Genomic DNA, 230,686 nt, shown 5'->3' with positions numbered 1-230,686 from the left:
GTTAAATTATTAAAGACGATCGTTGCACCAGCTGCTGCCAAAGATTGGGCGATCGTAAAGCCAATCCCATAAACTGCGCCGGTAACTAATGCAATCTTGCCATCTAAACGAAAGTGATCCATTGAAAAATCCATCTTCATCCTTCTTTCTTTTATTATTTCAACTCATCCATGGGAACCATGTCCATATCTGTGTATGTGATGTTCTCCCCGCACATTGCCCAAATAAAGGAATAGTTGCTTGTTCCGACTCCAGAATGGATCGACCAACTTGGGGAAATGACTGCTTGCTCTTCTGCGACTACTAAATGTTTGGTTTCATCTGGTTTACCCATCATATGGAAAACTTTTGTGTCCTCATTGGCAAAATCAAAATAAACATAGGCTTCCATACGGCGTTCATGGGTATGACAAGGCATCGTATTCCAAGCGCTACCTGGTTCTAAAATCGTATACCCCATTTGCAACTGGCAACTTTCACACACATTCGGATGAATATACTGATAAATCTTCCGTTCATTCAGCGTTAAGCCTTCACCTGTTTCCATTGGTTTGACCTGATCGATACTGATTTTTACATTCGGGTATTTATGATGTGCCGGTACACTGGATACATAGAATTTCGCCGGATCATTTGGATCTTTTGAAGAAAAGACTACATGTTTCGTTTCTTTTCCGATATAGTATCCGTCTTGCTTTTTCATGTCTTCTTTGGTGCCGTCAATTTCAATGGTTCCCGCACCGCCAATATTGATCACACCTAGTTCACGGCGTTCCAAAAAGTATTCTACGCCTAACTCTTTGCTCAATTGAAACTCTAATGGTTGATCCGTAGGCGTTACTCCGCCAAAGATCATGCGATCATTATGGGTATAAGTCAACTGGATCGTTCCGGGTACAAAAATTTTCTCTACCAAAAATTCATTGCGTAATTGTTCGGTACTATAGTGTCGAATATCTTCTGGGCTGTGTGTATAACGGGTTTCCATTTCTTGCATGCTGGTTCCTCCTAGCGAATGATTTTTCCAGATCCGGCTGCTAAAAATTCAGCTACTTCCGCTTCTGTAAATTGATTACAATCTCCATGAATCGTGTGCTTTAATGCAGATGCTGCGGTAGCAAAGTCAATGGTTTCCTGAGAGGAATACCCACTTAGAATGCCATGCAGGACGCCTGCACAAAAAGCATCCCCTCCGCCTACTCGATCAACAATAGGATCGATGCGGTGTTCTTGAGAAGCTGCATATTGGCCGTTATGCCAAAGAGTACCCATCAATGTATTAGCACTGGCGGAAAGCACTTCTCGTTTTGTCGAATAAAACAGTTCAATATTCGGATAACGCTGGTTCATTTGTTGGTAATAATACAGCAACTCATTTCCTTGCCCTGTATAGGCTGGAATCTCCATAAAAACTTGTGCATCCAACTTGCCCGCCGAACAATAATCGACCAAAGGAAGGATTTCCTTTAGAAAGGCGGCGGCTTCATTTGTCGTCCACAGTTTGCCACGATAATTGATATCGAAACTGATTTTGCAACCTGCTTTTTTCGCACGCTTAACAAGTGAAAGGGTCAAATCCCGCCACGTCTCGGATAACGCTGGTGTAATGCCGGATACATGGAAAAGTGCGACATCTTTAAAGATCGCTTCTGACCATTCATTGGTCTTGATTTCCGCAAAACTTGACCCTGCACGGTCATAAATGACTTTTGCTGCACGTTCTCCTACTCCAGATTCCATATAGTAAGTTCCCAGCCGGGGACCACCGCTTAGAAGCAGACTGCAATCCACTCCGTAATTGCGTAAATGATGGGTAACAGCTTTTCCGAGATCATTTGCCGGGACTTTACTTGCAAAAGAGACGTCGTGCCCATAGTTAGCTAAAGAGATAGCAACATTTGCTTCACCACCGCCATAGTGTGCAGCAAAACGTCCGCTTTGCTCCAAGCGTACACCAGAACTAGTCGATAAGCGCAACATAATCTCGCCTAAGGTAATAATTCTAGTCATCTCAGTTACCTCGAATGTCATTTAACTTGGCCACATATTGTGAAGCAACCGCTGTCACTTTCTCGAAATCACCACTAGCAGCTGGCGCTAACAAATTACCACCGACACCAACAGCGACCACTCCGGCATTGAACCACTCAGACATATTTTCCAAGCTGACTCCGCCAGTAGGCATAATATTCAATTGGGGCAATGGTGCTTTGAAAGCGGAAATGATACTAGGACCATAGGCACTTCCTGGAAACAGCTTGATGATGTCTGCGCCTGATTTCAAGGCTTCTTTCATTTCAGTGATCGTCATACAGCCTGGCAAATAAGGTACTTGATACAAATTACAAATCTCAGCTGTATCGCGATCAAATGTCGGACTGACGATATATTCTGCGCCAGCCATAATCGCTAAGCGGGCAGTCACTGCGTCAAGTACCGTGCCAGCTCCTATGATCACTTCTTGGTCCTCTTGATAGTCATTGACTAACTCTGCAATCACTTCAGCAGCTTGCGGAACCGTGAAGGTCAATTCAATTCCTTTAATACCGCCTCGGACGATGGCATGACTAGCTTCCAGCGCTTCTTGCCTTGTGGTGCCTCGAACGACTGCAACGATTCCACAGGCTTTTAACTTTGATAATCGCTCTACTTTTTTCATAAACCCCTCCGTTCTTAATTTCCTATTTGGAAATTAAGTTTTATTATAAAGAAATCTTATCTTTATTATACCTGGTCTTTTTTCTTTTGCAAGGGGTTTCCAAAAGTATTTCAAATGGCTGCTTCGATTTTATCTTTTGTGGCACGTATTTCTTGAAGCAATGTTTGTTTATAGCTCTCGGTCAATCGGTATTTTGGCAGACTGACTGAGAAAGCACCGACAATTTCCTCATCTTTCAAAAGAGCCGCGCCGATACAAAAAATCTCTTTCTCCATTTCTTCATCATCAAAAGCGATCTTCAGCTGACGCACTTCTCTTAACTCTTGATTTAATTTAAGAACATTCGTGATGGTGTTCTCAGTATAAGGTTGTAAAGGTGTTTCATCTAAATAAGCTTCATAGCTTGTCTCATCGAATTCTGCTAATACAGCTTTCCCCATCGCTGAGCTATATAAAGGTCTTGAAATTCCCACCTTCGACGACATGCGAATGGTTTGATTTTGAGGTTCCAGTTTATTGACATACAAGATTTCATTCGCTGTCAAAACCCCCAAATGGATCGTCTCATCGGCTTTTTCCTGCAATTCTTCCAAAAATGGCAGGCTGATCTCTACCAAGTCAAGTTCTTGAATATTTTTATTGGCATATTTGACGAGTTTAGATCCTAAGCGGTATTCTTTTTGCTTGTCCTTTGCAACATAGCCGATCAGCTGTAATGTTTCGAGAATCTTTAACGCGGTTGAATTGGTTAAGTCTGTAGCAGCTGCAATCTCTTGCAACGATTTGTTGGGTTCTTCCGCAAGATAATCCATGATTTTCGCGGCTTTAATCAAAACAGTCCCATAGGGTTTCGTCATTTGTATTCCACCTTTGTTTTTTCTATATAAGAAATTATAATCTCTTATAATGAAATAAACAACCAAACTTATCCATCTTCTCTTGCGAAGACGGTGTAAGAAGGTTGTTTAAAAAAAGGATAAAGAAAAAAGTTTTACTTTCTGTTTCTCTTCATTGTATGATGATATTACCACGAAAAGGAGCAATAGCATGGACTTAAATGTATTGACCAAAGGAAAAAAAATTTCCGAAAGCGAGCAGCACATCCTCACTTATTTGGTGTCTCATACGGACAAAATCGAAGGCGTCCCTTTGCGAAAAATCGCGCAAGAGCTTTATACTTCTCCAGCAACACTGGTGCGATTAGCACAAAAATTAGGTTTTTCCGGCTATTTGGAATTACTTTATTTCTTAAAAAATCGGCTGAATCGTCAAATGACCACTGAAGCAGCCATTAACTATCAGATCAACACAGAAGGCATTGCAGCCTCTATTGATGCGATCAAAGAAATTTATGCTCAAAACAATGATAAATTCATTACCATTTATGCCACTGGCTTTTCTGGTATCATAGCAGAATACCTTCATAAAAAAATGTTGGTTAATGGTATTAAAACTTTACTGGTGAGTGCTTCTGATTCCGGCGGTATCATTAGTAATAATATCGACAACATCAGTATGCTGATCACGATTTCTAAATCGGGGGAGACACAGAAAGTGCTAGAAAAAATGCAACTAGCGAATGATCATCAAATCCCCACTGTCCTTTTCTGCGGCAATGGTGAACACCGAGCCCATCAACTAGCAAATTTTTCTTTTGGTGTCACTGATGAACGACCATATGATACGCAGAACATCCAATATACGAGTTTTTACGGAAAGCTTTTACTGCTAATGGAGTACCTCGTAGAGGCATTTACTGCCGAAATCAACTAAAAGAGTCCGGGGCTTCAACATATGGAATAGCCAAAAAAATCTAGGATCACCCCTGCTATCTGGCTGGCTCGCTTCGCATCTACTCGATAAATGAAGCCATTCAGTTGCTTTCAGGTCGTTCAATCTTGTTGTTCAATCTTGTTGTTCAATCTCGCTGATACTTCAGCCGCAACCCTTTCTGCTAGTCAAAATAATGTTCAGCGAGCGACGCGTAGGCTGCGCTCGTTTTTTGATTCGGCGTAATGGTCTGCAAGTGGTCTCTTGCTGCCAAACGATGACCAAAATAAAGATCATAAAGACCAAAAATTGGTTCGTTTGCCGGTGACAAATAACATGTCACGCCCAAGATATCAGCTGTTAATTGTGCAATGGCTTTCGATTGGAAAACGCCACCGCTGATCGTCACTTCATCGGTAATTGCTGCCATTTCTTTTAAAACACCAATATTCAACAACATCCCCTCAATTGCTCCACGAATCATATCTGCCCGAGTATGTTGAATCGTCAAACCATGATAAGACGCCTTGATATCAGATGTCCAATAAGGAGCCCGTTCCCCATTGATAAACGGAAAAAAGCGCAGACCATGGCTGCCGATTATGGTTTCTTCAATGATTCTTGGGAGGCTTTCATAGAAAGTGTCAGGATCTTGTGCCAATGTTTCTTTGATCCAAGCAAGGACGCACCCCCCATTATTCGACGGAGCACCAATGACATATTGACCTTCTTTAAGGTAATAACAAAAATTTTGCCGCTGATCGAACACCGGTTGATCCGTCACCTTTCGAACAGCAGCACTAGTGCCGATCGTCAAACTATTTTTGATTCCAGTCGATACATACCCTGCATAAGCCGCCAAACAGCCATCACTGGCGCCGCACATGATCTCTACTGTTTCATTCAATCCATAGCGAGCGGCAGCGGACGCAGCAATAGGAAACCGATCGGTCGTGTCACAGATTGGCGCAAACTGTTCAATGGAAAGGTCCAAATAGTGAAGAATCTCTTGACTCCAATTTTTTTCTTCAAGGGAGTAGAGGCCTGTTGCCGATGCAGTACTTCGGTCGATCCAAGGAGCTCCGGTAAATAAAAGCATCACCAATTCTTTCAGCCCATACCATTTTGTCTTGCCATCAAAACCGCCAGCGGATTTGAAGTGAAGCAACTTAGAAAATGGCGACATCGCATGGATCGGTGTCCCAGTCTGCCGATAAAACGATTCTGACAATGAGGATTGACGAAACTCTGCAATCACTTGGCTAGCCTGATTATCTGACCAAATATAGATTTCTTCAAATTTCTCATTTATCACTGGCATTAGACTATGCATCGCTGTACTGAACCCAATCACTGTTATTTGCTCTCGTAAAGAGGAGGGAATCGCCGTGATCCCTTTCAAAAGTACAGCTATGATTTCTGACGCAGACTGTGTGCGACCTTTTTCTGTTTTGGTATAAATAGGAAAAGAACGTTGATAAATGATTTTCCGTTCTTCCAACAAACCGATTTTTATTGCCGTCGTTCCAATATCAATCCCTAAAAACATTCCTCTCGCTCCCTTATCTCTGCTAATTCATTTCTATTTTAGCATACTTAAAAAAGATCCCCACAAAAAGACCATTGCTCATCTCCCTTTGAATTCTTGATAAACATTTAGAATGTCAGTGATTCCAGCAAAAAAATCCGAATGATTGACAAGAGGGTTGGCAAACATCCAGCTTGCAGCCATCAACTACTGCACCACAGATGCACTCCCTCTCGTTTATCATTCAGATCCTCTATCTCCTCTGTCATCCTCAGACTTTTTAGCGAACACTAATTGTTGTAAGGTTTTTCAAAGTGACATCTTTTGATCAGAAATGTTTCTCAGCATGTGAAACATTTTAGTGGAGTCCCGGCCAATAATCACCATTTTCTGAGACCAGATCATCTAAGAGATCTTTGGCTACTTTTGCGCTAGGAATGGTTTTGGAAAGGGTTAACGCCTGCCACATTTTTTGGTAACTCTTTTCCACATATGCCTCCACCACTAATTTTTCCACAGTGACTTGTTGGAACATCAAGGCTTGTTGGAAAGATGGTATCTTGCCTTGTGCCAAAGCTTCTGGTCCATCAGAGCCAACGATACAAGGAACTTCCACCATGGCATCATCAGGAAAGTTAGCGATTGCCCCGTTATTCTCAACAATCATGACCATTCGTTCATGCGTATTGAACGCAATTGCTCGTGCCAGATCCACAATAAAGGTTGCATGAGCATCGATTTCAAATGCGATACCCTCTGCCGATCCTTGTTCGATGATTTTTTTCGCATGGTCGAAGACTCGCTTTTCTCTTCCTTCCATGACCTCATTCGAACGCGTATATTCGGGATGCTCTTTCATATGATCATAAACGTAATCTGGGTATAAGTAATATTTTAAATACGTATTTGGCAAATACTCTGGTGTCAGAGCCAAAAGATCTTTGGCTTTTTTGTGGGTTTCTTGCCAACTAGGATCTGTATGTTGGGTGTCCACTTCAACTTGAGTGAGATAGCCATTCTGTGCAACATATTCCCTGATTTGTTGGATGTATTCGTTGCCTTCTTTGTCCTTGATGCTGGTCCACCAGCCAAAATGATTCAAGCCAAAATAACGAACTTCTAAGTCTGCTGGATTTTTATCAATAATTTGCGACATCCGTCGCAAGGTGCCCACTGGCATATCGCAAATATTCAACACTTTTGCGTCAGGTCGCAACACACGACAGGCTTCTGCTACAATCGCTGCCGGATTCGAATAATTTAACATCCAGCAATCTGGCGAATACGTTTCCATATAATCAATGATTTCCAACATTCCGGTGATACTGCGCATACCATAAGCGATACCGCCAGGTCCGCAAGTCTCTTGACCGAACACACCATGGCGTAGAGGAACCTTCTCGTCTTTTTCCCGCATGTCATATTTGCCTACTCGAATATGAGCCATACAAAAATCAGCACCAGTAAAAGCTGCTTGCGGATCCGTCGTATAAGAAAATTCGATCTGTGGTGCCTGTTCTTTTAATAAGATCGTCAATGCTTCACCTAAAGTTCTTTGTCGCGCTTCATCATTATCATAAAGTGTCAGCTTTCTCAATGGGAAGCGGTTTTGATTATCTAACAGCATCATCACGATCCCTGGTGTGAAGGTACTTCCTCCACCGGCAATCACTACTGAAAAATTCTTCATCATTCAATCTCTCCTTCTCGTCCAAGAAACTTTTCTAATTCTTCTCGTACTTTTGGTACAGTCAATCCATAAACAACATGGACATTCTCACCATTCTTGATAACGCCTTTGGCTTGGGTTTCTTCTTTTAGCAATGTCTCATCCACTAGTTCTGGATTTTTTAGTTTCAAACGCAATCGTGTGTAACAGTTGTCAATCGTTTTAATATTACTGTCTCCACCTAAACCTTTCGTGATCAATGCTGAAATCGAGTCCGTTGGTACAGATGAAGGGATTACTTCTGCCGTCACTCCAACACCAGCTCCTGCTAACCGTTTCTCTTTGTACTCTTTTTTTGAATACAATTTTGTTTCATTCCCTTCATCTTCCCGACCGACTGTTTTCAAATTCATTTTGGTAATCAAAAAGCGGAAAAGAGCATAATAGAGAAAGAAAAATACTATGCCAACGGCGATATAGATGGGCCAGCGAGTCTTTTCAATCCCTAACGGCAAGTTATACAAAAGGAAATCAATAAAGCCATTCGGACCAATCGCTCTTGAGCCAAAAATATTCAATGCAACCATACTCAGTCCACTTAATGCGGAATGGATCACGAACAAAACTGGTGCAACGAACATAAACGAAAATTCGATCGGTTCCGTTACCCCAGCAATAAAGGAAGTCACCACTGCTGGGATCAAAATAGCTTTGACCTTGACTCTATTCTCTGGTTTTGCGGTCTGATACATAGCTAGACAGGCACCAAGTAAGCCAAACATTTTTGAAATTCCTCGTGCATCCCAGATGACACTTTGCGAGAGAACCTTTACTGCCGGATCCGCAATTTCTGCAAAGTAAATGTTCCGAGCCCCTTCGAAGACTTGGCCCCCAACTTCAGCGACGCCTCCAAGGGAAGTATATAGAAATGGTGTATAGATCAAATGATGGAGTCCAGTTGGAATCAATAATCTTTCTAGCGTCCCGTATAAGAAGATACCGAAGTTTCCTGTTTCTTGAATAATGCCGCCTAATCCATCAATCCCCGTTTGAATCACCGGCCATACGATCGAAGAAAGGATGGCGAACAATACAACAACTGCAATCAAAACAATGAAGACAAAGCGAGCCCCGCCATAGACTTGAAAAGCATTATTGAAGGTAGTGTCGATGAAACGGTTGTGGATCAATGCAACGATGATCCCTAAGATGATCCCTAAAAATACCCCCATATCTAAGACTTGAACCCCTAAAACCAGTGCTTGTCCTGATCCTTGGAGTGCATCGGCGGCTACAAGCATCCCTCGAAGTTCCATAAATTTGTTCATGGCATATAAAAACACCAGATAGCCTAGTAATGCAGTAAACGCCGCTTCCGCCTTTTTCTTTTTGGCCAGACCAAGAGCGATCCCTACACAAAATATGATGCCGAGATTCGTTAAGATCGGTAAAAGTGAGGCAGAGAGAATGCTGCCAAAACCTGTGGTGATTGGGTTATCCAAAAATGGAAAACGTTCGATCAAACGAACATTGGTAAAAACATTGCCAATGGCAATCAAGATCCCAGCAATTGGCAAAATCAGAACCGGTACAAACATGGCTTTTGAAAACTTCTGCATCGCATCCATCATTTTTTCTTTCATTGATGATACTCCTTTGCTTTTTTATCGGTAGGTTTATTATAGGTAAGTTTGAAGGACATTCCTATAGAAATCGCTTTCAAATCAACCTGTTACATAGATTGGAACGTGTTTCATAAAAAGAAGCATCGAATGGTCATTTCTTACCATCCGATGCTTCTTTATTCACCTTTCGTACTAAATCCACATGTTGATATATCAAAGGGAAAATTTTTCTATATGCAGCTTCTGTTAAATGTATGCCATCTTTGGTATTCAAAGCATCAAGCTGTTTAGTTTCATCTATAAGCAAATTATTGACTTCAATCGTCTCATATCCATTTGAATCGGCAAGCTTGCTGATTTTCTCACTTGCTTCAATCACACGGCTATTGATTCTATACTTTGAAGCCTGCAGTAGCCATTGCTCGCCTTGTTTTTTTGAAACGTCTTGCATTATTCCGGTATTTACTGGATAAAACTTAATAAAAGTAACTGCACATTGTGGTAGACTTTTCTTCAATTTACTGAAAATTTGGCGGTAGCTATCTAATAAGTGACTATCCTCAAAACACTCGTCTGCTAGATCATTTGACCCAATATTGATCAATAGATGTACAGGTTGTATAGAGAGTATCAATCGATCAAAAATTTCAAGATAGTCTTTAGAAGTTGCTCCACTAATTCCGCGGTTATAAACAATTATTTCTTTATCGAGAAACAATTGTTCCAAAGGAAATTCTTCCATTAAAGAAGAACCAGCAAAGACGATTTTCCCATTTTCCGCATCATGATTTTTAGAAACATAACGATTCAAACAGATCATTTTCCGCCTACTCCTCGTTATTAGATATTTCTCTAATCGTCATCGCAGTTTTCGCTGACAAATAGATTGTATCCATTGAATAAGTATCTATCGTTATCTTAACAGATGCATCCTTTTCACTATCGTTAAACAAAATAACAACAATGGATTTATTATTATTCTGAAAGGCAACACTTTGGATATGCCGATCATTCGAGCTTTCAATTCGAACAGATTCAGGGCGGACAAATTTACTGAAATGAGCCAGACCAAAATAATCAAGTGTCAATTCATAGTTTTTCGTTTGTTGATCCACTTTTACAAGGCCACGACAAGTACTTTTTCCAAATCCCGGAACAGTAGGTCCATTATTTTCGTCTAGCGCTAAATTCCAAAGCGTCATAGATTTTGCACCATTTCTAAAAATGTTGATCCCTGTTCTCATTAGATTACTGAAAGCTGGTTCAAAGGCTGGTATCCAATCTCCTCCAGATCCCTCAGTAAAATGGATTTCTTTATCTGGATAAAATAGAGCAACTCTTGATTGATTAATTACATTACCACCATACCAGTGCCAAGCTATGCCATCAAAGGCCGCTTCTGCCTTATCCAAAATTTCTAATGGATAATCAATTCTATCCCAGTTATGATCATAGCCTAATATTTTTGTCCGAATGTTATTATCATTAAACAAAGGTTTTAAGTATTTAGCAACAAAAGTTGCTTGTTCATCCGCCAGCATCTCCATTCCTGGGTAATTCGGTGGCACAAACAACGGTTCATTTTGTGGTGTAATCGCATATATATCTAATCCATGCATATGATAACTGTCAATCACTTTTTTGAAGTAATGAGCATATGTATCATAATACTTCAACAACAATTTTCCACCAATCATTTGTTGAGAATCTTTCATCCATCCAGGAGCACTCCAAGGAGACATAAATAATTTTAGTTCAGGATTCATTTTCTTAGCATATTTTGTTAGGGGAATGATACTTTCTTCATCTTGTGCGATAGAAAAATGAATCAGATTCTCATCTGTTTGATCTTTTTCCATATCATCATAACTATAAATATGCCTCGCATAGTCAGATGCACCCATTGGGTTTCGTAGAATTGAAAGACCGATTCCTTTTTTTGAATCAAATAACGCTTCCATGACTGCGATTTGTTGCTCTTCAGATAAGCATTTATCAACTAAATATGCAGAAGAATCTGTCAAAGAAGTTCCCCATCCATCAATTTTCTGAAAAGTTTGATGGCTATTGACATTGATTTCAAACTCATTTTTATTTTGTGTAAACGGAGATTGTTCAAGCTGAAACATATTCATTTCATCTGTTGTCGTGTAATATTCAAAACTCAATGGATCACTCCTGTTCTATTTGATTTGTAGTTACATGCTTCATAATTTGCTTATGGATCATAACTTGAAAAACCATAGGAATACTTATTCCAAATAACGCCCATACTAATGCTAATCTAGGTAAAAACACAGGTAAAACAAAACTACTAAGCATTATCGCTAAGCCAATAATATTACAACCTACGTATTTTAACGTTATCCCTAATGAAAACTCCACTATGGACCGAATGGACATTTGGCTGGTACAAACAATGAATACATTCGAAAGAAACACAATAAAAAATGCAATAAAAAGTAATATCAAAAATTGAAATATAGTTCTTCTAGTGAATGCTAGTAAAAGAAACAGTAAGAAAAAGATCACCCAGAAAGCGATGATTAACCTGAATGAAAGAATCAGATTTTTTCTAAACAGCATGAAGTATTTTGTTAGGGTAACTTCTTGCTGATTGTATTCTTTTAAAAGCTGGTAGCCAGTAATCAATGCACAAGGCACTGTGATGATTGGCAAACTAGAAAAGATGATTAATAGATTTAATAGCATCATTTGATATATTTTTTGTAGGAAACTGTATACTTCACCATCAATATTAAATATTTGTTTCATTACTGACTACCACCTTTTTATTCGATGCCTAATTTCTCTTTATTCTCAGCAATTTTCTCGTTTCTAATTGCCTCAATATCTGACCAACCATTTTGATCTAAAAATGTTGAATATGAAGAGATTACTTGATCAAATTCTTCTTCTGAAGAAGAGCGAATCAAACAGACTAATGTTGTATACCAATTTGTATTGATTGCAGAGAGATTACGTGCTTCTTGAGTCCCTGAACTAGGATCAATATTTTCTAGAATAAAATGAGGGTATAATTTTCCTTCTCCCCATTCTCTTGGCTGTATCAAGGCAGGTGTCTGAGTACTTTCACTAGCCATTGATTGATATTTATCATGACCAAAGAAAATAAACTCACTTAGTCGATACTCTTTTTTGAATCGATCTGAATCATTATCTTTCATCACTGCTGCACGCTGATTCAAAGACATCGCCTCTATGTCAACGCTTTCATTAATTTCCTTAATAACCATCCAGCCAAATTCGCCTGCCATGCCATGGGCACCTTTGATCAATTCATTTTGATAAATAATACCGCCACCTATGCCTGTTCCTAGAACCATACATATGTAATTGGGAATCCCTTGAGCATGGCCAATCCATTGTTCTGCGATAGCAGCAGCATTGGCATCATTTTCGATAACAATTGGTACTTTCGTTATCTTCTGTAATTCTTGCTTTAGACGAACACCATAGATGGACTTGATTGCTCCTGCTGTAATCATTGTGCCGTGTTGATCAATAATTCCTGGTGCGCTGATTCCAATCCCTTCAATTGGTTCTTGCCTCTGACTCTCTTCAATAATTGTTTGTAGGTTTACCAAGAATTGATGTCTATTATCGATCGTTTTGATACTCTGCTTACAATAAACTTGTCCTTTATCATCAATAAATCCATATTTGATTGTAGTTCCACCAATATCTATTCCCAAATACATTTATATCACTCATTTCTATTAAACTGATATACTGATTCGCCCTCAACCAATCTTCCATTTAATACAAAGGATTTTCCTGAAACATCCCCATTGATCAGCTTTACTAAATGTTGCGTTGCAAGCTCCCCTTGTTCTTTGATTGGGTTCACAATTGTTGTTAAAGACGGTCGAAAATATTTCAACAGCTCGATTCCATCAAACCCAACAACACTAAAATCATTCGGCACATGATAGCCTGCATGTTCAATCGCTTTGGTTACGCCGATAGCACTAAGATCATTTCCCGCTAGAAATGCTGTCGGTAAATCTTTTTGCTTATGCAAAAATTTTTCTGTCGATTGATATGCGAAATTTTCTTCAAATCTTCCTTCTATTAGATAATGCGGCTTTAGAGGAATGTGTGCTTTTCTTAGTGCTTGCTGATATCCCTTGAATCGTTCATCGCTATCATAAACACCATCAAAGCCTTTGACGAATGCAATATTACGATGGCCTTACGCTATCAGATAAGATGTTGCATATTCAGCGCTTTCATTGGAATTGAAAACAATACTACCAAATGTATGATCTTGAATATTACGATCAATAAAAACGGCATTGACGGATTCATTTCTGATTATCTCAAGATCTTCTTCATCAAGCATATCTTCAAATCCAATAAATCCATCTACAGCACCTCCCAGAATACTCGTCAAGACAACTTCTTTTTCCATTGAAATAAACACATTTAAAGCGTAACCATGTTTTTCAACTTCTCTTGCTATGGATTCAATCAGAACACTAAAATACGGACCAGTGATACTTGTGGTATAAAATCCGATTCTTTTCGTCCTACTTTTCTTTAATTCCTTTCCCATAAGATTAGGCACATAATGAAGGTTCTTCGCAGCTGCTATGACCTTTGCTTTCGTCGATGCTTTAACAACATCAACGCCATTTAACGCTTTTGAAACTGTTGCGATTGACACATTTGCTTCTTTTGCAACGTCTCGGATTGTTGTTCGTGTATTCATTATCATCACCACATAAAAACGTTTTTTTTTATCAACATTATAAACAAACTATAAATAAAAACGTTTTCACATTCAATGGGTTTCATCAAGGTTGGTTGCTGTACCAGCTTAATGGCTTCTGTACCTTAATGAAACCCCTTGTACCAATCATCAGATGTCTGCTCCATTTGATGCGATAAATTTTGGTACCATTTAAATGAATCTTTTTTTAACCGCTTTAGTGTACCTTTTCCGTCATTGTTTTTATCTACATAAATCATGCCATAACGCTTCTCCATTTCACCTGAACCAAAACTCACTATATCTATGATTCCCCAAGGTGTGTAACCTAACAAATTAACTCCATCCTCTAAGACAGCTTTTTTCATTTCTGCTATATGTGCATGGATATAATCAATACGATATTGATCATGAATTTCATCATTTTCGACTGTATCACAGGCCCCAAACCCATTTTCAACACTAAACAAAGGTATCTGATACCGTTGGTCAAGGATATTCAAAGTGTATCTCATCCCAACAGGATCAATTTGCCAACCCCAATCACTTGCTTTCACATGTGGATTGCTTAACCATTTGGCTTTTGAAAAATCATTGATCAACTCGCCATTCTCATCCAGAGTAGTGGCAGTGCCTGACATATAATAACTAAAGCCGATATAATCAACTTTACCTTCTTTTAATATCTTCTTTTCTTCATCTGAGATATCAATAGAATAGTTTTTCCGATCCCATTTCTTTAGGACATATTGGGGTATCTCTCCTCTAGCATGGACATCACTATAAAAAAAACGTCTATTCATTTCTTTCTGTGCCGACATCTGATCTTCAGGTTTACTAGAATATGGATACACTGGAACGTTTGCCACCATACATCCAATTTGAAATTTGGGGTTAATTTTGTGTCCTAACTTAACAACTTGTGCACTCGCAATCAATTCATTTATAGCACCTTGATAAATTATCTCTTCCTTATTCGCTTGGGTCTTATTTTGATCAAATAAAAAAGCAGAATTAGTCCAGGTGTGTAAATTATGTTATCCATCAGCTTGGTTATTGATTTCATTGAAAGTCATCCAATATTTGACTTTGTTTTTGTATCTCGTCATAACACTTTCCGCATAACGAGTAAAAAAAGGAATTAATTGTTTATTCTTAAATCCACCATAAGCTTTATATAGGTGAAAGGAAATTTCGAAATGCGATAAGGTGATGACTGGCTCAATACCATTTGCAAGTAATTCATCAAATAGATCATCTTAGAATTTAAGCCCTTTTTCGTTTGGTTCTTTGTCATCGCCAGTTGGAAAAATTCTTGTCCAATTGATAGATGTGCGCAATACTTTAAGACCCAATTCCTTAAACAATTGAATATCCTCTTTGTAAAGATGATAAAAATCAATAGCTTCATGATTTGGATAATACCTATTTTCTATAACACCATCTGTAATTTCTCTGGAAATACCATTTCCTCATGCGGTCATCACATCTGCAATACTTACACCTTTACCCTCAACATTCCACACAACTTCAACCTGATGTGCGGCAACAGCTCCACCCCATAAAAAATTTTCTGGAAATGTATTCATGATTCTTCATCCTCTCTTTATTCTCCTTGAGTATACAAAAAGTCCGATATTCATCGTGCATTTACTAATAAATCGGTACACGAGAAGCAAATTAGAAAAAAAAGCACCTTGGTACACGAAGTACCAAGGTCATGAATAATTTCAATCTCTATCAAATGTAATGAGTTGGCGCACAGCCTCTGATAAGGCTTCAATCAAAAACATACAGGGAATTTGACTTGTTAAATCCTCGTGCTTATTAATTCTCTTCACATCAACCGAATAATCTAATACAAAATCGCTCATTCTACCCAGTGTGCTTGCAGAATCGCTTGTGATTACGACCGTTGTAAAGTCCGGGTTGTTTTTAAATCCGTTAAACAACTCTATGATTTCAGTTGTCCCTCCTGTAATAGATAACGCAAATACCATATTATCAGATGTATTTTTTAGTTTTGCAAAAATCGGATATGTATGATCGACTAATGCAAAACTATTACAGCCTAAAGTTGAAAATCGACGCGCAGCATACTCGCACATTGATGCAGAAGCACCAATACCATAAAAAATAATATTCTCACACTCAATCAGTTTCTCAGCCACTCGTCTCAATTTACTCTCAATGTTTTTAGGAAAATGATCAGCGCTTAATAACGTGCTTCCGCTAAGTATATCAGCATTTTCAACCTGAGGCATCTTAGCATGCGACCGAAACTCCGTAAAACTTTCATAGCCTAATTTACGAATAAAGCGCATCACAGAAGAGGCCGATGTATGGGATTCGATGGCGATTTCTCTCACCCGCATATAAGGAATCTTGTCACTTTGACTGGACATATAATGATAAATTGCTCGATCCGTCTCTGATAAATCGTTGAAATCTATTTTTCCAAAAAAAGACATGCCTATCGCTCCTATTTTTTCATTCTTCTGATTCTACAGACTGAGGCTGTATCGACAACGGCTTCACAAAAAACAATTCCAACGGCTGTTCAAAACCTGGTACGTCCATAAGCAACCCACCGGCATCTTTGTAGCCACATTTTCGATAGAAATGCTGACTGCTCTCATCAGACTGAGTAGAGGCCATACACATCCCATACCTTTGTTTCCGCATTTCTGCTTCCCAAAGGCGGAGGAAGTGCCTTCCTCTCCCTTTTCTCTGCTGGGATTCGTTGACCACCAGCATGGTACAAAAGGGAATGGTATCCCAAAACAATTGGTAGCGAAGAATCCCCACAGGTTCTTCCTCATCGGTCAAGATCAACGCCTGTTGATCTTGGAACTTTTTTGCTAATCCTGCTTTTGACAAATGATTATCTAGTTCTAACCAGAATGTCATATCCCTTTTTTGCGCATAACGAATCTTCAGCATCTTGGTTTCTCCTTGTTTTTTCCTGAATCGTAAAGCAGCACTATTTTTCTGTTGTTTCTCGGTATTCTTTCAACACAGCCAGAAACGCATCACCGTATTTATCTAACTTGTTTTGACCAACACCTTTGATCTGTAGAAATTCGATAGGAGTTTTAGGCTGCTGCTCCGCAAGTTCCCGCAATGTCTTGTCCGAAAAGACGACATACGGCGGCAAGTTTTGTTCTTGTGCGAGCGTCAATCGCAGGGAACGTAATTGGTCAAACAATTCGTCATCGACGACCAATTGACGTACTTTGGCTTGTTTCCGGTAAACCTTTGCCTTGCCTAAAAGAACCTCTACACCGGCAGCTGACACACTGAGCAGGGGGTATTGTCCTTCCGAAGGGACTAAATAGCCTGATGCGGTTAAGTAGTCAATGAGTTGATTGACTTCTTTTTGTGACCAATCTTTCAACAAACCATAGGTTGGCAATTTTTCAAATCCCCATTGGGTGACTTTCTGATCTGCTGATCCGGTCAACACTTTCCCCACTAACGCTTTGCCAAAACGTTCACCCATTCGTTTCACACAGGACAACACTTTTTGCGTCTCAACGGTGATATCTACCTGTTCTCGTTCATCTAAGCAATTGCTGCAGCGGCCACAATCGGGACCGTCTTCCCCAAAATACCGCAATATGTAACGTTGAAGACACATTTGTGTATGCCCATATTGACTCATTTCTCTCAACTTGAGGTATTCATTTTGACGATACTGAATATCGGACTCAGATTGATCGATAAAAAACTGCTGAATCTGCAAATCCTGCGGAGCGTATAATAAAATGGCTTCGCTAGGTTCACCATCTCGTCCGGCACGTCCGGCTTCTTGATAATAAGATTCTAAATTACCGGGGATTTGGGCGTGGATCACAAAGCGCACATTGCTTTTGTTGATTCCCATACCAAAAGCATTGGTTGCTACCATCACTTGAAGACGATCAAAAAGAAAATCTTCTTGGTTTTGCGTACGTTCTTCTTCAGTTAATCCGCCATGATAGCGTCCAGCATTGATAGATTGTTGTTTCAATAAACGATAGATTCGTTCGACTTCTTTGCGTGTGCTGGCATAAATAATCCCTGATTGTCCTTTGTTCATCTTTAAATAGGTCAGCAAATAAGTATCTTTCTGCTCTTTGATAACTTCAAAAGATAGATTTTCGCGAGCAAAGCCCGTTTTCACTTGGTTCTCTGGTGGAATCAGCAACAGTCGTTCAATATCTTGGGCAACTTTTGGCGTTGCTGTAGCTGTCAATGCCACCACCGTTGGCCGCTGATCAAAACTATGGATCGTTTCCGCTAAGCGTAAATAGCTAGGACGAAAATCATGTCCCCATTGTGAAATACAGTGGGCTTCATCAACAGCGAGTAGGGATATAGGAACATAGCGCAGCAATTCGCGAAAATGATCTGATTCCAAACGCTCTGGAGCGACATACAGGAGTTTGATTTCTCCTTTCGATGCTTGCCTTAACCGTTGGTTGATTTCCGGAGCTGATAAGGTACTATTGATATAAGCGGCCGGGATACCCATGTCATTCAATGCATCTACTTGATCTTTCATCAATGAAATCAATGGTGAAATAACTAATGTCAGACCGTCTAACAATAAAGCTGGGAGCTGATAACATACAGATTTTCCTCCGCCAGTCGGCATGATGCCTAAAACATTTTGATGAGAAAGAATGGCATTGATGATTGATTCTTGACCTTCCCGAAAGCTGGTATAACCGAATTTATCTCTTAAAACTTGATTGATTGATTGCATAATATCCTCTTTTCCATGTCCATTATACGAGAAAATCCAGTCATTTGAAATGGGAACAGTTTGGGAATCACTTTCGACAGAAACTTTCAGTCTTTGATTTTTTGAGAAGAATATGGAACAATGATTGAAACAAAAAAGGAGTTTGCAGTTTTATGGAAAAAATCGTAATTATCGGTGGCGGCATCATTGGGATGACCTTAGCAAATTATCTAGATACGACGAAGTACCAAGTGACCGTGGTTGACGACCCTACGGGACAAGCTACTAAAGCGAGTGCCGGGATCATTTCCCCCTGGCTTTCGAAACGGCGAAACAAACGATGGTATCAATTAGCTAAAGATGGGGCTGCTTTTTTCGAAAAATTGGCACAAGATTTCTCACTGACCACAGATATTTATCAACGCTCAGGTACATTGATCATTCGCCCAGAAAATCAGTTGGCAGCATTAGCGGAACTGGCGGAGGAACGGCGCAAAGAGGCACCGGAAATCGGTCAAATCACCTGTCTTTCTCCTGCTGAAACGCAGCAAGCTTTACCTTTGCTCAAACCACTACCGGCTTTGAAAATTTCCGGAGGAGGTCGACTAGATGGCGCTGCTTATCTAGCGTTCCTAGAAGAACGGGCCCGTACCAATGGGGTCGTTTTCGTCCAAGGGAAGGCTAGACTTTATAAAGAAAAAAATTGGGTCGTTTCTACTACATACGCAGAAATCCCAGCGGATCATGTTTGTTTAACCGCCGGACCAGGATTAGGCCAACTGTTAGAACACTTGAACTACCACGTCGATGTTCGTCCCCAAAAAGGACAGCTGCTCTCCTTCGAAACGACAGCGTCAGCAAAAGATTGGCCAGTGGCGATGTTAGAAGGCGAAGGCGATTTGATTCCTTTTGCGAATGGGAAGATCCTTTTAGGAGCGACTCACGAAAATGATGGCGGTTGGGATCTGACTCCCACTGAAGCAGCAAAGCAACAATTGCTGACTGGCATCGGTTCATTTTTGGCAGCCCCCGAGAAATTGTTTGCTGCGCCAATGACAGTTCGCGTAGGAACACGGGCCTATACTTCTGACTTTGCGCCATTTTTTGGACTGCTTCCCAGTGAGCCAGGATTAGTGGTCGCCAGCGGACTGGGGTCTTCTGGATTAACCACAGGTCCCTATATCGGTTATTTACTGGCTGAATATTTTAATCAAGGTCAGAACCCTTCTGAAAAGCAAAAACTTTTTGAGAAATATAGTAAACCTATAGCTGCCTATATTACTCAACGTCACTGATGGTAAAAAAAAGGAGCTGTAACAAAAGTCTTGTCGCAGCTCTTTCTTTCGAACAATTGGACAGAATATGCCGCAGCTGTTTTTGCCAGGTGCATCTCCCCTCTTGTTAAACCTCTTTTTTTCTTGAATTTAAGCGTTTAAAATTACCTTTTCTAATAGGGCACCGGCTTGATGATTTCCTTCAAGACCGATCGTTCCTGAAAATTGTTGGACACGTTCCATGTTCGTGATTAGGACGATGACCATCGTTTCTTTGCCTTGTTGTTCGATATAAGGCAAGTCCATCGCTGCTAGTTTCGATTGTGGGGTTACTTGCTCTCCTACTTTTACGAATACTTCAAAGCCTTTGCCATCAAGAGAAACTGTATCGATTCCCATATGGACTAGAACTTCCACACCATTCGATGTGGTGATTCCCACCGCATGTTTGGAAGGGAAAACCGAAGTGACTTCACCACTGACTGGCGAATAGATTTGGCCGTCTTTAGAGTGAATGGCATACCCTTCACCCATCATTTTTGTTGAAAACACTTCGTCGGGTACATCTTCCAATGGAATGTATTCTCCTTGCGTTACAACATGCAAATCAAGTTCGTTGGTGAAGGTTTCTGTTTCTGCTTGATTAGGGACTAGGAAATAAGTCAGAGCAAAAGAGGAACCGATCGCCAAGACAATGCCTAGGACCGCATAGATAAAGTATTCACCAATATAAGCCGGCAAACTAAAGATACTGGATAAAATATAGCCATAGATCCTTACGCCAAAAAAGCTGATGAACGCTGATGCAATCGAACTACCGATGGTAGCTGCTAAAAATGCTTTTTTATATTTTGATAAAATCCCAAACAATGCTGGCTCAGTGATGCCCAGCAATCCTGACACAGCTGAGGACAAAATGATTGATTTTTCTTCTTTTGATCTTACTTTAAAGTAGATCGCTGCGGTTGCGCCGGTGATCGCCATATTTGCCATGAACATCATTGGCATCAACATATCATACCCTTGATTGGCAAAGTTTTGTAATGCGATTGGCGTCATTGCATGGTGTAATCCGGTAAAGATCGCAATTGGACGAATAGCACCTACAACAATTCCTGCCAATACAGGAGAAATCGTAAACAAGCCAGCTACACCATCTGCAAGCAAATTGCCTAAATGAATACTGATTGGACCAATAACTGTCAGTGTAATCAGTCCAGCCACAAACAAGGAAATCGTCGGTGTAAAGACGGTCCGCAGAACTTGCGGCAATACCTTGTCTACCCAGCGATAAATGTAGCTTAATGCTAAAACAGCAAAAATGATTGGAATAACGGTACCCGCATAATTGAAAACGGGAACTGGTAAAACCCCAAACAGTCGAAAGGCCGAAATATTGCCTTCAGCAACTGCATTCGTCATCGTTGGAAATTGTAATGTTGCAGCAATGGCGATCGCCAAGTATTGATTCGTTTTAAAGATGCGCGCAGCAGAAGCAGCAACAAAAAATGGCAAGAAGGTAAATACGCCGCTGGCGATCATATCAATGACTAAATACGTATCTGTTTGATTGGAAATCACATTTAAGGCAACCAATCCTGCCATCAACCCTTTAATCATTCCTGCCCCAGCGATTGCTGGAACAATTGGTCCGAATACACCGGAGACTGTATCCATAAACAACGAGACAGCGCCTTTTTTCTCTGAAGACTCTTGACTCTTTTCATCCAAACCAAGTTCTTTGGCTAATGGAGCATAATAATCCGCTACATCTGTACCGATCACCACTTGGAGCTGATTGCTTTGATATTTCGTTCCCACCACTTTAGGTATTTTTTCTAAAGCAGTATAGTCAACTTTCTTTTCATCCTTCAAATCAAAACGAAGCCGCGTCATACAATGCCAAGCATTATTGATATTCTCGGATCCACCAACATCTTTTATGATCTGTTTTACGATGTCTTCTTTCATCATCATTTTTTCCTCCTGTTGTTTGCTAACGGACTTGAATCTTGAGGCGCCTTTTCAAGTGGGTCCGTTTTCACACACATAGTAGCATGGCTGCACCCGCTTGTAAAACCAGTCCTTTTATTAAAAAAACAGACAAAAAAGGCTATGTATCAACAAATAAATAAGAATCCATCTAAAATTGGACTGGTTTTATGAGCCATAGCCATCTTTTTTTGGACCAAATTGACAGCGGTTGCTCTGCGTGTTTCAATGGCTATATCAACTAGATACAAAAATTGGAGTGAATAAAATGACACCAACGATCATCACCGACGTCAAATCCTTTGCGATCAAACCTGATCGCCATAACCTTGTTGTCGTTAAAGTAGAAACCAATAAAGGAATTTCCGGACTAGGCTGTAGTACGTTTCAATTTCGTCCTTTAGCAGTCAAAACAGTCGTTGACGAATATTTACGTCCCCTTCTGATGGGTAGAGACGCGAATGAAATCGAAGACATCTGGCAAGTCATGAATGTCAATTCCTATTGGCGCAACGGTCCGATCACAAACAATGCCATCTCTGGTATTGATATGGCATTATGGGATATCAAGGGACAGTTAGCTGATATGCCTCTGTATCAACTGCTGGGGGGAAAAGCAAGAACCGCGATCCCTGCTTATACTCATGCGGTAGCAGATAATTTAGACGATCTCTATCACGAAATCGATCGCTTTTTGGCAGCCGGTTATCGCTATATTCGTTGCCAGCTCGGGTTCTATGGCGGGAATCCAAGCCAGCTGCAAACACCCGAAGAACCAATCTCCGGCTCTTACTTTGATCAGACAGATTATATGGAAACGACTTTGAAGATGTTCGCAGCGATCAAAGAAAAATATGGCAACCAATTTCAAATGCTGCATGATGTTCATGAACGCCTCCATCCGAATCAAGCCATTCAGTTCGCCAAAGCAGCAGAACCTTATCAGCTCTTTTTCTTGGAAGATATTCTGCCGCCTGACCAAAGTCACTGGCTGACACAATTACGCAGTCAGTCAGCAACCCCCATTGCAACAGGTGAATTGTTCAATAATCCAATGGAATGGCAAGAACTAGTCAAAAATCGGCAGATCGATTTCATGCGGGCCCATGTATCACAGATTGGCGGCATTACGCCAGCATTGAAGCTAGCTCATTTTTGCGATGCGATGGGGGTTCGAATTGCCTGGCATACGCCTTCTGATATCAGTCCAGTCGGCTTGGCAGTCAATACGCATTTGAATATCCATCTGCACAATGCCGCGATCCAAGAAACAATCGAGTTGCCGGCAAATACCCAATCCGTGTTTGTTGGCAGTCCCCAACCCAAAGGCGGCTTCTTCTATCCAATGGAAAAAAGCGGGATCGGTATTACATTTGATGAAGAAGCTGCGGCTGATTTTCCGGTCGTTTACCGCCCCCATGAGTGGACACAAAGCAGAACGCCGGATGGTACACTAATCACACCTTAAATAATAATCCTAAAAAACTCAGCAGCCTGACTCAAATTGTTGAATCAGAGCTCTGAGTTTTTTTGATTTATCGTCTAGGAAATTTGTGGCTCTTCCTCTGCCGATCAATCGATGCGTGAACGATGGATTTCTCGATCGAAAGGTCGAATATAGGTGACTGCATAGTCGATGGCGACGATGTTGCTGAATTCATAGACCCGCCCATCTTCCAAAATTGCCCGATTCGTGATTTGCATCGCTGGGGTCCCCCGTTTGCACAGCAAGATTGCCGACTGGGCCATTGAAGTCGCAATCGGGGTATAACTGCTGATGTAGTGGGAAATCCGATATCCGCAACTCTCAACATAGCGCTGAATTGAATGTTCTACTACCTCTTGAGTGACATTAGGAAATAATCCTACCGGTAGCTTCGACGTTTCTAGCTGTTCAATCTTATAATTGACGATTCGCACCCGTTCAAAAGTCCAAACTTCTTCATTGTCTGCTAACTGAAAGATTTTTTGTTCATCTGGGGTAGCGGGTGCTTTACTCAAAGAAATCATTTTGGAGTGGATCCGATCGTAAGGAGTCCGTGTCAAGGAATTAAAGATCATGGGATTTTTGACCCACTTCTCATGGATAAAGATTCCCGATCCTTGGACCACACGAACGATGCCGATTTCTTCTAAATTTTTGATTGCTTGTTGAATCGTAAAGCGGGAAACGCCATAATTTCTGGCAAGTTCTCTTTGATTCGGTAATTTTCCTTCAATAAATTCTTCCTGATAAATTTTACTAAGCAAATCTTGAACGATAAATTCTCGTTTTTTCATAAAAACTCCCCTCACTTGCTCTCAGCTGTCGCCAGAACAGATAGTCCATCTTCTAGAGCGATTGAAAGATGCACCTCACAGCAGATAGAGCATCGTCGCTTGTCCAGTATCATTACGAACTATTGTACTCGAATGTACTCGAAAATCAATCTGCTGAATCATTGGCTCTAGAGTTAAAAAGTTAGAATCTGTATCAAACCAGGCGTGTCGCCACAGAAATGAGTATTTCTATATCAGCTAACTTGATGTAGTTCATGAATGGTCAACACCTTAATCAAACAAGGACCGATCAAAAAAGATGTCACGAACTGTTAAACAGATTCGTCACACCATCGTATGAATCGATTATTGCACTTATTCCGAGAAAAAAATTAGTCGGACGGATCAGATTCCCAGTAATCCCGGAGTTCTTCATTGATTGTTTCAACATTCACTGATTCTCTTTGTTCCTCTGGTTGCTCTTCGTTTGGCACATCACCAACCGCTTTTAGACAATCAGGCGTGACTGTTTCACCTGCTTCAGCAGCCGTCAGTATTTTCTCGATTTTTATTTTGTGGGTCCAGTCAGCACCCATGTCATAAATGTAGGTCAGAGTTTGGCAGGTTTGGAAATCATGGTCGATCACTAATGCATTTGTAGGTTCCGTGTTCGGCACATCGATTGAATTATTGCCGGCAAGAAAAAGGTAGAGCTGTGAATCCTGCCATTGAAAAGCAATTTGGATCATATTATGGAGTTGTTCATAACTAATGCCTGCAGGAATGAGCATCCTTCGCCAAATCGGCGGCTTGAAACCTTCCAAATCAATACGGATTTGATATGCAGCGATTCTTTCTTCGCTAGCTTCAGGAACTTTTTTTATTGGAAAAGGGACGATTTTTGGCGATCGTTGATTTTCATAGGGATGTTCGATCGGAACCAAATCATGATCTTCCGGTTCGACATCATGAAGCATCTCTAGCATTGCCGCTTTCTTCTCTGAAGACCAGAAATGCGGTTTTGACATGCGAGAGTAAAACACAGGCTGTTTTTCTGCAAGAACAAAGATAATCTCTTGGTATTGTTCTTTTGTGATGTGCTGTTCTTTATACATGCAATAATAAAAATCTTCAATAGCTAATTTAGCAAAGGGGAGGAAATTCAAATCATAAGGAATCTCTTGAGGCATCATTTCCGTATAGACCCATTCGACAAACTCTTTGTCTGTCAGCATTCTTTTATTCGTCTTTTGTTCTGCACAAAAAATCAAATAAAAAACCGGATCTAAGTAATGATCTAAATCATCATTACTGACAACACTCGGACCACCGAACAACGCGACATGATCCATCATGTGATCGATTACTTTTGCTAATTTTTTCAATGTTTTTTCCAAAAAAATACCGCTCCTTTCTATCAGTTTAACTTTGACGAAAAGAGCAGTAATTGTCAATCTTTTTTTTAATGAGCAAGCATTTCCTGTGCAATTTCTAATCCAGACAGATCAGTCGGATAGAACGTTGGCCAATGATCCATTTCCGACAATAATGCTTCTTGACTTTCATTGCCAAAATAAAGGTGAAAATGATGGGAATCAGTTGGTGCAATCGAGTGATCGCTAAATTGGATATATTTGAAGGCTGCATCGTTATCTTTTGATTCAAACAAATAACGGACGCCGCGATTCCCTGCTTGGTAATTCAAGATCTTTTTGCCTACATATTGATAGGTTGCTTTCTTGGTTGTGCCATCTTCAAAGGTAAATGCCATCGTATCTCCTGTGATCGTAATTTCTGCAACATCTGTTTGGTAGCCAGTTGTATAATAGTCTTTGTATTCCTCGGCCGTCATGCTTTTATTCTGTTTTGCTTTGTAGTCAAAAACTTGATCCAGCGTGCCGTCTTTCAAATAAGGATAGACCGATTGCCACTGTCCCTTCCAGTCCGTGAGTGAGCGGTCTTGAACATCTGCGTCGTCGAAATACCCATTATAAACGGTTTTTTCTTTCTCTGCTTCTTTCACTTCTTTCTCATTGGCTTGTGAAGTAGTCAGCATCAATGCGTCTCGGTTTTGTTCCATGATGGAAATGTAATCTTCCCCACGATCCATTTGTTCCTGTGTCAATCCTTCCAGCGGATTCAAAACGGATAAATCGACACCAGCTTCTGTTGCCAGTGTTTTGGCAATACTGTCTTTGGCATTTTCTTCAAAGTAAATCGTCTTGATCCCGGTATCTTCTACAAAATGCTTCAACTCAGCAATACGTGCCGCTGAAGGCTCTTCATTGGGAGACAGTCCGGCAATCGGAACTTGTGTCAGTCCGTATTCCAAAGCGAGGTAGCCAAAAGCAGCATGCTGGGTGACAAAATGCGTTTGCTTGGCATTCTTAAATGCTGACTGATAAGAATCATCCAATGACTGCAATTTTTCTAAATAGGCCGCAGCATTCCTTTCAAAAGCAGCTTTCTTTTCTGGATAAGCCCTGCTTAGCTGATCACGAATGCTTGCTACTTGTTTGATTGCAAGGCTTGGTGCTAGCCAGACATGAGGATCTAATTCATGAGAGTGCCCTTCTTCATGATCGTGGTCATGCTCTTCATCACCCGGCAGCAACACCATCCCCTCCGTAGCTTTCACAACGGTGACATCTCCTTCTTTCAATGTAGATTCAATGGCAGGAACCCACATTTCCATGTTCTCATTATTGTAAACAAAGACATCCGCTTCTTGGATTTTTGCCATATCTTTAGCCGATGGTTCATAGTCATGTGAGTCTGTTCCTGCCGGCATCAACAATTCGATATTGCCTTCATTTCCCACCACATTGCGAGTAAAATCATACATAGGATAAAAACTAGCGAGGACTTGAATCGTTGGATCACTTGATTGTTCTGTCTGTTCATTCGCTGATTCCTTTGTCACACTGCAAGCAGCCAACCCTATGGTTAAAAGCGAAATACCTGTTATTTTTAAAAATTTCTTCATCTCTTTACCAGCACCCCTTTTTGATTTAGCAAAACGATCATTTCCCCCCAAAAAAACACCAGAGAGCCTGTTACGATTTGATTTTCACAAATCGTAACACTTACGTTTTACTTTCGATTATTTACTTTACACAAGGGAAAACAATCTGTCAACACCTAAAAAGATGTTTTTTATATGTCTATTCTTTCATATCTGCAGTGATTCATTTGTCTTTTTGCTCGCGCTGTCTGACTTGTTCTTTCAAATCGTCTGTGCTACACTCAGAAAGTAATTGAATCGAATTATCCACTAGGGGCGCTTTATGCTGAGATAGACAGTTTGTCTGGTCCCTTTGAACCTGATTTGGTTAATACCAACGTAGGGAAGTGGTTGCGCAGCTTATTTCGCGTTCCCATTTTTCTGTCTACCCGTGGATAGAAAAGGAGGAACGCTTTTTTTGTAGACAGAAAATCATTCGAAAGGAAGAATACTATGGAAAATTGTTCAATGAATCAAATCGATATCACAGGATGCCGCATCAGTCTTTATCCAATGAAAGATGATTTTGCCTCTCACATTCTTCGAAGCATCAAAGAGACCGATACCACAGCCGTTTGGCAGCAGACAGATCTTTTCAGTACACTCTACCGTGGTGAAGCTGCCAGTGTGATTGATGCGGCAGCAGCTCTTTTTGTCAATGCCTATGACCCAAAAACACATTTGGTCGGTGAGTTCACTTTTTCGAAAGGCTGTCCAGGAGATCTGGCTGGTGATGCCTTTCTCAGCGGCAAGCATGAACGGCCAAATCATCAGCAAATTACTGCAAAAGGTACGTTCATCGTTCAGTGCAAATATTCTTTTTATGTCTTTGGACGTGAAGATTATATGGAAGAAATTGCGCATATCGTCTCGTTGGCGGATGCCATGGGCTTACGACCGCAATCGGCCCATTACGTGACGCTGCTATCTGGCACAGCCGCTCAATTATTCGCCTATTTTGAACAAGCACTGGCCTATGCACACGAAAAGCTGCCTCATTATGTTCTTGAAGGAACCGTTTCAGTCAATAGTCCCTCGTTGAAGGAGGCCTCTTTGCATGAGTAAGTGGCAATTAAAGGATGTGATCATGGTAGGCATCGTTTCTCTCGTATTCGGTGTCGTTTATTTAGGGGCCGTTCACTTGGGGGTTTTACTCAGCACCTTGTTAACTCCATTTGGCCTCGCCATTCTAGCGAATGAATTTCTCTTTGGGATTTGGTTTATGGCGTCTGCATTTGCCGGTTACGTACTAAGAAAACCAGGTGCAGCCACGATTACTGAAATGATCGCCGCTTTGTTGGAGGTTTTCATGGGTAACTTTTATGGTCCAATTATCTTTGTCAGCGGCTTTCTTCAAGGAATCGGCACAGAGGCTGGCTTTGCCGCTTTTCGCTATCGAAAATTCGGCTGGTCTTCTTTGATCCTGGGAGCTTTGGGAGCGACTGTCACCAGTTTTATTTGGGGCATGATCCGTTCCAGCTTTCTTGATTTAAAGTGGCAATTACTGCTGACTATTTTCGTGATCCGTCTGCTTTCCGCGCTCCTTTTTTCAGCTGTCCTTGTTAAAGTGGTTTGTGATCACTTAGCAAAAATGGGGGTTTTGAATAGCTATCCGATTGCTCAACATACTTGCTTCAAACGAAGCCGTGTGAAAGAATGAGTTTAGCACTAGACTCCTGTGTCTTTACGATTGATGAGCAAAAACTTACCGCTACCTTTGAATTAGCTCCTGGGGAAATCAAAGGGATCTATGGTCCTTCTGGTTCAGGAAAAAGTACGTTTTTTCGCTTATTAGCCGGTTTGTCGGATCAAGGGTTCGAATCTGGACACTATGTGATCGATGAGAAAGATTTTACTGATTTATCCCCTGTACAACGGATTGCGTCCGTTAGTTTGATGTTTCAAAATCCCGATACGCAGTTTTGTATGCGAACTCCCCGAGAAGAGCTGTTATTTTGTTTGGAAAACAGAGCCATTCCATTAAACGAAATGACTCGTCGTATTGAGACGGCACTCGATTTTTGCGAGATTCGTCATTTAGAAGATCGAGTGCTGACAACCCTCTCAGGTGGGGAGAAACAACTAGTAGCGTTAGCATGCTGTCTTGTTTTAGAAAGCCGCTATCTTCTATTAGATGAACCTTTCGCTAATCTCGATTCGCTGACCGCCCAATCATTGCTTGAAAAATTAACAGAAATTCAACAAAAAAAGAAAATCGGAATTCTTTTAATCGACCATCAAGTCGCACCGGTCGCTGACTGGGTGCAGGAATGGCTCCTATTAACAGATGCTTTTCAGTCGGTTCCTTCTCAGTTGCTTTTAGAGCAAGAAGAGCAGCTAAGACAAACTATGATTAAACCGTCCCTCATTCCTATTGAGCCGCAGCCCCTCTTGCGGTTTGAAAATTTTCGTTTGCCAATTGGCAGACATTCTCTGCTGATCAAAGACGAAGTCTTTTCGACCGGAGAACGAATAGGCATCACAGGAAAAAGCGGGATAGGAAAATCAACCTTTTTTAAAGCCCTGTTGCAGCAAGTTCCCTATGATGGAACGATCTATTACCAAGAGCAATGCTTGACCTCTCGCAGTCGTCCTTTCGATCGGATGAGCTGGGTCATGCAAAACCCGCAGGATCAGTTTCTAGCTTCCTCCGTGGCACAAGAATTAGCCAATGGTCAAGAAAGAGAGGATCTCTCTGAAAAGCTGAACCAATTGGGACTATGGGAGAAACAGGAAGATTCTCCTTTCCTATTAAGCCAAGGACAACAACGGCGATTAGCTGTTGCCTGTTTGATCGATCGTGAGATCCCGATTTTGCTTGTTGATGAGCCAACCTATGGACAAGATTTGCGGCAGTCTTGGCAATTGATGTCGTTATTGGCAGACAAAGCGGCCAGCGGTACACTGGTCTTCATCATTAGCCATGATTTGCGTCTTCTGTCAGATTTTTGTGACCGAACATTCGATTTCAATCATTTTGTAAAGGAGTCTTCCAATGAAGTACCGAAACCCAACAGTCAAGCTGCTGACTTTATCCGCGCTGGCTTTGCTCGTCTCTTTTCAAGATAATTTGTTGCTAAATAGCAGTTTGACTTTATTTTTCTTGTTGCTGCTCTTGGTTTATCTGCCTCTGAAAAAATTGCTCAAGTTACTTTTTCTCTTGTCTTTAAGTGCAGTCGGGATCTTTTTTACCGGGCTATTATTTTTCCAAGAAGGTCAAAACGGCAGCACAACAGCGGCATATGCCTATGGCATTCGTCTCGCCAGTCGCGTTTATTGTTTTGGGACATTAGGAAGTGTCTTTGCCGCTACGACCTCACTAACAGAGCTGATCTATTCTTTACAACAGCAACTTCGCTTGCCTCCTGTTTTTGCTTATGGCTTAATGGCAGCCTTTCATATGGCACCTATGATTCCTAAAGAGTACCGCAACATCCAGTTTAGTCTGAAATCTCGAGGAATCACTTATTCCAAACTATCCTTAAAACCACTGATTCCACTGATGGTCAAATCGATCCGCTGGTCAGAACTTCTAGCTGCAGCCATGGAATCTCGCGGATTTGTCGGTGATGCACCTCGAACCTATGCAGTGAATTATTCAGTCACCCTTAAGGATTGGTTGTTTGGACTTGGACTTCTTGGCGCTGGATTGATCCTTACTTTGCTTCCAGTATGAAGCTAAAAAAAGGGATAGAATAAACAACAAATCTGATTCTAAACAAAAAGATACCGCAAACAGGACAGCACTTGCTGAACTTGTTTGCGGTATTTGTTATTGATTAGTGGAACTTACATTACCATTCGTTTCCCTTGTTTGATCTGAGAAATCATCACCAAAAAAGTGGTTGCTGTAATATAAATGGTGAAAACCAAATAAAGCTTTTTTACAATAGAAACAGTTTCGCTCGTGACTAGATGACCGATTCGAGGCAAATGAAACAAAGGTTGGCCAAGTAATTGACTTTTTCTGATTTTGGTCGTTTCCATGTGGTCTTGAATGTCTCCGATCGTATACATCACTTGCTCATTTTGATCAATTGCAGCAATTCGCCGCGTGTATATTTGTTCCCCTTGATTCACAAAATAAGTGATTGCCTCGCCGACAATCAAATTTTCTGCATCCACACTTTTAACAAATAATAAACTTCCAGAGGAATATGTTGGTTCCATTGCGTCACTCTTCACAATAGCGATGGGTAACCCTAACATTTTTGGAATAACAATCATGAGTAAAGGAAGAAGCATAATAATTAATGTTGTAAAAGAAAGAAGGATACTTGTTTTAGAAATTTTTTTTCATCACAGTTCTCCTTTATTTTTGATATTTTTGTATATTACGTTTATATTATAACGATTAATGATTTTTTCAAATAATATGAGTCCGCTTTTTTAAATGATTTTTTTTATTAGTTATTTTATTATTTCTGGTATAACACCCATTATCATTTGACTTAATCAATTGTTTTGTTTTATTCTAGACGTGGATAAAAAACAGGAGAATTCATATATGTTTAAAAAAATAACAAACTAAACTTGAAGAATGCAATTCCCTTCTTAACGATTTCTGCTTTTTCTCTGGGAATTATCTTGTTCTATATTTCTGCTCTGATTAATCCAGTGATCAGTCTTCCTTCTATTGAAAAACAGGAAGATTGGCTGTATTATTCTGCAGCAGAACCAGAAACAACTTTCGACAGTAACTATGTGAATTTTTTGCCTAATATTCCTACCAATGAAAATTTGGTAATGGAACGTAAAATCACCAATGAGCACTACTACCCGACATTGCTGTTGGTGGGCGATCATCAGAAAATGACGGTTTATTTAAATGATAAACTTTTATATACCAATAAAAAAGAAGTAGCAGATGGTCTTGTGAATCCTGGGAAAACCCTCTCTTTTGTCACCTTGCCAGAAAATTACCAAGGCCAAACACTACGTATCTATGTATCTAGTCCTTTCAAAAATTATTCAGGATATCCCGCTGAGGTCTTTCTTGGTTCTTCAAACGCTTTAGTCAGTTATGTCTTTCGTCATTCGATTCCCAATATTTTCATGCTTCTTCTGACAGGTTTTATCAGCTTGCTTAATTTGATTTATGTAGGGATTAAATTAGTTAAGAAACGAAAATTACTCGTTTCGAAATTATTATTCAGTGCTTTTGCACTGTCAGCTGGACTAGAAGCCGGTTTTGGCGATATTCTTGGAGGGTTGCTCTTTAACCCCACCATAAATTCAGTGATGTTGAATGTCTTATCGATCATTACCCCAATGTTCTTGATCGGCTTTTATTTATCGAAAATGGAAGTTCTTCAACAGAAGTACAAGATTTAGGTGATCTTCCATGGCATTTGTGGTGCAGCAGCCATTTTATCTGTCTTTTCCCATCAACTCCACTTGCCGGAAATTATGGATTATATCCATTTACTGAATATTTTTAGCACTCTTGTGACATCCTTTGCTGCCATCTATGAAGCGGTTAAAAAGAATCAATTTTTTGTTCTTTGTTCTCCCTGGATCGTTTTATCCGCGATTGGTCACTGCTTTATCTACATTCAAGATGTCCTAAACAGCGATCAATCAAAAATCAATTGGAATACGATTTTCTTCGTACTCTTGATTATTGTCTGCTGGTGCTATGATTTGCTGCGTTTGTTTTTCTATAATGAGGGGAAAACAAAAAAACAGGATATCGCAGGACTCAAGATTCGCTTGTATGAAGAACAACAACCGATAATTCAACAACAAATCAATCAATGGCAACAAGCTTTTCTCGGTTTTCGCAAACAGTTGAATACTGCAAAAGTCATGCTGGAAGACAACAGTTTGCTGGGAGCTTTTGATCAAATCAACCTAATCGAGCAAACGCTAGAAGAATCCTGTCCAATCAAAAGTGAAGATCATTCTCTAACAACCCTGCTATTGACAAGTTATCAGCAATTGACTCAGCAAAAAAGCATTGAATTCTCTTATGATGTGGATATTCCCGCAATCAAAGAACTAGCTGAAGAAGATTTTCTACAATTATTTGCTCATTTAATGGACTATGCAATTCGGGAAACGTATCTACTCAAAGATCGCGCCCTGCGGAAGATTCATCTAAGTGCTATCAAACAGCAGAATCAATTGTTCGTCAGCTGTCAGTTTCCAACTTTGGCTACTTCGGAAAAAGAAGCCATGCCGAATATTGAAACCTTTGAAGAAGAAAACTATTTTGATCTTCAGATTATTGAAAAACTGACCCAGCAAAATTTTGGGTCTTGCTCGGTCTTACATGAGGAACAAGCCACTCGTTTTTCTCTGACATTTTCTTCAGATGGGTTGCCAGATTACCTAGAGCTAGTCAGTAATGAATAACAAAATGACAAAAAAAGCTTGCTTTTTTCCGAGTTTCGATTTAGCATGAATGTAAGATTTGGATCAGTATTCTTATGATGGTTAAAGAGAGTTGGAGCAAGCTGGAAATCCAATACCCGCTAATAAGAAGAACCTGCCAATGGTAGTGACCGCAAAACGGTCGGTGTGAAGACCTTATCCTTCATGAGTTGGACTAGCAATAGTCAACAAAGGTGGTACCGCGAAATCCAAGCATTTCGTCCTTTTTATAGGACGGAATGCTTTTTTATTTTTTAAGGAGGAAAAACAATGACACAAAAAAATGATTTTACAGAATGGTACATTCAGACCATTCAAAAAGCCGAATTGATGGCTTATTCGCCAGTTAAAGGATCAATCATCTTCCGTCCTGATGGCTTTGAGCTATGGGAACATATTCAAGAAGAATTTAATCGCTTTTTAAAAGCAGAAGGCATTCGCAATGCGTATTTCCCAATGCTGATCCCCCAAAGTTTTTTCACGAAAGAAGCGGATCACATTGAAGGATTTGCTCCTGAATTGCCTTGGGTGACAGAAGTCGGTAATGAAAAATTAGAAGAACCATTAGCATTGCGTCCTACTTCTGAAACTATGATCGGTTCAGCCTTTTCTGATTGGATCAATTCTTACCGTGATCTACCATATGAAATCAATCAATGGGCCAATGTTTTTCGTTGGGAAAAGAAAACACTGCCTTTTCTCCGCACTTCTGAATTCTTATGGCAAGAAGGACATACCGCCCATGAAGATGAAGCAGGTGCAAGAAAGCGGACGTTAGGAATTTTGGATGAATATGCACGTCTTTGCGAAGAATTTTTAGCCATTCCAGTGTACAAAGGACAAAAAACACCTTCTGAACGTTTTGCTGGCGCGGTGGATACCTACTCCATCGAAGCCATGATGAAAGATGGAAAAGCTGTCCAAGCCGGTACGAGCCATTATATGGGGACGAAATTTGCGGAAGCTTTCGATATTACATATTTATCGAAAGAAAACAAACATACCTATGCACATACAACTTCTTGGGGTGTTTCTACACGTTTGTTAGGCGCATTGATCATGACTCACGGTGATGAAAACGGATTGGTTTTCCCACCAACGATCGCCCCTACGCAAATCGTCTTGATGCCAGTCGGACCTTGGAAGAAAAATCCTGCCATTTTAGAAAAATTGGAAGAGTTGTTTGCATCTTTCAAAGCCAAAGGTATTCGTGTTCGCTTAGATGATTCTGACAATTCGCCAGGTTACAAATTTAACGAGTGGGAATTAAAGGGCGCTTGCTTACGAATCGAATGTGGTCCAAGAGATTTAGAAAATGGGCATGTAATGGTCAAAGTCCGTGATCTTGCCGAAAAACAAACCGTAGCATTTGATGACCTTGCTGATTTCGTGGATCAGCAATTGGCTGCGATGACACCACGTTTGCTTGAAGCAGCTCGTAACAGAAATAAAGAGAACGAGTATTACGATATCGAAACACTGGAAGAGTTAAAAGCACATATCGAAACCTGCAAAAAAGAAGATAAAGTCACTGGTTTTGTCTTAATTGGTTGGGACGGGACAGAAGAAACTGAAGCCAAGATCAAAGAAGAAACTGGCTTTACTACCAGAAATATCCCATTTGAAGCTCCTATGGAAAAAACAGTTGACATCGTCAGCGGGAAACCTGCTAAACACACCGTTTGGATTGCCCGAGCTTACTAAGCAAAGAGCAAAAAGAAAAAAGCGCAACCCGTAAAAAAACGGCATGTTCACTAAAAGAAAAAGCAGCCACAGATCGTAGGATCTGTGGCTGCTTTTTCTTAGTGCATTTCAGTTATTCTATAGATTTTCGTTATATCCACATCTTTTTTTGATTTGCTGGAAAATCAATAAACTAATTCCAACAAATCCTCAGGGGTAATATTGCCAAAATATTTTTTGACATCAATTTGATCAATCACATCTTTCAATGCAGATTTATCATAGCGGGTGCCGATAAAAGCTTGTTCAACGTCAGCAATATCTCCTAATCCAAAGAAATCTCCATAAATCTTTGCTTCTGTAATCTTGCCTTCTTGAACGTTAAAGCGAACTTCGATCGATCCAATTGGAAATCGTTTGCGGCGTTCAATATCAAACGCAGGAGATTTCCCGTAATTCCAATCCCAGTTTCGATAATACTTGTCGGAAATTTCGTTGATTTTGACCCAATCTTCCTCAGTCAATGTATAGGTCTTGACTTGGTCGACTGAATCCACACCAAAAATCTTCAAAAGAATCTCTTCACGAAACGCTTCGGTCGTCATATCTTGTTTGTCTTTTGGTAAGAAAGGTTTGATATTCGTCACGCGAGAACGAATCGATTTGATCCCTTTTGATTCGATTTTATCTTTGCGCACTTTCAACGCATTGACCACTTCATTAATGTCACTGTCAAACATGATGGTCCCATGAGCAAACATTCGACCATTGGTGGCGTACATTGCATTCCCAGAGAACTTCATATCATCAATGACTAGGTCGTTGCGGCCTTTTAATTGTGCCCCTTCGACGCCCATTTCATGAAGCGCCTGAACAATTGGTTTCGTCAATTTTTCGAAATCACGGAATGAATTACCGTCATCCGGCATGATAAAGCTAAAATTCAAGTTTCCAAAATCATGATAGACAGCCCCACCGCCACTAAAACGGCGAACCACATGGATTCCATGAGCATCGACATAGTCTTTATTGATTTCTTCGATCGTATTTTGATTTCGTCCAATAATAATCGACGGCTCATTGATATAAAACAGCAGGATCGGTTCATCCACCTTCATTTCCTGCAGCAAAAAGATCTCAATGGCTAGGTTGATTCTTGGGTCGTTGTTTTCATTTGGTACAAAAAGCATCTGCTACTCCTCCTCGGGTTTAAATCTCAAAGATTTTTTGAACTGCTGCCAATTCAACCGGTATCCCGTTGGCCGCCGCTGCTGCCTCTTCTTTCAGTTGCTCCAGATCACCATGCTGTGGGAGATGAGTCAAAACCAGTTTTTTGACCTTCGCTGCGGCAGCAATTTCTCCAGACTCTTGAGAAGTAAAATGAGCTTTGTGGCGCTCATTCCCTGCAAAGAGGTAGGTATCTGCTAAAAATAAGTCGGCATCTTTGGCAAAATCGACAAAACTTTCTAAGTAGCCGGAATCGCCTGTGAATACAAATATTTTACCTGTACTATTCTCCACAAAGCGCATGGCATAACAAGTTACAGGATGAATCGTCTTCATAAATGTAACAGAAAACGGTCCCAATTCCAACTGTTTTGTTTGTAAATAATCATGCCCTTCTGTAACTCCCGCCATGGTCAACTCATTGAAATGAATACTGTCTTCTCCATGCCCATAAATGGGCAATACGTTCCGCTCTGCTTGCTTAGGAAATAGCTGCCAATAATACTGTAAGACACCCAGATCTGCGATATGATCGTGATGGTAATGACTCAAAATCACAGCATCCAATGCTAACGGATCCAAGATTTTTTCCAATTGAATCAGTGTCGTGCTGCCAGCATCCAGCAACAAATGATATCCCTCAGACTCTAATAAATAGCCAGTAGTTCCCTCACCCTTATAGGGATATGCGCCTAAACATCCTAAAACTGTTAGTTTCATACTTCCGCCTCCTTATCCCTATGCTATCACAAAAGCATTGGATTACTCAAAAATAAACAGCAAAAACGGCTGCGACAGCTGGAGCTCATTAGCAAAAGAAATCGATGATTTTCTCTCTCATTGCTGCATTGAGTCACCCAACGTCACAACCGTGGATCATATCTTTACAAGAGGTGTTCTTTAGCTAAGAACGCGATCATTTTCTTTTTCGATCAACGCTTGATAAAAGGCGGCATTCGCAGTGTTTGCGTAGGCCAGCGCCCAAAATAGACCGATAACAAAAGCAAACAAACCTAAAACCATCCATCCTAATAAAGAAATCTGCAGCAAAATATACTGACCGATATGATTCTTCATTAAATGCCAAGCTCCTTTTATCGCTTGTAGCGTCGTCATTTCTGGATGGTCGTATCGTACATAGATCGCAAACTGAAATAATCCGCTTATGATCTGGGAGACAAATAAGAAAAGGACCACAGAAATAAGAAAACTGATGATGAAGGAAATCGACGAACGGAAGAGACTCCAGTCTACAGTGATCCGACTGTTGACATTCAAGACTAAATCAAGGTACTGATTCATTCCGCCAACAACTAAATGGGGTAAAAACGTCACAAAACTAATCAGATAATTTACGAGAGCATTCACCAAATTCAGCAATAGAAAAGGTACGTAATAACGCTTGTCATAAACAAGAAAAATATCCGACACATGGATCTCCCGCTGACGAATCAAGAACAGTGCCATGATATTTAAACTTATCGTCAATGCGAAAAAAACAAAGTATTCCAAAATATAATCAATGATTGTTTCTCGTGTCTGTTGAAAGGTATGGTTTGTCAATGACAGCACCAAACTGCTAACCATGCTTTGAATGGCTATCGTAGCAATAAAGGCTAAAATATACCGCCCCCACATGCCCTTTAATGCACGTGATGCCATGGAGCGGATCTCACTATTTTTTCTCATCCTCTACTCCTTCTAATAGCTTCGTAATTCTTTCACGGTTTTGTCATCTAAGCGACGAACAACTTCTGTTACTAATTTTACTGTATTTAAGTAGTCATCTTCATGAATGACAGAAGTATGGGAATGCAAGTAGCGCACTGGAACTGTAATCGCGATCGATGGTACACCATCACGGGTCAGATGCATTTGACCGGCATCTGTTCCCCCACCGGTGATCACCGTATATTGGAAAGGAATCTCTAATTCTTCCGCAACATTGATCACAAAATTCAAGAGTTTCTTATGAGGGATCATCGATGCATCAAAAATCAAAACTTGCGGCCCCTTGCCCAAGACAGAATCTGCTTCTTTTGGAGTCATTCCTGGCGTATCACCAGCTGTCCCCGTATCAAGAGCAATCGCGATGTCTGGATTCACTAGGTGCGTACTTGTTCGTGCGCCACGCAATCCTACTTCTTCCATGACATCACTGCCAGCAAACAAGCAATTTGGATGCCCTTCAGCAGCCAACGTTTCCAACACACGCAAAGAAACTGCTGTTCCAATACGATTATCCCACGCTTTAGCTAGCAAAAACTTACTGTCATTCATCCGTTTGTATTGGATATACGGCGTAATCATATCTCCAGGACGTACGCCCCAATCTTTTGCTTCTTCCTCACTAGAAGCACCGATATCAATGAACATGTCTTTGATATCATAAGGCTTGTTGCGAACTTCCGGCGTCAACACATGAGGTGGTTTAGAACCGATTACACCATGAACCAATTTGCCAGCTTGCGTTTTGATTTCTACTTCTTGTGCCAGCATCACTTGGCCCCACCAGCCGCCTAATGTTTGAAACTCGATGAAACCTTTATCGGTGATCTTTGTCACCATAAAGCCAACTTCATCCATATGTCCGGAAATAAAAACTTTAGGTCCGCCGCCATCCCCTACATGTTTGGCAATCACGCTTCCTAACCCATCGTAAAAGATATCTTCGGCAAAGTCTTTCGCATATGCTTTGAAGACTTCCCGTACTTCTTCTTCATTCCCCGGAACACCACGGGCAGTTGTCAGATCAATCAGTAATTGCTCTTCTTTTTTATCCATCCTATCTACTCCTCTACTCATTTATCCCTTAAATTATACCATTCCTCGTGTCTTGTACCAGCTCAAAATTGAAAAAAATCTGACAGCTTACTCTTCAATGATCCGTAAGCATAACTTAACTGTAATCAAATAAGCAATAAAGAATACGACGGCTGCAACACCTGCAAACAGATGTGCCACCCAATACCCTGGACTCACGATGATTTGCGTCAGCGTGTTGATTGCGAATGCGGCATGTAAAATCGCGAGTAATGTACCTGGCATGAAAACCCAAAAATTCTGCCAGTAGACGATCGAACGAATTTCTTTTTTGCTATAACCGAGTGTACGCAATAAACGATAATTTCTTTTTTCCCGCTCTGTATTAGAAAATTGCCGTACAATCAAACTGCTAGACGTAGTGATCAAAACGATCACCCCGACAAATAAAGAAACGAACAAAATAATACCGCCTTGCCGTCTAATGGCCCGCATATTCGGATAGCGATTGGCGAAGTTCAAGCGATAACCAGTAATAAACTCCTTCGATGATTGTTGCTTCTCTGAGATCTCCGTTTGCAGCTGATACTTGACTTGGCCTTTGTCCTGTGTTCGCTTGTAATAAAACGGATAGGTCCATTCGACTGAAAGTCGATCATCTAACGTCCGAGTTAATTGCTCTTGATTCTCCGTTTGAACATTGAAATAAGTCAATCGATAGTCAAATCCCGACATGTCCTGAAAATCCTTGTCATTGACGACTAATACATTGGGTAAGGTGTAACGCAACGCAATATCACCAAAATAATCTTGATACGTGTTGTCTAAGAGGAGTTTTTTACCATTTTCCAGCGCAATATTTTTTTGGTAAGTTCTCAAGTTGTATGCAATATCATAATCATCATCAAACAAAACAGCAGTATTTTCTCCTAAAGAAACCGCAGGTGCATCCGGCACCAATCGACGAAATGCTCGGTAATCGGATAAAGAAAGCGCATTGACCAATACGGTTTCTTGTCCTGTATTTATCGGATTGGCCAAGTATTTCGCGTTGATGTTTAACGGCACGATACGAAAAGTGAGCGTCTGCTCCGCGACGACCTGACTCTGATTTTCCAGAATCACTTGCTTTAACTCTTCCGCATTTTCTGCTGCGACTTGAAAATCGACGGGATAATCACGATTGGTCGCCTGATAATTCAAGGAAATCACCCCCATCGTGCCACCAATCAAAGAAATCGCGATCGCAGTAATGATCGTCAGTAATGAAAAACTTTTCCATGTCCGCTGCAAATAAGCCCGGATATTGTTGAATGCAATCAAGCGTGTGCCTTTGCTGATTTTTTTGCGGGGGAGCGTTAAGACATGCAACAACATTGGCAATGTGCAGTCAAAGAACAAATACGTCGCTGTGATACAGCAAAATAAAATCAGCAATGGAATCCATAAAACAGCAGTATAATCTTCTGTATAATTAATATAGCGCTCCAGTGTCGTTCGTAGCGTCAGAGCTAAGTAATAGCCGATCCCTAACAGAAGCAAACCGATGATCCCCATTGCCATCCGAAATGGGCGACACTTCATTTTGCTCACTGGCAGTGTATAGTTGTTCTTCATTAGATCGATCAAAGGATTCTGCCAGACAAACAAAACCACTTGACCACTCAAAACTACCATGGCAAGCGAAAATACCAACACGGTAGTCAAAATCGAACGAGGCGAATTAAAAAAATGACTAGTGATGGATAGTCCCATCACTCGAATCAAGATCATTGAGAAAAATTTCGAGAATATAATCCCCATGAAAATGCCCACAACAAGGGAAAAAAGATTTAGGAGGAACGTTTCTCTCAGCAGTAGCCAGCTTAACCTTGCTCTGCGCAAACCCAGGAGCTGATAAACACTGATCTCTTTTTGCCGTTGATTCAAGAAGAAATGATTGGCACTTAGCATAAAAAAAAGCACCACAACAGCAACGATCGTACTACCAAAACCTAATACGCCATCGATGCGAATGTCTTGCTGCACTCGTTGAGTCAGCAAACGGTCATTCATCATAGCACTAAATGAATAAAAAATCATGACTGCCGTCATCATGCACACAAAGTAAACGACATAATTGCGAAACTGCTGCAAAAAACTGCGCCAGCCAATTTTATAGAGCATGGCGATCCCCGCCTCCAATCGTCGCTTGCATATCGATGATTTTTTCGAAAAATTCTTTGCGGGACCCTTTTTTGACTACCTCTGCAAAAAAGACACCATCTCTAATAAACAAAATCCGATTGCAATAACTTGCAGTGAAAGGATCGTGGGTCACCATGAGAATCGTCATATCTTCTTGCAGATTGATTTCAGCTAAATAACGCAACAGCTCTGTCGCCGATTTTGAGTCTAAGGATCCCGTGGGTTCATCTGCAAACAACACGGAAGGACGGCTGATGATTGCTCTGGCGGCGGCCACCCGTTGCTTTTGACCGACCGACAGTTCTTCTGGGTAGCGGTCTAACAAATGAGCGATTCCCAATAAGTTCGCCAGATGTGCCAATCGCCGGTCAACTTCATTGACCGAAAGACGGTCGATCGCCAGTGGTAAGATAATGTTGTCTTTGGCAGTCAACGTGTCTAGTAAATTAAAATCTTGAAAAATAAAGCCGATTTCTTTTCGGCGAAAATCGCTTAGCTCATTTTCTGACAAGCGGGTGATTTCTTGTCCTCCGATTGCAACAGAACCTAGACTCGGACGTAAGATGGAGGAGAGGATATTCATCAGTGTCGTCTTTCCGGCACCACTTGGTCCCATGATCCCCACAAATTCCCCTTGATCAACGGAAAAAGAAAGATTGTCCAGGACTTTGGTTTGATTGAAGCGGGTTCCATAGGTTTTTGTAAGGTGCTTCACATCGATCATTTTTTTCATGCAAATTCTCCTTGATCTATTTCTACTTTTCTTCATATTTTCTTTATGGTAGCATATTTTCTTCTCTATCGCCCCTGCTTCGTTTTTACACATAAAAATTTTTTACAATTTTTATTCATTTTGTGAAACGTGAAACATGCAAGTCCTTGTTATCATCAAGTTTTTATTGAAAACCGCTTTTGAATATACACTACATATTGTGCATACTGAATTATTTAGCGAATAAAAGCCACTATATATAGTTGCCGAAAACCATATTTTGTTTTATGATATTGGAGAAGATAAGGAGTGATAGTAATGATGGACTTAAAGAGAAATACTGAACAAAGCGGGGGTAGCCATCCTCAATTAACCCAATTGAAGATCGTGAAACGTGATGGTCGCTTAGTAGATTTCGATGACCAAAAAATTTACGATGCATTAGTAAAAGCCCAAAGAAAAGTTAAAGGAGAACTATCTCCCCTCGATCATGAACGGATTTTAGAAATCGTAGAAGGAATCGATCATGAGATCGCCGAACGGTTTACCAAAAACGTTAAAATTTATGAAATCCAAAACATCGTTGAGCATATTTTATTAGCAAAAAATGAATATGCATTGGCCGAAGAGTATATCAACTATCGGACACGTCGCGATTTTGAACGCAGCAAAGCGACGGATATCAACTTTACGATCAATAAATTAATGAATAAAGATCAAGCAGTGGTCAACGAAAATGCCAATAAAGACAGCAATGTCTTCAATACTCAAAGAGACTTGACTGCAGGGATCGTAGGGAAATCCATCGGCTTGAAAATGCTGCCCCCTCATGTGGCGAACGCCCATCAAAAAGGTGATATCCATTATCATGATTTAGATTATCATCCTTATACTCCGATGACTAACTGCTGTCTAATCGATTTCAAAGGCATGCTGAACAATGGTTTCAAAATCGGAAACGCAGAAGTCGAATCACCAAAATCGATTCAAACGGCGACAGCTCAGATCTCTCAAATCATTGCCAATGTGGCATCTAGTCAATATGGCGGTTGTTCTGCAGACCGGACGGATGAATTACTTGCACCTTTTGCTGAATTGAACTATCAAAAACACTTGCAAGATGCGCGTGAATGGATCGACGGCGAGGATCGCCAAGAAGCTTACGCGAAGAACAAGACAAAAAAAGACATTTACGATGCGATGCAAAGTTTGGAATATGAGATCAATACTTTGTTTACTTCAAATGGACAGACACCTTTCACTTCCTTAGGCTTTGGTCTGGGAACAAACTGGTTTGAGCGAGAAATCCAACGTGCAATCTTACAGATCCGGATCAACGGACTTGGCAGCGAAAAACGGACAGCAATCTTTCCGAAGTTGATTTTCAGTATCAAACGCGGCGTAAATCTGGAACCCACAGATCCAAACTACGACATCAAAGAATTGGCTCTGGAATGTGCAACGAAACGGATGTATCCAGATGTCTTGAATTATGACAAGTTGATTGAATTGACGGGTAGTTTCAAAGTACCGATGGGCTGCCGTTCTTTCTTGCAAGGCTGGAAAGATGAACATGGCGAAGAAGTCAATGTAGGACGGATGAACCTTGGGGTCGTAACATTGAATATTCCCCGCATTGCCCTAGAAGCTAACGGAGATCGCGACAAATTCTGGTCTCTTCTGGAGCAGCGTCTGCAAATCGTCAAAGATGCGCTTGTTTACCGAGTAGAACGTTGCAAAGAAGCGAGTCCGGCAAATGCACCAATCCTATACATGTATGGCGCATTCGGCAAACGCCTCGATCGCAAAGACAGTGTCAACGAGTTGTTCAAAAATAAACGTGCTACTGTTTCCTTAGGGTATATTGGATTGTATGAAGCAGCTGCTGCTTTCTTTGGTGGTGAGTGGGAAAATGATCCTGAAGCAAAAGAATTCACGTTAGCCATCGTGAAAGAGTTAAAAGCCCATGCAGATGCTTGGGGCGATGAATACGGCTATCATTTTAGCGTCTATTCCACACCAAGCGAAAGCTTGACCGATCGCTTTTGTCGTTTAGATACAGAAAAATTCGGCATCGTTGAAGACATCACAGATAAAGAATATTACACAAATAGCTTCCACTATGATGTCCGCAAAAATCCAACGCCATTTGAAAAGTTGGATTTTGAAAAAGACTATCCAAAGTATTGTTCTGGCGGCTTTATTCATTATTGTGAATACCCAGTTCTGCAACAAAATCCCAAAGCTCTTGAAGCAGTTTGGAATTATGCGTATGATCGTGTCGCTTATCTAGGAACCAACACTCCGATCGATCATTGTTATGAATGCGGATATGAAGGTGATTTCAATCCAACTGAACGCGGCTTCGAATGTCCACAATGTGGCAATCACGATCCAAAGAGTTGTGACGTCGTCAAACGAACATGCGGTTACCTAGGAAATCCTCAAGCTCGACCAATGGTTCACGGTCGTCACAAAGAAATTTCCGCTCGTGTCAAACATATGAAACATAATGACTGAAACAAGTGTCCCCTACGCGACTAAAGCGTAAGCAAATTCTGCTTCTTTCTAACTGACAACTGTTGGTCAGGAGTCCGCAGAAAACGAGTGCTGGAATTGCTCGCGCATTTGTGCTTTCTAATGGTTTTTGCTACAGTCGCGAAGGACATTTTTATCGAATAATCGAATAGTTAGAAAGAAGTTTTGCACATGAGAAATCCTCGCCCCAAAGAATGGCAAGCAAAAGAGTATAGTCAAAATCATATTGCAGATTATAAAGCCTTCAACTTTGTTGACGGCGAAGGTATCCGCAATAGCCTGTATGTCAGTGGTTGTTTATTTGCTTGCGAAGGCTGTTTCAATAAAGCAGTCCAAAATTTCCGCTATGGCACCCCATTCACAGCAGAACTCGAAGAACAGATCATTGAAGATTTGCGGCACGATTATGTTCAGGGACTAACACTATTGGGCGGCGAACCTTTTTTGAATACTGAAGTATGTCTGCAAGTGGTAAACAGAGTCCGTTCCGAGTTCGGTCATGGCAAAGATATTTGGAGCTGGTCTGGTTACACATTCGAGGAACTACTGTTGGAAACAGAAGATAAGCTTGAGTTGCTGTCTCGCATCGATATCCTAGTTGATGGCCGTTTCGAATTGAGCAAACGCAATTTGAATCTGCAATTTCGCGGTAGCAGCAATCAACGAATCATTGATGTTCCTAAATCCCTAGCACTAGGCGAAGCGGTGATTTGGGACAAATGCAAAGACGCAGAAAAAAGCTATGAACAAATCAAAAAGAGTATTTGACGACTTGAATAAACTTCAGTTTTCAAACTGATACAAAAGATAAAAGGGACTGTGACATAAGTCATCATCCAACAAGTTAAACCGAATAATAGTCTGTTGCTAGGATAGATTCCTCTGACTTTTGCGACGAGGAGTCCCTGCACCGCAGGAGCAATAATAATTAATGTTCGGATAGTGTTACTTGTAGGAGATTTATGGCACATTCCCTTTTATTTTGATCATAAAACACACCATCATTACAAATGTTTGCTTGCTTCTTTGATACTTAACGGAGCTAACTGATCTTTGTGCGTTAACAGAAAAGCTTGCACCCACTCAGGGTTTGTTTTAGCATAATCGCGCAAACTCCAGCCAATCGCTTTATTGATAAAGAATTCATCGCTACCTAAATTATTTAAAAGGATCGTCTCTAAAAGCTCGCGATCGGTTTTTTCTTTTCTAAGCAGTTGGTGGTCAATGGCGATGCGCCGGAGCCATAAATTTTCTGCTTTGCTCCAAGCAAGCATCTTTTGGCTCAACTCCGGGTAGGTCATAGTCAGCCCACCAACAACTTTATTCAAGCCATCAACAGTATCCCACCAAGACTTTTGAAGGACTAATTCACTTATTTTCTCCAGTTCGTCTGGTTGGAGGACCGACTGCATCGTTACCAGATAGTCGATAGCTACATATTGCATTTCACGATAAGGTAGTTGCCAACAGGTTTCAACAAATGCCCAATCGATGGCGGCCTTTTTCATTGCAGCAAAATAAGGTCTTTGTATTTGTTTGCGTACAGGTGACGGAATCCCTAAAAAGTCAAATTGGTTCCGCATGTACGCCCGCATTTGAACTTTTCGTGCTGGATTTTCTTGTGCCATGAATTCCTCTAGTAACGCTTTCCATTGACTGTTTGTCGTCATTATGCGCCTCCATATATTTTATTCTGTTTCCCACAAAGGCAATACGATATTTTCATAAGCTAATGGATCAAGATTCGTAACTGTGATCCCCAATAAGCGGATCCCTTTTTCGATTCCTAGAATCTCCTCCCAAATCAAACTAGCTTGTGAAAAAATAGCTTCTTTCTTGTGCATATACTCTGGCAACGTGACCCGTTTTGTGATGGTGGAGTAATCGGCATAACGCACTTTCAACACCACAGTCTTTCCGTGTTTTTGCGTACGTTTCAATGATCTTTCTACTTCTTCTGCCAGGTTTCTTAGCTGACTGATGACTTGATCTTCTGTGGTTAACGCATTGCCATACGTATGTTCTTTTCCGACTGATTTGCGTTCTCTCGTCACACTGACCGGAGAATCATGGATTCCTCGAACTTTCCGGTATAACGAGTAGCCCATTTTTCCAAATTCTTGGATCAATGCCATTTCGCTCCATTCATAAAGGTCAGATCCTTTATAAATCCCTAATTCGTGCATTCTCGGCACTGTCTTCTTACCGATACCATGAAATTTGTCAATCGGTAATTTTTTTAAAAAGACCACGGCATCTTCCGGCATCACTACCGTCAACCCCCGGGGTTTGTGAAAATCCGAAGATAATTTGGCTAAAAACTTATTGTAGCTGACGCCTGCTGAACAAGTAAGCTGGGTCGTCTGCCAAATGTCTTGCTGGATCATGCGAGCAATTTTGATCGCTGAAGGACAGTTGATCTTGTTGACGGTCACATCCAGATAAGCCTCATCGATAGAAACCGGTTCAATCACATCGGTATAGCGCCCAAAGATCTCTCGGACTTGCTGAGAAATTTCGCGGTATTTCTGATGGTTGCCAGGTATAAAGACGGCATGAGGACACAATTCAAAGGCTTTTTGCGCACTCATTGCAGAATGGATCCCATACTGACGTGCTTTATAATTGGCAGTCGTGACGACACCTCTACCCCCAGTATCACTTGGGTGGCGGGCAATCACTAAGGGATGCTTAGCCAATTCAGGATTGTCTCTTTCTTCTACTGATGCAAAAAAGGCATCCATATCGATATGGATGATTTTCCGAGACGTATCGTTTTTTAACGGAAAACGCAACTCAGCCATCTTCACCACTCCATTCTCCTCTATTATAAACGAACAGAAGTTCCCTATCAAGAGGCTCATTCTAAGCATCGGCGATTGTTGCAAACAAAAAGAATCCCTGTAAAAAAGACAGAAATTCTTTTTGCTTCCCGTTATGATTTAAGACTTCAAATTTGGTTCGATTCGTTAAAAACGTCTAGACTTACAGCGCCGATGGGCCTCGTTCATTGGTTCGGATTCGTACTGCTTCTTCGATTGGGTAAATAAAAATTTTACCATCACCTACTTCACCTGTATGGCAGATAGACAAAATCAGTTCAATGATTGCTTCAACCTCTTCATCTTCTACAACAAAACTCGCCTTTACTTTAGGCAAAAGTGTCGTAATCACTGCTTGTCCCCGAACAAATTCTTTGACCCCTTTTTGATTACCACAGCCCAATACTTGACTCACCGTCATTCCAGCCATATCTATTTGATCAAGAGCTGCCTTTAATTCTTCTAATTTTTCTTGTCGAATGATCGCTTCTACTTTTTTCATCTGCATTCCTGCATCTATGAATCCAGCCCCATGAACGTTGGATAAGCTGTTTCATCATGTTCACTGCGATCCATTCCAATAGCTTCTTCTTGTTCTGTGACCCGGATCGGTAGCACGCGTTTGATCACATGGATCAATAGAAAAGATATGCCCCCCGCAAAAAGAATCGTAAATACGATACTAATGATCTGCGCAATGAACAATTCTGTTCCACCATAGAGCAACCCAGTTTGATGATTGACAGCAGGATCAGCGAAAATCCCCGTCATGATTCCACCAAAGATTCCGCCAATCCCATGACAACCAAAAGCATCCAAAGCGTCATCCAGACCTAAGCGATGCTTGATGACCGAAATAAAGTAATAACAAAACGGACTCACTAATGCCCCGATCACAAAGGATGACCAAAGGGAAACAAAACCTGCGCCAGGAGTAATTGCTACCAGACCCACGACAGCTCCGGTACAAGCTCCGACAATGGTTGGCTTCCCTAATAGAACTTTTTCAATCAACATCCAGGAGAGCATCGCAGCTGCGGCTGCCGTATTGGTCGTTAACAACGCTTGAATGGCGATCCCGTCAGCAGCTAATGCTGATCCAGCATTGAAGCCAAACCAGCCAAACCATAGCAACCCTGCACCTAGTACGACAAATGGAATATTATGGGGACGATACTCCGTTTGATGAAACTCGCGTCTCTTACCCACGACTAATGCTAGCACGAGACCGCTGATTCCTGAACTAATATGGACAACGTTGCCTCCTGCAAAATCAATCGAACCGATAGCATCTAAGAAGCCGCCACCCCAAACCATATGGGCCATCGGAAAGTAAACCAAAAACAGCCAGCAGCCAATAAATAAGAAAATAGCTGAAAAACGCATTCGTCCTACGACTGATCCGGTAATGATCGCTGTTGTGATTAGTGCAAACATCATTTGAAAAGCCGCAAACAATCCTTCAGGAATCCCTTCTCCGTCCGTCATGGAAACTTGCTGGAAAAATAACTTATCGATGTTGCCGATAAACGCACCGGTACCACTGAAAGAAAGCGAATACCCAGCCGCCACCCACAGAACTGAAGCTAGTCCCATGGTGCAAATCACCATCATCATTGTATTCAAGATATTTTTTCGCCTTTCCAATCCACCATAAAAAAAAGCTAGCGCAGGAGTCATTAAAAAAACCATCCCACTGCAAACCAAAATAAACCCACTATTTCCTGTTCCCATTCCAATCACTCCCTTTTATGTTAGATATCCTACCATCTTATCCAGGAGATCGCTAGTGTTTTTTTAAATTTTTGCAATTATTCTGAAAAAAGCTCACTTTATATGTTATGAAATCTAACATTCGCAATTCGACTGATGGCTTTCTTGGGTAATGGCGATCAAAACGACGCATAAAAAGTCACATTATCCGTCAAAGGCTTAAAGCCATTCTTTTTATAAAAATCGGCAGCTGGCATCTTTTCTTCTGTATCTAATAGTATCGTGGGAATGCCTTTTTTGACCAACTCTTCTTTGATCCTTTCTAAAAAAGCAGAGCCGAAACCTTTCCCTTGATGCTTGCCAGCAATTAAAAAGGTATCGATGACATATTCTTTTCCTTGGTACCACGGCTTAATAAAGCCTAACGAGTACCCTATCTTTTCATTGGTCAATGAGTCCGTTAGAAAATAGCCAATATAAGTATTCATCGCCATCATGGATGACACATATTCTGTAATTTGAGGAACGGTCAGTTGATCATTCCATGGCTCCGCTGAAAAGACTGCAATATACATTTCAACAGCTTCCTTTAAATCTTTTTCTGTTAGCTCACGTATGCTTAAGTTGGTTGTCATTTCGTTTCCCACTTCCTTTAACAATTCATTGTCAGTTCAATCGAATGACGAACCATCATTCATCGATTCGTTTTGCATACCCATTGCCATAACTGGTATAGCGGCGGGCTTGGTTGATTTTCATTTTTTTCTGAATCTCTCCGTCTAGATCAATCGATAAGATCTCCGCTAAACCGAGAAGGTAGATGGCTACATCTGCCAATTCTTCCCCCACATTTTGTTTTTTGCGATAAGCATCAAAAGCTTCAGCCACTTCACCATATAATGACAAAAATTCCTTTTCAATATTGGTGACATTAAATTGATGATCAATTTTGTTTTGATAGATCGCTTTTTGCATGTCTCGTATGTTCATCTTTTTCTCCTTTTTAAACTAGTATATCATGTCCTTTTGTGACGGTTTCACCCAATCATCCATGCCACTAAAAATGAAACTCATTATTCAAAAAAACCGATGCACAGGCATCGGTTAAGCGTCTAAGTGATAGGCATGATAGACCGTTTGTTTTTTTACTTGATTGCGTTTCGCCACTTCCTTGATAGCCTCCTTAGAAGACATCCCGGTCTCCATCAGAGCTGTTACTTGCTCTTTAAGGCTTCCATCATAAACGATTTCGACAGAGTCCGTCGATCCCTCAACCAAAAGGCAGCACTCTCCTTTGACTGTATTTTCCCCTAGATAGTCCAACAGTTCCTTTAAAGAACCTCGCAAGTATTCCTCGTGGATTTTTGTCAACTCTCGACAGATGACTGCAGAACGTTCTGCACCAAAAACAGTAATCATATTTTCGATCGTCGCTGCCAAGCGGTAAGGTGATTCATAAAAGATCATCGTAGCCGGCTGGTTCGCCAGCTCAGCCAATGCTTCTTTTTGCTCCTTCTTTTTTCGAGGTAAGAAGCCATAAAAAAGATTGGGCTGCGGAGACAAACCAGAAGCGATCAAAGCAGTCAATCCTGCTGTAGGACCAGGCAAGGCAATCACTGGAATATCAGCTGCAATGCACGCTTTGACTAATTCATGACCAGGATCACTGATCGATGGCATCCCTGCGTCACTACATTGTGCAATTATTTTTCCAGCTAGCAATTGATCGATGAGTTGCGGCACACGTTCCTTGAAATTGTGTTCATGCAAACTTCGTTGCGGTGTCGTTATTTCAAAATGGTTCAATAATTTCTGGGTATTCCTAGTATCTTCGCTGGCAATCAAATCGGATTCCCCTAAAATTTTGACACAACGAACGGTCATGTCTTCCAAATTTCCGATTGGTGTCGGCACTAAATAAAGCGTTCCATTCGATTGTTTATAGCTTTGTTGTTTCTGCATACTTTCCCTACTTTCAAAAAAAGACCAGCCACCTGCGCTGGTCATTTCCTATTATCGTCCGCTTTCTCGATAGATCACTTCAAGACAAAAAGCACACGGTTCATCATGTTCTCTTCTAGATCCATATAAGTCATAACAAACATGGAATCCTTCTTCGTATATCTTTTCCAAATTCATTCGCGATTTGGACAATTCTTGTTTGACCGATTCTGCGGGCGCTTCGGCCACTTGATTCAATTCACGGATATGTTCCCGTAAACGTTGATTTTCTAATTCTAGCGTCGCATTTTTTTCAACGATTTCTTGCAAAGACTGTTTCATCTCTGCTAAGTTATTCAACGAATTTTGCAGTTCATTTTCTAACTGATTCAATCCATCATAAATCGATCGCTTGTCCATGCTCATTATGGTCACCTACTTATTTTGTCACTAGTTCTTCATATTCATAGTCTATGGGCGTTTGTCGATCGTACAAACGGACTTTGATAATGCGCTGCAATAAATCCAGACCGACTACTTTTCCTTTTCCATCCGGAGTCTCAACTTCTTTGCCGCGATCCGGTAATTCTCGTTTTGCTTGTTCATATTCATCATTCTCATACTTCAAACAGCACATCAAACGACCACACAACCCGGAAATTTTCGTCGGATTCAAAGACAGCCCTTGATCTTTGGCCATTTTGATCGAGACAGGGATAAAATCGCCTAAGAACGTCGAACAGCAGAGCTTGCGGCCGCATGGACCAATTCCGCCGATCGCCTTTGCTTCATCTCGTACACCGATTTGTCGCAACTCGATCCTTGTATGAAAATGACTCGCCAAATCTTTGACTAGTTCGCGGAAATCAACTCGACCATCCGCTGTAAAATAATACAGCATCTTTGACCGCTCAAATGTATATTCTGCCCTAACAAGTTTCATAGGTAAATTGTGCGCTCGAATCTTCTGCTTGCCAATGATCAGCGCTTCTTCAGCATCTTGACGATTTTTCTTTTCTTTCTCGATATCTTTAGGCGTGGCCTGTCTAATGATTGGCTTTATGTCATAAGGCAAATCTTGCGAATCGATCAACTGCTTAGGAATCGCGACGGTCGCCATAAACTTTGCTTCTTGTGATTCAACGATCACTCGTTCCCCCGACGTGTAATCTCGCTTCTCAGGCGCATAAAAATAGATTTGTCCCGCAGCGCGAAAGCGTACACCGACTACTTCTATCATAACATTGCTCCCCCTTTAGGGTACTGTTATGCCATAGATGATCTTCACTGAAAATTGTTCAGCAACGCCTTGAAAAGCTACATTCGCTTGCAGTTTCTTTTGGGCTTGCAAGGCAGCTTCGATGGCAAGATTGATCTCTTTTCCCCATAAGCCTTGTGCCAATAACTGGTCTCGTTCTTCCTGCAAATAAAATAACAGAATCGAAAAAATAACTCTCTGCTGTTCTTTTTCTTTTGCTAAAGCGAGCAGCTTTTTTTGAACGAAAATAAACGCTTGCGGATCTTTCTTCAAGAGATACTTCACCCATTGTGCAACAGCATCCTTAGTTTCATTAAACCATTCCTCTTGGGAGATTTCAACTGCTTTATGATAACTATTTGTCAAGTAACTCAAAAGACGGCTACTCTCTTGAGAAAGTCCTTCTTTTTGCAGCTTTGTCTGCAATTTTTCTTTCGCCAATGGTGAAAAATGAATGATTTGACAACGGGACTGGATCGTCGGCAAGATCCGTCCAACACTTTCCGTTTCTAAAATCGCTAAGAAATTCCCTACAGGTTCTTCCAAAAATTTCAGTAAACTATTTGCTGCACTTGTATTCATTTTTTCTGATTGAGAAAGAAGAAAGATTTTCAAGCGACTTTCGAAGCCGCTCTTAGAAAATTCTTCTTGCAATTGACGAATTTGATCTACTTTGATCGTCTGTCCATCTGGTTCCACCATGAGTACGTCCGGGTGCTCCCCTTGAGCGATCCGCAAACAATTACTGCAAGATCCGCAAGGTTCATCTGATTGAACATTCGTACAAAAGAGACGTTTCGCCAGCCACAAACTCATCTCATGTTTGCCCGTTCCTGCATCGCCTTCAAAAAGATAAGCATGGGCAATCCGCCCATGCTCGACACTTTTCTTCAGTTGGGCAAAAACCAGAGGTTGATATTCTTGTAAAAAAAGTTCCTCCATGGTCTGCTCCTTTTTAGTATTGATGGAAGCCATCGACTGGTAGAACAAAAACCGTTGCACCGCCAACTTCTACTTCCACTGGATAAGGTACTTGCCCATCAAGTGAGATGTCTAACGACATTGGTGTGGAAACATATTGTTTTCTAGACTGACAGGTTTTCTTGATCAGTTCCAATGCGTCTTGGACCCGCTCATCCTCAAGACCAATAATAAATGTACTGTTGCCGGCTTTTAAGAATCCGCCGGTAGATGAAAGTTTCGTAGCGCGAATGTTGGCATCAATGAATTCATTTGCTAATCGGTTGCTGTCTTTGTCTTGCACGATTGCCATAATCAATTTCATGAGATCATCTCCTTATTATTGTCGTCAGCGATCACATTGTTTTGAAGTAGGAAGGATATGCTTCAACGATTGCTGAAAAACTTGTCTCAACGACATCTTGTAATCCCATTCTAGCATCAACCTTATGGATGCGTACAGGATTTTCTTCTGCCAGCTTCAAATAAGCATGACGAACTCGTTGGTGAAATTCTAATCCTTCCGCGTCCAAGCGATCCAACTGATGAGCCCGATGCTCTTGAATCCTTCTTAAACCTGTATCCGAATCGACATCTAAATACAAGGTGAAGTCAGGCTCCGTGCCTTCGGTGGCAAATTCATTGATACGTGCAATCTCAGGAATACCGATCCGGCGCCCTGCCCCTTGATAAGCTAAAGAACTATCTACAAATCGATCACAGATCACGATTTTGCCTTCATTCAATGCTGGTAAAATCACTTGGATCAAATGTTGGCGTCTTGCAGCAGCATACAGCAATGCTTCAGTCCGTTCATCCATCTCAGAATTTTTGGGATCCAGTATGATCCGCCGAATTTTTTCTGCGATTTTTACACCGCCTGGTTCTCTCGTTTTAACAATGTCTCGTTTGGCTTCTAGCTGCAAACGAGGATATAATTCTTCTAAAACACTGGTTTTGCCAGCGCCATCTGGTCCTTCAATGGTTATGAACAGTCCACTCACCCTTGTTGCCTCCAATTTCTTATAATTCACGTCTTCCTTCCACTGCTTTAAGCAATGTCACTTCGTCCGCATATTCAATATCGCTGCCGACAGATAAACCGTGAGCCAACCGCGTCACTTTGATCCCCGCTGGTTTGATCAGTCGGGAAAGATAGATCGCGGTAGCTTCACCTTCTGTCGTGGCGTTCGTAGCAATGATCACTTCTTTCACTTGGTCATCATGCAGACGCTGAATCAAAGGAGCAATATTGATATCTTCTGGTCCAGTACCTTCCATTGGAGACAGAACACCATGCAAAACATGATAGAGCCCATGGTACTCACGGACTTTTTCTAACGCCATGACATCCTTTGGTTCTTCTACTACTAAGATCGTGCCTTTATCTCGTGAAGGGTCACTGCAGATCTCACAGGGATCTCCTTCTGTAATGTTTCCGCAAATACTGCAAAAATGCAGATCACGTTTGACGCTCAACAGTGATTTAGCAAACTCATTGACGACTTCATCTTTCATATCGATCGTATAAAAAGCCAATCTAGTTGCTGTTTTTTGTCCGATACCTGGCAGCTTCATGTAGCTGTCGATTAATCGTGCGATCGGTTCTGGATACTGCACGCCACATTTCTCCTTTTATAAACCGGGGATTCCTTTAGTGTATTTACCCATAGTCCGTTCGGTTTCTTTTTCAATTTTAGTTAATCCATCATTTACTGCCAAGATCAGCATATCTTGTAACATGTCAACATCTTCCGGATCGACGATTGCTTGATCGATCGAAAGATCGCGTAATTTTTTATCACCTGTAAAAGTTGCCTTCACATAGCCATTTGTTGACTCGCCGATAAATTCTTTACTGTTTAGGGCTTCTTGTTCTTTTACCATCTCTTTTTGCATTTTTTGTACTTGCTTCATCATGCCTTGCATATTTCCCATGCCTCGCATCATTGTTCTTCACTCCAATTCTCTCAATTTTCTTCGATGCTCGCCAATTCACCAAAAAGCTCTTGGGCTTTGGTAACGACGACTTCATTTTCAGGTTCTTCCGTAGTTGGTTCTGGTTCAGCTTCCCCTTCATCTAATTCGCCTGTATTGAAGGTTTGTCCGCCAGCAATAAATTCTTGTCGTAAGATTGGCCAGCTTTCTTTCGTGATAAACACGGCTTGCGGTGCATAATCAGATATCATTCGTGAAATTTGATTATGCAATGTCAGCTGCAAGTCTTGGTCATTGGCTGCTCGTTGACAGACAATCTCATAATCAAAGGCAATCACTACACCAGATGCACTGGCTGCTTTTGCTTCGCTCGCGTGGAGCATTGCTCGTTGTGTCACCGACAATGACATCAACAGATCATCCCAAATGTTCCGCACATTTGCGAGATCTTTTTTTGTGGCTTCTTTCAAGACTTGAAAGACCCGTTCTTTCGGCACTCGGAAAGTGCTGCTATTTTTGGTCTTCTTGGCAGGTGGATTGACCGGTTCACTGCTGGCCGCCGATGGGTTTTCTTGTAGTTTTCGTACTTCTGACTGCAGCTTCTGAATTTCTTGACGAAGCTGCTGAACTTCTTGATTCGACACCGAAACTTCTCCTGAAGCTGGCAATCTCCTCTGATTTGCTAGTTTAACAACTGCTACTTCCAAATAAATGGTCGGATTATTGGTAAATCGCACCTCGTTTTGCGTCTCATTCAAAACAGTGATCCAATGGTAGATTTGATCTGCAGTAGCTGCCTGAGCTAAAGTTTTGAAGCCTGGTGTGATCTGCAGTGATTTTTCTTCTAATAATTGTGGTGCCTGCTGATATAAGAGCAAGTCACGACAATAGACCAGCAAGTTCTCCAACAACCGCCGTGCTTCTTTGCCCGAAGACAGCAGCTGGCGCAATGTCTCTAATGCATCTGGTACTGCTTGGTCTTCGCAAAATTGCATCAAACGGTCCATCATCTCATAAGACAAACTGCCGGTTACTTCTAATGCGTCTTGAGTCGTGACTTTGCCATCACTAAAGGCAATAGCTTGGTCAGCGATACTTAACGCATCCCGCATCCCACCTTCTGCGGCTCGTGCGATCACTTGCAAGGCTTCTTCTTCATAGGCAATTTGACTGCCGTCTAAAACTGTCTTTAGATGATCAACGATATCTTGCGTATTGATTCGCTTAAAATCAAATCGTTGCGTTCGAGAAATGATCGTTGCAGGAATCTTGTGCGGCTCTGTCGTCGCCAAAATAAACACTACATTTTTTCGTGGTTCTTCTAACGTCTTCAGTAACGCGTTGAAGGCGCCGGTCGACAACATATGAACTTCATCCACGATATATACTTTATATTCAGCTTGTGTTGGTGCATAATTTGCACGGTCTCGGATAAAGCGGATCTCTTCGACCCCATTGTTGCTGGCTGCGTCGATTTCGATAACGTCTTCTTGCGTACCAGCTGTGATCGAACGGCACATCTCGCATTCATTGCAGGGCTCTCCATTGACTTGGTTTGGACAATTGATTGCTTTTGCAAAGATTTTGGCAGCACTCGTTTTTCCTGTTCCCCGAGGACCGGTAAATAAATAAGCATGCGAAATTTGATTTTGCTCGATCGCATTTTTCAAGGTTTGCGTAATTGCTTTTTGTCCAACGACATCCTCGAACCGTTGGGATCGCCATACACGGTACAATGCTTGATAGGCCATATTTTTCCTCACTCTTTTCAAAATTCGCTATTATCTATTATACGTAATATTTACAAAAAAAACTACCTTGAGTTGCCTATCTGCTGAAAAAGAAATGATTTTTTAAGGGAGCAATCTTTTAATAAAAATCCGCACATCCTAGAGAACGATACTTTGAAAAAAGTATTGTTTTATAGACGATTTTTTATTCAACTTTTGCCTACACTTCTACAACTTTGGTCTAATACATAGAAAATACGGAGCTATGGTATAATGAATGTACATTCATCCATTGGATGATGAAAATTTGTAAGGAGGACTGAAAATGGGTATTATCAAAGCTGCAACAAGCACGATTGGCGGAGGTCTTGCCGACCAATGGCTAGAGGTCTTCGAACCTGACAATATGGGCGATACGACAGTGATGACTAAAGGTGTGAAGGTACGGCGCAATGACAAACGCGGTTCGAACCGAAAAGGAACGGAGGATGTCATAACAGATGGATCTGTAATCCACGTCTACCCTAATATGATGATGCTGCTGGTCGATGGTGGAAAAATCATTGATTATACAGCAGAGGAAGGCTACTATACTGTCAAAAATGACTTGGCTCCTTCCATGTTCAACGGTTCCTTAAAGGATGCCATCTCTGAAACGTTTAATCGCTTCAAATTTGGTGGCGTAACACCTCAAAAACAACAAGTTTTCTATATCAATTTGCAAGAAATCAAAGGAATCCGCTTCGGGACTTCTTCTCCATTAAATTATTTTGACAACTTTTATAATGCAGAATTATTCCTAAGAGCCCATGGAAATTACTCATTGCGAATTACTGATCCGATCTTATTCTACACCAACGCGATTCCAAAAAATAAAACACAAGTTGACATCAATGACATTAACGAACAATATTTAGCAGAGTTTCTGACTGCTTTACAGACAGCCATCAACAAAATGTCAGCGGATGGCGAGCGCATCTCCTATGTTCCATCAAAAAGTATGGAATTAAGCAAATACATGGGTGAGGTTTTAGACGACAGTTGGCGCGAACTGCGAGGAATGGAAATCGTTTCAGTCGCTGTTGCAAGCATCTCTTATACGGATGATTCAGTGAAACTGATCAACATGCGTAATCAAGGTGCCATGTTGGGTGACCCAAATGTTCGTGAAGGGTATGTTCAAGGTTCGATCGCACGTGGGATGGAATCCGCAGGTAGTAATGCTGCCGGTGCAACAACCGGATTTGTTGGTATGGGCATGGGGATGAACACAACTGGCGGTTACTTGAATCAAGCAGCTCAAAACAATCAGCAACAAATCCAGCAAAACCAAGAAAATCAGCAGAAACAAAACAATGGCGATAGTTGGGACTGCCCTCAGTGTGGAACAAGCAATACGGGTAAGTTCTGCAGCAATTGCGGTACAGCAAAACCTACAGGAACCCCAAGTTTACAAATGAAATGTTCAGAATGTAGTGAAATAATTGATTTAGCAAATGGAATCCCGAAATTCTGTCCCAACTGCGGCAAGCCATTTAAGGGAGTTCCTTTAGACTAAATGAAGGAGGAACTTAAATGGATGTCATTACGCATAAATGCCCCAACTGCGGCGGTGCGCTAACCTTTGATCCTGGTGATCAAAAATTCCACTGCCCCTTCTGTTTGAGTATTTTTACAGAAGCAGAAGTAACAGCCTTTGAACAAAAACAAAAAGAAGCCCAACTTGCAGATGGGACTGCGCCGGAAAATCAGCCGATCACTGATGATACGGAACCGGCGCTAAAAGAAGCTATCACAGAAAAAACCGAAGAAAAGGCGGCCCAAATGGACTTGTTCCTTTGTCCTAACTGCGGCGCAGAGATCGTCACTGATGCTACGACAGCAGCTACTTACTGTTATTTCTGCCACAATCCAGTCGTCCTTTCCGGCCGTCTTTCTGGAGAATTCTTACCTAACAAAGTTTTACCTTTTGCAATCGAAAAAGAAGAAGCAACCGCTAAATTTCTGGAATGGGCACAAAAAAAATGGTTCGTACCAAGAGACTTCTTCGATCAAGCGCAAGTTGAAAAATTGACCGGTGTTTATTTCCCCTACTGGAGGATCGATGCCGAACTAGATGGCCAACTATCTGGAACTGGAACTTCTTTAAGAATTTGGCGTGTCGGCGAGATCGAATATACAGAACACAAACAATTTGCTGTTTCCAGACGCGGAAAAATGCGTATCAATGAACTGATCAAAAACGCTTTATCCAAGAATGTCCAACAAAAAATGGTTACCGGGGTCCAGCCTTTCCCATTGGATAAGGCCGTTGACTTTCGCAGCCAGTATCTGGCAGGATTTCAAGCAGAAAAACGCGACATTGAGTATCAAGCACTTAAGAATGAAGTACAACAGGAACTTTCCGGTTATGCTGAAAATCTCCTAAGCAGTACCGTTAATGGTTATACAAGCTTCAATCGGACCCAGCGGGACATTGAGATCACGAAAGAAACCAATCATTACGTCCTACTACCAGTCTGGCTGGTCACTTATCGGGCAGATGATCCGAATAAGAATGCTTTTTATTATGCGATGAATGGCCAAACCGGTAAAGTCAGCGGTGTCTTGCCCATCAGTTACAAACGCTTAGGATTTACGAGTGCAGCGATTTTTGCTGTGATTGCGATTCTAGGGATGATTGGAGGATATTTCCTATGAGAAAATTTTCCTGTTTTTTCCTAATGGTTGCCGGATTTCTACTGACGATGGTCACTGGCGTGGCAGCAGAAAATACCGTTACTGATAACGCTGGTCTTTTTACTCCCTCCGAAATCCAGAGTTTGAGCGAACAAGCCGATCAGTTGAATGAGAAAATCAAAGGTGAAGTTTTTATCGCAACGACAAATAACAAAATTGACGATATTGAATATACCACCGACCGTTTTCTCGCCGATCGCATCGGAAATGATCAGAATGGCTCGGCATTGATGATCGATATGGGCAACCGTAATCTTCATGTGTCCACCTCAGGAAATATGCTCGATTATATCAACGACGCTCGTCTTGATGATATGTTGGATAATATTTATGATCAGATGACGGCGGGTAATTACTATCAAGCCGCCCGGGTCTACTTGGAGAATGCAGCCAGCTATGTAGAAGCGGGGGTTCCCGGTGGTCACTATCATGTGGATCGTGAGACAGGCAAGATCACTTATTATAAAGTGCTGACCCCTTTAGAAATCGGCATTAGCTTATTGGTAGCTGCAGTGATCAGTATTGCTTTTTTCATCATTGTCAAATCAAGATACCAATTAAAAATGGGTGGATACAAATACCCTTACCAAGAAAAATCCAGCATCAAATTGACTCAAAAAGAAGATCGTCTGGTCAACTCCTTCGTAACGACTCGCCGAATCCCACGTCCACCTAAAAATAATGGCGGCGGCGGTTTTGGCGGTGGCACCACTACTCATTCTTCCGGCGGCGGAACATTTGGCGGCGGCGGTCGCAGTTTTTAGTAAACGTTTCTTCTCCTCTGAAAACTGGATCGAAAACGGACTAAAAAAGATGATCTTCAGACGACTAGTTGGTCTGAGATCATCTTTTTTTAAATGATTTCTTTAAAAACAGAGAAATCGATATTCCCGCCTGAAACGATTGCGACTGTTCGTTTGCCTTTCAGCAAATGATCGATTTGTCCGCTTAGGATAGCAGCCGTACTCAGAGCACCTGCCCCTTCAGCAATCACTTTTTCTTTTAAAGCCAAATAATGGATGGCAGTTTCGATATCTTTCTCTTCAACTAAAACGGTTTCATCTATGCGCGAGCGCAACGTTTCATAAGTCAATTCTCCAGCCAAAGCCACATCGCACCCATCTGCCAATGTCTTACTGCTGCGATTGGCTATCAGTTCTTGTCGCCATATAGAGGAAATCATCCCATGTACTTGATAAGATTGAACACCAATAATATTAGTTTCCGAGCGTAATTGTTTGATTGCTAACGCAATGCCTGCGATCAAGCCGCCTCCACCGATCGGTACGATGACATTATCCACATTAGGCAAATCTTGTAAAATCTCTAACCCAATCGTTCCTTGCCCTTCCATTACCGCTCGATCATCAAAGGGGGAGACAAAGACCTCACCGCTACGTGACATCGCTTCCAAAGTAATTTGTTTTGTATCGTCGAATGTCTCTCCTGCTAAGATCACTTCAGCGCCATAATTTCTCGTTGCTTCTATTTTTGTCTTCGCTGCTTGAAGCGGCATAAAGATCCGTACATGTATCCCTAGCAGGGCGCCTGCTAGTGCAACACCTTGCGCATGATTACCTGCTGAACAAGCAATTACCCCTCTTTTTTTCTCTTCCTCTGTCAATGTTGCTAATTTGTTGTAGGCCCCTCGCGCCTTAAAGGATCCTGTACGCTGCAGATTCTCTAGTTTCAGATAAATTTCTCCTGCCTTTTCTGCGCTAAGAATATTGCTTGGTGCGGCAGGTGTATGGATCATGATTGGTGCCAGTCGCTGATAAGCATCCAGGACACCTTGGATTTCAGAAACCGCTTCTTTGATCACCGAAAGTCCTCCTAATCGATTTTTTTCTACCCTTATTGAAGCATATCTGTTCCGTAAATACAATCTAAAGTGCTCGACGTTCTGCCAAAATCCTTCCCCCTTTTTATCAACAACTGCAGAGCTCCAGATAGGCTTGAAAAAAAATTCTGTGAATATAAAGTCTCTAGTAATAAGCTTTCATCATGATGTTAGAAATGAAAATCATTGCGATGAATTTTCAGAAAATAATGACTTGATGGGCGTTCCATGCTATACTAGGAAAAATTAAAAAAGGAAGTGACTCTATGCAAATCGATTGGGAAAATTTAGGGTTTTCGTATATTAAAACCCCTTGGCGCTTTGTCGCAAAATGGAAAAATGGCTCTTGGGAACAAGGAGCATTGACTGAAGATAATATTCTGCATATTCATGAAGGTTCTCCAGCATTGCATTACGGTCAACAATGCTTTGAAGGCTTGAAGGCGTATCGACGACCAGATGGCGGGATCAACTTGTTTCGTCCAGATGAGAATAGTAAACGATTGAATCGAAGCGCTCGTCGCTTGCGTATGCCGTTCGTTCCCGAAGAGATGTTCCTCGATGCGGTCAATCAAGTGGTCAAAGCAAACCAAGAATTTGTACCGCCTTACGGTACCGGGGCTACTCTATATTTACGGCCGCTATTGATTGGTGTAGGCGAGAATATCGGCGTTGCACCTGCGCCAGAATACTTGTTTATTATTTTTTGCATGCCGGTCGGATCATATTTCAAAGGCGAGCTGGCCCCAACGAACTTTATTGTTTCAGATTATGACCGTGCAGCACCAAATGGTACCGGCGCTGCAAAAGTAGGCGGAAATTATGCTGCCAGCTTATTACCAGGATACGAAGCCCATGAACGGAATTTTTCAGATTGCATTTATTTAGACCCTGAAACACATACAAAAATTGAGGAAGTGGGGTCCGCTAACTTCTTTGGGATCACGGCCGAAAATGAATTCGTGACACCAAAATCGCCATCAATTTTGCCTAGTATCACCAAATATTCTCTCCTTTATCTTGCAGATCATGCTTTAGGATTAACACCTGTCGAAGGAGATGTGTATGTGGATCAACTGGATCGCTTTGTTGAAGCAGGCGCTTGTGGAACCGCTGCGGTTATTTCACCTATTGGCGGAATCCAAAATGGAGAGTCTTTCCATGTGTTTTACAGTGAAACGGAGGTCGGTCCTAAAACTCGTGCGCTATACGATGAATTGACGGGTATCCAATTTGGTGAGCGCAAGGCTCCAGCTGGCTGGATTTTTGATGTTCCTCTTGATTAATCAATGAACTGATTGGGAAAATCAAAAAAATTTATAGAGCTCCCCTCTTTGCTCTCACGCCTGAAAGCACCCAAAACAATTAAAGAATGGCGCATCTTTTTTTCGTTTTGACAGGAGCCTTTTCTTAAAATAATTGCTCTCTCGTCAGTCAATTGTTACAATCAAAGGCAAGGGGGAATTATGATGGCAAAACGCTTAATTTTTTCATTGATTGCTACGGTCATCTATTTGGTCGTATCCAATATTGGGAATCTTTTTTTTGGGATCAGTCGTACCTTTAGTTGGACAACTACTTTATGGGAAGCATTATTCTTTTTTATCTTCATTTTTCTTGTTCAGCAATTTCGCAAAAAATAAACAAGCCTAAGTCAGCGGCGCTCAGCGCTAGTCTTAGGCTTGTTTTTTTATAAAAAGTCCTCGACGCCTCAACAAAAATACGGATCACTAATAGTAAGACAGCGTCATTTTCTCAAACTGAAATTAGAATCATAAACAAAAAAAGAGCTAGAACCCTTACTTAAAAGGAATTCTAGCTCAAAAAAATCAAAAATGATTATTTAACTGTTACTGAAGCGCCAACTTCTTCTAAAGCAGCTTTCAATGCTTCAGCTTCGTCTTTAGAGATGCCTTCTTTAACTGCTGAAGGAGCTCCGTCAACTACAGCTTTAGCTTCTTTCAAGCCTAAACCAGTTGCTTCACGAACTGCTTTGATAACTTTAACTTTTTGGTCGCCAGCTGCAGTCAATTCTACAGTGAATTCAGTTTGTTCTTCAGCAGCACCAGCGTCGCCAGCTCCACCAGCTACAGCTACAGGAGCAGCAGCAGATACGCCAAATTCTTCTTCGATAGCTTTAATTAAGTCGTTTAATTCTAAGATTGTCGCGCCTTTTAGCTCTTCGACAATGTTTTCAATGTTCAATGCCATTTTGTTTTCCTCCATTTAATTAGATAGTTTAGTTTATAGTGTGATTATGCGGCAATTAAGCTGCATCTTCTTCTTTTTCGGCCACTGCTTTGACAGCGTAAGCCACGTTGCGGATAGGTGCTTGTAGCACAGACAGCAACATTGAAAGAAGTCCTTCGCGGTTTGGCAATTTTGCCAATGCTGTGATTTCTTCCAAAGAAGAAACTTTGCCTTCGATGATACCGCCTTTGATTTCTAATGCTTTAGCCTCTTTAGCAAAATCGTTCATGATTTTTGCAGGTGCGACAACGTCTTCGTTACTGAACGCTACAGCAGTCGGGCCAGTGAATACTTCACCAAGACCTTCTAGACCAGCTTGTTCAGCAGCACGTGAAAGGATAGAATTTTTGATAACTTTCATTTCAACGTTTGCGTCGCGTAATTGTTTACGTAGACGAGTTACTTCGTCAACAGTCAATCCACGGTAGTCAACGACTACTACAGATGCGGCTGCTTTGAATTTTTCACTCACTTCATCCACAATTGCGGCTTTTTTAGCGATAGCTGCTTCACTCATTTTAAATTTCACCTCCTGATTTTGATGGAAGAGTTTCAAGAAAACATTTCTGTCTTCATTTGTCTTTATCAAGAGATAAAAACAAAAAAACTCTATGCCACCGTAGACATAGAGGGACTATTGAAGTTTCTCAATAAACGTCCTCGGTAGGAAATTAAGACTGACGTCACCTACTGTCTTCGGTACAGTTAAACTTTTAACCTTGACTACCTTACCATAGATAAGGCAGCCAAGTCAACAAAAGTTTTGTTTTTTATTCAAATTAGAAAGAAGCTTGATCTACATGGATACCAGGTCCGAAAGTTGTCGTTACAGAAATGTTTTTCATGTATTGACCTTTCGCTGCAGATGGTTTAGCTTTTACTAAAGTTTCGTGGATTGTTTTGAAGTTTTCAACTAATTTGTCATCTTCAAATGAAACTTTACCGATTGGTACATGAACGTTACCAGCTTTGTCAACACGGTAAGTCACTTTACCAGCTTTTACTTCGTTAACAGCTTTTGTTACGTCCATTGTAACTGTACCAGTTTTAGGGTTTGGCATTAAACCTTTAGGACCTAAAACACGACCAAGTTTACCGACAGTTGCCATCATATCTGGTGTTGCAACAACAACATCAAAATCGAACCATCCGCCTTGGATTTTTTGAACCATGTCATCGTCTCCAACGAAATCAGCACCAGCTGCTTCTGCTTCTTTGGCTTTTTCACCTTTCGCAAAAACTAACACTGTTTGTGTTTTACCAGTACCGTTTGGTAGTACGACCGCACCACGGATTTGTTGGTCCGCTTTTTTAGGATCGACATTTAGTTTGTAAGCAACTTCAACCGTTGCGTCGAATTTTGCAATATTTGTTTCTTTTGCCAAAGCTACTGCTTCTTCAACTGAATAAGCTTTTGCAGCGTCAACTTTTTTCAATGCTTCTTGCATTTTTTTGCTTTTTTTAGCCATTTTGTTTCCTCCTTGATGTGGTTATAACGGTAGAACCTCCCACGTGTCCCATATTTTTCAATATAGAGCCGACTGAGAAGCTACTTCCTTAGGGTCTGTAAAAATTATTCTACAGTGATCCCCATGCTTCGTGCAGTTCCTTCAACCATGCGCATAGCTGCTTCAACGTCAGCTGCGTTTAGGTCTTCCATTTTCAATTCAGCGATTTCTTTTACTTGATCGCGTGAAACTTTTGCAACTTTGTTTTTGTTTGGTTCGCCTGAACCTTTTTCAACGTTTGCTGCTTTTTTCAACAATACTGCTGCTGGTGGTGTTTTTGTAACGAATGTGAATGAACGGTCTTCGTATACAGAGATCACTACTGGAATGATCAAGCCTGCTTGATCAGCTGTACGTGCATTGAATTCTTTTGTGAATCCCATGATATTGATACCCGCTTGACCTAGTGCAGGACCTACTGGCGGAGCTGGTGTTGCTTTACCTGCAGGAATTTGCAATTTAACGATTTTTTCTACTTTTTTTGCCACGAGACATACCTCCTTGAGTCCGTGATGTGGTTAATTGGAGATCCATATTTCTCCTCCCACTTTAGTGAATCATGTGCGCACACAAAAAACGTGTGAATAATGCACACTGAGATATTATAGCATCTCAAAAGAAATTTGCAAGAACTCTTAGCGAATTTTTTTGCTTTTTATGGAGAAAATCGGTAAAACAAAAAAAAGATTAAAAAAATCCCATACAGTTCCACTCATTGCTCTATTTCTCCATATTTTATGCTAAACTACATCTGGATTTCTCCCATCAATTAAATGAGGTGAATAGAATGGAACCTTTAAAATACCGAAGTGTCTTTGATATTATTGGACCAATTATGGTTGGACCCAGCAGTTCCCATACCGCAGGTGCTGCTCGAATTGGCAAAATCGTGCGCCACATCTTTGGCGAACAGCCTGACAGTGTCGATATCCTTTTGTATGAGTCCTTCGCGAAAACTTATCGCGGCCACGGAACAGATATTGCACTTGTCGGCGGTTTGTTAGGAATGGAGCCCGATGATCAGCGCCTTGCTGACTCATTAAAGTTAGCCTATGAGCAAGGTCTAGAAGTACTCTTTGTTCCGAAAAACGAAAAAGCCGAACATCCGAATATGGTCAAAATGATTTTAAAAAAAGGTGACCGCAAAATGTCCGTTACCGGCATTTCAATCGGCGGTGGGAATATACAAATTTCTGAATTGAATGGTTTTAAAATCTCATTGACTTTAGGTACCCCTACCTATGTCATCGTTCATCAAGATGTTCCCGGAATGATCGCACGTGTCACGAATCTACTTTCTGAGGCACAAATCAATATTGGTACGATGACTGTTACCCGAGAGTCCAAAGGAGAAAAAGCCATTATGATCATTGAAGTGGATGAACGAAATGATCAATTGGCACAACAAATCAAAGCACTGCCCCACGTTTATAGTGCGGCTTATTTCGATTAAAGGAGGATTCGTCATGTTTTATACGATTGAAGATCTTGTTCTTCAAAGCAAAAATTATGCATCGATTGCAGAGATGATGATTGCGGTCGAATGCGAAAACTCAGGGCGCACTCGCGAGCAAGTCATTGCACTAATGGACAAAAACCTGACGGTCATGGAACAATCCGTTGCCGAGGGCGTTGCTGGAGTGACCTCTGTGACGGGATTAACCGGTGGCGATGCCACACGAATGAATGATTATATACAGGCTGGTGATTTTCTAAGTGGTGAGACGATCTTGCAAGCCGTTCAAAATGCCATTGCTGTCAATGAAGTCAATGCCAAAATGGGATTGATTTGTGCCACTCCTACGGCTGGGAGTGCCGGTGTTGTCTCTGGTGTGCTGATGGCTGTTCGCGATCGTTTGCAGCTGTCTCGTTCTCAACAAATCGATTTCCTCTTTACTGCCGGAGCCTTCGGACTAGTCATTGCGAACAATGCTTCGATATCCGGAGCAGAAGGCGGTTGTCAAGCAGAGGTTGGTTCTGCCAGTGCCATGGCAGCAGCAGCCCTCGTCTGTGCTAAGGGTGGGAGCGGACATCAAGCTGCTCAAGCAGTAGCCATTACACTAAAGAATATGATGGGATTGATTTGTGATCCTGTCGCTGGGTTAGTCGAAGTTCCTTGCGTGAAGCGAAATGCTCTCGGTTCCTCACAAGCATTTATTTCTGCTGATATGGCTTTAGCAGGAATCGAAAGTGTGATTCCTCCGGATGAGGTCGTCCACGCGATGTACCAAGTAGGACGGCAAATGCCAAGTATTTTTAAAGAAACAGCCGAGGGCGGGTTGGCCACAACGCCTACAGCACAACGTCTACAAGCGCAAATTTTAGATGCCGCTGAACACTAAAAGATGTAAGAGTCTCAAAAAATAACATATCCGAATGATCATTAGATAGCTCCCGCGGCTCTGCAGGTCCTCGTTACCTATGCACGAGAAGAATAAGCGATCTCCGATCATTCGGATATTTTTGTCTATTTGCTACTACTAAAAAAAACAGATAGAACTTATATCATAGTTATTCTTACAGCTTTTTGACGACTATCAGTTATTTCTCCCATAAAAAAGCAGCAATGTCTTCATCTACTTCTTGATTTTCATGCAGCTGACTATGCTGTGCCTGTGATCCTTTAATGATTTTTTCAGTCACAGAATAGCCATTCGCTGCCAATAAGTGGTTGATCGCCAAGGCACTTGTGGTCGGCACAGTGCCGTCCGATAGCTCTTCATCAGATAATTGCCCAGCAATCAGCTCAATCGGGAGTCGATGCCCCCCTTGCTTCAATAGTCCTTGAAATTCCTGGTAGCGTGGAGAAGCCTCCGTTGGTCCGTTTGTCACTAAATCAGTGATAGTCTGCCGTGAACTCGTATCAATAAATTCATTGAAAGGCGCCCCGATCGCTATAAATTTAGCTACTTTTGGCAATGCGGGATCCAGTGCTTCAGCCCCAGCTGCACTCAGCTCTCCAAATGTTGTGAGATAGCGAAAACCACTAACTCCCCCCATGGAATGTCCGACTAAATTTACTTGCTCTATTCCTTCCTTTTTCAGATAAAGCAACGCTTGTCGGATCCATTCTGCTTGATTCCATTCATTATTTTGATTGTCAGCGAACAAGACCTGAATGGTTGGATTTACAGCTTTTTTAGAAAGCACTCCTTCCGTTGAAACTGTCCCATCTGGTGAAATTGTTAGAACCATTTCATTGCTCACCCAATCTTTTTGGGCAAAACGCTGTATCATCCCTCCAAATGATGCGGGACCTCCTTGATAACCATGAATAAAAAGTGTTGGCGTGGTCGTTTTCTGAACGGGTTCGGTGGTTGATGTTTCTGCCGAAACAGTCGTTGTCTCCGTTGGCTTCTGTGTACTTTTTTGTGCTGAAACATTTGAGTGAGTTGCTGCTTGACAGCCGCTAAGCAAAACAACCAGACATAGAAATAGCCATTTTTTCATTTACAGTCCCTCCAAATCGGGTCTAGTATAATCCCTTTTGAAACAAGAAACAAGCAATAGCTAATGTTTACTCTTTATTCAAGAACACTTCATTCTTTACTCGTTGCTTGATAGGTTACCTTTTCTTTGCCTCCGGACTGTTTCTTCCGTTTAAAAATCGAGGTGTCCGCGATTTGTGAAAAAAATCGAGCAATGGAATGATCATCATCGCAACGAGCCCTCCGGAAAAACCATTATTGTACAGATTCAATCCACCATGAAGCACATCGATATTCAAAACCATCGACGTATGAATGAATCCCACGATCATCCCCCCTTTCCACCCGTAAGCATTAGTCACCGCACAGAGCATCATTGCAAAAATAGCCGCTGTAACGGTTACTGTTTCAGTCATTGCGTAGATATTCATTGTATTTGCTAATAGCACACCGGCAAATAAGGGCAGCGCGTTAAAGACATGGGCACCACAAGCAGAAAAACCAATGACACAAAACATCGCACCTGCAATGGGACCATTGAGGTTGACACCTAGTATACTCACATAACTCATTAACAGCAATCCCATTAACCCCATATTAATCATCGTATTATAAACGCCACTTTCACGTAAAATATCGTATTCGATTTTGCCGCTATGAGACCATATTGCCCGCATGTTCAACCGCTTGCGTTTAACAGCCATTGCTAACCCATAGCCAATCATTAATAAAGACAGCGACACCATCATAATAATCAGTGGAAGATTGGAGCCTTTAGAAACGATTGCTCGCAATTCGATATCAAAACCAAACATTCGGCAAATTCCTGCAACCATCGTACACAACATGCCAGAAGTAAAGCCGGCACTATAGATACTGACTTTTTTAAATAATGCTTGAAAATGCAGTGCTAAAGGAACCATGATCAATCCAGTCAAAACACCGATCAAATAACCGATGAAGCTACCGAAATAAGCTGGAAGTGAGTCATTGAATGCAAAAAAACTAACGATGGGTGAAACGGAGGAACTGTACAAAGCAATGAGAAGATATTTTTTGAGGGGTTGATTCATTAAATAGGAATAGAGACGAACACCTAAGAAGATTGGAATAAAATTGAACAGATTTTTGCCAAACAAACCATACCCCGTAACCATGAAGACGGCTGATATCATTCCTCCAGTAACCGGAACTCGGTAATGGTAACAGACCGCGATCGCAACAAAAGTCATGATCGACGCATTGAACAGTGCGCCACCTACAGAAGTCAGCGCAACGTAATCCGTTACTAAATGGCTTTCCGAGAACATGATTGTAAGCATTTCACGAAACACTTTTTGAGGTTCCATAAAGATCACGGCAGAAAGCAGCAAAAACAAATTAAAAGCAAACAACAAACTATAACCATTATGTACGGAAATCACACCTCTTTTTTCCAAATGTTGGTCAAAAAAATGGCGTTGACAAATCGATGCGAGAATTTTCTTCATAGGACCCCCTTTTTTATAAAACGCTTTCTTTTCGTGAGATAAAAACAGCGGGCCAATAACGGTCCGCTATCACCAATTTTCAATTTTATTTTACCTTATTTTGACAAAAAACACTACAGTTTTATACTTAGATTTTATCTACTTGTTCAAAATCCAATTCTGTACTTGTTTCTCGACCAAACATATCAATATTGACTTTTAATTTTTGTTTTTCTTCGTCGATCTCAGCGACTTGTCCTTCTAATCCAGAGAATGCACCTTCGATGATTTTAACTGTTTCACCAATCTCCACTTCCAATTCAACTGTTCGAGTGCTCATACCGATTGAACGTAAGATAGAGTTGATTTCTTCTTGTAAAAGCGGAGCTGGTTTGCTTCCTGCTCCATGAGAGCCGACAAACCCAGTCACTCCTGGTGTATTACGAACAACATACCATGATTGATCCGTCATGACCATTTCGACGAGGACATAACCTGGAAAAGTTTTGTGAACGATCTCTTTCTTTTTCCCATTCTTTTCTTCCGTTTCGACTTCTTCTGGTACGACAACACGAAAGATGTAATCGCCCATCCCCATGCTTTGCGCCCGTGATTCCAAGTTCGCTTTCACCTTGTTTTCATAGCCGGAGTAAGTATGCAAGACATACCAATTTTTTTCAAAAGATTCCATTGTATTCGGTCTCCCTATCTTTTTGTAAAATAAAAAAACCTCAGTTGCACCGAAGTTTTTCCTCGAATCAATTATACCACGATTTGTTTTACTTGACTAGTTGCTGATAATCCAGCAGCATTTATTTCAAAATCAAATCAAAAACAGTTTGAATCAGCGTATCCATCACAAAAAACATCACTGCAAAAATAATTGTCGTTTGGATCACAACAAAAGTATCTCTGCGTAATTGCTTTCTTGATGGCCAAGAAACATTTTTCATTTCAGCAAAAACATTTTTCATAAAGTTCATCAAGATTCCTCCTTACTTCGTTTCACGATGTAGCGTGTATTGATTGCAGTATTTGCAAAATTTGTTAATTTCAAGGCGATCGCCTTTTTTTCCTTCACTGACTGATTTCGAATAGTTGCGGGATCCGCAGACAGAACAAGCCAAAGCTGCTTTTTTTGTTGCCATTTCTGATGTCCTCCCCCTTTATACAAAGTTTTCCAAAGTTAAAAATACCATTTTTCAGTGAAAGTGTCAATTTTAGATTTTGACACGCAAAAATATAGTTTCCGCTGATTTTATGGTATTATAGAGATGTGAATTGGGTATTTGGGAGGGAATTGTTATGTTACTAAAAACAATGGTTTACAAAAAACGCGACTTAACTACGATTAAAGAAACAGCTACTTTAGAAGAAGCCTTGGAAATTTTAGAAGATTCTGGCTATCGCTGTGTACCGATCTTAGATGAATCCGGCAAAATCTTCCGGGGAAACATCTATAAAATGCACATCTATCGTCACAAATCGAATGGTGGAGATATGACATTACCAGTGACACACCTGCTTAAAAACGCGACAAAATTTATTTATGTCAATTCTTCATTTTTTAAAGTCTTTTTCACGATCAAAGAGTTGCCATACATTGCCGTATTAGATGAAAACAATGAGTTCTATGGGATTTTGACCCACAGTTCATTATTGAATATGCTGTCTCAATCTTGGAATGTCGAACAAGGAAGCTACGTGCTGACTATCGCATCAACTGGCACACAAGGCGATTTAGCGATCATTTCAAAAATCATCGCGAAATACAGCAGTATTGCCAGCTGTATCACATTGGACATCGGCAAGGATGAATTTATTCGTCGGACATTGATTACTTTACCAGCGAATACGTCAAAAGAGCTGTGCGATAAGATCATTTATCAGTTAGAGGCAAAAAACTTCAAAGTTGTTGAAATTGAAGATTTGAATGCAGAATAACAAAAAAGATCATCTCTACCGTAGGTTTTGGTAGAGATGATCTTTTTTTATTTGTTTTTTGGGAACCATCAAAGCAAAAAACAAATGATTGATTAAAATCGCTTATCGAAGCGAACACCTGTATTCACGATATACATTATAGGCGCTGTGATTGTCATGATAATCAACTCACTTAGCGCTGTTGTACCAAAGGTCGCCCAAAATGGTAATGCGAGAGTCAGATGCAGCATGATTGCAATCAAGAACATGCTCAACGAGAAGAAAATCGTATTAAGCGCTAAACGGACAAAGACATTCGGAACTTTCTTCTGCAATAGCGCCGTTGCTGACAATGCAAGCAAGGTTTGGCCTCCACCAAAGACGACGTCCAAAATTCCCATACCAAAAAATAAATTGTACAATACAACTCCGCCAAAAACACCCCACATCAGTTTTCTGTTAAAGACTACCAGATGATTCAGCCCTTCTGAGACACGAAATTGAATGGCAACAGAAGCCACTGGGGCGACTAAGACTGTCACTGCAACATACAGTGCCATGATCAAACCGTTCGCGACGACAACTCGCAACCGCTGGTTTGATAAAGTGGATGATTTATCCATTTGATCCCTTCTTTCTCCGAGTTTTGATTACGCGGGATGGTTGATGAACCGCGATGCGTTACGCACAAATAATTATTATACAGAAGATTACTGATTTATCAAGCTTACATTATTGATTTGGTTCTTATTGATTTCCATTGTCCAATTAAATTGGAGAATTCATGTGGATGTTTTGTGGATGAAAGTCTAAAAAACTAATTTTCCCCCAAGCTGTTCTTCAGTAACAAGGTCGTACAATCTCCTTCTAAAGCAACCCACTTGTCAAATAGCAAAGTGTTAAAATCAACAAAAAAGAAAGAGGAACGATCTATCTATCAGCGAGGCTAAAAAAGATACCGGAAATGACTAGAATATTTTAAATACATAACCATTAAAACGGTGGTTCTGCTTTGAATAGGAATCTTCCAGCAAAACAGGCAGGCCAAAGACGAGCATTGAGTATTTATTTGCTCGCAATTCATTCTGTTCTTCTTCTCCTACTAATTCTCATTGTCCTCCTTACAATTTTGTTCGCTTATTCTCAGCCTTTAGTTTGATTTATTTCATTATTCATAGATGTAATCTATTCCTCGAAAGGAATGATTTTATATGAAAAAACTATTATCTTTTACTGTAGTAACCCTTCTTCTGATGGGTGGAGGCTGGTTCTGGTATGAGCAATCTTATGGAACGACAGATTACTACACTAAGATAACTTCGAAAGGTGAACGTGTTTCGATTGGTAGAGGTAGCGGGAGAGAACACTTTAGATACAAGTACAACTTAGCTAGCTATACATCAGACAATAATGAAAAAGATGTGTCTTTTAATTCCTATGGAGACAAGCCACTAAAAGAGAATGCATACCTTGTATTACATGTAAATAATCATAAAGGAGTAATGGGATGGGATGAAGTCTCGCCTAATGATGTTCCATCAGCTATATTGAATAAACTTGGATAAAGAACTCAAAGAGACGGACATCCGTCTCTTTATTCGTCAAACCAACTTCATGTAAACTTGATGTCTGTGAATCGTTCAATTGTTCATTTTCCTCTAAGTTCCTGTTTGCTTATGAGGGGAATCGTACACCTTCATTGTTCATCGACTTAATGGCTAATAAGTTCAAGAGTGCTATCTTTTGATATCTTTAAATTTATCTAAAGATAGTGACAAAGACCATGTAAGCGGTTGCTTCTATCCGTTTTCGTGCTATACTATAAGTGTAAGGAGCAAGGATTCCCAGTAAAGCAGACGATGAAGGATCTGCAAGAAAAGAATTGTTGTCAACTTAGAAAAACAGACAAAGGATGTGGGAATTTGAGTTACTCCTTACTAATTGAATAGGATTCGGCGAATGTGAGCAATACGGATGTGATCATAGTGGACATAAGAACCTTAGATCACAAAAACAACAGCGAAAATAGGGCTCTTTGTCAATAAGGACTGATGGGTTGTACAAAATCAAATCTGGGTCAGAATGAACCTCATTCTGGCTCAGATTTTTTGTTATCTTACTTTGATTAATTGATTGATCAAAAAGATTCTAATTCTCATGTTCTCAAATGATTTAAATCCGTAGGATACTCGTTTCATTGTCTTTATATGGGTATTCTTCGCTTCTATTTTTCCATTGGTGTAAGGATAGATCATCGCGTTGGTGATGCCTTCTTCATAGGTCAGAAGGTTTTGGAGCTTTTCCCGAAAGCCGTCATCTAACGTTTCGGGAAGTTCTGCCAATAAGGAGAAAAATAAGTCAGGGTCTTTGTCTCGAAAGGCTTCAACTAATTCATGAAAATAGGGATACGCCTCCTTCAGGGACGTAGAAAAGCCAAGCAATCGATCAATCATCATCGCTTCCGTAAGAAATGGGTATTTTGGTGATCGAAAACTTTTCCATGTTTTGTATTCATAATGGTTGATGTTTGCACGATTTTTTAGCAAAAAGCGCCAGTTCTTTTTCAGTTTTTCTGCCTGACTTTTCTGTCCTACTTTACGAAGTTCATTCATTTCACGGATACGCAACTCATTAAAGGCTTGATTCATGTGTTTGATAATATGAAACCGATCAATCACTACTTTCGCATTTGGCAGAATACGTTTGGTAAGCTGGAAGTAGGCGGCGTTCATGTCTGTGACTAAAAATTTTACTTCTTCAGGATTAGTGCAGCCTAAGAAATAGCTTGTTAATCGAGGCAATTTACGCGTAGGCAAGACATCAATTAATTGTCCTGTTTCGCCATCTGCGCAAATAAAGCTCATTTTATCTTCTATGGAAGCGTGCGAACGAAATTCATCAACCATCAATACTCTGGGGAGAATCCTCTTAGATTGCTTTGGTAAGTAGCTTTTAAACTCTTTCAACGTACGAATAACGGTGGTCAAAGATACCTGACAATTTTTCGCAATAAAAGATAAAGATACTTTTTCAGTCAGCAAAGAAGCAATTTTATATCTGACATGATTCGCGATTGAATGTCTGGGTTGAACAAAATAACTTTGAGCCGTCCAATGGGTTCGACAGTTTTTACAGGTATAGCGCTGCTTTTTTAAGCGCATAACCAAAGGCATGTGATTGTATTGTTCAAAGCGGACAATCGTTTCCTTCTTCCCATTTTTCACTACAATTACTTTCCCGTTTCCATCTACCACAGTAGAACCACAATTTCTACAGGTATGGGGAGCAGGTGAGAAAACAGCATCGACGATCAACGTCTTTTTCTTCTGAAAGGTCTCGTAAGAGACCTCTGTAATCATCAAATCTTTCTCTATTAATCGCAGCATTTTTTTGATAGAATCATTCATATAGCATATCGTCCTCTCAGTTGTTTATTTTGTCGTGATTTAATCATACTAGAGAACGATATGTTTTTTAATACCTAAAATAAAAATGGGGCTGAAGAATCAATTCTGATTCATCAGTCCCATAAATTATAGAGCCGAAAATAGTAGCTTGTTGTTACGTACCTTTCGTCGAATCTATTTTTTTGTCAAAAAATAGTTAAGCATCACTAGCCAAACTTGTCAGCAATCGTGCTATAATAAACAGCATTGATTTTAGATTAGATGGAGCATTTATTGTATGAAATATTATTATCATTTTGTTGTTAACCCTGAAGCAGGCAGTGGACGTGGCCTAAAAGTAGCCAAAAAAATTGAAGCAATCGTCAAGAAGCGGCGTTTTCCCCATCAGTTCTACTATACAGAATATGCCGGGCAAGAACAGGAACTTACTACTTCTTTACTGGCACAAGTATTGTTGCCATGGGATGACATCTATCGAGAAAATTCAGAAATGCTTTACCCCTTACTGGTGGTGATCGGTGGCGATGGCACCTTACATCAAGTAGTTTCCTCCCTTCAAGAATCAGAAAAAAATATTCCACTAGGCTACATTCCGGCAGGATCAGGGAATGACTTTGCCAGAGGAATGCGTTTACCTAAGGAACCAGAGCAAGTATTTTGGAAAATCGCTGGGACCGCTACTCCTCAATCGGTTACGATCATCAAGTATCATGATCAAATCCAAGATGAAACTGGGTTCGCAATCAACAATATCGGTATTGGATTAGATGCATCGATCGTTTACGCAGCAAATCATTCTGCTGCGAAATCAAACTTAAACAAGTTCAATTTAGGTTCATTTGCCTACTTGTCTGCAGTAGTGAATGTCTTGTTCCGGCAAAAAGGATTTCCCATTCTGGTAGAAACCAATGGAAAACAATAGAATTTTACAAAAGCTTTCTTGTGCACAACGACAAATCACCCCTACTTCGGTGGCGGTGTGGCGATCGCACCTACAGCAAACCTCAACGAAGATAAGATCGATTTCGTTCTCGTTGAGCGAGTCGCTTTGTTCAAAATTTTTTGGCTTTTAGCCTTACTAACCTGCAAGAAACAAATGAGATCTCGCTACTTCCATCATTTATCTACGAATAAGCTCCGAATCGTCTCCACAGTACCACAGCATGGTCAAGAAGACGGCGAAGAAATGGGTAAGCGGCCATTTGATATCACCATAACCACCACCAAACAATTGATATGGAGTTAGAAATAGTGAGATTAGAAAAATGATGCCGCTGTTGAGTCAGCGGCATCATTTTTTTATGACTCATGCAACCCTTTTTTGATTAAACCAGCGGCTGTCTTTTTTCAAAACGAACTGTATTATCAAAAAGGCACAGGCAAATAAGACCAATATCAAGCAGTTCAACCAGAATTTCGTAATGAAATCCGCATTCACTGAGAGGGTGTTCCCAATCAATTGATTGTTTTGTACAAACCAATAAGTCGGTGTAAAAGAAGCGATCTTACTAATAAAGTCTGGTAAAAAATCTGATGAAACAAAAACTCCCCCTAGAAAACAGCTCCCCATAATATACACATTCGAAATTCCATTCAACGCCTCACTATTTTTGACAAATGACGTAACACACGTTGAAAATGTGACAATCGGCAAGAAAAAACACAAAAGATTAATCACTAGATAACCGGTCATGACGGACCACGTGCTACGAGTAAATAGGAGTAGTCCCGCTGTAAAACAACTAGTCAGAAGCAGTGAATACCCCAACATACCAATAGAAACGACTCGATTCAACCGCCGTGTTGATAAAGGAGATACTTGATTGCGATTCCGGATTTCTTTCCGATTGAACACAAGATTGACCACGCCATAGCCACTAAAAATAGAAAGAAACAAACCGTAAGCAAGTGCATTGAATACTAAGCTGCCGAATTGCTGATTCATCCGTTCACTGTATCCACGACTAATCGTTACTTCGCCATTTGCGGCCAAAGAAGATTGCGTATTTTTCAATGCCTCTTCCCTATTGCCAGTTACATGATAAAAAGCCGTATAAGTCGACAAAAAGGTATCTACTTGCCCTTCAATCAATGTTTTGGCAAAAGCATCGGGACGAGATTGTGCATCGATTGCTGACGGTACACCTGCTTCAATATTCGTAGTAAAATCTTTAGGCAAAAATAAAACATAGTCGATTTTTCCAAAATACAGCGCATCATCAATCGATTTTTGGCTCTTATCAGACAATTCCACAACCGTTTGTTCTTCTTTTAAATAGTCAATCAGTGCTTTACTTAATGCAGAGTTGTCTTCTGTAACAATGGTCATTGTCCCCCGATCCAATTTTGCGTCCGGTGCTGCTGTATTTTGCGCATAGAAGAAGGTGATGATCACAGTTACAATGATTGCAATCAACAAATTTGTTTTGTTCGCTTTTAAAATTTTCAAAACGGCTTTATACAGCGACATACTGAACCCTCCTTTCAAACATTAGATTACTAAAGGCTAAGATAACCATAAAGGCTACTAACCAGAAAAGATTCAAATAGAAATCCTCTAGTGAGCGATAAAAATAGAGCTGATAGAAACTCTCACTAATTAAGTTGACAAGATTCAGTTTTCCTAGCACCGGAATGTGCAGATCGATCCAGTATTTGATGTCTTGGGAGCCCATCATACCAGCAAAAAAACTCATCGCCATTGTAACAGCCACACCCAATCCTTCTTTTTGTGCCAGCCCCATATTAGGAAACAAATTCCCAACCAAATTTCCTAATAATAATGCATTCAATGCACCAAAAGCGGATAGGACGAATAACCACTGCCAGCGGTTTCCGAAGTCGACTTGATAAATAAAATGAAAAACACTTAGAATCACTAAAACTTCTAAGAAAAATATCGTGAATCCAGCAAGGATATTTGCTGAAAAAACCAACAATCGGTTTCGGGGGATGACCGAAAGGCGAATCCCTTTGGATGACTGATTTGCTTGCTGGTCTTGGGCGTTTCTGACCCCCCACATGAATCCATACAAAATAGCCATTCCCACCAAGGTAAAGAAATAAAAACTTTTGATACTCATGTTTCTAGTCTGATTTTCTTGCTGAACAAAAGATTCTCCAACTAGAAAAGATGTGAGCTGGTCTTCTGTCAAAGTAGAGTCAATTGCCACCAACTTATTGGCCAGGTCAGTATTTTGTAAAAATCGGTCCATCATGTTTTTTAGAATGGTTTGAGAAAGACCGGTACGTGCAATAGCCAATTGGATCGATGACTGTTCAAAGGAATAATATCCAGCAAGATCCCCTGCATCTAATCGTTTTTCAGCCTCTTGAGGAGAGACTTCTTGTAGTGAAAACAATGGTTCTCCACCAGATTTTGTTTGCTTCAAAACATTCATAAATGCGACTTGCTGAGTCAGTTGTCCCTCATTTGTTTTCTGATTTTGTTCTTCTTTGATAATCCCAACGGGAATCGTCTCGATCGTTCCAGCTTGATCAATCTCGCTAAATGCTACAGAAAACATCAACCCTAATAAAATCGGGAAGATCAATGTCCAAAATAGTAAGGAATTATTACGAACTAAAACGTTCAAGCGATACCGATATAAGTGTCCAAACATAATCTCCCTCCTAGTCTCTTAATTCTTTACCGGTAATTTCCAGAAATACATCGTTTAATGTTGCTTCTCCTGTGTGAATCTTAGTAAATGCGATATGTTCATCCTCAAAATAGCTTAGTACTGGTAAAAGAATCTCTTTCATCTTTTTGGCTGTGATCGTCAAACGCTCTTTATCATAGGCAGTTTCAAGAACTTGAGGCAATGACTTGATAAATTCGATCGCTGTATCTGGAAGTAAAGGGATATCAATCACAAGATTTTCCGTACTTCGAACCATGTCCTTCAACTCTTCTTTTGTTCCTTTCGCGATGACTTGTCCCTGATCCATGATCACAATCTGATCACAAAGTATTTCGACTTCCTCCATATAATGAGTCGTATAAACAATTGTTGCACCTTGCTGATTCAACTTTTTGATACTGTCCAAAATTTTGTTCCGACTTTGGGGATCCACGGCAACAGTTGGTTCATCAAGAAAAATCAGTTGTGGTTTATGGGCAATGCCACAAGCAATGTTTAAACGCCGTTTCAAGCCACCACTTAATTGTTTTGGATAGAATCCTTTGAACTCTTCTAATCCCACAAGCGAAATGACTTCCTCGATCAATAGTTTCTGCTTCTTCTTGTCAGCAACATACAGACCACAGAAGTAATCAACATTGTCGTGGACCGTCAACTCTTCAAATACAGCGATATCTTGCGGAACGACGCCAATTTTTTGCTTTATTTCATAACTTGTCGGTGACATTTTTTCCCCAAACAATTTAATAGTCCCTTTATCAAAAGATAATAAGGACAACATACAGTTGATAGCTGTTGATTTGCCGCTTCCATTAGGTCCTAAAAGCCCGAGAACTTCACCTTCCCTGACTTGCAAATTAAAATGATTCAATGCGAGAAAATCACCATAACGTTTTACCAAGTTATCAATTTCAATAATCATCGAAAAAACTCCTTTCCAAACACTTCTTATTCTGACTATAATAAAAAGCGAAAAGAATAACTAGTGAGGATACGCCAAAACAAAAATGACATTTGTCATTATTTAGGAGCCAGATATGAATAAACCATTGTCGATTAATGAGGTTGTTTTTTATTTTCTTCTCTGTGGAGGGCTAATGTCCCTGAATGGCTTCCAAGCCCTAGACTTAATCTATCTTTTGACGACAATCATCTTAAGTGGTCTCTGTCTGCTACTCAAAAAAGGAACGTGGCTGGCATTGGGCATTTTGATAGGTCTTAGTTTGGTTTGGCCAATTTATAGCTATTTTTTCCCATGCGTCTTTCGTTCAGCCCAGATTGGTGAAAAGCAAGAAAAGATCCTCCTGCTCATTCTTTGTATACTCTTATTTTCCTTGGTTCCTTCTTGGCCGATACGGATTATACTGATGCTTTTGGTCTACTCTGCTTCTTACTTGCGAAACGATAGTTTTGAATTTCATTCGTTACAAAAAAAATTCAACTCGACTCAAGATGCCAATTGGGAAAATGAGAGCCGATTGCGTGAGCAAAACGACTACCTTAAAAGCTCTCAAGAAACAGAAGTCGCCTTACAGATCGCTGAAGAGCGGAATCGAATCGCTCGTGATATCCATGATAATGTTGGTCATCTGCTTTCAAGTGCCATCTTACAATTAGGTGCCATTCAAGCAATTAATCAAAATAAGCAACTTCACTTACCATTGGATCAATTGAACCGAACCATGAACTTGGGTATGGACCGCATCCGAGAAAGTGTTCACGATTTACATCATCACTCGCTTCCTTTTCCACAAGCATTAGATCTTTTGCTATCAGACTTTCAATTTTGTACAGTTGAGGTAATAGGAACACCGCCAAGTATTCTCTCTCAAACACAACAAACTGTCCTAATCACGATCATAAAAGAAGCCTTGACCAACGTCATGAAGCACAGTCAAGCAACAAAAGTGACTTGCGATTTTAAACAACTACCTGCTTTTCATCGATTACAAATCAAGAATGACAAACCAAAGGATAGGCTCAATCACACCCACGGGATCGGTTTGCAGACGATGCGCCAGCGAATCAACCAGGTAAACGGACAACTCCATGCCCTTGAAAAAGAGAATTTATTTCAACTTACGATTATTTTACCTAAGGAGGAGGACCAATGATCCAAGTAGTAATCATCGATGACGATCCCCTAGTTACCGCATCATTAAAAACCATCTTGGAAGTTTCAAACGAAATTGAGGTAACAGGCATTGGTCATTGTGCCAAAGAAGCAGTTGCATTGTACGAAGAAAGAAAACCTGCGATTATACTAACAGATATTCGGATGCCCGATGGGACTGGATTAGATGCTGCTCGCAAGATTTTAACCCGGGATCCGAATGCCGTCATTTTACTCTTAACTACTTTTGATGATGATGCCTATATACGAGAAGCTTTGGATCTCGGAGTCAAAGGCTATCTCATCAAGCAAAATCTTTCGGCTATTGTACCCTCTATCAAAGCTGCATACAATGGCCAAGCAGTGTTTGGCGCTGAAATCGTCACGAAGTTTCCTACACTGTAAAAAAATAATGACTCTTATTTGACTACTCATTTCTCAGAACGAGAAAAAATGATCTTGAAGGAAATTGCCACTGGAAAAAACAATAAAGAAATTGCGCAAGCGTTGTTTCTCAGCGAAGGAACGGTCCGCAATTATATCAGTAAGTTATTAGAAAAATTAGAACTTCGGGATCGTACCCAGTTAGCCATTTATTATTACCAGCATTTACAATAAAAAACACGTAAGAGGCAATCTCCTCTTACGCGTTTTTTTGATTTCAGCCTTAAATGCTTCCTGAACTATTCGGATTGGTTGGGTTAGTCGGATTTGTGTTTGGTGCCCAAACTGGCGGAACTTTGTCTAATTTTTTCTCTAACTCGGTTTCCTCTCCTTGCTCGTTTTCGGCATCTGGACTTTCATCAAGTTTGTATTCTTTCTCCAACTCATCCAATTTCTTGAAGTTATTGCTGGATTCTTTTGCTAATTTTTCTAATTTGTCATCTGTTTCTTTCGCCATTTGAAAACGCCTCCTTTTGGTATTAGCTTAGCATGTTTCGCTAAAAAACCAAAAGAAAGCGCTCATTTTCATTAACTGTAAAAAATTCTTTTTTAAGAGACGAGAAAATCATATGGAGAAAGATTTTCCATCCCAATCATTGGATCAACCACATTTTTTTGAACCATTTCGATTGTCAATTCTCTCGAAAGCGGTTCTTTTGAGATAGTTCCTTCCGGTAGTGTTTCTTCGATGATGGATTCACTCGGTGTTGTGGCAAACAAATCAAGTTCCTGTTTCTGAACCGACTGCTTACTGCTCACCGGCTCACGGGCAGTATCTGTTTTCTTTTCACTTTTCATTGTGGCTGTTGTCTGTGAGTTAGACTCTGAGAAAGGATCATCTGCTTCTTCAAACTGTGCCAACCTTTGACGTTGCAAAGGTGTCATCTCGTCGCTGCCGTTGATCCGCTCTTGCAAGGTAGTCAGTCGAGTGGCGGACTCATGTGTCACACATGTTTGATAAGCTTGGGGTTCTCCTAATAAAATCAACAGCTCTTTGCTGCGGGTCACTGCCGTATAGAGTAAATTTCGTTGCAGCATTCGTTGGTATTGATGAACCATCGGCATGATCACCATTTTGAACTCGCTTCCTTGCGCTTTATGGATCGAGCAGCAATAGGATAATGTGATTTTATTCCATTCATTTCGCTTATAGGTAACTTCTGTGGCATCGAATTGGATCACTAATTCGTCCACTTTGTCTTCTGACTGTTTGGCAGGAATAATGCCGACGATTTGTCCCATATCCCCATTGAAAACATTGTCTTCTGGCGAATTGACCAGCTGCAAAACTTTATCTCCGATCCGGTAGACTGTTTCATTCCAAGTGACTTCTTTTTTGGTCCCATCGTTTGGATTAAAGATTTCCTGCATCATCTTGTTTAGTGCATCGATCCCTGCTGCTCCGCGGTACATTGGCGCTAGAACTTGAATGTCTTGCGGTGTGAAGCCTTTCGCTTTCGCCCGTTGCACGATTTGTGCGATCAACGGTTCAATTTTGTAAGCATCACAAGCAAAGAAAGAGCGATCTCTTTGATTTTGGGTAAAGTCTGCAGGCAGTTGCCCATTTTTTATCGCATGAGCCAATGGAATGATGCTTGACCCATCTCCTTGACGATAGATCTCGGTCAATTCTTGTTTTGGAATCTGTTCGATTTCTAAAAGATCATGCAGCACTTGTCCCGGTCCTACTGAAGGCAGTTGGTCTTTGTCGCCAACAAAAATAACTTGCATATTTGTAGGGATCGATTTGAACAATGTATTAGCCAACCACGTATCCACCATCGACATTTCATCAACAATCAACAAACCGCCTTCAAGTTCTTTCGCAGCGACACTAGGCGTCTTCTCACGGCCGTTAAGCCCAAGCAAACGATGAATCGTCCCACTGGGAAGTCCCGTCGTCTCATTCATCCGTTTGGCTGCCCTACCTGTAGGAGCTGCCAACAAGATGGGGAACATTTCTTCCGTGTATTTTGCGGGATCTAAATCAAGATCATTCAATTCAGCAAATAATTGAACGATCCCATTGATTACTGTCGTTTTCCCTGTTCCAGGTCCGCCAGTCAAAATAAATAATGGGGAATGGATGGCTTCTTTGATGGCTTCTTCTTGGGAAGATCCATAGACGATCCCTAATCGCTTCTCGATTTTTCGCAGTGTTTTTTCAACTGTTTTTTTGGGGTAGTTGATTTCTTTTTTGCGAGCTAATAATCGTTGGATCGAATTGGCGATCCCCCACTCTGAAAAATAGAGACTGTTTTCATACAACTTCGTTTCTTCTTGTTGGATCTTGCCTTCTTCTACCAATCCAATAATCGTATTTGCCAAGTCATCCGGTGGAATTTCGATGGGTCGACTCGTTTCCAACAACCGAAGTGTTTGCTCGAGCAAATCTTGTGCGTGAATATACGTGTTCCCAGTCTGTAAAGATTGGGCAAAAATCTGGTGCAAAACTGCCGCACGATAGCGCTGGGGCGAGGTGGCTTCAATTCCTAATTGATCGGCGATGTTATCTGCCCGTTTGAAGCCAATCCCTTCAATATCTTCGACTAATTGATAAGGATTTTCTTGGATGATCTCTAATGCTTCATTTTTGTATGCTTGGTAAATGGCAAAAGAAAGCTGACTACCAAATCCATAGCGGCTTAACCCAACGATCACTTGATCCATCCCATGATTGAGTCGAACCGTATCAAGAATCATTTTTCGCTTGCTTTCATTCAATCCAGGAATTTGCTCCAACAATACCGGGTCCTCTAACATGCGATCGATCGCCTGATCTCCTAGAAGCCCCACAATTTTTTCAGCCGTCTTCTTACCGATACCAGGAAACTTCTCTCCTGAAAGATAATTGATCAGACCTTGCTCTGATGTAGGTTGTTCTTGCTGATAGCTGTCCACTTTTAATTGGACGCCATATTTAGGATGATTGACTAACTCACCGTAGAATCGGTAACTCTCCTCTTCTTGGATCTCACCAAAGCTCCCAGTGACGACGATCTCAGATTCTTTGTAATCCGCATTATTTTCTGTCACTTTGACTAAAAGTACCTTATAGAAATTGCTAGGATTTTGAAAAAAGATCGCGGCAACATGGCCGACAAAAAATGTTCTTTCTGGATTCACGACGCCGCTCCTTTCACCTATAGTAAGGCATCTAAACTGTCTTGATTTTCTAGAAAACTTGCATCATTCCAACAGGTTATCTCAAAAGGCAATTGTTTATCTGCTCCTGTCTCTAAAATGGTCAAGCTATTATTAACAAGACCACCTTGTTCCCGCAATTGTGCCAATTCTTTTCCGGCCAACCATTGGATAGCTGCCGTCAATGAGGCCCCATGACCGACAAAAAGTAACGGATCATTGTGGGCTTGCACAGCAGTCATCACCACTGTTTCAATGCGCTTCAGGGCATCTTCGATGGGCTCTCCTTGAAATATCGTTGGGTCATAACGGTCAAGATGGTGGCGCAAATCAGCCAGCTCTTGCGGGTATTTTGCCTGCATTTCATCAATGAACTGCCCTTCTAAATCGCCTAGTCCAAGTTCACGTAATCCTTCTGTATAAACAATCTCGACTGGTTGCTTTAATCTTTCCACTATCCCTTGTGCGGTTGTACGGGCACGTAACGAGGTACTTGAATAGATTTTTTCAAAAGGAACATTTGCGATTGCGTCTCCCAAAAGCTGGATCTCCTTATAACTTTCAGGCAACAATGGTGAATCGCCCATCATTCCTTGAAATCGTCGTGCTTGATTCCATTCTGTTTTGCCATGACGAGTAAAATATAATTGCATCGAACAAGTCTCTCCTATCGATTGTATCTAATCTAATTTGTCATTGTCGTAGTGATGAGTCAATTCTAGCTCTGGAAACCCTTGTTGCCGTAAAGCTTCATAAATAATCAACGCGGCAGTGTTAGATAAATTCAATGATCGGACATGGGCATCATTCATTGGAATTCGTAAACATTTGTCCGCATGTTCGCGCATGAATGTTTCAGGCAATCCAGTTGTTTCCTTCCCAAAAAGGAAAAATTGGTCTTCATGAGTCGTATAATCTACTTCAGAATAGACACGATTGGCAAACTTAGAGATCAGGTACAGTGGACGATCACCTAAAAAGGACATAAATGCCGCTAAATCTTTGTGATAAGTAATATGAACATCATGCCAGTAATCAAGTCCAGCACGCTTCAAATGCTTATCATCTGTTGAAAAGCCTAATGGTTCAATTAGGTGTAAATGTGTATTGGTGGCCGCGCAAGTCCGAGCGATATTGCCGGTATTGGCAGGAATTTGTGGTTCAAATAAAACAATGTGATTCATCTGGTAAGACTCCTTTCAATTGGTTCGAGCCAACTGTCTCTCAATAGATTCTATAGTACCATATTTTAACGAAAATCGTTTTGCGAACTTCTATCTGATTTACTGAAACTTTGAGCATAAAAAAAAACGTACCAACTCGGTGTCAATCACTGCGAGTCGTTACGTTAGTGAAGCTCTTTTCACTAACTTTTATCAGAACAGGAACCTGATAAAAACCAATGAAAAATGACTTAAGAACAATATATCACTCCCATGACATGATTGCAAGGGTAAATAACAAAAAAGTTCAAAAATTTTTCAAGAAACTTTCGCGACTAACAACTCAATATCGACTGTTATTTCGTGTAACGGGTTTTCCCGAACTTTTGCTATTTGCTCCTTTGACGCACCCCACTCCAATGGCGACATCGCCAACAAGTCCAGTCGCCGGTCTTCTGGGATTGAGAATGGATAACAAATCCGTTCTCGGCTCGCTTGCGGATATTTTGCAAAAAATTTATCAACGACACGTTCATTAGAATAGACTTGTTTTGCAGAATCATCTGGATAAAAAGCTTGCCGCAGCTCTTTAAGGTAGCTTGCTGCTGGCACAACTTTGATCACTTGTCCGCCCGGCTTCAAGATGCGGTCGAATTCCTGATAATTGGAAGGCGAAAATAAATTCAAAATCGTATCAAAACTAGCGGGGGCAAAAGGAAGATTCGTGAGATCTGCGACACACCAAAAGGCAGAAGCAGCATGATTGGTTGCCAAATAGATGCCTTCCTTGGCAATGTCAAATCCTACTGCCGTTTTTTCTTGTCCGGCTAATAATTGGGCAAGAAAGCTGCCTTCCCCACAACCAATATCTAAAATGTTTTCGGATTGTTCAATCTGGTGGGAGATGCCCTCTAAGACTAGACGATACATCCCACTTTGGATCATCCGACTTCGAGGAACAAACATTCCTTGATCATACTCCGTTTTCACAGGATGATCCAAAAAAAATAAAGTACCCTTTTTTGAAAGATCAAAACGATGACGATTCAGACAAATCAGTCCACTCTCATTGGCAAAGACCTGCTGATGACACAATGGACACTCAAATAAGTCGCTATGGGCCTCAAGAAAAAGTCGCCCACGATCGATTTTTTTTAACATATCAAATCCCTCTTCTCTTTCTTACTTTAGCATAGACTTATGGTAAAATGCTAGTATAGAATAACAGCTGAAAAACGGAGGGAAACAGATGTTAAAAGAATTTTGTGCCGAAAATTATACGAAGATCCCATTAGCGATCGGCCGAGGAGCAAAACGGATCGAGTTATGCGACAATTTGGCTGTCGGCGGGACCACACCTAGCACGGGTGTGATTGAAGAAGCACTGAGTTACGCTGGTGAAAAAAGTGTACCGATCATGACAATGATTCGACCAAGAGGCGGTGATTTTGTTTATAATGACATCGAGTTAAAAATCATGCACACCGATTTGATCGAAGCCAAGAAATTAGGAACTGATGGTGTGGTCTTTGGCTGTCTGACACCGAACGGCTGGCTCGATGAGGAAGCACTGGAACTTCTGATTGATACAGCTGAAGGATTACAGATCACTTTTCACATGGCATTTGATGCCATTCCGGAATCTCGCCAATTTGAAGCCATTGATTGGCTTGCTGATCACGGCGTCCACCGCATCCTCACACATGGCGGGCCAGCAGGAACAGCTATCGAAGAGAACTTAGAACGGTTAAAAGCATTGATCGACTATGCAGGAGACCGCTTGATTATTTTACCAGGTGCAGGTATTTCATACAAGAATGCCCAGTCAATTGCCGATCAGCTTGGTGTCTCTGAACTCCACGGAACGAAAATCGTTGATTTGACAGATCATTAAGCAAAAAAGACATTCGCTGATAAACGAATGTCTTTTTTTGCGCAAAGCCTACTACCATTTATCATATCGCCTGCAACAAATCGTACTGTGATTGGTACAAGTGATGATAGAGCCCTTTTAAGGCCATCAGCTGGTCGTGATTGCCCGATTCAGCAATTTTTCCCCCAGCGACATAAAAAATACGGTCGGAATTTTTGATCGTTGACAGGCGATGGGCAATAATGAAGGACGTCCTGCCTTCCAGAAGTTTTAAAAGCCCTTCTTGCAGCAGCTCTTCAGTCTTTGTATCAATACTTGAAGTTGCTTCGTCTAGAATCAATATCTTTGGATCTGCCAGTAATGCTCGGGCAAAGGAAATTAACTGGCGTTGCCCTGCGGATAACGTACTTCCTCGCTCTTCAACAACTGTGTGGTAACCATCTTTCAACTCCTTGATAAACTCGTGGGCTCGAACGATTTTTGCAGCTTCGATGATTTCTTCTTCGGTTGCTGCCAGATTTCCATAACGAATATTTTCCATGATCGTCCCCGAGAAAATAAAAGTATCCTGCAGCATGACACCCATTTGTGAGCGCAATGATTCCAAGGTCACATCCCGAACGTCATAACCGTCAACTTTGACACTGCCTTCATTCACATCATAAAACCGACTCAACAAGTTGATGATCGTCGTTTTACCTGCGCCGGTAGGACCAACTAACGCAATACTTTCTCCTGCCTGAATCTGGAAGTTAACATCAGACAAGATATTTTTGCCTTCTTCGTAACGGAAAGTCACATGATCGAAAGCCACTTCCCCTTTGATGCTCGGCAATTCTATCGCATCAGCTTTATCTTCAATATCCGGTACTTCATCCATCGTCTCAAAGATCCGTTCAAGGTACGCCGTTGCCGTGATCAGTGAATTATAAAAATTTCCGATATTGATTACTGGATTCCAAAAATTATTGATGTAACTAATAAAAGCAATCAACGTGCCAGTACTGACATCAACACCGATTTGACGAATACCAACAAAGTAAATCAGACAAGTAGTGATCACAGAGATGTTTTGCACCCCTGGCCACATCAAAAATTGGACTCTGACAGCTTTCATCCAAGATGTACGGTAATCATTGCTGACTTCTTCAAAAATTTGGGCATTTTCTTCTTCACGGGCGAAGGATTGAGTGATCTTGATACCAGCGATACTTTCGTGAATATACGCATTTAGATTCGACTGTTTGTTGCTTAAAACTTGATAAGCTTTGCGCTGTTTATTTTTAATCACCATGACCATCACGAACAAGATCGGTAAGAGTGCCAATGAATACAATGTCAGTTTGACGTCGATGACTAACATGAAAATCAGTGTGATCACTACATTGAAAACATCGGAGATCAGATTGATCAGTCCATTGCTTAATAGATCGCTCAGTGTATTGATATAGTTGACCACACGGATCAAAATCTTTCCATGAGGCCGCGTATCAAAATAGGAAAAAGGCAAGCGCTGTAAATGTTCAAAGATATCGTAACGCATGTCTTTCAAGACGTCTTGGCCAATATTCGTAATATGATAAATCCGGTAACGCATGCACAGTCCAATGATCAGCAGTGTCACAACAAACGCAGCACCGATCAAAAACAGCTGCATTTTATTCTGGTCAGGAATAGCTGAATCGATCGCAATTTTTGTAAATACCGGAGCAAGCATTCCCGCCAAATTGGCTAAGATGATCGTAAAGAGAACTTTACCGATACTCGCTTTATAAGGGACGACATAGCGAGCCAATCGTTTAAAGTCTTTCCAACTGAACTCCTGTTCCAGTTCTTCATCCACATCAAATTTATTGCGCGCCATTGTCGTCACCTCCAGTCAATCCCAATTGTTTTTGGTATACCTCGAAGTATCTGCCTTTTTTGGCAACTAGTTCTTCGTGGGTTCCCTGCTCGATCACGCGTCCTTTTTCCATCATCAGAATTTGATCTGCTTCACGGACAGAAGAGATCCGATGAGCAATGATGAAAGTCGTTTTTTCTCCAGTTAGTTTGGTTAGCTCTTGTTGGATCTTGGATTCTGTCTCCATGTCAACCGCTGAAGTGGTATCATCAAGAATCAAGATCGATGGATCTTTCGCCAAAGCCCGTGCCAATGAAATACGTTGTTTTTGGCCACCGGATAAGCCTACTCCCCGCTCACCGACGATAGTTTCATAACCTTGAGGCATTCGGGAAATAAAGGTGTCGGCATCCGCTACCACCGCCATTTGCCGGATAAAGTTTTCGTCTGCCAACGGATTTCCAAAAGCGATATTGTCAGAGATCGTGTTAGAAAACAAGAATACATCTTGCATGACCATTGAAATGTTCTCCCGCATTTGGCGGACCGGATATTCTTTCGCATTTTTGCCATCAATCAGCACTTCACCCTCAGTAGGATCATAAAACCGGCCTACAAGATTGACCAATGTTGTTTTACCAGAGCCGGTTTCACCTAAAATCCCTAACGTTTGCCCAGGTCCGATTTTAAAGCTAACATCTTCCAAAACATTTTGATCCGGATCATCGGAAAAATGAAAGGAAACATGTTTAAATTCCACAAAGCCTTTGATTGGTTCCAAGGCTTTCTTTTCATGGACAGGAATTTTCGACTCTTGTGCGAGCATTTGACGAATCTTGATACAGGCGGCAGAAAAACGTTGAACATCATTGATCAGCCAGCCACTCATTCGCATCGGGTTATTCAACATCCATAGGTACCCGTTGAATGCCACTAGATCACCTAATGTCATGTCTCCATTGATCACAAAGATTCCTCCTAAGACCAAAGCAATGACATTCAAACTTCCGGCTAATCCATCCAACCAAGGCAAATAGGTTCGGGATACTTCGGCAGAAGCCATGTTGCGGGTCTTGAAATCTTGGTTGTACGCTTTAAACTTGTCGATCTCATAATTTTCTCTGGCAAATGCTTTGACGACGCGATTACCACCAATATTTTCTTCTACCATCGAATTCAACCGAGAAAAGCTTTCCCGAATCTCAAAGAACAATGGATGAGCTTTTTTTGACATTTGATTCGTTAATAGAAAGATGATTGGCGTCACAGCGACTAAAGCAAGCATCAATTTCCAGTCAATAAAACTCATGACCACTACGGCTGAGAAAAACCACAAAAAACATTCGGCTATATTATAGGTCACCCAAGAAACAAAGTGTCGAATAGCATCGGTATCCCCTGTCATACGCGCCATAATATCCCCAACTCGCGTATGATTAAAGAAGTCAAAATCCAGTTCTTGCAGTTTGTGATACAAATCTTCTCGTAAATGATAGAGCGTGTTTTGTCCAACTCGTTCAAATAATAGTTGATACGCATAGCGGACAATGGTTCGGATCACTGTCGTTGCGATCATAATCAGTAATAATGGAATCAATAAGTGCGTTTGCTGCTGATTGATCACATCATCGATCACCATTCCCCCTAGATATGGATTGACGACGATCAACGCAGCATTAATAAGTAAAAACAGGATTGCTAAAATGATTCGGCCACGATTTTTTTTCGCATATCGCCAGATCCATTGTGTGTTACTCATCTAATTCCCCCTCTCGTTGTTAAGCTTAGCGATTTACTAGGCGATTAAAATGGTTTTTCTTACTCATTTTGATGTAAAATATTACTAAGAAGCCGTCGACCTGAAATTACCAGGTTCTGACACCATTGGAGTGATAAATGAATGAATCTAGTAAATCCCAGAACCTTTAATCCCGAAATTATCTACTTGTTTGATCCTTGGACACAGTCTGAAAGTCATGGAGAAATGCATCACCATGATTTCTTGGAAATCAGTATCGTTTTGGAAGGAGAAAGCAATTATTATTTTGAAGAGGCGCCAGCTACTAAAATCAAGGCAGGCAGTATCATGTTGTTTAACCCTGGTGTCAATCATTGTGAGTTTCAGGAGTCAGGGACTTGTTCCCACCAACTGCATATTGGCTTAAAGAATATTTCTTTAGAAGGATTCAAACGCAACTTTTTCCCCAACAAGCAACCGTTACTGGATTTAGGAAAATACCACCACCAAGTTTTAGATAAAGCGTGGCAGCTCGTTCGGGAGAGTAATGAGGAGCAAGATGAATTCCAATTAATGCAAAAAGCATTGATCATCGAGATGCTGGTCTATATATTAAGAGGCTTAAACGACAAACGTCTGAATGTGGTTCCCTATCTCACGAAAAGCCAACGCCGCCACCAACAAATCGTTAACTACACCATCTACTTTTTAGAGAACCACTATAAAGAAGAAATCACTTTAGAAAAGCTCGCACAAGATCAGTTTCTCAGTCCAACCTATCTTTCAAAAGTTTTTAAAGAGGCTACTGGAGTCAGCCCAATCAATTATTTAATCGAGATCCGGCTAAAACGTGCGAGAGATATGCTGACAAACGAGAAACTCACGATCAAAGAAGTCGCTTCTGCTGTTGGTTATCAAGACGCGTATCACTTTAGCAAGTCTTTTAAAAAACTTTTTGGCGTTTCTCCTTCGTCAGTCATTCCCAAGTTGCAAAAATAAATTTACCATCATGGTCCCATCATCGATACGAATAAGACAAAAAAGCGAGGCGTATCTTATAGAAAAGAGGCGCTTCGCTTTTGATGAATGGATCTACTTTGATTGAAAGGAATACCTAGTTTTTTCAACGAATAAAATAGTTCATAAATAAGCTAGCAATGTTGAAATAAATCAAGACACTAGTCAAATCACTAAGTGTCGTAATGAATGGACCACTGGCAACGGCTGGATCAAAGCCTAATTTATCCATTAACATTGGAATCAGACTTCCTGCGAGATTCGCTACCGTAATGGCACACATCATCGCCATTCCAATAACAAAACCTAAGATCGGGTTTTGTTTCCAGACAGCCACGATCGCAAAAATCGTTAAACCGGTGACAGCACCAGTCACTAACCCTGTGAGGACTTCACCGATCACCGTTCGCATAAAGCTTTTTTCTTTATCATCTGAGATGGCCAAACGGCGGACCGCAACCGCTAAAGATTGCGTACCGGCATTTCCTGCTGTACCAGTGATCAATGAAATAAAAACGGCTAAAATACTTGCTTCACTTACAAGCTCTTCATAATGACTGATCAAGCTTGCTGTTGCCATCCCCAAGAAAAGCAATGTGATCAGCCATGGCAAGCGTCGTGAAGAGGCTTTGAGGGGATTTTCACTGACTTCTTCCACGTTGACCCCGGCTAATCCGGAATAGTCACTGGCAGCTTCATCATCGATTACGTCAATGATGTCATCGACAGTTACGATCCCTAATAAATGGTCATCGTAATCTGTAACTGGCAAAGCTAGAAAGTCATAATCCCGAAATGTCTGAGCTACATCTTCCTGATCATCCCCCACATGCACGGACATGACCCGTTCATTCAAAATATCTGCAATCATCGTATCCTCATCATTGATGATCAAATCCCGCAAAGAGATTACTCCGACCAGTTTGTTGTCCGTATCGACGACATAAATATAGTAAATCGTTTCGGCGACATCTGCTGCATTTTTTAGGACATACATTGCGGATCGTACCGTTTGATTGGCCACGATCGAAACAAACTCTGTCGTCATCAATGAACCAGCTGTCTCATCTTCATAATGCAGGAGCTCTTTGATTTCACTAGCATCTTCTGCCGGCATCAAACTCAAATATTTTGCTACTTGCTTCTTATCTAACGTATTCAGAAGATCGACGGCATTGTCGGTATACATCTCTGCTAGCATGTCAGCCGCATAGCCGGGACGCATTTCCGAAAGATACTCTGTCATATGTTCATCATCTTCTTCGATCACGTCAAACATATCCGCCAACTCTTTGGGTGAAAGGTACGTATAAACGATTTGGCGCTGCGACTCATCGAGAGATTGGTAGAATTGTCCCTGCTCATAAATATGCAGATCCAAAAACACTTCACGAAATTTTTGGATATCTGTTTCATTCAACGCCTGAGTCAGCTGCTCAAAGCGCTCATTAAGTTCTTGATTTTCATCCAATCTCTTCACCTCTTTTATTCACTCATTGCTTGTTTGATTGATGCCATATCTGCCGGCAAGTCTGCTTTAAAATGCAGCGATTTGCCGCTGAAAGGATGGGTAAAAGCCAATTCGCAACAATGAAGGGCCTGACGATCAATGCCAAGATCCATCGCACCGCCATAAAGTTCATCTCCCAGTAATGGACAATGGATGGCAGCAAAATGAACGCGAATCTGATGGGTACGACCGGTATGAAGAAGAATCGTAACCACAGCAACTTGCTGATCCTTTTTCGTCAACCAATATTCCGTACGTGCGGATTTCCCTTCCAAACTTGTTTTTCGTTTTAATAATGAACTGAGATCTCGTGCAATCGGATAAGTGATTTCTCCGTGAGAAGCCAATTCTTGAATCTGTCCCGCAACGATTGCTTGATATTTTTTTATCAATTGCTTTTGCCGCAGCTGAACATCTAACTTCGCATGGGCAAAGCCATGCTTGGCAAACAACATCAATCCAGATGTATCCCGATCTAAGCGAGTGACCACATGAATGACCTGATCTTGATAACCTTGCTGTTTATAATAAGCTTTGACACGATTAGCCATCGTCCCATTAGGATGATATTGAGCCGGGATCGAGGCAATGCCTGCTGGTTTGTTTACAATCAAAAGATGCTGGTCTTCATAAACGATCTCGATTGGCGTCTCATCTAATAAGACCGTTTCATGTTCACCTTCGTCTGGGATCACAATGGTTACCGTATCATTTTGCACCAAAGAATACAAGACATTTTGTCTTTGGTCATTAACAAAAATCTTGCCTCCTTGAAACTTGATTTTTGCCAACAATCCTTTAGAAATCCCTTGCTCTTTCAAAAAGTATTTTAACTGTTGCGGCTCTTGCCGCTCATAATGATAAGTAAATTCCATAACTGTTAAATTTCTCCAATAAACGCATCTTTGACACGGTTCCAAAAGTGCATATGCCGATAGGAGGCAAAGTGGATCCGTTCGTCTGCAATACGATAATAAATCGCATCGATTTCTTCCTGTTCAATCGTAAATTGATCAATGGTCACTAGATAGTCCGTACTAGCTTGTAGTTTGACTTTGACCCACTCATGATCTCCGACAATGATCGGTGACCCTAACGTTCGGAAAACACGATTGTTTAAAGAAGCGATTTCTGCTAGTTGAAAAGCATTGATACTTGGATGCAATACTGCCCCTCCCACGCTTTTGTTGTAAGCTGTTGAGCCTGTAGGTGTCGAAATCGATAAGCCATCTCCACGAAATTTCTCAAAAAGATCTTCTTTGATTGAAATATCAGCTACCATTGTCCGATTTCCCCGCTTGATCGTTGATTCATTCAATGCAAGAAAATGTTTGTCTGATTTCCCATTGGTATAAGTGATGCGGACATCAAGCAAAGGATAGCTCACACTCTTTTGACGATCATTGCACAACGTATCGACCAATTCTTCCAATTCATAGTCTCGCCAGTCGGTATAAAACCCAAGATGTCCTGTATGGACCCCCAAAAAACGAACCTCTGCTAAGCGATGACTGAACAAGTGAAACGCAGACAACAGTGTCCCGTCTCCGCCCACTGAAATAACCAATTCTGGGTTCTCTTGGTCAATCGTATTGTCAGACTGGGCCAACAATTCTGTTAATCGCTTTGTGACAAGCATCGACTTTTCTTCTTGATTGTTGATAATTGCTACTTTGATCCCTGTCATACTTCATCCCCCTGCCGCTGTTCCTTATGATTGCCTTTCCCATGTGAAAACAGCCGTTGCGCTTCTTGGATTTCTTCGCGAATATTCGACATCTCCTCATCTAATTGGTAGGCAGCTTCTGCAGACCGACGCAGGCGCTCGCTGATTTCATCTGGAAATTCTCCTTGATATTTATAATTCAGTGAATGCTCGATCGTTGCCCAGAAGTTCATCGCTAATGTACGAATCTGGATCTCTGCTAAAATGATCTTTTCACCATCGATCAATTGGACAGGATACTCGATCACTAAATGATAGGAACGATAACCGCTCGCTTTTTTATTTGTAATATAATCTCTTTCAATAATTACCTTCATATCATGTCGGGTGCGCAAAAGATCAACTACTTGATGGATGTCTTCAACAAACTGACACATGATCCTCAAGCCGGCAATATCTGACATTTCTTCTTCTAAACGATCCAAAGGGATTCCCCGCAATTTGCTTTTAGTTAAAATACTATCGACTGGTTTTACACGACCCGTGACAAATTCGATCGGCACGTGTTTATTTTGTTCTCGATATTGTTTGCGGATTCCCCGCAACTTTACTTTTAGTTCTGAGACGGCTTGTTCATATGGTGCCAAAAAATCTTCCCAATCTCGAATCATTTCTATCCCTCGATTCTTTTCATAACATACGGTTCTATTTTACCACAATCTTAAAGGAAAACAGAATGTTCAATCGGTGCCACCTGCAAGAAAAATAACAGAGCTCTTTTTTGCTTCAACTCTTCCAAGGGTTTTCATTTGACATATTGCCCATCGTTATGTAAACTTGATGGACTGTAAGGAAAGAGGAAAACAATGACACATCAAGTAGAAATCGAATTTAAAACATTGTTGACTCGTGAAGAATATCAGAGAGTCTTTGCCTTCTATCAGCTTGATCGCTCCGCCTTTCATACCCAAACAAATCTTTATTTTGATACATTGGATCATCAATTAAAACAAAAAAAGTTTGGTTTGCGGATTCGGACGACGGAAGATAAAGCAGAATTAACGCTTAAATCACCTCTTAAAGAAGGGTTATTGGAAACGACCGATATCCTTTCGTTAGATGAAGCAGCTGATTTGCGTGAGAATCAAAGAATCTTATTTACCGGTGCGGTTGCCGATCGCTTGATCCAAGAGCAAATTGATCCGGCAGCTGTGAAACCTTTTGCTGAGTTGACGACTCGTCGAGCAGAATTCAGCGTAACAGAAGGTTTACTTGCTTTAGATGAAAGCTGGTATGGCCAATCCCATGACTATGAGCTCGAACTGGAAGTCTCAGAGGCTTCTTCAGGAAAACGAGCATTTTTGTCTTTGCTTGATCGCCTGCATATCAGTTATCGTCCAGCAAAAAATAAAATTATTCGTGCCTTAGAAGAGAAGTTGTCAAAAAAAGAGTATGAATAGTTCTCATTAGGCATTTCTCATTTATAATAATTTCTGTTATATTTAATATATACAAAAGAAAAAGAATCTTAATTGGGGAGAGATTCAGATGATCGAGATTTATTTGTTTGTGAATCCGATAGGTCCAATTTGTTATCAATCCGAGTTGACCTTGTTGGACGCACTGAGTGATCAAAGAAAAAAAATACAATTGCATATATTACCAATCATGAATTTACACACTGTGGGGATTTCAATGGATTACCTTTCAATGGATCGATCCGATCTAGGATTGCGTAATCAACAAACCAGTCAAATCTATCAGGCTTCATTGGACTACAAAGCAGCTCAGCTTCAAGGTCGAAAAATCGCCCGCGACTTTTTACTTAAACTTCAATGTCAAGTAGGCGTAAATAAAGAACCTTATTCCTTCGAATTAGTCAAACAGATTTTCGCTGAAACAAACGGCGATCTTGACATGTTTTTAGAAGATCGCAAGTCTGATTTGATCAAGCAGAATTTCGCATCCGACCAAAGTGTTGCTCGCGAAATGGGCATTACGATGTCTCCTTCGGCTGTAGTGTATAATTTCGGTTGTGAACGAGATTATGGTGTCTTATTAGAAGGAATGGAAGCTCTTAGAAATATTCCACACCTTTGCCGAACAGATCAGGAAAACTATCGTTTATTCTATCAAAAGAAAGATATCAGGGATGCTGATGTTCCTCGTATCGACTCGTTGAATCGACGACTTGTCTTGCTTTAAACAATCAATAAAACATCCAAACGCTGATCGAGTCACCCTCGTTTTGGTGGTCTCCTATTAATAAGAGACCGTCAAAGGGTGGATCCACCGTTTGGATGTTTTTTCTATTCAGTCCTATCAGAATTTTTCTTTGAAGGATCTTTTTTATCTGTAGGGTCTTGATCCGGCAATTCGGTCTGCTCTAATTCGGTCTGCTTCTCTTTGTGGGCAGATACAGCTTCTTTCGTGACAACTTCCCGTTTTTTCTTGCTATTATCCAAGCGACGGGCAAAAATTTCTTCCTTGTCCATTCCAAAGGCCCCCTTTCCTCTTTCATTTCTATCGTAACATGGAAATACTTTTGCTTCTTGCAATTTGCTTACTCATAAAAAAAGATTTTCTCACTTTAAAGTTTAAATTGAGGTTTCTGTTGACAAGCAAATCCTTCCTATACTTACTTTTTTTCTAGGCGTCACCGTCAAAATAAGGCAATCAACCTGTTGCTTAAAAAAGCCACTGACGATCGATCAACGATCCTTCAGTGGCTAAGACAGTCTTGCTTATGCTTCTAATTCCTTGACTAATGCTTCCAATTCATCCAACCGTTGTTCAAAGACTTTCATCGCGTCTTTGATATAATCTGCTTTAGTCATATCAACTCCAGCTTTTTTCATCACTTCAATTGGATAATCGCTGTTGCCTGCTTTTAGATAGGTCAAATATTTCGTTAAGGCATCAGGCTCTCCTGTTAAAATTTTCTTAGCTAGTGCAGAAGCTGCCGAAAAGCCTGTTGCGTATTGATAGACATAGTAATTGTAGTAAAAATGCGGGATACGTGACCACTCTAGACTGATCTCAGGATCTTTTTCTACAGAAGGACCGTAGTATTTAGCATTCAGCTCACCATAGCTGTCACTCAAAAATTCACTAGTCAATGGCGTTCCTTTGGCATCTTCTACGTGCATAAAGTGTTCAAACTCAGCAAATTGTGTCTGACGGAAAATCGTTCCTTTAAATCCATCCAGAAAATGATTCAAGACATAGGCTTTTACGCGAGGATCAGTTTCAGTTTGCAACATGTATTCTGTCAAGATGTTCTCGTTAGTTGTTGAAGCAATTTCCGCCAAGAAAATAGAATAATCGCCATAAACATAAGGTTGATTGTTGCGAGTAAAATAACTGTGAACACTGTGACCCATCTCATGCACCAATGTGAACAATTGATCCAAACGATCATTCCAGTTCATCAAAATATAGGGTAATGTGTCGTACGCGCCAGATGAATAGGCGCCACTGCGTTTGCCTTTATTTTCGACAACATCGATCCAGCGATTTTCAAACGCTTCGTTTACCACGGCTAAATATTCTTCACCTAGAGGTTTTAAAGCATCTTTGGCTTTTGCGACAGCTTCTTCATAGCTATAGCGAATCGGAGCTTCCCCTAGAATTGGTGTATAGACATCATACATATGCAAAGTATCAACAGCCAATAAGCGTTTTCTTAACTCCATGTAACGATGCAGCAGCGGCAAATGTTCATTCACGACAGCTACCAAGGTGTCATAGACACTTTCCGGGATGTGGTTGGCACTTAATGCAGCTTGTCGAGCAGACTCATAGTGGCGTGCTTTAGCTTTAAAGTTATGGGCTTTGATATTGGTACTTAATGTTTGGGCAAATGTATTACGGAACTGCTCATAGACACCATACAACCCTTTAAAGGCAGCTTCCCGTACGGAACGGTCGGTATTTTCCATCAATTGACCATAAACACCATGAGATAATTGAACTTTCTCTCCATTCTCGTCTTCAACGATCGGAAATTCTAAATCGGCATTGTTTAATACTGAAAAAATATTTCCAGAAGCGCCGAATATTTCTCCTGCACCTGCTAGTAAAGCTTCTTGTTCAGCCGGCAAAACATGGGGACGGTTATTGACAGTTTTTTCAATAAGATGGCGGTAAATGGCCAATTCCGGCTCTTGGTCGAAATAACCCCAAATAGTTGCATCATCCATTGAAAGCAATTCAGGATCAAACCAGGCAATCGCCTCACTTACTTGAGCAACAAGGTTGCTGGCTTTTGCATAAAGCCCTTGATAGGTTGTGTTGGCTGTATCTTGATCATTTTTCAGATGACTGTATACATAGAGTTTTTCCAGTTTACGGGAGATCGCTAACACATATTCTAATGCTTCCTTGAAAGCTGCTGGTCCTTGTGATAATGTCCCTTTGAAATCATCAGCCTGCTTCAACTCAGCCACGATCTCTTGGAACGCTTCTTCAAATGCCCCATCATCGGCATAGATCTTTGTAAGGTCCCATGTTAATGCTTCCGGTAGATCCGCACGATCTGGTAATTGTTTTGTTTCTGACATATTCTTCACTCCTTTACATACTAAAATAATCTTAACATACTTTTGGCGGGAACCGAGCTAAGAGAATCAAAAAGGTTGAATTTTCTGGAAATCAGAACATTCTTGATAAATACGTTTCAATAGTTGCCCTTGATCAATCATAGGAAACAACCAGTTCCAATTCATTTTGCGCAACTGATTCAGCCAGTGAGAAAAATTTCGATTTGCATTTTGATGAAATAAAAAACGCAGGACTAAAATTCGATGTTCCAACAAAAAACCATAATCACTGGGATGATAGCACCAATGCGGCAGATTGCCGATATGTCCTCCGAGAGGGTAAAGGAGTGCTTGAAGACTGAGGATCTGTTTTTGCTGTTGCATCAGCTTGTGTAATAACCAGACTCGGTAAGCTTCCGGCTGCCACCTTTGATGGTATGTTCGACAGGACTTTCTAGAATAATTGTTTAGCGATGGGCAGCAGCCGATAGGTTCTCCTTTCCGAAAATAACGTCTACGAAAAGAAACACCCCACTTATAATGCCAATTGATCTCGTATATGAGACCAACGCGTTGCTCTTGTGTATCTATGATCCACAAATAAAACCCCGGTTGCTCCGCAAAACGGCAACAGGCCTTTTGCAAAACGGTCCATCGATGGTGGAGTTGCGGCTGTAGATGTTTGCCTAGAAGCCACCAAGGAGAATAGTTATAGGCAAGATACTTCTCTGTTCGTTGGACAAAGCGCCTCCAAGACAAAGCCGAACACTGTACTTCAATCGCTGTTTTGCCCACAAGAAGATCCGGTCGCTGCTGCAAATCCGGCAAGTAAGCTTCTATTTCGATCGTTTCATCTGTTAGCCATTCGTAGAGGAGCTCCTTTGCTGACAAATGTTCCTCCGTCTCTCCTTCACTAAACACTTCGCAGTTAGCCGCAGCATAATGAGCGAAATGATGGCGTTTCAGGAGGCCTTTCCTTAAGTGCACCGGTCCATGACATCCTGGACAATAAAAGGGTTCTGAATCTTTCTTCGCCTGATCAGCTTTGATCCGCTGCTGCTGGTTGTCATACGCAATAATCATCTTCTCACCTCAAAAAGAAATACGCAAAAAAGCGAGAAAATGATTGTAGCCATTTTCTCGCTTTTACGATTATAAGTGAACATTAGACATTTTTGAAGTAGTAACGGGTCAATTCCAATGCGTCATGCTCCATAATGATTTTTCCATACTCTGCCAAAACCTCTGAAGTGACTTGTGTCCGGTTAGCAAATTCCATTAAATAAGCCAGTGCATTCTCAACTTCGATGTCTGTCGTATCGTTATCCATAAATTGGACTTCTAGATAGTAACGGTCATTCATTTGATAAAGATTCGTGGTCACTGAATCCAAATACACTTCGGACGCTAATTGAACCATTGCTTCAAAGCTGTTCAATTCAAAAATAAAACGATTGCCTAACTCCGGCTGGGACTCTGTCTCTTGTAATTGTGACGCGACATGCTTCTTCAACATATCCGTAATGTCCTCAGTTGAACCATCGCTCATATCATCAAAGTTTTCCATTCCTTCAGGCGGTAGATTTTTGCTGATAAACAATTCTAAGCCATCCCCTTTAGGTAAGACTTGGAAGGTCACCGCTTCACTGCCTTTAAATTCTTCATCAATATCTACTTCTTCTAATATGCTATAAAAAAAGTTTTCAATCTCATTGTGATTTCCAAGAAGGTCAAGAAAAGTGATGCCCCTAGCAGCTAAATCTTCGCTCTTGATCAGTACACGGATCGTATTTTCATTGATATGTTCCATTTCCATATTAGCTACACCTCACTTTTGCTAATCACTATAGGTTCATTTTAACGAAACCTGTTGAAAAGTAAAGAGAAAACGCATATCCTCTTAAGAAAATCCTAAAATGGCAAAAAAAGAGATCAGCTTTTCATTCACTGATCTCATAACTATTTGATTTTTATAAGCCTGCCATCAATTGTGCTTGACGTAGTTCTAGTTGACGAACATCTCTTGGCAAGAAACGACGGATTTCATCTTCATTAAAACCAACTTGGAGTCGTTTTTCATCAATCATGATCGGACGACGCAATAATCCTGGGTTCTCTTGTACAAGTGTCAATAAATCTTTTAGCGGCAGGTCATCAAGATCCATGTTCAATTTTTGAAAAACTTTGGATCTTGTAGAGATAATTTCTTCTGTACCATCTTCTGTCATTTGTAAGATTGCTTTTAATTCAGAAATATTTAAAGGTTCTGAGAAAATATTTCTTTCAACAAAAGGAATCTCATGCTCTTGCAACCACGCACGAGCTTTGCGACAAGATGTGCAACTTGGGGAAGTATATAGTGTCAACAACGTGCATCTCTCCTTTTTTAAATTCCATTCGCAAGTTCTGTTGTCTTGCTTGATTTTAATTATACAGAACTATTTTAAAAAAATCTAGTGTAAATTTTGTATTTTTTAATAAAAATCTCAAGTTATATTAAAAGAGAAACCTCTCAAACAAAAGCTTTCACAAACTTTACATCAATTTAAATGAGAAAAATCAAATTTTTTTTTAATTTCATTTCTTTTGTATAACAGTGTGTCAAAATTGTATCATGAACCATAGATTTATTTAAATCACTCTAGTGATTTAATTCTATCGTTTTTTAATTTTGATAAAATATTCGATAATATCTGACTCCTCTATACAAGTTTCTTTCTATAATACTAGTACTCTCTCATTGGTCTTTACCAATCTTTTTTTACACCTAAAACTCATTAAAAACTTACAAACAGAGAAAAGAACTTGTTATTAAAAGATTTCAAAAAAGCGGAAATCTGTATTATCACGTATTCTATTCCAAGTCATTAGTTGCTCATTATGAGTGAAAAATCATTTCATCGGCAACGAATATGACAAATGTTACAAACAAAGAAAGCGTTTGATAAGTAAATCCTAACAAATCTCTTTGAAGAAATCAGCGATATCCACTGAATATGTTTATTTGCATATAAACGAAAAAAGCGATCGAAGTCGCTTTTTTCGTCTAATTTTTGAACTGAGCATCATATAATGCTTTGTAATGTCCCCCTGTTGCTAACAGTTGCTCGTGGGTTCCTTCTTCCAAGATCCCTTTATCGCTGACAACAATGATCCTTGTCGCATGTTTGATGGTAGCCAAACGATGGGCAATAATCAATGTGGTCCGTCCATCAGCTAATGAGTTCAATGATTCTTGAATCACTTGTTCTGTTTCTGTATCCAACGCAGAGGTCGCTTCATCTAAGATCAAGATTGGCGGATTTTTTAGAAACATTCGGGCAATCGCTACCCGTTGCTTTTGACCACCAGAAAGTTTGACCCCGCGTTCTCCAATGACTGTTTCCAATCCTTCAGGCATTTGGTCGATTACTTGTTCTAAATGAGCGAGTTTCACGGCTTGAGCAATTTCTTCTTCTGACGCATCCAATTTCCCATAAGCAATGTTTTCTCGAATCGTTCCCGGGAACAAGAAAACATCTTGCTGAACAGTTCCGATCTGGCCCCGTAGTGAGGCAAGCGTCATGTCTTGGATATTGATTCCGTCAATCGTGATCTGACCCTCAGTTACTTCATAAAACCGCGGCAGTAAATTGCAAAGCGTTGTTTTTCCAGAACCGCTTTGTCCCACAAAAGCGACAGTCTCGCCGGATTGAATCGTTAGATCAATATGGTTCAATACCTTCGTCGCATCTGCATAAGCAAAGGAAACATCTTGATAAACGATATCGCCTTTTAGTGCGTGTACATCGATGGCATTTGGCTTATCTTGAATCGCCGGTCTCTTGTCCAGCTCTTCTGTCAGGCGTTTGAAGCCAGCAAATCCTTTCGGATAGCTTTCAATCATGGTATTGACCTTTTCGATTGGCCGAACAAAGACATTGGATAACAAGATAAATCCAACAAACTGTCCATTCGTCAATTCCCCTTTGATCACGTAATAGGCCCCAAAAATCAAGGCAAACAAATTGATCAGTCGAATCAGAAAGTAATTATAGGCAGAACTGATTGCCATCACTTTATAAAAGACGATTTTTGAACGACGATAAAGGCCGCTCAGACCGTCAAATCGTTGATGTTCAAACGTCTCATTGGCAAAAGACTGAGTCACGCGAATGCCGCTGACTGCTGCTTCTACCCCAGCATTGAATTCACCTAGATTGTCATAGATCTCTGTATTGACTTTCGTCATTTTCTTATTGAAGAAAACCAGTGCAATCGTAATCAATGGAATCAGTGCAAAAGTAGCAAGTGCAAGTTGAACATGCATATTGAGCATCAGCAAGAATGAACCGATCAATGTCATGATCGTAATAAAGACGTCCTCGGGACCGTGGTGAGCAACTTCTGATATTTCAAACAAGTCAGTCGTTAGCCGACTGATCAAACGTCCAGTTTTTTGATTGTCATAATATTCAAAAGACTGTGTCTGTAAGTGTCGGAATAATTCTTGACGCATATCTGTCTCGATATTGACACCCAATTTATGGCCATAAAAGACCACGATATATTGCAAGATCGTATTGACCAGATAAAATAAAAATAGCCCCAAACAAGCGAGCAAAATCAGCCGAAAATTGTTCTGCGGCATAATCTTGTCGATCACTTGATTCACGGCAACTGGAAAAACCAATTCAAGCAGCCCTGCAAAGACAGCACAAGTAAAATCTAAGACAAACAATGACCGGTATGGCCGATAATAGCTAAAAAACCTTTTTAACACACGTCCTCCTCCTTTTCATTAATCTACATTATAAGCAAGTCTTTCTGGAAAAGCAAAATGAGAAATCGATTGAAAAGGGTAAAATTCACTCAAATTTGAAAAAGCGATGAGACCAAGGATTTCTAAAATTAGTAAATAAAACCTTTATTTATCAAGCTTTAAGCCCTTTTTTTCTCTCAAGATATCCGCTATTATATGTTCGAAAACAAAATGAAAATTTTCACTACATTTGAAAGGCGTGTCTCTTTTGCTTAATGCGGTAATCTTTGATGTCGATGATACTTTATACGATCAACAACTACCATTTCGAAATGCGGTTACAACCATCATACCTGAAGTAGCAACAACAGATCTCCATCCTCTTTATATTCGTTTTCGCGTACATAGCGATGACCATTTTGGAAAAGTCATCTCAAAAGAATGGACATTAGAAGAATTTCGTACCTTTAGACTATGTCAATCGCTGATTGATTTAGGCTACTCTCCTTTATCAAATGATGCTAGCCGATTGTTTCAAGCGACTTACGAGACAGAGCTAGACAACATCCAACTTCATCCAGCCGTAGAAGAAACTCTCAATACCTTGGTTTCATTACCTATCAAGCTTGGAATCATTACCAATGGCCCAACAGATCACCAACAAAAGAAAATCGATCAATTGGAATTGACTCGCTGGATCCATCCAGAATACATGCTGATTTCTCAAGCAACAGGGTACCAAAAACCGGATATTGAACTTTTTCAGCTTGCTGAAGAACGATTTGATTTAGATCCCTCACGGACATTATACGTGGGAGATAACTTTGACAATGATGTCTTTGGCTGTAAACAAGCGGGATGGCAAGCCCTTTGGCTGAATCATCGCCGACGCCAAGCTCCCGAAATCAAAAATTGTCACCCTGACTGTACGTTAACTGCTTTTGAAGAGCTGACAGAAGGTATCTTATCCTTTACAGATGCAGTTGTGATGGCTCGCTAAAAACTAAGAGACAGCTATAGATGCAAATCTTCGCATCCTAGCTGTCTCTTGCTTTCGTATCAAGGGTTTTGTATTCGCTGAATCTATTCTTCACCAATGCTTAAAATCAAGCGAATATCTTCTTCCGTCATTTGGTTCAGCTGGGCTTCATTCCCTTGGATGACTTTTTGGAATAGTTCCCGCTTTTCTTGTTGCAAAGCATCCATTCGTTCTTCAATGGTTCCTTCAGCGATCATTCGCCAAACTTCCACAACCTTTTTCTGACCGATTCGATGTGCCCGGCCAGCGGCTTGTTCTTCCACTGCAGGATTCCACCATAAGTCATATAGAATGACCGTATCCGCCCCTGTCAGATTCAATCCAGTTCCGCCGGCTTTTAATGAGATCAAAAAGACATCTTTTTCTCCATTATTGAAAGCATCGACCATACTCAAACGTTCTTGAGGAGGAGTGCTTCCTCGTAAATAGAAGGTTTCAATTCCTTCTTGAGCAAGTTCTTCTTCAATGATCGAAAGCATGCTTGTAAACTGTGAGAATAAGAGCACACGGCGGCCGTTTTCTTTTGCTGCTTGAATCAGGTCCTTGACCTGTTCTAGCTTGCCTGATGTGCCTTCGTAATCTTCCACAAACAATCGCGGATCGCAGCAGATTTGACGCAAACGAGTAAGGCCAGCCAAGATGCTGATACGATTTTTGCGAAATGCTGCTGTATCCATTTGTGCGATTTCTTCCCGCATTTGGCGCAAATACGCAAGGTAGATTTTTTTCTGCTCTTCTGTCAGTACACTATAATAATTCGTTTCTAACTTCTCTGGCAGATCTTGAAGAACGGATTTTTTATCGCGTCGCAATATGAATGGCTTGATCATTTTTGCGATCTCTTGTGTCGTCAATTCTTTGTAGCGTTGTTTATTTGGGAAAAATCCCGGCATGATCATCTCAAATAAGGACCACAACTCTTCAAGATTATTCTCGATGGGTGTCCCACTCAATGCAAATCGATGGGGAACATTTAAAGAACGCAACGCTTGTGCTGTTTTGGTTCCGCTGTTTTTGACCATTTGCGCCTCATCCAAGATCAAATACGCTAAACCTAATTCTTGGTACTGGTCGATGTCCTGCCGTAAGCTGGCATAAGATGTGATGCGGACATCTGCCGGCAGCTGTAATTGGCTGCCGCGTTCCTCCCGAGAACCACTGATCACCACCGACCGGATCGTTGGTGCAAAGCGTTTGATTTCTTGCTGCCAATTATACGTCAAACTCGCAGGTGCAACGATCAGAGCATTCAACTGTTGCTTCTCTTGCTTTTCGGACAACAAGTAGCTGATTGTTTGAACTGTCTTCCCTAATCCCATTTCGTCTGCAAGTATGCCGCCAAATTGATACTGACTCAGCATCTTCAGCCAACGAAATCCGACCTCCTGATAGTGTCTTAATTGCGCTTGGAGCTGATGAGGCAATGGTGCAGAAAATTTTTCTGGATGAATCAAATCTGTCGTCATTTGTTTGAATCCTTGACTAAAAGTTGCTTGGTCAGCTAGTTCTTCTTGCAAATACAATCCTTGGTTCAACGGAACTTGTAACGTACCTGACTGAGATACAAAGGCTGTCCGTAATTTTTTCAGCGCGGCGCTTGCTTCTTGAAAGGCTTCTGTTTCCAGTGAAAGAACTTGCCCATTTTCTGTCGTGTAAAAACGATCAGCCTGCAACAAACTCCGCAAGACAGCATCGATCTCCGATTCAGCGATCCCGCTGACATCAAAGTGAATATCCAGCCAGGAACCATTTTCTTCAATTTCGATCGTTGGACGGTGCTGCTGTGCATCTAAGTAAAGTTCCCGCAATTTTTTGCCGATACGTACTTCTCCTAGTTGGCGCAGTAAAGGAATTTCACGAGTGAAAAAGGCAAACAATTCTTCCCCTTCCGGTAGCGCTTTGAACCAATTTTTGGTACTTTTTTGATACTTCATTCTTTCAACTACTTGTTCGATCCGCTTTTCCTGAGGGTAATCCCTTAAAATCTCTGGATGGGCCTCAGGAATCACTTGATGCTTTTCGTCAGTCGAAAAAGTCACTTCGCCATAATTGAAATCAATTTGCAAATCGATCTGACCTTTGATTTTACGCAGTGAAAAAACAACGGCTAACGGACTCTCTTGGATCTCTGCTCCGACCTCTTTTGTGATCTCTACCGTGCCGATCTTGCGTAAATGAGGCAAAACTTGCATAAACAAGTTGGACAGCTCCGCTTTTGGATAAATGATCGTTGGTTCTTCAAAGCGTTTGAATAATTGCTGCATCGTCAAATAGACTTCTTTTTGGTCCATCGTCAATTCAACGATCGTATCGCCTTGAAGGCCCCAATTGTAATAGCTCAGCAAGTGATCAAAATCCCTCGTCAAAGATAACGGAAATTGACCGTGTTCTTTTTGAACACGAAAATGCAGCGGCTTGCCTTCAGAAAAAGTCACTTGACGAAGTTTAGCGTTGCCAATCGTTAACTGCATATAAGCAGCGTTCATTTTCTCTAATAGTTCTTTCCCGTATTCAACTGGCAATAGCAAATACTTTTTGTCTAGTTTGCCTTTCACTTGGATGCCAGCTTGTCCAATCAGCTGCTGTGTCTGAGCAATGCCTAGTAAGCGGATCAGAATATCATTGTTGGTTTGGTCAAATGCTTCACTCGTTAAAAGAAACTCTGTTTGTTTGTTCGCCAGATAGCTTTTTTTTTCTTGATAGATTTGCAAAAATTTATAGATATTTTTGACGACATACGTCTTTGAAGTTCCCCGTTGACCGACTTTTAGTGAAATCCCTAGAACATCCATCTCCTGGTGGTAAGGGTTCGTGGTCAGATTTTCGACACGATATTCAATTTGCAAAGGAGTGATCGTCCGCTGTCCAGACTGCAATCGATTGAATCCCTGAGAAAACATCTCCGAAGCCGAAAATGCGGCTTTTGTTGGCTTTTTTTCTTCTGTGATTTGTCTTGTTTTGCCTTGCTTTCGTAAATAAAGTTCAACAGCTATAGTGTGTTTACAATAGTGATGTTCTTCCCAATAGGGGCATTGGCAATAATCGATCTCTTTAGCCGTCGCATCAAGATCGACTAAATATAGCTCACTTCCCAAGACTTCCGCATGCCATACCTTTCTCTCTGGATCTGGAATAACCGATAGGACGCGACCTTCATTTAGATAGGTCCGACCTCTTTCAATGACTTTTTCTGGAATACTCCATTTCATATGCTTCTGATTCCTCCTTTCTCTAAAGTTTTGTACGAATTTTGCTTTGTCCGCTGCCATCTGTTTGAACAACGACTTGCTGCAAGATTCGCTCTCTTAATTCTCTTACATGACTAATGATCCCAATCATCCGCCCTTCATTTTCAATCATTTCTAATGCTTCCATCGCCATTTCCAACGATTCTTCATCTAATGAGCCAAATCCTTCGTCAATAAACAACGCCTCGATCTCGATGCCTCCCGAACGATTTTGGATCACATCAGCTAATGAGATAGCCAATGCCAATGCGGCAATAAAACTTTCACCACCCGATAAGGTATGTGCTCGCCGAAGACTGCCAGCATTATCATCATAGATATCGATCTCCAACCCTGTCGAGCTTCGATAGCTCCCCACTTTGTCTGCCAACTCGAATTGATAACGTCCTCTTGTCAATCGAGCTAGGCGAACATTCGCCACTTCTAAGATCTCTGTTAAAAATCGTTGCAGAACATAGCGTTCCAAACTGGTCTTCTTTTCATTTTCTCCATTGATGACTTCTGATAGTTGCTGTAAATGGCTGATTTTTTCTAATTGCTTGGTGTTTTGTTGATAGATTATCTGCAATTCTTCAAGTAATCGCTGATTTTGCTTGATTTGTTCTTTTCCTCGGATTACTTGTTCTTGTAATTGTTCTACCGCTGTTTCAGACTGGTCTACTTGTTCTTGCAAGACTTCCAAGTCAGGCACAGCTTTGTTTTGCAAAAATTGTGCCAGTTCAAGCTGTCGCTGTTGAACAAAACGTTGTTGTTGTTCATAGGTTTTTATCGTACTGCGTAGCTCCTGGCGTTCCTCAAGATCATTGAGCAGACTGCGCATCTGTTGTTCGGTACATGCCGCAGGCAAGACTTCTTCCAAGCGTTCTTGGGCTAGCTGAGCAGCTTGTTGCTTGTCGGCTAGAAACTGTTGCAGATTTCGTTGCTGCTCTGTCAGGATCGTATACTGTTCCTTCAAACGTTGCTCTTCCAACTGATCCGCTTCAATCAGAGCTGCTAAACGAGACGATTGTGCTGCTAGTTGCTCCTGTTCCTCGTTCAACTGCTCCAGAGATACTCCCTCCGTTTGCTCTTTTAGTGAGGACAGTTTTCCTTCTTCCAAACGTAAAGCGTCACTAGCAGTCTTGAGACTTGCTTCAAGTGCTGTCAATTCTTCTGTAAGATGTTGGCTGTTTGTTTGGACCTCTGTCAATTTCTGTCTGTCTAGAGCAAATTGCTCTTTCAACTGCTGATTGATTTGTTGGCATTTGAAATAGGTAGTGGAAATTTCCTTTTCAGTCAATCCTTCTACCAGCAATGGGTCAGCTGGTTCCTTGCCAGCTCCTTCTTTCAGGACTGTTTGACCTAGCATATTTTCCATCAACGGCTGGAGGATTTCTCGCAGTGTCTGATACGTTGTCTGTTGTTTTTCCTTCAACGCGCTCATTTTTTGTTTAATTGTTTGAAACTGGTCATTGACTTGTTCTAGCAGCAGCAAGTTCGTCGAACGGTCTTCACCAACTTGTTGCAGCTGGTTCTCCAAAGATTCAAGTTGCTGCTCGCTATCAATGATTTCTTCATTACTATACTCTGTATGTTTTTGAGCAGCGGGGTGTTCAAAAGAGCCACAGACCGGACAAGGTTCCCCCTCCACCAATAAGAGACTCAAACGAGCAATCTGCATCTTGGCATTTCGACTTTTTTCTTGCACCAATTCTTCAGTTAACTCATCATATTTACTTACTAACTGCTGCTGCTTCTCTTGCAATTTTCGCTGCTGGTCTGTTAGTTGCTGTTGGGTATCAGTCAGCTGCTGCTCCTCTTTTTTCAACATCTGCCATTGGTACAACAGATTTTCTCCACGAACCAGTTGGACTTCCTGTACTTGGTAGATCGAATGCTTTTGGATTTCTTCTTTTAATCCTTGCTCCTGATTCATAGCAAGATTTTGCTGTTCTTTCAGATGCTGCGCTTGTTTTTCCTGTTGAGTCACCGTTTCCTGCAAAGAAGCGACCTGTTTTTCTTGTTGCTGAACTTGCTCGGCTAATGGTTTTAACTGTGCCAGTATTTGTAAACGTTGCTTAGCTGCTGTATGTTCGTCCTTTCGATCTACCTGAACTTCTCGGCTTTTGTCCCATATCTCTTGAGACTCTTGCCATTGTTCTAATGATTGCTGATTGAATGTAAGTTGTTGAATAGCCTGTGCTACTTCAGCTGTCCGCTCATCTTTTTGGCGTAAGATTTCTTGATGCTCACTCGCCCAGTCTAGCTGCTGCAGCCGCAGTTTATCGTCTAAAATTTGACTTTCTTTCGCAGCTAGATTCGCTGCCTGTTGGCTGAGTTCCTGTTGCTCGGCAAGTGCTTTATGGATTTCTTTTGCCAAATAAAAAGCTTCCTGTGCGGTCTTTTTCTCTTGCTCCGCTTGGAATTTTTTTGCTTCAATTGTTTGCTGATGACTTCGTTGTTTCTCAAGATCTGTCTGCCAGTACGCTAATGTCTCAACCAACGAAACCGGAGTTGCCGGTTCGGTCCACTCAAAGCGTGTGACCAAATGATCCGCTGCCGTTTGTTGTTTTTCAATTTGTTTGGTTTGCTTTTTGACCTGTTCTTTCAGCCATTCATTGAAGCGCTGATACATTTCCGTTCCAAAAATATTCCGCAAAACTTTTTCTTTCTCATTACTGCTGGCGATCAAAAAATTGCGAAATTCTCCTTGAGGCAGCAAAATGATTTGGAAGAATTGTTTGGCATCCAATTGCAGCAGATCTTTGATGAAGATATCTACTTCATTTTTTTTGCTGATTTGTTTGCGCTCTTTTCCTTGCTGATCATAGATCGTCAACCGTACCTTAGCTGCTTGATTCGTGACTCCATCGCCGCGTTTTTTGGCTAAGACTTGTTCGGGACGTCGTTCGATCTCATAGTGCAAATGTTGATGGTCAAAGGAAAAACGGACACTCGTCTCTTCTGTGGGGGAAGCGAATGTCGAACGCATTTCTTTACCGGACCGCAAATTTCCGGAAGTTTCTCCAAATAATGCAAATGTCATTCCATCAAAGATCGTCGTCTTGCCAGCCCCGGTTTTCCCGCTGACTAGAAACAAACCACCTTCTTGAAAGTCGCCAAAATCCAGTTCCTCATGAATGTAGGGACCAAAGTTTTTCATGATTAATTTTCTTGGCTGCATGACTTCTCTCGCTCCTTCTCTCCACCCGCTGTCAAACCTGTGAGCCATTTTTGCTGCTGCTCATTTAACGGTTCTCCAGTCATTTCTTTATAAAAATGGGCGATCACCCGTTGCGGATCCTCCTCATCGGCTAATGTCAAATTTTTCTTGCTGACGGTTCGCCCATTTTGCCGCTCCACAGATAAAATTCGAGGATAGACCCGCCGTAATTGATTCATCATATTAGGAATTACGGCTCGATCCGTTAACGTGAAGTGTAAGAAGGCCTCTCGATCCACTTGCCGATAAAAGGCAGGATCAAGCAATGTTTCAAAAGAAGCAGTGTATTGCTGAAGATCTCTTTTCGGCCGCAACGGATAAAAATGCTGCTGGTCCTTTTGAGTATCTACGATATAAACACCTTTCTCATTGGTTATTTCAGACAATGAAAATTTCAACGGAGACCCGCTATAACGGATTCGTTCATGATTTAGCGCAGTATTTGCATGCAGATGTCCTAAGGCGACATAGTCAAACCCTTCAAACGCCGTTGTCGGAACACTATCCAATCCGCCTACTTGAATTTTGGTTTCCGAATCCGTCTGGCTTGAACCAGCTACAAAAAAGTGAGTCACCAGGACTTGTTTTTTCGTAGAATCAAAATACTGCTTCATCTCTTGAAGGACCCGAGTCACCCCTTCTGCGATCGTTGTGATTTTTTCATCAAAAAACAAACGCGCTTCGATCGGTTCAAAATAAGGTAACAAGAAAAACTGGGTGTCAGAAAATTCAATCGGCTCAATACTTTCTTCAATGGAGGTCGTTAGGTAAAATTGCGTATTTTTGAACCATGGACTTCCAGTTTCAAGTCGTGTCGGACTATCGTGATTACCAGAAATCGCTAGTAAAGGAAACTTTTTTTCTAAATTGATTTTCGCTATTTTCTCATTTAAACATTTCACTGCGTCAACGGCTGGCACCGTGCGATCATAAAGATCCCCAGCAATGATAATTGCATCTACTGATTGTTCTTCCGCCAGATCAATTATCTGGTCAATAATGTAACTTTGATCTTCGAGAAGATCATAGCCGTGTAATTTTTTACCTATGTGCCAATCTGCTGTATGTAAAAAACGCATATACCCACCCTCTTAAAAATATCCTTCCCATCATTATACCACTTTACGATTATGAATTGAATGTATCAACGTGATCTTCTCGTTCCCAGACAATTGAGTCCTTCTTTTTCCAAACGGGTTCTCACACTGATTTGTCAAATTAATGAAATTAAATTTCCTTTTACAAAAAAATCATTGAAATGCAATTACACATACACTACAATAAAGACGAGGTTGAAACCGAATACATTTCCGCCCAAGTTCATCTAATTTGGTTTCGACAAACACAAAAGAAAGGAGGAGAAACAATGCTTGGAATTGGACTCATGTCTGGAACTAGTTTAGACGGTGTTGATGCCGCATTAGTAGAAATCGATAATCATTCACAGCCATCTATTCGTCTGTTGCATCTGACGACTACTGCTTTTTCCCCCGAGTTGCGCCAAAGAATAAAACAAGCCTGTGACCCGGAGGACTCTTCTGTTTCCTTGATCTGTCAGTTAAATGTTGAGCTAGGCTATGCCTTTCTCGCTGCTTGTCGTCAGGTCTGCCAAGAAACAGCAGTAACCGAAACTAGCATTGACTTTGTTGCTAGCCACGGACAAACTATTTGGCATGCACCCTCGGAAAACCCGCTTGTTTCCAGTACGTTTCAAATTGGAGAGCCGTCAATCATTGCCTACGGACTCGGAACAACTGTGGTTGCCGATTTCCGCGCGATGGATATGGCTGCTGGTGGACAAGGAGCACCGCTTGTACCTTATACTGATTATCTCTTGTATCGTTCCCCTGATAAAACCCGCTTATTGCAAAATATCGGTGGGATTGGAAATGTGACGGTCCTGCCGAAAAATGGCACATTAAGTGATCTTGTCGCCTTCGATACTGGTCCTGGAAATATGATCATCGATGAACTGATGCATCAATTATTCCAACTTCCTTACGATGCTGAAGGAAGGATTGCTCAACAGGGAACCATTATTCCTAAATTGCAAACACAATTAAGAAATCATTCCTATTTCGATCAAGCACCCCCTAAGAGCACTGGACGGGAACTATTTGGTCAAGCATTCAGTGATCAACTATTAGCAGATTTTTCTGCAGAAAAACCAGCAGACTTAATAGCAACAGTGACCGATTTTACTGCCTACTCGATTGCCGAGAGCTATCGGCGCTTCGTTTTCCCACTTGTTGAAAGCGGACCCATTGAAGTGATTTTAGCAGGCGGCGGCGCGCATAATTCAACACTAAAAAAAATGCTGGTCAACTACTTACCCGTTGAGATTACAGTGATTACCCAAAATGATTTAGGTTGGTCCAATGATGCGAAAGAAGCTATGGCATTTGCCCTTTTAGGATACGAGACCTTACAGGGACATAAAAATAATGCTCCTGCCGCGACTGGTGCCAAACAATCCGTGATTCTGGGAAAGATCATCCCAAATCCATTTGGTCCCATAGGAGAGCGGAATCACCCAACATAACTTTATTAATTCAACCATATGAACGTTTTCACAGGAGGTTAAAAAATGTTAGATAAATTTACACAGTTCATTGAACGTCACCTGGCTGGACCAATGGAAAAACTGGGGAGTCAACGGCATTTACGGGCGGTCCGCGATGGGATCGTCTCTACTTTGCCACTGATTATCGTCAGCTCATTTTTTATGATTTTAGCTTTTCCTCCCCTGCCACAAGACTGGGGAATCTATCAATTTCTTTCGAGCCATGCGACCACGATCTTGCTTCCTTACCGCATGACGATGTACATTATGAGTTTATATGCCGCATTCGGGATCGGCTTTAGCTTAGCCCGTTCCTATAAACTCGATGGTCTCTCTGGTGGTATCTTAGCCACCACAGCTTTTTTATTGACTTTCACGCCAATAAATATTCCCCCCGAAGCTTTGGAGGCTGCTGGTACAGCCGGATTTGTTTTACCAATGGCAAACTTGGGCAGTGCCGGGATGTTCGTAGCGATCATTACATCGATTTTAGCTGTCGAGATTTATCGTTTGACGGATAAATCTAAATTTAAAATCACGATGCCGGAACAAGTCCCTCCTGCTGTTGCTCGATCTTTTGAAGCTTTAACGCCAACATTGATCATTATTTTAGGTATGGGGGCAATCACCTATTACATTGGCTTTGACTGGCATACCATCGTAGCAAAAGTTGTTGATCCTCTAGTTAGCGCAGCCGATAGCTTGCCAAGTGTCTTATTGATCACTTTCTTAACGACATTCTTTTGGTCCTTTGGGATCCATGGTGCCTCGATCGTTGGTTCACTGGCACGGCCGTTATGGCTGCAATTATTGGAAGGCAACACCACTGCGTTAGCTTCTGGCGATGTGATTCCCAACATTGCTGCTGAGCCATTCTACCAATGGTTCATTTGGATCGGCGGCGCAGGGTCAACCATCGGTCTGGCGATCTTGCTTGCTTTTCGTACAAAATCCGAATTCGGATCAAAACTAGGAAAAACCGCATTGATCCCTGCTATTTTCAATATCAATGAGCCGCTGATTTTTGGGACGCCTATCGTCTTGAATCCAATTTTGATTCCGCCATTTATCATTGCACCATTAGTCAATGGTGTAATTGCCTGGGTAGCCACCTCGGCTGGTTTAGTCAACAAAGTGACCGTCAATGCCCCTTGGACATTGCCAGGACCAATTGGTGCCTTTCTTGCAACAGGCGGTGACTGGAGAGCAATCGTCTTAAACATTCTTTTGATTGTACTTTCCATCCTCATTTATTATCCATTTGTAAAAATCTATGACAAAAATGAATTGGAAAAGGAAAATCAACCAGTCACTGAATAACTCTTGATGAGCTAAAAAAGGAGCCTCTGTCTAACAGAGACTCCTTTTTAAAATTTTTTTGAGCATACCAATAAGGAGCTGCTTTTCCTAGGTAAGAAGCACGAAGCAAGCCTACTTTAGAAATTAGAAATAAGACTATGTTTTAACGCAGTGTTACTATTCTAACAATCATTAAGGGAAATTATTATCCTTCCCTTAATGCACCTTTTAAGAAATTTACAAACTATTTATATAAGATATCTATTCATTTTATTCAATAGGCAAATTGTGCTGTTTCAAGAAAGATAGCTTATCCCAGTAGCCTCTTTGAAATAAAATTTTATTATTTACTATTTGAAAAAAACCGCAACCTCTCAAACCTAACGGGTCACGCCACTCTAAAATTGCCCATTGTCCATCTTCGAAAATGTTTTCAACGATACAAACCATTTCTGCGTTAGAGAAGTCTTGTTCAAACATTTTCTTTATAGCCTCTTTTCCAATAACTGGCTCATTGGCAACCTGATGGTTTATTGCATTGTCATCATATAATTCTGAAATAATTTCTACATCCGCATGATTAAATGCGTCAACCCATTGGCAAAGTATTTCTTTTGGCTTCATATCATTTTACCTCCTCGATGTGTAAAAATCTTCATTTTAATTTGCACTATAAAACAAGTATCTAATTGTATTTATATATTCTACTTTCACAAATAATTTTTGAACATCTGAAATCAAAGAATTACTATTTGCCATAATAGGCCCTCTAAACCTGTAACTAAACCCTTGTTATTGATTATCTCATAGCATATCCTCAAAAAATTATCAAGTTCAATATTTATTTAAAACACAGTCAAAAATAAAAGAAGAAACGCATCAACGTTTCTTCTCTTCTACTTCATAAACAAAATTCGGATCTATTTCTTGGTCGAGCTTTGTAAAAGCACCTTGAATGCGGCGTTCCACTTCTGCTAACCCTTCTTTATCCATTTTCTTGATATCACTGATATCGATCGCCTCCCCAAAACGAACGGTTACTCGTCGACGTTTAAATAAATCTTTTAGCGTTAAGGGACCTTGATAAACAGAAGGAACGATTTTTACCTTCGCCATTTTGGCGATCAGTGCCATGCCACCCTTCAGCGCGGTCGAATGTCTTGTTCCGCTAGGAAACATAATGAGACTCAGATCTGTATCTTTTAAGATTTTCACCGGTGTTTTGACAGCACTCGGCCCTGGTTTGTCACGCTTTACCGGAAAAGCATTCGCATGAATCAAAATAAAGCGCAAGATTGGATTCTTAAACAGTTCTTCTTTTGCCATAAAGCTGAACTTTTTGGGACGAGCAGCCACCGCCAGATACAACGGATCCCACCAGGTACGGTGAGGTGCAACCAATATGTAATTTTCATTTTGCGGCAAAGCCTCTTTGTTTTGATATCGGGCGTTCCCGTTGATCAAAAACAAAATGACCCGAACCACGCCTCGCATAAAGCTAAAAAACATACTCACTTTCCTTTCCAGTTTCTTTTATAAGTATGCAAAAAAACGCTTCAAATGACAAGCCTTTTTTGTCGTTTCCGATTATTCTTAATCGTAGTATAATACAAAGGAAATGAATTAGAACAGGAGTATGCTTTCATGTTGCAATCAAACGAACGCATAGATCAATTATATGCGGAAGATATCAAAATCATCCAAAGCAGCGAGGTCTTTTCTTTCTCCCTCGATGCCGTTTTGCTAGCTAACTTCCCAACGATTCCCAAACGGGGACGAATCGTTGATCTGTGTGCTGGAAATGGTGCAGTCGGCTTGTTTATCAGCCGTAAAACTTCGGCTCACATTTACCAGATCGAGCTGCAGGATCGGCTGGCTGATATGGCCCAACGCAGTGTAAGCTTGAATGGGCTTGAGGAACAAATAACGGTTTACCCAATGGATTTAAAAAACATCTTTACCAAAATCAAACCGGACTCGGTGGATCTCTTGGTCTGTAATCCGCCCTATTTCAAAAATGTTCCCACTGCTGTTAAAAATCCTAATCCTTATCTGGCGATTGCTCGCCATGAAATCGAGACCACATTAGACGAGGTGGTCTACACAGCCAGTAAAGCGCTGAAAATGAATGGGCGCTTTGCTATGGTTCACCGACCTGATCGTTTTTTGGATATTTTAGACTGCATGAGAAAATATCGAATCGCACCCAAACGTGTCCGTTTCGTCTATCCCAAAGCAGGGAAAGACGCGAATATCCTATTGATCGAGGGCATCAAGGATGGTAAAGCTGATGGTTTCAAGATTGCCTCACCGCTGATCACTTATCATGCGGATGGGAGCTACAGTGAGGAAGTGAGTCGGATGCTTTATGGCAGCTGATACGCATTACTTCTATGTATTGCTCTGTAAAGACAATACCTTTTACGGTGGTTATACCACAGATTTGATACGCCGCCTGCATCAACACAATCAAGGCATTGGAGCAAAGTACACTCATCCAGCTAGTCGTCGCCCCTTACAAATGATCCATGCGGAATGTTTTGCTACCCGTAGTGAAGCCACAAAAGCGGAAGCTGCCTTTAAAAAACTGGTGCGCAAACACAAAGAACGTTATTTGACTGAACAGAAAGAAAAAAATGTTTTGAATGCTCAATCTTCAATGGGAAGTAAAGACATCACAAAAGGATAGATGAATCGGATGATTCACCTATCCTTTTGTCTCATGTAATGACATTTTTTATTGGTTTCCAGGGACTGCCCAAGCTGTTTGACTTTTGCCAAACTCTTTTGGCAAGATCCCATCAATGGATTCATAGACTAACTCTTTTTTGCTCTCAGGCAAAACGATGGCTGTTAAATAATTGTTTGTTTCTGTAAAAAAACCGATGTCTGCAAAAGCGGACTCAATCAGATGGTATTGGACACCTTGCAGCTCAGCTTGTTCTTGTTTCGCAAAGATTGGCTCTTGGCGCAAATAGTAATACTGTTCTCCTAGTTTGAAATACACAGAGTTGTGCGCAATACCCAGAAATTGGATTTCTCGGCTAACCGGTTCTGCTTGATAGATCCCCAGAGAAGGAATGGCTTCACTTTGGATTCGCTGATAAGCCGCCAACGTGCTCTGATCATAATATTTATATCCGATAAAGCGTTTTTCCCGATCGCGGATATTTGGCGTAATTTGTGCATTGTCATTTTTAAAGTCGTGAAAAAAATGATCTCCTAACAAGAAACCGCCGCCGCAAAGCAACAAAACTACGACAGGCAGCCAGATCAAACCCTGCCGCCGGTTCTCCCGATACAACAAAAGGATCAGCAAAAGTAAAAGCGCCACTAATCCAACGACTAATAAAACCGGAACGATTGAATAATAAAAAAACTCACTTTTAAGCCACATTTCTGCTGACATGAATGCAATCATCGTCTACTCCTTTTCAGTTCAAATAAGCACCTATCATCAACCCAATAAAACTAGCCGTCAATCCTACAATGTACGTACTGAAAAAATAAAGATAAAAGTACTGGCGATTGGTCTTTAGCAATGTAAATAATTCAATCGTCATTGTTGAAAAAGTAGTATAACCGCCCATGATCCCTGTTCCAAGCAAAAGATACAAGTGTTGATCAATCTGAAGACCGGCAAGAATCCCTAGTATCAACGCACCAGATAAATTAATCAGCAAAGTGGCTTTGGGAAAAGGATGTGGTCTTCGTTCAAAATAACGATTGATACCATAACGCAGGACAGCGCCCATGGCTGCACCAATTCCTACAACGATATATGCCATACTTACACCTGCTTTCTAACGAGGGCTTCGCCTAACCAGACAAAAAATAACCCGCCGCAAATCGACAGGATCAAATACCCCGTCGCTAATCCATAGGCTTGCTTTTGCAGCAACTGCACCGTGTCAAGTGCAAAGGATGAAAAAGTCGTCAAAGCACCGCAAAATCCGGTCCCCATGCCCAAGATCAAACGTCCATTCAAGTGTCTTTTCGTCATGATCTGCTTGACTAAAAAGCTAAAAATAAAACAGCCAATAAAATTAGCCAGTAATGTGCCTAAAGGGAAGATGCCCCAAGACGGCAATTCCGAAGCAAGAAAATAACGTGCCATGCCGCCAAAAAATGCAAAAAATGCCACAACAAGTACATTCATGTTGATCCTTCTTTCTAAAAGAAAAAGAACCAAGTTCATAAAACCTTGGCTCTTCTAGAAAATGATTATTTCGCGCGTTTGATGTACGTACCTTCAGAAGTATTGATTTCTAGAGATTCGCCTTCTTCGATAAAGTCAGGTACGTTGACGACCAAACCTGTTTCCATCGTTGCTGGTTTACCTGAGCCAGTCACAGTCGCACCTTTGATCGACGGTTGTGTTTCAACAACTTTCAAGATGACTGATGATGGTAATTGAACCCCAATCACTTCACTGCCGAAGAATTGGATCTTCACTTCCATGTTTTCCAGAATGTATTTCATTTCTTCTTCTACAACTTCAACCGGAATTTCATATTGTTCATAGGTTTCCAAGTCCATGAAGAACGCTGTATCGTCCATTGTATACAAATATTGAACAGCTTTCGTATCAATATGAGCTTTTTCAAATTTTTCTTCTGGACGGAATGTTGTATCATAGGTTGAACCTGAACGAACATCGCGCAATTTCATACGCATGACTGTATTCCCTTTACCAGGTTTGTGATGGCTGGCTTCTAATACCTTGATTAGTTTGCCGTCTTGCACGAATGTCATTCCTGCTCTTAAATCACTTGCATTGATCATAATGGTTTATTCTCCTTCGTCTTAGATAATCCTTGTCTATTGTATCAAAAAAACTGGCTTTGTTCTACAAAAATCAGTCTTGTGATCGGACAAGTTTTCGCCGTTTTTCCATATAATGAGGATCATACTCATCCGTTTCAATATAAATATACATTTTTTTATCCGGCATGAAGCTGCGGATCTTTGCTTCGATCTCGTTAATGATTTGATAACCGATCTCCTCTTGTTTTGCTGTGATATCAATTTTGGCAGCGACTAAGATTTCCGCAGGACCTAAATGGACGGTTTTGATATCCAATAATCGATCGACATCTGGACGATCAAAGGCTTCTTTGATCAGTACAAGATCTCTTTTCGTCACGCTTTCGCCAATCAATAAACTGTAAAATTCTCGTGCCAAAAAGATAGCAGCAATCATCAACAAAATACCGATCAGCAAGCCACTGAAAGCATCAAAAAACGCATTGCCAGTGACCATTGTCAAGATCGTTCCACCCATTGCCAACATCAAGCCAATCACTGCACAAAAGTCTTCGGTAAAGATAATCAAGATCTCACTATGGCGACTTTCTTTCAAAAACCGATAAATAGGCTGCTTTTCTACGTTCAAGGTCCGAATTTCTTTGATCGCGATCCACAAAGAACTACCTTCTACAACTAAACCGAAAAGCAAAATACCAATCACTAGCCAAGTATTACCAACTTCATGAGCAGGATGCAGCAGCTTTTCAAAAGCTTCCATTACACCTAGAGCGCCCCCACCAAAAAACAGCATCATCGCTACGATCGTACTAAAGAAGTATTTCGCGCGTCCTTCGCCAAATTGGTGAAGTTCACTTTGCCCTTTCGTTGCTCGTTTATCACCGATCAACAGAAAGATTTGATTGCTGCAATCGACCACGCTGTGAATACTTTCATTCAACATCGCCGCACTGCCGCTCAATGCGTAGCCGACAAACTTGCTGATGGCAACTAAAATATTCGAGATGAGTGCTGCTATCACCGCCATCATGCCGTTTGCTTGTTTTTCCATTCAAATTCGCTTCCTTCCAAACCAAATTCTTGCCTATTATATCTCAAAAAAGGACCGTCGCACAGGAGAGAAAAAGAGCTATTCCTTTTTTTGTTCTTTTTTGACCCGAGCTTCTCTCCGACTGATTTTCTTCGTCCAAAAGCCGCCAGAAATATATTTGGGCTCATAGCTAATGATAAAGGCCCGTTCTTCGATTTGTTTGATTTTTTGAAACAGTTTCTTCTCGCTTTTGCGTTGTGAGAGAATTTCAAGGATCAATCGCGGACCTTCTAATCCTTCTCCGTAACTTTGAGTAACACCATATCCTTCTTGGCGTAAAATTTTTGGCAAATTCTTTTCTTCATCTGTATTCGTCGGTAAAATCACCGTGACCATCGTATAGCCTAAAGCTAGCTGATCTTCGATTTTGATTCCAACACTAACTCCTGCGGCGTAACCTAATGCATAAAACAGTAGGTTCAATGGATTGTCTAAGCGATCCAATACCATCGACAATCCTAATATATAAATCGTGATCTCGACCATACTGACCAGCGGTGCAATCAGCCGATACCCTTTCATCGTCATTAAAAAACGAATTGTATTCAATGTGACATAAGCCATATTGATAAAGAAGATCATCGCTAACATTTGCAAATCAATTTCCATCCCGTATCCCTCCTCTTTTAAGAATAGCAAATGCTTCTCAAAAGTGAAAATAATTGAGAAGTTGCCATCTGTTAGTCACCGTTTTCTTTCAACAAATAAAAACAAGGAGGACAGCTGCCGCTTCTTTAACGGAAATTGTCGCTTCAGCTTTCTTGATATTTTTTGAAAAGACTAGCGGTATTCTGAAGCACAAAACAACTATCCAAATCACAGATGATAGCGACTGGTTTTGTCAGCTTACTTCATCCAGCAAGCTAGCGCCACAGCTTCATCTACAATTCAGATAGTTGCTTTCTTTGTTGTTTAAATCATTATCCTTGTTTTATTAACGAATAACTCCCAACTGCTTGTTGAGCGAGAGATTCTCACGAGTGCCTTTGCTTATTTCAGTTGTCCTACTCATCAAGAGCGAAAGTAGCCATTTTTATTGCTTTCTGACTGCCCCTCTTCGATCATTCCTTCTAAGGAACGATCCAGAACAGCTCGCTTATCGCCGTTTTTTTTGTTCATGCCGCGAAATTCCCGCCGTGTCATGCCTACAGATTGCGGTCGATTGAACTTTCTGACCGTGGGATCATCGCCTTCTTTTACTTGGTAGGCTGCTGGCTCAGTATCAAAGAGCAAATAGGATTCGCGGGGTTTCTCCATTGAATCCATCAGTTCTTGTGAAGTGATCTCTTCTTTTTCTTGCTCAGGGATGATCGATGCAGGAATGTATTTGGGAACAAAATAAGATCGCCCAGAATACTCTTTCTTGGTCGGTGTTGGCGTTTCAGCCCGTTCTGCTTTACTCGTCACTTTATAAGAAGCACGTCGTTGATCATTGCCAAAAAGATTTGTTTTGCCGGTAGGTGTACTTTCCTGCAAAGGTCGTTTTCCATAGCTTGGTAAATTTGCCCGATGTTGCGCTAATTCTTCTTTTTGCCGCACACTATGACCGTAATTGGGGTGACTGGAAGGAACTTTCCGACGCAATGAGTGAGCAGAATCCTTTTCTTTGCTGCTCGTGCTAGGTTGATCCTTGATTTCTGTCAAAATCCAATCATCAGACTGACTGAAAACTTCCTTGTGTTCGGACTGCAGCTTTACCCCTTCTTGATCATCATATGCTGGAAAACGGAAATGTTTGCGTTTCACATCTAAATAATTTGCCAATTCACTCATCCTCTGGTTGCGATTTTATCTAATCATATCATATTTCAGTGAATAATTCACGAAAGCTGTGGTGTCTTTTGGGAATATTCAATGAGCAAGTACAATAGATTATTACGTCAGACTAGCTGAATTTGGCTCTTTGACATGTGCATACAATGGTTCGATCTGCCAAATGTCATCAGCATAATTTTGAACCGTATAATCTGCGGAAAATTTGCCGGCATTCGCAATATTCATCAAGCTGATCGCTTGCCAGCGCTGTTGGTCTTTATAAGCTAAATCCACGCGATATTGGGCATCACAATAAGATTTGAAGTCTTTCAACAAGAAGTATTCATCATTATATTTTAATAGTGAATCAAACACTTCCCGACCTTCTCTTTCTATATTTGGGATCGTTCCATCAATAAATGCATTCACGACCCGTTGCAGCACAGGATCTTCTTCGTAAAACGCATACGCAGAATAGTTTTGTTGGGCATAATAAGCATAGACCTCTTCTTCTGTTAATCCAAAAATGGCAATGTTCTCATCTCCGATTGCATCTCGAATCTCAATGTTCGCGCCATCCAATGTCGCGATCGTGACTGCCCCATTCAACATCAGCTTCATGTTGCTCGTACCGGAAGCTTCTTTTGATGCTAAGGAAATTTGCTCACTGACATCCGCTGCGGGAATGATCCGCTCAGCCAATGTGACGTTGTAGTTTTCCAAAAAGACGACTTTCAGCTTATCATTGATTGTCGGATCATGATTGATCAGGTTAGCTACTTCATTGATCACTTTAATAATGGCTTTCGCATAATGATAACTAGGTGCGGCCTTCGCTCCAAAAATAAATACCCGTGGATGAATCGGTGCTTGAGGGTCATCTTTCAAGTCAAAGTATAGTTTCAAAATATGCATCACATTTAGCAACTGTCGTTTATACGCATGGAGCCGCTTGATTTGGACATCAAATATCGCGGTTGGATCAACTTCGATCCCGGTTGTCTGCTGGATATATTCAGCTAACGCTTGTTTGTTGGTCAGTTTTGCATCTGCTAGACGTTGCAAAACTGTTGGATCTTCTTGGTAATTTTTCAATAATTGCAAGTCTTGCGGGTTATGGCGCCAACTTTTGCCGATAGTCGTATCAAGCACCTTTGATAAAGGTTGGTTGGCTAACTGCATCCAGCGACGTTGTGCGATCCCATTGGTTTTATTATTGAAACGTTCTGGGAATATCAAATAAAAATCATGTAGGACAACGGATTTCAACAGATCAGAATGGAGCTTTGCGACACCATTGACACTATGGCTGCCAATAATCGCTAAATGCGCCATATGGACTTGGCCATTAATAATAATACGCGTCCGATTAAGAAGGGCAGCTTCGTGAACCTCTGCATACTCTTCAAGATAACGACGATCGATTTCTTCAATGATTTGGTAATTCCGAGGAATAACTTCTTTGAATAGATCAATCGGCCATTTTTCTAAAGCTTCAGCCATAATCGTATGGTTGGTATAGCTCATGACTTTCACTGTGATTGCCCATGCTTGTTCCCATGGCAAATCATGATCATCTAACAATAACCGCATCAACTCGGATACACATAATGCAGGGTGGGTATCATTGATATGGATAGCAATTTTTTCACTCATCATCGTTAGCGGATGATTCAATTTTAAATAGTAGCGAACAATACTTTGAATGCCTGCTGAGACAAAGAAATATTCTTGCATAAGTCGAGTCTTCTTGCCTCGTTCATTAGAATCATCTGGATACAAGACAGCGGTCAGATCTTCTAGAGAACGACGAGATTCAATGGTTGCATAGTTGGCTTCTTCCGCTGCAGGAACCTCAACGCTCCACAAACGTAATGTATTGATCATATCATTTTGATAGCCAACCATTCCGGTATCATAAGGAACCGCACGCCAGACATACCCACCATGCCGTTCAGGACGCAGCCTCCCATTCTCGTCTTCAATCAAGTACACTTCGCCGCCATATTGGATATCCACGGCTTTACTCTCCTTTCGAACCTCCCAGACATTTCCGGCACGTAACCAGTCGTCAGGCAGCTCTACTTGATGCCCATCTACAAACTTTTGTTTAAAAAGGCCATAATTATAACGGATGCCGTTCCCATTTCCTGGCAACCCTAATGAAGCCAAAGAATCCATGAAACAAGAAGCTAATCGTCCTAGTCCACCATTTCCTAATGCCATATCTTTTTCAACTTCAGCAACTTCATCTAATGAAAAGGATAACTCTTCGAAGAGCTCTTCCGCAGTATCCAGCAACCCTAAATTCAGTAGATTACTTTTCAACAGTTTTCCAGGTAAAAATTCGATCGAGAAATAATACGCCTGTTTCTGCTGTTCAACGAGCAGATTTTTTCGTGTCTGGCTCCAATCATTCGCGTAGCAGCTCTTGACCACGTTAGCTAAAGCTAAAAACAATTCTTGCGGTGAAGCTTCTGCGATCTCGATCGAAAAAATATCTTTCAACCGGCTTTCTAATAATTCTTGCAAGGTAGCTTTCTCCATTACAATTCACTCCTTTATGACTATCAATTTGTATGAAAAAGGACAGAAGCACCAATCGCCCTTGTCGCTAGGTCGTTCTGTCAAACCCGCTCTACTTTCAGACTAATGAATACTTCTGTCTTATACTTGATTATACTTTGATCGCTTGGTAGAGATCAATATATTGATTGGAACTAATGTCCCAGCTAAAATCTTTATTCATGGCTTGTGCTTGCAAAGATTTCCACGTTTGCTGGTCGTCTTGATAAAGCAGGATTCCTTGTTTCACTGCATTCATCAAATAAAATGACGTGAACTCTTGGAAACCAAATCCGGTGCCTTGATGAGTGATTGGATTGTATGAATCTACCGTATCTTTTAGTCCGCCAATCTCATGCACGACTGGCAATGTTCCGTAACGCATGGCGATCATTTGTGAAAGCCCGCAAGGTTCAAAAGCAGAAGGCATCAAGAACAGATCCGCTCCGGCATACATTTTTTGCGCCAGTCCAATATCAAAAGAAATCACCGCGGCACATTTTTCCGGATATTTTGCAGCAAAGTAACGGAATCCTTCTTCAAATTCCGGTTCTCCCGTTCCTAAAAGCGCAAATTGAACATCAAATTGCAATAAGTTTTCCATTTCTGGCATTACAAGATGAAAGCCTTTTTGTGTAGTCAAGCGGCTGACCACTGTGATAAGAGGCACATCACGCGCTGGTAGCCCCAGCATCTTTTGCAATTCTTGCTTGTTTGCAGCTTTACCGGACATTTCATCGGAAGTAAAATGATAGGGCAGCAATGGATCTGTTGCAGGATCGTTGGTTTCATAATCGATCCCGTTCAATATTCCTTGCAGTTTCCCAGATTCCATTCTTAGAATGACTTCAAGTCCGCAACCAAATTCCGGTGTTTTGATTTCCTCACTATAAGAAGGACTAACTGTTGTGATACGATCTGCGTATAAAATACCTGCTTTCATGAAATTCAAACAGTCATTTAATCGTAATGTCCCGTCATCGTAACGCTCTGTCCCCATGCCAAACAAGTCCGGTAAAATATCTTTGCTATACCATCCTTGAAAGCCAATATTATGAATCGTCAAAACGGTGCGGATATTCTGATAAGCATTGATCCAATGATATTTTTCTTTCAGAAGAAAAGGAATCATTGCTGTATGGTAATCATTCACATGAATCACGTCAGGAATAAAATCGATTCTCTCCATCATTTCGATAGTTGCTAGTTGAAAGAAGGCAAAACGTTCGCCATCATCATAATAATCGTATAAATTATCACGACCAAAATAGTACAGATTATCGATAAAATAGTAGGTAACACGATTGAGAACTAGTTTCTTCAACCCACAATATTGCTTACGCCAACCCACATTGACTTCAAATGAAAAACAATCTTCCAGCTGTTCTTGATAGTCGGCTGACATTTTAGTAAAGAATGGCAGAACCACGACTGTTTCTACCCCTTTTTTGACAAGTTCTTTGGGCAATGCACCCACGACATCCCCTAGTCCACCTGTCTTGAAAAATGGCGCGCATTCTGCTGCGGCAAATAGTACCTTCATGCCGTTGCTCCTCCAATTAGATCTTCAGTGACATGGGTATTTTTTTTGACGACGATCGGTGCGTCACTGGTTCCTCTAACTTTGACACCTTCTGCGATCACAACATTTTTATCGAGAATAGCATAGGAAACTTCAGCACCTTCCTTGATTTCATTATTCCCAAAAATGATCGTGTCTTTGACATGGGCATTCGGATGAATCGTTGTTCTGCGGGCAACAAGTGACCGTTCGACAGATCCTTCTACGATACAACCAGAAGCAAAGTGACTATTTTTGACATCCGAAGTCTCAGCGTAATAGGTTGGCACTTCATTCTTCAGCTTGGTGTAGATCTTTTGATTTGAGTAAAGCAATGAGGTAAATTTGTGGACATCTAACATATCCATGTTGGTTTGGTAATAGGATTGAATATCATAAATATTGCTTAAATAACCAGTATATTCATACAAGCTAGTATTTTCGATAGAGATTCGTTCCCGCAAGAAACGACCTAGGTCTGGAGTAGCACCTACAGCTTGTCCTTCTTTTAAAGCTTGGATCAGGCGGTCTGTTTTGATGATGAAGATATCAGTGCAAAGATTGACCATACTTTCTGTCTCGCATTTCTTCGCTTGGACAGCTTCATTCAAATGGCCTTCTTCGTCAACTGAAAAGATTAAGTCGTTGTCACTTACGTTATCGCTGCTGATTCGTTTATAAACGACCGTCATTTCTTTATTCTGTAACTGGTGGATTTTCAGCAACGCCCGCAAATCGATGTTGCACAAAATATTGCTGCCCATATAAACCGTATGCTCTGATTTAGATTTTTCCAAATAATCGATCACGTTATAGTAATACTCTTGACCAGCAGCTTGCTGTTTTAATGAGTCTTGGAACAAATGAATGAAGAAACGGTTTTGAACACCATCTAGATTCCATTCTTTCCCGCCACCGATATGGTCAAATACGGATTGTGTTTCTCCTTCATTAAAAATCATATACACTTGTTTGATATTTGCATTTTCAATACTTGACAAGTTGAAATCAAGCAAACGATATTTACAATCAAACAATAGCGTCGACAACGGACGACTTTCCGTTAAGGGCATCAGTTCTTTGTAGCGGTGCAGATTGCCTAAAATGGCACACATTTTATTAGTTCTCATCAATCGTCACTCCTATCACTTCAGAATAACCAACAACAGCAATTTCATCTGTTCCGTCTATGACTGCATCATCACCGATCACTGCATTTTCTCCAATGATCGCGCGTTTTAGTGTTACATTTTTCCCAATGACTGCTCCAGGCATGACCACACTATCTGTGATCTTAGTTCCTTCTTTGACTTGAACATTTTCTGATAAAATACTATGATCAATATCTCCAGCAACATAGCAACCATCCATGATCAACGAATTTTTTGCAGAACCTGTTTCTGTAATGAAATGAGGAGGAGCAATCGGATTTTTTGAGAAGACTTGCCAATTTTTATCACGGATTCCCAGTTCCATCTGTGGATCGATAAATTCCATATTAGCTTCCCAAAGAGAATCAATGGTACCCACGTCTTTCCAATAGCCTGAAAAACGATAAGCAAATACATTGTCGCCACTTTCCAAGTAAGATGGAATCACGTGTTTCCCAAAGTCGACCATTTCGCCGTCTTTTGTATAATTGCTTAACAGTACGCTGCGTAAGCGAGCCCAGTCAAAGATATAGATTCCCATTGAAGCTAAGTTACTTTTTGGCTCTGCTGGTTTTTCATCAAATTCAATGATCCGGTCATTTTTATCTGTGTTCATGATACCAAAGCGGGAAGCGTCTTTCATTGGCACTTCTAGCACTGCAACAGTAAGAGACGCATCGTTTTCTTTGTGTTTTTCCAGCATTTCTTCGTAATCCATCTTGTAGATATGGTCACCGGATAATACTAATACATATTGAGGGTCCATTTCATCAATGTAGGCAATGTTTTGATAGATCGCATGAGCTGTTCCTTCAAACCATTTTCCACCTTCAGAATTTGAGTAGGGTTGTAAAATCGTCACTCCGGTATTGATACCATCTAACCCCCAACTTGATCCGTTTCCAATGTGACTGTTCAATGCCAAAGGTTGATACTGTGTCACCACACCAACATTCTTAATCCCTGAATTGACACAATTACTTAATGTAAAATCGATAATACGATACCGACCACCAAAAGGTACTGCAGGTTTCGCAATATTTTTGGTCAACTTCCCTAAACGTGTGCCTTGTCCTCCTGCGAGGATCATCGCTAACATCTCTGTTTTCATTTTCTTGAGCCGCTAAAAAGCCAATCTCTTTCACGATGCCGGTGTTATTTTCGATATGAATGCTTTTCTTTCAAAAAGCCTTCTTTTCGATATCACCTTTCACGTTGTCACTTCGATTGGACTTTCGAGCCAGCTCCTCCCCCCTTTCATTTTTTCCTGCGTTTGATTTGAATCTTTTCTGGTTTTATAATCAATGCCCCAAGTGCTGGCAAAATTGTTTTGATTTGATAAGGATATTCTTTGAATGGAATCGCTTCTGTTTGTTGGTCTTGATTATTCTGGGTCCAAGTCCCGCCAAAACTATCGCGTTCGGTATTCAATACTTCACGGTAGGTCCCTTCATACGGAACGCCAATGGCGAAATCGTGGCGTTCAACAGGTGTCAAATTCAATACAACGATCACGAAATCTTTTTTGGTTTTACCTTGTCGCAAATAGGTCAATGTTGTTTCCGCTAAGTTATCAGCATCAATGACTACCAGCGATTCTTCTTTATCTTCGATTTCCCACAATGAGCGCTCCTGTTTATACAGTTCATTTAGTGTCTTTGTAAATTGCTGCATACGCTGATTTAGTTCATCTGATAAATCGACCCATTCAAGCCCGTGATCATATTTCCATTCCAAAAATTGTCCCCACTCACTGCCCATAAACAGCAGTTTCTTCCCTGGATGGGTCATCATGTAGGTATACAAATTTCTTAATTGTGAAAATTGCTTGTAACGATCTCCCCACATTTTGTGCATTAAGCTACGTTTGCCATGGACGACTTCATCATGGGAAAGGGGTAATATATAGTTTTCATTCATGCGGTACATGAATGAGAACGACAACAAACTCAAATGATCCTTACGGAAGATTGGATCCATTTGGTAAAAACGCAGGACATCGTTCATCCAGCCCAGATTCCATTTGTAATCAAATCCAAGAGCCCCTTCTTCAATCAGGCCTGTAACTTTCGTTTCTGAGGTACTTTCCTCAGCGATCATCATCACTTCTGGATGCGCCAGTTTCACGACTGCATTTAGTTTCTGCAAGAAGTAATAACCTTCATAATTTCGATTGCCCCCCTCATGATTTGGTTGCCAAACACCCTGGTCGTAGTCTCGATAGATCATGTTCGAAACCGCATCCACGCGAATCCCATCGATGTGATAAAATTCGATCCAAAAAAGGGCACTGGATAGCAAGAAACTTTGTACTTGTGGTTTGCCTAAATCAAAATTGATTGCTCCCCAACGAACATTTTTTGCACGATCGGCATCTTGATATTCAAATGTCGGCGTTCCATCATAGTAAGCCAAACAATCATCATTGACACAAAAATGGCCCGGCACCCAGTCAACTAGGACACCGATATTTTCCAAGTGACAGGCTTCAACAAAATCTTGAAATTCTTCTGGTGTGCCGTAATAAGCGCTGAGCGCAAAATAGCCAATCAATTGATAACCCCACGATGTGCCTAATGGATGTTCCATCAATGGCATAAATTCAATATGGGTGTAGCCCATTTGTTTGAGGTAAGGAATGAGTTCATCTTTTAATTCAGAAAAACGATAAGGGGTTCCATCTGCGTGGTGTTTCCAAGAACTTGCATGGACTTCATAAATATTAAGTGGTCGTTTAAATTGATTTTGACGCTTTTTGCGGCCTTGCCACAAACCATCACGCCATTTTTTTGCCGGCACGGTGTACAAGACAGCAGCCGTTCCAGGACGTTCTTCGAAATAAATTGCATATGGATCAATTTTCATGATTTCACGGCCGTCGGCTTGCTTGACCTTGAATTTATAATGCTGTCCTTCTTGAGGCTGATTGGTGGTAATTTCCCAAATCCCCGATTCGGAGCGTTTCGTCATCGGCAAAGAGTCATCCCATTGATTGAAGTCACCTACTAGCCAGACATTTTGCGCATTTGGCGCCCAGACACGAAAAACATAGCCTGCTTTCATACGATGTGCACCTAAAAGATGCTGTGAATAAAAATTTTCACCGGTCGTAAACTGCTTCTCTGCTGTAATCATTTGCTCATTTTCCACTCGTATGTCAAACCTCCTCTTAAATCAACCCTATTTTTTCAGCCAATCAACCTTCCATCTAAAAACAGAATATTAGGAAGATCACTGGGAAAATAGTTCAGGGCAGATGGCTTTAATTTAGCATTGCTGCTCCTATATGTAGAATAGCATAAATTAAAGATCTCGTAACGTAAAAGCCTTGGCGATTGCCGGAATAGAACAATTCCTATTCCTGATTCGTTGTATTTCGATCCTCTGCTTATAATCAAAAGATTTAAGGCAGAAAAAAAACAGCTTGAACACGATTGGTTCAACCTGTTTCAGTGCTGCTTCTTTTTTTGGAAACAAAAGCGACATAAGAAGCGACACTTACTTGAAACAAACCGACGATCAAAAATAAAGCAAACAAAAATGGATGGAATTGAACTTTCATCTGGAAAGCCGTTATGACCGCAGCGATCCCAATTCCGGCTGAAAGATAAGGCCAAGAACGAAAAGACCAGAAGCTGGCAACTGTTGTATATAAACTACAGATGCCCAATAAAAAAAGCCTTGTGACCACATCAAAGACTGTGTCTGAAAAATGTATATTCTCTGAAAAAATTTGATTTGCATTAAATGTGTTAGGAACTTTTAAAATAAATAAAAGTGCCGACACCATACTAAGAATAAAAATAAACACATGGCTACTTGCAAAGACGATTCTTTGATTTGATTTCACCTGAGACTCACAACCTTTGATTAATCCATTCAGAGACAGGCATGACCTTTCTCTCGATCCTAAAAAGGATCATGCCCGCCAAAGTTCTTTCACTTGTCCATCTGTATATACTTTATACACTTTTTTATATTGCTTATTCATTGATCGACAGGCAATCAAAAAGTATTTTCCATCCCCGTCAAACTCAAGATCTCCTAATGCTTTCAAAGATACTGATTCTGTCTGTCCTAATTTATTCGTCAAAAAACGAACAGCTTGGGCCGGAGTCAATAAATAGTTTTTCATTAACAACCAGTCGATCACGATTGGTACGATTGTATTTGCATGACATTCATTTTTTTGTTTAAGTGCAAAAATTAATTCTCCATCAGAAAAGCGGCTTTCTTGAATACCGGCTTCGCAAAGTTCTTTTCGTGCATGCTCAATTTCCGCCATCGAAACAAAAGTGATCATCTCTGCTTTGCTTCTTGTTTCTTCAATCACTTCTGTATGAAATGCTTTGATTCCTTCCAATTTTTACGCCCTCTTTCAAAATTCTAAAGTTATCATACCACCTCAAATGAGAACAATCAATTAATACGCTCGTTATTTTCTAATCATTTTCAAATAATAAAAAATGCAAAAAAAGAAAGAAAACGTTATCCCAAAGAGGGTTTTAACGAATTCTTTCTTTTTTATCTTTTCTATTTCTAAACATTTATTAAAATTTTATCATTTCCGTAATGAGAATTGTTTGTGGATTAGATGTTTTTCCAAGATAATCTGCTAATAATGTACGCCGATCAAATTCGGACAATCCTTTCATCAATGACCCATTCTGCTCAGTGAGAAATGCAGCCTCAACAATAGGAAGATCAAAACGCTGTTCTGACTGAAGAATATTTCCTTCTATGAGTGATGTGAGAAAAATACTTGGCCGGATTTTTCGCTGTTTTGCCACCCGTTCAAAGATGACACTGATTTGATCTAAGTAATAGGCCTCATCAACATCCCCTAGCAAATGCAACAGCTCCTGATAAATTGGCAATGACAGTTGTTGTCGATTTGCTGCAAAAAAAGCGGGAATCGTTGCTGGCCATTTTTCTTTGGAAAAAGAAATAAGCTGAAAAGACTCATGGATTAGCCGATAAATGAATGCTTGTACCACACCTTCTTCACAAGCATAGAAAAAGCGCTGATCACTCATGATGTCCGCTTGTAAAATGAACGCCAACTCTTCTAAAATTATCGTATTAGGTTGTTGCCAACGCTCACGACTCTTCTGCTGATCTTTTGTGGAATAGATAGGAAATGCCACTTGATAGCGACGATCCTTTCGGGTAATGATCCCAGCATCGATCAACTGATCAAGTATTTTTTCAAAATTTTTCTCTGGAAAATTTTGTTTTAATTCTCTTAAGATTGGTGGTTTTTGTTGTTTTTTCAAGAAAAGAATCAGTTTTGAGAACAACTCTGAATCAATAATTTTCTGAATCCCTTGATAATGACTACTATAAAAAAATTCCATGTCTTTCGCTCTCTTTCCATTCCCACTAGGAGGGCCGTCTCTCATTCAAAAATAGCCGGACAATCTTAAGCTCCCCTGCTAGCCAAAAACCTTTCATTATTACAGTGAAAGGACTGCAGTTGCTGATTGTCCGACCAATTCAAATGTTCATCTTTTTTGCCCGTATTATCCTGTCAGCTATTAGTTATTAAAGCTTTCAGTTAATTGCGGCACAACTTGTTTTTTACGAGAAACAACCCCCGGTAAGAATGCGCGATTTGCTGTCAAGACAACGTTAAACGCCGCTTCAACCGGTGCAGTTGGCTCTCCAATCACTAGCAATTCAGAATTGCTGTTCAAAATATCAGTAACGACTAGTAGGTACAAGTCATAACCTTTTGCCTGATTTTCGGCCTTCATTGCTGTTTCTAGCTCTTCTTGGCGGCTAAACACTTCATTCAAATCCACTGTATTTACTTGACCGATACGAATGCTTTTTCCACCCATCGGAAAACTTTTTGCATCTAGATCCAACAATTCAGCAGCTGTTTTAGTTGTTAAATTTGTTCCAGCTTTCAGCATATCCAGGCCATACGCCTCTAGATCCACATTAGCAATTGCTGCTAACTCTTTTGCAGCGGCGATATCTTCCTCAGTACATGTAGGTGACTTGAACAACAATGTATCTGAAACGATCGCTGACAACATGATTCCGGCAATAGCTGCTGGAATCTCTACATTTGCCTCACGGTATAATTTCAACACGATCGTACTCGTACAGCCAACCGGTTCTGCACGGTAGTAGAGAGGGTTTGCAGTTTCAAAATTGGCGATACGATGATGGTCAACTACAGCTAAAATGGCAGCTTCTGCTATCCCTTCTGCACTTTGCTGAAACTCATTATGATCCACAAGCATCACTTCTGAACCAGCCTCAATCTGCTCAATCACACGCGGGGCTTCAAGTTCAAAATGAGACAAAGCAAATTGCGTTTCTTCGTTTGGTGTTCCAAGAGCAACTGCTTCGGTATCTTTTCCTAATTCCTTTTGCAAGTGCGCAAAAGCAATTGCTGCTCCAATAGCATCTGTATCAGGATTTTGGTGTCCAAATACTAATATTTTCGACATAATGATCGCTCCTAATTCATTCATTTTCCACTTTCTAATGATAGCAAAAAATAGGAAAGAATCAATAGTTATCTTCTCTACGCTTGTTAACGGGTAAGATAACCTTTATAGTCATCGACATGAAGCAACTCTTTTGCATTTTTCACGCGATCTTGTGTTGGCGGCTCAATTCCTTCCAGTGGATACTTCAGCCCTAATTCATCCCATTTATATTTACCCATTGTGTGATAAGGTAAAATCTCTACTTTATCTACATTATTCAACGTCTTGATAAACGCATCTAAACGGATCAAAAACTCATCATAATCACTTCTGAATGGCACCAGCACGTGACGGATCCAGACTGGCTTATTGATTTCTGAAAGGTATTTTGCCATTTCTAAGATGTTGTCGTTGGATTGTGTGGTCAGCTTCTTATGAGCATCATTATCAATATGCTTGATATCAAATAATAGTAAATCAGTGACAGTCATCAACTCTTGAAATTTGCTAAAAAAAGGTTCTTCCCGAGTAAAAGGTTTTCCGCACGTATCTAAGGTGGTGTTCACCCCTGCAGCTTTGGCTTTTCGGAAAAGATCGATCAAGAAGTCCAACTGAAGCAATGGTTCTCCGCCACTAACAGTCAGCCCACCTTTTTCTCCCCAAAATTCTCGATATTTGAGTGCTTCTTCCAGTACGTCATCTGTCGTCCGTTCGATACCGGCACCGATTTTCCAAGTATCTGGATTATGACAAAACTCACAACGCATCCGGCATCCTTGCATAAAGACAATAAAGCGAATACCTGGTCCGTCCACTGATCCGAAACTTTCTGTTGAATGAATATGTCCTGTTACTGACATGTTGCTCTTCCTTTCTTGAAGAAACTAAAAATAAAGTTGCATCGTTTTATTCCATTGATTCCTCGCCAATACTCGCAGTGAGGCAATAGTTTGATGAACAAACTACGCTTGTCATCATCTGCTCTGCTTCACAGTCGCAGTGATTCCCTTCGGACTTTGGTTACTACGGTCTCTTCGTTCCCCTAGTATTATTCATCATCTGCTCTGCTTCACAGTCGCAGTGATTCCCTTCGGACTTTGGTTACTACGGTCTCTTCGTTCCCCTAGTATTATTCATCATCTGCTCTGCTTCGCAGTCGCAGTGATTCCCTTCGGACTTTGATTACTACGGTCTCTTCGTTCCCCTAGTATTATTCATCATCTGCTCTGCTTCGCAGTCGCAGTGATTCCCTTCGGACTTTGGTTACTACGGTCTCTTCGTTCCCCTAGTATTATTCATCATCTGCTCTGCTTCGCAGTCGCAGTGATTCATAACAATAGCGGCGGAATGTTCCATCCGCCGCCTTTTTTTGTGCTATTACATTGCTTCGTGCATGGTACGAGCGATAACGTCATCTTGTTGTTCTTTTGTCAACTTGATGAAGTTAACTGCATAACCTGATACACGAATTGTTAATTGTGGGTATTTTTCTGGATGCGCTTGTGCATCAAGCAATGTGTCGCGGTTGAATACGTTGATATTCAAGTGGTGACCACCTTTTGCTGCATAACCATCCAACATAGTTGCTAGGTTTTCTTGCTGTGTTTCGTCGTCACGTCCTAATGCTTTAGGTACGATTGAGAATGTATTTGAAATACCATCTAATGAATAGTCATATGGCAATTTCGCAACAGATGAAAGACTAGCCAACGCACCGTGTGTATCGCGGCCGTGCATTGGGTTCGCACCTGGGGCAAATGGCGCACCAGCGCGGCGTCCGTCAGGAGTGTTCCCTGTTTTCTTACCATAAACGACGTTTGAAGTGATCGTTAAGATCGATGTTGTATGTTTTGAGTTACGGTAAGTTTTTGTGCGTTTTACTTTCTTCATGAAAGTTTTCAATAGGTTAACAGCAATATCGTCTACGCGATCATCGTTGTTTCCATATTTAGGATAGTCGCCTTCGATTTCGTAATCTTCAACGATGCCGTTTTCGTCACGAATTGTGCGGACTTTCGCATATTTGATAGCAGATAATGAGTCAACTGCTACAGAGAATCCTGCGATACCAGTAGCCATCGTACGCAAGATATCTGTATCTTGTAAGGCCATTTCAATTCGTTCATAAGAATATTTATCATGCATGTAGTGGATAATGTTCAATGTATTGACATACAAATCACAAATCCAGTCCATCATTGTGTCATATTTTTCCATTACTTCATTGTAATCAAGATATTCTGAAGTGATTGGTTGGAATTTAGGTCCCACTTGCGCTTTTGATTTTTCGTCGACCCCGCCATTGATTGCATACAACAACGTTTTCGCCAAGTTCGCACGAGCACCGAAGAATTGCATTTGTTTACCAATGCGCATAGCAGATACACAACATGCGATTCCATAGTCATCGCCCCAATGTCCACGCATTACATCATCGTTTTCATATTGGATTGCTGATGTTTGGATAGACATTTTCGCACAGAATGTTTTGAAGTTGTGTGGCAAGCGTGTTGACCACAAAACAGTCAAGTTTGGTTCTGGAGCTGGTCCCAAGTTTGCTAGTGTGTGCAAGAAACGGAAGCTGTTTTTAGTTACCATGTGGCGTCCGTCTTCACCCATCCCGGCGATTGATTCTGTAACCCATGTTGGGTCACCAGAGAATAATGCATTGTATTCAGGTGTACGAGCAAATTTCACTAGACGAAGTTTCATTACGAAATGGTCAACGATTTCTTGTGCTTCTTCTTCTGTGATCACGCCATTTTTAAGGTCGCGTTCTACATAGATATCCAAGAAAGTTGACGTACGTCCTAGAGACATTGCTGCTCCGTTTTGTTCTTTGATGGCTGCTAGATAGCCTAAATATAACCATTGGAATGCTTCTCTTGCAGTTTGTGCAGGTTGAGAAATATCAAACCCGTAGATTGTACCAAGTTCTTTCAATTCGCTTAATGCGCGAATTTGTTCACTTAATTCTTCACGTTGGCGAATGATATCGTCTGACATCGTGCCATTGCCGCAATACAACAAGTCTTGTTGTTTTTCTTTGATCAAGTAATCCACACCATACAATGCTACGCGACGGTAGTCACCGATGATACGACCACGACCATAAGCATCAGGAAGTCCAGTGATAACACCAGAACGGCGTGCAGCTCTGATTTCAGGAGTGTACGCATCAAATACACCTTGGTTGTGTGTTTTACGGTAGTCACGGAAGATGTGAGAAACTTCAGAATCAATTTCATACCCATAAGATTCTGCTGATTGTTCTGACATTCGGATACCGCCGAACGGTTGCAAGCTGCGTTTGAAAGGTTTGTCTGTTTGGAACCCGACAACTGTTTCTAACTCTTTGTTCAAATAGCCCGGGCCGTGAGAAGTAATCGTTGAAACGATTTTAGTATCCATGTCTAAAACGCCGCCAGCGTCACGTTCTTGCTTGTTCAAGTCCATAACTTGATCCCAAAGCTTTGTAGTTGCTTCAGTTGGGCCAGCTAAAAATTCGTCTGTTCCGTCATAAGGTGTGTAGTTTTCTTGGATGAAGTCGCGTACGTTAACTTCTTCTTTCCAAGTTTTTCCTTTAAATCCATTCCATTGTTCCATTTGATGGACCTCCTTAAATTTTCTGTTCACTAAGTGTAACAGCTTTACGTGAATAGTATAACACAAAGCGTTTGCATTGCAAGCATTTACAAAAATTATTTTTAACAAAATTAGCTATTAAAACATAAAACGCAACGAAACAGCTTTTAAATCAACGTTTTTTAAATGTGAATTTTTTATTAAAGTCCATTTTTTGAAAATGTGAAAAATTAATTATATAGAAAAAAACACGCGTCTGTATTGGTACAGATGCGTGTTTTACATTTAACTTATAGTACAGAATCTTCTTGAATCGCAGGATCAATCACTCGAGCAACTTCATGGATCAAGCCGCCGGATTTTTCATCGGTAACAAAGGACCCATTCGATGTCCGGTCATTGATTGGGATTTGATTCGTCTCGATCTCGATCATTTGCCCCTTTTGAGTAGTCAAAATCAGGGATTGGTTTTCACCGCTTCCCATATAAACAATCCGATGAGGATTTTTCTTTAACTCTCTGAGAACCATCAGTCCTCGTTTCGCTCGTCCTAACTGACTGATTTCTTGAGCCAGCATTCGTTTGACCGCCCCTCGCTGAGTGACCATGATTACAGGCGTATCTCCTTCCGAGTAAACCAATAATCCATTGACGATCTGATCATCTTCTTTAAGATTCATCGCTTTGACTCCAGCAGCTTTTGGTCCTACAACAGGCACTTCGGCTAATGGATAGCGTAGGCCAAAAGCACGATAACTAACTAGAAAGACATCCAACGGCTCATTTTGATCCGCTAAATACACGTTGACAAGTTCATCGGCCTCATCTTTTAGTTTCATCATAGTCAATGGCCGACTCTTGTACGTACGCCAAGGTTCAAATTCTGTCATTCTTGTTTGTTTAATCATACCGTTTTTGCTAATCAGCACGAAATTCTTTTGCGGATCAAGTTCTTGATAGGTGAATACAGCTAAAATGGTTTCTTCGGTCGCTAGATTCATTACCGTTTGCGAAATATGTTCCCCTAGATCTTTCCATTTGAGATCCGGCAACTCATGAATGGGGCGATAAATGACGTTCCCTTTATTGGTCACCAGCAACAAATGATCCAATGTGCTTGCTTGCCCGCTATAAAGCAGTGCATCGCCTTCTTTCATGCCTAACTCTTCTGGCTTAGAAGCGCCATAAGACCGCAAGCTGCTGCGTTTGACATAGCCATCTGTCGTAACAGTTACCACAACATCTTCTTGGGCGACAAGTACTTGGGTCTCGATTTTGATTTCTTGGATCTCTGCTTCAATCTCGGTCATCCGATCAGAGTGGTATTTCTTCTTGATTTCTCTTAGCTCTTTTTTGATGACTTTTAATAATTCCGTTTCTTCATTCAAAATTTTCGTCAATTCGCGAATCGTTTCAGCTAATTCTTGGGCTTCTGCCTGTAATTGCGTGATATCTGTATTAGTCAAGCGATACAATTGCAATGTTACAATGGCTTCTGCCTGTTCTTCTGTAAACCCATGCTGAACGACCAGATTATTTTTTGCATCTTTTTTGTCTTTACTGCTGCGGATTGTCGCGATCACTTCATCGAGGATCGAAAGAGCCTTCATCAACCCATCAACGATGTGCTGACGTTTCTGCGCTTTCTTCAGCTCATAGCGGCTCCGCTTAGCAATGACTTCCCGACGGTGTTTCACATAACTTTCTAAGATATGTTTCAACCCGACTTGCTGCGGCCGCATTTCATCGATGGCTACCATGTTGAAATTGTAGTTGATTTGCAGTTCCGTATTTTTAAATAGATAGTTCAAAATTCCTTGAGCATTGGCATCTTTTTTCAGCTCAACCACAATTTGCAAACCGGTACGGTCCGTTTCGTCCCGGACCTCGGCAATCCCATCGATTTTTTTGTTTAAACGAATCTCATCCATTTTTTTGACCAGATTCGCTTTATTGACTTCGTAAGGAATCTCATTGATGACAATTTGCTGTTTGCCGCCTTTGATATCTTCGATTCTAGTCTTTGAACGTAAGATCACTTTCCCACGACCTGTTTCATATGCCTTCTTGATTTCTTCTTTTCCTTGTAAGATGCCGCCAGTTGGGAAATCTGGACCTGGAATGAATTCCATCAATTTATCCAATGAGGCGTTCGGGTGATCAATCAAATAAATCGTTCCGTCAATGACTTCACTTAAATTGTGTGTGGGAATTTCAGTTGCATAACCGGCAGAGATCCCTGTCGACCCGTTGACCAGCAGATTGGGATATTTTGCTGGCAAAACAGTTGGTTCCTTTTCGGTATCGTCAAAATTCCAAACTAACTCAACGGTATCTTTTTCAATATCCTTCAATAATTCTCCGCTTAATTCAGACAAACGGGCTTCTGTATAACGCATAGCTGCTGGCGGATCACCATCCATACTCCCGTTATTCCCGTGCATTTCGATCAGGATTTGTCTTAATTTCCAGTCTTGACTCATACGGACCATGGCTTCATAAATACTGGAATCTCCATGGGGATGAAAATTCCCCATGATATTCCCTACAGATTTTGCGGACTTACGAAATCCTTTGTCATAAGTATTTCCATCTTGATTCATGGCAAACAAAATTCGTCGCTGAACGGGCTTTAGGCCATCTCGAATATCCGGTAATGCCCGTTCTTGGATAATATATTTAGAGTATCTGCCGAAACGGTCCCCCATCACTTCTTCTAATGTTAATTCTTGTATATTGTTTTTATGTTCCAAGAGATCCCCTCCTAATCCTCAGACAAGCTGATTGCTGAAATTTGCTCAGCTTCTTGTAATTTTTCTTCGACCAATCCAGGGATCGTCTCTTCTTTTTTCTCTAAAATACTGCCGTCTTCTTCCAAGCTGAATTGGACATGGCTTTCGATCCACTTCCGCCGCGGTTCTACTTTATCACCCATCAATGTAGTAACCCGTCGTTCCGCTTGTGCCGCATCATCGATTCGAACACGGATCAATGTTCTTGTTTCTGGGTCCATCGTTGTCTCCCAAAGTTGATCTGCATTCATCTCACCTAACCCTTTGTACCGTTGCAGCATATAGCCTTTACCAATTTTTTTGGTCACCGCGTTTAATTCGTCATCTGTCCAGGCATATTCAACTACGGCTTTTTTGCCTAGGCCTTTTGAAACTTTGTACAAAGGCGGCAATGCAATATAAACTTTGCCAGCTTCGATCAATGGTTTCATATAGCGATAAAAGAAGGTCAGCAACAAGACTTGGATATGAGCACCATCTGTATCTGCATCGGTCATGATGATCACTTTGTCATAATTGCAGTCTTCGATCGAAAATTCTGGACCAACACCTGCGCCGATCGTGTAGATCATAGTATTGATTTCTTCATTTTTCAAAATGTCTTGCATTTTGGCTTTCTCGGTATTGATGACTTTTCCACGTAACGGAAGAATTGCTTGAAACTTACGGTCTCGGCCTTGTTTGGCTGATCCACCAGCCGAGTCTCCTTCGACTAAGTACAACTCATTTTTTTTCGGATTACGAGACTGGGCTGGTGTCAATTTTCCAGATAACAACGATTCGCCCTTTTTGCGTTTTTTCCCACTGCGGCTTTCTTCTCGTGCTTTCCGAGCAGCTTCCCGCGCTTCCCGAGCCTTGATGGCTTTACGGACAAGCATTTGGCTCATCTCGCTATTTTCTTGCAAGTAATAACCCAGTTGTTCACCAATCACATTGTCTACCGCATTTCGTGCGATCGGCGTTCCTAGTTTTTCTTTTGTTTGACCTTCAAATTGAAGCAGATTCTCTGGTACCCGAATCGACAGAACTGCCGCTAAACCTTCCCGAAAATCACTGCCTTCCAGATTTTTGTCCTTTTCTTTCAGCAGGCCGACCTTTCGAGCATATTCATTGAAAGCTTTAGTCATAGAGATCTTCATTCCCACTTCATGGGTACCGCCGTCTTTCGTACGCACGTTATTTACAAATGATAGGACATTTTCGGAATACCCATCATTATATTGGAAAGCAACTTCCACTTCGATTGCTTCTTTTGTGCCAGAAAAATACACAACAGGCGTTAATGTATCTTTTTCTTCGTTTAAATAATCAACAAACTCTTTGATTCCTTCTTCAAATAAAAAGACCTCTTGCTGCAATTCAGCCCGCTCATCTGTTAGGGTGATTTTCACTCCTCTTAATAAGAAAGCTGATTCTCGCAATCGTTCTGCTAACGTGTCATAAGAAAATTTCGTTGTTGTAAAAATCGTGTCATCCGGCTTGAAACGTACGGTTGTTCCAGTTGCTTTCCGCGTCTTTCCGATTTTTTTCAATGTACCGTCAGGTTTGCCACCATCTTTGAATTTCTCTTGGTATTCGATACCATCTCGTACGATAGAAACTTCTAGCCAGCTTGATAGCGCATTTACAACACTGGCACCCACTCCGTGGAGTCCACCTGATGTCTTATAGCCCCCTTGGCCAAATTTGCCGCCAGCATGCAGTACAGTAAAGATGACTTCGACTGTTGGGATTCCTGAAGCATGCATTCCTACCGGCATTCCACGACCATTGTCTCGCACACTGATACTATTGTCTTTGTGGATAGTGACATCAATTTCATTCCCGAATCCTGATAGTGCTTCGTCGACCGCATTATCAACGATTTCGTAGACCAAATGGTGCAAGCCTCGGCCGTCAGTCGATCCGATATACATACCAGGTCGCTTTCTCACTGCCTCCAAGCCTTCTAGGACTTGTATCGAGGCATCATTATACTCTGTGGTTTTCTTTGCCAAAGCCACCGCTCCTTTAACTAAATTAAGTGGGTTTCCGCGGAAACCCAACATGAATGATTCGCAAAAAAAATCTTAACATAAAATCGGCTTTTTTCAAGCGAACATTTTTCTAAACTATCTTATCCTTTTTCCTACCGTTCGACAAGGCAAAGTCACTTTTAGCTTTTGGATGATCCATCTATCATTGCTCGTTTATCCATAGCTTCAGTATTTTCTTATTGTTGCTGCGACGGTTTCATGCTAAAATTGCTCTAGACTTTCAAGGAAAGTGGGTTATCATGAAGACGATTCTGTTACTATTTATTGCTTATTTGCTCGGTTCGATTCCCTCTGGTGTCTGGATCGGTCAGCTATTCTTCAAAAAAGACATTCGCCAATTTGGCAGCGGGAATACAGGAACTACGAATACCTTTCGTGTTCTTGGCAAATCAGCTGGCGTCATTGTTTTATTGATGGATATTCTGAAAGGTACCTTGGCTACTTGTTTGCCGGCGATCTTTTCAGTCACAACAATCAATCCTCTTTGGTTTGGTGTTTGTGCTATTCTAGGTCACACGTTTCCAATTTTTGCCAAGTTCAAAGGCGGGAAAGCGGTGGCGACCAGCGCAGGCATGCTTTTAGGCTACAATCCAATTTTCTTCATTTATTCAGCGCTTATTTTTGTGGTTTGTTTGTTCATAACCAGCATGGTCAGCCTGACAAGTATGATTGCAGCCTGCTTGATCACTTTGTCGACAATCCTATTGCCTTATGTCGCACCAATGATTTTACCAAAACAAAATTGGTTATTGACGTGTATCGCAATTGGTGTCACCTGTTTTATTTTTATCCGTCATCGTGAAAATATCAAGCGGATCAAAGACGGCACAGAGAGCCGTATCTCTTTTGGTCTTAATAAAAAAGAATAGGAGAAGCTGGGAAAAGTCATTCATGACTTTCGTCCCAGCTTCTTTTTTTCTTATTCACATAGGCTTACTTAACTGTGATCGAATATTTCGTTTCAAATTGCTCGTTGGCTGCCAAGCATTGGATTCCTGTTTTTTCATGTAGTTCGCCACTAGTCTCTAAGGTATCTGCAATACCTACCCATGGCTCAATACATAAAAAAGGAGATTCTACTGGATAAGTCGTCCAAAAGCCAACGTAAGGCATATTATTATAGCTCAATGTCACACTGTGAGGAGATTTTTCACTGCGGATCGAAAATGAATTCAACCCTTTCGTTTCATAAATCAAGGCATCGTTCTTAAACATCTCATGAGTCAACCGTAGATCAGTGTTCGTTTGTCCCAATGTCCGCTGCTCCAGATCGATATAATTGCCTACCAACGGCAATTTTACACGAGATTTCTTAGGTGAGAATGTGAGATAAAAATCTTCAAATACATTATCCTCTCCTAACGGTACATTGAATGCAGGATGACCACCGATAGAGAAGAACATGTCTTCCTGACTATCATTTACGACTTGATACTTGACTACAAGACCGTCTCCACCTAATTCGTAACTAACAAACAACTGAAAATCAAAGGGATAGTTGCTCTTTGTCTCCTCACTGCTAGCTAGTAGTAAACGAACATAATCTACTTTGTGCTCCACGACTTCAAACATCATGTCTCGAGCAAAACCATGCCGTGGCAGATGATACGTTTCACCTTTGTAGCGGTATTGATTGTCCTTCAACGCACCCACTATCGGAAATAAGATTGGTGCATGCTTTCCCCAATGTGCAGGATCAGCTTGCCAAATATATTCTAAGTTGGTATTCACATCAATCAAACTTTGCAGTTCGGCTCCTTTTTCGGCAATTGTTGCCTGCAAATGCCCTGCGCTGATCGTAACTGTCATATCGCCATCTCCTAATATTGATGTTTGTTCAATTCCTCTTTGAAACGACTATTCAACACTTTTAAATAAGTTCCTTTCATTCCCAAGGAACGTGACTCAATAATACCTGCTGATTCCAGTTTGCGCAATGCATTTACAATAACAGAACGTGTAATACCGATTCGATCCGCAATACTAGAAGCGGTCAAACGTCCTTCATCCCCTTCTAATGCTTCAAAAATCGCTTGGACAGCTTTCAATTCGCTGTATGACAGTGTATTGATCGCCATTTGTACGGCAGTCGCACTACGAACGTCTTCTTCGATATTGCGGGATTTTTGATAAAGAAACTGCATGCCAACTACAGTTGCACTGTATTCTGCTAAGACTAGATCATCGTCATCGAACGTTTTTTCGATCCGAGACAAAATGATCGTGCCCAACCGTTCGCCTGCACCATAAATGGGCACGATTGTTGTTAAACCATTCGGATATAACTCCCGCATCTCAATAGGAAAAGCAGTCATATCGTTGCTGATGGGAACATTTGCTTCTGTCGAAGATAAATTATCTACTAAACTTGTATAATTTTTAGGAAACTGTTTTTCTACAAACATCTTTTTGATACGTTCATTGTTGACATCATGCGTCTCAACGAATCCCAACACACTACCGTCACTACTGATAATATAAGCATTGCTATCGAGTATGTCACCTAAAATAACCGCCATTTTATCATAAGGCAAATCAGATGCCAGATTGAAGGTATTTTTTTGTTGCAGTAATTCATTGATTTGACGTGTCTTTTCTAAAAGTGTTTTCATTGGTTCTCTCCCTTTATAAAATATACCGGCTTAGGTCTTCATCTTTGGCAATAGAAGCAAGTTTGTCTTCAACGTACGCTTCTGTAATAGTGATTTCTCCCATTTGCATGTCGGATGCTTCAAACAATAAGTCTTCAAGTAACTTTTCTAGAATTGTGTGTAAGCGACGGGCGCCAATGTTATCTGTATCGCGATTCACTTGAAAGGCAATTTCCGCAATTTTTTGGATTGCTTCCAGCGTAAAAGTGACTGTCACATTCTCTGTTCCCAACAAGGCAATATACTGCTTGATCAAAGCATTGTTTGGCTCCGTCAGGATCTTGACAAAGTCTTCTTTCGTTAAATCATCAAGTTCTACACGAATCGGGAAGCGTCCTTGTAATTCAGGGATCAAATCACTTGGTTTTGACAAATGAAAGGCACCTGAAGCAATGAATAGGATATGGTCGGTTTGTAAAGGGCCGTATTTCGTGTTGACTTGTGATCCTTCTACGATCGGTAAAATATCCCGTTGCACACCTTCACGAGAAACTTCGCCTGATTGTTGCGATTTTGATGTGATCTTATCGATTTCATCAAGGAAGATGATCCCGCTAGATTCGGCTAAACGCAATGCCGCACTATGGATATCCGCATCATTCACTAATTTTGAAGATTCCTCTTGGATCAATAATTCTCGAGCTTCTTTTACCGTTACTGTCCGTTCGATTTTCTTTTGCGGTTTCAATGCACCTAATGTTTCATTCAAATCGATCCCCATTTGTTCCAATCCATTGTTCATCATTGGTGACTGTGTTTTTGGTTCATCCACCTGGATCGTTACTTCACGATTGTCCAATAAGCCTTTTTCTAATTGCTCATAAATGGCTTGACGGTTGCTGCGGATTTCGTCCGTCAGTTCTTCTTTTGGTTCTTCTGCCTGCTGGCCAGGATTGAACATATTCATCATTTGTTCATATGGATTCGCAGATTTCTTTTGCTCTTTTTTGATTCCAGGTACCAGTACTTTAACCAGTCGACGATTGGCTTTCTTTTCTGCCTGCAGCCGAACGTTTTTGTATTGCTCTTTTTTTACGATCTGGATGGCATTTTCCACAAGATCCCGAATCATTGATTCCACGTCACGTCCGACATAACCGACTTCGGTGAACTTAGTTGCTTCTAATTTAACGAAAGGCGCATCAACGATCTTCGCTAATCGACGAGCAATTTCTGTTTTTCCGACACCAGTCGGTCCGATCATTAAAATATTCTTCGGCGTCACATCTTGCTGCATTTTCTCATCCAACTGGAGACGACGGTAGCGATTACGTAAAGCTACTGCAACAGATTTCTTGGCACTAGTTTGGCCAACAATGTATTGATCTAATTCTTTGACGATTTCTTTTGGTGATATATTTTGATTTGTCATAGCTTCATCCCTCTTTAAAACTCTTCAACAATAATGTTGTGATTGGTAAAGACACAAATATCAGCGGCGATATTCAATGCTCCTTCAGCAATTTCTTTTGCAGAAAGATCACCGCCGTAACGTTTCATCGCTCTGGCTGCAGCGAGTGCATAATTGCCGCCAGAACCGATAGCCAAAATCCCTTCATCGGGTGAAATGACTTCTCCTGTCCCAGAAACCAAGAGCATTTCTTCCTGATTCATCACGATCAGCATTGCTTCTAGTTTCTGCATCGATTGCTGTGTCCGCCATTCTTGCGCTAACTCAACAGCAGCACGTTGTAAGTTGCCGTTGTATTCATTGAGTTTTCCTTCAAATTTTTCTTCCAGTGTGAAAGCATCTGCCACACTTCCAGCAAATCCAACTACGACTTCACCGTTATAGATTCGGCGTACTTTGCGTGCCGTCCCCTTCATGACGACTTGTTCTCCCATTGTTACTTGACCATCTCCGGCCATTGCGAATTTGCCATCTTTTTCAACAGCACAAATCGTTGTTGAATGAAAAGGTGATTTCATAATTCTTTCCTCCTGTCGCCAATTTTTAAGCTCTTGGATGAAATTGGCGGTAATTTTTTTGCAAGCTATCTTTTGTGACATGGGCATAGATCTGCGTCGTAGATAAGTTGGCATGGCCTAACAATTCTTGAACGGTCCGCATATCAGCCCCGTGATTTAATAAGTGAGTGGCAAATGTGTGCCTCAACATGTGGGGGTGGATCTTGCTGTCCAAACTACTTTTGCGAATGATTTGATTCAACACATACTCAATCCCCGTCGCTGTGATTCCGTCACCTAAATGATTGACGAAAACAATCTCATGCCGTTTGTGGTGTTTCTCCATCAACTGTTGGCGTCCAGCTGAGACATAGTCTCGCAACGCTTCTTGCGCATAGCTGCCAAAAGGAACATAACGATCCTTGTTTCCTTTCCCATGGATCAACAATACACCATTCTCCCAATCAACGTCTGACAAGGTTAGGTTGCTGCATTCGCTGACCCGCAGTCCGGATCCATACAGGATCTCCAACAAAGCTCGATTTCGTTGCTGCAAAGGTTCGTGCCCTTTTACACTTTCAAAAAGTGCTTCCATTTCTTTTTCATAAAAAAAACGCGGTAATTTTGCGTTCTTTTTCTTTAAGTGAATATAAGCGAATGGATTTTCTTTAATGACTTCGTGTTTCGTTAAAAAGTGATAGAACGACCGCAAACTGGCCATTTTACGGCTGATCGAATTGCGACTGTAATTGCGCTCATTCAAAAAACTAAGGTATACTCTGACGTCACGGTGATCAATGGCAAGAAAGTCTTCATTGCCAGACTCTTTTAAAAAACGAAAGAAATCCTCCATGTCTTCTTGGTAAGCAGACTTGGTCTTATCAGAATAGCCTCGTTCAACAATTAGATAACGAAAAAAATCATTTTGAAGTTCGTTCTCCGGCAAACTAATCCCCCATTTCATGACTCGAAATAACTGTATCATAGAGTTTTAAAAAAAACAAACGAATTGTCAGAATTTAACCAATATTTCAAAGTTTAGACATAATTATGAAAATTCTATAAGGGAGAATTTAGAAAAGATCCGCAGGTTTCTCGAAGCTTTTTTTGATTGTTATGATTTACACGAAAACTTGCGAAGGACTTGCCCCAAATTCAACTGGGCATATGCTTTGCCTCCAGTAGCTTCTCACTGTGAACTAAGTAGAACTTGCGTTCCACTCTTTCCAGAGTCAGCCGTAGAAAATTCTTTCAAGGTTGCTACCCTCGCTTTGCTCCCCGCTGCTCATCATCAACTCTGCCTTGCTTCGCAAGCCACTCGTTGTGATTCGCAGCAAAAACGCACTCGTTTGAGTGCGTTGTTTGGGTTATTCGATTGGTTGGGTGTCATTGTCTGTGTTTGATTGATTTTCTACTGGCTTTTGGCTTTCGATGGCTGCTACTAACTCTTTGTTTCCTTGTTTAGTAGACATGGTTTGATTAATGAGATTGACTAAATCGAGGCCAGTTGTTTCTTTGATAGTATCAAATGTCCGTGCCAAGCCGGCTTCTCCCATGTCGTGGAGTCCGTCGTTGCCTCCAAAGCTGACCACTTTATCGATGTTGCTAAGTGGCGCATTAACTTCTTTGGCAATTTCAGGTAATACTTTGATGAATTCCATCAAAATACCTGCTTCATTCAGTTTAGTTAAAGCAATCGCCATTTTTTCGCGACTTTCGGCTTCTGCTTGACCGACTTTAGCGATTCTTTCAGCATCTGCCGAACCGAGTTTTTCGATTCTCTCTGCTTCTGCTTGGGCAGCTAGTTTCACTTTTTCAGCCTCTGCTTGGGCACGAGCAATTTCTCTTGCTTTATCTGCCAAGGCATTTTGTTCTACAACATATTTATCGGCTTCTGCTTTTTTACGGACTGTAGCATTCAATTCTTTTTCCGTCAGTTCAGCTTGCTTTTCTTGGATCTCGATGTTCTTTTCTTGTTCGATCAATTGGACTTTCATTTTTTCGCCCACAGCAATCTGTTCTGCTTTAGCATCTGCTACTTCCCGTTCTTGTTTGTATTGTGCTTGTTTCAATGCCATATCTTTCGTTGCTTCTGCGATTTCCGTTTGGCGACGAATTTCCTCGTGCTGTGCCAACTGTTCATTTTCGGCTTGCTTGATTCGTGTTTCTCTTAATGCATTTGATTCTGCAACTTCTGCATTCTTCTTCACTTCAGCAATCTGCGGTCGTCCTAAGGCATCTAAGTAGCCGTTACTGTCACTAACATCTTTGATTGTAAATGAAACGATCTCTAATCCCATTTTTTTCAAGTCGGTAGATGCGACTTCTTGCACTTGTTCCGCAAAATCATCTCGATTTTTGTAAATTGCTTCAACGGTCATTGTCCCTAGAATCGCCCGCAAGTGGCCTTCCAGTACTTCTTGTGCTTCATCTTCCAACTCGCCGGTTGATTTGCCTAAGTATTGTTCTGCAGCTGTTTTGATCGATTCCGTACTGTTACCAACTTTAACTAAAACCGTCGCACTTGCTTTGATCGGTACCCCTTGTTCGGTATAAACTTCTGGTGTGCCAATTTCAAGTTTATGCGTCAGTAAACTCAATTTATGTGCTTTTTGAACAATTGGGATCACGAATGTTCCGCTATTTTTTAAAATCTTGATGCCTTCTTTACCTAAAAATGACCCCGTTACGATCAACGCTTCATCTGGCTTGCCGATTCGGTAACGAATCATTAAAAATGCGATCAATAACACGACTAAAACGATGATCCATAAAATTGGATTACTTAAAAAATCTAATGCATTCCCTGTATCTAACATTTTCCAACACTCCCTATTCAATAAAATTGTGGTTTTCTACCACTAAAGCAATACCTTTTTTGTCAAAATCAACAATAATCACTTTGGTTCCGACTGGTAATTCTCGCTTTTCTCGAATATCCTCTTCTTTATAGAACTTTGCCGGATAAACAGAACGCGCTGTCTTACTGCCAATCTCCATCACTTCACCGAGGGTATTTCCGACGATCTTTTCTGTCAATTCACCAATCAAAAAATCTTCATGACCAAGAACATTGCTACGATTTTTATCTGTCAAGCGATTGAAAAGCCACATAAACGGGCCTAGCAACAAACTGAAAAGCAGAAAAACGGCAAATATCAAAACAAATAGTACAATCAGCCAGCCCACTATTTGAATATAAGATGGAAACTGCTGCAGATACTCTTGAAGCAATGTGACCCATTCCCCAATCACGATCGTCACCACCTTCGCTATTGTTACTGTTAATCATATGATAACCGCTACCAAGTTTCAAGACAATTCAAAAAAAAACTTTCTCAACAATTTCTCGTGAGAAAGTTTTCGACAATTAATTTGCAACTGTTTCTTTGGCAGCCTCTAAAGCTGTAAGCGCACGATTAGCCAATGCCTCATAACGGGATTTTTTATCTTTGATTCGTTCGGGCAGTTCAGGAAGCAAGCCAAAATTGGCATTCATTGGTTGGAAATGTTTGCCTTCTGCATGCGTAATGTAATACGCCATGCTGCCGATTGTTGTTTCCTGCGGAAAGATGATTGGTTCTTCCCCTTTTGCAAGTTTTGCTGCATTGATTCCAGCTACTAGACCGCTAGCCGCACTTTCAACATACCCTTCTACTCCTGTCATTTGACCAGCAAAAAACAAGTCATCACGTTTGCGAGATTGATAGGTTTGTTGCAGAAGTTCTGGCGAGTTCATGAAACTATTCCGATGCATTACACCATAGCGGACAAATTCAGCTTGCTCTAATCCAGGGATCATCCGAAAGACCCGTTTTTGTTCTCCCCATTTTAGATGCGTTTGGAAACCTACAATGTTGTACAACGAGGCAGCAGCGTTATCTTGACGCAATTGGATCACTGCATAAGGCCGTTTGCCTGTCTTAGGATCTTCCAAACCAACAGGTTTCATTGGTCCAAACAACATCGTCTTTGGACCACGAGAGGCCATCACTTCAATTGGCATACAGCCTTCAAAGAATTTCTCTTTTTCAAACTCTTTCAAAGGAGCGACTTCGGCATTTACCAAGGCTTCACGAAAGGCATAAAATTCTTCTTCGTTCATCGGACAATTCAGGTATGCTGCTTCTCCTTTGTCGTATCGTGATTTCAAGTAAACTTTATCCATATCAATAGTTGATTTATCAATGATTGGCGCTGCGGCATCATAGAAATAGAAGCCTTCCGACCCATTGAATGCTTGAATCGCCTTGGATAACGGTTCTGAAGTCAATGGTCCAGTAGCGATTACCGTAATTCCTTCTGGGATTTCGGTGATCTCTTCTTCGATCACTGTTACCAACGGATGTTCTTTCACCCGCTTTGTAACTAATTCAGAAAAATCGTCCCGATCAACGGCTAGTGCACCACCAGCCGGAACCGCTGTCTGATCGGCCGAAGAGATAATAACCGAATTCAAGCGGCGCATTTCTTCTTTCAAAACACCTACTGCATTGGTTAAATTGTTTCCTCTAAGAGAATTTGTACAAACAAGTTCCGCAAAATTATTCGTATGATGGGCTTCTGTCGTTTTCTTAGGACGCATTTCATACAAATTGACAGCCACTCCTGCCTCAGCAGCTTGCCAAGCAGCTTCGCTTCCTGCTAATCCAGCACCAATTACATTGATTTTTTTCATACTTCGTCTCCTTTATAGTAAAAGAGTCTGTGCCAAAAGTCATCAAAACAAAAAATAACCCTTACATTGGCAGATGCTGATCTTCAGATCACCGTTTGTCTCTGCTTATTTTTTATTCTATTCCTTGTGTCACAGCTCTGTTTTTTGAAAAGGAACGCAGAAGTCTGCTGTCTCTCAGCAGATACTTCTTGCGCTCACTTCATTTTTTTATTGAGAGGTCAAAAACGATCGATAGCTTACTTTTGAACATCTTCCTCATAATCACCTTTGATACAAACGACTTGCTTGCCGCCTTTGACTTTCTTTTCAACCAAATAGTTGTCACATTTTGGACAGTTTCTGCCTACTGGTTTATCCCATGACGTAAAGTCACATTCTGGATAGCGTGTGCAGCCAAAGAAAATTCGGTTCTTCTTGGATTTTCTTTCAACAAGTTGTCCTTGGTGACAAACTGGACATTCCACTCCGATTTCTTTGACGATCGGTTTTGTATTTCGACAATCTGGAAAATTGCTACAAGCATAAAATTTTCCATAACGACCTAGCTTGATGACCATTGGATGACCACAAATATCGCAATCGAAGCCAGCGGGTTCATCTTTTATCTGGATTTTCTCAATATTTTCTTCCGCATTGGATAATTCTTTTTCAAATGGTCGATAGAATTGGTCCACGACTTTGATCCATTCTTGTTTGCCCGCTTCAATACTATCTAAGCTGCTTTCCATCTCGGCTGTGAAATGGGTATCGACAATTTGAGGGAAGAATTCCTCAATCAACGAATTAACGATTTCTCCCAATTCAGTTGGTTCAAAACGTTTTTGAGTTAATTTAACGTAATAGCGCCGTTGGATCGTTTCTAAAGTTGGTGCATAAGTCGATGGACGCCCTACACCATTTTCTTCTAAAGTTTTGATCAACGTTGCTTCGCTAAAACGAGCAGGTGGTTGTGTGAAGTGTTGTTTTGGTTCGATAGAGATCGACTGAACAACGTCCCCTTCGTTTAATTCCGGCAAAATATTCTCTTTGTCTTCTTTGCCGTCATCTCGTCCCTCAACATACACTTGCATAAATCCTTTAAATTTGATTTTGGATCCGTTAGCTATGAATATGACGCCATTCTGCTGTAGCGTCACTTTCATTGTATCCAAAATCGCAGGAGTCATTTGGCTGGCTACAAAACGAGACCAAATCAAGCGATAGAGTTTCAACTGATCTTTGTCCAAGTACTTTTCCATTTCTTCTGGTGTACGCATGACGCTTGTAGGACGTACAGCCTCGTGGGCATCTTGCGCCCCTTGCGCATTCTTGATTTTCTTGCCACCATGAGCTGAAAAAGCTGAGCCATAGGTTGTTTCGATGAATTCCGCCGCTTCTCCTTTAGCTGTATCCGCGATCCGTGTAGAATCGGTACGCATATAGGTGATCAACCCCACCGTTCCTTGCTTGCCTAATGGGATTCCTTCATAAAGCTGTTGGGCTACCATCATTGTTTTACGTGTACGGAAATTCAATTTGCGGGCTGCCTCTTGTTGAAGACTGCTGGTTGTAAAAGGAGCCGAAGGATTGCGTTTTCGTTCTTTCTTTTCTACCTTGGTCACTTGGTAATCTTTGCCATCTAAACGCTCGGTCACTTCTTTGATGCTTTCAGCGTTTGGTAGTTTTTTCTTTTTACCATCTAGCCCCCAGAAAGCCGCCTTGAACTTTTTTGTTGCTTTTTTAAAGTTGCCATCGATACTCCAGTATTCTTCAGGTATAAACTCGCGGATTTCTTTTTCGCGATCAATGATGATTTTCAATGCTACTGACTGAACACGGCCCGCACTCAACCCTTTTTTGACTTTGCGCCATAAAATTGGACTAATCGAATAACCTACCAGACGGTCCAACACCCGACGAGCTTGCTGCGCATCTACTAAATCGACATCAATCGTACGAGGTTCTTTGAACGCAGCTTTAACTGCATCTTTTGTGATTTCATTAAAAACGACCCGGTTCTTTTCTTTTAAATCTAGTCCTAGCAAGAAAGCTAAATGCCAAGCAATAGCTTCCCCTTCTCTATCCGGGTCACTTGCGAGATAAACTTTTTCTGCTTTTTTAGCTGCAGAACGAAGGCTCTTGATGACATCGCCTTTGCCGCGAATCGAGATGTAATGAGGTTCATAGTCATTTTCGACGTCAATGCCCATTTTGCTTTTCGGCAAATCACGAATATGTCCAACACTCGCAACAACTTTATAGTTGCGCCCGAGGTATTTTTCAATGGTTTTCGCCTTTGCTGGCGACTCCACGATCACTAGATATTTATATGCCATATAAAAAATGGCTCCTTCCTTCATTTTTTCCTACTATAATATATTCGGCAAACAATCCACTTGCTTTCCAAACATCCAAATCGTAGCTTATCATAGCTTTCAGAAAAAGTTTTGTCAAGAAAGGATCATCATAAGTTCAAAAGCCTAAGGCAATTCTTCTAAGATATCTTCTGCTGTCAGCGTGCATTTTGCTCCATCTTGAATCAACTGATGACACCCCTTTGATCGATCGGTCAAAGCTTCTCCAGGCACGGCAAATACATCCTTCCCATTTTCTAAAGCCAACTGTGCAGTAATCAAAGAGCCACTCTTTTCTTTGGCTTCAATCACACAAACTGCCTGTGCGATTCCCGCAATCAGTCGATTCCGCATGGGAAAATGATGTTTATGCGGCAATGTTCCTCGCGAATATTCACTAACCAGCAAATGTTCCTGCTTGATCTGAGAATAAAGACGTTGTGAACTCTTAGGATAACACTGATCCAGTCCCGTTCCTATAACTGCAATGGTTTGTCCACCACTTTCAATCGCTGCTTCATGGGCGAAACTATCTAATCCCTGGGCAAGGCCGCTAATGATCAAGTACTTCTTTTTCACTAGTTCCGGAATGATTTTTCTACAAATCTGCTGACCGTAGCTTGTCGCTTGTCTAGCACCGACAACAGCCAGTGAAGGCTTTTGGAGTAATGACAGATTCCCTTCGTAAAAGAGGATCAATGGTGGATCAGCGATTTTTCTCAGTGCAGGTGGGTAGTCTTTTGAAAAAAAGGTGATAAATGACTGGTCGGCCATTTTTTCCGCTAAGTCACTCTCTGTCAACTGATGCCACGACTGTTGAAAACGAAGAATATTGCGTGTGATCCCTGTCATTTGAATAACTTCTTCAGCCGTTATAGTCCAATTTTCTTGTGCGAGGCAGCCTTTGACCACCTGCCACTGACTTTGAATACCGACTCCTTGTACAAATGACAAGCGAAGGAGGATTTTATCGAAGGGCGTACATTCCTGAAAGTACATAAAACAACCTCATTTCTAAAGAATCTCACTAATAAGATTCGTAAAAATGAGGCTGTTTGATGAATTATTTTACATACTGTTTTACTGGTGCAAACGTTTTGCGATGGATAGGACAAATCCCATGGGCAGCTAATCCTTCTAAATGGGTTTTCGTACCGTAACCAGCATTTTGATCAAATCCATAATGAGGAAAAACACCATGATAATCTTTCATTAAATTATCCCGAAATACCTTAGCCATGATACTTGCAGCAGCGATAGAGATCGACCGGGCATCCCCTTTGATCAGACTGGTCTGAGGAATATCGGTATCAAGCGTCATAGCGTCCACCAATAAATGCTCTGGTGTAATCGATAAGTCAGCTAGCGCTCGTTTCATCGCATTCTTACTGGCTTGATAAATGTTCACACGATCAATTTCCTCATGATCTGCAATACCGATGCCAATCGCTACCGCTTTATTTTGGATCTCAATAAATAATTCTTCTCTTTTTTTCGCAGAAAGTTGTTTCGAATCATTCAAGCCAATGATCCCGCAATTCTTCGGTAAAACCACTGCCGCGGCAACTACAGGCCCAGCTAACGGTCCCCGGCCGACTTCATCTAAACCGGCAACAAACCGAAGCCCTTTCTGATAGAGTTCTTGTTCAAATACAGACATTTCTGCATATTTTTCTTGCATTTGTCGCTGTTTACGCTGCTGATTTTGATACTTGGTAATCAGCTTTTGGACACCAGAGCGTTCGTCTGCCATCAGTTGAGCCACATAAGCCGGGTCAACCTCCTCGGCAAATAGTCGCTCTTTGATAGTTTTAATCGGCTCTTTCATCTTTTTCACCTAACTCCTCGTAACGATCTAATGTGTACCTTCCCAGCTTCCCTTGTCGAATATCAAAAACGACTAATTCACTACCGCGATCATAATTGTCTTTGTAGCCACGTTTTTCAGTGATCTTCATCAATAGTTCTGGTGCTAGACATTGTTCTTCTTCCGCAGAAAGTGAATAACGCTGAGCAATTCTTCCTTCATAGTAGCGAGCAAAAAAGTCTAACCCAAACAAAGCAATATCATCTAAATGGATGAGTTGATCTTTGATAGCGCCAGTCAAAGCTAATTTTTTGCCAATCTCAGGATCTTCAAATTTAGGCCAGAGAATTCCTGGTGTATCCAGCAATTCCAATTCTGTACCAAAACGCAACCATTGTTGCCCTTTGGTAACACCTGGTTTATTCCCAGTCTGAGCAATTTTTTTGCCGACTAAGCGATTCATCAATGTTGATTTTCCTACATTAGGAATCCCAATGACCATTGCTCTTATCGGACGTGGTTTGAGCCCACGAGCTTTGTCACGAGCAATTTTTTCTTGCAGAACTTCCTTTGCTTTAGGAACGATCATTTTGATTCCTTGACTATCCTGAGCATTGATCGCCATGGCTAAGAAACCTTGTTTTCTAAAATAGCCTTCCCAGAGTTTTGTTTGCTGAGGGTCAGCCAAGTCTGCTTTATTGATCAAGATCAAGCGTGGCTTTTGTTGTAAAATTTGATCCAGCATGGGGTTTCTTGAAGAAACGGGGAGACGAGCATCTACAAGTTCAAACACGATGTCGACAAATTTTAGTTTTTCGCTTACTTCACGTTTTGCTTTGGCCATGTGGCCTGGAAACCATTGAATGGTACTCATAATTAATTTCCTTTCATACCAGTCTTTTTCAGACATTGTTTTGGCTTTCTCTTAAAAGTATCGGACGAATCGAGAAAATTTCCTGATTGCCGAGTATCCTACGCATTTTAACACGAATTGGTTTAATTGGAAATACTACCTGCCAATCACCTGCAACTATACCTATGAGACGCGTATTGTAGTGGTGATTTGCTCATTCAACCTGCTCTTACAGTCCAGCAAATATCCAAAGAATGGCCAAAAACTGCCCAACTACGCTGACTATTCTGTTATATGCCATTATTTGGCTGATTCCACAGCCTTTCCTTGTTAATTCATTCACTAGAATCACTTGGCAGACTAATTTAAAAATACCATGAGGGGAGTTGGTCCACGGCTCAATTCATTCTGTCACTCAGTGTCAGTCCAAGAGAACTTGCTGGCTTGTGAAAGTAGCTAAAATTAGGAAAAAGTAGCTAAAAGTAGCTAAAAGTAGCTAGCTGAGTGTCAGGATGTAGGAAGCCAACTTTTTTTGAGAAAAAGACCAATTTTCAGCCTAGTTAAAATTATACTTCATTTTACGTCTTTTACTCAAATCATCTTATCAATTTTGAAGAAAAAATGCCAAAAGTCTGACAGAATTACAACACTGTAAAAAATTTTATCGTTATTTCTAGAACATTTTTTTCACATTTGCTCAAGCAAGCGGCTACCTCGTTTGAATATATAAGTAATAGAAATAAAACGAAATGCAGCTATGTATCGTAGCTAAGTACTAAGATCAACAAAATCGAAAAGATCAAACCTTTTTGAAACCAAGAGGTTCCCATCGCTCATACTGATTTATGAAAACAATGAAAACAAAAAAATCTAGAAAGAATTTACTTCTTTCTAGATCGCCATCATTTCTTATTAAAGTGCGTATCGATACAAGTTTTGATGAAAAAAAATACAAATGAAATGAATAGAAAACTAATTTTTACTCATGATTCTCCCTTTTGACACTCTCACCGTTGGAGTTAATGACTTGCCGATACCACTCAAAGGAATCTTTTTTCTTACGCATATAGGACCCTGTTCCATCATCTTGTTTGTCGACATAGATAAATCCATAGCGTTTTTTCATCTCACCTGTCGTAGCACTGACTAAATCGATCGGCGCCCACGTTAGATAACCGATACAGTCTACCTGATCCTCTTCAACTGACAGCAACAATTGCTCGACATGTCTGTGCAAGTAATCAATGCGATACGCATCGTGAACATGCCCATCTTCTGCGATTTCATCCACTGCACCTAGTCCGTTTTCAGTAATCATGATTGGTAATCCGTATTTTCGATAAGTGTAATTTAACAAATACCGCATGCCAATCGGATCAATCGTCCATCCCCACTTACTGCTTTCCAAATAAGGATTTTGCAGACCGCCAAATAAAGCACTTTTTCCTTCCGATGCACCTTCATATTCTGCGACAGAAGACGCATAGTAATTCATGCCAATAAAATCAATTTTGCCCTCAGCAAACACTTTTTTATCTGACTCAGAGATCACGATTTTTATGCCTTGATCTGCATATTCTTCCAGTTTGTATTGGGGAAACAGACCATTGCACATTGCATCGATCTGATAGAAGTCACGATCCATTTGTTTATAGGCATTTAGAACATTGACGGGATCACAATTTGCTGGATAGACTGGCTCGATACCAAAAACACAGCCAATTTGGAAGTTTTCATCAATTTCATGTCCCATTTTGACAGCAGCACAACTTGCAAGCGTCATATTGTAGCCAATCATGGCTAATGTCTGGGCCTTAGCATCGATTTCAGAGTACTTTAATCCGGCAATGATATAGGTAAAGATATCACTAGCCTCACTTTGAGAATCGATATGGTTCATCTCATTAAAAGTGGCCCAGTATCTGACTTTTCCTTTGAATGCTTCAAACATCGTGTGACAAAAGCGCAAATAGAAATCAATGACTTTGCGATTTGTCCATGAACCATATTCTGTCACTAGATGAATCGGCATTTCGAAGTGATAGAGCGTAATGATCGGTTCGATACCATGTTTTAATAGCGTGTCAACGACTCGATGATAAAAATCGATACCGGCTTGATTTGGTTCTGCTTCGTCCCCTTTAGGATAAATTCTTGACCAATCAATAGAAATCCGTAATTCCTTGAATCCCATTTCTGCAAACAAAGCAATATCTTCTTGATAACGATGATAAAAATCGATGCCTGTATGAGAAGGATAAACCTTGTTAGCAAGAAGTTCTTTATCGATCTCACGAGGCTGTTCATAGCTGCCTACTGTGACATAGTCCATAATAGCTGGGCCTTTGCCATCTTCCTGCCAAGCACCTTCACATTGATGAGCGGCAATGCTGCCGCCCCATAAAAAATCATTTCTTAACTTCATCTGCTCACCTTTTCTATCTTCTTTATTACGGTTTCTATTGCAAGACAATATTTAGTAAATCATCCGACTTTACCAACTGGTTATTGGATGTTGGGATCACATCAAGAAAATCATTCGTATTCGTAATGACCACAATAGTCGTTGGATCATACCCGGCTTCACGAACTTTTTCAAAATCTACTTCACCGATTGGTTGTCCTGTCCTCACACGATCACCTTGCTTCACATTCATCGTAAAATACTTGCCTTCTAACGAAACAGTGTCGATACCAATATGGATCAAGACCTCAACGCCTTGGTCACTGCGAAGACCAATCGCGTGTTTGGTAGGAAAGACTGTTAGCACTTCCCCATCGATTGGCGAATGAATCACATGACTTATAGGTTTGATACCGATTCCTTTCCCTAAAGCACCAGTTGAAAAAGCTTGGTCATTGATTTCATTGAGGGGAACCGCTTCTCCTTCCACTACACTTTTTAAAGCAGTAGAACGAATCATTTCAGAAGATACAGGTTGTTCTTTCTCTTTAACCGCCGGTACTTCATCACTTTCTACTGGAATCCCTAACATATAAGCTGCGATAGTCGCACCAATAAAACTGATCGCAACCGCTGCCACCATTAACCAAAGATTCATGAAGTCGCCTTCGCCAATATAGGCAGGTAATCCAAATAATCCCCAAGCAATTGAATAAGCTTTGACACCTGTTAAACCGGCGAACAGTCCCCCTAAACCTCCACCGATCATCACAGCAATAAACGGACGACGGAATTTAACGAATACACCATAGATGGCTGGTTCGGTAACTCCTAAAATGGCGGATAAAGTCACGGTCCCAAATAGTTGTTTTTGTTTCAAGTTGCGAGCACGTAAGAAGTATCCAAGCATTGCTCCGCCGACAGCGATGTCAGAGATTGTACATGATGAGATAAACGCTGGATCATATCCATTCGCTGCAATCAATGAAGCCACAACAGGCATAATGAAATTGCCGGCGCCTAACATAATGATGAATGGCTGTAATGCAGAATAGAGCATCATCACAAACCAGCTACCTATCGTGTCCATCAATAGATTGAAGAAGCCAATGATGCCTTCCCCAATATAAAAACCCTAATGGACCAAAAACCAGGAGTGTGGCTGGCAAAGTAATCAGCATGATCACTAAAGGAGACATAAAGTACTGCAAACTTTTAGGAATGACTTTTTTGGCAAACTTTGTTACATAGCCCATGAACCATACTGCTAATAAAATCGGGGATAAAGCTATTTGAATAAGTGATCTGTGGTAATCCAATACCAAATAAACTCAATCCCGAAACATTGTTGATCGGTTCAGATAAAATGGTTGCTGCTAAAGCCACTGCTAGATAAGGGCTGGCGCCTAATCGTTTGGCACAGCTCATCGCCATTAAAATAGGTAAGAAATAAAAAACAGCCGACCGTAATGCATCAAAAATTTGATACGTTGAGCTATCTGTCGAAATCAAACCGGTTAATGAAATAATTGAAAGAAATGCGGCTAATAAACCTGCACAGATGATTGGTTCTAAAATGGGATTCATTGATTCCGAAATCACATCTAGCATCGCCTTGATCGGATTTTTCTTCGTTTTTGGCTGGTCTGCTTCGTCTCCTGACATTCCCAGTTGGTCAATTAAATCTTTGTAAACATCGTTTACATGGGTTCCTACGATAATTTGATAAGCAACATTGTTGCTTACCACATCAATAACCCCTTCCAGCTCTTGCAATTTTTTTGTATCTGCTTTTGAGCGATCTTTTAAAGTAAAACGAAGACGAGTCATGCAGTGCACAACAGCTTGAATATTGGCTTTTCCGCCAACTAATTTGATGATTTGCTCGTTGAAATCATGGTATTGATTCATGTCATTCTCCTCTTTCTGTTACACGATTGATGTGGATCATTAAGTAGTGTACTCTTCTTGTGTCAGGTAACTGTTGAACTTTCCTTTGACATAGATCTCAATTTTTTCAACCGCGGCAAATGCTTCCGGATACATTGCTTTCACTTGTTTATAAAGTTGAGACTCATTGTCGGAATAGGTCTGGTTGTTCCGCAATCGTTCGATGAAATACTGGAGATGGGTCACAAGACGCATATAATTCATGCTGTTTTCATCTAAAGTAATCGTAAAATGATATTTGATAATATTCAGCATATCCCGCAACGTTTCCATATCAGCTAATTGTTCATCAAACTTTGCTTTCGTTTCCTGCAAGTTAACAAAATGTAAGGCAATGGCAACGGCTTCATCTTCAGGAAAATCGACTTGAAAGGTTTGATTGATCCTTTCCAAGGCTTCTAACCCAATTTTGTAATAACTGGGATAGAATTTTTTTACCTCCCAAGTCAATGGACTCCTCAAATATTGATCTTTTTTTGCCCGTTTCAATGCAAAGGATAAATGATCTAACAAAGCTAAATAAAGATAATCATTGGCACTTTTGCCGATTTCTTTTTCTCCATATTGTACGAGCTCGTTTACAAGCAGGATCAATTGATCATCGGCGCGAGATAAGAGGTAGCTAAAATGCTCTAATCGATCTTGGCTATCTAAGACAAAGGTCTTCTCTACTTCAGAGTCAGAAATATGTTGGCCAACTTTTTTCTTGAATGCGACTCCTGTTAAGTAGATGATCGACTCATGCCCTCCTCTATCCACTAAGGCAACATTATTATTGATAATCTTTTTAACTTTCATTCGTTTCTCCTTTCCAGAAAAAAGAACTCAGAATAAATATCAAATAAACTTTACAAAAGAAAGTGTACTTGATATATATTCTGAGTTCTGCCTGATCGTCTCAGTAACATAACTCAAGAAACAGCTGCGGCGCTATTTCTCGTTCCTTTTTCTAACTTACAGCCAAAGTATATCAGCTTAAAATGGCACTGTCAACGCTTACTTATAAAATTATTTCTTGCTTGTTCGTTTCAATAGAATAACGAAAAACAACAAAATAAGTGTTAAATAATTATGTAAAGAACATGACACAAGAACAGCATTTTATTATCAAGCAAAGGATCCAACAACATTGATTTCTGCAGAAAAATACTAGCTGCTATTAAAAACATCATCTACTCATATTTTTTGAAAGTAGCGATACCTACGCAAAAATATGAATAAATGATGTTTTTGTTTTTCATTATATAAAGCGCATATGGGTTAGTGGGTAATAAACAAAACGAGCATTTCCTAAAATCGCATCTCCAGAAATGGCACCAAATGATCGGCTGTCTTTAGAGGCACGACGATTGTCACCTATCACGAAATAGCTGTCTTTCCCCAGCTTTTCAACGCCCAACAATGACTGTAGATCAAAGTCATTCGTATAAGAGACATTTTCGTGATCATTCTTTCGATTTTTCACTAGGAAATTCTCATCTACCGGCTGATCATTAACATATAGTTGATCATTTTCGTAACGAATGGATTCACCAGGCAATCCAATCACTCGCTTAATATAGGTGGAACCATCCGGCATTTGAAAAACGACGACATCAAATCGCTTGATGGGTGAGATTTTCTCGATCAAAACCATATCACCCTGTCTTAAGGTACCTTCCATTGAATTTCCGCCCACCGGTACAGGGATCAGCAAGAATGCACGAATCAGGAATGCAGAGGCCAATGCAATAATCGCGTATTTAATGATGAACCAAAAGCGATCGATCCAGATTTTTCTTCGCTGCATGATGTCCCTCCTCTTTTACTTTGTTACTACTTTGATAATAACTCGACAGCTTTCAAATAAGCATGATCTTCTTGTTTTAATTGATCCGTCACAGCTTTCTCAATTGCTTGTGCTGTTTCTGCATTCACTTTCCCTGTCACTTCCAGCTCAGCTTTTTGCTGAACGGCTTGAACGGCTGATACGGTGGTTTGGTCAAATGTATCTCCGGTGGTCCGATAACCTAGTGCAGAAAGAAACTGATTCAACCGATCAACTGCTTCTGAGCTTTGCCCTTCTTTCAATTCTTTGTCTCTTGGTAATGGAGCTAAATAGGCATACTCAGGAAAATCTGCTTGATGATCTGGCATTACACCTTGCTCATTGACCCATTCTTCATTTGGCGTCAGCCACTTCATGACCGTCATCTTTAACTCACTATTGTCTCCTAATTCTTTTACATTTTGTACAGTTCCTTTACCAAAGGTTTCTGTACCAACAACTGGTATATCTGCGGATTCTTGCAACGCAGCTGCAAAAATTTCTGCGGCCGATGCACTGCCGCCATCAACCAAGACGACAACCGGTTCTGTGACTTTGAATCCTTCATCAAGAGCAGCACTTGCCTTCGTTTCACTTATGACACCACTATCATCTGCAAACTTAACGATCGTTTTTCCATCTTCTAAAAACATGCTAGCCATGATCTGTACTTGATCTAAAAGTCCACCAGGATTTTGCCGGACATCCAGAATAAATGATTTTGCTCCTTTCTTTCTCAGTGACTCAATTCCTTCTTTTAATTCGGAGGCAGTACTTTCACCAAAAGTCGTAATTTCGATTTTCCCGATTTTTTTCTCACTATCAAGGTCTGTATGAACAGTATCCACTGGAATCGTATCTCGTGTAATCGATACGTCAAAGGTCTCTTTTTCCCGTTGGATCGTCAACTTGACTGTGGTCCCTTTTTTGCCACGAATGTTGTTTACAACCTCTGTTAATGACAGGCCTTTCGTTTCTTTCCCATCCACTTTCAAAATACGATCGTTTAGACGCAAACCGTTTTTCTCAGCTGGGGAGTTCTTGATAGGGGCTTGTGCCACTTCTGGATAGTCGTTGACAAGGGTAAGGGTGGCGCCAATTCCTTCAAAACTGCTTGATAAAGACTGATCCAATTCATTGGCTGCTGATTCACTAAGATACGTTGTATAAGGATCACCTAATGCATCGGTCATTCCTTTTAATGCCCCTTCGACCAAGACATCCTCATCTACTTCTTGGTAATAATTGGCACGAATTTGGTCAAAAAGCGTTTGAACTTTTTCCAGTTCATTTGATGTCGCCACTGTGGGCTGATTCTGTGGGGATTGTGTTGCAGCCGTACTTTTTTGCCAAATGTAGACACCGCCTCCCGAGAGGATCGCGACACAAATCAGTGAGATCACATAACGGTGAAAAGAAACATTTTTCATAGAAAGACACCTTTCTGTCCATTAATTTTTTAGCCTCTAGTGTAAAAAGAGAGGAAGTTTCCACTCCACTCTCTCTTATTTATTATCCTCCACATACTGTTCCCAAATACGATCAAAAATATCCATAGAAGGCAAATAATCGACGTTCAATTCTAAATAAGAAGAAACTTCATCATAATCGTCGGTATGTTTTGGGAATTGAATATCATGACTTGCATGTGTCGCAAAGATCTGTGCCTCATCAGTATGACTAGGCCCTTTGATGGCCATTAAATAAGTATAAAAACTTTTACGCATGCGTATTCTCCCAGTGATCCTCAAGAAAAGCTGCTCGTCTCGCATGATTGCGAGCAAAATTTTCAGGATGCTTTTTGTAGTATTCTTGATGCTCTTCTTCTGCCAAATAAAAAGGTTGTGCAGGTTCGATACTCGTTACGATTGGGGCATTAAAGCGACCCGATGCTTGCAAAGCGGCTTTGCTTGCTTCTGCTTTTTGTTTTTGTTCCTCATTGAAATAGAAGATGACTGGTCGGTAATTGTCTCCTCGATCTTCAAACTGCCCAAAAGCATCCGTGGGATCCGTCTGTTGCCAATAAATAGTCAATAATTCCTCAAAACTGATTTTTTCTGGATCAAAAATGATCTCAACAGCCTCTGTATGACCGGTTTTATGACTTTTTACTTCCTCGTAGGTCGGGTCAACCGTGTGTCCAGCCGTATACCCGGAAAAGATGGACTGTACTCCTTCTAACTCATCAAAAGGCTGAATCATACACCAGAAACACCCTCCCGCAAAAATTGCTCGTTCCATTATTTGTCCTCCGTTTCTGCTGGCAGATAGAGACTCATTTGGATCTCATCATCTACTAGATTGATTTTATTCGCTTTGATAAACAAGCCGTTTTGCATGCGGAATTGATCCAAGCGAATCAAAATAATTTGTTCATCCGCATTGACCTCGATCCACTCTGGAAACTTGAAGCTGCGCTTGATCATTTTTAACACTTCACTGGTCGGCAGATCTAAAGTACCAATTGATAAACTTTTGGCTTTTAACTGAACATTGCCTTCTTCGGTGACATAAGGATCAAAGTATAAGTAAAATGTGATTGGAAAGTTCAGCACTTTAAATTGACCTGTCAGTAGTGCCTCATTTCTCAACTCGAAATTGTATTTTACTTCTTGATCTTTCTGAAAATCAGTTAAATAGAAATCGATCAATTGATTGACTTGACTCTTATTACTGTTGATGGTCAAAACAGGATTACCGTCTCGTTTGACTAGTTCTGCACTTTCTGAGATCCCAGATTCACGTTGTTGAAACACCCGTGAAGCAAAAAAGACAGTTGTTCCCAACAGAATGCCTACTAAAACTAGAAAAGCAATTTTCCAGTAATTCATTTTTTTGATTGGACTTTTTTTATCCACATCATTAGTTTCTTGTTTCATTATTTTTCCTCCTTCATCAGCCAAACATTTTGGGTTTTGATTAATTCATCACGAACAGCATTCGCCATTAGCTGATACCCTAGATTGTTTGGATGGAAACGATCCCCATCATACAGTACATTGTTGGTCACTTTTGTTCCCCCAGTTTCTGAAGTACCGGTCATACCGTTGGTGGTGGAAGTTGTGGTATCCGAAGTTTCTGCTGATCCTGAAGCGCCTGCTTCAGAAGAATCCGTATCTGCGATCCCAACTTCGTCACTTAGTCCTTGGTATAGCAAGTCATTGATTGGGATAAAATAAGCATTTTGCTGTTGTTTGACAAATGTTTCTGTTGCTTTGTTCCAATTATCAATAATCGTTTGCATATCAGTAATTTCTGGAAAATTTAAATAAAAAGGATTATATATCCCTAACACATAAATGGGTGCTGTTTCATTCAGTTGACGAATCTGCTCAAACATCTCTACTAATCGTTCTTGATAGTCGGCCATGGGTTTGGTAAAAGAATCGACACTCAAACCAAAAAAATTAGTTTGAATCACTTTTAATACATCATTCCCGCCGACGGTCAATGTAATCAAGTCAGCCTTCTTTAGGTCACTGCGCAATTCTTTGTCTTTGTTCACTCGTTTCAGGATTTGATCGCTGCGCTCTCCAGCAATTCCATAGTTCGTCGTCACAACATTTGCTAAATGATACCGATCTTGCAAATCGGCTGCAACGATGGGCACAAATCCTCCTTGTTGCGTCTCATCACCGACTCCTTCAGTCAGCGAATCGCCTAAGGCCATGTAATTGATCACATTTTTGGTCTTTCCCTCTTCTGCCGTTCTCGCAACTGGTGTGAGCAATGGTTGCGCTTTTGGAATCAAAAAATGACCGAGCATTCCAGTACCTAAAGCTACGATCAATACAACTGAAAGATAAATTGCTACTTTTTTCCACTTCACGGATCTTCAATCTCCTAACCTATAATCTAAGCTATTTTATCAAAATTCTCATTAAATTCATAGTCGAAATGTTTTGATTGACGAGAAACTCAATCAACGAAGAGCAGCGAAGTATGAAGCAATTTCTACCCATCTGCTTGATTCGAGTCCCGCTTCATCAACTGCTTGGCTACTCATTGTACTCATTGTTTCGTCTGCAGTTGCTTCTAAACTTACATTAAAAAGAATGTAAAAGTCATTTTTCGAGTGACAACCATAATGATTCTTTTCAAGGTCGCGCTCGCTTGGCTCGCCGTTGCTCATCATCTGCTCTGTCACTCTTCGTGTGCAAGTCTTTGTGATTCTTTTCAAGATCGCGCTCGTTTGGCTCGCCGTTGCTCACCATCAATTCTGTCTTGCTTCGCAAGCCAATCATTGTGATTCTTTTCAAGGTTACTACGCTCGCTCAGCTCGCCTAGTACTGCTCATCATCAATTCTGTCTTGCTTCGCAAGCCAATCATTGTGATTCGCAGCAAAAAGCGATTCGTGTTTACGAATCGCTTGGATACTGTCATTAAAATTATTCGGTGTAATACGTAATGGCGAATGCGCCTTTGCCGGTATGGGTAGCGATGATTGGGGTGGTATGAAGTAGTGGAATATTCATTTCTGGGAAGAGTTGTTGCAATTCTTTTTTGAATTGTTCTGTGATCTCTAACCCCTCTGCATGAGAGATCCCTATTTGTTTCACATTCGGCATGCGTTTCAATTCGTCTTTCAATTCTTCAAACCACTTATTAAATGTTTTTACACCGCGTCCTTTTACGATTGGAATCAATTCTGAATGGTCGAAATCCATAATCACTTTCATATTTAATAAACTGGATAATAACCCTTTGGCACGACTGATTCGACCGCCTTTTACCAGATTTTCTAATGTAGAGACACCAATAAATAATTTGGTATTTTCTCGAACTTTGTCAACTTCCGGCAAAACTTCAGCTAATGTCTTACCTTCTTGTGCTAATTGAGCTGCCCGAATCACTTGGAACGACAATGCTTGATCTGTCGTATCACTATCGATCACTGTCACATTTGCTTTCGACAAATTACTTGCTTGTCTGGCAGCTTCGACAGTTCCACTCAGACCCTTCGTCATATGTATCGATAAAACGTCACTACCATCTTTTCCTAATTCATCGAACAGTTCCACAAAATGGCCAATCGGTGGTTGGCTCGTTTTTGGAAGTTCTTTTGCTTGTGCCATCATTTGCATGAATCGTTCTCCGGGCAATGAATCATCATCCGGATAAACCATCCCATCGATCATTACAGATAACGGAACTACATGGATATTCAATTGGTCTCGAACGGTTGGCTCCATCGTACAGGAGGAATCCGTTACAACTTTAAGCTTTGCCATCATACATTCACTCTCTCTTTAAATCAAGTCTCTTTTCGTGGTAAAATAACCATAGACCATTTATAATCAGTATAACAGAGAGAAAAAATTTTTTCATCTTATTTAAATTCGAAGGGAAGGTGCTTGATGGATCATATGAAATTTACACGACGCTACTTGATTCTGAATGAGGTACTCAATGCGGTGACCCATGGTATCGGATTTGGATTAAGTATAGCTGGACTCGTTATTCTTTTGATTAAAGGGGCTCGATTAGATTCCCCTATTCACATCATTTCCTATGCGATTTATGGCTCTATGATGATTTTGTTATTCTTATTCTCTACGCTCTTCCATAGTTTGATGTTCACACGAGCAAAAAAAGTTTTCCAAGTCTTTGATCACGCCTCGATTTTTTTATTGGTCGCAGGCAGTTATACGCCGTTTTGCTTGCTGAGTATTCAAGGTTGGTTGGGCTGGACACTTTTCATTTTGATTTGGTTGTTAGCCATCAGCGGGATCGTTTATAAGTCACTCACACTGCATAAAAAAGAGACGCTTTCAAAAATATCCACACTAATTTATATTAATATGGGCTGGCTCTGCGTGATTGCATTTAAACCATTGATTGCTTCACTGGGTTTTTGGGGTACCTTTCTGTTAGCAAGCGGTGGTGTCTCTTATACCGTCGGCGCATTATTCTACAGTATCAAATCCGTACGCTTCATGCATGTGGTTTGGCATTTGTTTGTTATGCTCGGAGCTGGGCTAATGTATTTTTCCGTTCTTTGGTTTACATGATCCAACCCACTTTTACTGGCTCTTTGTCAATAAGGACTGATGGGTTGTACAAAATCAAATCTGGGTCAGAATGAACCTCATTCTGGCTCAGATTTTTTGTTATCTTACTTTGATTAATTGATTGATCAAAAAGATTCTAATTCTCATGTTCTCAAATGATTTAAATCCGTAGGATACTCGTTTCATTGTCTTTATATGGGTATTCTTCGCTTCTATTTTTCCATTGGTGTAAGGATAGATCATCGCGTTGGTGATGCCTTCTTCATAGGTCAGAAGGTTTTGGAGCTTTTCCCGAAAGCCGTCATCTAACGTTTCGGGAAGTTCTGCCAATAAGGAGAAAAATAAGTCAGGGTCTTTGTCTCGAAAGGCTTCAACTAATTCATGAAAATAGGGATACGCCTCCTTCAGGGACGTAGAAAAGCCAAGCAATCGATCAATCATCATCGCTTCCGTAAGAAATGGGTATTTTGGTGATCGAAAACTTTTCCATGTTTTGTATTCATAATGGTTGATGTTTGCACGATTTTTTAGCAAAAAGCGCCAGTTCTTTTTCAGTTTTTCTGCCTGACTTTTCTGTCCTACTTTACGAAGTTCATTCATTTCACGGATACGCAACTCATTAAAGGCTTGATTCATGTGTTTGATAATATGAAACCGATCAATCACTACTTTCGCATTTGGCAGAATACGTTTGGTAAGCTGGAAGTAGGCGGCGTTCATGTCTGTGACTAAAAATTTTACTTCTTCAGGATTAGTGCAGCCTAAGAAATAGCTTGTTAATCGAGGCAATTTACGCGTAGGCAAGACATCAATTAATTGTCCTGTTTCGCCATCTGCGCAAATAAAGCTCATTTTATCTTCTATGGAAGCGTGCGAACGAAATTCATCAACCATCAATACTCTGGGGAGAATCCTCTTAGATTGCTTTGGTAAGTAGCTTTTAAACTCTTTCAACGTACGAATAACGGTGGTCAAAGATACCTGACAATTTTTCGCAATAAAAGATAAAGATACTTTTTCAGTCAGCAAAGAAGCAATTTTATATCTGACATGATTCGCGATTGAATGTCTGGGTTGAACAAAATAACTTTGAGCCGTCCAATGGGTTCGACAGTTTTTACAGGTATAGCGCTGCTTTTTTAAGCGCATAACCAAAGGCATGTGATTGTATTGTTCAAAGCGGACAATCGTTTCCTTCTTCCCATTTTTCACTACAATTACTTTCCCGTTTCCATCTACCACAGTAGAACCACAATTTCTACAGGTATGGGGAGCAGGTGAGAAAACAGCATCGACGATCAACGTCTTTTTCTTCTGAAAGGTCTCGTAAGAGACCTCTGTAATCATCAAATCTTTCTCTATTAATCGCAGCATTTTTTTGATAGAATCATTCATATAGCATATCGTCCTCTCAGTTGTTTATTTTGTCGTGATTTAATCATACTAGAGAACGATATGTTTTTTAATACCTAAAATAAAAATGGGGCTGAAGAATCAATTCTGATTCATCAGTCCCATAAATTATAGAGCCCTTTTACTTAAATAAGGCAGCTGCTACAACCATATGTTGTAACAGCTGCCTTATTTATTTTTTCTGCTTACTATAAAACTCAAACCGGTGCGGATAGATGTTCTTTTCATCCACTACGCCTTCTATGACTTTATCCAAATGCCAGTTTGACCAATCGATCTCAGGAAAGTAGACATCTCCGGTAAATGTCTCGTCGATCACTGTTCGATACAACTGATCGCAATCTTCGATCATCGATTCGAAAACTCCAGAACCCCCAGTTAGAAACACAGGATGATCTTGCTGTGCAGTATAATCCAAGACTTCTTGTCGATCATGCATAACTAATACGCCTTCTGCTTCATATGCTGTGTCACTGGTCAAAACGATTGTTGTTCGATTTGGCAATGCTTTTTTCTTCATGCCCTCAAACGTTTTTCGCCCCATAATGAGCGAATTTCCAGTAGTTTGTTCTTTGAAGAATTTCAGATCGTTTGGCAAATGCCATGGCAATGTGCCGTTTTCTCCAATCAAACCATTTTTGTCTTGTGCCCAAAGTGCAATCAACATGTTTCAAAACTCCCTTTCTAGATAAAGTGAATCTGCAATAGCCGCTGCAATCTGCAACCTTCTCATTAATTGATAAGCAGGCTGTGCTTGCAGATGATCGGTATTTCTTTCTTTATAACACAAGCCTTCGCACGCTTGATAAAAAATATGCCCTCCATGATGCTTCACTTTGGTTGGCCATTCGCCATCCGTCCATCTTGAAGAATCTGCGGATACTAGTAAAGGAATCAATTCCGCAGAAAACAAGACACTGCCGGCGGTAATATCAAGACCCTTGATATGAAAAACTTCCGCTGCAATTTCATTGACCAGCTTTTCTGTCCGCTGCCAAGCAGTTGGATGGCTTAGGAAGGCTTTCTTTGTACGTCCTAATATACAGAAAGTGTTCGTAGGAAACGGCTGACAGCTCAAAGCTGACAGTTCATCTGGGTATTCCTCACACCAAGTGATCAAACGATCAAAATCACATAATTGAAAGGAAGCGAGTTGCGGAAATGTCTTTCCAGCGCGTGCCACAGCTTGCCGACGTGCTGGACCAGCACCGACTGCTGGCAATTCAAAGAGATAGATCTGGGGCGGCAGCTGCCATAAATACCGCTTGATTTCAGGTTTCGTTACTTCAGAAACTGCTAAAATGACTTGCGAAAAATAAGAACGAAGGATCGTAATTGTTTTTTCTACATCTGATAATGAAATGGTATCTTTTGACGTAATATGCAGCGTTGCGACGATTCCCCGCTGTAAATCGTTTGTCATCTATCTTCTCACTCCCAACTGTAATAAGTTAGACAGCGATCGGTGCCTTGATCGTGGGATGCGGATCGTAGCCTTCAATCGTGATATCTCCCATCTCAAAGTCAAAAATCGATTGTTTCTCAGGATTTAAGTGCAACGTAGGTGCAGAACGAATTGTTCGGGAAAGCTGCTCTTTCATTTGTTCCATATGATTGCTATACAGATGGGCATCCCCTAAAGTATGGATAAATTCGCCGACTTGGAGTCCTGTCTCGTGAGCGATCAAGTGAGTCAATAACGCATAGCTAGCAATGTTGAAAGGCACCCCCAAAAAAACATCGGCACTTCGTTGATAAAGCTGACAACTTAGTCGACCTTCATGAACATAAAACTGAAACATGGTATGGCAAGGAGGCAGCGCCATCGACGGCACATCTTCTGGATTCCATGCGGAAACAATCAAGCGCCGAGAATCTGGCGTTGTTTTGATCATTTCAATCACTTCTTTGATCTGATCAATAAATTCCCCTTTAGTAGTTTCCCAATGACGCCATTGATACCCGTAAACATGACCTAGATCACCAAATTTTTCTGCAAATGCTTCGTCATTTAAAATACGTTCGCAAAATTTTTGCAATTCCTCTTGATAGCTGGCATTGAATTCTTCATCAATTAATGAGCGACGGCCAAAATCAGTCATATCAGGACCTGTATAGTCCTCACTTTTAATATACCGCTCAAAAGCCCATTCATCCCAAATGTGATTCTTGTGTTGCAGTAAGAATCGAATATTGGTATCTCCTTTAAGAAACCAGAGTAACTCGCTTTTGATCAGACCAAAAGGTACGCGCTTGGTTGTCAATAATGGAAATCCTTGAGAGAGGTCAAATCGCATTTGATGACCAAAAATACTTTTGGTTCCAGTCCCTGTGCGATCCCCTTTGACATTTCCCGTTTCTAAAATTTTTTTCCCTAAATCAAGATATGCTTGTTCCATAATGGGCCTCCTTATTAGTCGTCTGAAAACTCGCTTAAATATTCCCAGCGTGTCATTTTTTCTTCTAACAATTGTTCTGTTTCTGTAACTTCTGCTTGGAGCTGCTGTAATTTCGTAAAGTCATCCCCCTGCTGATTCATCGCTTCAGTTAGTGCGTCGACTCGTTCTTCTAACAGAGCAATCTCATCTTCGATCGTTGCCCATTCTTTTTGTTCCATGTAGCTTAGTTTCTTTTTGACTGGCTTTTCGGAAACAAATTTGCTTTGTAGCCCTTTGTCAGGTTGTGAGGCTGCAGTTTTCTTTGTGCCCTGTTTCGTTGCTGTCTTTTGTAAATATTCGTTTATCGAACCATAGAAGCGAACAATTTGCGCGTTGCCTTCAAAAATAAGTAATTTTTCAGCAACTTTATCTAAAAAGTAACGGTCATGAGAAACTGTAATTACGGCACCAGGAAATGATTCAAGATAGTTCTCCAAAACAGTTAATGTATCAATATCCAAATCATTCGTTGGCTCATCCAACAATAGAACATTTGGTTGACCAATCAATAATTTCAATAAGAATAGGCGGCGTTTTTCACCACCAGATAATTTACCGATCTTTGTTCCGTGCATGAAACGGGGGAACAAAAATTGTTCCAGCATTTCCGCTACACTGACATGGGCACCATCTGTTTTTTCTACTTCTTCTGCTGCCTCTTGTAAATAAGCAATCATCCGCTGTTCCGGATCCATCGTCTCATTGGTTTGCGTATAATAAGCTAATTTGACGGTTGAGCCAATAATCCGTGTTCCTGAATCTAATGAGAGACGTCCCGCCAACACATTCAGCAAGGTTGATTTACCTGCACCATTCTCACCAGTAATGCCTAAACGTTCTCGCGACTGAATCAATAAATCAAATTGAGATAGAATTGGTTTGCCTTCAATTGCATAACTACCTTCTTTGATTTCCAGCACTTGCTTACCTAAACGTGAGGTCGCAACATCAATCTGCACTTCTCCATTCCGCTTGACTTGGTTCATATTCTCTTTCAAATCGTCGAAACGATCAATTCGCGCTTGTTGCTTAGTCGTTCTCGCTTTGGCGCCTGTCCGAATCCATGCCAGCTCGTGCTTATATAACTGTTGCCGTTTTTCTTCTTGGGTTTCTTCAATACGTTCTCTTTCTGCTCTGGCTAATAAATAGTCCTCGTAATTTCCTTGATATTCATAAAGTTTACCAAAAGAGAGTTCAAACACGCGATTGGCTACCCGGTCAAGAAAATAGCGATCATGAGTGACCATCATCAGTGCGCCGCGATAGTTTTTCAAATAGCCTTCTAGCCATTGGATAGCTTCATAGTCAAGATGGTTCGTCGGCTCATCCAACAATAGTAAATCCGGTTCATCGATCAACACTTGCGCTAACCCCACCCGTTTTTTTTGCCCACCTGAAAGTTCATTGACTGGTTGTTTTAAATCTGAAATCCCTAATTTCTGCAAAATGATTTTTGCCGTTGTATCCGTATTCCAAGCATCTGTTTTATTCATAGCTTCTTCTGCTCTGCTGTAGGCAGCTTGCACTGTAGGATCTGAGCCATTTTGTTCCAGCTGAATCAAAGCTTTCTCATAGTCACGAACGGTTTTGACTAATGGACTTGTTCCTTGGAAGACCGCATCAACAACCGATAATTCTTCTTTTAATTGACTTTCTTGCGCCAAAAAGCCGATTCGATAATCTTGTGGTTTAAAAACAGAGGGACGGTCGCCATCTCCGGCTTCAATTCCAGCCAAGATCGTCAGTAAACTTGATTTGCCTGTCCCATTGACACCAATCAAGCCAATCCGGTCTTTCTCATGTATCAGAAAAGAAAGCTGATCAAATAATGTTTTATCGCCGTAAGTTTTTGTAAGCTCACTTACTTTTAATTCTTTCACAGAATCCCTCCTGAGATCTATTTTTCTTCGCCCATTGTACCACATAAGCATGACAGGGTCTTTAAGAAAAAAGAAAAAAACAACCGCTCCATCTCAACCCTGAGACGAAGAAGTTGTTGTTTTATCTACGAAACATTCGCTGTTTCGGCTGTTCATCTGCGCGAGCCATCGCATAAGATTCCAAGAGATTTACGTTGCGTCGATATTCGTTTGCAGAGATCGTTGGAATTTTTTCGGCTACCTCATATTCATCGATCGTTTTTCGTTCTAAATAATAGCCTCGTAAAACTTTTTTGACAAAAATCGGTTCTTGTTCAATCATGATAGTCTCAATGAAGTTATTATGCTCAAAACGCTTTAAGCTCATTTCCCTTTGACGTATAAAGAAGTTGATCAAAGATGAATCGTAGACATCTTCTAAGTTGCTTAAACTATGAAAAATATAATCACTGTTTTTGATATAGATTTTTTGTACTTCTGATATATCTCTTTGTTTCAATGCATCCTTCAGCTGCTGCTGGCGCTGCCAAAACAGCTTGGGATGAAAAATGATCCGTACAAAACGTTGAATGATCAAAAGCCAAAAACTGAAAAAAGACAAGAACTGTTTTGCTAACGAATGCTGCTGCTGCGAAATGAACCGGGAATAAAAGCGATACCCATTGGAGCTAACCTCACCTTTTCGGTAGGCTTCATCCAAACCATCCTGTTCAATGGATAGAATCAATCCTTGAATTTCCTGTATCTCTTGCTTTTCAGAATCAGTTAAACTATTGCGATACAATTCCCAGCGTCGATTTTCATAAGTATTGATTACTGCATCTGTCGCTAAGCGCTCTTTGGCATCCGTAATTTCTTTCTCTTCTTCTTCCAAGATCTGGATGACTTCTTCTAAAATCAGCAACTGATTGAAATCAACAGATTCGGCAGCTTCACCATCTGCCAAATAGGGCAAGACAAGTACACTGATCACTAAAGTCGCTAAGATGACACAAGCCGTCAAAAATAAGAGCAAACTGCGGGCTTCAAATTGGTCACCGTTGATCGTTACAGGCAAGATAAAAATTGCCGCTAAGCTGACCGTTCCTTTGACCCCTCCAAAGGTCAACAAAGCTACTTGCTTCAAGTCCACGATTTTTTTTGATTGTAAAAACTGATAATAAAAAAGAAGGAATAAGAAACGAATGAAGAAGATAACGAGCGTTACTACTACGATGGTCAAGACTAAATGACCGTTTGCATAAGAATTGCTTTCCCAAATGGGTGAAAATACTTGCGAAAGTTCAATCCCTAAAAATAAAAAAACAAGGGCGTTCAACGTAAATACAATTGTTGACCACGTACTTTCAGAGATATTGGCTAGTTCCGCATCGAACAAAGAGACTCGTCGTCTTCTTTGTGCTTGCGCTACACCGGCAACAACTGCCGCAATGATACCAGATACTCCAACCATTTCTGCAATCAAGTAGGCTGCAAAAGGCAATAGTAGTTCGATCAACAGATAAACAGTGACATCTTGGGCAGATATTTTTTCAATAAAGCGAATGATCCGCCGTTTTAACCAAACGATCAAGTAACCAATCAAGCCGCCGCCAATACTCGAAAAAAGCAATTGAAAGCCAGCCCCCATAACAGAAAAGCTACCAGTGACTAAAGCAACGATAGCAAATTGGAGCGCTGTTACCCCGGAAGCATCATTCAAAAGACCTTCGCCTTCTAAAATATGCATGATGTTCTTGGAAATTTTTAAGCGTTTCGCTAAAGATGAGACGGCTACCGCATCTGTTGGTCCTAAGGCAGCGCCAAAAGCATAACAAGCAGCCAAAGGAATCGATGGCATCAGCCAATGCAGTGTCGTTCCCACTGCAAATAAGGTCAGCAAAACACCGCCAAAGGCCAGAAACAAAACGATCTTACTGTTCTTCAAGATTTCCGGAACATCGGCTCGTTCTCCTTCTCGAAACAATAGCGGTCCAATGATCATCACTAGAAACATCTCTGGTTCGAATGCGATTTCTTGTCCCATTTCAGTCAATCCTAGCAGAATGCCTAAGATAATCTGAATGAAGAAAATCGGTACTGATGGCAGTATTTTGCTGACAATATTTGAAAAGGTCACGAGGATCGCGATGATGATGATAAGTTCAATAAATTCCATCCATTATCCTCTTTTCTTTCGAATTGCGATTAATAACTCAAGAAAATGTTCTTTTTTCATGAGAATCTTATGATCGAGCTGATTCAACTCCTTTTCATTTTTTTCGATTTCACATTGAATCCGTCTTGATTCTAGACGAAATAATTCATGTTTCATGCGTTCAAATTTGCGAAACAGCAATGGATTCTTCCGTTGCAAATATTCGCGGATTTCTTTTTTTTCTGCTGGTGAGAACTCCCCTAGGCGTTCCATCAATTCTTGTTTCGTTAAACATTGCTTCGTCATGATAGCCCCCTGCAATTCTAGTCAATTATAATAGAAGTCAGTTAAAATGAAAAATGATTGAAACCAATCCTGCTTTTTCATTTCTTGTTGACCGAGAGTATTCTATGCCATTCAACCAAAAATAGCAAGACCCACTTACTAAAAAAGAGGTTTCTCTCCGAATTATTGATAATCTCTTAATAATTCCGATAGAAAGTATTTTGCTATAAAAAAAGTTGATGAACCGTCCTTCACTGATTTGGAAAATCATCAGCGAACGAACCGTTCATCAACTCCCTCTTACTCATTCAACGATTATGCCTTGCTTATTTCATATATAAATCATAGTAAGTATCCATGATTTCTTTCACGATTTTTACGTTTGGATGCGAAGTAGTTGAAGATTTAACCTGTGGTAAAACCACTGCAACTGCTATATCTGCATCATCACTTGGTCCATAAGCAACAATATTTAGGTTGACCAGATTGATGGTTTTGCCATTTTCATCGACAATCGGTGTCTCCGCAGTACCCGTTTTCGCAGAAAGTTCCATTTTAGCAGAAGCTAGTCCTGTTGCTGTAGCCCAAGCATCTGTTCCATGAACGGCATCATAAAATCCATTTTGAATGATTTTCATCTGATCAGTAGTTAAACCAACTTCGTTCAAAACGGTAGGTTCTACCGCTGATTTCAAGCTTCCTAAACCACCGGTTTCATCATTCCCATAGATACCCGAAACGATATGTGGCTGCAATCGTTGGCCGCCATTGGCCACAGTTGCTGCATATTGAGCCAATTGTAATGTCGTATAGGTATCAAACTGTCCGAAGGCTAAGTCCAGGATCTTACCGCCATCACTGACCGTATCTAATTTGTCGACAGGTGTGCTGATCCCTGTTGCTTCGCCAGGAAGATCGATCCCTGTTTTCGTCCCCATCCCAAAAGAGGCAAAGGCTGTACGCAGCTTACTGTAGGCTTCTGTTTGACGATCAACTGTTGGAATTGAAATTCCAGGCTGATACTCAATGCCCATCAAGCGTAAAGCAACCTGCATCATGTAGGAGTTGGAAGAAACTTCTAAGGCTTGTTCAGCTGACAAATTGCGGTTGTTTGCTCCTGTCGGGTTAAAGATCGAAGCTTTGACATCAGAGCCGATGCGGATTGGTTGGTCATATAAGACTTCATTCCCATTCAAGACACCATTTTCCCAACCAGCTGCTAACGTACCACCTTTGACTACAGACCCTGGAACAAAAGCATTGATGAAGGTTCCGATTGCATTCTCTTGCAATTTGCTTGATTCTGCCTCATGTTGATAACCTGACATTGCCAAAATCCCGCCAGTTTTAGGATTGATCGCAACAGCATAGACTCCAGGCGAGTATTCTGCAGCTCCTGAATCCATCAAAGACTTAAAGTTATCTTGTAAGATTTCATCAACTTCTTTTTGGAACTTGGCATCTAGCGTCAGTACAAGATTATCTCCCTTAGAGCCCGCATAGATTTCTTTTTGGCTTTCAATATTATTGCTATTGTCTAATGTGATTTGAGACTTTGATTTTGATCCTTGAAGGACTTCTTCATATTGCTTCTCTAAATAACTTCGTCCTACACGATCATTACGAGCATACCCTTTCGCTAGATATTCATCCAAATTTTCTTCAGGGATCCCTTGTTCTTCTGTTGTCACAGTTCCGATCAAACTTGCCAATGAACTGCCTTCAACAATTTTTCTAGTCCAGTCTGTGCCAGTCGAAACTCCGGGAAGTTCGGTCATATTCTCAGCCACAATTGCTAGTTCTTCATCAGATACATCAGAATTTTTTAAATAAACAGTGCTTAAAGATTGTGCACTATTCATTCGTTTAAAAATGGAAGCTACTTTTAACTGATCATCATTAAAGGCAATATCCTCATCCGTTACTTTATCGACAGTTGCCACATACTGATCAGAAGCCCCGAGCGCTTTTTGCTTGGAACTTAATTGATCTTGCGCTTTCTTCAAATTTTCAGGATCTGCCAACCAAAAATCTTTTAGGTCCCGCTCTGTCAGATTCTTATCGATTGGAATATCGATCAATGTAGCTAGTTTTTGTGCAGTCTTCAATAAATCTTCAGCTGTCATCTTATTTCCTCTTGTAAAGGTAATGGCTGCATTGGCTTGATTTTTGACAAGCGGTTTGCCAGATGCATCATAAATCATTCCTCGTGGAGAGCTGCCATTGACTTCTACCACGGATGAAGCTTTCAATTGCTTCTCAATATTATCACCATTGACGATTTGTAAATAACCTAATTGCACGATCAACGCAACAAAAAGACCAAAAATCACAAAAAAGAGAAAATTCAATCGAAAGGGAACATGGGATTTGCGATAAGATTTTGTCTTAGGCTCCTCAGGCCCTTTTCGTATATTCTTAATGACTTTATCTTTTAGATTCTTCATCTCTTCTATCCTCTCATTTCAAACTGCTTACCGTCTTATTTTACCAAAAATTTTCAATATAAACAGAAGAAATCAAAATTATCCAAGTATCCTTAGAGAAAATTATAAGAATTCGTTCTCATCCACTGTAATGTTTCACAGTTACGCAAAAAGATTTTTTTGTTGAGAAAAAATCTGCTACACTTTAAGCTTTCTTAATCTTTTCCAATTTTAATCCCGTGAAACACATTTTTCTAACTTCCATCTGTGGAAAAGTAAAAAGCAAACGATCAATGACCGTTTGCTTTGGTTTTCATTATTAATATCCAGAGTAATCGCCAGTATCTTCCTGATACCCGGCTCCATCATCATAAATGTCTGACGGTTCACCTGGATTCTCATTTGAGTTTTCTTCACTATTGTAATTCGTATCGTCGTACAATTGATAGTTTGTATAACCATCAGTATGTTCATCTCCTTGAGACAAAGTCTCGCTGGTAGGAAGATTCAGTTGTTCTTTCAATTTATTTTGCATTTCCAGCAATTGATTGATACCTAATAATTGGTAATAGACCCCATTCATCATTTGGCCTTCACCTTGCAATTGTTCTTGATCGATTGTCGTGAACGCAGGCAAATAATTGGTAGCGATATCCATCATGTCATCCCAAGTCAAATCTGTTTTTGAATTCTTTTCAACAGCTTTTAATATTTTTTGATAATTGCTGACGCCATCCAAGCTCATTACTTTTTTAACGATCTTAGTGACAACTTCTCTTTGCCGTTTTTGACGTCCAATGTCGCCTTCCGGATCTTGTTTTCGCATGCGTGCATAGGCAAGACCGGTTTTCCCATCTAAAGTAATGGTTCCTTTAGGCACATGCACTCCTTCCAGAGTAAAATCGATTTTATTAGTGACTTCGATGCCTCCAACTGCATCGATCAAATCTCGCATACCTTGCATGTTAATCGTAACATAATGGTCAATAGGAATGTCTAACAGATTTTCAACGGAATCCATCGACATTGCTTCGCCACCAAAGGCATATGCATGGTTCAGCTTATCCAACATGCCATACCCAACAATTTGAGTGTAGATATCACGGTCAAGACTAACGATCGTTGATTGTTTCTTGGCAGGATTAACCGTAACGACCATCATACTATCTGAACGCCCTTGTTCGGTTCTCCCCAACGCTCCAGTATCAATCCCAAGCAAAAGAATCGAAAAGGGTTCTCTATCTTCAATACTTACTGCCGTTTCACGTTTTTTCGTCTTACGATCCGCACTTTGCGTAATATTATTGAACGTTTTATTCGTATCATCGTATACTTTCATTCCATAGACAGTGACACCGACAATACTTACTGCCACCAAGCCCAACAATCCTAAAATTACTTTTTGATATAAACGCATCCTACACCTCTATCACAAAATTATTAGGTAATCGTTTAAATTTTGCCACAATTTTACAAATTCAGCAATCTTGCTTCTGTTTTATTACAGAATCTTAACACGATTGCAACAAAAATGAAACGATAAAGAATTTGTTATTTTAACTTTTAACGGCGTACATCCCTATTCATTAACACATCTAAAAAAACTATCCTAAGGAAAGTAAGAGACACGCTTTAACAGACCCCTTCATTCCTTCGGATAGTTTTTTGTATTAATTGAAAAATAGTTTTTTTATACTTAAATATAATCCACAAATCGCGCTCTAAACTTCATGTGTAGATGACTACCTATTATCAATAGTGTTAAAGTCATTCCCCAAAAAATTAAGGTGTAGGTCGTTTTTTCCCAAACCCAACCACGTGATAAAAAGGCATCTCTAAAGCCTTCAATCAAATAATAAAAGGGATTTAAACGTAATAGCTTAATTAACCATTCCGGCATATTTCGATTATTGATATCCCAAATTGGTCCTGAAACATAAAACAACAAACGTAATACTGATTGTAAGAAAATATGATAGTCACGTATCAATACTGTAATGGTCGCATTTAATAATCCGAAAGCAAATAAGAAAATAACCATCGCAATAAAGTAATAAATAAATTGCAACCAATAAACGGACGGTGTTACTCCCGCCCATAAGAGCGAGCCAATCACAATAGCTACCATAGGGATATAAGATGACAAGTTACTGATAATATTGATTGACGGCAAGATACTTACTGGAAATTTCATTTTGGCTACCATACCAACTTGTCGGTGAATACTATTGGACGCTCCAAGTACCGAAGAATTGATATAAAACCAAGCTGTGATCCCAATCAACATCCAAATAATAAATGGTACGCCATCTACTTTCCGATTACCATTGACTCCTAGCCCAAAGACTAAATAATAGATACCAATTTGAATCGCAGGGTTCAAGATTTGCCATGCAAGACCAAGATAGTGGCTTTGATAGGTTGCTTTGTCCTCGTATCGAGACATACGGAAAATAATTCCCGCATGATTAAATTGTTCTTTTATTACTGCAGCAATTTCTTTCACTAAACTCTTCCTTTTCTATCTAAACTAAATAAAGAAATAGTTATCTTTACTTGAAAACTTGTACAATTGCATCAACCGGATGCTTTAGCGCATAGCTAATGGATCTGCCACTGAAAGAAACAAGAGAGCAAAACAGTGTTCCTACTATCGCAAGAGTCAAAAGTCCTTTAGTTGGAATCGTCATCTTCTCACCTAAAGGAGTTCGTTTAAGGTTCTTCTGAATCATTTGTTCAGATAGATGCTGCTCTTTCAGCAAGCTATCATCTTGGCTTTTTTCAGCTAATTTTTCTAGATTAAATGCCTTTTGATTTTCTTTGTATTTATCTTGGTAAGCTTTTTGTTCTTTTTTCGGTTGCTTCTTGAACCAGTCGATAAACTTGCGATATTCCGCCATTACTTCCTCAGTCGGACCAAACATGCGCAAATCGCCGTAATGCATCCAGATTGTACGGTCACATAATTTTTCAACTTGTCCTAAAGCATGGCTGACAAAGAAAATAGTCTTGCCGGACTCTTTGAATTCCATGATTTTATCCACACATTTTTGATAAAAAGTTTCGTCTCCAACAGATAAAGCTTCATCAATGATCAAAATATCTGGATCATTATGAACAGCAATGGCAAACCCTAAACGTGACTTCATCCCACTGGAATAGCTTTTTACAGGTTGATTAATAAAATCACCTAAATCGGCAAATGCTACGATTTCATCCATTTTTTTATCGATTTCTTTATTGGTCATTCCAGACATCAATGCTTTTAGACGAATATTTTCTAAACCTGTCAATTGATATTTTAATCCGGCTCCAATTGCGATAATCGACGTATCGCCATTGACTTCCATTGTGCCTGATGTTGGAGGAATAATGCCACTGATCACATTTGAAAGCGTTGATTTTCCAGAACCATTTATCCCAATGATCCCTACAGACTCTCCTGCACGCACTTCAAAACTAACGCCTTTTAATGCCCAAAAACGTGGAACATTTCGATGATAAAATTTGAATAATGCTTTCACTTTGTCTGATTTCTTTTTGTATAGGTCATATTCCTTTGTAACCAAAGTACTACGAACTTTTATTTCTTTTTCCACTTTCTTCATCCATTCTCAAAGAAATTCTATTCATTTGCTACAACTCAAGCTACATCATATCATATTTTCCTCTAAGACAAAATAAACAACGAAAAACATCTAATAAATTTTAAGAAAAAAACGGAAATAGTGTACAAAAAAAGGCACCATTTAAAGATACCTTTTATGCTTTAAGTATTAATTATTTATTTTTAAGTCTTTTTTGATCTGTGTCGTTGATATTTCAGGCGTTCTAGCTAAATAAACAACTTCGGCATCTGTTTCTTCTTGAATGAAATCAAATTTACCAGCCCAATCATCACCCATGACAAAAGTATCCACGTGGTACTCTTTGACGTCAGAAACTTTTTGTTCCCAGTTTTTTTCAGGAATAACTAAATCAACATAGCGAATAGCCTCTAATAACTGTTTACGTTTTTCATAAGAAAAGTAGCATTTCTTCTGTTTTTCATCCCAATTGAACTCGTCCGTAGACAATGCCACGATCAAATAGTCTCCTTGTTCTTTTGCTCGGCGCAATAAATTGATATGACCATAATGGAGCAAATCAAATGTCCCATACGTAATTACTCGTTTCATCAAATATCCCTCATTTTTAATCTATTTATAATACACTGAAGATAACAAATTTGGCCGAAAATAGCAAATTAAAAAAAGCTGAGGTCCCCCTCAGCTTGTTCTAGTTTAGATTTTCGTGACTTCTGCCGCTTGCGGTCCCCGGGCGCCTTCGACAATCGAAAACTCGACTTCTTGACCTTCTTCTAAAGACTTAAAGCCATCTCCTTGGATCGCAGAAAAATGAACAAAGACATCATCTCCGCCATCAACTGTAATAAACCCAAAACCTTTTTCATTATTGAACCATTTTACTTTTCCATGTTCCATGCGTGTAAATCCTCCAGTAATTAAAATAAGACGCTTCCGTCTTCAATATTATAGCTGAAAATGAAAGCGTTAGCAATATGTTTCAAAAAATAAAACTACCCCCAACGAATCAAAGGTAGCAGTGAGAACTTATGGTTAACACGAAGCTGATGCTAAGATGCAACGTGCTTTCTTTTATCGTTGGGATAGTTTTATTCTGATTAAAAATAATTCCCTTACTTAATGATTATTTTGCTTTCGCATAAAAATCATTTACTTTATCCCAATTAACAACACTCCAGAAAGCATTGATATAATCAGGGCGTACATTTTTGTATTTCAAGTAGTAGGCATGTTCCCAAACATCTAAGCCTAAAACTGGCGTTTGACCGTCCATTAATGGTGAATCTTGGTTCGCAGTTGAAGTGATCGCTAATTTACCATCTTTGATGACTAACCAAGCCCAGCCAGAACCAAAGCGGCCAGTTGCTGCTGTTTTGAATTCTTCTTTGAAATCAGCAAAGCTGCCAAATGTTTCTTCGATGGCTTCTTTGATGGCTCCTGTTGGTTCACCACCAGCATTTGGTGCCAAGATTTCCCAGAAAAAGCTGTGATTTGCATGACCACCACCGTTATTACGGACAGCTGTTTTGATGTCTTCAGGCACCGAATCAAAATCAGCAAGTAATTCTTCAACTGATTTTTCACCTAATTCAGGATGTTTTTCAATTGCTGCATTCAAATTTGTGACGTAAGTATTGTGATGCTTGTCATGATGCAAATGCATCGTTTCTTCATCAATGTAAGGTTCTAATGCATCATAAGCATAAGGTAAATCTGGTAATGTGTAAGACATAAAAAATTCCTCCTCAGTGATAGTGATTACATAAGTAACATTATCAGATAAAAAGTGGTTCATCAAAACATATGCTTACTTTTTATCAATTTTTTTTGGTGCAAAAATCAGAAACTTGCTGAAAACATAGTTTGCTAGGACGACAACGATTTGTGTAACAAGCTTAGCGATAAAATCACCGGTTCCTAGTACGCTAATCAATAGATACATACAAGCCATATCCAATCCCAGCGAAAGGACTCTGAAGAAAAGAAACTTCCAAAAGGCAAGCCACGATTCTTTTTTTGTTTCACTTTTTGCTTCAAAGACCCAAATCTTATTCGTGAAGAATGCGAACAACACAGAAGCTGCCCAAGAAATCACATTAGCAATCATATAATGAAAATCAAAGATTTCTCTAAAGAGAAAATAAACAACTAAATTGACCAAAGTAGTTAATCCACCAAAAATTAAATACGTTAACGGCTCCCATAATTTTTTTTCTTGTAGTTTATTTTTCACATTTTTTAAACTTTCCATACTCGATCTCCAATTCTACTCATTAATCAGCAAAGAACACTTTAGAGATAATCGGACTTTTCTGTCATAAGTCCTTGTGTTCTGTTGCTGCCTTCGTTACAATTATTTTTAGTTACATAAAAGGAGTTAAACAAATGACAATCATACAAATGCTAAAAAGTGCATTTATTCGAATCCCAAATCTCAAATATGTAAAAGACGCTGCTTTTTCAAAAGTGATTCTTTTTCTACTTGGAGCTACCGTTATTTTAGCCGTACCAATCACTTTGCAAGTCAATGATATCTTTCAGGATTTCCAGCGAGATAGTCAAAAAATTGCGCAAAAAATCCCCAATTTTTCGATTGAAAATGGTCAATTAACAACGAATGGACAAGGAGAAGGGTTTATCTATCAAACCGACTCTATCATTTTTACTTTCGACCTTGAAGGAAAACGCAACGCTACCGATATTGCTTCAGATGCCACTGCAAATGTGTTGAGTGTGGGACTATTAAAAAAAGAAATTGTTGTCAGTTTCCCTGGAACAGGACTTTCCACATCATTCTTAGATACAAATCAATTAAAATTTTCTTATAATGAACCAGCATTTAATAATTTAGATGGCAAAAAGATTCGGGAAACACTGAGCAGCAATCAAATTCCTTGGTGGCTACAACTTATTGTTTTCTTAGTAGCGCTCTACCCTACATTTTTAAATTTATTAATCACATTGATCATGGGTACATTTATTGCAACTATCTATACAAAACTAAAACTTTTTTCTTACAGCTTTTTTGAAAACCTTAAGATACTAATCGTTAGTGCTGCTTTACCAACAATTTTGAGTGTGCTGATCCAACTATTCGTACCAAATTTTGATGGGACAACATTTATCTTATTCGCAGCACTGTTTCTATTCACTCAAGGCGTCAAAGGTTCGCCTAAAATCCAATTAAAAAGCTAGTAACTATCCAACCATGCATAGATCTTTGCGCATGGTTTTTTCTTTGTTCTTTGATACACTAAAATAAAGGAGGAACAAATATGACTAAATATATTTTATCTAGCAGAGAATTTCGTGATGAATTTATCACACAAATTCATGAAATCAGTGATGAATATCAGTTTATCCACTATGATGAAGCAACTTCCATCGACTGGTCAAATGTTGCAATCACGATTGGCTGGAAAGAAGAATGGGCTGGAAAGTTACTGGCTAATGCTTCTCTTGAATGGGTCCAAGCCATTTCAGCCGGTGTGGATACGCTACCTCTAGCACAGTTTGCCCAAAAGAACATCTTACTTTCTAATGGTAGCGGCATTCATGCACAATCGATCACTGATCATTTAATTGCTTTATTATTCATGGAATCCAGAGGAATTTTTACCGCCATCAAAAAACAGGCTGAAAGACAATGGCAGCCCAATGGTATTCCTTATTCATTATTATCTGATAAAGAAATACTGATCGCAGGTACAGGTAAAATTGGGCAGGCTTTAGCAAAGGCCTTAAATTTTTTTGGCACCCAACCTGTCGGCATAAATACAACGGGGCATGCCGTTGATGGTTTCAAGGAAACTTATCCACTTGAAGAGTTGATTGAACAAAGTCAGAAAGCTGATTGTGTGATTAATATCTTACCATTGACACCTGAAACTACAAGAATCTATAATAGCCATTTTTTTAATAGTATGAAATCATCCGCTTCTTTTTATAATGTTGGGCGTGGACCTAGTGTAGATACTGTAGCGTTGACAGAAGCCCTCCGCCAAAAAGAAATCGCATTTGCGGCTCTTGATGTTTTTGAAGAAGAACCTTTACCCGCAAATGATCCGCTATGGACACTGGAAAATGTGTTGATCACCCCGCATATTTCCGGGTTGACCCCACATTTTCAAAAAGCATTCATGGCCATCTTTATGGATAACTTCCGCAATTTTATCCACGAGAAAAAATTGGTTCGAAATCAAGTCGATGTAACAAAAGGGTATTGATCATCAACCAGCGCTGCTTTTTTATTCCCAAAAATTATTTTTGATCTTTTTCTGTCTCCTTTAAAATGTAAAGGGGACGTTTTTTTGTTTCCAGAAAAATTTTTCCAATATATTTTCCAATAATACCTAGACAAAGCAATTGCAAACCGCCAACAAACAATACGATACAAACTAAAGAAGGCCAGCCTGAGGTAGGATCACCAAAAATAAAAGTACGAATAATTATGAATAGCAGTGCAATTCCAGAAGCTAGACAAGACAACGCGCCAACAAAAGAAGCAATATTTAATGGCGTATCAGAAAAATTGACGATGCCATCAATCGAGTACTTGAATAAGCTCCAGAATGACCAAGAAGTTTCTCCAGCTACTCTTTCACGATTTTCGTAGGCAATGTATTCTGTATCAAAACCTACCCAACTAAAGATTCCTTTGGAGAACCGATTGTATTCAGAAAGTTCTAAAACTGCATCCACCATATTCCGACGCATTAAACGGAAATCTCGTGCGCCATTGACCATATGTGCTTCACCAATTTTGTTGATCAATGCATAAAAGGCTTCTGAAAAGAAACTACGAACTTTAGGCTCCCCTTTGCGATCGGCTCTGCGCGTTCCAACACAGTCTAATTGTTTTGTGTTGAGCAAGTCAAACATCTGAGGCAAAAGGCTTGGAGGATCTTGTAAATCTGCATCCATTACGGTAACAAAATCCCCTTTTGCTGCTTTTAAGCCAGCATACAAGGCTGCTTCTTTTCCAAAATTACGTGAAAACGAAAGGTACCGCACACTTTCTGGATGCTCTTGATGCAGCTTGCGCATCACTGCGAGTGTTTGATCGGATGACCCATCATTGATAAACAAATATTCAAAAGGCATGCCTACCTGATCTTTTACTTTTTCAGTCTCTTCAAAAAAAAGTGGTAAGCTACTCTCTTCGTTAAAGCAAGGTACGATAATTGATAACATGGTTTCATCTCCTAACGAACAGGTCTATGATCAAAGCTAGCGATATGGAATCCACTAAACTTCAGTCATAGACTCATACTGTTACATTGTATCTTTATTTTAATTAATTGTTTTCAGTAAAACTATATTTAGGTTCATCTAGCTTTTCATCGTAGTCGACTTGTAGATCATACCCTTTGAAGAACCACTCGTCGGCCTCCTCAATAAAAAAAAGCATGTCTGAAACTGTCTTTTGAACGATAGGATTTTCAGGTTTATCTACTGACATTCCTACTGAAAAACCATCATGGATCTGAGTTTTCCCATAGATTTTACCAAAAAAGCGAACGCCGCTTCCTTGGTCGACTGACAGTTCTTTTTTGAACCAATCAATTGCGGCTTCTGTAATAGTTATATTCATCATTTTTCACTCCTAATCATTCATATGTTCATCAAGAATATCCACATCATCCGTGTTCCCAATCACGAGTAGATTATCATTCTCACGCACGATCGAATCAGCTGCGGGAGACACGATCACTTGTCCAGGTCCTCGACGAATAGCAACAACGGTCAATCCATATTTTTGACGAAAATTCAAATCAAGTAAGGACCTATTAAAGAAACGCGGATTTGAGACACGAATCTCCGCCAGCGAAAATTCATCTGAAAGCTCAATATAATCCAAGATATTTTTTGATACTAGATTGTGAGCGATACGAATCCCCATATCCCGTTCTGGGTGGACAACTCGATCAGCACCAAGCTTCTCAAGAACCCGAGCATGATATTCATTTTGCGCCTTTGCTAAAACGTTCGGTACCCCCATCTCTTTGACCATCAAAGTCACAAGAATACTTGCTTGGATATCTTCACCGATTGCTACGATCACATGGTCGAAATTACGAATTCCTAATGAGCGCAACGTCATTTCATCCTGTGCATTGCCCACCACCGCATGGGTAGCAATATTCATATACTCATTGACCCGATCCTCATTGCTGTCAATGGCTAATACTTCTTGTCCGGATTCTATCAATGTTCGACAAATACTGCCGCCGAACCTTCCAAGACCAATAATCGCGTAATTCTGCTTCACATTAAACGCTCCTTTACCTTACAAATCCTACTCTAGTATATCAAAAACCTCCTCAACTGACTATGAGGAGGTACCCTTATGATGAGATTCTTATTTTGTCAAGCCATGCTTAAAGGCATAAATAGTTGCTTGTGTTCGATCTTCCACTTCTAGTTTCGACAATATATTTGATACATGGGTTTTAACCGTTTTGAGTGTAATAAACAACTCATCCGCAATCTCCTGATTACTTTTCCCTTCAGCAATCAAAAGCAGCACTTCTTTTTCCCGATTTGTCAGATCATCATGTAAAATCGGCGTGCGATTTGTTAAACGATCCATCATTTTCGTTGTTACTTCCGGTTCCAACACCCGCTCGCCTCTTTGAGTCGCACGAATGGCATCCGCAATTTCATGTGCAGTGGATGTTTTTAACAAATAACCGGCAGCACCAGCTTCAATTGCAGGATATACTTTCTCGTCATCAATAAAACTAGTAACTATGATGATTTTTGCTTCCGGCCAATCTGCTAGAATGGCTTTGGTTGCCTCAATGCCATCCATTTCATCCATCACTAAATCCATCAAGATGACATCGGGACGTAAAGACAATGCCTTTTCGTAGCCGATTTTGCCATTTTCAGCTTCTCCAATCACCTCTATATCTTCTTGAATGGATAAGTAGGAAGAAACCCCCAAACGTACCATTTCGTGGTCATCTACTAACAAAACGTTGATCATTTTTATGCCTCCTTAAGCAGCGGGATTTTTATTTCAATACTTGTTCCTTGATTTTTAAAACTGATAATCTTTAATGTGCCGCCAACGGCACTGATTCGCTCACGGATATTCATCAGCCCATAACTGCCAGCTTTTTGATTGTCGACATCGAATCCTACACCATCGTCGATCACGCGCAACAGCACGTTGTGTTCAATATGATTCAAGTAGACTTCAAGTTCATCCGCTTTGGCATGACGCAGTGTATTCGATAGTAATTCTTGAATCACTCGAAATAATTGGTCTTCTATAGAGCTTGGCATAGTAAACTCTTCGATATCCCATTTCAAGGATATCTTGATTTTTGTTTCCAATTCTTTTAATAATTGCTCGATTCCTTGTTTGAGGCTTTTCCCTTCCAATGTGACCGGACGCAGGTGTAACAATAACGCTCGCATCTCAGACTGCGAAGCATTGATGATGTCCGTTACCATAGCCAATTGCTTCTTTTGCATTTCCGGGGCATCGTCCCGGATGGCTTGTTCGTTTAATGCGGACATCATCATCATTGCGGCAAATAATTGTTGTGAAACTGAATCATGCAATTCTCGGGCCAAACGATGTCGTTCGGCTTCAAGGATTTCTTCTTTTGTACTGCCATCCACTAGCTGCGGCCGAGCATTTAATTGTTGAAGCTCACTTGACATATCTTTCATTTTGACCTGTAATTTCCTGATGTCTCGATCGACATCTTCAATCAACCGATTTTCTTGCGCATGAGGGATAGGTGTGTCAAGTAGTGGACTATCAATATCTCCATTTGAAAGCAATCGCAGCTTCTCTTCGATTGGCCCGTATTGGCGGTTTCTGAAAAGAGAAATCAATAGAAAGACAGCCAGGCCCACCATCAGCGAAACAACTAATAAATGAAAAATGATCGGTATAAAGAATAGTTTGATCTGAAAGACTTCTAGCAGCCAATTCTTCTTTCCACTAGCATAAAGATACGAAAAAAGAATCAAGATCATCATCAAAAAACTAGTGACCGCACTATAAAAAGCGATCATTCCTCGAGAAAATTTAGCAATCATACCCGAATCACCTCGATATCCCCAATCAAAGTGTTCGTTAAAATTTTTAGTCGGCGGGTGTTTTCCTCATAATCCGGACTGTAGATCGTAACTTTCTCATTCTTCAGACCTGTTGACTCGCCTTCGAAAATCACTGTACCGATAAAGGTGCTATGTTCCATTTTGATAGCAACCCCAGCAGGGACTAAAATTCTCGTGCGACCGAATCCCTTACGGACGATTACGATATTTTCTTTTTTCGGCAACAATGTGTTTCCCAAGTCAATGATCGTATCTCCAGAAAAGATGTCGATATTGATATCATCCCATTCATACACTTGATTCCCGATCCGCTCATTGCCGATCCATTGTTGTTTCGTTTTATGAGGATGAAACTGCTTTGGTTCTTCTGTTTCTAAAATGATCATTTGTTTTTTGCGCCAAAATGTGTTTTTTGTAAAATCTACACCAGTGATTTCCACACCTTTCAATCCAATAAAAAGGATCGCAAAAATCAACATCAGCCACAAAGCCGGACTATTTAAAAGACTGATAAAGATGGCGATACCACCGGTAACCATCAAAAAATTATTAAAATTTGTTTTACGTTCTCTGCGAGAAACAAAGTAGATCGTCACAACACCTAAAATCAATAAAATCAATAACGGTGGATTCGATAAAATTTGCCAGACCGCAAATAGAAATAATAATGCTTCTACGACAAAGAAAAAACGCCAAGGGCTTTTCATGTAAGCTCCTCCTCCCAATGATTCTATTTTATCATAACGGATTCTTCGATGGCATACATCCGTCGCGAGTCCGAAAAAAGATCCTGATTGGTCCTTTTCTCTTTGAGAAAGTGATCATCAGGATCTTCTGCTTAGACTTTTACGAAAAAATCAGCTTTTTTTCACTTCTGTGATTTTCACCAGCATATCTCCGCCTGGTGTTGAAATTGTTACTTCATCATTGATTTTTTTACCAATCAATGCACGAGCGATCGGTGAATCGTTTGAGATTTTACCAGAAAATGGATCCGCTTCTGCACTCCCAACTATTGTATATTCTTCTTCATCTCCATCAGGTAATTCAATGAACGTGACGGTTTTTCCGATCGATACTTCATCATTGTCTACGCCTTCATTATCAATGATCTCAGCAAAACGGATCATATTTTCTAATGTGGTGATACGCCCTTCTACAAAGGCTTGTTCATCTTTTGCGGATTCGTATTCAGAGTTCTCAGAAAGATCTCCAAAGCTGCGGGCAACTTTGATTCTTTCAATGATTTCTCCACGTTTGACTGTCTTTAATTCTTCTAATTCCTGCTCTAATTTTTCTTTTCCTTCTAATGTCATTGGGTATACTTTTTCTACCATTTTAATTTCTCCTTTTAACTTCGTATCAACTGCAAAAGGTAATCTTTTGCGAATAGTCCACAAAAGATTACCATGGTTTTTTTTAAATGTAAACTAATATCCTAATAAAAATTAATTCGAAGTATTGTTTACATATTTTTCAACTAAACGCATATGTTCATCATAGGTTTCTGCAAAATAGACTTCTTGCGTATTGATGTCTGCCACAAAATAATAGTAATTATTTGGTGTTGGTTCCAACACTGCTTTGATAGATTGCTCACTTGGATTATTGAATGGTCCTGGACCATATCCTGTGTTGACATACAAATTGTATGGTGAGTCTACTTGAGTATCTTCGTAAGTTACCAACTCTTTATGCTCGCCTAACGCATAGAGAATAGAAATATCTGACTGCAATGGCATATCCACTGCCAGACGGTTAAAGAAGACTTGGGCAATGTTCTTACGGTCATCTTCTTTACTACCTTCTTTTTCGACAAGAGAAGCCAAGGTCAACACTTCTTGCACTGTCATTTCTTTTTCTGCGATCTGATCGTAATATTTAGACATAACAGTATTTGTTTTATCGATCATTTGGGTCACAACTTCTTCTAAAGTGTTTCCTTTATAATAGTCATAAGTTGCCGGGAAGAGATATCCTTCTAACTTGTAGCGAACGCCTTCTGCTTTTGCCGCGCTATCCAACAACTCTGGATATGCTTCATGCATTTTATTAAAGAAGGTGTCATCTTTCATTAAAGCTAAGAAATCATCTTTCGAGATACTTGTTGCTTTGGCAAGCGCATCTCCGATTTGGTCTATATCATACCCTTCAGGAATCGTCACTTTCGCATCTGATGTCACTGACCCTTCTCCTTGCTGTAACTGGGCACTAATTTCATCCAGAGTCATACTTGGAGAAAACTGATAATTACCAGCTTGGAAACCAGTCAGATTATTAAATTTCGTATAATAATTAAAGATCATACCACTTTTGATGATCTTATCTTTTTCTAAAATCTCGCCAATCATTTTATTTGATGATCCGCTTGGAATCTCAACAGCAACTTTTTCTGTTTTTTCTGGATCTAACGGCTGCAATCCTGAAGTGACATATCGATAGACTGAAAAACCAAGGACGCCGCCAATAACGATTAATGCGATTACAACAATTGTGACGATGCGATTGACGATACGGTCTTCTCTTTTCCGCTGTAACTTACGAACGGTATCTGACTTTTCATCTAAACCAGCTTCTTCCTTTTTAGGAGCTGAACGCTTCGCTTTTTGAGCGTTTTTTTGAACAGTTTTATTTTTGATTTGGCCCTTTTGGATACTGCTCTGCTTTTTTGTACTGCGGGTCGCAGAGCGACTTTCTATAGGTTCCTCAACAGATGATCGCTTTTGTTCAGACGATTCGTTGGTTTGAGGTTTTTTCAAAGCACCTAAAACTTCGTCTTTGAAGGACTTCTCTTCTGGATGTTGTTTACTCAAAACAACTCCTCCTAACTTTCGTAATACTGACTTGTACCATTATACACGAAAGTTAGGAGGAGATAAATGATTTTCGTATATTAAGATGTTTTCCTACTTAGATTATATATTACTTTGCATATACCGCGACCTAGTATAAAGAGAGTTAATATAGCAATTGTTGCAATAGCAATGATAATGGATATTGCGACAAATTTGGGAGTTTCATATTTTATTTTCAAAATATTTTCTCCTTCTTGCGATTTAATTTGTATGGTACCAATCTCACTAACCTTAGGGTGTATAACCTCTCCATTATATTCTACAATCGTGTTCTCATATTTTATAATAGGGACATTAATTTCTTCGGCCTTTTTACTAGACCATGTTACAAGTAATCCACCATCAATTATCGTTTTATTAAAATTTTCATTCGGCGTTACAACGTATTTCCAATATTGAGTGTATGGAGCAAATGATCTAAACTCATCATTTGTAAGTTTCTCTTTGATTGGAAGATAGTCTGATGTTCCTTTTTGAATAACTTCTAATACTTTATTTAAATCTGAACTATTAATAATTGCTCTTAGCCGATCAGGTTCAATTTCATTTCTACTTTTGTTATTTGTGGCCAGCACACTATTGGAATTCCACAAATCCATTCTCTTAATAATTTTGTTTTGTGCAGAAGAAACTGAAATAACTGTTAATATACTCAGTATAATAAGTAAATTTTTACTTTTGAACTGTTTTACAGATAAACCAAAAGCAATTGGTAATAAAATAAGTGGAATCGTTAATATTCTGTAAGGAAACTGCAGGAAATTTTCCAAGACTGGAAATAATGTAGTCACAAATTTCCATGGAAAAAAACGACTTGAGATAAAAAGGAAAATAGCACCGCAAAAAGTAAGTATCTTATTTGTTTTAGTAATCATTGACCAGTTAAAGCAAACTAGAAATAGTTGAACTAGAAATAATACTGTTAAAACCACTCCTAAGTCAGCCATAGCATTCGTATCGTTTACTGAAAAAAAAACTGCATTTCTCATTAAATCTCTCGGGGCAGTTTGAATAATTATATTGTTTTTCGTAATATGGAAAAGGCTTAACCAGACATTCAAGCTACTGAGTATAGATAAGGACACGGAGAAAAAAAGATTTAAAACAAAAATAAGTTTTTCCTTACAACTTATAAATGTAATAATTATAAACGGACTTAAAGCGATTGTTACTAGCAATGAAGAAAAGAAGTGGGTCTGTAGTAATATTCCCATACTTAATCCCAATCCTACAATTGAAAACTTATTTTTTTTATTGGTCATCATTTCAATTCCATAATAAAGAACATAAGGTAAAACCATATTTCCTATCCCATTAAATGATCCATTCAAATTCCATGACATCGTTAGTGTAGATGTCATGTAAATGCACCCAATCAAAAATGATAAATAAATATTTAAATCACATTTTTCCGCTATCCTATAAACACCGAAGGCTCCTATAACATTAACTAAAAAAGATGTAATTAACTGAAATTTGAGCCAGCTTCCTGCCAATAGCAATATGAATCCCATAAAATAGGCCATTCCCGGACCATATACAGCATTTATTACTCGAGCAGATTGCTGAAAACCAAAAAGTGAAATGAAGTAGCTATAATTTCCCGTCTTGATTTGCATCATTGTATCATAAAAACGATTCATGTGAAAAACGGAGTCATATCCAAGTACAAAACCTTTCTCAAAAATCTCAGAGCTTTGAATAAGTAATGAGATAATAGCAAAAAGGAAAAATACCCATAGAGATGTAGGAATTTTTTTCGAAATTTGATGAATTATATTTATTTTAAACACCCCTTAACTAAATGACCTAATAATTCATTCATATTAAAAACTAAGCAATTCTTTAAGAATTAAGCAATTGATTCTTAACAATCAATTTTGGATTTTTCCACTTAATTACTCCACTTTCTTTTGAGGAAAAGCCAATTTTCAAAAAATTACTTTGTTTAAATGTTAGATTTAACTTGACTTCAAACCAGCGATTTACTTTATAATTTGTTAAATCTTTTAATTTGATATTTTGATGACTCAATGCATCCTTTGCCTGTACCTGTTCTGAATTTCTAAACTCTCTAAAAGAGAAAATAATATTTTCTTCAGACATTCCCTTTTCTACAAAAACCTTACAACAAAACATAAACGAAAGATTAGTACTTGCTAGTTGTATACCTTGAGTCCAATTAGCAACAAAATCTTCTTTTAAATGTGGACAATTGAATTGAAGCTGTCCTTCCACACTAACGTAATAAGGGGATTTAAATGACCAAGCTAGGAAAGAATCTCTATTTCTCATATTTTCTAATAAGTCCATCTTTTTAGGAGAATAGTGTAAGTTGGAGTTTTTGATCCGGTAATCTTCAATCACAGTTGTTAGTAATTGATCGTTGAAGTCAGTATAATAATCATCTTGAAAATGTAAATACCATGGTCCCCATATATGATTCAAATTCAAGTAATATCTCTTTTCAAAAGATAAGACTTTTGCTTTGGGACATAGATGTATAAAAACCTGATTAAAAGTGTCTAACAGATTATTAATATCATCAATTTCAAAATCTTCATCACCAAGATAATTCTTTAGTGATGCCATTTCATTTTTATCATCAAAATAACTATCTTCAAGTTTCTTAGGATTTAAAATAAGTTTAGTATTTGGTAGATATTTATCTAAAAAAGAAAGTAATCTTTTTACACCAGATTGCCACTTTTCTAAATATACATCTGGGTTATTAAAAAAGTTTATCTCCTCATCAAGTTTCCCATATATACAAGATTGTTTCAGAATAGACGTTTTATTCGTTAACCATGTATTCTTATATTTTACAGCACCAAACATAGCATCACCATAGAAATCTATTATTAAATAATCAGGCTGCCCTAAGATTAAACTATTCCAAAATGATTTTGACAATTCACTTCTAATTTGTTGCTTCGCAAATGGAGATAGTTTTGAATCAACAAATAACTCATCGTTTTCTCTATATGCTTCTGATGCTAAAGAAATCATTGAAATTTGATTTTGATGAAAGACCGGTTTGAAATATTTCTTGTAGTCTGGAAATATTTTGGAATTAAACAAATCGCGAGAGTAGCAAGCTCCAATAATAGCCATTCTTAGTTTCTCCATTTTTTATACCTCAATCCTAATATTATCTGTTTTATTCTATCACAACAAAAGACCATAATTAAGAAAAAAGTTTTCCACAACAAAGACATAAAAAGAAGTTTTTTTAATTTAGTATTGAAGCAATCATTCAAGATAATATATCAAATTAGAAGGTTTGTGAGTATCTTACTTTTAAGTTCTAAAACTTATTTATAAATATAAGCAACAATTTTGAAATCGAAAACAATTGAATTCGCCACTTCATAATAAATTGAGTTTAAAATTTTCTAGAATCTAACAAAAAAATACACTATCTCTTATTTCAAGATTAATTAAAAATTATAGGAAGCCTAAATTAGTTAGATATTTTATTATAGATTATTTTTGGAAAAAGCATCATTTTCATAAAATAAAACGATTAACCAAAACTTTATGAATTATAATTAATGTAATAACTAATTTAAAGTAACATCGTTAAAAATAAATTATTAACAATGATAGAAATAGTTGCAACTTCAATAAACAAATTCCTTAAGTTAGGATCGATCTTCTTCAAGCAAAAAATCCTAACCACCTTTCAAAACGGTGGTTTACTTTGAGGCTATATATCTAATAATAGCCAGTGTTTTATGGTTCTTTTCCCTCTTAGATATCTATGAAATTTCAAACACCTATTTTGGTCGGAATACTTAGCAATAGAGGTACATGATCTGGCATTCGACGATCTTCACCTTGTAACTGCATGGACGGCTGATTATTTCTTGCAAATTAGTTCTATATTGATTATATATTATTTTGCTTCTATACTTTAGAATAATTACACCATGTTATTAACGTACTCATTTTGCATGGGCTAAGAACTATTAGACTTAATAGCCATTCGAATCTCTCCCTTTGGTTACCATGTGGCCTGAGCATCTACATTTTTAACACGCATGAAGTCATTTTAGTAAAAAAATTTATTTTCCTCCCGAATAGTAGGTGTTTTTTGGTTTCTCCCACTCTGCATGCTCAACTGGGTCTAAAGACAGAAATAGAACCAGTTAAACAATTTGCTTAACTGGTTCTGACAGTTTTACATTTTAATAATAAAGGCTCTATAATTTATGGGGCTGATGAATCAGAATTGATTCTTCAGCCCCATTTTCATTTTAGATATTAAAAAACATATCGTTCTCTAGTATGATTAAATCACGACAAAATAAACAACTGAGAGGACGATATGCTATATGAATGATTCTATCAAAAAATGCTGCTATTAATAGATAAAGACTTGATGATTACAGAGATTTCTTAAGAGATCTTTAAAAAGGAAAAGACATTGATCGTTAATGCCATTCTCTCGCCTGCACCTCATACTTGTAGAAGTTGTGGTTCTACTGTGGTAGATCGAAATGGGAAAGCAATTATAGTGAAAAATGGGAAGAAGGGAACGATAGTCCGCTTTGAGCAATAAAATCATATGCCTATGGTTATGCGCTAAAAAAAGCAGCGCTACACCTGTAAAAACTGTCGAACCTATTGGACGGCTCAAAGTTATTTTGTCCGCCCCAGACATTCAATCGCGAATCATGTTCGATATAAAATTGCTTCTTTACTGATTGAAAAAGTATCTTTATCTTTTATTTCGAAACGTTGTCAGGTATCTTTGACCACCGTTATTCGTACATTGAAAGAGTTTAAAAGCTATTTACCAAAGCCTTCTAAGAGGATTCTCCCCAGAGTATTGATGGTTGATGAATTTCGTTCGCACACTTCCATAGAAGATAAAATGAGCTTTATTTGCGCAGATGGCGAAACAGGAAGGTTAATTGATGGCTTGCCTACGCGTAAATTACCTCGATTAACAAGCTATTTCTTAGGCTGCACCAATCCTGAAGAAGTAAAATTTTTAGTCACAGACATGAACGCCGCCTACTTCCAGCTCACCAAGCGTGTTCTACCAAATGCGAAAGTAGTAATTGATCGGTTTCATATTATCAAACACATGAATCAAGCGTTCAATGAGTTGCGTATTCCTTTTTTCATGAATTAGTTGAAGCCTTTCGAGGCAAAGACCCTAACTTGTTTTTCTCCTTGTTGGCAGAACTTCCCGAAACGTTAGACAACGGCTTTCGGGAAAAGCTTCAAAATCTTCTGACCTACGAAGAAGGCATCACCAATGCGATGATCTATCCCTACTCCAATGGAAAAATAGAAGCGAAGAATACCCACATAAAGACAATGAAAAGAGAATCCTATGGATTTAAATCATTTGAGAACATGAGAATTAGAATTTTTTTGGTCAATCAATTAATCAAAGTGAGATAACAAAAAATCCGAGTCAGAATAAGGTTCATTCTGACCCAGATTTGATTTTACGCAACTCATTAGTCCTTATTGACAAAGAGCCATAATAAATAAACACATATAAAATGGTTTATTATCTAACCACAACTTGCTTTCTTCCTTTTATTGAAAGGTAATTATCCAGAGTTTTTTCAGCAACCCATTGCCTGCCACCAGAATTGATGTAACCAGATGCTGGGTCTTGAATGAAATATTTACCATTTTTGTAACCGATAATCGTTAACACATGCGTAGTTGAATTATTGTTTGGATATCTTAAACCTGCTTTTCCCCATATCATAACAGGGTTTCCTTGTTTCACTTCGTTTTGTACATAAGTTAATGGTTTACCCGTAATGTTTACGGCATTCCCACCAAGTTTATTTATAAAATTTGTTGTTCCTATTGGTGATATAACAGCCTTAAATTCATTATATCTCAACGGATGACCCACTTGTCCAATATCCGGATTCCAACTGTGTAAGGGCAAATTATTATAGAACCAACGTAAATTAAGATTCAAGGCATAGCCTTTAGCTTGCATCGTTGCGAATATTTGAGAAGCTGCGCACCCTGCTCCAGCATAACCTGCAGTGTTAATTTGGTTCACCCAATCAATTGGCACTATAAATTCTTTTAGATTGCTAAGTCCTTCTTTGTTAATCCAACCTATTATTCTTCCACGATACTTTAGCTGATAATAAGTACCATAGCTTGTTTTCGATTCACGTATAATTGAAACATTTTTTCCTAAATAAAATGTTGTCTTTCCAGATTCTTTGGCTCCATAAATGTAAGGTGTTTCCCATAAGCTCCAATTCTTTTTTGAAACCATATGCATATCATAATTTACTGATTTATTGGTTATGATTTTATCAACATAAGTAGTCCCTAGTTCATTAATCCAACCGACAAAATGCCAGCGACCATTAACCATTATCCATGTTTTTAAATATGTTCCAGTATTTGTTGTTGCTCTTGCATTGAATAATACTTGCTTATTTAAATAAGAAGTAGTTTTACCTAATTCTTTAGCCTCTGATTTATATGGTTTTTCCCAAATTGACCAATTACTCTTGAGAATCTTCCCATAAGTATTGGAAATCGTGACTCCCTCACTTGTATTGATAGCAGATAAATTACTGTTGATAGCAGTTTCGTTTATCCATCCAATCTCTTTTCCATCAAATTTAAATAACACATAAATTCCATTATTTGTTCTAGCTCTTCTAATCAAATCAACTTTTTCTCCAGCATAAGCATTTGAATATTTAACAAATTGATTTTTTCCTCCTTTAACAAAAGGTTTGGACCAGATGGACCAAGCATACTTCGTTTGATAGACTCCAAAAAGAGAGTAAGACTCACCAATATTCGAGTCTAACATATTTTCTTTACCTGTTCCATTTTCATTTATCCATCCGATTGTTTCCCCATTATATTCTATTAAAAGATAGACACCATTTTGGGTTGTCGCTTTTCTAACTGCTCTTATAACTTTCTCATATAACTTATCCGTTTTTCCAATTAGCTGAGCCCTTTCATCGTATGGAAGACTCCAAATTGACCAAGTACTCTTATATATTCGTAAAGTTTGATTAATAGCTATACCGCTCGATTTATTGATACTAATAGTATGCTTAGAAATACCTAAAACATTTAACCAGCCAACAGTTTTATATTCATTAGATCTTTTAATCTGAAACAGTATATAAGTTCCCAAATTCGTGGATTTTTCGTCAATAACTTGAATTTCTTCACCAATATATTGATCGGTATTCGAAATCGGCTGCGATCCATTTGCAGTATATGGATCTGCCCATATATTCCATTTTTCTTTAACAATATAGGCTGAATATCTGTCTATTCTGGTAGAAGTACCAGCTATATCATTTTCTTCAAAGCTAGTGTCTGTTGTTTCATTTTGAACATCTTGCTGGCTAGAATCCTCCATTAAAGATGAATTACTTTCCGATGAAGAAGACCCACTAGGTACAGTATTATCAGAGGTTTCGTTAGAACTGGAGGTAACGGTAGAATCGACTACGTCGAAAACGTTTTCTCTCGATGTATCTTCATGGGAAATTATTTCTTCAGAAGCAGAAATCGAATCTCCTACCACAGATATTGGTTCCAGAATCTGTAAAAGAAGAAGAAATAAAACCGCCAACTTTATTTTTTTCATAATTAACCCCTATTCTAAAAAACTTATAAACTACCAACTTTTCATTTTCTCACGACACTAATTACATTATACTAAATTTTCACCACTTATCTAATAAAAAGTTTTGACATGGTCATTGAATAAAACACACAACAACCATATCAAAATTTAATATTCAGTTGATTAATCCATAATACGTTTAATCAATTCTTCTGTTGCATGTCCTTTGTCGTATTGGACAAATTTTTTATTGAATGCTTGGATGCTTTTTTGATATTTCTGCATGAAAGTATCAATATTTTTAATTTCAGCAATTATTTCTTCTGTGTTTACAAGAAGTGGTCCTGGCGCCTCTTCCTTAAAATCAAAATACAAATCCCGCAAATTGTTCTTATAGTTGTCATAGTCATAAGTGAAAAATAGCATTGGTTTATTTAGCAAAGCAAAGTCAAACATTACAGAAGAGTAATCCGTAATCAATAAATCTGCGACTTTATAGAAATCACTAATAATACTATTTTTCCCAAAGACGAAAGCAAAATCTTCAACACCATCTAAAGAAAAATTTTGTATCATATAATGATGTAATTTGATGACAATAATATATTCATCACCTAGAGATTCTTTTAGTTGCTGTAAATCGATTGGCATTGAAAATTTTCCTTTTACACGCCACGTTGGAGCATATAAAATGATTTTTTTATCTTTGGGCAATTGATAAGAGTTGAGAATTGACAATCTCAACTCTTCTGAATAATTAAATAAACTGTCATTTCTTGGATATCCAGTTTTTAATAATTGTTTATTAAATCGATAAGCTGATTGTGCAATTTCACCCACATAATCACTTGGAATCGTAAGATAATCCCATCTTTCACATTTTTCAATGAATTTCTGAACTTGATGATCCGGAATTTCACCTGGATTGTCTAATCCGAGTTTTTTTAGTGGAGTTCCATGCATTGTTTGGACTTCTACTGCATTTTTCCTTTTATGATAATAATCTGGAAAATTAACATTATTAAAAAAATATTTAGCTCGTGCAAGATAATATAAATACTTCCATGAATTTAGTTTAACCACTTCAGTATTAGAATTATTAATATCTATATTAGATAAGGTATCTTGTAAGGGAATAATATATTTCATGTTAGGCTTCTGCTGATTTAGATAATCATAAATTGCTTTTGGATTATCACTAAATTCTCTCCCCCAGAATGACTCTAATACACAAACATTTTTTAAAATAGGTAATTTTCTCCATAGTGGATAAAATACTCTTCTAACTACTTCTTGTCTTCGAGGACCATCATCAAGTTTATCCCAATAAGAACTACGTTTAAATTTTAGATAATATTTACCAAAAGGGTGATAAAGTTCATATTTAGTCCCTTGGTTTTTAACTAATAATTTGTCTACACCAAAGTTAAACAAATATATTGGTAGACGTTCAATATTGGATAATTTTCCATACGTTTTTCTATCAGTATTATTAGTTTCATCGTTTACGGACTCATCAATTGATGAGTCAAGATCGTTCTCTCCATAATCAAATATGCGACGTTTAACTTGAAAATCACCGGTTTTCTCGATAACTAATGTATAGACTTTATCATTGAATGTTTCACTTAATGAAATTGTTGATTCAATGATCGAACAATTTTGATTTCTATCAATTACTTTAGGAGCTAAATGAATTTCTTCTTCACCCATCAAAAGAACTGACCAAGTTTGTGCATTTTCAAAGAAATTATTGGGAATTGAAAACGTGAAAGTCAATTGATTATTAGCGTTTGTCATATCTTGAACAATTGGCAAAACTTCACCAAACCGAAGTCTAAATTTACCTGATTGTGTCCCAATGATAGTAATTTGATGTTCTTGATATGGATAGCTTTCATAGCTACTTTCTTCAGCTCTCATCAACGGAGTAGATTCTTCAAAATAGAATTCCCAATTCAGATCTTTTCCATTATAATCAGAGATATTTAATATCTCGTCGATAATTTGTGAGGTGATCTCAGCCTTAAAAAAGCTGCCTTCTTTTTTTACAGGCAAAGTAAACTCCATCTGAGTTTCTAAATCTTTACAAATCATTACTAAAGAATCGCGGTTTGACAGCGATTGACCTGAGAGAGAAATTCTACCATCATTAATTGATACATCAGAAATACTATTTTTCAAACTACTTTTCGTAAAATTTAATTCCCAGCTAGCATTATAAGTAGGTGCAACAATAGTATCATTCACTATTTTATAATTAGGTTTCGTTTTATAACCTGGTAACGGTGCTTGAATAGCATATTCTTGAATAATTCCCGAATTTTGATATTCAAATAGCAATTGATATTGCTCATTCTCATTCATTAGTGGCAACACTTTTTTCATGGATATTTCTACTTCATAACCTGAGTAATTATAATTGTGTAGTCTTTTAAAAGGAATTCGTGAATTAATATCTACGCCTCTCTTTAAAGTAACATCTGGTCGGAACAACAATTTCAAATTATTGTTTATCGAAATTATTTCCTCTGAATTCTCACCCTTTAAAAAGACCCGACATTTGCTTGTATTTCTTTTATTCGAGGATAGCATTCTTAAATAAGTTACACCGGATACTTTGAAGACATCCTTTTCCCAATAACTATTTTCTATCCATATAACTGGGGAAAATTCCGTTGTAGCTATACGCTCTTCTCTCGATAAAACATCAATAAATTGATAATCAAAAGTTAATCCTTCTGAGGTTTTTATTGGCTTTTTACGGTTTAATTTCAGCTTATCATTTCGAATTACTTTTAAGAAATCATCAAACCGATCAAGCATAATTAATCGGTATTTAATTCGCCATAGAACGCTAAGTTGCATGAAGATATGTGAGCTCACACCTTTTAGATAGTCTTTTACATATTTGTTTACTGCTATCTGGTATTCTTTTTCAACCTCAAGCATATATCCAAGATAAAGAGGAAAATCCATGGATAAATTCTTATAATCAAACGCATCCTTCAAATCATTAGAAACATTGTACTTTGCAAATGCTTCTTTAACCATATCAATTGCTTTCGTTCTGTCGATGAAGTTCTCTATCTTTTCTTTTTGTTGAGTAATGGAATTATCACCAGCGTCTCTTGCGCGCCATCGATAAACCACTTGTGTTAACACATCGACATTATCTGCTAATGCATGAGCCGGAATAGTCACAGGAATATCCTCATAAAGCATTCCTTCTGGAAAACGAAATTGATATTTATCCCAGAAACTCCGTCTAAAAATTTTATTCCAAGCAGTGGTATCATATAATAGTTCTGGATTAGTATGAATATTGACACCAATTAAATCTTTGAAAAAAACTTTTTTGTGAAGCACAGATGCATAAGTCCTTGTTGAATTGAACCTTACTACATTCCCAATAACAAAGTCTGAACCAGAATTTTCAATGGTGTTCAACATGTGTGTATATGCATTTTGTTCAATTACATCATCAGAATCAACAAATGTAATATATTCTCCCACTGAATGAGCTATACCTGTATTTCTAGCATTTCCCAATCCACCATTTTTTTGATTAATTACTTTTACTTGATCATACTTTTGCTCTAATCTGTAAGCAATTTCTAGCGTGTTGTCTGTAGATCCATCGTTAATAATTAAGACTTCCATTGAACTAATTTCCTGTTGGACGATTGACTCAATGCACTCTTCTAAATAGTTACTTACATTATAGGAAGGTACTATGACTGATAGTTTCACTTTAACTCCTCATTTCAACTTTTCTTCTAAAATTTTATCGAAAATCAATTGACAAGACTGAGCATTGTCAAAATTCATGAACTGATTAATCATTTTCTTATTATAAGTACAGGATTCGTCTTGTAGAATTCGTTCTATAAGCTCTTCCTCATTTAAAGTTTCTGGTTTTAAGCCGGTTTTTTCTTCAAGATCAAAGTACCAGCCTATATCATTTAAATATGCATTCTGGTCTTCTTGTAACACAATAATTTTACGATTTAGGTGAGCAAAATCAAACATTGCCGAAGAATAATCCGTAATCAATAAGTCAGAAAGAAGAAACAGTTCTTGGATATCGGTTAACTCATTGGGAAAAGCATGAATTCTATCATGCATTTGGTTATATTGTTCAAACAAATGAGACTCTAATGGATGCAACTTAATTATTAACTCATAATAATCCGGTAAAACATCCATTACCCGGCACCAATCAATAGTAGTTACCTTTCGACGATTTTTTTTGCGCCACGTAGGACAATATAGGATATATTTTTTCTCGTCTGAATAAACTTCATTGAAATACTTCTCCATTAAACGCTGTTTTTCGTTTACGTTGTTCGTATTCTCTATCAAATAAGTATTTCTTGGTGACCCATCCTTTAATATATGCAAATTAGGATTCTCCGACAATTTGAAAGCACCTTTGAAGATTTCTAAATTTAGTTGAGAACTAACAGATAAATAATCCCATTTTTTCATTCTAGGTATAAAAGCTTTTGTCTCTCGTTCCCTTTGTTGCTCATTTCTTAAATCAGCGACTATTTTTTTTAAAGGAAATCCATGCCATGTTTCTATAAATAATTGCTCTTTAGTCTTTCCAGCTTTATCCAAAGAATTCCCATTGATAATAACTAACTTTGAGAGTCGAAATTTCTCTATATACTCTTTGCTACCTAATCGAATAGGAATCATTCCGTAAGAGTAAATCTCTTGATCGACCAATTCATTGGCTGAACTAACGAAAAAAAACTTATCACTTATACTTTTTAAATATAATGATAAATATTTTGGATCACCAGCAAATGTCTTTCCATGAAAAGATTCTACAAAAACGAAATCTTCTCTTGGTCTTGTTTCCGTAGTTGAAGAATTTATTATTGGTTTGTTTCTAGTAAGTATTTTTCTTAAAACTTGTTTAAATTTTTGTGAATTAACTACATATTTTATCAACGGAACTTTTTTTAACCTTTGGTAAATTATTGCTAGTGTTCTTTTGCTAGAAAAATTATTTTGACTAAAGATTTTTCTCATAACTTCATTTTCATCAACAGAATTATCTAACGAAGATAAAGCGGGTAGCGATAATACATTCTCAGTATATAGCCTTCCATATTCTTCTAGAGGGCTTATAGTATTAAGCATATTAAAATCATTTTGTGCTAATCTATTCTTTTCTTCAATGGGTTGTTGAAGAAATTTTTCTATTATCACAGCATCTGATATTGTTGAACCTGTCAGCCAACAAAAACTTTTGAAAGAACCATAAATTTCTCTTAATGAGTTATCATCACCTTGGTACAAAATCATTTGCTTACCTTCAACAAATGCCTCAAGAATAGAATAACCTAGTGTTTCATATCTCGCTGTTGATAGATAAATCGCATCCACAGGTACTTCTTGGTTGATAAATACAAAATCTTGCAACTGATATAAGCGAACTAATTTTTCGTATACATCTTTACTTGGCCCTGTACCATTTATATATAAATGGTACCGCAGCTTTTTATGATTGACAAAATAATCAATAAGTTTGATTGCATAAGCAATATTTTTTTGCGCTTCATCAAATCTTGAATATACGTAGAAACTAATCTGCTTGTGGACGGGATAAATCATCATTTCTTTTTTCATAAGTAAGTGACGAATACTTACTGGAAAATGAACAATATTATTATTTGGATATTTTTTAGATAATTTTTCATAGACGCTCTTTAAACCCACACGATAAGTATCAATTGCTTCAGAAGCAAAATCAAGCGTCGGATCAATTAATGCTAGCGGTGTATGAACCTCGCCAATTACCTTTGCTTGAGGATGGTGCTTTTTAATTATCCTTGCAAAAATAAATAAACTTTCCCTAGTAATAATATATACATCCATCGAAGAAGCATTTGAAAAATTTTCAATTAAATCAAAGCTTATACGCTCCTTCGAAACTAATAGAGCTTCTACTTTTTTTCTTCCCTCACTTGAAACTGTTTGAAGGTTAAAATAATTGATATAATGACCATTACTTAAGAGTTCATTAATTAAGTTAATATTACTTCGAGTGGTACCGCCAGTACCAAACAAGTCATATCCAATAATCCCTATTTTCATAAATAACGTAACTGATCCAGTTACTTATTCCCTCCTTTTAGCTTCCACCACAAGCTTTTTACAATAAAGAACGGCAGTTGAAAAATCCTTCCAATTCTTGCAGGATTACTTAATGATCGATATAACCATTCTAAGTGATGGTCAATATAAAATTGAGGGGCACGCTTTACATGCCCGCTCAAAACATCGAAGCTTCCTCCTACATCTTGAAAAACATTTACTGATAAATTGTTAATATTTTTAGCGAGCCATTGCTCTTGTTTAGGAAATCCTAATGCTACAAATAAAAAATTTGGGTGGCACCTATTAATTTGAGCAACAATCTCGGAATCAGAAAGGCTAGTATACCCATCTATCCCGCCAAGAATATCTATCTGGGGATAGATAGAAGCTATATTTTTTATTGCGTCAGTTAAAACAGCTGGTTTCGCTCCATAAAGGAAAATACTTTTTTTATTATTATTTGCATATAAGAGAAGTTCTTTCATCATGTCAAAGCCGGCTATCCTTTCCTTAATATCGCCACCAGTTAACTTAGAAATCATGACAATTCCAATGCCATCGGGAATACGATGGGTAGAATGTTGAATAAAAGAAATTATCTCAGGATATTTTTTAGATTCTACAACAATTTGTGGATTAACACTGATTATAGACATTTTTTGATTATTCTCGATATACCTATGGGCATCCTCAATAACTTTTTTATAGCTAATACAATCCACAGGTATCCCCATAATAAACTCAGTTTTCATATTGCTTATCAATCCAATCTATTAATTGACTTACGGCATTACCAGAAACAAAAGAATTCCATTTATGATTAAACGAGTTAAAATTGGTTTTTCTCTCATTTTTTATTTCTTTTAGTAATTCATTTTGATCTTTAACCATTGGACTTGCCCACTCTTCAAAGCCAGATTGAAGTCCAACAGAACTTTTATATAGCTGGAGATCATAACAAAAATAAATTATTTTTCCATTTGGATTCGCTAAAGAAAATTCAAATGGAACTGAGGAATAATCCGTGATCAGACAATCTACAACAATAAGTAAATTTTTTAGATCATGTTGCATTTCATCAATAAAATAAGATGGATATTTCTTAGCCAAGCTTTTTAATTTTTTATCATGGGGATGGGCATGGATATAGAATACCCATTCATCACCAATTTGTTCTTCAATTTGCTCGAAGTCCAGCGGAAGCTCATAGTCGTTTTCTCTATAGGTTGGAACATAGAGAGCAATTTTTTTATTAGTCCCTTTTGATAAAACATTCTTTTTTTTAAGAATGTTTTTTTCGTTCCGATTGAAATAATAATCCGTCATGGGATAACCGAATTTTAAAAAGATAGGATCGATATTGTAACTTTCAGCAAAAATTTCAGCCATTGTCGGAGAACTTACTACAAAATGCGTAAATGTATCATATACCTTTTGATAGCGTTGCTGATCTTTAAATGATGCCTTCTTAGCATATTGAGCTTGCAAACCAAACTTTTTGATTGCACCATTCGCGTGCCACAATTGAACAATACGAGTATCCTTATCAAAATTAAAACCGGCTAATAAAGCAAAGTAATTGTCACATAATATTATCCTAGAACGTTTCATTTTTAAAACAGCCTGACATATCATTAAGGGCTTGTCAATGCAATATATATTGCATCCCTTTTTTTGAAAATCCTTAGCTAACTTAGATCCACTTTTGGTGTAACATACTATTAGTCTTTCTCCATATTTTTTATATAAATTTTCTAGTAGGTAATCACTAGTACTAGGAAAACTAAGTAAAAATATAATATAGTTTTCTTTTTTTATACTCGGCTTTGACAAGATATTTATCAAATACAGATAAACAAGTTTACTCAATTGTGTTATTATTTTTTTCAATTTATTAAACCCCATTTTTCGCACTATTATTTATTTTACCTGATAATATCGAAAAAGAAAATAACTGTAACAAAACCGTTATATTTTGATATGAAAAGGCCCTTCTCAAATTTTTTGAGAAGGAACCTTCTGTAAATAAAGTAACCTACTAGAGTCTTGGCTGATGATAAATCAATTAATTAAACCATTTAACCATATTTTGAATTACCCAAATAATAAAAATTAACGACCATAAAAAAATTGTTGTCAATAAAATTACTGTAAAAAACTTGAGTGGTGTATAAGTTACCAGCATCTTATTTTCCCCCTCTTTTTGTTTTACAAAAACAACTCCAATATTGGTCAACTTCACATCGCTATCTGACAGCTCTTTTCCATTTAAAATCAATCTTGTTCTGGCATATTTGACAATAGGTATAGATTTTAGTCCTGCATTTTTCCCGTACCAAGAAATTACCAGATTATTATCAACTATATTTTTGCTGAACTGTTCGTTTTGAGAAACTACTTGTTTACCGTAACTATCGTAATTATCTTGATTATCTTTACCATAAATTGGCAAATAGTCGGGTGTTGATTTTTGAAAAACAGTTAGAATTCTTGATTTGTCATCAGAAAAATATAATTTCTTATCTATTTTTTTATCTTCAGAAAAAAGATAAGAGTGTACTCCTGGGTTAATCTGGTATGTTGCATCGTTCCATCTGATCATTATCCCTGTACTTTGCCAAACAATTTGAAGAAATGAAACAAACAGAATGATAATTAAGTATCGTTCTTTACTTACTTTCTTTTTCGACACATCATTAATTAGTAAAGCTAAACCAATAATAATCAATACCGCAGCTGGAATAAAGAGTCTAAAAGGAAATTGTAAAATTGATAGTATCGGATTGTTTAGGTTAGATAGCTTTGTCCAAGGAATAAGATTGGTTGATAAAAAGGTTAACACCCCTGAAATAAATAGAATTATTTTTAAAAAATCAGACAGCTTTCTCCATCTTATCAAAGCAAAACTAAAGAAAAAGATACAAATATAAGGAAAAACAACAGGTGTATTAATCCAACGAACACTTTTTGCTGTTATAGTATTATTTTGCATAGTTTTATTTACAAAAGGAGCAACCAGTTTATTATTAGCATAAATATCTATCATAGATATCCAGATATTCATAGTTAATAGGAAGAAAAAGAATATTGCTATTAAAAGCTTATTGACTAATTTTAGTTTGTTATTAGATTGGATAAGAGCACATATAAAAAAAGGAGCATAAATTAGGACAAGAAAAACACAAGAAAGTAAGTGAATTTGAAACATAGCAGCAACTGCTACTGCTACAGGTAAAGGTTTCAATGTTTGATTTTCACATAAGTCCAAAAGTGGTATCAAGCAAAGTGGAAGTATGGCAGCCCCCCAGGCAGAAAACCCTTGTTCATTTACCCAATATTGAATGGGGTAAGTTGTCATAAAAAAACCTGAGAATCCGACAGCTAGCCAATTGTTTATTTTCGCCTTAACTAAAAAGAAATACATTGAATAACCAGCTAATATATAGATTAAAAAAGTTGAAATTAGTTGATAGTGGTACCATGTTTTAGAAATTAACACTAATAGTCCTTGGAAATAGGCAAAAAGAGGACCATAAAGGGCATTAACAATTCTTCCCGACTGCTGAAATCCATACATCGAGATAAAATATTGAAAGTTACCGTCTTTAATTTGTTGACTAGTATCATAAAAACGGTTAAAGTGGAATACTTCGTCCGATCCGACTATAAATCCTTTAAGCACAAATTGCGGTAAAATTAATACAAATGCTAATGCAAAAACAGTAATGAGATATCTTTTCTTCATTAAAATATTAAACCCCTCTCTAATTTTTAAATTAATAGAACTAGCATATTATCTATAACTTAAAAAAAAACAAAGTATCATTAATTGTTTTGATTTGAATCTTTAGTGTTGCTATTTTAAAGAAAGATTTCATTTCAGGTGAATAACTAAAACCAGTAAAGTAAACTTATTTATTTTTGTTTAGCATTATTCATAGAAGCATTTTCTTTCAATAAAAACGTTAATATCCTAAATACTATTCACTGTCCAGTCAAAATGATTGATTATATTCTTAGAAATACATGATTTTCCATTTTTGATATCAACTCATGGGAAAGATCAATCAAAAATACCAACCTAGAAGTACCTTCTATTAGGTTGGTATTTTTGATTTCGTATACTAATCATTTACTGATTCAATTAAGATATTTACTTTTTTAATATCCCCTATGGATAAATACGATTCAATAAGCGTGGGAATGGAATGGCTTCACGCACGTGTTCGATACCTGATAGCCATGTAACGGTCCGTTCAAGACCTAGACCAAAACCGGTATGTGGAACTGAGCCATACTTGCGAAGATCTAAATACCAAGAGTATTCATTTTCATCTAATCCGTGGTTACGGATTTGTTCTAGCAAGAATTCATAATCTGTAGCCCGTTCGGAGCCACCGATGATCTCCCCATAGCCTTCTGGTGCAATCATATCTGCACAGATCACGACATCATCTCTTGTTGGATGTGGTTTCATATAGAAAGGTTTGATGGCTTTTGGATAGTTAAGAATAAAGACTGGTTGATCAAATGAGTTTGCAATAAATGTTTCGTGTGGCGAACCAAAATCGTCACCCCATTGAATGTCCTCAAAGCCATTTTTTTGCAATAGTTCTACGGCATCATCATAAGAAATACGAGGGAATGGTAATTTCGTATACTTTTCAAGAATGGCACGATCTCTGCCTAAAACATCTAATGCATAATCACAGTTGTCCAAAACGCTTTGTACAAGGAAAGCAACGTATTGTTCTTGTACTTCCAAGCTTTCTTCTTGATGCATGAAAGCCATTTCCGGTTCGATCATCCAGAATTCGATTAGATGACGACGCGTTTTAGACTTTTCTGCACGGAAAGTCGGTCCGAATGAAAAGACTTTACCAAATGCCATCGCTGCAGCTTCCATATATAATTGACCAGATTGAGATAGATATGCTTTTTGATCAAAATAGTTGGTTTCAAAAAGATCCGTTGTTCCTTCCGGTGCAGACCCTGTCAAAATTGGTGGATCAATTTTGATAAAGCCATTATTATTGAAAAATTCATAGGTAGCACGAATCACTTCGTTACGGATCTGCATGATGGCATGTTGTTTTGAAGAACGTAGCCATAAATGGCGATGATCCATCAAGAAGTCGGTGCCGTGCTCTTTCGGTGTGATTGGGTATTCATGGCTTTCGCCCACTACTTCAATGCCGCTGATGCCGATTTCGTAGCCAAATTTCGAACGGCTATCTTCACGAATCTCACCAGTTACTAGAACTGCCGTTTCTTGATTTAAATTTTTGGCAAGCTGAAAGACTTCTTCGCCCACTTCGGTTTTTACCACGATACCTTGAAAATATGCGGTACCGTCACGTAATTGCAGAAAGGCAATTTTTCCACTTGATCGTTTGTTTGCGACCCAAGCACCAATCTGTACTGTTTCGCCAACATGTTTTTTTGCATCTAAAATTTGAATAGATTCCACACGTTTCTCTCCAATCTGATAATAAGGGTTCCATAAAGCATTTTAAGCTTTTCGGCTTTTCTTTTCAACAAAATCCTGCAAACGTTTTGCGGCTTCTTCCAAGGTTGCCCAATCGGTTGCATAGCTGATCCGTAAATTGTCTGGTGCACCAAACCCAGCACCAGTAACGACTGCTACTCCGGTCTCTTCCAGAATTGCTTCCACAAAATTATTGATGTCTTCATATCCGCACATATTCATTGCTTCCCTGACGTTTGGGAAAAGGTAAAAAGCGCCTTGCGGTTTTACTAATTGAAAACCTGGAATGGCTGCAACAATCGGATAGATTTTATTTAATCGGTCTTCGAATTGCTGACGCATGATTTCAATGGAGTCTTGATTCCCTGACAGTGCTTCAACAGCAGCATATTGACTGACAGCTGTAGGATTGCTAGTTGCTTGAGAAGCAATATCCGTCATCGCTTGAATGATTGTTGGATCGCCGACGGCAAATCCAATCCGCCAACCAGTCATGGCATATGTTTTTGAGACACCATTAATGATGATCGTTTGCTTACGAATAGCCTCAGACAAGGTAGCAATCGGCGTAAAGGAGTGCCCATTGTAAATCAGACGACCATAGATATCATCAGAAACAATCAAGATATGATGTTCAACTGCCCACTCTCCGATAGCCTGTAGTTCTTCTTTCGAATAAATTGCCCCCGTTGGATTGGAGGGCGAATTCAAAATAATGGCTTTAGTCTTGGCTGTTCTAACAGCTTCTAGTTGAGAAACCGTTACTTTAAATTGCTCGGTTTCCGCAGCATAGACGAAGACTGGATGCCCTCCTGCTAGTTTCACTTGCTCTGCATAGCTGACCCAATATGGCACCGGAATAATCACCTCATCTGCTGGATCGATCACTGCTTGAAACAACGCATAAAGCGCAAATTTAGCGCCATCTGTTACGATCACTTGGTTGGTGTCATACGTTACGCCATAAAACTCCTGCAGATAGCGTAGGATGGCTTCTTTTAGCTCAGGGATCCCAGCTGTCGGGGTATAAAAACTTGCCTTCCCATTTTCAACGGCTTGGATAGCGGCTTGACGAATATTCTCAGGAGTAATAAAGTCGGGTTCTCCTACCGTCAAACTCAATACGTCAACGCCTTGCGCTTTTAACGCCTTAGCCTTGGCAGCTGCAGCTAATGTAACTGAGGGCTCTACTTGATACGCTCGTTTGGAGAGTGTCATGTCAACCATCCTTTCTCTAAATCAAATATTATTGATGGCATTGATTTCCTTGCCGTCTTTAAAACCTAGCAAATAATAATGAAGTTCACCAGAAGCATCTTTCGTCATGATTTCCCAAGCAGCTTGCTCTTTAAACAATCCTAAAGTAGCTTTCTGGATCGTTTCTTCTGGATGCTTTTCGGCAACCAATTGACGAGCGGCTTCTTCCGTTAGACCATCTGATTGTTTAAAAACTGACACTTTTTCACCGCTTTTAGGAATAATGACGACGATTTTATTTTCTTTATCATCTGTACCAACTAAACTAAAAGAAGAGGCTTGACGATTAAACCAATAAAATTGATCGACCTCTTTCAAATCCGTATACTTTTGAGCAATTTCGATTGCTTCATTGCGTGCCTGTCGCATCGGACGAGTCGAACGGATGTAGAAAATTGATGAGAATATGATAACGATCAATAAAAAAACGATCGCACCCAGTAAAATCATCACACGGCGTTGTTCTTTGTCTTTCGTTTTCACTCGTTATCCTCCATAAAAATAATATGCTCTATTATAGCAGATTTCAGCTATCTTTTAAGAAAAATGTTTTTTTGGTGTTTCTTCTGCTCCAGAATCAAAAAACGCCCGTATGTCCTCGGTCATTTCTTGTGGTGTAGCTTCTTTGACCGGCAGATTTTTTGGCAAACCTTTAAGTATTCGCTTGCCATACTTCGTAGAAAGAATCCGACGATCAAGAACCACCATTACTCCTTGATCATTTTCCGACCGAATCAGACGTCCCAACGCCTGACGCATTCGGATAATTGCTTTTGGCAGTGCATCCTCCTTGAAAGGATCAATGCCTTCCGATGCTAAAAAAGCATGACGTGCTTGAACAAGCGGTCTTTTGGGGTTCTCAAATGGTAAGCGCGTCACAATCGCGATTTTGAGCGCTTGACCGGGTAAATCGATGCCTTCCCAAAAACTATCTGTTCCAAAAAGAATCCCATTTTCCGCCAGTAAAAAGCGCTTGATGATTTTCTCGCGACTACCGCCAGTCCCTTGTGCTACAAGTTCTCGTCCTTGTTCCAAGGCTTTTTTATGCAGTTTTTCATAGACCCGTTTCAATGTTTCATGAGCAGTGAATAATACAAGTGTTGGCTGCAAATTTTCAAATAGCAACGGTGTTAATGCATCGGCCAAATATTGCGCGTATTCTTCATTCGTTGCTTGCTGAATCGAGATTCCTTGTTTGACAATAAACAGACGTGCTTGCTTTTCATAATCATAGAATGCCGGAATCGTTTTGACCGTCACTTCAGGAATGCCTAATCGGTGAGCAAAGTAAGATTTGTTACCAGGAATTTTCAATGTACCGCCTAAATAAAGAATATGTTTGTACCTTGAATACCATTTGCTTTCGATAATTTGATTTCCCTGCAGGTCTGCCACTTCAATCATCGCTGCAGCATTCCCTGCTTTTTTCATGATCCAATGGACATACCGAGGTTGCCAATTCATCAGCCACGATTGAACCGTCGCTGCCTGTACCTCCATATCATGGAAATAATCGAACAAGCGGGCAATCAGGATGCGCTCCCGAGCCAATCGCCGTTCTTCTGTCGCCATGAAGGTTGTCTGCAATCGCTGTTGGATTTCTAAAATTTCTTTATAATACAAATGAATTTTTTGATGGAGACGATCTTGCTGCAAGCTGCCATCGTAAAGATCCTTGCGTTGGACAAGTGTCAGTTCTCCCCCATCGATCACGAGTGTTTCAAAATAGGCTTCTAGCGTATCGATAATCAATTTGATGGCATCGATATACAATGAAAATAAATGGGAAAGATCGAATTCTTCAGCGACGAGTTGCTTGATCTCTTCAAACAAACCTTCTTCATTCATTTGCAAAAATTGTCGTTTGAACTGTTGGGAATCAAAGGAATTTTGCGAATATCTTTCGGCAATCTCCGGCAAATGCTGGACTTCATCGATCAGCAGAAAGTCACTCGTTGGTAGTAGTGGATACTGTCGCCGATTTTCCTGCATCAAAAATGCATGGTTGACAATCAGCACATTGCTTTGTGTCATCTTATTATAGAGATGGCGCACAAAATCCTGCTCATAAAAAGATTGATTCTTTGCCAAAAAATCCACCCCTCGATGACGGATTTCCAAAAACAACGGATGATCAAGACGCACAAGATTCAATTCATCAAAATCTCCGGTCTCAGTTTTGGTCAGCCAAACTAAAAGTCCCATCTGGTACTGGGCATACTGTTTTTGTTCAAGCGGTTGTTCTAATGTTGCTTTGAACCGCTGGAGATCAATGTAGTGTTGATGGCTTTTCACAACAGTTGCCTGCAACGGTTGTTCCAGTACTTGATTGACTAATGGGATGTCTTTAGCCAATATCTGATTCTGTAGCAAAATCGACGTGGTACTGACGATTAATGGGTTTTTTGGAGTAGCTAAGTAGCTTGCAGGAAATAAGTACCCGATGGTTTTTCCCATGCCGGTTTCTGCCTCAATGATCAGATTTTTTTCTTCATGAGAAAAGTGATCATAAACAGCATTCATCAACCGCGCTTGTTGTTTTCGATAACTGAGGCGACCATCAAAACATTTGATCTTATCCGCTTTAACTTTAGGATACTCTCCTTGAAAATAGCTTGATTCAAACAATGGCACACTCTTTTTTCGCAGAACCAATCCATCGATTTCTTCCAAATGTTCAGGAAGCGGCTCTTCGGTACGTTCACTGACGATCCGCTGAATATACTGACTGGTCTGCATCCCCATTTGACCGCTCAACTGGGCGATTTGCTTTAAAGTCACCCATGGCAGTTCACGCATGATCGATTCGATGTACAGCAATAATGCCGCGGTCACTTCCGCATCGCTATCCGCCTGATGTGGATTCTCATGAACAAATCCGATACTTTCAGCCAGATCTCCCAAACGAAAGCTGCTTTCTGTCGGCAAAAAAACTTGCGCCAATTCCACGGTATCGATTCCTGGAATCTCAAGGGGCGGCATCCCGCATCGGATTAATTCTTGACTTAAGAAATGATAGTCAAAATAAATATTATGAGCCACAAAGACTGTTTGTGTTAACAAATTATAAATCGTATGAGCAACATCTTCGAAATACGGTGCTCGTTTCACTTGTTGATTGGTGATATGAGTCAAATTCTGGATCTGCTTTGATATTCTTCGATCCGGATTGATATCTGTCGCAAATCGATTAATGACCTGACCATCTTGGATCAAAACACAGCCAAATTGGATGATTCGATCAATGGCAGGATCAGTCCCCGTTGTTTCAAGGTCGACCACAGCGTATATGGGTTTCATTTCGCTTCCTCCTTACGCACTTCTTGCATTATACTACAAAATCTTTGCCTCTTACATCTGTTTTAGCCAATAACGAGGAAATCAAATTTTGAGATCAATCAGACGAGAAGCTTGATTTTAGGACTAAAGTCCTCATACGTTCATCCTATCAAAAATCAATGGACCATCCGTATCTTTCGACAAAGGTCAGGAACTTTTTTATAATTTAATTAAGAAGGAGGCGTTTAAATGAAACGGTTTGAAAATAAAAGGGTTATCGTGACGGGTGCAGCATCCGGCATTGGCAAAGCAGTTGCCCAGCAATTTCTGGATCAAGGAGCAGTCGTTGGTCTATTAGACATTGATGAAACAGAATTGAAGGCATTTGTAGAAGCTACTGAAGGTCAATCGATTTATCGTGTGGTTGATGTATCAAAAGGAGAAGAGCTCTTACAGGCAGTCACAGCGTTGGCACAAGAGTTGGGTGGTGTCGATATTCTCCACGTTAATGCAGGGATCAATGGAACCTGGACCCCTATCGAAGAGCTTTCACTAGATGATTGGGATACGACCATTACAACGAATCTTCGCAGTACTTTTGTCACAGTTAAAGCAGCAATTCCTTTTTTAAAAATCAACGGCGGCAGTATCGTGATCACAAGTTCGGTTAACGGCAACCGAATTTTCAAAAATTTCGGCGCTAGTGCCTACAGCACATCTAAGGCTGGTCAAGTTGCTTTCATGAAAATGGCGGCACTCGAGCTTTCCGGCTACAACATCCGAGTCAATGCGATTTGTCCAGGAGCGATTTCAACAAATATTGATGAGAATACGGCTATCGAAGAGGCTGTTGAAAAAATCAAAATCCCAATCGTCTTTCCGGAACGGGAACGTCCTTTGCGTCAGGAGACTGGTATTCCAGAACAAGTAGCTAACCTCGTGCTGTTTCTTTCCTCTGAAGATGCAGGAAACATTTCGGGTACAGAAGTCTATGTTGATGGAGCAGAATCATTGTTGTAATAAAAAAAGCCTGTGAAACAAGGCTTCAAAAACATACAACATACTAAGAGCAGAGGAGGAACTTATCGACGGATGAGTTTCTCCTCTGCTCTTAGTATGTTTTTTCCATAGGTAAACTTGTTTCACAGACCATTTCAATTTTTGATTAGGTTTGCGATTTCTTCTAGAAAATTTTCTTTTCCATAGAAATCTGCATTCAATAGTTCTGGAAAGACCGCTTCAAAGAAGTAAGACACACTAGGACGGTGATTAAAATTTTTGACCGTCATTACTGCTTCGCGAAACATTTCTTTGTAGACTTTATCTGGATTGCTTTTTGAAATTTCTTCAAAAGATTCATAAAGCAAATCAATTTTATCTGCGATCGCCAACAATTGGCCTTCCAGGGAATCATCTTTACCATCCGCTAATCTACGACGATAAATCGGCTGAAATGATTCTGGAATCTCTTCTTCGATGAATGTATCTGTCATCTTTTCTTCTACTGTCGAAAGCATTTGCCGCAATTCTTTATTTGCATATTTGACAGGCGTTTTGATGTCTCCAATGAATCGTTCAGTATAATCATGATTTAATGCTTTTTCATAGAGAATCTGCCAATCGATCGTATTTCCCGCCTGCTCTTCAATATCAGCCAATGTCTGGGCAATCATTGCGACTCGAAAAGAATGCGCCGCGACGCTATGTTCTGTAAACTTAAAGAACCCCGGCGCCCGTTGAATCTTTTCCAAATTCGCCAGTCCCAAAATAAATTCATTCAGTCCCATCCTGAGTCCCCCTTTTTTCAAGTATAACAAATACAGAAAATGCAAACAAATTTAGACTCTACCTTCTTTTGAATGAAAGCACAAAAAAAGAGCAGCTAGGCTGCTCTGATAGGCAATAATTAAGCTTTGTTTACGTTAGTAGCTTGTGGTCCACGTTGTCCGTCTTCGATATCGAAAGTAACAGCTTGACCTTCTTCTAAAGTTTTGAAGCCTTCACCTTGGATAGCTGAAAAGTGAACGAATACGTCGTTTCCGTTTTCTGCAGTGATGAAACCAAAACCTTTGTCTGAGTTAAACCATTTTACTGTACCTGTTTCCATAATAAAAATCCTCCTTGTGTTAAAACACATATTTTGCAATTACTTGTATATGGTGAAAATGTGGGAGATGTTTTAAAATGAAACAAGCTACCATAAATTACCGTAACAAAAACTACACTTCGTATTATAGCACAGTTTTTGCTTCTTGACTATCGCAAACTTAAAAAAAAATGAAAACGCAATTATTTCTTAACTTCTCCACAAAGAAGGCACTTTTTTAGAGAAAAAGCCTGTGACATATGTTCTACAACAAAGGCACTAATCCGAAAAATTCTACGATTGCTCCTACAGTTTGTAAGTTCTAGTAGCAACTATACAAGGGATACGCAATCCTGGTAAATCGTTCAGATTATTCTTCTTGTTGTTTATGTCACAGGCTAATTTATTCAACTGGTGCTTTACGGATATTTAGGAAACTAGTACCGCAAGATCGCAGTCAAACTTTTCTCATCCGGCGCATCTTTTTGCTCCAATATAGAAACTTCTCCACTGTTTTCCAACACATTTTTGGCCAATGTATTCAGCACTTGCCGACGATCATACTCAGTATCCGGGTCTTCTCCGAAGCCATCCACTAAATTTGAAGTGGCGATAAAGAGCTGCGCGATCCGTCCTTCTTTCGCTGCTGGTACAATGTCCACTAATTGATCCATAAATTTGCGGTCAAGCAGTTTGTTGTAAGAAGCTACTTCATTCTGCATCAGATCGTCCATCAATTTTTGCGCACACTCGGCAATTTGTTGTGGGGATAATGAAGCAGGCGATGACGCAATACAAGCATCTTTTTTGAAGTAACTTGTTTTTGCAATCTTCTTAAATAATGTTTGATTTTCAGGGAGTGCAAAAAGATAAAGCGGTAAATTTTCCTCATTTGGAAATTCATTTTTAAAATAATTGTCTACAGCTTGGTAGTAATTGACATGATCAATCTCAACCTCTTCGTCTTTAGCACTGAAGCCGTGATAGGCAACGCCTTCACCAGAACTGTTTGGTCCACCTTGTGCACTATAATTGAAATCTCCACCACCGCTGATTTCTTCGCCAAGAGCAGTCTCAATGTCAATAGGAGCGTCTTCAGGCAATGCCACTTCAGTGACTTGCTTGTTTTCAACACGGTATACTTTCATGGAATCCCGATTCAATGCAAGTAAATAAAAGGCATAATTGAATTGGGCATTTTTGATGATCGCCAACAGATAAGGTGTATCTCCGACATAGTATTGATCATCCACGGGAATACTCAAGCGATGGATCAATGTTTCTTCTGCTGTTAAGATCACTGCCACACTTTTGGTGCTGCTGCGCCAAAATGCCTGATCAGCAAGCAGAGTCTCAATTTTTTCCTGGAATTTGTTCCATGAGTGGTCGGGATATCTCTTCTCAAATCGGCGTTTTGCTTCTTTAGCAAAATTTTTGAATTTGATTTGATCTTTCTCTACATTTTGGTGACCTACGTGAGTATTTAGCATGATCGTGACAAATGGTCCATTGATTCCGTCAGTTGTTAATTGCGACAAAAAAGCTTTCCCAAATTTTACCATTCAACATTACCTCCTACTTGATCGGTTACACCTAAAGTGTACCATGCCTATTTTTATCCATAAAGCAAAACGATTGCATAAATCGGGTTTCTATTCCTCATCTTCCCTTATCCCGCAACAAAAATAACTATGACTTAGGGTTGCAGGAAGATGAATTTACAGGTAAAATGGGATTGTTGTGTTCCCTTAGTTAAATGGATATAACAAGTCCCTCCTAAGGATTAGTTGCTGGTTCGATTCCGGCAGGGAACGTTGAAAGAACCTGTTAAACTCTTGTTGGACAAGAGTTTTTTGCTTATCAGATAAAAAACTCTTAGCTGCAACAGAACACTTGTCTAAGAAGCAAGTTAAAACCAAAGATGATAAAACAGATCTGGTCCATCAGCTGTCCGTATCACTGCTCTCATTTCTTAAAGGATTCCTACCTAAAACGCGAGGGAACCATCAGGTATTTTGCTGGTTGGACGACTCGATAAATCAGAAATAGTCTTCTAATATTGGTTTTCCTATTGGAAGATTAGACTTGATGCAGTTTATTGCTGCATCATTTACCACTAATTGTTCCAAGAAAACCATTGTATCAACTGTTTGGTATCCCATAAATAACTGGACAAAACGCTGCACGGTTGTTTTTACTATTGGTTGTTGCGTCTGCGTTACTTTTTCGACTGAATGCTGACCGTCCTTGATAGAGATTTCATAAATCCCATTGTTCCAAGGCGCATATTTATCTTCTTGGATCTCAATAGCAAAAGCTCCATTTAGCTGATAAGTAAAAGGATATTGCGCCAAAAAGCGATGAACATCGACTACCCGCGCCATCATATCCGGTCTCACCTGATAGTGTGCTATTGGTTTGGCAGCAATTGCCTGGCGAATATCATTGTCATAACCTGGTTGATAAATGATTCGGGCAACAGAATCGGCATGAGAGACAATCAATCGATTCAATCCGTGATAAGCCTCAATATTTAAGTATCCCCACTCTTCAATGATGAATTTGCCTTCTTGAATCGTATAAACTAAATAACCGGTATTATTCCCAGCTTCATCGCGGTAAATGGCAAATGTATACGGCTTACGATACGTAAATTTGATCGTTTCCCACCAATCTGCTCGCAGCAATCCGCCTTTTTTGTGTCTTGGCATCGCATGATAAATATCGTGGATCACACTTTTAGCCTCTGACCATGGCAGACGCTGAATCGAACCTGTTACTTTGGGACTATCGGCCCATTCATGAGCAGCAACGTCATAGACCATACGTTCAAAGACGTATTCATACCCATAGCGACGATAAAAGGGAAAAGAAAAAGGTGCTAAATAGGAAAGGACAATTCCCTGCTCATAACAATCTTCCAAGATGCGGCGCATGATGCGGTCGATTCTTCCCTGACTTCGATATTCTGGATATGACGCAACAAAACCGATTCCTGCCATCGGATAGCTTGTTCCATGAAAATCAATGGCAAAAGGTGTGGCCATGATTTGACTAGCCAACTTTCCTTGATCATCATACGAACCATAGTTCCATGAATTCTCTGCTAGTAAGCGATAACGCTCCTTATTTTTCTCACTTAATTCCCATTGGAAAGCATAAGCCACTAAATCCAAAACTTCTTGTGGGCCTGCTTCATCCATTCTACGTACATCACTCATCCGATTTCCTCCTATTACCTACCTGGAAAACACAAAAAAGGCGTCACAGGACCCCTTTAATATGATTCTTCCATCATAACCAGCATTTTTTTGAATTGTTTTCGTTTAAAATAACCTAGAATCGTTCCAAGCAGCATATCATTCATTTGTTGCAAAATACCGAATGACTTCATCGTTTCCGTATAAATTACCTTTGTCTGCTTTTCATTTATCGTTTCCAGCTCATAGCGAACGACAAACTCATTTTTGGTTGTCTCTGTCCGAAACTGATAGACTTGATTCTCAATGACTTCTTCAATTTTGATTTTTGCACGGCTGGAAGCTGAAAATTCCTTGACGTACTCATATCCGGCTAACTGTTTGCGGGAAACCGTTTTGCCTGTTGCCTTGCGGATATCAAATATCACTGAGTCGATTATTTTATCGAAAAAGACTGGACTTGGAACGTTCAATGTTTTTTCAATTTTCATTTAGACTGTCCTCCATTTGATTGATCAGCTTTTTTCTTGCCTTTCATAAACAACAAACCGCCGCCTATCAGCAAAGCAATTCCAGTAGTAAAACTGAAAATGTCTAAACGCATATTGCTTGGGTTCATGCTATACAAAATCACAAGCAACCCGATACTGCACAAAAATAAGCCGTTTTTTATCATTTTGATTCATCCCTATCTATTTAATCGTCCCTGACATCAGTTGTATTACGACATCAAACAGCGGTTGCTTGAAAGTATAGCACAGATCCCCATGGTTGGGCCTTAATCAATTCTTTCGCTTTTTTAGCTGCTGCTTCTGCATCGTCAGCTGTGGTAGTAAAAATCAATTTGATCCCTTGTTTTTCTTTAAATGTGTAAGACACACCGTCTTCATTGTATCCTTCTAATAATTCTTTGATTGCATCTTGTTGCATAGCACTTGCGATTGAGATCATTTTTTATTCCTCCTTGAGCAGTTTTCTTGCTGCTGTTTTCTAACTGTATTCTAAATGAATGAAAAGAAGAACTGCTACCTCAACTATGAAGCGATAGCAGTTCCTCTCGATTAAAGGGCTATTCGCCTAATTTTGGATCAATTTTATTTGCTGAGATAACAAATGGTGCCCAGATGAAGAAGGTGACCACCATACATACTAAAGTGACGATTGGCGCACGCCAGTCTGCACCGGTTGCTAAGAATGATAATAACATTGGCGGCACAACCCAAGTTACTTGTTGAGAAACTGGTGAGACTAATCCCCAGTAAGTAGCTAACCAACCAATTGTTGTAGCAACAAGCGGTGCAATAATGAATGGAATGAACATGATCGCATTCAATACGATTGGCAAACCAAACATGACTGGTTCGTTGATATTGAAGATACCAGGTCCAATTGATAATTTGGCAACTGTCAGATAGTCTGCACGTTTAGAGAAAACTAAGATGGCGATCAAAAGAACGATCGTTCCACCTGAACCACCAAACCATGCAAATGCATCGAATGATCCACGAACCCACATATACGCTTTTCCATCTTCAATGGCTGCTAATACCGCGCTTGTTCCAGTTTTTCCATCATATCCTTTTTGGAAAATATCAATATTGATCAACTGTGCTTGTCCCCAGATACCTTCCAAAACTGGTGCCAATACGTTTGGACCATGGATACCAAAGAACCAGAAGATTTGCACAAAAACAGTAACGATCAAGACTGCACCTATTCCTTGAGAAAGACCCAAGAATGGTTCAGCAATATATTTCTGAACAAGGTCGATAATCAATTGTCCATCCGTCAATTGTCCAACAATAAAGTTAATAATAGCAATAACATACAAAGCGATCGTTGCCGGTAAGATTGCGGCAAAAGCTTTCGAAACTGCTGGTGGAACGGAATCCGGCATTTTGATTGTAATATTGGCTAACATTAATTTACAGAAAATGATGACTGAGATTGCTCCCATGATCATTACAGTAAAGTATGCATTCCCATTTAGATGGTTCAAATTCAACCAGCCCCAGCCGCCAGCTGTAATTCCTTCAGCTGTTGCTGACCAACCAGTTGTTGCTGTACCAGCATTGATTTCATCCATCAAATTTGCAGGAACTGTCGTCGCAACAGATGTGCTATATGAAAAAGCGATTCCTTGGATCAGTGTCGCCATTCCGACGATCCCACCGGCAAGGTCATTGACGCGGTATGCTCGGGCTAAGTTATACCCCCAAGAAAAAGCAAAAACCAATCCAGCTACAGCTAGTGTACCATTCCAAACAAACCCATTAATACTAATAATTTCACGTATAACTGGAATTGTACTTGCATCATAACTAGGCCAAAACTGTGGCGGCAGATCGCGAATGATCGCATTGATCATTACAGCGATCGAACCAGCCATTGTCGCGGGCATTGTTCCAATAAACGCATCACGCAACGCTACTAAGTGCTTTTGAGCACCGATCTTCGCTGCTACGGGGAGAATGTATTTCTCCATCCAACTCGTTAATCCATCCATTTTTATGTCCTCCTATAAGTTCTATTCGCCAAAGAAGATTTTTCTAAGAGATAAAATCAACAAATAACTACTTCTATCCGTTCAAAGATTATTCGTTACTCATACGTCGATAAATATCAATGATTTCTTTCGCTAGATCTGTAAATGCGATTGATGTCATTAGATGGTCTTGCGAATGAACCGTCAACAAGGTCACTGTCATATGGTTGCCTTGTGCTTCTTGTGTCAACAAACCAGTTTGTGAGTGGTGTGCTTCTACTAAAGATGCTTCAGCATCCGCAATCTTTTGGTCTGCCAATTCAAAATTTCCTTCTTTGGCTGCCGCAATTGCCTCCATTGCATCACTTTTCGCATTTCCGCCATACATGATCAAACCCATAATGGCTTCCAAATTTTGCTCGTCCATCAAAAAAATCCTCCTCTTACTTCACTACTTCATTAAGCTTTCTGCTTGTGCTAAAACTTTTTCGCCATTCATCATGCCATAATCAGCCATGTTGATGACTTCTAAAGGAATCCCTTTAGGTGCTAATTTTTGTTCAAACTGTGATTTCATAAAACGTACTTGTGGGCCTAACAATAGAACATCCACCGGTTTTGATTCTAAATGTTGGTCTGCTTCTGAAGCGGAAACTGCAAAAATATCTGCGTCCATTCCTTTTGCTTCAGCTGCTTTTTGCATTTTTGTTACCAACAAACTAGTACTCATGCCAGCAGAACATACGAGCATAATCGTTTTTTTCGCCATCATTGTCACTCCTTTCTAAATTATTATTTACACTTTACTATAAAGCAAAAAGCGTGCCAAAATAAAAAAAGTGCAAACCTTGATTTAACAATGGTCTGCACCAATTTAACGCTTACACACTTTTACTTTTTCTCATTACACACTAATATTGTGTGCGGATTCATGATGATTTTTTATTTCATTTTCTAAGAACATCTGTGTGAGATACGCAATCTCATCTTCAGAGATCTTGATTTGATAATTTTTTTCGATTTGCAGCAAGTTCGTTCGCAACACATCGGTCTCGATTCGATACCGCTTTTGGAAGCTTGCTAAATCCTTAAATGCTCGGGAAGGTTCCTTCTTCAAATTGCTCTCCACAAGAAAAGCAAGGTGGATCACTAACCCGGCATCTACAGTCGGTTCTAGTGTCACATGCAGCTGATTCTGAACCTGATGGACGATTCGTTGCAAGCTCTCGATCAAATGGTAGACAGACCCGACATGCGTAAGGGTATTTTCAAGAGAGCGAACAATTTTCTCGATGGGAACTTCATCAGAAACGATTCGCTTCAGCACATTCAACCGTTCGTCATCAAAGACATCATAAGCCGAAAAGAAAGGAATGTTTTGATAATCGATATCTACTGTGCCAGCGATGGCTTTGATCTCATATTCTTCTAGCAACCCATCGATGTGTTTCTTGAAGGTTTCTTTCTCAATAAATTGCATTTGAATAATTTCGACCTTCTCTTGATCGACGACCGGATAGATGCGCTGATACAGCTTGGCAGCGACACCTTCTCCCGTAAAGCACGTAACGATTACTGCCTTTTTATTGCCTTTGGCTTCCCGAACCGTGCGGAATTGCTCTTGAACGATCGTCTCAAAGGAACGCTGGATGTTTTGATAGATATCCTCGAGACTGCGTCCACTCTCTGCCATGCGCAAAGCTTCCAGCACGATCATCGTACTGGACATGGAGATTGCTTTCGTCCGAATGCCCGTTTCTTCATAAATAAGTGTTGCAAAAGAGTTCAATGATCCCATATCAGTGAGAAGCAATAGACCATTGCTTAATTTATCTTTATTCTTAGAAACATAGGCCAGTAACTTTTCATACATGGCGCCCACTTCTGTATCCAATGACATATTCATTGCATAACCGCTAGTGGTTTCCAATAGCTCCTGTGCGGTTTCCAGCATGCTGCTAGCTGTTGCTCTTCCATGCATCAAGACGACGACTTCTACCTTCTCAAGCGGCATGATCTGTTTTTTCACCTGAATAGCTAGAAACATACTAATAAAGCCAATTTCATCGAAGGGAATCTCCACGTGTCGTTCCTCTTCAATAATAGTTGATAGATCCATCGCCACCTGAAACTCTGATTTCAGATTTTTCCGAATCGTATTTAAGTCTGGATGAACGATCATGTGGCCTTCTTTTACGCGTTCTAATGTACTTTGAAGATGAAGTGCAAAGGCAAAACGTGCTTTTTCATTGTATGTACGATCCAATTTTTGCTCAGCGATATCATAAAGGTGATTGGTCAGTTTCCAAATATCTTCTGGAATCAACTCTTTGTGAACGGGATTTTGCGTCAGCTCTTCTACATACATTTCAAAATAGGCATCCACATCCTTGGAAATCAGATTTTCCAGATCGATCGTTGCAACACCTGTCTCGATCAAGCTGCTGACTTTTTCTTCAATCTCATTGTAAACCTGCATATTTCTTTGAGGATCTTGTGACCAAACAACATCTTGATCCCCAGGCTCGAAACTCAAAAAATCGCCTTTGCCTTCTAAAAATCGATCGAGACGTTCCGACATTTCTTTGATTTTCAACAATCCTTTTTGGACTTGCAGTGAACAATCTTCTTTACGAATCAATAAATGCTTTTTGCCGTAGGTCCGATAATGGAGAAATGCTTTGGCACAGACTAATTTCAAATCACGTTTGATTTGACCGATATTGCCTTCTGCTTCATACAGCATAAAGGCCAAAATCGCATCTCGCTCAACGTCGATCCGTTGATTGAGCCGAGTTGCTTCTTGCTTGATAAATAAGGAGATGATTTCATATCGTTCATCCAGTGAACGACTCTCCACATTCGGCAAAGTGATGGCCATTGGAATCCTTCGGTTGAATGTCGTCAAAAATGTTTCTGAAGATTCTGTTGTAGCACCGATGATCTGCACAGAAGCTTCGTACACTTGATTGCTTTCACCTAGAGGACGATAGACTCCCTTGTCGATAAAGGTAAAGAGCATTTCCTGGCCTTCCGGCGGCAAACGATGAATCTCATCCAGAAACAAAATACCGCCATCGGCTTTCGCCATTAGTCCGGGACTATCTTCCGCAGCGCCAGTGTATGCTCCTTTGCGGATCCCAAAGATATGACCAAATAGCAATTGGGGATTTTGCGCATAGTCCGCACAATTAAACGCAACAAATGGGGCATCTTTTTTCAGCATTTTTGATTCCACAGCGAAATGATACATACACTCCGCAAATAATGATTTCCCGGTCCCGGTTTCGCCGAATATAATAGTATGCAGTCCACGGGGCGGATATAGAATGGCCGCTTTCGCCTGTTGGATACTGACTTTCAAAGAAGCTTGAACGCCCACCAGACTTTCAAAACTAACCTCGGAGGACACATCCACATGAACTTCCTCATTCAATGGTTCATAGATTACTGGCCGACCAGCACGCTTGCTGATTTTAT

The 230,686-nt window shown here is 39.9% G+C and carries 201 protein-coding genes, 1 tRNA gene, 7 pseudogenes, 1 riboswitch and 1 other annotated feature (2 of these 211 cut by a window edge); of the genes and pseudogenes, 40 read left to right on the top strand and 169 right to left on the bottom strand.

Features of this window, described 5'->3' with window-relative positions:
• From EGX73_RS11860 to EGX73_RS11840, 5 genes are all read right to left on the bottom strand, one after another.
• Window positions 1-134, bottom strand: the start of a protein-coding gene (locus EGX73_RS11860; protein ID WP_005472446.1) for a gluconate 5-dehydrogenase. 673 nt of this gene lie to the left of the window's left edge; 134 of the gene's 807 nt are visible here — the first part of the coding sequence; its start codon is at window positions 132-134; the stop codon falls past the left edge of the window.
• Window positions 135-154: 20 nt separating this feature from the next.
• Window positions 155-997, bottom strand: a complete 843-nt coding sequence (kduI, locus tag EGX73_RS11855; protein ID WP_005472445.1) for a 5-dehydro-4-deoxy-D-glucuronate isomerase — start codon at window positions 995-997, stop codon at window positions 155-157.
• Window positions 998-1,008: 11 nt separating this feature from the next.
• Window positions 1,009-2,010 (bottom strand): sugar kinase, encoded by a 1,002-nt coding sequence (locus EGX73_RS11850; RefSeq protein WP_003127151.1) that lies wholly within the window; start codon window positions 2,008-2,010, stop codon window positions 1,009-1,011.
• A gap of 1 nt (window position 2,011) precedes the next feature.
• A complete protein-coding gene (locus EGX73_RS11845) occupies window positions 2,012-2,659 on the bottom strand; it encodes a bifunctional 4-hydroxy-2-oxoglutarate aldolase/2-dehydro-3-deoxy-phosphogluconate aldolase (RefSeq protein ID WP_123866959.1) in 648 nt (215 codons plus the stop codon).
• Between the two features lie 110 nt (window positions 2,660-2,769).
• On the bottom strand, window positions 2,770-3,522 hold the full coding sequence (locus EGX73_RS11840) for an IclR family transcriptional regulator (RefSeq protein ID WP_029486913.1): 753 nt from the start codon (window positions 3,520-3,522) through the stop codon (window positions 2,770-2,772).
• 184 nt (window positions 3,523-3,706) lie between these two features.
• On the opposite strand from EGX73_RS11840, the gene EGX73_RS11835 reads away from it, so the two are divergent.
• Window positions 3,707-4,432 (top strand): MurR/RpiR family transcriptional regulator, encoded by a 726-nt coding sequence (locus tag EGX73_RS11835; RefSeq protein WP_005472443.1) that lies wholly within the window; start codon window positions 3,707-3,709, stop codon window positions 4,430-4,432.
• Window positions 4,433-4,613: 181 nt separating this feature from the next.
• On the opposite strand, the gene EGX73_RS11830 is transcribed toward EGX73_RS11835, so the two are convergent.
• From EGX73_RS11830 to recQ, 12 genes and pseudogenes are all read right to left on the bottom strand, one after another.
• Window positions 4,614-5,978: a gluconokinase gene (locus tag EGX73_RS11830; protein ID WP_123866958.1), complete on the bottom strand. Its 1,365-nt coding sequence runs from the start codon at window positions 5,976-5,978 to the stop codon at window positions 4,614-4,616.
• A 337-nt stretch (window positions 5,979-6,315) separates the two neighbouring features.
• Window positions 6,316-7,650, bottom strand: coding sequence for a 6-phospho-alpha-glucosidase (locus tag EGX73_RS11825; RefSeq protein ID WP_196774967.1), 1,335 nt, complete (start codon window positions 7,648-7,650; stop codon window positions 6,316-6,318).
• The gene (locus EGX73_RS11820) at window positions 7,647-9,269 is read right to left on the bottom strand and encodes a PTS transporter subunit EIIC (RefSeq protein ID WP_041119263.1); all 1,623 of its coding nucleotides are present in this window, start codon (window positions 9,267-9,269) and stop codon (window positions 7,647-7,649) included. Before EGX73_RS11820 ends, EGX73_RS11825 begins: the two co-directional genes overlap by 4 nt.
• 133 nt (window positions 9,270-9,402) lie before the next feature.
• Window positions 9,403-10,071, bottom strand: coding sequence for a GDSL-type esterase/lipase family protein (locus EGX73_RS11815; RefSeq protein ID WP_003127144.1), 669 nt, complete (start codon window positions 10,069-10,071; stop codon window positions 9,403-9,405).
• A 7-nt stretch (window positions 10,072-10,078) separates the two neighbouring features.
• Window positions 10,079-11,419 (bottom strand): glycoside hydrolase family 30 beta sandwich domain-containing protein, encoded by a 1,341-nt coding sequence (locus tag EGX73_RS11810; RefSeq protein ID WP_003127142.1) that lies wholly within the window; start codon window positions 11,417-11,419, stop codon window positions 10,079-10,081.
• A gap of 4 nt (window positions 11,420-11,423) precedes the next feature.
• On the bottom strand, window positions 11,424-12,026 hold the full coding sequence (locus tag EGX73_RS11805; protein WP_003127141.1) for a hypothetical protein: 603 nt from the start codon (window positions 12,024-12,026) through the stop codon (window positions 11,424-11,426).
• 17 nt (window positions 12,027-12,043) lie between these two features.
• On the bottom strand, window positions 12,044-12,973 hold the full coding sequence (locus EGX73_RS16270) for an ROK family protein (protein ID WP_123866957.1): 930 nt from the start codon (window positions 12,971-12,973) through the stop codon (window positions 12,044-12,046).
• Window positions 12,974-12,978: 5 nt separating this feature from the next.
• Window positions 12,979-13,986 (bottom strand): annotated as a pseudogene (locus tag EGX73_RS11795) (LacI family DNA-binding transcriptional regulator).
• A 150-nt stretch (window positions 13,987-14,136) separates the two neighbouring features.
• Window positions 14,137-15,575, bottom strand: a pseudogene (locus EGX73_RS11790) (6-phospho-beta-glucosidase).
• Window positions 15,576-15,716: 141 nt separating this feature from the next.
• Window positions 15,717-16,457 carry a MurR/RpiR family transcriptional regulator gene (locus EGX73_RS11785; protein ID WP_003127132.1) on the bottom strand — a complete coding sequence of 247 codons (741 nt, stop codon included), beginning with the start codon at window positions 16,455-16,457 and terminating at the stop codon, window positions 15,717-15,719.
• A 19-nt stretch (window positions 16,458-16,476) separates the two neighbouring features.
• Window positions 16,477-16,929 carry a GNAT family N-acetyltransferase gene (locus EGX73_RS11780; protein ID WP_005472434.1) on the bottom strand — a complete coding sequence of 151 codons (453 nt, stop codon included), beginning with the start codon at window positions 16,927-16,929 and terminating at the stop codon, window positions 16,477-16,479.
• Between the two features lie 40 nt (window positions 16,930-16,969).
• Window positions 16,970-18,736 (bottom strand): DNA helicase RecQ, encoded by a 1,767-nt coding sequence (recQ, locus tag EGX73_RS11775; protein WP_003127130.1) that lies wholly within the window; start codon window positions 18,734-18,736, stop codon window positions 16,970-16,972.
• A 152-nt stretch (window positions 18,737-18,888) separates the two neighbouring features.
• Here recQ and EGX73_RS11770 point away from each other — a divergent pair, with 152 nt between their 5' ends.
• Window positions 18,889-20,010, top strand: a complete 1,122-nt coding sequence (locus tag EGX73_RS11770) for an FAD-binding oxidoreductase (RefSeq protein ID WP_005472432.1) — start codon at window positions 18,889-18,891, stop codon at window positions 20,008-20,010.
• Window positions 20,011-20,139: 129 nt separating this feature from the next.
• Here the strand turns inward: EGX73_RS11770 and EGX73_RS11765 are convergent, their stop codons facing one another.
• Window positions 20,140-21,963, bottom strand: a complete 1,824-nt coding sequence (locus EGX73_RS11765; RefSeq protein ID WP_003127128.1) for a glucose PTS transporter subunit IIA — start codon at window positions 21,961-21,963, stop codon at window positions 20,140-20,142.
• 286 nt (window positions 21,964-22,249) lie between these two features.
• Between EGX73_RS11765 and EGX73_RS11760 the strand changes: the two genes are divergently transcribed.
• Window positions 22,250-23,449 carry a D-galactonate dehydratase gene (locus tag EGX73_RS11760; RefSeq protein WP_003127127.1) on the top strand — a complete coding sequence of 400 codons (1,200 nt, stop codon included), beginning with the start codon at window positions 22,250-22,252 and terminating at the stop codon, window positions 23,447-23,449.
• A 104-nt stretch (window positions 23,450-23,553) separates the two neighbouring features.
• Here EGX73_RS11760 and EGX73_RS11755 read toward each other — a convergent pair whose 3' ends face one another.
• The 3 genes from EGX73_RS11755 to EGX73_RS11745 form a co-directional block, all read right to left on the bottom strand.
• On the bottom strand, window positions 23,554-24,261 hold the full coding sequence (locus EGX73_RS11755) for a GntR family transcriptional regulator (RefSeq protein ID WP_005472428.1): 708 nt from the start codon (window positions 24,259-24,261) through the stop codon (window positions 23,554-23,556).
• Window positions 24,262-24,632: 371 nt separating this feature from the next.
• Window positions 24,633-25,637, bottom strand: coding sequence for a plasmid pRiA4b ORF-3 family protein (locus tag EGX73_RS11750; RefSeq protein WP_005472426.1), 1,005 nt, complete (start codon window positions 25,635-25,637; stop codon window positions 24,633-24,635).
• A 65-nt stretch (window positions 25,638-25,702) separates the two neighbouring features.
• Window positions 25,703-27,226, bottom strand: a complete 1,524-nt coding sequence (locus EGX73_RS11745; protein WP_123866956.1) for a zinc ABC transporter substrate-binding protein AdcA — start codon at window positions 27,224-27,226, stop codon at window positions 25,703-25,705.
• A 280-nt stretch (window positions 27,227-27,506) separates the two neighbouring features.
• A riboswitch (TPP riboswitch) is annotated at window positions 27,507-27,607 on the top strand.
• A gap of 90 nt (window positions 27,608-27,697) precedes the next feature.
• Between EGX73_RS11745 and EGX73_RS11740 the strand changes: the two genes are divergently transcribed.
• From EGX73_RS11740 to EGX73_RS11725, 4 genes are read left to right on the top strand one after another with little or no spacing between them, the layout of a single operon-like run.
• Window positions 27,698-28,309 carry a YkoF family thiamine/hydroxymethylpyrimidine-binding protein gene (locus tag EGX73_RS11740; protein ID WP_041119254.1) on the top strand — a complete coding sequence of 204 codons (612 nt, stop codon included), beginning with the start codon at window positions 27,698-27,700 and terminating at the stop codon, window positions 28,307-28,309.
• Window positions 28,302-28,904, top strand: a complete 603-nt coding sequence (locus tag EGX73_RS11735; protein ID WP_029486920.1) for an ECF transporter S component — start codon at window positions 28,302-28,304, stop codon at window positions 28,902-28,904. Before EGX73_RS11740 ends, EGX73_RS11735 begins: the two co-directional genes overlap by 8 nt.
• On the top strand, window positions 28,901-30,313 hold the full coding sequence (locus EGX73_RS11730; protein WP_029486921.1) for an ATP-binding cassette domain-containing protein: 1,413 nt from the start codon (window positions 28,901-28,903) through the stop codon (window positions 30,311-30,313). The genes EGX73_RS11735 and EGX73_RS11730 overlap by 4 nt, the downstream gene beginning before the upstream one ends.
• Window positions 30,240-30,920 (top strand): energy-coupling factor transporter transmembrane component T, encoded by a 681-nt coding sequence (locus tag EGX73_RS11725; protein ID WP_040013728.1) that lies wholly within the window; start codon window positions 30,240-30,242, stop codon window positions 30,918-30,920. Before EGX73_RS11730 ends, EGX73_RS11725 begins: the two co-directional genes overlap by 74 nt.
• Window positions 30,921-31,033: 113 nt before the next feature.
• Here EGX73_RS11725 and EGX73_RS11720 read toward each other — a convergent pair whose 3' ends face one another.
• Window positions 31,034-31,453 carry a signal peptidase I gene (locus tag EGX73_RS11720; RefSeq protein WP_229080271.1) on the bottom strand — a complete coding sequence of 140 codons (420 nt, stop codon included), beginning with the start codon at window positions 31,451-31,453 and terminating at the stop codon, window positions 31,034-31,036.
• 324 nt (window positions 31,454-31,777) lie between these two features.
• Between EGX73_RS11720 and EGX73_RS11715 the strand changes: the two genes are divergently transcribed.
• From EGX73_RS11715 to proS, 3 genes are all read left to right on the top strand, one after another.
• Entirely contained in the window at window positions 31,778-32,578 is an 801-nt protein-coding gene (locus EGX73_RS11715; protein WP_003127116.1) for a hypothetical protein, read from the top strand.
• Window positions 32,579-33,601 carry a hypothetical protein gene (locus tag EGX73_RS11710; protein ID WP_003127115.1) on the top strand — a complete coding sequence of 341 codons (1,023 nt, stop codon included), beginning with the start codon at window positions 32,579-32,581 and terminating at the stop codon, window positions 33,599-33,601.
• Window positions 33,602-33,889: 288 nt separating this feature from the next.
• Window positions 33,890-35,323, top strand: coding sequence for a proline--tRNA ligase (proS, locus tag EGX73_RS11705; protein WP_003127113.1), 1,434 nt, complete (start codon window positions 33,890-33,892; stop codon window positions 35,321-35,323).
• A 164-nt stretch (window positions 35,324-35,487) separates the two neighbouring features.
• Here the strand turns inward: proS and EGX73_RS11700 are convergent, their stop codons facing one another.
• The 6 genes from EGX73_RS11700 to EGX73_RS11675 form a co-directional block, all read right to left on the bottom strand.
• Complete coding sequence (locus EGX73_RS11700) at window positions 35,488-36,492, bottom strand: lipoate--protein ligase (RefSeq protein WP_003127112.1); 1,005 nt, start codon at window positions 36,490-36,492, stop codon at window positions 35,488-35,490.
• A 19-nt stretch (window positions 36,493-36,511) separates the two neighbouring features.
• Complete coding sequence (locus tag EGX73_RS11695; protein ID WP_003127111.1) at window positions 36,512-37,249, bottom strand: MBL fold metallo-hydrolase; 738 nt, start codon at window positions 37,247-37,249, stop codon at window positions 36,512-36,514.
• Between the two features lie 180 nt (window positions 37,250-37,429).
• Window positions 37,430-38,218 (bottom strand): DUF975 family protein, encoded by a 789-nt coding sequence (locus tag EGX73_RS11690; RefSeq protein WP_003127110.1) that lies wholly within the window; start codon window positions 38,216-38,218, stop codon window positions 37,430-37,432.
• Between the two features lie 12 nt (window positions 38,219-38,230).
• Window positions 38,231-39,313: a M42 family metallopeptidase gene (locus EGX73_RS11685; protein ID WP_003127109.1), complete on the bottom strand. Its 1,083-nt coding sequence runs from the start codon at window positions 39,311-39,313 to the stop codon at window positions 38,231-38,233.
• An 87-nt stretch (window positions 39,314-39,400) separates the two neighbouring features.
• A complete protein-coding gene (locus EGX73_RS11680) occupies window positions 39,401-41,458 on the bottom strand; it encodes an FtsX-like permease family protein (protein ID WP_003127108.1) in 2,058 nt (685 codons plus the stop codon).
• Entirely contained in the window at window positions 41,448-42,212 is a 765-nt protein-coding gene (locus EGX73_RS11675) for an ABC transporter ATP-binding protein (protein ID WP_123866955.1), read from the bottom strand. The genes EGX73_RS11680 and EGX73_RS11675 overlap by 11 nt, the downstream gene beginning before the upstream one ends.
• A 297-nt stretch (window positions 42,213-42,509) precedes the next feature.
• On the opposite strand from EGX73_RS11675, the gene nrdD reads away from it, so the two are divergent.
• On the top strand, window positions 42,510-44,711 hold the full coding sequence (gene nrdD, locus EGX73_RS11670; protein ID WP_005472403.1) for an anaerobic ribonucleoside-triphosphate reductase: 2,202 nt from the start codon (window positions 42,510-42,512) through the stop codon (window positions 44,709-44,711).
• Window positions 44,712-44,900: 189 nt separating this feature from the next.
• Complete coding sequence (gene nrdG, locus EGX73_RS11665; protein WP_003127104.1) at window positions 44,901-45,497, top strand: anaerobic ribonucleoside-triphosphate reductase activating protein; 597 nt, start codon at window positions 44,901-44,903, stop codon at window positions 45,495-45,497.
• A 236-nt stretch (window positions 45,498-45,733) separates the two neighbouring features.
• Here the strand turns inward: nrdG and EGX73_RS11660 are convergent, their stop codons facing one another.
• The 15 genes from EGX73_RS11660 to dnaX all read right to left on the bottom strand — a co-directional run bounded on the left by EGX73_RS11660 (window position 45,734) and on the right by dnaX (window position 57,112).
• The gene (locus tag EGX73_RS11660; protein WP_086269310.1) at window positions 45,734-46,357 is read right to left on the bottom strand and encodes a DNA alkylation repair protein; all 624 of its coding nucleotides are present in this window, start codon (window positions 46,355-46,357) and stop codon (window positions 45,734-45,736) included.
• Between the two features lie 60 nt (window positions 46,358-46,417).
• Entirely contained in the window at window positions 46,418-47,533 is a 1,116-nt protein-coding gene (gene dinB, locus EGX73_RS11655) for a DNA polymerase IV (RefSeq protein WP_005472399.1), read from the bottom strand.
• 181 nt (window positions 47,534-47,714) lie between these two features.
• Window positions 47,715-48,053: a P-II family nitrogen regulator gene (locus EGX73_RS11650; RefSeq protein WP_005472397.1), complete on the bottom strand. Its 339-nt coding sequence runs from the start codon at window positions 48,051-48,053 to the stop codon at window positions 47,715-47,717.
• Between the two features lie 14 nt (window positions 48,054-48,067).
• Complete coding sequence (locus EGX73_RS11645) at window positions 48,068-49,285, bottom strand: ammonium transporter (RefSeq protein ID WP_005472395.1); 1,218 nt, start codon at window positions 49,283-49,285, stop codon at window positions 48,068-48,070.
• 158 nt (window positions 49,286-49,443) lie between these two features.
• Complete coding sequence (locus EGX73_RS11640) at window positions 49,444-49,899, bottom strand: GNAT family N-acetyltransferase (RefSeq protein WP_003127099.1); 456 nt, start codon at window positions 49,897-49,899, stop codon at window positions 49,444-49,446.
• A 55-nt stretch (window positions 49,900-49,954) separates the two neighbouring features.
• Window positions 49,955-50,254, bottom strand: a complete 300-nt coding sequence (locus tag EGX73_RS11635) for a MazG-like family protein (RefSeq protein WP_003127098.1) — start codon at window positions 50,252-50,254, stop codon at window positions 49,955-49,957.
• A gap of 114 nt (window positions 50,255-50,368) precedes the next feature.
• Entirely contained in the window at window positions 50,369-51,226 is an 858-nt protein-coding gene (rsmI, locus tag EGX73_RS11630) for a 16S rRNA (cytidine(1402)-2'-O)-methyltransferase (protein WP_029486924.1), read from the bottom strand.
• 51 nt (window positions 51,227-51,277) lie between these two features.
• Window positions 51,278-51,625, bottom strand: coding sequence for a DNA replication initiation control protein YabA (locus EGX73_RS11625; RefSeq protein WP_082031004.1), 348 nt, complete (start codon window positions 51,623-51,625; stop codon window positions 51,278-51,280).
• A 19-nt stretch (window positions 51,626-51,644) separates the two neighbouring features.
• Window positions 51,645-52,445 carry a regulatory iron-sulfur-containing complex subunit RicT gene (locus tag EGX73_RS11620; protein ID WP_003127095.1) on the bottom strand — a complete coding sequence of 267 codons (801 nt, stop codon included), beginning with the start codon at window positions 52,443-52,445 and terminating at the stop codon, window positions 51,645-51,647.
• Between the two features lie 15 nt (window positions 52,446-52,460).
• Window positions 52,461-53,405: a DNA polymerase III subunit delta' gene (holB, locus tag EGX73_RS11615; protein ID WP_041119240.1), complete on the bottom strand. Its 945-nt coding sequence runs from the start codon at window positions 53,403-53,405 to the stop codon at window positions 52,461-52,463.
• 13 nt (window positions 53,406-53,418) lie between these two features.
• Window positions 53,419-53,748 carry a cyclic-di-AMP receptor gene (locus tag EGX73_RS11610; RefSeq protein ID WP_003127092.1) on the bottom strand — a complete coding sequence of 110 codons (330 nt, stop codon included), beginning with the start codon at window positions 53,746-53,748 and terminating at the stop codon, window positions 53,419-53,421.
• A gap of 31 nt (window positions 53,749-53,779) precedes the next feature.
• Window positions 53,780-54,427, bottom strand: a complete 648-nt coding sequence (gene tmk, locus EGX73_RS11605) for a dTMP kinase (RefSeq protein ID WP_003127091.1) — start codon at window positions 54,425-54,427, stop codon at window positions 53,780-53,782.
• 19 nt (window positions 54,428-54,446) lie between these two features.
• Window positions 54,447-55,043: a recombination mediator RecR gene (gene recR / locus EGX73_RS11600; RefSeq protein WP_003127090.1), complete on the bottom strand. Its 597-nt coding sequence runs from the start codon at window positions 55,041-55,043 to the stop codon at window positions 54,447-54,449.
• Window positions 55,044-55,058: 15 nt separating this feature from the next.
• Complete coding sequence (locus EGX73_RS11595) at window positions 55,059-55,373, bottom strand: YbaB/EbfC family nucleoid-associated protein (RefSeq protein ID WP_003127089.1); 315 nt, start codon at window positions 55,371-55,373, stop codon at window positions 55,059-55,061.
• Between the two features lie 20 nt (window positions 55,374-55,393).
• Complete coding sequence (dnaX, locus tag EGX73_RS11590) at window positions 55,394-57,112, bottom strand: DNA polymerase III subunit gamma/tau (RefSeq protein WP_005472384.1); 1,719 nt, start codon at window positions 57,110-57,112, stop codon at window positions 55,394-55,396.
• 304 nt (window positions 57,113-57,416) lie between these two features.
• Here dnaX and EGX73_RS11580 point away from each other — a divergent pair, with 304 nt between their 5' ends.
• From EGX73_RS11580 to EGX73_RS11570, 3 genes are read left to right on the top strand one after another with little or no spacing between them, the layout of a single operon-like run.
• The gene (locus EGX73_RS11580; RefSeq protein WP_005472382.1) at window positions 57,417-58,649 is read left to right on the top strand and encodes an SPFH domain-containing protein; all 1,233 of its coding nucleotides are present in this window, start codon (window positions 57,417-57,419) and stop codon (window positions 58,647-58,649) included.
• Window positions 58,650-58,666: 17 nt separating this feature from the next.
• Entirely contained in the window at window positions 58,667-59,791 is a 1,125-nt protein-coding gene (locus tag EGX73_RS11575; RefSeq protein ID WP_003127086.1) for a hypothetical protein, read from the top strand.
• 23 nt (window positions 59,792-59,814) lie between these two features.
• Window positions 59,815-60,594 carry a TPM domain-containing protein gene (locus EGX73_RS11570; RefSeq protein ID WP_249455814.1) on the top strand — a complete coding sequence of 260 codons (780 nt, stop codon included), beginning with the start codon at window positions 59,815-59,817 and terminating at the stop codon, window positions 60,592-60,594.
• Window positions 60,595-60,683: 89 nt separating this feature from the next.
• Here the strand turns inward: EGX73_RS11570 and EGX73_RS11565 are convergent, their stop codons facing one another.
• On the bottom strand, window positions 60,684-61,652 hold the full coding sequence (locus tag EGX73_RS11565; protein WP_003127084.1) for a pyridoxal-phosphate dependent enzyme: 969 nt from the start codon (window positions 61,650-61,652) through the stop codon (window positions 60,684-60,686).
• 284 nt (window positions 61,653-61,936) lie between these two features.
• On the opposite strand from EGX73_RS11565, the gene EGX73_RS11560 reads away from it, so the two are divergent.
• Both EGX73_RS11560 and EGX73_RS15955 read left to right on the top strand, forming a co-directional pair.
• Window positions 61,937-62,956, top strand: coding sequence for a branched-chain amino acid aminotransferase (locus EGX73_RS11560; RefSeq protein WP_041119238.1), 1,020 nt, complete (start codon window positions 61,937-61,939; stop codon window positions 62,954-62,956).
• A gap of 183 nt (window positions 62,957-63,139) precedes the next feature.
• Window positions 63,140-63,313, top strand: a complete 174-nt coding sequence (locus EGX73_RS15955; RefSeq protein ID WP_005472376.1) for a hypothetical protein — start codon at window positions 63,140-63,142, stop codon at window positions 63,311-63,313.
• Window positions 63,314-63,509: 196 nt separating this feature from the next.
• Here the strand turns inward: EGX73_RS15955 and rplL are convergent, their stop codons facing one another.
• The 4 genes from rplL to rplK all read right to left on the bottom strand — a co-directional run bounded on the left by rplL (window position 63,510) and on the right by rplK (window position 65,916).
• Complete coding sequence (gene rplL / locus EGX73_RS11555; protein WP_003127081.1) at window positions 63,510-63,881, bottom strand: 50S ribosomal protein L7/L12; 372 nt, start codon at window positions 63,879-63,881, stop codon at window positions 63,510-63,512.
• A gap of 55 nt (window positions 63,882-63,936) precedes the next feature.
• Window positions 63,937-64,437, bottom strand: coding sequence for a 50S ribosomal protein L10 (gene rplJ, locus EGX73_RS11550; RefSeq protein ID WP_003127079.1), 501 nt, complete (start codon window positions 64,435-64,437; stop codon window positions 63,937-63,939).
• A 74-nt stretch (window positions 64,438-64,511) separates the two neighbouring features.
• Window positions 64,512-64,638: a sequence feature (ribosomal protein L10 leader region), on the bottom strand.
• Window positions 64,639-64,699: 61 nt separating this feature from the next.
• On the bottom strand, window positions 64,700-65,389 hold the full coding sequence (rplA, locus tag EGX73_RS11545; protein ID WP_003127078.1) for a 50S ribosomal protein L1: 690 nt from the start codon (window positions 65,387-65,389) through the stop codon (window positions 64,700-64,702).
• Window positions 65,390-65,493: 104 nt separating this feature from the next.
• Window positions 65,494-65,916 carry a 50S ribosomal protein L11 gene (gene rplK, locus EGX73_RS11540; protein WP_003127077.1) on the bottom strand — a complete coding sequence of 141 codons (423 nt, stop codon included), beginning with the start codon at window positions 65,914-65,916 and terminating at the stop codon, window positions 65,494-65,496.
• Between the two features lie 299 nt (window positions 65,917-66,215).
• Between rplK and sdaAB the strand changes: the two genes are divergently transcribed.
• Both sdaAB and sdaAA read left to right on the top strand, forming a co-directional pair.
• Window positions 66,216-66,881, top strand: a complete 666-nt coding sequence (sdaAB, locus tag EGX73_RS11535) for an L-serine ammonia-lyase, iron-sulfur-dependent subunit beta (RefSeq protein WP_021151063.1) — start codon at window positions 66,216-66,218, stop codon at window positions 66,879-66,881.
• Between the two features lie 13 nt (window positions 66,882-66,894).
• Entirely contained in the window at window positions 66,895-67,770 is an 876-nt protein-coding gene (sdaAA, locus tag EGX73_RS11530; RefSeq protein ID WP_003127075.1) for an L-serine ammonia-lyase, iron-sulfur-dependent, subunit alpha, read from the top strand.
• Between the two features lie 199 nt (window positions 67,771-67,969).
• Here sdaAA and EGX73_RS11525 read toward each other — a convergent pair whose 3' ends face one another.
• The 5 genes from EGX73_RS11525 to rpmG form a co-directional block, all read right to left on the bottom strand.
• A complete protein-coding gene (locus EGX73_RS11525) occupies window positions 67,970-68,878 on the bottom strand; it encodes an alpha/beta hydrolase (protein WP_003127074.1) in 909 nt (302 codons plus the stop codon).
• 115 nt (window positions 68,879-68,993) lie between these two features.
• Complete coding sequence (locus tag EGX73_RS11520; protein ID WP_003127072.1) at window positions 68,994-70,346, bottom strand: DUF1576 domain-containing protein; 1,353 nt, start codon at window positions 70,344-70,346, stop codon at window positions 68,994-68,996.
• Between the two features lie 127 nt (window positions 70,347-70,473).
• A complete protein-coding gene (gene nusG / locus EGX73_RS11515; protein WP_003127071.1) occupies window positions 70,474-71,016 on the bottom strand; it encodes a transcription termination/antitermination protein NusG in 543 nt (180 codons plus the stop codon).
• A 121-nt stretch (window positions 71,017-71,137) separates the two neighbouring features.
• The gene (gene secE, locus EGX73_RS11510; RefSeq protein ID WP_003127070.1) at window positions 71,138-71,308 is read right to left on the bottom strand and encodes a preprotein translocase subunit SecE; all 171 of its coding nucleotides are present in this window, start codon (window positions 71,306-71,308) and stop codon (window positions 71,138-71,140) included.
• 12 nt (window positions 71,309-71,320) lie between these two features.
• The gene (gene rpmG, locus EGX73_RS11505) at window positions 71,321-71,473 is read right to left on the bottom strand and encodes a 50S ribosomal protein L33 (protein WP_005472365.1); all 153 of its coding nucleotides are present in this window, start codon (window positions 71,471-71,473) and stop codon (window positions 71,321-71,323) included.
• Between the two features lie 157 nt (window positions 71,474-71,630).
• On the opposite strand from rpmG, the gene cbpA reads away from it, so the two are divergent.
• The gene (cbpA, locus tag EGX73_RS11500) at window positions 71,631-72,269 is read left to right on the top strand and encodes a cyclic di-AMP binding protein CbpA (protein ID WP_003127068.1); all 639 of its coding nucleotides are present in this window, start codon (window positions 71,631-71,633) and stop codon (window positions 72,267-72,269) included.
• Window positions 72,270-72,361: 92 nt separating this feature from the next.
• On the opposite strand, the gene EGX73_RS11495 is transcribed toward cbpA, so the two are convergent.
• On the bottom strand, window positions 72,362-72,871 hold the full coding sequence (locus EGX73_RS11495; protein ID WP_041119234.1) for a QueT transporter family protein: 510 nt from the start codon (window positions 72,869-72,871) through the stop codon (window positions 72,362-72,364).
• A gap of 588 nt (window positions 72,872-73,459) precedes the next feature.
• Between EGX73_RS11495 and EGX73_RS11490 the strand changes: the two genes are divergently transcribed.
• Window positions 73,460-73,813 carry a YxeA family protein gene (locus tag EGX73_RS11490; RefSeq protein WP_041119112.1) on the top strand — a complete coding sequence of 118 codons (354 nt, stop codon included), beginning with the start codon at window positions 73,460-73,462 and terminating at the stop codon, window positions 73,811-73,813.
• A 546-nt stretch (window positions 73,814-74,359) separates the two neighbouring features.
• Here EGX73_RS11490 and EGX73_RS11485 read toward each other — a convergent pair.
• Window positions 74,360-75,655 carry an ISL3-like element ISEfa5 family transposase gene (locus EGX73_RS11485; RefSeq protein WP_123866709.1) on the bottom strand — a complete coding sequence of 432 codons (1,296 nt, stop codon included), beginning with the start codon at window positions 75,653-75,655 and terminating at the stop codon, window positions 74,360-74,362.
• Between the two features lie 277 nt (window positions 75,656-75,932).
• Here EGX73_RS11485 and EGX73_RS11480 point away from each other — a divergent pair.
• Window positions 75,933-76,901 (top strand): annotated as a pseudogene (locus tag EGX73_RS11480) (diacylglycerol kinase family protein).
• 60 nt (window positions 76,902-76,961) lie between these two features.
• Here EGX73_RS11480 and EGX73_RS11475 read toward each other — a convergent pair.
• Genes EGX73_RS11475 through EGX73_RS11465 form a run of 3 tightly spaced genes read right to left on the bottom strand, consistent with a single transcriptional unit; the run spans window position 76,962 to window position 80,221 of the window.
• Window positions 76,962-78,125, bottom strand: coding sequence for an ABC transporter permease (locus EGX73_RS11475; RefSeq protein WP_123866953.1), 1,164 nt, complete (start codon window positions 78,123-78,125; stop codon window positions 76,962-76,964).
• Window positions 78,112-79,278, bottom strand: a complete 1,167-nt coding sequence (locus EGX73_RS11470) for an ABC transporter permease (protein WP_041119106.1) — start codon at window positions 79,276-79,278, stop codon at window positions 78,112-78,114. The genes EGX73_RS11475 and EGX73_RS11470 overlap by 14 nt, the downstream gene beginning before the upstream one ends.
• Before the next feature lie 10 nt (window positions 79,279-79,288).
• Window positions 79,289-80,221, bottom strand: a complete 933-nt coding sequence (locus EGX73_RS11465) for an ABC transporter ATP-binding protein (protein ID WP_041119105.1) — start codon at window positions 80,219-80,221, stop codon at window positions 79,289-79,291.
• 115 nt (window positions 80,222-80,336) lie between these two features.
• Here EGX73_RS11465 and EGX73_RS11460 point away from each other — a divergent pair, with 115 nt between their 5' ends.
• Window positions 80,337-81,413, top strand: coding sequence for a sensor histidine kinase (locus tag EGX73_RS11460; RefSeq protein WP_003127060.1), 1,077 nt, complete (start codon window positions 80,337-80,339; stop codon window positions 81,411-81,413).
• A pseudogene (locus EGX73_RS11455) lies at window positions 81,410-82,030 on the top strand (response regulator). The gene EGX73_RS11460 and the pseudogene EGX73_RS11455 overlap by 4 nt, the downstream one beginning before the upstream one ends.
• A gap of 49 nt (window positions 82,031-82,079) precedes the next feature.
• On the opposite strand, the gene EGX73_RS11450 reads toward EGX73_RS11455, so the two are convergent.
• The 5 genes from EGX73_RS11450 to EGX73_RS11430 all read right to left on the bottom strand — a co-directional run bounded on the left by EGX73_RS11450 (window position 82,080) and on the right by EGX73_RS11430 (window position 87,324).
• Window positions 82,080-82,313, bottom strand: coding sequence for a hypothetical protein (locus EGX73_RS11450; protein ID WP_003127051.1), 234 nt, complete (start codon window positions 82,311-82,313; stop codon window positions 82,080-82,082).
• A 92-nt stretch (window positions 82,314-82,405) separates the two neighbouring features.
• Entirely contained in the window at window positions 82,406-84,982 is a 2,577-nt protein-coding gene (locus EGX73_RS11445; RefSeq protein ID WP_003127050.1) for an ATP-dependent RecD-like DNA helicase, read from the bottom strand.
• Between the two features lie 17 nt (window positions 84,983-84,999).
• Complete coding sequence (locus EGX73_RS11440; protein ID WP_041119100.1) at window positions 85,000-85,653, bottom strand: histidine phosphatase family protein; 654 nt, start codon at window positions 85,651-85,653, stop codon at window positions 85,000-85,002.
• A gap of 27 nt (window positions 85,654-85,680) precedes the next feature.
• On the bottom strand, window positions 85,681-86,184 hold the full coding sequence (trmL, locus tag EGX73_RS11435; protein ID WP_003127047.1) for a tRNA (uridine(34)/cytosine(34)/5-carboxymethylaminomethyluridine(34)-2'-O)-methyltransferase TrmL: 504 nt from the start codon (window positions 86,182-86,184) through the stop codon (window positions 85,681-85,683).
• Window positions 86,185-86,481: 297 nt separating this feature from the next.
• Window positions 86,482-87,324 carry a methyltransferase domain-containing protein gene (locus tag EGX73_RS11430; protein ID WP_123866952.1) on the bottom strand — a complete coding sequence of 281 codons (843 nt, stop codon included), beginning with the start codon at window positions 87,322-87,324 and terminating at the stop codon, window positions 86,482-86,484.
• 88 nt (window positions 87,325-87,412) lie between these two features.
• Here EGX73_RS11430 and EGX73_RS11425 point away from each other — a divergent pair, with 88 nt between their 5' ends.
• Window positions 87,413-88,057, top strand: coding sequence for a copper homeostasis protein CutC (locus EGX73_RS11425; protein WP_003127045.1), 645 nt, complete (start codon window positions 87,413-87,415; stop codon window positions 88,055-88,057).
• 61 nt (window positions 88,058-88,118) lie between these two features.
• Here the strand turns inward: EGX73_RS11425 and EGX73_RS11420 are convergent, their stop codons facing one another.
• Together EGX73_RS11420 and EGX73_RS11415 are read right to left on the bottom strand one after the other, a co-directional pair.
• Window positions 88,119-89,900, bottom strand: a complete 1,782-nt coding sequence (locus EGX73_RS11420) for an ABC transporter ATP-binding protein (RefSeq protein ID WP_003127044.1) — start codon at window positions 89,898-89,900, stop codon at window positions 88,119-88,121.
• Window positions 89,887-91,638: an ABC transporter ATP-binding protein gene (locus EGX73_RS11415; RefSeq protein ID WP_003127043.1), complete on the bottom strand. Its 1,752-nt coding sequence runs from the start codon at window positions 91,636-91,638 to the stop codon at window positions 89,887-89,889. Before EGX73_RS11415 ends, EGX73_RS11420 begins: the two co-directional genes overlap by 14 nt.
• Window positions 91,639-91,779: 141 nt before the next feature.
• On the opposite strand from EGX73_RS11415, the gene EGX73_RS11410 reads away from it, so the two are divergent.
• Window positions 91,780-92,616 (top strand): AraC family transcriptional regulator, encoded by an 837-nt coding sequence (locus EGX73_RS11410; protein WP_003127042.1) that lies wholly within the window; start codon window positions 91,780-91,782, stop codon window positions 92,614-92,616.
• Between the two features lie 124 nt (window positions 92,617-92,740).
• Here EGX73_RS11410 and mgtE read toward each other — a convergent pair whose 3' ends face one another.
• The 4 genes from mgtE to EGX73_RS11390 are packed head-to-tail and all read right to left on the bottom strand — an operon-like array spanning window position 92,741 to window position 96,481.
• Window positions 92,741-94,105 (bottom strand): magnesium transporter, encoded by a 1,365-nt coding sequence (mgtE, locus tag EGX73_RS11405; protein WP_003127041.1) that lies wholly within the window; start codon window positions 94,103-94,105, stop codon window positions 92,741-92,743.
• Window positions 94,106-94,119: 14 nt separating this feature from the next.
• Entirely contained in the window at window positions 94,120-95,019 is a 900-nt protein-coding gene (locus tag EGX73_RS11400) for an RluA family pseudouridine synthase (RefSeq protein ID WP_003127040.1), read from the bottom strand.
• Window positions 95,020-95,024: 5 nt separating this feature from the next.
• The gene (locus EGX73_RS11395) at window positions 95,025-95,822 is read right to left on the bottom strand and encodes an NAD kinase (RefSeq protein ID WP_029486937.1); all 798 of its coding nucleotides are present in this window, start codon (window positions 95,820-95,822) and stop codon (window positions 95,025-95,027) included.
• A 5-nt stretch (window positions 95,823-95,827) separates the two neighbouring features.
• The gene (locus tag EGX73_RS11390) at window positions 95,828-96,481 is read right to left on the bottom strand and encodes a GTP pyrophosphokinase family protein (protein ID WP_003127038.1); all 654 of its coding nucleotides are present in this window, start codon (window positions 96,479-96,481) and stop codon (window positions 95,828-95,830) included.
• A gap of 195 nt (window positions 96,482-96,676) precedes the next feature.
• Between EGX73_RS11390 and EGX73_RS11385 the strand changes: the two genes are divergently transcribed.
• Window positions 96,677-97,270 carry a CYTH domain-containing protein gene (locus EGX73_RS11385; protein ID WP_003127037.1) on the top strand — a complete coding sequence of 198 codons (594 nt, stop codon included), beginning with the start codon at window positions 96,677-96,679 and terminating at the stop codon, window positions 97,268-97,270.
• A gap of 88 nt (window positions 97,271-97,358) precedes the next feature.
• A complete protein-coding gene (locus tag EGX73_RS11380; RefSeq protein WP_003127036.1) occupies window positions 97,359-98,015 on the top strand; it encodes a DsbA family protein in 657 nt (218 codons plus the stop codon).
• Between the two features lie 104 nt (window positions 98,016-98,119).
• Here the strand turns inward: EGX73_RS11380 and EGX73_RS11375 are convergent, their stop codons facing one another.
• The 6 genes from EGX73_RS11375 to EGX73_RS11350 form a co-directional block, all read right to left on the bottom strand.
• Entirely contained in the window at window positions 98,120-98,305 is a 186-nt protein-coding gene (locus tag EGX73_RS11375; protein ID WP_005472348.1) for a hypothetical protein, read from the bottom strand.
• A 249-nt stretch (window positions 98,306-98,554) separates the two neighbouring features.
• Window positions 98,555-100,372, bottom strand: coding sequence for an oligoendopeptidase F (gene pepF / locus EGX73_RS11370; RefSeq protein ID WP_005472346.1), 1,818 nt, complete (start codon window positions 100,370-100,372; stop codon window positions 98,555-98,557).
• 66 nt (window positions 100,373-100,438) lie between these two features.
• Window positions 100,439-101,434: a competence protein CoiA gene (locus EGX73_RS11365; protein WP_003127032.1), complete on the bottom strand. Its 996-nt coding sequence runs from the start codon at window positions 101,432-101,434 to the stop codon at window positions 100,439-100,441.
• A gap of 82 nt (window positions 101,435-101,516) precedes the next feature.
• A complete protein-coding gene (locus EGX73_RS11360) occupies window positions 101,517-102,167 on the bottom strand; it encodes an adaptor protein MecA (RefSeq protein ID WP_003127031.1) in 651 nt (216 codons plus the stop codon).
• Window positions 102,168-102,321: 154 nt separating this feature from the next.
• On the bottom strand, window positions 102,322-102,720 hold the full coding sequence (gene spxA / locus EGX73_RS11355) for a transcriptional regulator SpxA (RefSeq protein WP_003127030.1): 399 nt from the start codon (window positions 102,718-102,720) through the stop codon (window positions 102,322-102,324).
• 677 nt (window positions 102,721-103,397) lie between these two features.
• Window positions 103,398-105,113 carry an ABC transporter ATP-binding protein gene (locus EGX73_RS11350; RefSeq protein WP_005472341.1) on the bottom strand — a complete coding sequence of 572 codons (1,716 nt, stop codon included), beginning with the start codon at window positions 105,111-105,113 and terminating at the stop codon, window positions 103,398-103,400.
• A 247-nt stretch (window positions 105,114-105,360) separates the two neighbouring features.
• Between EGX73_RS11350 and EGX73_RS11345 the strand changes: the two genes are divergently transcribed.
• Window positions 105,361-106,092, top strand: a complete 732-nt coding sequence (locus EGX73_RS11345) for an HAD family hydrolase (protein WP_021151085.1) — start codon at window positions 105,361-105,363, stop codon at window positions 106,090-106,092.
• Between the two features lie 83 nt (window positions 106,093-106,175).
• Here the strand turns inward: EGX73_RS11345 and EGX73_RS11340 are convergent, their stop codons facing one another.
• From EGX73_RS11340 to EGX73_RS11330, 3 genes are read right to left on the bottom strand one after another with little or no spacing between them, the layout of a single operon-like run.
• On the bottom strand, window positions 106,176-109,340 hold the full coding sequence (locus EGX73_RS11340; protein ID WP_034704683.1) for a DEAD/DEAH box helicase: 3,165 nt from the start codon (window positions 109,338-109,340) through the stop codon (window positions 106,176-106,178).
• Window positions 109,341-109,362: 22 nt separating this feature from the next.
• Entirely contained in the window at window positions 109,363-112,542 is a 3,180-nt protein-coding gene (locus tag EGX73_RS11335; RefSeq protein ID WP_034704681.1) for an AAA family ATPase, read from the bottom strand.
• Window positions 112,524-113,660: an exonuclease SbcCD subunit D gene (locus tag EGX73_RS11330; RefSeq protein WP_003127024.1), complete on the bottom strand. Its 1,137-nt coding sequence runs from the start codon at window positions 113,658-113,660 to the stop codon at window positions 112,524-112,526. Before EGX73_RS11330 ends, EGX73_RS11335 begins: the two co-directional genes overlap by 19 nt.
• A 287-nt stretch (window positions 113,661-113,947) precedes the next feature.
• Here EGX73_RS11330 and anmK point away from each other — a divergent pair, with 287 nt between their 5' ends.
• Together anmK and EGX73_RS11320 are read left to right on the top strand one after the other, a co-directional pair.
• The gene (anmK, locus tag EGX73_RS11325) at window positions 113,948-115,123 is read left to right on the top strand and encodes an anhydro-N-acetylmuramic acid kinase AnmK (RefSeq protein ID WP_003127023.1); all 1,176 of its coding nucleotides are present in this window, start codon (window positions 113,948-113,950) and stop codon (window positions 115,121-115,123) included.
• Window positions 115,124-115,168: 45 nt separating this feature from the next.
• On the top strand, window positions 115,169-116,464 hold the full coding sequence (locus EGX73_RS11320) for a PTS sugar transporter subunit IIC (protein WP_003127022.1): 1,296 nt from the start codon (window positions 115,169-115,171) through the stop codon (window positions 116,462-116,464).
• Between the two features lie 249 nt (window positions 116,465-116,713).
• Here the strand turns inward: EGX73_RS11320 and EGX73_RS11315 are convergent, their stop codons facing one another.
• Window positions 116,714-117,067 (bottom strand): nuclear transport factor 2 family protein, encoded by a 354-nt coding sequence (locus EGX73_RS11315; protein ID WP_003127021.1) that lies wholly within the window; start codon window positions 117,065-117,067, stop codon window positions 116,714-116,716.
• 255 nt (window positions 117,068-117,322) lie between these two features.
• Window positions 117,323-117,952 (bottom strand): 1-acyl-sn-glycerol-3-phosphate acyltransferase, encoded by a 630-nt coding sequence (locus tag EGX73_RS11310; RefSeq protein WP_003127020.1) that lies wholly within the window; start codon window positions 117,950-117,952, stop codon window positions 117,323-117,325.
• A gap of 135 nt (window positions 117,953-118,087) precedes the next feature.
• On the opposite strand from EGX73_RS11310, the gene EGX73_RS11305 reads away from it, so the two are divergent.
• Together EGX73_RS11305 and EGX73_RS11300 are read left to right on the top strand one after the other, a co-directional pair.
• Window positions 118,088-118,822, top strand: coding sequence for a tRNA1(Val) (adenine(37)-N6)-methyltransferase (locus tag EGX73_RS11305; protein WP_003127019.1), 735 nt, complete (start codon window positions 118,088-118,090; stop codon window positions 118,820-118,822).
• On the top strand, window positions 118,812-119,132 hold the full coding sequence (locus EGX73_RS11300) for a GIY-YIG nuclease family protein (protein ID WP_003127018.1): 321 nt from the start codon (window positions 118,812-118,814) through the stop codon (window positions 119,130-119,132). Before EGX73_RS11305 ends, EGX73_RS11300 begins: the two co-directional genes overlap by 11 nt.
• A gap of 48 nt (window positions 119,133-119,180) precedes the next feature.
• Here EGX73_RS11300 and EGX73_RS11295 read toward each other — a convergent pair whose 3' ends face one another.
• The 20 genes from EGX73_RS11295 to parE form a co-directional block, all read right to left on the bottom strand.
• On the bottom strand, window positions 119,181-119,864 hold the full coding sequence (locus EGX73_RS11295; RefSeq protein WP_005472327.1) for a hypothetical protein: 684 nt from the start codon (window positions 119,862-119,864) through the stop codon (window positions 119,181-119,183).
• A gap of 13 nt (window positions 119,865-119,877) precedes the next feature.
• Window positions 119,878-120,231 carry a CrcB family protein gene (locus tag EGX73_RS11290; protein WP_005472325.1) on the bottom strand — a complete coding sequence of 118 codons (354 nt, stop codon included), beginning with the start codon at window positions 120,229-120,231 and terminating at the stop codon, window positions 119,878-119,880.
• A 2-nt stretch (window positions 120,232-120,233) separates the two neighbouring features.
• Window positions 120,234-120,602, bottom strand: coding sequence for a fluoride efflux transporter CrcB (crcB, locus tag EGX73_RS11285; RefSeq protein ID WP_005472323.1), 369 nt, complete (start codon window positions 120,600-120,602; stop codon window positions 120,234-120,236).
• 65 nt (window positions 120,603-120,667) lie between these two features.
• Complete coding sequence (efp, locus tag EGX73_RS11280) at window positions 120,668-121,228, bottom strand: elongation factor P (RefSeq protein ID WP_003127013.1); 561 nt, start codon at window positions 121,226-121,228, stop codon at window positions 120,668-120,670.
• A 73-nt stretch (window positions 121,229-121,301) separates the two neighbouring features.
• Entirely contained in the window at window positions 121,302-122,261 is a 960-nt protein-coding gene (locus EGX73_RS11275; RefSeq protein WP_003127012.1) for a cation diffusion facilitator family transporter, read from the bottom strand.
• A 78-nt stretch (window positions 122,262-122,339) separates the two neighbouring features.
• Entirely contained in the window at window positions 122,340-122,909 is a 570-nt protein-coding gene (locus EGX73_RS11270; RefSeq protein ID WP_029486948.1) for a DUF2179 domain-containing protein, read from the bottom strand.
• A gap of 402 nt (window positions 122,910-123,311) precedes the next feature.
• Entirely contained in the window at window positions 123,312-124,073 is a 762-nt protein-coding gene (locus tag EGX73_RS11265) for a hypothetical protein (protein ID WP_029486949.1), read from the bottom strand.
• Window positions 124,074-124,175: 102 nt separating this feature from the next.
• A complete protein-coding gene (locus EGX73_RS11260) occupies window positions 124,176-126,602 on the bottom strand; it encodes a glycogen/starch/alpha-glucan phosphorylase (protein ID WP_021151107.1) in 2,427 nt (808 codons plus the stop codon).
• Window positions 126,603-126,732: 130 nt separating this feature from the next.
• Entirely contained in the window at window positions 126,733-128,163 is a 1,431-nt protein-coding gene (gene glgA, locus EGX73_RS11255; RefSeq protein WP_005472317.1) for a glycogen synthase GlgA, read from the bottom strand.
• Window positions 128,160-129,311: a glucose-1-phosphate adenylyltransferase subunit GlgD gene (gene glgD / locus EGX73_RS11250; protein WP_005472316.1), complete on the bottom strand. Its 1,152-nt coding sequence runs from the start codon at window positions 129,309-129,311 to the stop codon at window positions 128,160-128,162. The genes glgA and glgD overlap by 4 nt, the downstream gene beginning before the upstream one ends.
• On the bottom strand, window positions 129,301-130,443 hold the full coding sequence (locus EGX73_RS11245) for a glucose-1-phosphate adenylyltransferase (RefSeq protein WP_123866951.1): 1,143 nt from the start codon (window positions 130,441-130,443) through the stop codon (window positions 129,301-129,303). Before EGX73_RS11245 ends, glgD begins: the two co-directional genes overlap by 11 nt.
• A 146-nt stretch (window positions 130,444-130,589) precedes the next feature.
• A complete protein-coding gene (gene glgB / locus EGX73_RS11240; RefSeq protein ID WP_029486951.1) occupies window positions 130,590-132,467 on the bottom strand; it encodes a 1,4-alpha-glucan branching protein GlgB in 1,878 nt (625 codons plus the stop codon).
• A 304-nt stretch (window positions 132,468-132,771) separates the two neighbouring features.
• The gene (locus tag EGX73_RS11235; protein WP_005472313.1) at window positions 132,772-133,182 is read right to left on the bottom strand and encodes a hypothetical protein; all 411 of its coding nucleotides are present in this window, start codon (window positions 133,180-133,182) and stop codon (window positions 132,772-132,774) included.
• A 69-nt stretch (window positions 133,183-133,251) separates the two neighbouring features.
• The gene (locus tag EGX73_RS11230; protein ID WP_005472306.1) at window positions 133,252-133,695 is read right to left on the bottom strand and encodes a hypothetical protein; all 444 of its coding nucleotides are present in this window, start codon (window positions 133,693-133,695) and stop codon (window positions 133,252-133,254) included.
• A 187-nt stretch (window positions 133,696-133,882) separates the two neighbouring features.
• Complete coding sequence (locus tag EGX73_RS11225; protein WP_005472304.1) at window positions 133,883-134,689, bottom strand: DUF1803 domain-containing protein; 807 nt, start codon at window positions 134,687-134,689, stop codon at window positions 133,883-133,885.
• A 180-nt stretch (window positions 134,690-134,869) separates the two neighbouring features.
• On the bottom strand, window positions 134,870-135,796 hold the full coding sequence (locus tag EGX73_RS11220) for a manganese-dependent inorganic pyrophosphatase (RefSeq protein ID WP_003126997.1): 927 nt from the start codon (window positions 135,794-135,796) through the stop codon (window positions 134,870-134,872).
• Between the two features lie 86 nt (window positions 135,797-135,882).
• Window positions 135,883-136,638, bottom strand: coding sequence for a pyruvate formate-lyase-activating protein (gene pflA, locus EGX73_RS11215; RefSeq protein WP_003126995.1), 756 nt, complete (start codon window positions 136,636-136,638; stop codon window positions 135,883-135,885).
• Between the two features lie 517 nt (window positions 136,639-137,155).
• Window positions 137,156-139,384 carry a formate C-acetyltransferase gene (gene pflB, locus EGX73_RS11210; protein WP_003126991.1) on the bottom strand — a complete coding sequence of 743 codons (2,229 nt, stop codon included), beginning with the start codon at window positions 139,382-139,384 and terminating at the stop codon, window positions 137,156-137,158.
• A 269-nt stretch (window positions 139,385-139,653) separates the two neighbouring features.
• Window positions 139,654-142,116, bottom strand: a complete 2,463-nt coding sequence (gene parC / locus EGX73_RS11205) for a DNA topoisomerase IV subunit A (protein ID WP_003126989.1) — start codon at window positions 142,114-142,116, stop codon at window positions 139,654-139,656.
• An 11-nt stretch (window positions 142,117-142,127) separates the two neighbouring features.
• A complete protein-coding gene (parE, locus tag EGX73_RS11200) occupies window positions 142,128-144,152 on the bottom strand; it encodes a DNA topoisomerase IV subunit B (protein WP_003126988.1) in 2,025 nt (674 codons plus the stop codon).
• A gap of 278 nt (window positions 144,153-144,430) precedes the next feature.
• Between parE and plsY the strand changes: the two genes are divergently transcribed.
• Window positions 144,431-145,060 carry a glycerol-3-phosphate 1-O-acyltransferase PlsY gene (gene plsY / locus EGX73_RS11195; RefSeq protein WP_021151116.1) on the top strand — a complete coding sequence of 210 codons (630 nt, stop codon included), beginning with the start codon at window positions 144,431-144,433 and terminating at the stop codon, window positions 145,058-145,060.
• A gap of 64 nt (window positions 145,061-145,124) precedes the next feature.
• Here plsY and EGX73_RS11190 read toward each other — a convergent pair whose 3' ends face one another.
• From EGX73_RS11190 to EGX73_RS11080, 23 genes and pseudogenes are all read right to left on the bottom strand, one after another.
• Entirely contained in the window at window positions 145,125-146,000 is an 876-nt protein-coding gene (locus EGX73_RS11190) for an aldose 1-epimerase family protein (protein ID WP_003126986.1), read from the bottom strand.
• 11 nt (window positions 146,001-146,011) lie between these two features.
• Window positions 146,012-146,803, bottom strand: coding sequence for a GTP-sensing pleiotropic transcriptional regulator CodY (codY, locus tag EGX73_RS11185; RefSeq protein WP_003126985.1), 792 nt, complete (start codon window positions 146,801-146,803; stop codon window positions 146,012-146,014).
• A gap of 13 nt (window positions 146,804-146,816) precedes the next feature.
• Complete coding sequence (hslU, locus tag EGX73_RS11180; RefSeq protein WP_005472293.1) at window positions 146,817-148,214, bottom strand: ATP-dependent protease ATPase subunit HslU; 1,398 nt, start codon at window positions 148,212-148,214, stop codon at window positions 146,817-146,819.
• Between the two features lie 14 nt (window positions 148,215-148,228).
• Entirely contained in the window at window positions 148,229-148,771 is a 543-nt protein-coding gene (gene hslV, locus EGX73_RS11175) for an ATP-dependent protease subunit HslV (protein ID WP_003126982.1), read from the bottom strand.
• A 25-nt stretch (window positions 148,772-148,796) separates the two neighbouring features.
• Window positions 148,797-149,714, bottom strand: coding sequence for a tyrosine recombinase XerC (xerC, locus tag EGX73_RS11170; protein WP_005472287.1), 918 nt, complete (start codon window positions 149,712-149,714; stop codon window positions 148,797-148,799).
• Window positions 149,715-150,117: 403 nt separating this feature from the next.
• On the bottom strand, window positions 150,118-151,569 hold the full coding sequence (locus EGX73_RS11165) for a flotillin family protein (RefSeq protein WP_005472286.1): 1,452 nt from the start codon (window positions 151,567-151,569) through the stop codon (window positions 150,118-150,120).
• 13 nt (window positions 151,570-151,582) lie between these two features.
• Entirely contained in the window at window positions 151,583-152,008 is a 426-nt protein-coding gene (locus EGX73_RS11160; protein WP_029486957.1) for a hypothetical protein, read from the bottom strand.
• 112 nt (window positions 152,009-152,120) lie between these two features.
• The gene (trmFO, locus tag EGX73_RS11155) at window positions 152,121-153,428 is read right to left on the bottom strand and encodes an FADH(2)-oxidizing methylenetetrahydrofolate--tRNA-(uracil(54)-C(5))-methyltransferase TrmFO (RefSeq protein WP_003126978.1); all 1,308 of its coding nucleotides are present in this window, start codon (window positions 153,426-153,428) and stop codon (window positions 152,121-152,123) included.
• A gap of 236 nt (window positions 153,429-153,664) precedes the next feature.
• Window positions 153,665-155,743 carry a type I DNA topoisomerase gene (gene topA / locus EGX73_RS11150; protein ID WP_123866950.1) on the bottom strand — a complete coding sequence of 693 codons (2,079 nt, stop codon included), beginning with the start codon at window positions 155,741-155,743 and terminating at the stop codon, window positions 153,665-153,667.
• A 144-nt stretch (window positions 155,744-155,887) separates the two neighbouring features.
• A complete protein-coding gene (gene dprA, locus EGX73_RS11145; RefSeq protein WP_021151123.1) occupies window positions 155,888-156,760 on the bottom strand; it encodes a DNA-processing protein DprA in 873 nt (290 codons plus the stop codon).
• A gap of 64 nt (window positions 156,761-156,824) precedes the next feature.
• On the bottom strand, window positions 156,825-157,589 hold the full coding sequence (locus tag EGX73_RS11140) for a ribonuclease HII (protein WP_029486958.1): 765 nt from the start codon (window positions 157,587-157,589) through the stop codon (window positions 156,825-156,827).
• A complete protein-coding gene (ylqF, locus tag EGX73_RS11135) occupies window positions 157,573-158,442 on the bottom strand; it encodes a ribosome biogenesis GTPase YlqF (RefSeq protein ID WP_029486959.1) in 870 nt (289 codons plus the stop codon). The genes EGX73_RS11140 and ylqF overlap by 17 nt, the downstream gene beginning before the upstream one ends.
• Window positions 158,443-159,400: 958 nt before the next feature.
• Window positions 159,401-160,846, bottom strand: a complete 1,446-nt coding sequence (locus tag EGX73_RS11130; RefSeq protein WP_123866949.1) for a family 1 glycosylhydrolase — start codon at window positions 160,844-160,846, stop codon at window positions 159,401-159,403.
• A 34-nt stretch (window positions 160,847-160,880) separates the two neighbouring features.
• Window positions 160,881-162,736 (bottom strand): annotated as a pseudogene (locus tag EGX73_RS16465) (PTS beta-glucoside transporter subunit IIBCA).
• A 1-nt stretch (window position 162,737) separates the two neighbouring features.
• A pseudogene (locus EGX73_RS11120) lies at window positions 162,738-163,573 on the bottom strand (PRD domain-containing protein).
• Window positions 163,574-164,015: 442 nt separating this feature from the next.
• A complete protein-coding gene (gene lepB, locus EGX73_RS11115; RefSeq protein ID WP_003126969.1) occupies window positions 164,016-164,564 on the bottom strand; it encodes a signal peptidase I in 549 nt (182 codons plus the stop codon).
• 26 nt (window positions 164,565-164,590) lie between these two features.
• Window positions 164,591-166,012, bottom strand: a complete 1,422-nt coding sequence (locus EGX73_RS11110) for a S41 family peptidase (RefSeq protein ID WP_003126968.1) — start codon at window positions 166,010-166,012, stop codon at window positions 164,591-164,593.
• A gap of 75 nt (window positions 166,013-166,087) precedes the next feature.
• Complete coding sequence (locus EGX73_RS11105) at window positions 166,088-166,309, bottom strand: YozE family protein (RefSeq protein WP_003126967.1); 222 nt, start codon at window positions 166,307-166,309, stop codon at window positions 166,088-166,090.
• On the bottom strand, window positions 166,302-166,823 hold the full coding sequence (gene msrA, locus EGX73_RS11100; RefSeq protein WP_003126966.1) for a peptide-methionine (S)-S-oxide reductase MsrA: 522 nt from the start codon (window positions 166,821-166,823) through the stop codon (window positions 166,302-166,304). The genes EGX73_RS11105 and msrA overlap by 8 nt, the downstream gene beginning before the upstream one ends.
• The gene (locus EGX73_RS11095) at window positions 166,823-167,461 is read right to left on the bottom strand and encodes a YpmS family protein (RefSeq protein WP_005472266.1); all 639 of its coding nucleotides are present in this window, start codon (window positions 167,459-167,461) and stop codon (window positions 166,823-166,825) included. The genes msrA and EGX73_RS11095 overlap by 1 nt, the downstream gene beginning before the upstream one ends.
• The gene (locus EGX73_RS11090; RefSeq protein WP_285926961.1) at window positions 167,461-168,390 is read right to left on the bottom strand and encodes an SGNH/GDSL hydrolase family protein; all 930 of its coding nucleotides are present in this window, start codon (window positions 168,388-168,390) and stop codon (window positions 167,461-167,463) included. Before EGX73_RS11090 ends, EGX73_RS11095 begins: the two co-directional genes overlap by 1 nt.
• Window positions 168,391-168,504: 114 nt before the next feature.
• Window positions 168,505-168,762: a hypothetical protein gene (locus EGX73_RS11085; protein ID WP_227173367.1), complete on the bottom strand. Its 258-nt coding sequence runs from the start codon at window positions 168,760-168,762 to the stop codon at window positions 168,505-168,507.
• Between the two features lie 209 nt (window positions 168,763-168,971).
• Window positions 168,972-169,814, bottom strand: coding sequence for a DegV family protein (locus EGX73_RS11080; RefSeq protein WP_034704768.1), 843 nt, complete (start codon window positions 169,812-169,814; stop codon window positions 168,972-168,974).
• Between the two features lie 126 nt (window positions 169,815-169,940).
• Here EGX73_RS11080 and EGX73_RS11075 point away from each other — a divergent pair, with 126 nt between their 5' ends.
• Window positions 169,941-170,594, top strand: coding sequence for a hemolysin III family protein (locus EGX73_RS11075; RefSeq protein WP_123866948.1), 654 nt, complete (start codon window positions 169,941-169,943; stop codon window positions 170,592-170,594).
• Window positions 170,595-170,693: 99 nt separating this feature from the next.
• Here EGX73_RS11075 and EGX73_RS11070 read toward each other — a convergent pair whose 3' ends face one another.
• The 15 genes from EGX73_RS11070 to EGX73_RS11000 form a co-directional block, all read right to left on the bottom strand.
• Window positions 170,694-171,989 carry an ISL3-like element ISEfa5 family transposase gene (locus EGX73_RS11070; protein ID WP_123866709.1) on the bottom strand — a complete coding sequence of 432 codons (1,296 nt, stop codon included), beginning with the start codon at window positions 171,987-171,989 and terminating at the stop codon, window positions 170,694-170,696.
• Between the two features lie 190 nt (window positions 171,990-172,179).
• Entirely contained in the window at window positions 172,180-172,674 is a 495-nt protein-coding gene (locus EGX73_RS11065) for a dihydrofolate reductase (protein ID WP_003126959.1), read from the bottom strand.
• Between the two features lie 3 nt (window positions 172,675-172,677).
• A complete protein-coding gene (locus EGX73_RS11060; RefSeq protein WP_086269259.1) occupies window positions 172,678-173,430 on the bottom strand; it encodes a hypothetical protein in 753 nt (250 codons plus the stop codon).
• A 28-nt stretch (window positions 173,431-173,458) separates the two neighbouring features.
• Window positions 173,459-174,406, bottom strand: a complete 948-nt coding sequence (locus EGX73_RS11055) for a thymidylate synthase (protein WP_086269260.1) — start codon at window positions 174,404-174,406, stop codon at window positions 173,459-173,461.
• A gap of 14 nt (window positions 174,407-174,420) precedes the next feature.
• Window positions 174,421-176,325, bottom strand: a complete 1,905-nt coding sequence (locus tag EGX73_RS11050) for an ABC-F family ATP-binding cassette domain-containing protein (RefSeq protein WP_123866947.1) — start codon at window positions 176,323-176,325, stop codon at window positions 174,421-174,423.
• Between the two features lie 121 nt (window positions 176,326-176,446).
• Entirely contained in the window at window positions 176,447-178,483 is a 2,037-nt protein-coding gene (locus EGX73_RS11045) for a sodium:proton antiporter (protein ID WP_003126955.1), read from the bottom strand.
• A gap of 3 nt (window positions 178,484-178,486) precedes the next feature.
• Window positions 178,487-178,768 carry a hypothetical protein gene (locus EGX73_RS11040; RefSeq protein ID WP_003126954.1) on the bottom strand — a complete coding sequence of 94 codons (282 nt, stop codon included), beginning with the start codon at window positions 178,766-178,768 and terminating at the stop codon, window positions 178,487-178,489.
• Window positions 178,769-179,073: 305 nt separating this feature from the next.
• Window positions 179,074-181,194, bottom strand: coding sequence for a penicillin-binding protein 2 (locus EGX73_RS11035; protein WP_123866946.1), 2,121 nt, complete (start codon window positions 181,192-181,194; stop codon window positions 179,074-179,076).
• A 298-nt stretch (window positions 181,195-181,492) separates the two neighbouring features.
• On the bottom strand, window positions 181,493-182,590 hold the full coding sequence (locus EGX73_RS11030) for an LCP family protein (protein WP_005472255.1): 1,098 nt from the start codon (window positions 182,588-182,590) through the stop codon (window positions 181,493-181,495).
• A 279-nt stretch (window positions 182,591-182,869) separates the two neighbouring features.
• On the bottom strand, window positions 182,870-183,679 hold the full coding sequence (locus EGX73_RS11025) for an ABC transporter permease (protein ID WP_003126950.1): 810 nt from the start codon (window positions 183,677-183,679) through the stop codon (window positions 182,870-182,872).
• A gap of 46 nt (window positions 183,680-183,725) precedes the next feature.
• A complete protein-coding gene (locus EGX73_RS11020) occupies window positions 183,726-184,781 on the bottom strand; it encodes an ABC transporter ATP-binding protein (RefSeq protein ID WP_003126949.1) in 1,056 nt (351 codons plus the stop codon).
• Between the two features lie 168 nt (window positions 184,782-184,949).
• Window positions 184,950-185,351 carry a glycerol-3-phosphate cytidylyltransferase gene (tagD, locus tag EGX73_RS11015; protein ID WP_003126948.1) on the bottom strand — a complete coding sequence of 134 codons (402 nt, stop codon included), beginning with the start codon at window positions 185,349-185,351 and terminating at the stop codon, window positions 184,950-184,952.
• Between the two features lie 105 nt (window positions 185,352-185,456).
• Window positions 185,457-185,657 (bottom strand): cold-shock protein, encoded by a 201-nt coding sequence (locus EGX73_RS11010; RefSeq protein ID WP_003126947.1) that lies wholly within the window; start codon window positions 185,655-185,657, stop codon window positions 185,457-185,459.
• Window positions 185,658-185,883: 226 nt separating this feature from the next.
• Window positions 185,884-186,492, bottom strand: a complete 609-nt coding sequence (locus tag EGX73_RS11005) for a superoxide dismutase (RefSeq protein ID WP_003126946.1) — start codon at window positions 186,490-186,492, stop codon at window positions 185,884-185,886.
• 75 nt (window positions 186,493-186,567) lie between these two features.
• Window positions 186,568-187,011: a GtrA family protein gene (locus tag EGX73_RS11000; protein WP_005472254.1), complete on the bottom strand. Its 444-nt coding sequence runs from the start codon at window positions 187,009-187,011 to the stop codon at window positions 186,568-186,570.
• A 134-nt stretch (window positions 187,012-187,145) separates the two neighbouring features.
• Between EGX73_RS11000 and EGX73_RS10995 the strand changes: the two genes are divergently transcribed.
• Both EGX73_RS10995 and EGX73_RS10990 read left to right on the top strand, forming a co-directional pair.
• A complete protein-coding gene (locus EGX73_RS10995; RefSeq protein ID WP_123866945.1) occupies window positions 187,146-187,955 on the top strand; it encodes a DUF1189 domain-containing protein in 810 nt (269 codons plus the stop codon).
• Window positions 187,956-188,035: 80 nt separating this feature from the next.
• Window positions 188,036-188,986 (top strand): phosphoglycerate dehydrogenase, encoded by a 951-nt coding sequence (locus tag EGX73_RS10990; RefSeq protein ID WP_003126942.1) that lies wholly within the window; start codon window positions 188,036-188,038, stop codon window positions 188,984-188,986.
• A 34-nt stretch (window positions 188,987-189,020) separates the two neighbouring features.
• Here EGX73_RS10990 and EGX73_RS10985 read toward each other — a convergent pair whose 3' ends face one another.
• From EGX73_RS10985 to EGX73_RS10940, 10 genes are all read right to left on the bottom strand, one after another.
• Window positions 189,021-189,953, bottom strand: a complete 933-nt coding sequence (locus EGX73_RS10985; RefSeq protein WP_003126941.1) for a glycosyltransferase family 2 protein — start codon at window positions 189,951-189,953, stop codon at window positions 189,021-189,023.
• A gap of 103 nt (window positions 189,954-190,056) precedes the next feature.
• Window positions 190,057-190,353 (bottom strand): HesB/YadR/YfhF family protein, encoded by a 297-nt coding sequence (locus EGX73_RS10980; RefSeq protein WP_034704656.1) that lies wholly within the window; start codon window positions 190,351-190,353, stop codon window positions 190,057-190,059.
• Between the two features lie 12 nt (window positions 190,354-190,365).
• The gene (locus tag EGX73_RS10975) at window positions 190,366-191,031 is read right to left on the bottom strand and encodes a TrkA family potassium uptake protein (protein WP_003126939.1); all 666 of its coding nucleotides are present in this window, start codon (window positions 191,029-191,031) and stop codon (window positions 190,366-190,368) included.
• Between the two features lie 90 nt (window positions 191,032-191,121).
• Window positions 191,122-191,751: a response regulator transcription factor gene (locus tag EGX73_RS10970; protein WP_003126938.1), complete on the bottom strand. Its 630-nt coding sequence runs from the start codon at window positions 191,749-191,751 to the stop codon at window positions 191,122-191,124.
• Between the two features lie 2 nt (window positions 191,752-191,753).
• The gene (locus tag EGX73_RS10965) at window positions 191,754-192,821 is read right to left on the bottom strand and encodes a sensor histidine kinase (protein ID WP_003126937.1); all 1,068 of its coding nucleotides are present in this window, start codon (window positions 192,819-192,821) and stop codon (window positions 191,754-191,756) included.
• Window positions 192,818-193,549: a cell wall-active antibiotics response protein LiaF gene (liaF, locus tag EGX73_RS10960; RefSeq protein ID WP_005472252.1), complete on the bottom strand. Its 732-nt coding sequence runs from the start codon at window positions 193,547-193,549 to the stop codon at window positions 192,818-192,820. Before liaF ends, EGX73_RS10965 begins: the two co-directional genes overlap by 4 nt.
• Window positions 193,550-193,699: 150 nt before the next feature.
• Window positions 193,700-194,179, bottom strand: a complete 480-nt coding sequence (greA, locus tag EGX73_RS10955) for a transcription elongation factor GreA (RefSeq protein WP_003126935.1) — start codon at window positions 194,177-194,179, stop codon at window positions 193,700-193,702.
• A 111-nt stretch (window positions 194,180-194,290) separates the two neighbouring features.
• Window positions 194,291-195,655, bottom strand: a complete 1,365-nt coding sequence (gene mltG, locus EGX73_RS10950) for an endolytic transglycosylase MltG (RefSeq protein ID WP_005472250.1) — start codon at window positions 195,653-195,655, stop codon at window positions 194,291-194,293.
• Window positions 195,656-195,735: 80 nt separating this feature from the next.
• Entirely contained in the window at window positions 195,736-197,490 is a 1,755-nt protein-coding gene (locus tag EGX73_RS10945) for a hypothetical protein (RefSeq protein ID WP_096710818.1), read from the bottom strand.
• 52 nt (window positions 197,491-197,542) lie between these two features.
• Window positions 197,543-198,811 (bottom strand): DUF6270 domain-containing protein, encoded by a 1,269-nt coding sequence (locus tag EGX73_RS10940; RefSeq protein WP_096710817.1) that lies wholly within the window; start codon window positions 198,809-198,811, stop codon window positions 197,543-197,545.
• 1,223 nt (window positions 198,812-200,034) lie between these two features.
• On the opposite strand from EGX73_RS10940, the pseudogene EGX73_RS10935 reads away from it, so the two are divergent.
• Window positions 200,035-201,115: pseudogene (locus EGX73_RS10935) on the top strand (ISL3 family transposase).
• A gap of 112 nt (window positions 201,116-201,227) precedes the next feature.
• Here EGX73_RS10935 and EGX73_RS10930 read toward each other — a convergent pair.
• The 10 genes from EGX73_RS10930 to EGX73_RS10885 all read right to left on the bottom strand — a co-directional run bounded on the left by EGX73_RS10930 (window position 201,228) and on the right by EGX73_RS10885 (window position 219,456).
• Window positions 201,228-203,318, bottom strand: coding sequence for a GW domain-containing glycosaminoglycan-binding protein (locus EGX73_RS10930; protein WP_123866944.1), 2,091 nt, complete (start codon window positions 203,316-203,318; stop codon window positions 201,228-201,230).
• 162 nt (window positions 203,319-203,480) lie between these two features.
• Window positions 203,481-207,050, bottom strand: a complete 3,570-nt coding sequence (locus tag EGX73_RS10925) for a CDP-glycerol glycerophosphotransferase family protein (RefSeq protein ID WP_096710815.1) — start codon at window positions 207,048-207,050, stop codon at window positions 203,481-203,483.
• A 9-nt stretch (window positions 207,051-207,059) separates the two neighbouring features.
• Window positions 207,060-209,408 carry a CDP-glycerol glycerophosphotransferase family protein gene (locus EGX73_RS10920; protein ID WP_123866943.1) on the bottom strand — a complete coding sequence of 783 codons (2,349 nt, stop codon included), beginning with the start codon at window positions 209,406-209,408 and terminating at the stop codon, window positions 207,060-207,062.
• Between the two features lie 20 nt (window positions 209,409-209,428).
• Window positions 209,429-210,163, bottom strand: coding sequence for a WecB/TagA/CpsF family glycosyltransferase (locus EGX73_RS10915; RefSeq protein WP_172956416.1), 735 nt, complete (start codon window positions 210,161-210,163; stop codon window positions 209,429-209,431).
• Entirely contained in the window at window positions 210,153-211,301 is a 1,149-nt protein-coding gene (locus EGX73_RS10910; RefSeq protein ID WP_231477852.1) for a CDP-glycerol glycerophosphotransferase family protein, read from the bottom strand. The genes EGX73_RS10915 and EGX73_RS10910 overlap by 11 nt, the downstream gene beginning before the upstream one ends.
• Before the next feature lie 175 nt (window positions 211,302-211,476).
• Complete coding sequence (locus EGX73_RS10905) at window positions 211,477-213,156, bottom strand: hypothetical protein (protein ID WP_081131304.1); 1,680 nt, start codon at window positions 213,154-213,156, stop codon at window positions 211,477-211,479.
• 426 nt (window positions 213,157-213,582) lie between these two features.
• Complete coding sequence (gene asnS / locus EGX73_RS10900; protein WP_005472233.1) at window positions 213,583-214,881, bottom strand: asparagine--tRNA ligase; 1,299 nt, start codon at window positions 214,879-214,881, stop codon at window positions 213,583-213,585.
• Between the two features lie 42 nt (window positions 214,882-214,923).
• Complete coding sequence (locus EGX73_RS10895; RefSeq protein WP_123866942.1) at window positions 214,924-216,117, bottom strand: pyridoxal phosphate-dependent aminotransferase; 1,194 nt, start codon at window positions 216,115-216,117, stop codon at window positions 214,924-214,926.
• Window positions 216,118-216,138: 21 nt separating this feature from the next.
• Entirely contained in the window at window positions 216,139-216,639 is a 501-nt protein-coding gene (locus EGX73_RS10890) for a DUF5590 domain-containing protein (protein ID WP_003126923.1), read from the bottom strand.
• Window positions 216,640-216,693: 54 nt separating this feature from the next.
• A complete protein-coding gene (locus tag EGX73_RS10885) occupies window positions 216,694-219,456 on the bottom strand; it encodes a helicase C-terminal domain-containing protein (RefSeq protein WP_123866941.1) in 2,763 nt (920 codons plus the stop codon).
• Between the two features lie 228 nt (window positions 219,457-219,684).
• Here EGX73_RS10885 and EGX73_RS10880 point away from each other — a divergent pair, with 228 nt between their 5' ends.
• A complete protein-coding gene (locus tag EGX73_RS10880) occupies window positions 219,685-220,455 on the top strand; it encodes an SDR family NAD(P)-dependent oxidoreductase (RefSeq protein WP_003126921.1) in 771 nt (256 codons plus the stop codon).
• Window positions 220,456-220,589: 134 nt separating this feature from the next.
• Here the strand turns inward: EGX73_RS10880 and EGX73_RS10875 are convergent, their stop codons facing one another.
• The 3 genes from EGX73_RS10875 to EGX73_RS10865 form a co-directional block, all read right to left on the bottom strand.
• A complete protein-coding gene (locus tag EGX73_RS10875) occupies window positions 220,590-221,222 on the bottom strand; it encodes an HD domain-containing protein (protein WP_005472230.1) in 633 nt (210 codons plus the stop codon).
• Window positions 221,223-221,341: 119 nt separating this feature from the next.
• A complete protein-coding gene (locus tag EGX73_RS10870) occupies window positions 221,342-221,542 on the bottom strand; it encodes a cold-shock protein (RefSeq protein WP_003126918.1) in 201 nt (66 codons plus the stop codon).
• 416 nt (window positions 221,543-221,958) lie between these two features.
• The gene (locus EGX73_RS10865) at window positions 221,959-223,083 is read right to left on the bottom strand and encodes a hypothetical protein (protein WP_003126913.1); all 1,125 of its coding nucleotides are present in this window, start codon (window positions 223,081-223,083) and stop codon (window positions 221,959-221,961) included.
• Between the two features lie 180 nt (window positions 223,084-223,263).
• Here EGX73_RS10865 and EGX73_RS10860 point away from each other — a divergent pair.
• Window positions 223,264-223,335, top strand: a tRNA-Arg gene (locus EGX73_RS10860).
• A 225-nt stretch (window positions 223,336-223,560) separates the two neighbouring features.
• Here EGX73_RS10860 and eis read toward each other — a convergent pair.
• The 8 genes from eis to EGX73_RS10820 all read right to left on the bottom strand — a co-directional run.
• Window positions 223,561-224,742, bottom strand: coding sequence for an enhanced intracellular survival protein Eis (eis, locus tag EGX73_RS10855; protein WP_003126912.1), 1,182 nt, complete (start codon window positions 224,740-224,742; stop codon window positions 223,561-223,563).
• 56 nt (window positions 224,743-224,798) lie between these two features.
• Window positions 224,799-225,212: a DUF3284 domain-containing protein gene (locus EGX73_RS10850; protein ID WP_003126911.1), complete on the bottom strand. Its 414-nt coding sequence runs from the start codon at window positions 225,210-225,212 to the stop codon at window positions 224,799-224,801.
• Complete coding sequence (locus tag EGX73_RS10845) at window positions 225,209-225,397, bottom strand: DUF3188 domain-containing protein (RefSeq protein ID WP_003126909.1); 189 nt, start codon at window positions 225,395-225,397, stop codon at window positions 225,209-225,211. The genes EGX73_RS10850 and EGX73_RS10845 overlap by 4 nt, the downstream gene beginning before the upstream one ends.
• Before the next feature lie 53 nt (window positions 225,398-225,450).
• Complete coding sequence (locus EGX73_RS10840) at window positions 225,451-225,672, bottom strand: hypothetical protein (RefSeq protein ID WP_003126906.1); 222 nt, start codon at window positions 225,670-225,672, stop codon at window positions 225,451-225,453.
• A gap of 118 nt (window positions 225,673-225,790) precedes the next feature.
• Window positions 225,791-227,227: a PTS sugar transporter subunit IIC gene (locus tag EGX73_RS10835; RefSeq protein WP_003126904.1), complete on the bottom strand. Its 1,437-nt coding sequence runs from the start codon at window positions 227,225-227,227 to the stop codon at window positions 225,791-225,793.
• An 88-nt stretch (window positions 227,228-227,315) separates the two neighbouring features.
• Window positions 227,316-227,633, bottom strand: a complete 318-nt coding sequence (locus EGX73_RS10830; RefSeq protein WP_003126901.1) for a PTS lactose/cellobiose transporter subunit IIA — start codon at window positions 227,631-227,633, stop codon at window positions 227,316-227,318.
• A gap of 24 nt (window positions 227,634-227,657) precedes the next feature.
• Window positions 227,658-227,975: a PTS sugar transporter subunit IIB gene (locus tag EGX73_RS10825; RefSeq protein WP_003126900.1), complete on the bottom strand. Its 318-nt coding sequence runs from the start codon at window positions 227,973-227,975 to the stop codon at window positions 227,658-227,660.
• A 135-nt stretch (window positions 227,976-228,110) separates the two neighbouring features.
• A protein-coding gene (locus EGX73_RS10820) for a sigma 54-interacting transcriptional regulator (protein WP_003126899.1) crosses the window boundary here: on the bottom strand, window positions 228,111-230,686 show its 3' portion. The gene runs 136 nt beyond the window's last position; the window shows 2,576 of its 2,712 coding nt (coding positions 137-2,712); its start codon lies beyond the right edge, outside the window; the stop codon is at window positions 228,111-228,113.

The organism is Enterococcus sp. FDAARGOS_553, assembly GCF_003812305.1.
GTDB lineage: Bacteria > Bacillota > Bacilli > Lactobacillales > Enterococcaceae > Enterococcus_D > Enterococcus_D gallinarum.
The sequence above is the reverse complement of the archived record's forward strand: the minus strand, read 5'-3'. Positions and strand labels throughout refer to the sequence as shown.

Excerpts from the sequence above, each read along its gene's own strand:
- kduI (WP_005472445.1), bottom strand. The coding sequence starts at position 997 with ATGCAAGAAATGGAAACCCGTTATACACACAGCCCAGAAGATATTCGA.
- EGX73_RS11850 (WP_003127151.1), bottom strand. The coding sequence starts at position 2,010 with ATGACTAGAATTATTACCTTAGGCGAGATTATGTTGCGCTTATCGACT.
- EGX73_RS11845 (WP_123866959.1), bottom strand. The coding sequence starts at position 2,659 with ATGAAAAAAGTAGAGCGATTATCAAAGTTAAAAGCCTGTGGAATCGTT.
- EGX73_RS11835 (WP_005472443.1), top strand. The coding sequence starts at position 3,707 with ATGGACTTAAATGTATTGACCAAAGGAAAAAAAATTTCCGAAAGCGAG.
- EGX73_RS11830 (WP_123866958.1), bottom strand. The coding sequence starts at position 5,978 with ATGTTTTTAGGGATTGATATTGGAACGACGGCAATAAAAATCGGTTTG.
- EGX73_RS11825 (WP_196774967.1), bottom strand. The coding sequence starts at position 7,650 with ATGATGAAGAATTTTTCAGTAGTGATTGCCGGTGGAGGAAGTACCTTC.
- EGX73_RS11820 (WP_041119263.1), bottom strand. The coding sequence starts at position 9,269 with ATGAAAGAAAAAATGATGGATGCGATGCAGAAGTTTTCAAAAGCCATG.
- EGX73_RS11815 (WP_003127144.1), bottom strand. The coding sequence starts at position 10,071 with ATGATCTGTTTGAATCGTTATGTTTCTAAAAATCATGATGCGGAAAAT.
- EGX73_RS11805 (WP_003127141.1), bottom strand. The coding sequence starts at position 12,026 with ATGAAACAAATATTTAATATTGATGGTGAAGTATACAGTTTCCTACAA.
- EGX73_RS16270 (WP_123866957.1), bottom strand. The coding sequence starts at position 12,973 with ATGTATTTGGGAATAGATATTGGTGGAACTACAATCAAATATGGATTT.
- EGX73_RS11785 (WP_003127132.1), bottom strand. The coding sequence starts at position 16,457 with ATGTCTTTTTTTGGAAAAATAGATTTCAACGATTTATCAGAGACGGAT.
- EGX73_RS11780 (WP_005472434.1), bottom strand. The coding sequence starts at position 16,929 with ATGCTGAAGATTCGTTATGCGCAAAAAAGGGATATGACATTCTGGTTA.
- recQ (WP_003127130.1), bottom strand. The coding sequence starts at position 18,736 with ATGCAATCAATCAATCAAGTTTTAAGAGATAAATTCGGTTATACCAGC.
- EGX73_RS11770 (WP_005472432.1), top strand. The coding sequence starts at position 18,889 with ATGGAAAAAATCGTAATTATCGGTGGCGGCATCATTGGGATGACCTTA.
- EGX73_RS11765 (WP_003127128.1), bottom strand. The coding sequence starts at position 21,963 with ATGATGAAAGAAGACATCGTAAAACAGATCATAAAAGATGTTGGTGGA.
- EGX73_RS11760 (WP_003127127.1), top strand. The coding sequence starts at position 22,250 with ATGACACCAACGATCATCACCGACGTCAAATCCTTTGCGATCAAACCT.
- EGX73_RS11755 (WP_005472428.1), bottom strand. The coding sequence starts at position 24,261 with ATGAAAAAACGAGAATTTATCGTTCAAGATTTGCTTAGTAAAATTTAT.
- EGX73_RS11745 (WP_123866956.1), bottom strand. The coding sequence starts at position 27,226 with ATGAAGAAATTTTTAAAAATAACAGGTATTTCGCTTTTAACCATAGGG.
- EGX73_RS11740 (WP_041119254.1), top strand. The coding sequence starts at position 27,698 with ATGGAAAATTGTTCAATGAATCAAATCGATATCACAGGATGCCGCATC.
- EGX73_RS11735 (WP_029486920.1), top strand. The coding sequence starts at position 28,302 with ATGAGTAAGTGGCAATTAAAGGATGTGATCATGGTAGGCATCGTTTCT.
- EGX73_RS11730 (WP_029486921.1), top strand. The coding sequence starts at position 28,901 with ATGAGTTTAGCACTAGACTCCTGTGTCTTTACGATTGATGAGCAAAAA.
- EGX73_RS11725 (WP_040013728.1), top strand. The coding sequence starts at position 30,240 with ATGAAGTACCGAAACCCAACAGTCAAGCTGCTGACTTTATCCGCGCTG.
- EGX73_RS11720 (WP_229080271.1), bottom strand. The coding sequence starts at position 31,453 with ATGTTAGGGTTACCCATCGCTATTGTGAAGAGTGACGCAATGGAACCA.
- proS (WP_003127113.1), top strand. The coding sequence starts at position 33,890 with ATGACACAAAAAAATGATTTTACAGAATGGTACATTCAGACCATTCAA.
- EGX73_RS11700 (WP_003127112.1), bottom strand. The coding sequence starts at position 36,492 with ATGCTTTTTGTACCAAATGAAAACAACGACCCAAGAATCAACCTAGCC.
- EGX73_RS11695 (WP_003127111.1), bottom strand. The coding sequence starts at position 37,249 with ATGAAACTAACAGTTTTAGGATGTTTAGGCGCATATCCCTATAAGGGT.
- EGX73_RS11690 (WP_003127110.1), bottom strand. The coding sequence starts at position 38,218 with ATGAGAAAAAATAGTGAGATCCGCTCCATGGCATCACGTGCATTAAAG.
- EGX73_RS11685 (WP_003127109.1), bottom strand. The coding sequence starts at position 39,313 with ATGGATAAAAAAGAAGAGCAATTACTGATTGATCTGACAACTGCCCGT.
- EGX73_RS11680 (WP_003127108.1), bottom strand. The coding sequence starts at position 41,458 with ATGCTCTATAAAATTGGCTGGCGCAGTTTTTTGCAGCAGTTTCGCAAT.
- EGX73_RS11675 (WP_123866955.1), bottom strand. The coding sequence starts at position 42,212 with ATGAAAAAAATGATCGATGTGAAGCACCTTACAAAAACCTATGGAACC.
- nrdD (WP_005472403.1), top strand. The coding sequence starts at position 42,510 with ATGATGGACTTAAAGAGAAATACTGAACAAAGCGGGGGTAGCCATCCT.
- nrdG (WP_003127104.1), top strand. The coding sequence starts at position 44,901 with ATGAGAAATCCTCGCCCCAAAGAATGGCAAGCAAAAGAGTATAGTCAA.
- EGX73_RS11660 (WP_086269310.1), bottom strand. The coding sequence starts at position 46,357 with ATGGCACAAGAAAATCCAGCACGAAAAGTTCAAATGCGGGCGTACATG.
- dinB (WP_005472399.1), bottom strand. The coding sequence starts at position 47,533 with ATGGCTGAGTTGCGTTTTCCGTTAAAAAACGATACGTCTCGGAAAATC.
- EGX73_RS11650 (WP_005472397.1), bottom strand. The coding sequence starts at position 48,053 with ATGAAAAAAGTAGAAGCGATCATTCGACAAGAAAAATTAGAAGAATTA.
- EGX73_RS11645 (WP_005472395.1), bottom strand. The coding sequence starts at position 49,285 with ATGGGAACAGGAAATAGTGGGTTTATTTTGGTTTGCAGTGGGATGGTT.
- EGX73_RS11640 (WP_003127099.1), bottom strand. The coding sequence starts at position 49,899 with ATGACAACCAACTTAAGCATACGTGAGCTAACAGAAAAAGATTTAAAG.
- EGX73_RS11635 (WP_003127098.1), bottom strand. The coding sequence starts at position 50,254 with ATGAACATACGAGACATGCAAAAAGCGATCTATCAAAACAAAATTGAT.
- rsmI (WP_029486924.1), bottom strand. The coding sequence starts at position 51,226 with ATGCAGAAACAACAAAGCTATAAACAATCGAATGGAACGCTTTATTTA.
- EGX73_RS11625 (WP_082031004.1), bottom strand. The coding sequence starts at position 51,625 with ATGGACAAGCGATCGATTTATGATGGATTGAATCAGTTAGAAAATGAA.
- EGX73_RS11620 (WP_003127095.1), bottom strand. The coding sequence starts at position 52,445 with ATGATAGAAGTAGTCGGTGTACGCTTTCGCGCTGCGGGACAAATCTAT.
- holB (WP_041119240.1), bottom strand. The coding sequence starts at position 53,405 with ATGGAGGAACTTTTTTTACAAGAATATCAACCTCTGGTTTTTGCCCAA.
- EGX73_RS11610 (WP_003127092.1), bottom strand. The coding sequence starts at position 53,748 with ATGAAATTGATTATGGCAATCGTGCAAGACAAAGACAGCAACCGATTA.
- EGX73_RS11595 (WP_003127089.1), bottom strand. The coding sequence starts at position 55,373 with ATGATGCGAGGCATGGGAAATATGCAAGGCATGATGAAGCAAGTACAA.
- dnaX (WP_005472384.1), bottom strand. The coding sequence starts at position 57,112 with ATGGCCTATCAAGCATTGTACCGTGTATGGCGATCCCAACGGTTCGAG.
- EGX73_RS11580 (WP_005472382.1), top strand. The coding sequence starts at position 57,417 with ATGGGTATTATCAAAGCTGCAACAAGCACGATTGGCGGAGGTCTTGCC.
- EGX73_RS11575 (WP_003127086.1), top strand. The coding sequence starts at position 58,667 with ATGGATGTCATTACGCATAAATGCCCCAACTGCGGCGGTGCGCTAACC.
- EGX73_RS11570 (WP_249455814.1), top strand. The coding sequence starts at position 59,815 with ATGGTTGCCGGATTTCTACTGACGATGGTCACTGGCGTGGCAGCAGAA.
- EGX73_RS11560 (WP_041119238.1), top strand. The coding sequence starts at position 61,937 with ATGCAAATCGATTGGGAAAATTTAGGGTTTTCGTATATTAAAACCCCT.
- EGX73_RS15955 (WP_005472376.1), top strand. The coding sequence starts at position 63,140 with ATGGCAAAACGCTTAATTTTTTCATTGATTGCTACGGTCATCTATTTG.
- rplL (WP_003127081.1), bottom strand. The coding sequence starts at position 63,881 with ATGGCATTGAACATTGAAAACATTGTCGAAGAGCTAAAAGGCGCGACA.
- rplJ (WP_003127079.1), bottom strand. The coding sequence starts at position 64,437 with ATGAGTGAAGCAGCTATCGCTAAAAAAGCCGCAATTGTGGATGAAGTG.
- rplA (WP_003127078.1), bottom strand. The coding sequence starts at position 65,389 with ATGGCTAAAAAAAGCAAAAAAATGCAAGAAGCATTGAAAAAAGTTGAC.
- sdaAB (WP_021151063.1), top strand. The coding sequence starts at position 66,216 with ATGGAACCTTTAAAATACCGAAGTGTCTTTGATATTATTGGACCAATT.
- sdaAA (WP_003127075.1), top strand. The coding sequence starts at position 66,895 with ATGTTTTATACGATTGAAGATCTTGTTCTTCAAAGCAAAAATTATGCA.
- EGX73_RS11525 (WP_003127074.1), bottom strand. The coding sequence starts at position 68,878 with ATGAAAAAATGGCTATTTCTATGTCTGGTTGTTTTGCTTAGCGGCTGT.
- EGX73_RS11520 (WP_003127072.1), bottom strand. The coding sequence starts at position 70,346 with ATGAAGAAAATTCTCGCATCGATTTGTCAACGCCATTTTTTTGACCAA.
- nusG (WP_003127071.1), bottom strand. The coding sequence starts at position 71,016 with ATGGAATCTTTTGAAAAAAATTGGTATGTCTTGCATACTTACTCCGGC.
- secE (WP_003127070.1), bottom strand. The coding sequence starts at position 71,308 with ATGAACTTTATGAAAAATGTTTTTGCTGAAATGAAAAATGTTTCTTGG.
- rpmG (WP_005472365.1), bottom strand. The coding sequence starts at position 71,473 with ATGGCAACAAAAAAAGCAGCTTTGGCTTGTTCTGTCTGCGGATCCCGC.
- cbpA (WP_003127068.1), top strand. The coding sequence starts at position 71,631 with ATGTTACTAAAAACAATGGTTTACAAAAAACGCGACTTAACTACGATT.
- EGX73_RS11495 (WP_041119234.1), bottom strand. The coding sequence starts at position 72,871 with ATGGATAAATCATCCACTTTATCAAACCAGCGGTTGCGAGTTGTCGTC.
- EGX73_RS11490 (WP_041119112.1), top strand. The coding sequence starts at position 73,460 with ATGAAAAAACTATTATCTTTTACTGTAGTAACCCTTCTTCTGATGGGT.
- EGX73_RS11485 (WP_123866709.1), bottom strand. The coding sequence starts at position 75,655 with ATGAATGATTCTATCAAAAAAATGCTGCGATTAATAGAGAAAGATTTG.
- EGX73_RS11475 (WP_123866953.1), bottom strand. The coding sequence starts at position 78,125 with ATGTCGCTGTATAAAGCCGTTTTGAAAATTTTAAAAGCGAACAAAACA.
- EGX73_RS11470 (WP_041119106.1), bottom strand. The coding sequence starts at position 79,278 with ATGTTTGGACACTTATATCGGTATCGCTTGAACGTTTTAGTTCGTAAT.
- EGX73_RS11465 (WP_041119105.1), bottom strand. The coding sequence starts at position 80,221 with ATGATTATTGAAATTGATAACTTGGTAAAACGTTATGGTGATTTTCTC.
- EGX73_RS11460 (WP_003127060.1), top strand. The coding sequence starts at position 80,337 with ATGAATAAACCATTGTCGATTAATGAGGTTGTTTTTTATTTTCTTCTC.
- EGX73_RS11450 (WP_003127051.1), bottom strand. The coding sequence starts at position 82,313 with ATGGCGAAAGAAACAGATGACAAATTAGAAAAATTAGCAAAAGAATCC.
- EGX73_RS11440 (WP_041119100.1), bottom strand. The coding sequence starts at position 85,653 with ATGCAATTATATTTTACTCGTCATGGCAAAACAGAATGGAATCAAGCA.
- trmL (WP_003127047.1), bottom strand. The coding sequence starts at position 86,184 with ATGAATCACATTGTTTTATTTGAACCACAAATTCCTGCCAATACCGGC.
- EGX73_RS11430 (WP_123866952.1), bottom strand. The coding sequence starts at position 87,324 with ATGTTAAAAAAAATCGATCGTGGGCGACTTTTTCTTGAGGCCCATAGC.
- EGX73_RS11425 (WP_003127045.1), top strand. The coding sequence starts at position 87,413 with ATGTTAAAAGAATTTTGTGCCGAAAATTATACGAAGATCCCATTAGCG.
- EGX73_RS11420 (WP_003127044.1), bottom strand. The coding sequence starts at position 89,900 with ATGGCGCGCAATAAATTTGATGTGGATGAAGAACTGGAACAGGAGTTC.
- EGX73_RS11415 (WP_003127043.1), bottom strand. The coding sequence starts at position 91,638 with ATGAGTAACACACAATGGATCTGGCGATATGCGAAAAAAAATCGTGGC.
- EGX73_RS11410 (WP_003127042.1), top strand. The coding sequence starts at position 91,780 with ATGAATCTAGTAAATCCCAGAACCTTTAATCCCGAAATTATCTACTTG.
- EGX73_RS11400 (WP_003127040.1), bottom strand. The coding sequence starts at position 95,019 with ATGGAATTTACTTATCATTATGAGCGGCAAGAGCCGCAACAGTTAAAA.
- EGX73_RS11390 (WP_003127038.1), bottom strand. The coding sequence starts at position 96,481 with ATGATTCGAGATTGGGAAGATTTTTTGGCACCATATGAACAAGCCGTC.
- EGX73_RS11385 (WP_003127037.1), top strand. The coding sequence starts at position 96,677 with ATGACACATCAAGTAGAAATCGAATTTAAAACATTGTTGACTCGTGAA.
- EGX73_RS11380 (WP_003127036.1), top strand. The coding sequence starts at position 97,359 with ATGATCGAGATTTATTTGTTTGTGAATCCGATAGGTCCAATTTGTTAT.
- EGX73_RS11375 (WP_005472348.1), bottom strand. The coding sequence starts at position 98,305 with ATGGACAAGGAAGAAATTTTTGCCCGTCGCTTGGATAATAGCAAGAAA.
- pepF (WP_005472346.1), bottom strand. The coding sequence starts at position 100,372 with ATGTCAGAAACAAAACAATTACCAGATCGTGCGGATCTACCGGAAGCA.
- EGX73_RS11365 (WP_003127032.1), bottom strand. The coding sequence starts at position 101,434 with ATGATTATTGCGTATGACAACCAGCAGCAGCGGATCAAAGCTGATCAG.
- EGX73_RS11360 (WP_003127031.1), bottom strand. The coding sequence starts at position 102,167 with ATGGAAATGGAACATATCAATGAAAATACGATCCGTGTACTGATCAAG.
- EGX73_RS11340 (WP_034704683.1), bottom strand. The coding sequence starts at position 109,340 with ATGAAATGGAGTATTCCAGAAAAAGTCATTGAAAGAGGTCGGACCTAT.
- EGX73_RS11335 (WP_034704681.1), bottom strand. The coding sequence starts at position 112,542 with ATGCAGCCAAGAAAATTAATCATGAAAAACTTTGGTCCCTACATTCAT.
- EGX73_RS11330 (WP_003127024.1), bottom strand. The coding sequence starts at position 113,660 with ATGCGTTTTTTACATACAGCAGATTGGCACATAGGTAAAAAATTACAC.
- anmK (WP_003127023.1), top strand. The coding sequence starts at position 113,948 with ATGCTTGGAATTGGACTCATGTCTGGAACTAGTTTAGACGGTGTTGAT.
- EGX73_RS11320 (WP_003127022.1), top strand. The coding sequence starts at position 115,169 with ATGTTAGATAAATTTACACAGTTCATTGAACGTCACCTGGCTGGACCA.
- EGX73_RS11315 (WP_003127021.1), bottom strand. The coding sequence starts at position 117,067 with ATGAAGCCAAAAGAAATACTTTGCCAATGGGTTGACGCATTTAATCAT.
- EGX73_RS11310 (WP_003127020.1), bottom strand. The coding sequence starts at position 117,952 with ATGTTTTTTAGCTTTATGCGAGGCGTGGTTCGGGTCATTTTGTTTTTG.
- EGX73_RS11305 (WP_003127019.1), top strand. The coding sequence starts at position 118,088 with ATGTTGCAATCAAACGAACGCATAGATCAATTATATGCGGAAGATATC.
- EGX73_RS11300 (WP_003127018.1), top strand. The coding sequence starts at position 118,812 with ATGGCAGCTGATACGCATTACTTCTATGTATTGCTCTGTAAAGACAAT.
- EGX73_RS11295 (WP_005472327.1), bottom strand. The coding sequence starts at position 119,864 with ATGATTGCATTCATGTCAGCAGAAATGTGGCTTAAAAGTGAGTTTTTT.
- EGX73_RS11290 (WP_005472325.1), bottom strand. The coding sequence starts at position 120,231 with ATGGCATATATCGTTGTAGGAATTGGTGCAGCCATGGGCGCTGTCCTG.
- crcB (WP_005472323.1), bottom strand. The coding sequence starts at position 120,602 with ATGAATGTACTTGTTGTGGCATTTTTTGCATTTTTTGGCGGCATGGCA.
- efp (WP_003127013.1), bottom strand. The coding sequence starts at position 121,228 with ATGATCAATGCAAGTGATTTAAGAGCAGGAATGACATTCGTGCAAGAC.
- EGX73_RS11275 (WP_003127012.1), bottom strand. The coding sequence starts at position 122,261 with ATGGAAAAACAAGCAAACGGCATGATGGCGGTGATAGCAGCACTCATC.
- EGX73_RS11270 (WP_029486948.1), bottom strand. The coding sequence starts at position 122,909 with ATGGAAATTGATTTGCAAATGTTAGCGATGATCTTCTTTATCAATATG.
- EGX73_RS11265 (WP_029486949.1), bottom strand. The coding sequence starts at position 124,073 with ATGAGTGAATTGGCAAATTATTTAGATGTGAAACGCAAACATTTCCGT.
- EGX73_RS11260 (WP_021151107.1), bottom strand. The coding sequence starts at position 126,602 with ATGGAGAAAGCTACCTTGCAAGAATTATTAGAAAGCCGGTTGAAAGAT.
- glgA (WP_005472317.1), bottom strand. The coding sequence starts at position 128,163 with ATGAAGGTACTATTTGCCGCAGCAGAATGCGCGCCATTTTTCAAGACA.
- glgD (WP_005472316.1), bottom strand. The coding sequence starts at position 129,311 with ATGAGAACTAATAAAATGTGTGCCATTTTAGGCAATCTGCACCGCTAC.
- EGX73_RS11245 (WP_123866951.1), bottom strand. The coding sequence starts at position 130,443 with ATGAAAACAGAGATGTTAGCGATGATCCTCGCAGGAGGACAAGGCACA.
- glgB (WP_029486951.1), bottom strand. The coding sequence starts at position 132,467 with ATGATTACAGCAGAGAAGCAGTTTACGACCGGTGAAAATTTTTATTCA.
- EGX73_RS11225 (WP_005472304.1), bottom strand. The coding sequence starts at position 134,689 with ATGGAATTTTTTTATAGTAGTCATTATCAAGGGATTCAGAAAATTATT.
- EGX73_RS11220 (WP_003126997.1), bottom strand. The coding sequence starts at position 135,796 with ATGTCGAAAATATTAGTATTTGGACACCAAAATCCTGATACAGATGCT.
- pflA (WP_003126995.1), bottom strand. The coding sequence starts at position 136,638 with ATGTCAGTAACAGGACATATTCATTCAACAGAAAGTTTCGGATCAGTG.
- pflB (WP_003126991.1), bottom strand. The coding sequence starts at position 139,384 with ATGGAACAATGGAATGGATTTAAAGGAAAAACTTGGAAAGAAGAAGTT.
- plsY (WP_021151116.1), top strand. The coding sequence starts at position 144,431 with ATGAAGACGATTCTGTTACTATTTATTGCTTATTTGCTCGGTTCGATT.
- EGX73_RS11190 (WP_003126986.1), bottom strand. The coding sequence starts at position 146,000 with ATGACAGTTACGATCAGCGCAGGGCATTTGCAGGCAACAATTGCCGAA.
- codY (WP_003126985.1), bottom strand. The coding sequence starts at position 146,803 with ATGAAAACACTTTTAGAAAAGACACGTCAAATCAATGAATTACTGCAA.
- hslU (WP_005472293.1), bottom strand. The coding sequence starts at position 148,214 with ATGACAAATCAAAATATATCACCAAAAGAAATCGTCAAAGAATTAGAT.
- hslV (WP_003126982.1), bottom strand. The coding sequence starts at position 148,771 with ATGAAATCACCTTTTCATTCAACAACGATTTGTGCTGTTGAAAAAGAT.
- xerC (WP_005472287.1), bottom strand. The coding sequence starts at position 149,714 with ATGAAATGGGGGATTAGTTTGCCGGAGAACGAACTTCAAAATGATTTT.
- EGX73_RS11165 (WP_005472286.1), bottom strand. The coding sequence starts at position 151,569 with ATGTTAGATACAGGGAATGCATTAGATTTTTTAAGTAATCCAATTTTA.
- trmFO (WP_003126978.1), bottom strand. The coding sequence starts at position 153,428 with ATGAAAAAAATCAATGTAATTGGTGCTGGATTAGCAGGAAGCGAAGCT.
- topA (WP_123866950.1), bottom strand. The coding sequence starts at position 155,743 with ATGGCATATAAATATCTAGTGATCGTGGAGTCGCCAGCAAAGGCGAAA.
- dprA (WP_021151123.1), bottom strand. The coding sequence starts at position 156,760 with ATGTACTTTCAGGAATGTACGCCCTTCGATAAAATCCTCCTTCGCTTG.
- EGX73_RS11140 (WP_029486958.1), bottom strand. The coding sequence starts at position 157,589 with ATGAAAGAGCCGATTAAAACTATCAAAGAGCGACTATTTGCCGAGGAG.
- ylqF (WP_029486959.1), bottom strand. The coding sequence starts at position 158,442 with ATGAGTACCATTCAATGGTTTCCAGGCCACATGGCCAAAGCAAAACGT.
- EGX73_RS11130 (WP_123866949.1), bottom strand. The coding sequence starts at position 160,846 with ATGAAGTTAAGAAATGATTTTTTATGGGGCGGCAGCATTGCCGCTCAT.
- lepB (WP_003126969.1), bottom strand. The coding sequence starts at position 164,564 with ATGCAGCGAAGAAAAATCTGGATCGATCGCTTTTGGTTCATCATTAAA.
- EGX73_RS11110 (WP_003126968.1), bottom strand. The coding sequence starts at position 166,012 with ATGAAAAATGTTTCTTTTCACCGTTATGTGATCTCACTGATTTGTGTC.
- EGX73_RS11105 (WP_003126967.1), bottom strand. The coding sequence starts at position 166,309 with ATGCGTAAAAGTTTTTATACTTATTTAATGGCCATCAAAGGGCCTAGT.
- msrA (WP_003126966.1), bottom strand. The coding sequence starts at position 166,823 with ATGGAACGAGCAATTTTTGCGGGAGGGTGTTTCTGGTGTATGATTCAG.
- EGX73_RS11095 (WP_005472266.1), bottom strand. The coding sequence starts at position 167,461 with ATGAAACAAGAAACTAATGATGTGGATAAAAAAAGTCCAATCAAAAAA.
- EGX73_RS11080 (WP_034704768.1), bottom strand. The coding sequence starts at position 169,814 with ATGGCAAAGCTTAAAGTTGTAACGGATTCCTCCTGTACGATGGAGCCA.
- EGX73_RS11075 (WP_123866948.1), top strand. The coding sequence starts at position 169,941 with ATGGATCATATGAAATTTACACGACGCTACTTGATTCTGAATGAGGTA.
- EGX73_RS11070 (WP_123866709.1), bottom strand. The coding sequence starts at position 171,989 with ATGAATGATTCTATCAAAAAAATGCTGCGATTAATAGAGAAAGATTTG.
- EGX73_RS11065 (WP_003126959.1), bottom strand. The coding sequence starts at position 172,674 with ATGTTGATTGCACTTTGGGCACAAGACAAAAATGGTTTGATTGGAGAA.
- EGX73_RS11060 (WP_086269259.1), bottom strand. The coding sequence starts at position 173,430 with ATGACAAACGATTTACAGCGGGGAATCGTCGCAACGCTGCATATTACG.
- EGX73_RS11055 (WP_086269260.1), bottom strand. The coding sequence starts at position 174,406 with ATGGAACAAGCATATCTTGATTTAGGGAAAAAAATTTTAGAAACGGGA.
- EGX73_RS11045 (WP_003126955.1), bottom strand. The coding sequence starts at position 178,483 with ATGGAATTTATTGAACTTATCATCATCATCGCGATCCTCGTGACCTTT.
- EGX73_RS11040 (WP_003126954.1), bottom strand. The coding sequence starts at position 178,768 with ATGACGAAGCAATGTTTAACGAAACAAGAATTGATGGAACGCCTAGGG.
- EGX73_RS11035 (WP_123866946.1), bottom strand. The coding sequence starts at position 181,194 with ATGAAGAATCTAAAAGATAAAGTCATTAAGAATATACGAAAAGGGCCT.
- EGX73_RS11030 (WP_005472255.1), bottom strand. The coding sequence starts at position 182,590 with ATGCGTTTATATCAAAAAGTAATTTTAGGATTGTTGGGCTTGGTGGCA.
- EGX73_RS11020 (WP_003126949.1), bottom strand. The coding sequence starts at position 184,781 with ATGAAGAAAGTGGAAAAAGAAATAAAAGTTCGTAGTACTTTGGTTACA.
- tagD (WP_003126948.1), bottom strand. The coding sequence starts at position 185,351 with ATGAAACGAGTAATTACGTATGGGACATTTGATTTGCTCCATTATGGT.
- EGX73_RS11010 (WP_003126947.1), bottom strand. The coding sequence starts at position 185,657 with ATGGAACATGGAAAAGTAAAATGGTTCAATAATGAAAAAGGTTTTGGG.
- EGX73_RS11005 (WP_003126946.1), bottom strand. The coding sequence starts at position 186,492 with ATGTCTTACACATTACCAGATTTACCTTATGCTTATGATGCATTAGAA.
- EGX73_RS11000 (WP_005472254.1), bottom strand. The coding sequence starts at position 187,011 with ATGGAAAGTTTAAAAAATGTGAAAAATAAACTACAAGAAAAAAAATTA.
- EGX73_RS10995 (WP_123866945.1), top strand. The coding sequence starts at position 187,146 with ATGACAATCATACAAATGCTAAAAAGTGCATTTATTCGAATCCCAAAT.
- EGX73_RS10990 (WP_003126942.1), top strand. The coding sequence starts at position 188,036 with ATGACTAAATATATTTTATCTAGCAGAGAATTTCGTGATGAATTTATC.
- EGX73_RS10985 (WP_003126941.1), bottom strand. The coding sequence starts at position 189,953 with ATGTTATCAATTATCGTACCTTGCTTTAACGAAGAGAGTAGCTTACCA.
- EGX73_RS10980 (WP_034704656.1), bottom strand. The coding sequence starts at position 190,353 with ATGAATATAACTATTACAGAAGCCGCAATTGATTGGTTCAAAAAAGAA.
- EGX73_RS10970 (WP_003126938.1), bottom strand. The coding sequence starts at position 191,751 with ATGATCAACGTTTTGTTAGTAGATGACCACGAAATGGTACGTTTGGGG.
- EGX73_RS10965 (WP_003126937.1), bottom strand. The coding sequence starts at position 192,821 with ATGATTGCTAAATTTTCTCGAGGAATGATCGCTTTTTATAGTGCGGTC.
- liaF (WP_005472252.1), bottom strand. The coding sequence starts at position 193,549 with ATGAAAAGCCCTTGGCGTTTTTTCTTTGTCGTAGAAGCATTATTATTT.
- greA (WP_003126935.1), bottom strand. The coding sequence starts at position 194,179 with ATGGTAGAAAAAGTATACCCAATGACATTAGAAGGAAAAGAAAAATTA.
- EGX73_RS10940 (WP_096710817.1), bottom strand. The coding sequence starts at position 198,811 with ATGGCTATTATTGGAGCTTGCTACTCTCGCGATTTGTTTAATTCCAAA.
- EGX73_RS10930 (WP_123866944.1), bottom strand. The coding sequence starts at position 203,318 with ATGAAAAAAATAAAGTTGGCGGTTTTATTTCTTCTTCTTTTACAGATT.
- EGX73_RS10920 (WP_123866943.1), bottom strand. The coding sequence starts at position 209,408 with ATGAAAATAGGGATTATTGGATATGACTTGTTTGGTACTGGCGGTACC.
- EGX73_RS10915 (WP_172956416.1), bottom strand. The coding sequence starts at position 210,163 with ATGAAAACTGAGTTTATTATGGGGATACCTGTGGATTGTATTAGCTAT.
- EGX73_RS10905 (WP_081131304.1), bottom strand. The coding sequence starts at position 213,156 with ATGAAGAAAAGATATCTCATTACTGTTTTTGCATTAGCATTTGTATTA.
- EGX73_RS10895 (WP_123866942.1), bottom strand. The coding sequence starts at position 216,117 with ATGACACTCTCCAAACGAGCGTATCAAGTAGAGCCCTCAGTTACATTA.
- EGX73_RS10885 (WP_123866941.1), bottom strand. The coding sequence starts at position 219,456 with ATGAAACCCATATACGCTGTGGTCGACCTTGAAACAACGGGGACTGAT.
- EGX73_RS10880 (WP_003126921.1), top strand. The coding sequence starts at position 219,685 with ATGAAACGGTTTGAAAATAAAAGGGTTATCGTGACGGGTGCAGCATCC.
- EGX73_RS10875 (WP_005472230.1), bottom strand. The coding sequence starts at position 221,222 with ATGGGACTGAATGAATTTATTTTGGGACTGGCGAATTTGGAAAAGATT.
- EGX73_RS10870 (WP_003126918.1), bottom strand. The coding sequence starts at position 221,542 with ATGGAAACAGGTACAGTAAAATGGTTTAACTCAGACAAAGGTTTTGGT.
- EGX73_RS10865 (WP_003126913.1), bottom strand. The coding sequence starts at position 223,083 with ATGGTAAAATTTGGGAAAGCTTTTTTGTCGCAATTAACAACTGACGGA.
- eis (WP_003126912.1), bottom strand. The coding sequence starts at position 224,742 with ATGAGTGATGTACGTAGAATGGATGAAGCAGGCCCACAAGAAGTTTTG.
- EGX73_RS10850 (WP_003126911.1), bottom strand. The coding sequence starts at position 225,212 with ATGAAAATTGAAAAAACATTGAACGTTCCAAGTCCAGTCTTTTTCGAT.
- EGX73_RS10845 (WP_003126909.1), bottom strand. The coding sequence starts at position 225,397 with ATGATAAAAAACGGCTTATTTTTGTGCAGTATCGGGTTGCTTGTGATT.
- EGX73_RS10840 (WP_003126906.1), bottom strand. The coding sequence starts at position 225,672 with ATGATCTCAATCGCAAGTGCTATGCAACAAGATGCAATCAAAGAATTA.
- EGX73_RS10835 (WP_003126904.1), bottom strand. The coding sequence starts at position 227,227 with ATGGATGGATTAACGAGTTGGATGGAGAAATACATTCTCCCCGTAGCA.
- EGX73_RS10830 (WP_003126901.1), bottom strand. The coding sequence starts at position 227,633 with ATGGACGAGCAAAATTTGGAAGCCATTATGGGTTTGATCATGTATGGC.
- EGX73_RS10825 (WP_003126900.1), bottom strand. The coding sequence starts at position 227,975 with ATGGCGAAAAAAACGATTATGCTCGTATGTTCTGCTGGCATGAGTACT.